The sequence below is a fragment of the Polaromonas potterensis genome, from assembly GCF_033446725.1.
In the GTDB taxonomy this organism is placed as follows: Bacteria; Pseudomonadota; Gammaproteobacteria; order Burkholderiales; family Burkholderiaceae_C; genus Polaromonas.
This window is the reverse complement of record NZ_JAWQLX010000009.1, coordinates 57,355-229,754: the sequence shown is the minus strand read 5'-3', so window position 1 is coordinate 229,754 and position 172,400 is coordinate 57,355. Positions and strand designations below refer to the sequence as shown.

Annotated in this window: 155 protein-coding genes and 5 pseudogenes (1 of these 160 running past the window's edge); 73 read left to right on the top strand and 87 right to left on the bottom strand. The window is 61.5% G+C overall.

Going from position 1 to position 172,400, the window contains the following annotated elements; all coding sequences use genetic code 11:
• Positions 1-444 precede the first annotated feature (444 nt).
• On the top strand, positions 445-639 hold the full coding sequence (locus R6254_RS17065) for a DUF2905 domain-containing protein (RefSeq protein WP_318408563.1): 195 nt from the start codon (positions 445-447) through the stop codon (positions 637-639).
• Positions 640-646: 7 nt separating this feature from the next.
• On the opposite strand, the gene R6254_RS17060 is transcribed toward R6254_RS17065, so the two are convergent.
• Positions 647-1,549 carry a hypothetical protein gene (locus R6254_RS17060; RefSeq protein WP_318408562.1) on the bottom strand — a complete coding sequence of 301 codons (903 nt, stop codon included), beginning with the start codon at positions 1,547-1,549 and terminating at the stop codon, positions 647-649.
• Positions 1,550-1,780: 231 nt separating this feature from the next.
• Between R6254_RS17060 and R6254_RS17055 the strand changes: the two genes are divergently transcribed.
• Positions 1,781-2,716, top strand: a complete 936-nt coding sequence (locus R6254_RS17055; protein ID WP_318408561.1) for an ROK family protein — start codon at positions 1,781-1,783, stop codon at positions 2,714-2,716.
• A gap of 12 nt (positions 2,717-2,728) precedes the next feature.
• Here the strand turns inward: R6254_RS17055 and otsA are convergent, their stop codons facing one another.
• The 6 genes from otsA to R6254_RS17025 all read right to left on the bottom strand — a co-directional run bounded on the left by otsA (position 2,729) and on the right by R6254_RS17025 (position 10,241).
• Positions 2,729-4,114, bottom strand: coding sequence for an alpha,alpha-trehalose-phosphate synthase (UDP-forming) (otsA, locus tag R6254_RS17050; RefSeq protein WP_318408560.1), 1,386 nt, complete (start codon positions 4,112-4,114; stop codon positions 2,729-2,731).
• A gap of 139 nt (positions 4,115-4,253) precedes the next feature.
• Positions 4,254-6,074 carry a glycoside hydrolase family 15 protein gene (locus R6254_RS17045; protein ID WP_318408559.1) on the bottom strand — a complete coding sequence of 607 codons (1,821 nt, stop codon included), beginning with the start codon at positions 6,072-6,074 and terminating at the stop codon, positions 4,254-4,256.
• Positions 6,071-6,835: a trehalose-phosphatase gene (otsB, locus tag R6254_RS17040; RefSeq protein WP_318408557.1), complete on the bottom strand. Its 765-nt coding sequence runs from the start codon at positions 6,833-6,835 to the stop codon at positions 6,071-6,073. Before otsB ends, R6254_RS17045 begins: the two co-directional genes overlap by 4 nt.
• Positions 6,836-6,888: 53 nt before the next feature.
• Positions 6,889-8,163: a multifunctional CCA addition/repair protein gene (locus tag R6254_RS17035; protein WP_318408556.1), complete on the bottom strand. Its 1,275-nt coding sequence runs from the start codon at positions 8,161-8,163 to the stop codon at positions 6,889-6,891.
• 311 nt (positions 8,164-8,474) lie between these two features.
• The gene (locus R6254_RS17030) at positions 8,475-9,164 is read right to left on the bottom strand and encodes a glutathione S-transferase family protein (protein ID WP_318408555.1); all 690 of its coding nucleotides are present in this window, start codon (positions 9,162-9,164) and stop codon (positions 8,475-8,477) included.
• 93 nt (positions 9,165-9,257) lie between these two features.
• Positions 9,258-10,241, bottom strand: coding sequence for a complex I NDUFA9 subunit family protein (locus R6254_RS17025; RefSeq protein ID WP_318408553.1), 984 nt, complete (start codon positions 10,239-10,241; stop codon positions 9,258-9,260).
• A gap of 222 nt (positions 10,242-10,463) precedes the next feature.
• Here R6254_RS17025 and R6254_RS17020 point away from each other — a divergent pair, with 222 nt between their 5' ends.
• Complete coding sequence (locus R6254_RS17020) at positions 10,464-10,907, top strand: hemerythrin domain-containing protein (RefSeq protein ID WP_318408551.1); 444 nt, start codon at positions 10,464-10,466, stop codon at positions 10,905-10,907.
• Here R6254_RS17020 and R6254_RS17015 read toward each other — a convergent pair whose 3' ends face one another.
• The 4 genes and pseudogenes from R6254_RS17015 to R6254_RS17000 form a co-directional block, all read right to left on the bottom strand.
• A complete protein-coding gene (locus R6254_RS17015; RefSeq protein ID WP_318408549.1) occupies positions 10,908-11,441 on the bottom strand; it encodes an MgtC/SapB family protein in 534 nt (177 codons plus the stop codon).
• A gap of 378 nt (positions 11,442-11,819) precedes the next feature.
• A complete protein-coding gene (locus R6254_RS17010) occupies positions 11,820-13,157 on the bottom strand; it encodes a VanZ family protein (RefSeq protein WP_318408547.1) in 1,338 nt (445 codons plus the stop codon).
• A complete protein-coding gene (locus tag R6254_RS17005; protein ID WP_318408546.1) occupies positions 13,147-13,317 on the bottom strand; it encodes a hypothetical protein in 171 nt (56 codons plus the stop codon). The genes R6254_RS17010 and R6254_RS17005 overlap by 11 nt, the downstream gene beginning before the upstream one ends.
• A 175-nt stretch (positions 13,318-13,492) precedes the next feature.
• Positions 13,493-13,657 (bottom strand): annotated as a pseudogene (locus R6254_RS17000) (lytic murein transglycosylase); the annotation flags it as partial.
• On the opposite strand from R6254_RS17000, the gene R6254_RS16995 reads away from it, so the two are divergent.
• Positions 13,647-13,820 carry a hypothetical protein gene (locus tag R6254_RS16995; RefSeq protein WP_318408573.1) on the top strand — a complete coding sequence of 58 codons (174 nt, stop codon included), beginning with the start codon at positions 13,647-13,649 and terminating at the stop codon, positions 13,818-13,820. The pseudogene R6254_RS17000 and the gene R6254_RS16995 sit on opposite strands and share 11 nt — an antisense overlap.
• 63 nt (positions 13,821-13,883) lie before the next feature.
• On the opposite strand, the gene R6254_RS16990 is transcribed toward R6254_RS16995, so the two are convergent.
• Positions 13,884-15,911 carry a lytic transglycosylase domain-containing protein gene (locus R6254_RS16990; protein WP_318408545.1) on the bottom strand — a complete coding sequence of 676 codons (2,028 nt, stop codon included), beginning with the start codon at positions 15,909-15,911 and terminating at the stop codon, positions 13,884-13,886.
• A 9-nt stretch (positions 15,912-15,920) separates the two neighbouring features.
• Between R6254_RS16990 and R6254_RS16985 the strand changes: the two genes are divergently transcribed.
• The gene (locus R6254_RS16985) at positions 15,921-16,559 is read left to right on the top strand and encodes a 5-formyltetrahydrofolate cyclo-ligase (protein WP_318408543.1); all 639 of its coding nucleotides are present in this window, start codon (positions 15,921-15,923) and stop codon (positions 16,557-16,559) included.
• Positions 16,560-16,668: 109 nt separating this feature from the next.
• Here R6254_RS16985 and R6254_RS16980 read toward each other — a convergent pair whose 3' ends face one another.
• The 5 genes from R6254_RS16980 to R6254_RS16960 form a co-directional block, all read right to left on the bottom strand.
• Positions 16,669-18,129 carry a CsgG/HfaB family protein gene (locus R6254_RS16980; protein WP_318408542.1) on the bottom strand — a complete coding sequence of 487 codons (1,461 nt, stop codon included), beginning with the start codon at positions 18,127-18,129 and terminating at the stop codon, positions 16,669-16,671.
• A 25-nt stretch (positions 18,130-18,154) separates the two neighbouring features.
• Complete coding sequence (locus tag R6254_RS16975) at positions 18,155-18,793, bottom strand: hypothetical protein (protein ID WP_318408541.1); 639 nt, start codon at positions 18,791-18,793, stop codon at positions 18,155-18,157.
• Positions 18,794-18,860: 67 nt separating this feature from the next.
• Positions 18,861-19,997 (bottom strand): hypothetical protein, encoded by a 1,137-nt coding sequence (locus tag R6254_RS16970; RefSeq protein WP_318408540.1) that lies wholly within the window; start codon positions 19,995-19,997, stop codon positions 18,861-18,863.
• Entirely contained in the window at positions 19,988-21,166 is a 1,179-nt protein-coding gene (locus tag R6254_RS16965; protein WP_318408538.1) for a hypothetical protein, read from the bottom strand. Before R6254_RS16965 ends, R6254_RS16970 begins: the two co-directional genes overlap by 10 nt.
• A gap of 383 nt (positions 21,167-21,549) precedes the next feature.
• Entirely contained in the window at positions 21,550-22,536 is a 987-nt protein-coding gene (locus tag R6254_RS16960; RefSeq protein ID WP_318408537.1) for a LysR substrate-binding domain-containing protein, read from the bottom strand.
• A gap of 121 nt (positions 22,537-22,657) precedes the next feature.
• Between R6254_RS16960 and R6254_RS16955 the strand changes: the two genes are divergently transcribed.
• Positions 22,658-23,242, top strand: a complete 585-nt coding sequence (locus tag R6254_RS16955) for a DUF2917 domain-containing protein (protein ID WP_318408536.1) — start codon at positions 22,658-22,660, stop codon at positions 23,240-23,242.
• A 17-nt stretch (positions 23,243-23,259) separates the two neighbouring features.
• Here the strand turns inward: R6254_RS16955 and R6254_RS16950 are convergent.
• Positions 23,260-23,451, bottom strand: a pseudogene (locus R6254_RS16950) (TfoX/Sxy family protein); the annotation flags it as partial.
• Positions 23,452-23,578: 127 nt separating this feature from the next.
• Here R6254_RS16950 and R6254_RS16945 point away from each other — a divergent pair.
• Both R6254_RS16945 and R6254_RS16940 read left to right on the top strand, forming a co-directional pair.
• The gene (locus tag R6254_RS16945; RefSeq protein ID WP_318408534.1) at positions 23,579-24,178 is read left to right on the top strand and encodes a TetR/AcrR family transcriptional regulator; all 600 of its coding nucleotides are present in this window, start codon (positions 23,579-23,581) and stop codon (positions 24,176-24,178) included.
• 102 nt (positions 24,179-24,280) lie between these two features.
• Positions 24,281-25,270 carry an MBL fold metallo-hydrolase gene (locus tag R6254_RS16940; protein WP_318408533.1) on the top strand — a complete coding sequence of 330 codons (990 nt, stop codon included), beginning with the start codon at positions 24,281-24,283 and terminating at the stop codon, positions 25,268-25,270.
• 45 nt (positions 25,271-25,315) lie between these two features.
• Here the strand turns inward: R6254_RS16940 and R6254_RS16935 are convergent, their stop codons facing one another.
• A complete protein-coding gene (locus R6254_RS16935) occupies positions 25,316-26,227 on the bottom strand; it encodes a DUF6279 family lipoprotein (RefSeq protein WP_318408531.1) in 912 nt (303 codons plus the stop codon).
• Between R6254_RS16935 and glmU the strand changes: the two genes are divergently transcribed.
• Complete coding sequence (gene glmU, locus R6254_RS16930; RefSeq protein ID WP_318408530.1) at positions 26,226-27,623, top strand: bifunctional UDP-N-acetylglucosamine diphosphorylase/glucosamine-1-phosphate N-acetyltransferase GlmU; 1,398 nt, start codon at positions 26,226-26,228, stop codon at positions 27,621-27,623. The genes R6254_RS16935 and glmU overlap by 2 nt on opposite strands.
• Positions 27,624-27,758: 135 nt before the next feature.
• Here the strand turns inward: glmU and R6254_RS16925 are convergent, their stop codons facing one another.
• Genes R6254_RS16925 through R6254_RS16915 form a run of 3 tightly spaced genes read right to left on the bottom strand, consistent with a single transcriptional unit; the run spans position 27,759 to position 30,534 of the window.
• The gene (locus R6254_RS16925) at positions 27,759-28,481 is read right to left on the bottom strand and encodes an RraA family protein (RefSeq protein WP_318408529.1); all 723 of its coding nucleotides are present in this window, start codon (positions 28,479-28,481) and stop codon (positions 27,759-27,761) included.
• Positions 28,478-29,536, bottom strand: a complete 1,059-nt coding sequence (locus tag R6254_RS16920; RefSeq protein WP_318408527.1) for a hydroxyacid dehydrogenase — start codon at positions 29,534-29,536, stop codon at positions 28,478-28,480. The genes R6254_RS16925 and R6254_RS16920 overlap by 4 nt, the downstream gene beginning before the upstream one ends.
• A gap of 5 nt (positions 29,537-29,541) precedes the next feature.
• Positions 29,542-30,534, bottom strand: a complete 993-nt coding sequence (locus R6254_RS16915; RefSeq protein WP_318408526.1) for a Bug family tripartite tricarboxylate transporter substrate binding protein — start codon at positions 30,532-30,534, stop codon at positions 29,542-29,544.
• 139 nt (positions 30,535-30,673) lie between these two features.
• On the opposite strand from R6254_RS16915, the gene R6254_RS16910 reads away from it, so the two are divergent.
• Positions 30,674-31,606, top strand: coding sequence for a LysR family transcriptional regulator (locus R6254_RS16910; RefSeq protein WP_318408525.1), 933 nt, complete (start codon positions 30,674-30,676; stop codon positions 31,604-31,606).
• Between the two features lie 48 nt (positions 31,607-31,654).
• Here R6254_RS16910 and R6254_RS16905 read toward each other — a convergent pair whose 3' ends face one another.
• Positions 31,655-32,158: an Lrp/AsnC family transcriptional regulator gene (locus tag R6254_RS16905; RefSeq protein WP_318408524.1), complete on the bottom strand. Its 504-nt coding sequence runs from the start codon at positions 32,156-32,158 to the stop codon at positions 31,655-31,657.
• Between the two features lie 141 nt (positions 32,159-32,299).
• Between R6254_RS16905 and glmS the strand changes: the two genes are divergently transcribed.
• On the top strand, positions 32,300-34,147 hold the full coding sequence (glmS, locus tag R6254_RS16900; protein WP_318408523.1) for a glutamine--fructose-6-phosphate transaminase (isomerizing): 1,848 nt from the start codon (positions 32,300-32,302) through the stop codon (positions 34,145-34,147).
• Positions 34,148-34,331: 184 nt separating this feature from the next.
• Here the strand turns inward: glmS and R6254_RS16895 are convergent.
• From R6254_RS16895 to R6254_RS16880, 4 genes and pseudogenes are all read right to left on the bottom strand, one after another.
• Positions 34,332-35,492, bottom strand: a pseudogene (locus R6254_RS16895) (IS30 family transposase).
• 132 nt (positions 35,493-35,624) lie between these two features.
• Positions 35,625-35,765: pseudogene (locus R6254_RS16890) on the bottom strand (IS5/IS1182 family transposase); the annotation flags it as partial.
• Between the two features lie 36 nt (positions 35,766-35,801).
• Positions 35,802-37,040: a phenylacetate--CoA ligase family protein gene (locus tag R6254_RS16885; RefSeq protein ID WP_318408521.1), complete on the bottom strand. Its 1,239-nt coding sequence runs from the start codon at positions 37,038-37,040 to the stop codon at positions 35,802-35,804.
• Positions 37,041-37,052: 12 nt separating this feature from the next.
• Positions 37,053-37,835, bottom strand: coding sequence for an enoyl-CoA hydratase/isomerase family protein (locus R6254_RS16880; protein WP_318408519.1), 783 nt, complete (start codon positions 37,833-37,835; stop codon positions 37,053-37,055).
• 139 nt (positions 37,836-37,974) lie between these two features.
• Here R6254_RS16880 and R6254_RS16875 point away from each other — a divergent pair, with 139 nt between their 5' ends.
• The 11 genes from R6254_RS16875 to R6254_RS16825 all read left to right on the top strand — a co-directional run bounded on the left by R6254_RS16875 (position 37,975) and on the right by R6254_RS16825 (position 50,147).
• Positions 37,975-39,024 (top strand): CaiB/BaiF CoA transferase family protein, encoded by a 1,050-nt coding sequence (locus R6254_RS16875; RefSeq protein ID WP_318408518.1) that lies wholly within the window; start codon positions 37,975-37,977, stop codon positions 39,022-39,024.
• A gap of 131 nt (positions 39,025-39,155) precedes the next feature.
• The gene (locus R6254_RS16870; RefSeq protein ID WP_318408517.1) at positions 39,156-40,394 is read left to right on the top strand and encodes a thiolase family protein; all 1,239 of its coding nucleotides are present in this window, start codon (positions 39,156-39,158) and stop codon (positions 40,392-40,394) included.
• A gap of 28 nt (positions 40,395-40,422) precedes the next feature.
• Positions 40,423-41,184, top strand: a complete 762-nt coding sequence (locus R6254_RS16865; RefSeq protein WP_318408516.1) for an SDR family NAD(P)-dependent oxidoreductase — start codon at positions 40,423-40,425, stop codon at positions 41,182-41,184.
• A gap of 68 nt (positions 41,185-41,252) precedes the next feature.
• The gene (locus tag R6254_RS16860; RefSeq protein ID WP_318408515.1) at positions 41,253-42,050 is read left to right on the top strand and encodes an ABC transporter ATP-binding protein; all 798 of its coding nucleotides are present in this window, start codon (positions 41,253-41,255) and stop codon (positions 42,048-42,050) included.
• Positions 42,047-44,014, top strand: coding sequence for an AMP-dependent synthetase/ligase (locus R6254_RS16855; protein ID WP_318408513.1), 1,968 nt, complete (start codon positions 42,047-42,049; stop codon positions 44,012-44,014). Before R6254_RS16860 ends, R6254_RS16855 begins: the two co-directional genes overlap by 4 nt.
• Positions 44,011-44,895, top strand: a complete 885-nt coding sequence (locus tag R6254_RS16850) for a branched-chain amino acid ABC transporter permease (RefSeq protein WP_318408511.1) — start codon at positions 44,011-44,013, stop codon at positions 44,893-44,895. The genes R6254_RS16855 and R6254_RS16850 overlap by 4 nt, the downstream gene beginning before the upstream one ends.
• Positions 44,892-45,950 (top strand): branched-chain amino acid ABC transporter permease, encoded by a 1,059-nt coding sequence (locus R6254_RS16845; RefSeq protein ID WP_318408509.1) that lies wholly within the window; start codon positions 44,892-44,894, stop codon positions 45,948-45,950. The genes R6254_RS16850 and R6254_RS16845 overlap by 4 nt, the downstream gene beginning before the upstream one ends.
• A gap of 83 nt (positions 45,951-46,033) precedes the next feature.
• Positions 46,034-47,290, top strand: coding sequence for an ABC transporter substrate-binding protein (locus tag R6254_RS16840; RefSeq protein ID WP_318408507.1), 1,257 nt, complete (start codon positions 46,034-46,036; stop codon positions 47,288-47,290).
• Positions 47,291-47,353: 63 nt separating this feature from the next.
• Positions 47,354-48,142, top strand: a complete 789-nt coding sequence (locus R6254_RS16835; RefSeq protein WP_318408506.1) for an ABC transporter ATP-binding protein — start codon at positions 47,354-47,356, stop codon at positions 48,140-48,142.
• Positions 48,143-48,185: 43 nt separating this feature from the next.
• Positions 48,186-49,337, top strand: coding sequence for an acyl-CoA dehydrogenase family protein (locus tag R6254_RS16830; protein ID WP_318408504.1), 1,152 nt, complete (start codon positions 48,186-48,188; stop codon positions 49,335-49,337).
• 96 nt (positions 49,338-49,433) lie between these two features.
• The gene (locus R6254_RS16825) at positions 49,434-50,147 is read left to right on the top strand and encodes a TetR/AcrR family transcriptional regulator (RefSeq protein WP_318408502.1); all 714 of its coding nucleotides are present in this window, start codon (positions 49,434-49,436) and stop codon (positions 50,145-50,147) included.
• 651 nt (positions 50,148-50,798) lie between these two features.
• On the opposite strand, the gene R6254_RS16820 is transcribed toward R6254_RS16825, so the two are convergent.
• Complete coding sequence (locus tag R6254_RS16820; protein WP_318408501.1) at positions 50,799-51,638, bottom strand: helix-turn-helix transcriptional regulator; 840 nt, start codon at positions 51,636-51,638, stop codon at positions 50,799-50,801.
• 97 nt (positions 51,639-51,735) lie between these two features.
• Between R6254_RS16820 and R6254_RS16815 the strand changes: the two genes are divergently transcribed.
• The 5 genes from R6254_RS16815 to R6254_RS16795 are packed head-to-tail and all read left to right on the top strand — an operon-like array spanning position 51,736 to position 56,201.
• The gene (locus tag R6254_RS16815) at positions 51,736-53,412 is read left to right on the top strand and encodes an FAD-dependent monooxygenase (RefSeq protein WP_318408499.1); all 1,677 of its coding nucleotides are present in this window, start codon (positions 51,736-51,738) and stop codon (positions 53,410-53,412) included.
• Positions 53,409-53,612, top strand: a complete 204-nt coding sequence (locus R6254_RS16810; protein WP_318408497.1) for a hypothetical protein — start codon at positions 53,409-53,411, stop codon at positions 53,610-53,612. The genes R6254_RS16815 and R6254_RS16810 overlap by 4 nt, the downstream gene beginning before the upstream one ends.
• A gap of 39 nt (positions 53,613-53,651) precedes the next feature.
• Positions 53,652-54,629, top strand: coding sequence for a Bug family tripartite tricarboxylate transporter substrate binding protein (locus tag R6254_RS16805; protein WP_318408496.1), 978 nt, complete (start codon positions 53,652-53,654; stop codon positions 54,627-54,629).
• Positions 54,630-54,636: 7 nt separating this feature from the next.
• Positions 54,637-55,188 (top strand): VOC family protein, encoded by a 552-nt coding sequence (locus tag R6254_RS16800; RefSeq protein ID WP_318408494.1) that lies wholly within the window; start codon positions 54,637-54,639, stop codon positions 55,186-55,188.
• Positions 55,185-56,201: a fumarylacetoacetate hydrolase family protein gene (locus R6254_RS16795; protein ID WP_318408493.1), complete on the top strand. Its 1,017-nt coding sequence runs from the start codon at positions 55,185-55,187 to the stop codon at positions 56,199-56,201. The genes R6254_RS16800 and R6254_RS16795 overlap by 4 nt, the downstream gene beginning before the upstream one ends.
• A gap of 619 nt (positions 56,202-56,820) precedes the next feature.
• Here the strand turns inward: R6254_RS16795 and R6254_RS16790 are convergent.
• Together R6254_RS16790 and R6254_RS16785 are read right to left on the bottom strand one after the other, a co-directional pair.
• The gene (locus R6254_RS16790) at positions 56,821-58,545 is read right to left on the bottom strand and encodes a CocE/NonD family hydrolase (RefSeq protein WP_318408491.1); all 1,725 of its coding nucleotides are present in this window, start codon (positions 58,543-58,545) and stop codon (positions 56,821-56,823) included.
• 120 nt (positions 58,546-58,665) lie between these two features.
• Positions 58,666-59,649 carry a Bug family tripartite tricarboxylate transporter substrate binding protein gene (locus R6254_RS16785; RefSeq protein WP_318408490.1) on the bottom strand — a complete coding sequence of 328 codons (984 nt, stop codon included), beginning with the start codon at positions 59,647-59,649 and terminating at the stop codon, positions 58,666-58,668.
• Positions 59,650-59,843: 194 nt separating this feature from the next.
• Here R6254_RS16785 and R6254_RS16780 point away from each other — a divergent pair, with 194 nt between their 5' ends.
• Positions 59,844-60,839, top strand: coding sequence for a LysR family transcriptional regulator (locus R6254_RS16780; RefSeq protein ID WP_318408489.1), 996 nt, complete (start codon positions 59,844-59,846; stop codon positions 60,837-60,839).
• Positions 60,840-61,033: 194 nt separating this feature from the next.
• On the opposite strand, the gene R6254_RS16775 is transcribed toward R6254_RS16780, so the two are convergent.
• Positions 61,034-61,966 carry a LysR family transcriptional regulator gene (locus R6254_RS16775; RefSeq protein WP_318408487.1) on the bottom strand — a complete coding sequence of 311 codons (933 nt, stop codon included), beginning with the start codon at positions 61,964-61,966 and terminating at the stop codon, positions 61,034-61,036.
• A gap of 129 nt (positions 61,967-62,095) precedes the next feature.
• On the opposite strand from R6254_RS16775, the gene R6254_RS16770 reads away from it, so the two are divergent.
• The 13 genes from R6254_RS16770 to R6254_RS16710 all read left to right on the top strand — a co-directional run bounded on the left by R6254_RS16770 (position 62,096) and on the right by R6254_RS16710 (position 78,252).
• Positions 62,096-64,216, top strand: coding sequence for a 3-hydroxyacyl-CoA dehydrogenase NAD-binding domain-containing protein (locus R6254_RS16770; protein ID WP_318408485.1), 2,121 nt, complete (start codon positions 62,096-62,098; stop codon positions 64,214-64,216).
• Between the two features lie 11 nt (positions 64,217-64,227).
• Positions 64,228-65,418, top strand: a complete 1,191-nt coding sequence (locus tag R6254_RS16765) for an acetyl-CoA C-acyltransferase (RefSeq protein ID WP_318408483.1) — start codon at positions 64,228-64,230, stop codon at positions 65,416-65,418.
• A gap of 10 nt (positions 65,419-65,428) precedes the next feature.
• Positions 65,429-66,637: an acyl-CoA dehydrogenase family protein gene (locus R6254_RS16760; protein ID WP_318408481.1), complete on the top strand. Its 1,209-nt coding sequence runs from the start codon at positions 65,429-65,431 to the stop codon at positions 66,635-66,637.
• A 12-nt stretch (positions 66,638-66,649) separates the two neighbouring features.
• A complete protein-coding gene (locus R6254_RS16755; RefSeq protein WP_318408479.1) occupies positions 66,650-67,780 on the top strand; it encodes an acyl-CoA dehydrogenase family protein in 1,131 nt (376 codons plus the stop codon).
• A 106-nt stretch (positions 67,781-67,886) separates the two neighbouring features.
• Positions 67,887-69,095: a CaiB/BaiF CoA transferase family protein gene (locus R6254_RS16750; RefSeq protein ID WP_318408477.1), complete on the top strand. Its 1,209-nt coding sequence runs from the start codon at positions 67,887-67,889 to the stop codon at positions 69,093-69,095.
• 30 nt (positions 69,096-69,125) lie between these two features.
• Positions 69,126-70,124 (top strand): Bug family tripartite tricarboxylate transporter substrate binding protein, encoded by a 999-nt coding sequence (locus tag R6254_RS16745; RefSeq protein WP_318408476.1) that lies wholly within the window; start codon positions 69,126-69,128, stop codon positions 70,122-70,124.
• Between the two features lie 63 nt (positions 70,125-70,187).
• Entirely contained in the window at positions 70,188-72,119 is a 1,932-nt protein-coding gene (locus R6254_RS16740; RefSeq protein ID WP_318408474.1) for an acyl-CoA synthetase, read from the top strand.
• Between the two features lie 61 nt (positions 72,120-72,180).
• Complete coding sequence (locus tag R6254_RS16735; RefSeq protein WP_318408473.1) at positions 72,181-73,173, top strand: Bug family tripartite tricarboxylate transporter substrate binding protein; 993 nt, start codon at positions 72,181-72,183, stop codon at positions 73,171-73,173.
• A gap of 32 nt (positions 73,174-73,205) precedes the next feature.
• Positions 73,206-74,177, top strand: coding sequence for an NAD(P)H-dependent flavin oxidoreductase (locus tag R6254_RS16730; RefSeq protein ID WP_318408472.1), 972 nt, complete (start codon positions 73,206-73,208; stop codon positions 74,175-74,177).
• 179 nt (positions 74,178-74,356) lie between these two features.
• On the top strand, positions 74,357-75,907 hold the full coding sequence (locus tag R6254_RS16725; RefSeq protein WP_318408470.1) for a class I adenylate-forming enzyme family protein: 1,551 nt from the start codon (positions 74,357-74,359) through the stop codon (positions 75,905-75,907).
• 81 nt (positions 75,908-75,988) lie between these two features.
• A complete protein-coding gene (locus tag R6254_RS16720) occupies positions 75,989-76,738 on the top strand; it encodes an electron transfer flavoprotein subunit beta/FixA family protein (protein ID WP_318408468.1) in 750 nt (249 codons plus the stop codon).
• A gap of 12 nt (positions 76,739-76,750) precedes the next feature.
• A complete protein-coding gene (locus R6254_RS16715) occupies positions 76,751-77,683 on the top strand; it encodes an electron transfer flavoprotein subunit alpha/FixB family protein (protein ID WP_318408466.1) in 933 nt (310 codons plus the stop codon).
• Positions 77,684-77,904: 221 nt separating this feature from the next.
• Positions 77,905-78,252, top strand: coding sequence for a zinc ribbon domain-containing protein YjdM (locus tag R6254_RS16710; protein ID WP_318408464.1), 348 nt, complete (start codon positions 77,905-77,907; stop codon positions 78,250-78,252).
• 45 nt (positions 78,253-78,297) lie between these two features.
• On the opposite strand, the gene R6254_RS16705 is transcribed toward R6254_RS16710, so the two are convergent.
• Both R6254_RS16705 and R6254_RS16700 read right to left on the bottom strand, forming a co-directional pair.
• On the bottom strand, positions 78,298-79,287 hold the full coding sequence (locus R6254_RS16705; RefSeq protein ID WP_318408463.1) for a Bug family tripartite tricarboxylate transporter substrate binding protein: 990 nt from the start codon (positions 79,285-79,287) through the stop codon (positions 78,298-78,300).
• Between the two features lie 49 nt (positions 79,288-79,336).
• Entirely contained in the window at positions 79,337-81,118 is a 1,782-nt protein-coding gene (locus R6254_RS16700; protein ID WP_318408462.1) for an acyl-CoA dehydrogenase family protein, read from the bottom strand.
• Positions 81,119-81,315: 197 nt separating this feature from the next.
• Between R6254_RS16700 and R6254_RS16695 the strand changes: the two genes are divergently transcribed.
• Entirely contained in the window at positions 81,316-82,539 is a 1,224-nt protein-coding gene (locus tag R6254_RS16695) for a CaiB/BaiF CoA transferase family protein (protein WP_318408460.1), read from the top strand.
• A 19-nt stretch (positions 82,540-82,558) separates the two neighbouring features.
• Positions 82,559-83,383: an IclR family transcriptional regulator gene (locus R6254_RS16690; RefSeq protein ID WP_318408459.1), complete on the top strand. Its 825-nt coding sequence runs from the start codon at positions 82,559-82,561 to the stop codon at positions 83,381-83,383.
• A gap of 54 nt (positions 83,384-83,437) precedes the next feature.
• Here the strand turns inward: R6254_RS16690 and R6254_RS16685 are convergent, their stop codons facing one another.
• From R6254_RS16685 to R6254_RS16605, 17 genes are all read right to left on the bottom strand, one after another.
• A complete protein-coding gene (locus tag R6254_RS16685; protein ID WP_412103184.1) occupies positions 83,438-84,406 on the bottom strand; it encodes a Bug family tripartite tricarboxylate transporter substrate binding protein in 969 nt (322 codons plus the stop codon).
• Positions 84,407-84,455: 49 nt separating this feature from the next.
• A complete protein-coding gene (locus R6254_RS16680) occupies positions 84,456-85,433 on the bottom strand; it encodes an acyl-CoA dehydrogenase family protein (RefSeq protein ID WP_318408458.1) in 978 nt (325 codons plus the stop codon).
• A gap of 12 nt (positions 85,434-85,445) precedes the next feature.
• Positions 85,446-86,603 (bottom strand): acyl-CoA dehydrogenase family protein, encoded by a 1,158-nt coding sequence (locus tag R6254_RS16675; protein ID WP_318408456.1) that lies wholly within the window; start codon positions 86,601-86,603, stop codon positions 85,446-85,448.
• An 18-nt stretch (positions 86,604-86,621) separates the two neighbouring features.
• Positions 86,622-87,398, bottom strand: coding sequence for an SDR family NAD(P)-dependent oxidoreductase (locus R6254_RS16670; protein WP_318408455.1), 777 nt, complete (start codon positions 87,396-87,398; stop codon positions 86,622-86,624).
• A gap of 12 nt (positions 87,399-87,410) precedes the next feature.
• Complete coding sequence (locus R6254_RS16665) at positions 87,411-88,568, bottom strand: thiolase (protein WP_318408453.1); 1,158 nt, start codon at positions 88,566-88,568, stop codon at positions 87,411-87,413.
• Positions 88,568-88,951: a Zn-ribbon domain-containing OB-fold protein gene (locus R6254_RS16660; protein ID WP_318408452.1), complete on the bottom strand. Its 384-nt coding sequence runs from the start codon at positions 88,949-88,951 to the stop codon at positions 88,568-88,570. The genes R6254_RS16665 and R6254_RS16660 overlap by 1 nt, the downstream gene beginning before the upstream one ends.
• 20 nt (positions 88,952-88,971) lie before the next feature.
• Complete coding sequence (locus R6254_RS16655; protein ID WP_318408450.1) at positions 88,972-89,769, bottom strand: enoyl-CoA hydratase/isomerase family protein; 798 nt, start codon at positions 89,767-89,769, stop codon at positions 88,972-88,974.
• A 20-nt stretch (positions 89,770-89,789) separates the two neighbouring features.
• Entirely contained in the window at positions 89,790-90,251 is a 462-nt protein-coding gene (locus tag R6254_RS16650) for a MaoC family dehydratase (protein ID WP_318408449.1), read from the bottom strand.
• A gap of 4 nt (positions 90,252-90,255) precedes the next feature.
• Positions 90,256-91,230 carry a Bug family tripartite tricarboxylate transporter substrate binding protein gene (locus R6254_RS16645; RefSeq protein WP_318408448.1) on the bottom strand — a complete coding sequence of 325 codons (975 nt, stop codon included), beginning with the start codon at positions 91,228-91,230 and terminating at the stop codon, positions 90,256-90,258.
• Between the two features lie 44 nt (positions 91,231-91,274).
• The gene (locus tag R6254_RS16640) at positions 91,275-92,498 is read right to left on the bottom strand and encodes a CaiB/BaiF CoA transferase family protein (RefSeq protein WP_318408447.1); all 1,224 of its coding nucleotides are present in this window, start codon (positions 92,496-92,498) and stop codon (positions 91,275-91,277) included.
• 535 nt (positions 92,499-93,033) lie between these two features.
• A complete protein-coding gene (locus R6254_RS16635) occupies positions 93,034-93,675 on the bottom strand; it encodes a 3-oxoacid CoA-transferase subunit B (RefSeq protein WP_318408445.1) in 642 nt (213 codons plus the stop codon).
• 31 nt (positions 93,676-93,706) lie between these two features.
• Positions 93,707-94,408 carry a 3-oxoacid CoA-transferase subunit A gene (locus R6254_RS16630; RefSeq protein ID WP_318408444.1) on the bottom strand — a complete coding sequence of 234 codons (702 nt, stop codon included), beginning with the start codon at positions 94,406-94,408 and terminating at the stop codon, positions 93,707-93,709.
• A gap of 56 nt (positions 94,409-94,464) precedes the next feature.
• Positions 94,465-95,436 (bottom strand): Bug family tripartite tricarboxylate transporter substrate binding protein, encoded by a 972-nt coding sequence (locus tag R6254_RS16625; RefSeq protein WP_318408442.1) that lies wholly within the window; start codon positions 95,434-95,436, stop codon positions 94,465-94,467.
• Positions 95,433-97,103: a CoA-binding protein gene (locus R6254_RS16620; RefSeq protein ID WP_318408440.1), complete on the bottom strand. Its 1,671-nt coding sequence runs from the start codon at positions 97,101-97,103 to the stop codon at positions 95,433-95,435. Before R6254_RS16620 ends, R6254_RS16625 begins: the two co-directional genes overlap by 4 nt.
• A 45-nt stretch (positions 97,104-97,148) precedes the next feature.
• Complete coding sequence (locus R6254_RS16615; protein WP_318408439.1) at positions 97,149-98,132, bottom strand: tripartite tricarboxylate transporter substrate binding protein; 984 nt, start codon at positions 98,130-98,132, stop codon at positions 97,149-97,151.
• The gene (locus R6254_RS16610) at positions 98,129-99,292 is read right to left on the bottom strand and encodes an acyl-CoA dehydrogenase family protein (RefSeq protein WP_318408438.1); all 1,164 of its coding nucleotides are present in this window, start codon (positions 99,290-99,292) and stop codon (positions 98,129-98,131) included. Before R6254_RS16610 ends, R6254_RS16615 begins: the two co-directional genes overlap by 4 nt.
• A gap of 13 nt (positions 99,293-99,305) precedes the next feature.
• Entirely contained in the window at positions 99,306-100,505 is a 1,200-nt protein-coding gene (locus tag R6254_RS16605) for an acyl-CoA dehydrogenase family protein (RefSeq protein WP_318408437.1), read from the bottom strand.
• Between the two features lie 321 nt (positions 100,506-100,826).
• Between R6254_RS16605 and R6254_RS16600 the strand changes: the two genes are divergently transcribed.
• Positions 100,827-101,621 (top strand): crotonase/enoyl-CoA hydratase family protein, encoded by a 795-nt coding sequence (locus tag R6254_RS16600; RefSeq protein ID WP_318408435.1) that lies wholly within the window; start codon positions 100,827-100,829, stop codon positions 101,619-101,621.
• 73 nt (positions 101,622-101,694) lie between these two features.
• Positions 101,695-102,600, top strand: coding sequence for a LysR substrate-binding domain-containing protein (locus tag R6254_RS16595; protein ID WP_318408434.1), 906 nt, complete (start codon positions 101,695-101,697; stop codon positions 102,598-102,600).
• Positions 102,601-102,621: 21 nt separating this feature from the next.
• On the opposite strand, the gene R6254_RS16590 is transcribed toward R6254_RS16595, so the two are convergent.
• On the bottom strand, positions 102,622-103,098 hold the full coding sequence (locus R6254_RS16590; RefSeq protein WP_318408432.1) for an FKBP-type peptidyl-prolyl cis-trans isomerase: 477 nt from the start codon (positions 103,096-103,098) through the stop codon (positions 102,622-102,624).
• Between the two features lie 195 nt (positions 103,099-103,293).
• On the opposite strand from R6254_RS16590, the gene R6254_RS16585 reads away from it, so the two are divergent.
• Both R6254_RS16585 and queC read left to right on the top strand, forming a co-directional pair.
• Positions 103,294-104,586 (top strand): D-amino acid dehydrogenase, encoded by a 1,293-nt coding sequence (locus R6254_RS16585; RefSeq protein ID WP_318408430.1) that lies wholly within the window; start codon positions 103,294-103,296, stop codon positions 104,584-104,586.
• Positions 104,587-104,655: 69 nt separating this feature from the next.
• Entirely contained in the window at positions 104,656-105,363 is a 708-nt protein-coding gene (gene queC / locus R6254_RS16580) for a 7-cyano-7-deazaguanine synthase QueC (protein ID WP_318408428.1), read from the top strand.
• Positions 105,364-105,395: 32 nt separating this feature from the next.
• Here the strand turns inward: queC and R6254_RS16575 are convergent, their stop codons facing one another.
• Entirely contained in the window at positions 105,396-107,207 is a 1,812-nt protein-coding gene (locus R6254_RS16575; RefSeq protein ID WP_318408426.1) for an ABC transporter ATP-binding protein/permease, read from the bottom strand.
• Positions 107,208-107,304: 97 nt separating this feature from the next.
• Between R6254_RS16575 and R6254_RS16570 the strand changes: the two genes are divergently transcribed.
• On the top strand, positions 107,305-108,117 hold the full coding sequence (locus tag R6254_RS16570) for a crotonase/enoyl-CoA hydratase family protein (protein WP_318408424.1): 813 nt from the start codon (positions 107,305-107,307) through the stop codon (positions 108,115-108,117).
• Between the two features lie 4 nt (positions 108,118-108,121).
• On the opposite strand, the gene R6254_RS16565 is transcribed toward R6254_RS16570, so the two are convergent.
• The 9 genes from R6254_RS16565 to R6254_RS16525 all read right to left on the bottom strand — a co-directional run bounded on the left by R6254_RS16565 (position 108,122) and on the right by R6254_RS16525 (position 118,171).
• On the bottom strand, positions 108,122-109,015 hold the full coding sequence (locus R6254_RS16565; protein ID WP_318408423.1) for a 5'-nucleotidase: 894 nt from the start codon (positions 109,013-109,015) through the stop codon (positions 108,122-108,124).
• A gap of 4 nt (positions 109,016-109,019) precedes the next feature.
• Complete coding sequence (locus tag R6254_RS16560) at positions 109,020-109,619, bottom strand: histidine phosphatase family protein (RefSeq protein ID WP_318408420.1); 600 nt, start codon at positions 109,617-109,619, stop codon at positions 109,020-109,022.
• Between the two features lie 118 nt (positions 109,620-109,737).
• Positions 109,738-110,580, bottom strand: a complete 843-nt coding sequence (locus R6254_RS16555; RefSeq protein ID WP_318408419.1) for an adenosylcobinamide-GDP ribazoletransferase — start codon at positions 110,578-110,580, stop codon at positions 109,738-109,740.
• Entirely contained in the window at positions 110,577-111,635 is a 1,059-nt protein-coding gene (gene cobT, locus R6254_RS16550; protein WP_318408417.1) for a nicotinate-nucleotide--dimethylbenzimidazole phosphoribosyltransferase, read from the bottom strand. The genes R6254_RS16555 and cobT overlap by 4 nt, the downstream gene beginning before the upstream one ends.
• The gene (locus R6254_RS16545; protein ID WP_318408416.1) at positions 111,604-111,837 is read right to left on the bottom strand and encodes a cysteine-rich CWC family protein; all 234 of its coding nucleotides are present in this window, start codon (positions 111,835-111,837) and stop codon (positions 111,604-111,606) included. Before R6254_RS16545 ends, cobT begins: the two co-directional genes overlap by 32 nt.
• Positions 111,838-111,847: 10 nt before the next feature.
• The gene (ilvA, locus tag R6254_RS16540; protein ID WP_318408414.1) at positions 111,848-113,437 is read right to left on the bottom strand and encodes a threonine ammonia-lyase, biosynthetic; all 1,590 of its coding nucleotides are present in this window, start codon (positions 113,435-113,437) and stop codon (positions 111,848-111,850) included.
• A 249-nt stretch (positions 113,438-113,686) separates the two neighbouring features.
• Positions 113,687-115,066, bottom strand: a complete 1,380-nt coding sequence (locus R6254_RS16535; RefSeq protein ID WP_318408412.1) for a porin — start codon at positions 115,064-115,066, stop codon at positions 113,687-113,689.
• Positions 115,067-115,338: 272 nt separating this feature from the next.
• Positions 115,339-116,481, bottom strand: a complete 1,143-nt coding sequence (locus tag R6254_RS16530) for a porin (RefSeq protein WP_318408411.1) — start codon at positions 116,479-116,481, stop codon at positions 115,339-115,341.
• A 505-nt stretch (positions 116,482-116,986) separates the two neighbouring features.
• Positions 116,987-118,171, bottom strand: a complete 1,185-nt coding sequence (locus R6254_RS16525; RefSeq protein ID WP_318408410.1) for a porin — start codon at positions 118,169-118,171, stop codon at positions 116,987-116,989.
• A 123-nt stretch (positions 118,172-118,294) separates the two neighbouring features.
• Here R6254_RS16525 and R6254_RS16520 point away from each other — a divergent pair, with 123 nt between their 5' ends.
• Positions 118,295-119,446 carry a hypothetical protein gene (locus R6254_RS16520; protein WP_318408409.1) on the top strand — a complete coding sequence of 384 codons (1,152 nt, stop codon included), beginning with the start codon at positions 118,295-118,297 and terminating at the stop codon, positions 119,444-119,446.
• A gap of 98 nt (positions 119,447-119,544) precedes the next feature.
• Here R6254_RS16520 and R6254_RS16515 read toward each other — a convergent pair whose 3' ends face one another.
• Entirely contained in the window at positions 119,545-119,778 is a 234-nt protein-coding gene (locus R6254_RS16515) for a hypothetical protein (RefSeq protein ID WP_318408571.1), read from the bottom strand.
• On the opposite strand from R6254_RS16515, the gene R6254_RS16510 reads away from it, so the two are divergent.
• Positions 119,708-120,178, top strand: a complete 471-nt coding sequence (locus tag R6254_RS16510) for an OsmC family protein (protein WP_318408407.1) — start codon at positions 119,708-119,710, stop codon at positions 120,176-120,178. The two genes, R6254_RS16515 and R6254_RS16510, sit on opposite strands and share 71 nt — an antisense overlap.
• Positions 120,179-120,245: 67 nt before the next feature.
• On the opposite strand, the gene coq7 is transcribed toward R6254_RS16510, so the two are convergent.
• Complete coding sequence (gene coq7 / locus R6254_RS16505) at positions 120,246-120,863, bottom strand: 2-polyprenyl-3-methyl-6-methoxy-1,4-benzoquinone monooxygenase (RefSeq protein WP_318408406.1); 618 nt, start codon at positions 120,861-120,863, stop codon at positions 120,246-120,248.
• 4 nt (positions 120,864-120,867) lie between these two features.
• Complete coding sequence (locus tag R6254_RS16500; RefSeq protein WP_318408405.1) at positions 120,868-121,167, bottom strand: type II toxin-antitoxin system Phd/YefM family antitoxin; 300 nt, start codon at positions 121,165-121,167, stop codon at positions 120,868-120,870.
• Positions 121,168-121,459: 292 nt separating this feature from the next.
• Here R6254_RS16500 and R6254_RS16495 point away from each other — a divergent pair, with 292 nt between their 5' ends.
• The 8 genes from R6254_RS16495 (at position 121,460) to R6254_RS16460 (ending at position 130,801) form a co-directional block, all read left to right on the top strand.
• On the top strand, positions 121,460-122,611 hold the full coding sequence (locus R6254_RS16495; RefSeq protein WP_318408404.1) for a porin: 1,152 nt from the start codon (positions 121,460-121,462) through the stop codon (positions 122,609-122,611).
• A 269-nt stretch (positions 122,612-122,880) separates the two neighbouring features.
• A complete protein-coding gene (locus tag R6254_RS16490; RefSeq protein ID WP_318408403.1) occupies positions 122,881-123,576 on the top strand; it encodes a DUF3047 domain-containing protein in 696 nt (231 codons plus the stop codon).
• 264 nt (positions 123,577-123,840) lie between these two features.
• On the top strand, positions 123,841-124,821 hold the full coding sequence (locus tag R6254_RS16485) for an ABC transporter permease (RefSeq protein WP_318408401.1): 981 nt from the start codon (positions 123,841-123,843) through the stop codon (positions 124,819-124,821).
• Entirely contained in the window at positions 124,821-126,053 is a 1,233-nt protein-coding gene (locus R6254_RS16480) for a M20 aminoacylase family protein (RefSeq protein ID WP_318408399.1), read from the top strand. Before R6254_RS16485 ends, R6254_RS16480 begins: the two co-directional genes overlap by 1 nt.
• A gap of 33 nt (positions 126,054-126,086) precedes the next feature.
• Positions 126,087-127,667 (top strand): ABC transporter substrate-binding protein, encoded by a 1,581-nt coding sequence (locus R6254_RS16475; protein ID WP_318408397.1) that lies wholly within the window; start codon positions 126,087-126,089, stop codon positions 127,665-127,667.
• On the top strand, positions 127,667-128,596 hold the full coding sequence (locus R6254_RS16470; protein ID WP_318408395.1) for an ABC transporter permease: 930 nt from the start codon (positions 127,667-127,669) through the stop codon (positions 128,594-128,596). The genes R6254_RS16475 and R6254_RS16470 overlap by 1 nt, the downstream gene beginning before the upstream one ends.
• Positions 128,597-128,807: 211 nt before the next feature.
• The gene (locus R6254_RS16465) at positions 128,808-129,785 is read left to right on the top strand and encodes an ABC transporter ATP-binding protein (RefSeq protein WP_318408394.1); all 978 of its coding nucleotides are present in this window, start codon (positions 128,808-128,810) and stop codon (positions 129,783-129,785) included.
• Positions 129,782-130,801 carry an ABC transporter ATP-binding protein gene (locus R6254_RS16460; protein ID WP_318408393.1) on the top strand — a complete coding sequence of 340 codons (1,020 nt, stop codon included), beginning with the start codon at positions 129,782-129,784 and terminating at the stop codon, positions 130,799-130,801. The genes R6254_RS16465 and R6254_RS16460 overlap by 4 nt, the downstream gene beginning before the upstream one ends.
• Before the next feature lie 628 nt (positions 130,802-131,429).
• On the opposite strand, the gene R6254_RS16455 is transcribed toward R6254_RS16460, so the two are convergent.
• Complete coding sequence (locus R6254_RS16455) at positions 131,430-132,278, bottom strand: MurR/RpiR family transcriptional regulator (protein ID WP_318408392.1); 849 nt, start codon at positions 132,276-132,278, stop codon at positions 131,430-131,432.
• 168 nt (positions 132,279-132,446) lie between these two features.
• A complete protein-coding gene (gene zwf, locus R6254_RS16450) occupies positions 132,447-133,913 on the bottom strand; it encodes a glucose-6-phosphate dehydrogenase (RefSeq protein WP_318408390.1) in 1,467 nt (488 codons plus the stop codon).
• 117 nt (positions 133,914-134,030) lie between these two features.
• On the opposite strand from zwf, the gene tal reads away from it, so the two are divergent.
• From tal to R6254_RS16430, 4 genes are all read left to right on the top strand, one after another.
• Positions 134,031-134,978 (top strand): transaldolase, encoded by a 948-nt coding sequence (gene tal, locus R6254_RS16445; RefSeq protein WP_318408388.1) that lies wholly within the window; start codon positions 134,031-134,033, stop codon positions 134,976-134,978.
• On the top strand, positions 134,975-136,555 hold the full coding sequence (pgi, locus tag R6254_RS16440) for a glucose-6-phosphate isomerase (protein ID WP_318408386.1): 1,581 nt from the start codon (positions 134,975-134,977) through the stop codon (positions 136,553-136,555). Before tal ends, pgi begins: the two co-directional genes overlap by 4 nt.
• Before the next feature lie 92 nt (positions 136,556-136,647).
• On the top strand, positions 136,648-137,541 hold the full coding sequence (locus R6254_RS16435; protein WP_318408384.1) for a DUF3047 domain-containing protein: 894 nt from the start codon (positions 136,648-136,650) through the stop codon (positions 137,539-137,541).
• Between the two features lie 114 nt (positions 137,542-137,655).
• Positions 137,656-137,976, top strand: coding sequence for a DUF805 domain-containing protein (locus R6254_RS16430; protein ID WP_318408383.1), 321 nt, complete (start codon positions 137,656-137,658; stop codon positions 137,974-137,976).
• A gap of 106 nt (positions 137,977-138,082) precedes the next feature.
• On the opposite strand, the gene msrA is transcribed toward R6254_RS16430, so the two are convergent.
• The 5 genes and pseudogenes from msrA to R6254_RS16405 form a co-directional block, all read right to left on the bottom strand.
• Positions 138,083-138,775: a peptide-methionine (S)-S-oxide reductase MsrA gene (msrA, locus tag R6254_RS16425; RefSeq protein WP_318408569.1), complete on the bottom strand. Its 693-nt coding sequence runs from the start codon at positions 138,773-138,775 to the stop codon at positions 138,083-138,085.
• 65 nt (positions 138,776-138,840) lie between these two features.
• Positions 138,841-140,130, bottom strand: a pseudogene (locus tag R6254_RS16420) (cytochrome c biogenesis protein DipZ); the annotation flags it as partial.
• Positions 140,131-140,164: 34 nt separating this feature from the next.
• The gene (locus R6254_RS16415; RefSeq protein WP_318408380.1) at positions 140,165-140,434 is read right to left on the bottom strand and encodes a pentapeptide MXKDX repeat protein; all 270 of its coding nucleotides are present in this window, start codon (positions 140,432-140,434) and stop codon (positions 140,165-140,167) included.
• Between the two features lie 89 nt (positions 140,435-140,523).
• The gene (locus tag R6254_RS16410; protein ID WP_318408378.1) at positions 140,524-141,321 is read right to left on the bottom strand and encodes a molybdopterin-binding protein; all 798 of its coding nucleotides are present in this window, start codon (positions 141,319-141,321) and stop codon (positions 140,524-140,526) included.
• Positions 141,318-141,944, bottom strand: a complete 627-nt coding sequence (locus R6254_RS16405; RefSeq protein WP_318408377.1) for a cytochrome b/b6 domain-containing protein — start codon at positions 141,942-141,944, stop codon at positions 141,318-141,320. Before R6254_RS16405 ends, R6254_RS16410 begins: the two co-directional genes overlap by 4 nt.
• Before the next feature lie 97 nt (positions 141,945-142,041).
• Between R6254_RS16405 and R6254_RS16400 the strand changes: the two genes are divergently transcribed.
• Complete coding sequence (locus R6254_RS16400) at positions 142,042-142,764, top strand: response regulator transcription factor (RefSeq protein ID WP_318408375.1); 723 nt, start codon at positions 142,042-142,044, stop codon at positions 142,762-142,764.
• Complete coding sequence (locus tag R6254_RS16395; RefSeq protein WP_318408373.1) at positions 142,761-144,227, top strand: sensor histidine kinase; 1,467 nt, start codon at positions 142,761-142,763, stop codon at positions 144,225-144,227. Before R6254_RS16400 ends, R6254_RS16395 begins: the two co-directional genes overlap by 4 nt.
• A gap of 112 nt (positions 144,228-144,339) precedes the next feature.
• Here the strand turns inward: R6254_RS16395 and groL are convergent, their stop codons facing one another.
• From groL to R6254_RS16340, 11 genes are all read right to left on the bottom strand, one after another.
• Complete coding sequence (gene groL / locus R6254_RS16390) at positions 144,340-145,992, bottom strand: chaperonin GroEL (protein ID WP_318408371.1); 1,653 nt, start codon at positions 145,990-145,992, stop codon at positions 144,340-144,342.
• A 50-nt stretch (positions 145,993-146,042) separates the two neighbouring features.
• Complete coding sequence (gene groES, locus R6254_RS16385) at positions 146,043-146,333, bottom strand: co-chaperone GroES (protein ID WP_096667046.1); 291 nt, start codon at positions 146,331-146,333, stop codon at positions 146,043-146,045.
• A gap of 452 nt (positions 146,334-146,785) precedes the next feature.
• Positions 146,786-147,970 carry a CMD domain-containing protein gene (locus R6254_RS16380; RefSeq protein ID WP_318408366.1) on the bottom strand — a complete coding sequence of 395 codons (1,185 nt, stop codon included), beginning with the start codon at positions 147,968-147,970 and terminating at the stop codon, positions 146,786-146,788.
• Positions 147,971-148,004: 34 nt separating this feature from the next.
• Positions 148,005-149,318: an acyl-CoA thioester hydrolase/BAAT C-terminal domain-containing protein gene (locus R6254_RS16375; RefSeq protein ID WP_318408364.1), complete on the bottom strand. Its 1,314-nt coding sequence runs from the start codon at positions 149,316-149,318 to the stop codon at positions 148,005-148,007.
• Positions 149,319-149,328: 10 nt separating this feature from the next.
• On the bottom strand, positions 149,329-150,900 hold the full coding sequence (locus R6254_RS16370; RefSeq protein ID WP_318408363.1) for an ABC transporter substrate-binding protein: 1,572 nt from the start codon (positions 150,898-150,900) through the stop codon (positions 149,329-149,331).
• Between the two features lie 29 nt (positions 150,901-150,929).
• Positions 150,930-151,949: an ABC transporter ATP-binding protein gene (locus R6254_RS16365; RefSeq protein WP_318408361.1), complete on the bottom strand. Its 1,020-nt coding sequence runs from the start codon at positions 151,947-151,949 to the stop codon at positions 150,930-150,932.
• A complete protein-coding gene (locus R6254_RS16360) occupies positions 151,946-152,965 on the bottom strand; it encodes an ABC transporter ATP-binding protein (protein WP_318408359.1) in 1,020 nt (339 codons plus the stop codon). Before R6254_RS16360 ends, R6254_RS16365 begins: the two co-directional genes overlap by 4 nt.
• A complete protein-coding gene (locus R6254_RS16355; RefSeq protein WP_318408358.1) occupies positions 152,962-153,951 on the bottom strand; it encodes an ABC transporter permease in 990 nt (329 codons plus the stop codon). The genes R6254_RS16360 and R6254_RS16355 overlap by 4 nt, the downstream gene beginning before the upstream one ends.
• Positions 153,948-154,922, bottom strand: coding sequence for an ABC transporter permease (locus R6254_RS16350; protein ID WP_318408357.1), 975 nt, complete (start codon positions 154,920-154,922; stop codon positions 153,948-153,950). The genes R6254_RS16355 and R6254_RS16350 overlap by 4 nt, the downstream gene beginning before the upstream one ends.
• Positions 154,919-156,391: an NAD(P)/FAD-dependent oxidoreductase gene (locus R6254_RS16345; protein ID WP_318408355.1), complete on the bottom strand. Its 1,473-nt coding sequence runs from the start codon at positions 156,389-156,391 to the stop codon at positions 154,919-154,921. Before R6254_RS16345 ends, R6254_RS16350 begins: the two co-directional genes overlap by 4 nt.
• Positions 156,392-156,417: 26 nt before the next feature.
• Entirely contained in the window at positions 156,418-157,416 is a 999-nt protein-coding gene (locus R6254_RS16340; RefSeq protein WP_318408352.1) for a LysR family transcriptional regulator, read from the bottom strand.
• Positions 157,417-158,002: 586 nt separating this feature from the next.
• Here R6254_RS16340 and R6254_RS16335 point away from each other — a divergent pair.
• Complete coding sequence (locus R6254_RS16335) at positions 158,003-158,875, top strand: hypothetical protein (RefSeq protein WP_318408568.1); 873 nt, start codon at positions 158,003-158,005, stop codon at positions 158,873-158,875.
• Between the two features lie 544 nt (positions 158,876-159,419).
• Here R6254_RS16335 and metK read toward each other — a convergent pair.
• The gene (gene metK / locus R6254_RS16330) at positions 159,420-160,601 is read right to left on the bottom strand and encodes a methionine adenosyltransferase (RefSeq protein WP_318408350.1); all 1,182 of its coding nucleotides are present in this window, start codon (positions 160,599-160,601) and stop codon (positions 159,420-159,422) included.
• Positions 160,602-160,747: 146 nt separating this feature from the next.
• Between metK and R6254_RS16325 the strand changes: the two genes are divergently transcribed.
• Together R6254_RS16325 and R6254_RS16320 are read left to right on the top strand one after the other, a co-directional pair.
• On the top strand, positions 160,748-161,644 hold the full coding sequence (locus R6254_RS16325) for a lysophospholipid acyltransferase family protein (RefSeq protein ID WP_318408349.1): 897 nt from the start codon (positions 160,748-160,750) through the stop codon (positions 161,642-161,644).
• Entirely contained in the window at positions 161,641-162,537 is an 897-nt protein-coding gene (locus R6254_RS16320; RefSeq protein WP_318408348.1) for an LpxL/LpxP family acyltransferase, read from the top strand. The genes R6254_RS16325 and R6254_RS16320 overlap by 4 nt, the downstream gene beginning before the upstream one ends.
• An 81-nt stretch (positions 162,538-162,618) precedes the next feature.
• On the opposite strand, the gene R6254_RS16315 is transcribed toward R6254_RS16320, so the two are convergent.
• Positions 162,619-163,542 carry an alpha/beta fold hydrolase gene (locus R6254_RS16315; RefSeq protein ID WP_318408346.1) on the bottom strand — a complete coding sequence of 308 codons (924 nt, stop codon included), beginning with the start codon at positions 163,540-163,542 and terminating at the stop codon, positions 162,619-162,621.
• A gap of 98 nt (positions 163,543-163,640) precedes the next feature.
• Complete coding sequence (gene yihA / locus R6254_RS16310; protein WP_318408345.1) at positions 163,641-164,369, bottom strand: ribosome biogenesis GTP-binding protein YihA/YsxC; 729 nt, start codon at positions 164,367-164,369, stop codon at positions 163,641-163,643.
• 219 nt (positions 164,370-164,588) lie between these two features.
• Here yihA and R6254_RS16305 point away from each other — a divergent pair, with 219 nt between their 5' ends.
• The 5 genes from R6254_RS16305 to msrQ all read left to right on the top strand — a co-directional run bounded on the left by R6254_RS16305 (position 164,589) and on the right by msrQ (position 170,712).
• A complete protein-coding gene (locus R6254_RS16305; RefSeq protein WP_318408344.1) occupies positions 164,589-165,233 on the top strand; it encodes a c-type cytochrome in 645 nt (214 codons plus the stop codon).
• Between the two features lie 187 nt (positions 165,234-165,420).
• Positions 165,421-167,610 carry a cytochrome c biogenesis protein ResB gene (locus R6254_RS16300; RefSeq protein ID WP_318408343.1) on the top strand — a complete coding sequence of 730 codons (2,190 nt, stop codon included), beginning with the start codon at positions 165,421-165,423 and terminating at the stop codon, positions 167,608-167,610.
• The gene (ccsB, locus tag R6254_RS16295) at positions 167,607-168,959 is read left to right on the top strand and encodes a c-type cytochrome biogenesis protein CcsB (protein ID WP_318408342.1); all 1,353 of its coding nucleotides are present in this window, start codon (positions 167,607-167,609) and stop codon (positions 168,957-168,959) included. Before R6254_RS16300 ends, ccsB begins: the two co-directional genes overlap by 4 nt.
• 86 nt (positions 168,960-169,045) lie before the next feature.
• Positions 169,046-170,044 carry a protein-methionine-sulfoxide reductase catalytic subunit MsrP gene (msrP, locus tag R6254_RS16290; RefSeq protein WP_318408341.1) on the top strand — a complete coding sequence of 333 codons (999 nt, stop codon included), beginning with the start codon at positions 169,046-169,048 and terminating at the stop codon, positions 170,042-170,044.
• Positions 170,044-170,712: a protein-methionine-sulfoxide reductase heme-binding subunit MsrQ gene (msrQ, locus tag R6254_RS16285; RefSeq protein WP_318408339.1), complete on the top strand. Its 669-nt coding sequence runs from the start codon at positions 170,044-170,046 to the stop codon at positions 170,710-170,712. The genes msrP and msrQ overlap by 1 nt, the downstream gene beginning before the upstream one ends.
• Before the next feature lie 34 nt (positions 170,713-170,746).
• Here the strand turns inward: msrQ and lysA are convergent, their stop codons facing one another.
• Both lysA and lptM read right to left on the bottom strand, forming a co-directional pair.
• Entirely contained in the window at positions 170,747-172,054 is a 1,308-nt protein-coding gene (lysA, locus tag R6254_RS16280) for a diaminopimelate decarboxylase (protein ID WP_318408338.1), read from the bottom strand.
• Positions 172,051-172,329, bottom strand: coding sequence for an LPS translocon maturation chaperone LptM (lptM, locus tag R6254_RS21970; protein ID WP_412103183.1), 279 nt, complete (start codon positions 172,327-172,329; stop codon positions 172,051-172,053). The genes lysA and lptM overlap by 4 nt, the downstream gene beginning before the upstream one ends.
• 12 nt (positions 172,330-172,341) lie before the next feature.
• Here lptM and cyaY point away from each other — a divergent pair, with 12 nt between their 5' ends.
• Positions 172,342-172,400: the beginning of an iron donor protein CyaY gene (cyaY, locus tag R6254_RS16275; RefSeq protein WP_318408336.1), read on the top strand. 277 nt of this gene lie beyond the right edge of the window; only the first 59 of its 336 coding nucleotides appear in the window; it begins with the start codon at positions 172,342-172,344; its stop codon lies beyond the right edge, outside the window.

Below are 172,400 nucleotides of genomic sequence, written 5' to 3'. Positions count from 1 at the left end.
CATATAGGTTTCAGATTGAATTCAACAACCCAATCTTGGCACTTGATGCCGCTACCGTGAAGTGGGAAGTCCCTTCGTATTCCCCTCGCCCCGCTGGGCGATGGAGGGGGACTTCATTTGGTCGTGTGTGCTGCAAACGCGTGCATGAATGACGGACTCTTGGGGTTGATGGGTACGCTAGCTGTGTTGCTGTCGTCACGAGGTCGCGTGCTTGCAAGCATGGATACCGGACCAAGTCCGGCATCCATCCCCGCTCCCGAATCCGCACCCAGCACCGCAGCTTGCCCCGAAGCGTAGCGAAGGGGACGCAGACAGCGGGGTCGCCTTTTCTTTGCTTACTTTCTTTTGACGAAGCAAAGAAAGTGAGTTGCCGCCGGGCAACCCCCGGCATGCCGGCAGACCACAACAGCTCAGATCAACAGACGACCCACCTACACTAAGCCCATGATTCGCTGGATGCTCGTGATTTTCCTGGCGCTGATCCTGATCAGCTGGTTCACGCCCTTGTTGCACAAACTTGGCTTTGGCAAGCTGCCGGGCGACTTTCGCTTCAGGCTGTTCGGCCGCGAGTGGTTCATCCCGCTGACCACCACCATCATCCTGAGCATGCTGGCCGGCGTGGTCAGCAAGCTCATCTGATCGGGGCTTAACGCACCTTTTGCCCGGTGGCAACATCCACCACGGAGCCATCGGCCAGGTTGATGCGGTAGAACTCGCGCAGCACATTGCCGGAGAAGGCCAGTTCGACGATGGACACGTTCTGGAACGAGGTTGTCATGCCTTCAGGCAAGACCTTGTTGAAGTCGGCAGCGACCTGGTTCATGCCGGCCTGCACTTGCGGCGTGAAACGCGCCATGCTGTAGACCAGGGTGTTGTGCGGGTTGTGCGAGCGCAGTTCCTTGCCATCCTTGACCACGTTGACGCCGCTCACACCCACGGTGCGCACCAGGTCCTTGCCGGCCTCGCCCATCTTGGCGAAAACCGGACCGGTCACGCGGGGCAGCGGTCCGTCGCGCAGCGGTGCAAACGCGGCCGTGGCGCGGGTGTTGAAGCTCATCATGTCTTCATACGCCTTACCGGTCTTGACGATGCCCAGGTCCAGCCACCAGGGATGGCCTGCGTCCTTGGCGGCTTCGGTGGTGTAGAAGTTTTTCAGCACCACGCCGTTCATCACCGGCGGCAGCGCCGGCAAGGCCTTGAGCATTTTCTGCGGCGTTGTCGGGTCGGCACTGTGGATATGCACCACGGTGACGTGCGGCAGGTTGAAGGTCTGGGCTTCGGCGTCCAGGCCCATGCGCAGCAGCTGCTGTTGCAGCGGGGTGGTGATTTTGGCTTCCATCACATCAACCACGTCTTTGGGCAGGCGGTAGACCAGGCCGTAGGTGGCCGTGTGTGGGCGAAACGCGGGTTGTGCCAGTGCGCTGTTGTCGATGGCCGCCGGCGTTTGTGCGGGGCTGGCGACGCAGGCGCCCAGCAGGGCGAGGGATGCGGCGGCCGACAAAGCGGCGCCCAGTCGGCGCCAGGGGGCGTGTTTGCTTGTACGGGTCATGGTTTTTATTCCGGTGGTTGGGATATTGAAAGAACTTTGTCGCCTCCGATGCCGCGCGCGCCACGGCAACGCCGTCACGCCCGGGATCGGTTCTATGTGTTTTGGTACCAAACGGTAACCGTCACGCGTGACCGGCGCATGACAGCCGGAGCGTGCATCGCCTGGCCACGCGGTGGCCTAAACTGGCACCATGACGCCGCTGCCCCCTCGCAACCCGAAAGAACTTTTGCCATGAAGGCTTGTATCGACATAGGCGGCACCAAAGTGGCCGTCAGCCTGAGCAGCGGCGCCGGCCTGGAGCTGCTGGCGCGGCGCAGCGAACCCACAGCCATGACTGGCAGCAACGACGCGCTGGCGCGGCAGGTGTTGCGCATGGTGGACGCGGCCTGCGCTGATGCCGGCATCGCGCCCGAGGCCGTGTTAGGCGCGGGGGTGTCGTCCTGCGGTCCCTTCACGCTGCGCGATGGCCTAGTGGAGGTGGCCGCTCCGAATATCTGCGGCGGCCTGGCCGGCCCGGCGCGTGGCCTGCCCAATACCTGGACCAGCGCCTTGCTGGAGGCGCCGCTGCGCGAGCGTTTTGGTGAACTGCGGATTGAAAACGACGGTATCGCAGCCCTGGAGGCCGAGCGCCGCTGGGGCGCGCTGCAGGGTTTTGCGCACTGCGCCTACGTCACCTGGAGCACCGGCATCGGTGTTGGCCTGTGTGTCGACGGCCGGGTGTTACGCGGTAAAAACGGCAATGCTGGCCATGCCGGCCACATGTTTGTCAGCGACAACAACGACGCCTTGTGCGGCTGCGGCAACATCGGCGATGTCGAGGCCCTGGTCGCCGGCAACGCCTTGCCGCGGCGTTTTGCGGCGCTGGGTTATGTCGATGCCGCTAGTCTTTTGATAGCTGCTCGCGCAGGTGATACGGGCGCTGTGGCTACGATTGACGATGTATGCCGGGTCATGGGCCGGGCCTTGTACAACCTGGTGGTGACCTTGGACCTGCAGCGCATCAGCTTGGGCGGCAGTGTGTTCTGGCACCACCGCGACTATTTGCTGCCGCGCCTGCAGGCCCAGATCAGCGGCAAACTGCCGGCACTCACCGATGGATTTTTGCTGCTGCCCGCCGGGCTGCAGGACAAGGTGGGGGACTACGCGGCGCTGGCGCTGGTGCTCTGACGAAGACGCAAACTAGCTGGCGCCGACGCCGGACAAGGTGCTTAAAAAGGCCTTGCGCCACCAGTGCACGTCTTCACTGCGTATGCGCGCCAGCAGTTTCTGATGCCGCGCCTGGCGCTCCTGCAGCGGCATCTGCAGCGCGATCTGTATGCTCTCGGCCGTGCCGTCGGTGTCGTAGGGGTTGACCAGCAAGGCTTCCTTGAGTTGTTCGGCCGCACCGGCAAAACGCGACAAGACCAGCACGCCAGGGTCGGCCGGGTCTTGCGCAGCGATAAATTCCTTGGCCACCAGGTTCATGCCGTCGCGCAGCGGCGTGACCAATGCGACTCTGGCCACGCGGTACAGGCCGGGCAGGCGTTTGCGTGCGACGTTGCGGTGGATGTAACGCACCGGCATCCAGTCCAGCTCGCCGAAGTCGCCGTTGATGGAGCCGCAGAGGGTTTCCAGCTCCTGGCGCAGATCGGCGTAGGTGTGCAGGGCCTCGCGGCTGGGCGAGGCGATCTGGATCAGGGTCGCGCTGTTGAGGTTTTCCGGGTACTTCTGCAGCAGTTGCCGAAAGGTACGCAGGCGCTGCGGCAGGCCCTTGGAATAATCCAGGCGTTCCACGCCCAGCAAGAGGCGGCGGCGCGAATACTCTTCCTTCATGCGGTCAAACATGTCACGGGCATCCTTGCCATGGGTCAGGGCCGCGAATTCATCCACGTCGATGCCGATGGGAAAAGCCTGGGCATGCACGGTGCGACCGAAGGCGCGGAACTGATGCTGGTCCAACGCCTCGGCGCCGGCCTCCTGGCCGACATAACGCGAGAAATGGTCCACGTCCGACTGGGCCTGGAAACCCAGCAGGTCATAGGCAAATAACGAGCGGATCAGCCACTCATGCTGCGGAATCGCCGCCAGGATCAGCGGCGGCGGCAGCGGAATGTGTAAAAAGAAACCGATGCGGTTTTGGCAACCCATGGCCCGTAATTCGGCCGCCATGGGGATCAGGTGGTAGTCGTGCACCCAGATGATGTCGTCGGGCTTCAGCAGCGGCATCAGCTTGCGCGCTAACAACTGGTTGACGCGCCGGTAGCCACCCACAAAACCGGCGTCAAAGTCGGCCAGGTCCAGCCGGTAATGAAACACCGGCCACAACACGCCGTTGCTGTAACCCAGGTAATAACTGTCGTGGTCTTCGCGGCACAAGTCCACCGTGCTCAGCGTGACGTTGCCGGCCTGCTGGGTGCGCACCTCGCCTTCGCCCGGCGTGCCGTCTTCGACCACCGTCCCGCTCCAGCCAAACCACAAACCGCCATTGACAGCTAAGGCGTCGCCCAGAGCCACAGCCAGGCCGCCGGCCGCTGCCGCCTTGCGCGGATCGGCGACGCGGTTGGACACAACTACAAGTCGGCTCATGGCGCGTGACCTTTAAAGAGAGGAGTGGGTGAACTGTCGAGACAAGCAGGGGCCGCGGAACCGGCTCCGCCGGGCCGCAGGCGCCAGCCCCCTGCAAGGGGGGAAGGGGCTACACGCAGTGAGCCTCCGACGGGGGTGTTCATACTTGACTGTCCCAAGGTGCCGACAAACGAACGGCGGCGTTGATGATGCCGACCATGGAATAAGTTTGCGGAAAATTGCCCCACATCTCGCCAGTGATCGGATGCGTGTCTTCCGACAGCAAGCCCAGGTGGTTGCGCGCGGCCAGCATGGTTTCGAAAATTTCTCTGGCCTGCTCCTTGCGGCCTATACGAGCGAGGGCATCTATGCGCCAGAAGGTACAGATGTTGAACGCGGTTTCGGGCTTGCCGAAGTCGTCCGGCGCTTCGTAACGCCGCATATAGGGGCCGTCGCACAGGTGTTTCTCCAACGCGTCCACCGTGGCAACAAAACGCGGGTCTTTCGGGTCGATGAAACCGACTTCAATCATCAGCAACACGCTGGCATCCAGGTCGCGCCCGCCAAAACTTTCGGCAAAAGCCTGGCGTTCCTCGTTCCAGGATTCGCGCAGGATGCGCTCTCGCATCACTTGGGCATGGCCATGCCAGTAGATCGCGCGGTCGGGTTGTTTCAGGCCTTCGGCAATTTTTGCCAGGCGGTCGCAGGCGGCCCAGCACATCAGCGCCGAGGAGGTGTGGACCCGCGCGCGCGTGCGCAACTCCCACATGCCGGCGTCGGGCTGGTCGTAGTTGCGCACCGCCTGTTCGCCGACCGCTTCCAGGCGCAAAAACTCGGCCGCACCCGCGCGGTGCAACAGGCGCTGGTCGTGAAAAGACTGGGCTGCGCCCAGCACCACGTTGCCATACACATCGTGCTGAAAATGTTCCTGCGCCTGGTTGCCCACACGCACCGGCCCCATGTCGCGGTAACCGCCCAGATGGCCGTGGATGGCCTCGGGCAGTTCACGCTCCAGGCCGATGCCGTACAGCGGCTGGATGTGGCCGCCACCGGCCTGCACCACAACGTTGCTGAGCCAGCGCAAATAGTCTTCCAGGGTGCCGACTTCGGACAGGCTGTTAAGCGCCCGCACGACAAAAAAAGCGTCGCGCAACCAGCAGTAGCGGTAGTCCCAATTGCGCCCGCTGTGGGGCGCTTCGGGAATGCTGGTGGTCATGGCCGCAACAATCGCGCCTGTGTCTTCAAACAGCGACAATTTGAGTGTGATGGCCGCACGTATCACCGCCTGCTGCCACTCCAGTGGAATGGCCAGGCGCTGGCTCCACTTGCGCCAGTAACTCAGGGTTTCTTCTTCGAACAGGCGCGCGGTGTCGGCAATGCCCTCGGCCAGCGACTCGTCGGCGCCCAGCAAAAAGTTGTGCTCACGTGTCAGCACAAAAGCCTGCTTCGACAACAGGTGCGATAGCGGCGCATCGGTGTTGAGCCTGAGGGTCAGCGCGTCGCCGACATAACGCAGGTGGTTGCTGCCCTGGGTGATCACAGGCGCTGTCCGGCCCCAGTCATAACGCAGGTCCAGCGCCACCCGGATGCGTGGCGCGCCATGGATGGGACGTACACGGCGCACCAGCGTCATCGGCCTGAAAAAACGCGAGCGCCGGTAAAAGCGCGGCGCAAAGTCGGTGATTTCGATGGCCTGGCCGCTGGTGTCAAACAGTTGGGTGTGCAAGACGGCGGTGTTGGGTTCATACCATTGCTTGCTGTACGAAAAGTTTTCAATGTCGATGGCGAAGGCGCTGCCTTTGTCGCTGCTATCGAGCAGCGCGTTGAACACCGGGTCGGCGTCAAAACGTGGCAGGCAGCACCAGACGATGCGCCCGCGCGCGTCCACCAGCGCGCTGAAGGCGCAGTTGCCGATGACCCCCAGGGACAGCGACGGCGGGGCAGGCGGCGCGAAGTAGCCGGACGGTGGGGTGGAACTCATGAGGCCATCCTTTCAGAACCCGGGGTGTGGGTCAAGACCGCCGATTGCAGCCAGGCCGCGAGCTGTGCCACGCTGTCGCAACGGTAGGGCGCCAGCGTGGGGCCGGGGCCGACCTTGATACCCTGGCCGCCCAGTCGCGCCACCTCGGCAAAGCCGGCTTCGTCGGTGACATCGTCGCCGGCAAACAGCGGCACCCGGCCGGCAAACGGCGCTTCGGCCAGGAAGGCCGCGATGGCCGTGCCCTTGCTGACGCCGGCCGGTTTTACATCGATCACAAACTTGCCCTGCATCATGTCCAGCCCGGGGCTGCGTGCCATGGCCGCACGCATGGTCTGCAAGCACAGGGCTTCCAGCTCGGGCGCGTGCCGGTAATGCAGGCTCAGGGCCAGGTTTTTGCGCTCTAGCTTGAGGCCGGCATGTTGTGCCAGCAGGCCTTCGGCGGCCAACAAGGCGGGCTGTAAATCGACGGTCTGCGCATTGACGAGGCTGCCATCGGCGCGGCGGCGTTGTGCGCCATGTTCACCGGCTGACGGCAAGATCAAGGGCGCCAGAAAATCGTCCAGATCGAGCAGGCGACGGCCCGACACCAGGGCTAACGCACCGTGGAGCTGTGCCGACAAGGCCGACAAGGTGGCGGCCAGGCCGGGCGGCACCTGGATGGCTTCGGGCTGTTCAGCCAGCTCGACCAGCGTGCCGTCAAAATCCAGAAAAAGCGCGGTATCAGGCGCGATGCGGGGTAGCGTTTCGTGAGGCTTGGGCATGACGCTTCACCTTAGCAGCATCCTCGCCCGCGGCGTGTAGGCCGGCGCCCTGTTCAGTCGGCGGCGGCCCCGCTCAGCCAGTCCTGCACGGCGCGCACCCGGGCCGTGTGGATCATCTCGCCAATTTTGGCACCCGACAGCCCGGCGGCCTGGGCGGCTTGTGCAACCGGTTCGGTGGCGACCGACTGGGCTGCCTGCAACGCCTGCGTCAGCCGCTGGCGCTGCGGGTAGGGCGTATGTTCCAGCCCCAGGCGCCCGCGCGCATCACATTCGCAGGCCAGCAGGGCCTCGGCAAAACGTGGGGGCTTGCGAAACGCATCACAACGCTCCAGCAGGCGCACCAGCGCGGCGGCGCCAAACTCGGCGCTGCGGTGGATGTTGCCGTGTTCACGTGCCACCACCTCGGCCAGTTCGCGGCACTCGGTCGGCACACGCAGGCGTTCGCACACACCTTTGAGCAGGCGCGCGCTGCGTTCTTCATGGCCGATGTGGCGCGGCAACATCTCGGCCGGCGTCGTGCCTTTGCCCAGGTCGTGGCCCAGACAGGCAAAACGCACGGGCAGGCTGGCCTGCAACTGCGCCGCCATGTCCAGCACCAGCATCAGGTGAACGCCGGTATCGATTTCGGGGTGGTACTCGGCACGTTGCGGCACGCCCCAGAGTTTGTCTACCTCGGGCAAGAGTTTTTTTAAGGCACCGCAGGCGCGCAAGACCTCGAACATGCGCGAGGGTGTGGCTTCCATCAGGCCGCGGCTGAGCTCCTGCCAGACGCGTTCGGCCACCAGCGCGTCGGCCTCGCCGTCGTCCACCATGGCCTGCATCAGCGCCAGGGTCTCGGGCGCCACCGTGAAGTCGGCAAACCGCGCGGCAAAACGCGCAACCCGCAGGATACGCACCGGGTCTTCGCGAAACGCGTCGGTGACATGGCGCAAGACCTTGTCCTGCACATCGCGGCGCCCGCCGTAAGGGTCGATCAGGGGCTCGGCCTTGATGTCAAACAGGCCTTCTGCCCTGTCTGTCTGGACGCGAACAGCTATTGAATTGATAGTCAGGTCGCGCCGGGCCAGGTCTTGCTCCAGCGTCACGTCGGGCGCGGCGTGGATGTCAAAACCACGGTAACCGCGCGCGGTTTTGCGCTCGGTGCGCGCCAGCGCGTATTCCTCTTTGGTTTGGGGGTGCAGAAAGACCGGGAAGTCCTTGCCGACCGGAATGTAGCCTTGGGCCGCGAGTTCTTCGGGGGTGGCACCGACCACCACCCAGTCGCGGTCTTGCACCGGCAAACCCAGCAAGGCGTCACGTACGGCGCCACCGACCATGTAAATGTCCATGGCTTAAGTGTAGGGGCAGCTTTCTGGTTGAGCCTTGGTTGATGCGCCTGCCTGTGGTTTGCCAGCAGGCCGGGACTCGCCCCGGCGGGCGACTTACTTTTCTTTGCTTCGCCAAAGAAACCTAAGGAAAAGAAAGGCGACCCGACTGTCCGGGTCCCTACGCTGCGCTGCGGGCAGCCTGCGGTGCTCGCCAAAAGCGGGGTCTCGCTCGAACTCGGCTTCGCCTCAAACAATCGCGAGCCCTGATCCGCTTTTGCCTGCGCTCCTCGGCCCGGCCAAACGGGCTGGGGTGCGAAAGCGGGGACAGGGTATCAGCGCGCGACGCGGTAAGGTTCATCCGCGTCGACAAAGTCTTTCTCGGCCAGGCCGTCTTCGATCCAGGCCTTCACGCCGGGCAGGGCGCAGACGCGGTCCACGTAGTCGGTGATGTGGTCTGGCACCGGCAGGGCATAGTTTTTCAGGCGCATGCAGACGGGCGCGAAATAGGCGTCGGCGATGGTGAACTCGCCAAAAAGCAGAGGGCCCTTGTGTTGCGCCAGCAGTTCGGTCCACATGGTCACGATGCGCTCTACGTCGCTACGCACGGCCGCCTGGTCGCGCCAGATGATGGCGCCGGTCTGGGAGAGCTCGGCTTCGATGTTCATCGGGCAGGCGCTGCGCAGTGCGCCAAAGCCGGCGTGCATTTCAGCGCAGACGCTGCGCGCGCGGGCACGGGCCTTCACGTCCTGCGGCCACAGTTTTTTCTCGGGAAATTTTTCGGCCAGATATTCGGCAATGGCCAGGGTGTCCCAGACCGCCAAGCCCTCGTCCACCAGCACCGGCACCCGGCCCCCGGGGCTTACCGCCAGGACGGTTTTTTTGAAACTGGAGGTGGCGGAGAACGGATCGGCGCCGAAACGCACCATGACCTCTTCGAACACAATGCCGGCCTGTTTCAGCAACACCCAGGGCCGCATGGACCAGGACGAATAATTTTTGTTGGCGATGTAGAGCTTGAGCATGGTGCTTCCTGCAGTGAACAATGGGCCATGCTACTGCACGACCGGCTGGGGATTGATGCAAAAAAAGACGGAATTGATGAGGGTGTTTGAACGCTAAAACCGGCCTGCGGTTTTGCGTTTGAGCGTCAGGTTGCTGCGCAAGCCCCAGCCGCTGCTGAGCGGTCCCAGGTAGGTCGGTGCGATGGCTTCCACCGCCGCTGGCGTGATGCCCAGCGCCTCCAGCCCCGGCAGGTTGCCGCTGGCGATGTTGGGCAGGGTCATGGAGTCCAGGTTGTCACGGCTGAGCAGGGGCTCGCCCGGCGCCAGCGCCATCAAGCGCGCCTGCAGGCGGCCCAGCGCGGCGGGCAGGGCGATCACCGGCCGGCCCTGGCCGTGGCGCACGCCACTGAAATGTCCGGCCAGCTCCACCAGTTGCCTGAGCGTGAAGATCGCCGGGCCACAAGCCTCGAAGGTTTTGCCAGCCGTGGTGTGGGCGTCCTGCAGACAATACACGATGGCCTCGGCCACGTCTTCCACCCACACCGGCTGGAACAAGGCGTGGGCGCCAGCCAGCGGAATGAGGGGAAAGACTTTCTGCAGCTGCGCAAAGGTGTTGAGGAATTTGTCGTCGGCGCCGAAGATCACGCTGGGCCGCAGCAGGGTCAGGGCCAGTTCGGCCTGGTGCAGAGCCACTTCGCCGTGGCCCTTGCTGCGCAAATACAGGGACGGTGCGCCGTCCGGGTTGCGCGCGTCGGCGCCCAGGGCGCTGATGTGGATCACACGTGGCACGCCGCTGACGGCGCAGGCACGGGCCAGTTTTTGCGGCAACGCCACATGCACTTTCTGAAAGGCCTGTCGCGTGCCATGTAGGATGGCCACCAGGTTGACCACCGCATCGTGGCCGGCCACCAGACGGGTCAGAGCGGCCTCGTCATGCACATCGGCTTCGAAGACGTCGAGGGCGGGCAACATCTGGATGTCGCGGGCGTTGGCCTCTTGCCGGGTGGGCACGGTCACGCGCCATTGCCGTTGCGTGAGTTTTTCGCAGAGATGGCGGCCGACAAAGCCGGTGCCGCCCAGAACCAGTATTTTTTTCATGGGCTTATTAAACGCTTTAGCGGCGATAGATGCAAAACGCCCTAAGTTCCATGATAATTTTGGCCTGTAGCCCATATCCTGTGGGCGTGAGTAGCTATTTATTTTGTAGCGACTGGCGGACGCGGTACGCCGCCGGGGCTCCGTGGCTGTAGGTTTCCGTCGCCGCCAGGCTGGGCGTCACGGCCTACACGGCGTATGCAAGCGGCTCCAGATAATTCAGAGATGAACATTTTTGAAGCCCTGCGTACCAGCCACGACACCCAGCGCGGCCTGGCCGACCACCTGGTCAAAACTTCGGGGGACAGCACGGACCGCGCTGCCCTGTTCAAGGAGTTGAAAGCCGAACTTGCGGCCCACGCGGCGGCCGAGGAGCGTTTCTTTTACGTGCCACTGATTGCGCACGACATGACGCAGGAGCCGTCGCGCCACGGCATTGCCGAACACCACGAGATGGACAAGCTGGTGGCCACATTGGACGCCACGGACTTCAGCTCGCCAGCCTGGATCGCGGTGGCCAAGGAGTTGCACCACAAAGTCCACCATCACCTCCAGGACGAAGAACAAGGTATTTTTCAGCTGGCCGGCAAGGTGTTGAGCGAGGCGGAGAAACTGTCACTGGCCAAAGCTTATGAAGGTGAATTTGTCTCGCAGCGCGTGAAGACCTGATCACCCGTCTGTTGGCTTCGCACCGGTGTCGGTGGCCAGCAGGGGCGCTGGTTTTTCCAGCAGCCTGACCAGCAACGGCACCAGTGCCAGAACAACCAGGGCCAGTAGCGTGGCCAGCAAGGCCGTGAGTTCGCGCCCCAGGCCGGCGGCCACCCCCATGGCGGCCGTCAACCACAGGCCGGCTGCCGTGGTCAGGCCTTTCACGTCGCCCAGCTTGTCGCCTTTGAGGATGGTGCCCGCGCAGAGGAAACCCACACCGGCGGTGATGCCCTGAATCACCCGGCTCATGTCGTCCGCACCCATGCCGGTTTGCTGCGACACCAGCACAAACAAGGCCGCACCCATGGCCACCAGCATGTGGGTGCGCACGCCGGCCGCCTGGCCTTTGTGCTCTCTTTCCCAGCCGAGCAGCCCGCCCAGCAAGGCCGCCATCAGCAGGCGCAAGACCACGCGGGTGGTCTGGGCCAGGTCGGGCAGGTCCGAAAACTCGGCGGCCAGGGTGCTGGCAATTTGTTGCCACCAGGTGGGGTTCATCGTGAGGGCTCCTGCCTAAAGGGGAAGCGCTCAATTTAGCCTGCGTGCGCCCAGGAAGACATAGGCGCAGGCCTACAAAACAGCCGGACAAGTGCGCTTTTCACCCAGAATTTAAGCCTTTTAGGTCTCCAGCCCTTTGAGGGCGGGCGTGGGTAGCTATTAGTTTGGTAGCGAATCCGGTGCGCCAGACTCGCGGCCGGCCGGAATCGGCGTTGTAGGCGGCCCCAGCGGCATGGCGCCGCCTAAGTCGTCGAGTGCGCGTTGGCGCTAGGCCGTGCCGATCACGATGTTGGTGTCGCGGTCCTTGATCTGGTCGGCGGTGAAACTCGTCAGCGCAGCCTCCCGGCTGTCCCCTGTGCCGATCTGCGAGCTGGAAGCTCAAGCCCTGCGGTGCCGATGGCTGTAGACCTTTTTCTTGCGCCGCATTCCGGCGTGGCCGAGTGCGGCCACCAGCCAGCCCATGGCCAGCGCGGTCAGCACCGATGAAATTTCAGCCGTGCGGCCGGGCAGGTAGCGCTGGCTCCATTCGCAAGCGAAAGCCAGCGCCGCCACGCACAAGGTCGTGCCCACAAGCACCCAGTCCATGCGCGCGGTGCTCCAGATGATGGCGCCGAAACACAGGGCTTCAAAGGCCACCGAGGTCACTGCGGCTTCGATGCTGCCATTGAGCGACGAGGCGAAGGGCAGCCAATGCATGGCGGTGGGGAAGTCCTGGAATTCATAAGGCGCGAGTGCATAGACCAGGTAGCTCGCCACCGCGATCAGCAGCACCACCATCAGGCGCAGGCGCTCGGGCATGAAATCCGTGAACAGCCACAGGAGGGCGCCGCCGGCGATGCCAAACACCACGGCCAGGCCGGGTGACTGGCCGAGCACGACGAATTTGCCGACCAGCATGCCAAGGCTCACCAGCATCGCCAGTGGCCGCACCAGCCTGCCCACCGAGGCCGAACGCAACAGCTGCGCCAGCGCCTCCAGGCCGATCAGGGTCATGCCCACGTGAGCCCACATGCGGCGCGGTTGCCAGGGATCTTGTTGCCACAGTGACTTGACGTTGTCATAGACCGAAGACACATCGAAGGTGGGAATCAAGGGAAACAGTTCGGCGATCACCCAGATGGCCAGCATGAGGATGGCAAAACGGTCGGCGGTGCGCAGCCCCGGGTGGCGCTGCATGACACCGTTCAGCGCATGGACCGACAGCCGGCCAGCCCACCAGCCCGCCACGTAGCCCGTCATATTGAACACGATGTCGGAGGCCGCGGGCGTGCGCGGCAGGTATTTCTGCAGCCACTGCAGCACGCTGGCCAGCACGAGGGCGATCAAAAACCATATCCAGAAATGCGTCCACTGGCGCTGCCGGCCGTCGTAGTGCCAGGCCAGCAGCCAGCCCAGCGGCAGGAACAGCACGATGTTTTCCAGCAGATCAATCACGCCGACCGGGCCGATGTAAATGAAGTCCTGCGGCTGATCGAAATTCCAGGTTAGCGGATACAGTGAACCATAGGTGATGACGAGCAGCAAAATGCCGACGGCGATGCGGTAGCTGGCCGCACTTGCGCGGGCCGGGTCGCGGTTGGGCTCGGTGGGCTGGCGTGATGACGCGCGAGAGGACGACGAGGAACGACGCCGGCTACTTCCACCGCCGCCGTCCCCCCCATCCAAACCAATGGGCCGTATGCGCGTATCCGGCGCCGCGTTGTCTTCAGGTTCCATAGGCAACTTTCATTGCGGTTTTCAATGCGTTGCCGCCACCGGCCATGGCCCGAGCAGAAGCGTCTGCTGCTGCTTTTCGGCGCTCTTGATGAAGGCCCTGGTCGCCTGCATGCGTGCCAGGTGCTTGATCGACACCGGCATCGACATGCGGATAGGACATTCAACCGCGTCAGATCAAGTATCACACCTTTGAGCTGCGCGAAAACATCCGCCTTGCAGGCAGTGATACCGAGTGTGGCCAGTCCGCCGTCAAGATCGACAGCGTAGCCGACCCGCTGGGCTTGTTTCGGATGCGACTGGCGCAGGCCCCCCCAAGGCGAGTCCTCTGGCACCCTTCAAGAAGGCCGGTCTGGAGGGTCTGGCCATCGCTCCCGCCCCAGCGCTATCACCGCCATGGCGTAGTCACTGCGCCAGTTGTAGCGGGTGATGACGTAAAAATTCTCGGTGCCGGCCACGTAGCTGGGCGCATCGGGGCCGCTGAACATTTCGATGAGCGCCAACCCTGCCTGGGTTGACGTGTGCGTGGATGCTGAGGCCAGCCGGCGCTGGGTCAGCATCGACGTGACGCATAACTGCATGATCGACCAGCGCCATGTGCGCCTGGGGCTGGCGCTTTCCCGCCTTGCCTTGAGTTATCGAGAAGTTACTATTTTAGGCCTCTAGCCCTTTGGGAGTGGGCGCAAACAGCTATCAGTTTGGTAGCGAAGCCGGTGCGCCAGCTGCTGCTTAGGGCATTTTTTCGTCAGGCGGTGGGGCCGAGGCTTCGCGCGGTCCCACGGTGCCCAGCCGGGCTTTCAGCGATTGCGGCTGTCCGCTCAGCAACGCGGCGTAGTTGGTGGTGTTGGACAACACTTTTTTCACGTAGTCGCGGGTTTCGGCAAAAGGCACGTTTTCGGCCCAGATCGCGGCTTCCAGCACCGGCCCGTTGCGCCAGACGCGCGGCCGGCCGGGACCGGCGTTGTAGGCGGCAGCGGCCAGCGGCATGGAGCCGCCGAAGTCGTCGAGCGCACGTTTGAGGTAGGCCGTGCCGATCACGATGTTGGTGTCGCGGTCGTTGATCTGGTCGGCGGTGAAGCCTGTCAGGCCGATGTAACGCGCAGTTTCGCGTGCGGTGGCCGGCATCACTTGCATCAGGCCCGAGGCACCGACGCCGGAACGTGCGTCCATGATGAAACGCGACTCCTGGCGGATCAGGCCGTAGACATAAGCCGGGTCCAGGCCGATGCCCTGGCTGCGCTGCAACACGGCCTCACGGAATGGCGTGGGGAAACGCTGGTCGAAGTCCATCTCGGTACGCGTGCGTTCGCTGGTGTTGATACAGCGGTCCCAGATCGCGCGGTCGCAGGCCAGTTGAGCGGTGGCCAGCAACTGGCGCTCGCTCATGCCGCCGCGCTCATGCAGGTTGACGCTGTAATTCCACTCGCGCACGCCTTCGGGGCGCAGGCCCATGCCGATGGCGTAGATGGCGCGGCTCAGGCCGGGGTGCTGCAGCGCCGTGGCTTTTTCTTCAGCCGTGAGCGGTGCCGGCCGGGACGGGGTGCTGATTTTCTGGCCCAGTTCTTCCAGGGCCAGTTGTTCGTAAAAACCACGAACCGAGGCAATCGATTGCAGCAAGGCCAGGGCCTCGGCGCGTTGCGGCGCGATGGACGCGCCTGGCGCAGTAGCCGGTGCGTTGCTGAGCAGGGCGCGGGCTTTCCAGTAGACCCAGGTCGGGTCCTGGCGGGCGCTGTCGCTCATGGCGTTGATGCCGGACAAGACCAGCGGCCAGCGCGGCTCGCGGCCGGCGCGCAGGGCGGCGCGGACTTTCCAGCCCAACATGTCGTCGCTCAAGTCGCTGTCCTTGCTGACCTTGGCAAAGTAGCCCAGCGCGGCATCACCGTTCAGGCGGGTCGCCGCCTGCTTGCCGATCGCGCCCCAGACCCAGTTGCGTTCTTCCGCCGTCAGCTGGAAGTCCCATTTGTGGTCGAGCATGCGCGCCGCGCCGTCGGCGTCGCTGGTGGCCAGCTTGACCAGCGCCAGCACGATGATTTCCTTGCGCGTCTTGGTGACGGCCACCATCTTGCTGGCCAGGAATTTCAGCGGGCTGTTGTTGAGCTCGGTCACCAGGTTGAGGGCTTCGGGCGCGATGATCTCGACCGCATCGCGGGCCGCGCGCGGTCGGTTGGCTTCCGTCGCCAGCCTGGCCTTGACCCAGACATCTTGCGGCGTGAGGTTTTTGCTGCCAACCAGGCGTGCGGCGGCGCTGGTGCAGCCGTCGCTGGCGTCGCGCTGGGCGTACCAGTTGCTGCGGACTTCCTCGGCCAGACGGGCATCGGCGCCGGGGTTTTTCAGATGTTCCACCAGCAGCGCATAACAACGCACATCCTTGTCGTCGCCCATGCGGTAGTTCGGGTATTCGGCGGCAAAACCGGCCCAGTCGCGGCGCTGGCCCAGCAGCAGCAGCCAGTCGTTGCGCAGCCGGTCTTCCTGGTAGGTGCCGGCGTAACGCGCCATGACCGTCTGCACCTCTTGCGCGCTGGCGTCGTCCAGCCTGGCTTTGAGCTCCCAGTAGGTGGCCCAGGGTTCCAGCGCATGGCCGCGCGCCTGCGGCAGCAGCTGCGCCAGCTTGTTTTTGTCGCCGCGTTTGAAGGCTTTGTTCATCTCCAGCAACACGTCGTCGCCGCGGGAACCGTTGTTTTGAGCCCCTGCCGGAAACAGGATCAGCAAGGAAGAGAGGCCTGAAATCAGGGTGGTGACAACAAATTTGGATAGCATCGGGACATTATGGACAAATTAACTGCGCGAAAAGCGTTGATCGAACAACGTCTGAACCTGCCCGATCGCCTACAGCGCGCCGATTTGTTGCAGCGGGTGTTGCGGATCTGGCTGATAGGACGCGAGGACGCGGTGATTGGTGCCTACTGGCCGATCAAGGGCGAGTTCGACCCCTTGCCGGCTTTGTACCGCTGGCAGGAAGACGCCATGCTGGGGGAGTCTTTTGAGCCAAAAACACCGCTGGTCCCCGATGGGTCTGTGCAGATAGCTACCGAAAGCATAGCAAGCCGATCGCCGCGCAAGATCGGTTTGCCGGTGGTGGACAAGGTCCATAAAACCCTGACTTTTCACGCTTGGTACCCCGGCTGCCCGATGGAAGAGGACGCCTACGGCATTCCCAAACCCAAAGACACCGAAGTGATTGTCCCGACCCTGCTGTTTGTGCCCTGTGTCGGTTACGGGCCGGGCGGTTACCGCCTGGGTTACGGCGGCGGTTTTTACGACCGCACCCTGGCCACCTTGCAGCCGCAGCCATTCACCGTGGGCCTGGGCTACAGCCACGGCTGGTTGCCCGAGCTGGCGCCTGAGCCGCATGATGTGCCGCTGGATACTTTGTTGAATGACGAGGGCGTGGTCTGGCCGGGGTGAGGGCTGGTTGACCCCCGCATGGGTGACGGGCAGACCCCAAGCGATCGGGGTCTAAAAGGGCGGCCTGCCGCGCCTGCCGTTCATGGACAGGCGACTGCCGACCACTCCGTCACCACTTGTCGTCGGCTTTGCTGGAAGTGCCTTGAGCCGGCGCGGCTGGAACTGCCGCATTCGTGGTCCGCGGCTTGACTGCATTGACAGGTTTCCCGGGGCTGGCGACAGAGGCCCCGGCAAAGGCAGGAACAGTGGCCTCTTGGAATGGCGTCATGCCCGCTGTATTTTTCGAGCCCGCCGCGAGTTCTTGGCGTAATTGCAAACCACCGGGAGAGAGCTGATCGAGGTTGGCGCGCACGTTCTCCAGCCGGCCGTATGACAGGTTGGGTGTGACACGCTCCACCACCAGCTCACAACAAGGCGACTCGACGCGGCCCAGGCTCTGGCCTGTCTGGGGGTCCTTCATTTCGTTGCCCATGGTCACCATGGCATACCGGGTGCCTTCCTTGATGGCTTGCCCACCTTGGCTCAGTACAACGTTGGTGCCGTCCAGGGATACCACGGTCACTGGGAAAGTCCGGCGCAAGATGGACGCGACCACTTGGCGGACTATCTCGTTACTCATGTCTTCCAGAGCCTTAGCCGAGTCGACGCCTGAGCCCAGGGTGGTTGGCGCCAAGGAAGGCGCTTGGCCGCGCAGGGAATCGGAAGACATCACCTGGCGGGAGGCGACATTCACCAACTTCTGCGACATCGCCCAGCCACCGGAATAACTCACCAATTCACGGTCGCTGGTTTTGAGCTGGCGGGCGTGCCGGCTGTACGCCAGATTGCTGACCCGTGCGCTCCATACCATATCGGCGCTCGCGGCTTGTGACATCTTGGCAAGTTCGGCGCTAGGCGCCTGGCCGGTGGCAATCATTTCCAGTTCTTGCTCGATTTCGGGGCTGAACTCACGGTCCAGAACGGCAAAGCGGCCGGTTTGGACCAGGGCATCACTAATACGCTGGCGCAAGGTCATCCCGATTTCAGCCGAGGGCAGAGAGCGGTCACCCATGGGCAGACTGGCGCTCTCGAAACGGATCGGGCCCACCACGACCTTGATTTTTTGCATTTCCGCAGATGCGTTGAACTTGGCGATTTCTGCCTCGATGGACGCTTTGTAACGCTTGCCGGCAAGCAGGGAAGGCTCCTGCAAATCCAGAATCTTGAAGTTCTGAATCACCCCGCCCGAACGCTGCTTGACCACTTCAGCAAACTCGTTCGCGCGAAGCGATGCCGAGTCCTTGCCCAGCGTCACATCCAGGCCATATTTGGCGGTCATGCTGGCCGTCTGGATCGACGCGCCGTTGACCTGCAAAATTGCCATTTTCATGGCTTCAGCCACCGCTTCCGAGGCGGATGCACCGAATCCCTCCGCCGTCACTTTGACCGTGGTAACTTTGCCCACATCCGGCACCGGTGCCGACATATTTACGGGGCCAGCGGCCGCCTTGTCGGCAGCCTCCTTTTTGTCTCCACACGCAGAGACCAGAGCAACTGCAGCCAGCAAAGCTGCACAGGTTGAACGACGCATTTGTATCTTTGTCCGAGTTCAGTGCTTACAGCGCGGCCAGGGCTTTGGTTGCATCCGCAGGCACCGGGATGTCATTGCTCTGCGCAAAGGCGATGGCGTTTTTCAGTGCGCTGGACACAGTGGCCATCGAGGCTGGAAACTTGGAAACAATTGTCACAGCCGACTGCAGCTTGGGCAGTTGCATCAAGGAGGCGCCGCTCAAACCAGACGCCATGTCCGAGACGTTCTTGCCCACACCCATGTATTTCGACACGCCGGAAGCCAAGGAGAGCAGGCCGGTGCCAAAGGTCGCCTTGGCAGCAGCGTCAAGTTGAGGTCCCTTCTTGAGTTCAGCGGCGACGGCCTCGGTCGAGGCGCTCACTTCTTTGTCGGCCGCGTTAAGGTTGTCTTTGGTTGCGCCCTCGGTGAGGGATTCCGCCGTGGCTTTGGAGGCGGTTGCTGCGTCTTTCAGTCCCAGGGCTTCCGCCATCTTCGAGTTGGCGGTCAACACGTCTTTGTTGGCGGCGACATAGGCACGCACGAGCAGGTCTTGTTGGCCACCCAGGTCCGAAGTAGGAGCGGCGGCGCTTTTGCTAAAGCCAGGAATGGAGGGAAACTGGGCAAACGAGATGGCGGGGGTGGACAGAACGCAGGCAAGGGCAAGGGTCGAAAACGTATTTTTCACGGGGTATCCAGTTAAAGGGAAATGAAGTCAGAGGCAGTGGGTATGGGAGCGCTTTGTTATCGAAAAATTAGCGAACGCCGAGGTTTGTCACCTGGCTGGTCAGTTCACGGGCCGCGTTATTGGCCGCGAGTTTCAAGGCGTTGGTGCGGGCTTCGTCTTCTGTGGGACCCACGCCGGCGTATTGAACGGGACCTACCGACGCAATCGTGTCGGGAATCGTCTGGGTCAGGTCGTAAATTTTGGCGTTCACCGTGACACTGACACGGGCCAGGCCTGTGCTCGGGTCCGCTTCTGCCATGCCCACGTCAAGCGTACCCAGCGCGACATAGGGAATTTGAGCGGTACGCATGCCCTTCACCACGGATTGCAGCGTGGCCGCCGTCATGTCGTTTCCGGATTTGTAGTCGTCTTCAACCGCCGAGACCTTGAATTGCCCCCCGGTGTAGGGCTCCACCAAGGCGGCTTCGCTGACCTTGAATCCCGCGCGTGAGAACGTGGAAAGGAACACCTGATTCAAATTGGCGCTGGGGATCAGGCGCCACGTGGACTCGCTGGACTTTCGCACCGTGCTACCGCCGATTTCCCTCGTACGTGTGCGGTTGGCTTCGGCGCTCTCCTGGGCGGTCGTGGCGCTGTTGGTCTTCACCTGCGAGCGGCCCACGGACTCACCCTCCACCCCGGTGTTCGACGTGGCGCCGGACCGGTTCACCTTGACCGATTCATCAACACGCTTGAAAACTCGGGCGTCGTATGCTTTGACAGAGTCAACTTGCCGTGAAATGAACAAGAAGGCGAGAGGCGACTTGTCAGCCCGGCCGGTCTTGGCGACCGCCGAGTTCGCTTTGACGGCGTTGCGCAGGTTGGCAACATTCAGGGACACCTTGACGGCGACGGTGTACTGTTTTTTATCGGCGCTGTCTTCTTCGGCGAGCACCGTGGTTTCGAGAATATAGCGATCCGGGTCGGCGATGATTTTGTCGCGAACGGCATCGAAATTGGCTGCTTCCGACTCGCCCGCTTCGGCATAGTAGAACTCAACGGCTTTAAGCTGTGCGGCAAGGTTTGCCTTGGCCTTGATGTCTGGTGTTGCCGACCTGCCTGAATACGGGACCGTGGCTTTGCCGCGGGCTTGCTGCACCTGCGCCATGGACAAGGTGGTGCAGCCCAAAAGCAGCACGAGAAGGCATGTACGAATTATTTGCATAGATTGATGAGTTCCCTGGTTTTGATGATTTGTGATTCGATATCGGGTGCCGCAGCCGCAGATTTCACCCAAGTGTTTCCTTTGCCGCCGACGGCATCGGCCAGCTTGCCAAACATGCCATTGAGGGAGTCATAGAAGGCTGGAAAATCATCCACATAGGTCTGCGTCATCGGCACCACCTTGACTTCGCCGTTTTTGAGCGCGGTGTTCAGGTAGGTCGTGCCCGACAGGGGCTCTTCAATCTTGAGGGTCGCATAGGCGCCGTAGATGAAGCTGGCGCCTGCATTGACTTCTCCGTACTTGATTTTTTTCAGGCTGGTGAAGTCGACACTGATTTCATAGTCGGGCTTTGGCAGCTTCAGGGTAAACACCGTGCTGTCTGAAACCCGCATGGACATGACGTTGCCGATGGCGTAGCCCTTGCTGTACGGGACGAGAGGAACGCCCAGGCGCGTGGAGATGGCTTCGCTCACCAGGTCAGCTGCCCAGGTTTCAGCGACCGCAGGAGAACTCTTGAGGTAGTCAGGAAGTGCGTTGACAACGTCCGGGCTGAGGGACACCCGGGAAACCTGCAAATAGCGGGGTATCTGGGTCGGCAAGGTCGCTTTGGCCAGCGTGCCCGCAAAACGCGCGTACAGCCCAGGTTTGGTCGGGGTGCCTTCGTAGACCTGCCGGACCCGGGCCATGATTTCTTCTTCTGTGGGCTGCCTGTCAAGGGTGTCGATATAGGCGAAGCTGATGGGATACGCACGGACCACGGCCATGGATTTGAAGTCAAAAAACAGGGTTTGACCGCGAATCATCACGAACAGCTTGCGCAGTTGCCCAAATTGCTCGATCGATACCGTCTCGGAGTTCACCACGAGTGACACGACCAAGGCCTGGTCGCGCCCTTTGAGTTCGTCAATCTGCGCGGTCAGCACTTCCAGGTTGGCGGGGGCAGCCAAGGTAATGGACTGCCGAACCTTGGCGTATGGCGTCTCGCCGGCGGCCTTAAGCGTCTGCTCATACCGAAGGGAGTACGGGAACCGCGCGGCAATCGTTTGTGCGTCCCCTGAGTAGGCAACACCCGCCAAGACGACTTGGGGAACCTGGGCATAGGTGGTACCTGAAAAAAATGACGCGAAAGCGATAGCCCCCGCCGAAACAAAGCGAATGAAAGTGCGCAACCTGCCCCCTTTTTTTATTCTGACGTTTTAGTGCAATGGAAAAATCGACGTTCAAGCAGGTGGCAAGCCACCGCTTAAAGCGTCGCATGGTTCATCTCGGCAAAAGATGAGTCCATATTTGTATCTCAATGTGCAATAACGGCACGAAATGTATCATCTTTAATACGGGATAGATCTGGCAATTGCTTCAATCTCGAGAGTGCCTCCCCGGCCTAGGCTGTTTGAGCATCGTCGGCAATCCCACGGTTGGCACAGACCGGGTCAGGCAGATCAGGGTTCGTGACTTCTTGAGCCGAAGCGCGTGTTAATGAGCCCCCGGCTTGCCCGAAGCACCATCGGCAGACCAACTGGCTAGGGGCTGCCGTGACAACACGACGTTTTCTTCAATCCAGCCCATCCACCGTGTCCGGGTCTGGCATATCGCCGATCGCCTGGCGGGTCAGGGCGCCCTGGGCCTGTAGCCAGTCGCAGAAGGCCTTGACCTCGGGCCGGGCGGCGCTGCGGGTGCCGACGATTAACCAGTAGGCCATGGGCGAGTCCAGCCGCAAGTGAGGCAAGGGCTCGATCAGGTCGCCCGAGGCCAGGCTTTCAGCGATCAGTGGCAGGCGGGCCAGCACCACGCCCTGGCCGGTCAACGCCGCCTGCACCATCTGATAGGCGTAGTTGAAATACAGCCAGCGTTTGCCCTCCAGCTTGGGTGTGCCCTGGACCTCCAGCCAGCGCCGCCAGGTCAGCCATTCCATGTGGGTGGCGTGGGAGTCGCCCGCCTCGATCAATGCAAACTGCGCGAGGTCTTCGGGCTTCTTCAGGCGCGGGCTGCTTTTGAGCAGCCAGGGGCTGATCACCGGTGTCAGCTGTTCGCCAAACAGGCGGATCGCACCTGAGGACGCCATGCGGCTGGCGGGCCCGTAACGCAGCGCGATATCCAGGTCCGAGGTGTCGAGGTCGATCGCCGTGTCGGACGCATCAATGCGGATGTCCATGTCGGGGTTGTCGCGCTGGAACGCTTCCAGCCGCGGGATCAGCCACATCGACGCGAAGGAGGCAAAGGTGGTCAAGGACACACTTTTGCGGCCCGCGCTCTGGCGGATCTGCCGCACCGCGCCGTCAATGCGTTCGAGCGAAGGTGTGACGGCGCGCAGCAACACGCCGCCCGCGCCTGTGAGTTCGACCGATCGCGTGTGGCGGTGGAACAGGCTCAAACCCACCTCCTCCTCCAGCGCCTGGATTTGCCGGCTCACGGCCGACTGGGTCAGGGCCAGTTCTTCGGAGGCCGCGCGAAAGTTCAGGTGCCGGGCGACCGCCTCGAAGGCACGCAACTGGCCGGCCGAAATCGGCCGGGAGCGCAAATGGGTTTGGGAGTGCTGCATCGCCGGGTTTTCCGATTCATGCGTTTATGGAATGAATAGCGTAGCGCGATTTCATTGGACTGCCAAGCTCGGGACAACGATCATTCAAAGCCTCCCAACGGATTTTTGATGGAGAACAGCCATGAACCCCCTGAACAAGCACAGCCAGTCATCGTTTACCTGCACAGACGCGGTGGCGGGCTGCTGGAAGCTGGGCGATGGCCGGGCGCTGACCTTGCGGCCGACCGAGTCCGGTGTGTTGCGTATTGCGCATGGCCGGGTGTGGATCACCTACAACAACGCACAGCAGGATGACGGCGTGCGCGGCGGTGACCACTTCCTGGGTGCAGGCGACGATCTCAAGCTCCTGCCTGGCCAGGTGCTGGTGATGGAGTCCTGGGGCGCGGCCAAAGAGTCGGCCGCTTATTTCAGCTGGGACCCCTTGCCCGCGACCGTCGGCATCACGGTCAGCCCCGCCACGCGCCGCGTCCTGGCCGTCAGCGGCGTGGCTCAGCCGCTGCGTGATTTGCGCGTGGCCCTGGGTTTGGCGACCACGGCTTCGGGCCGCCTGGTGTTGGGGTTGGCCGGTTTGGCCGGGGCCGCCTTGTTGCTGGTTGTGCCTCGATCCGCTATTGATTTGGTAGCTGATCGCGCCCGTACCACCTTGGCGGCACGTGCTTTTAAGGCACAAGCCAACGACAGCCGGGCCCACTGCGCCATCAACTGAGGCGACTCCATCGCGTCTTCCGGCGCGCTGTAGTAATTGAGCCGCATCGGTTTGTTTTTGGCGGTATACACAAAAGGCGCGCAGCCCGCCGCTTCAAACAAATGGCGGGTGTCGTCGCTGGCCTTGAGCCAGAGCTGCTGGCCCTGGCCCAAGTCAGCGATCAGCGCAATCGTCAAACCGTCGGTGCTGATGCCGGCGCCGCCAAACATGCGGCGCGCCGTGCAGGGCCCGACGCTAGAAAGCAGTTCGCAGCAATAGCTTGTAAAGGAGGGGTCCGCAGGCATGGCGCTACTTTAGCGCGCTACCGGCCTCTGTGGCCGTGCTTCACAATAGCGCATGGCCAGACCCAAATCCGCGACCCACGAGCTTCAGCGTGAAGCCATTCTTGATGTGGCGGCCCAGTGTTTTGCGCAGCGAAGCTACATGGCCGCCAGCATGAACGACATCGCTGCGGCCTGCGGCACTTCCAAGGCCAGGCTGTACCACTATTACGACAGCAAGGAAGCCATTCTGTTTGACCTGCTGGACCGCTACACCCAGCGCCTGCTGGCCACCATAGGCCAGACCGAGGCCAGCGCCCAGCGCAAAAACCTGGACGACCGCGCAACCTTGCATGAGTTGATCCGCAACTTTCTGGACGAGTACGAAACTTCGGCCACACGCCATAGCGCCTTGCTGGGCGACACCAAGTTTCTTGGCGATGTGCAGCGCGAGCTGATCCTGAACCGCCAGCGCGACGTGGTGTCGGCCATGACCCGTTTTCTGCAGCGTGCCTACCCGCAACGCATCACAGCGGTCAACCAGACGGCGGTGACCATGATGTTGTTCGGCATGATCAACTGGACCTTCACCTGGATGCGGCCCGATGGCCCCATGAGTTACCGCGCCTTTTCCGAAGAAGTGATCGCCATGCTCGAACGCGGGCTGAGTAGCTGAGTGTTGTTGATTTAACTATTCGTAATAAGTTACGTATAGTAGAATTATTCAGCCTAACCATGATTCAAGGCCGACGCCTGTTCGGCCACCCACGGAGACCCCATGTCCAAAGCTTTCGCCTCGCAGTCCGACCTGACGGACAAAAAGATCACTTTTGAGCAACTCAGCGCCCACTGCTGGGCCTACACCGCGGAGGGCGACCCGAACTCGGGCGTGATCATTGGTGACAAATTCATCATGGTCAGCGATGCCACGGCCACGCCGGCGATGGCGCAGGACCTGATTGCCCGCATCCGCACGGTCAGCGACAAACCCATCAAATACGTGTTGCTGACCCACTACCACGCGGTGCGTGTGTTGGGCGCCAGCGCCTACATCGCCGAAGGCGCGACCGAGGTGATCGCCAGCCAGGGCACCCACGAGCTGATCATTGAGCGCGGCGCCGAAGACATGCAAAGCGAAATGGAACGTTTCCCGCGCCTGTTCCGCAATGCCGAAAGTGTGCCCGGCCTGACCTGGCCCACGATGGTGATTGCCGGCGGCAACCCGGTCAAGGGTGAAATACCCGGCAAGCTGGTGGTGGACTTGGGCGGCGTCCGGGTGCAGATCTGGCATCCCGGCCCGGGCCACACCCGCGGCGACACCATCGCCTGGGTGGAGGAAGAAAAAGTCCTGTTCTCCGGCGATCTGGTCGAATACAACGCCGGTGTGTATACCGGTGATGCCCAGCTCGAAGAGTGGCCGGCCACGCTGGAAGCTTTGCGCGCGCTCAAGGCCGAGGCCATCGTGCCCGGCCGCGGCGAAGCCATGAAGGGCGCGGCCGATGTGAACAAGGCGATTGACTACACCAAGCAGTGGGTGGAAACCTTGTACCGCTGCGGTCAGGAAGCCGCTGCCGCCAAGATGGACCTGAAAACCGCCATGGCCCATACCCGCAAAAGCATGGACCCGATTTTTGACCAGGTCTTTATCTACGAACATTGCCTGCCGTTTGACGTGAGCCGCGCTTACGACGAAGCCAGCGGCATCAAAAATCCGCGCATCTGGACGGCCGCGCGTGACCAGGAAATGTGGGCCGCGCTGCAGGCCTGATCGCCACCTCCAGGCCTTGGCGGTGAATACCGCGCAGGCCTGGCCTTACAAACGTGGGCCGGCCAGCGTTTTGAAGTCCTGCGCATATCCCTTCAAGGTTTGAACCGCCTGGGCGCGTTGTGCGGCGCTGGTGCTGTTGTGCAGTGCGGCAAACGTTTTGCAGCTGTCGCGTGTCAGCCTGTCCTGGTAGCTGCGAAAGGCCGGATCGGGCGAGTTCAACGACCTTTCAAAATAGGCCCGGATCGCCGGCTGAGCCTGTTTGGCGGTGGCCGAGCTAGCGATGAGCGGCGCCAGCGTCTGCAAGGCGTCCTGCTGGCGGCGCTGGTGCTCCGCCAGCGACAGCTTGGCATCAAACACCGATTGCGCGAGATGGTGGCGAATCACCGCCAGCTGTTTGTCTTCCAGCGGGCCGTACAAGGTTTCCGCGCGGCTGACCGCCTTTTTCACACGTTTGTCGAGCAGGCTTTGCGGCGAGCCCTCCAGAAAGTCGCGTCTATAGGCCGTGTTGAGCTTGGAGAATTTGCGCTTCAGGTGGTCCAGTTGTTCCGGCGCCAAAGTGGTGGCCAGTTCGGTCAGGACTATTTCGCTGCGGTCCGAAATCGCCAGCAGTTTGCCGCGCACGTCCTCGACCAGGGCGCAGACCTGGGCCTCGTCCAGCTCGCCCGGCAGCAAGGATTGCCATTTTTTCAGAGCTTCGATGTAGGTCGGCAACTGGGTGTTGCGGTGCCATTGGTGCACCTGGACCAGCTCTTCCCGGACCTTGGTGGTTTGTGCATCGCTGAAATCAAAATAGCCGTCGAGTTGCCAATACGCCAACTCGTGCGCCTGGTTGTAGGCCATTTTTACCGCGCTGCAGGCTTGCAGCAAAACCAGCAGCGTCAGCAGGCCGATAATTCGCCAGGGTTTTCCAAATCGCGCAAAGCGCGCTCCCCCGAAAAAATGCACAGGAAATTTCATGGCCATTCCAGTTGATGTTGTCATCATGGCCGCGGGCAAAGGCACGCGGATGAAAAGCAAACTGCCCAAAGTGTTACACCGTTTGGGCGGTCGTGCGCTGCTCCAGCATGTGCTGGATTGTGTGGTGCAACTGTCGCCGCGCCAAGCGGTGGTGGTGACCGGCCATGGCGCGGCGCAGGTGGAAGCCGGGGTGGCTGTGGGTGGCGCCGGCGGGCTGGCCCTGTCTTTTGTGCGCCAGGAGCCGCAGCTGGGCACCGGTCACGCCGTGTTGCAGGCCGTGCCCTGCCTGCCTGACGACGGCATCACCCTGATCCTCAACGGCGATGTGCCGCTGATCGAAGCTGCCACCTTGCGCGGCCTGCTGGCCGATTGCGGCGGCTCACGCCTGGCGCTGCTGACCGTGGACATGCCCGACCCGAGCGGTTACGGCCGCATTATTCGCCAGGGCGAGGCGGTGCAAAGCATTGTGGAACACAAGGATGCCTCGGCGCAGCAACGCGAGATCCGTGAGATTTACACCGGCGTCATGGCCGTGCCGAATACACGCCTGAAAAACTGGCTGTCGCGCCTGGGCAATGACAACAGCCAGGGCGAGTATTACCTGACCGACATCGTCAAGCTGGCCGTGTTGGACGGCGCCGAGGTGGTCGCCACGCGTATCAGCGACAAGGTGCAGGTCGACGGGGTCAACAGCCCGCTGCAATTGGCCGAGCTGGAACGTGCATTTCAGTTGCGGCTGGCGACCCGGCTGATGGAGCAGGGTGTGCGTATCAGCGATCCAGCGCGTTTCGATGTGCGCGGCACGCTGACCTGCGGTCAGGACGTGGAGATTGATGTCAATTGCGTGTTTGAAGGCCAGGTCATCCTGGGCGACGACGTGCGCATAGGCGCCAACTGTTGCATCGCCAACGCCAGCATCGCCGCCGGCGCGGTGATTCATCCCTTCACCCATATCGATGGTGAAAAGCTCGGCGTGCAGGTTGGCGAGGGCGCGTTGATCGGCCCGTTTGCCCGGCTGCGCCCGGGCGCGCAACTGGGCGCCGAGGTGCACATCGGCAACTTTGTCGAGGTCAAAAACGCCACCTTGGCCAAAGGCGCCAAGGCCAACCATCTGGCCTACCTGGGCGATGCCACCGTGGGTGAACGTGTCAACTACGGCGCCGGCAGCATCACCGCCAACTACGACGGCGCCAACAAACACCGCACGGTGATCGAGGCCGATGTCCACATCGGCAGCAACTGCGTGCTGGTGGCGCCCGTGACCATAGGCGCGGGCGGCACCGTGGGCGGCGGCTCCACCATCACCAAAGACACGCCACCGGGCGCCTTGAGCGTGGCGCGCGGCAAGCAGGTGAGCCTGGCCAACTGGACGCGGCCGCAAAAGAAAAAGGCTTGATTCGCTATTCTTTTAATAGCTGATGATGTATGAAGGGTAAGGGCTACAGACTTTTTTAATGCCCAATAAAGCTTTTTTAGCTCTGAAGCACCTCGCGGGGGTCATCAGCGCAGGCCCGCCAGCGTCTTGACGCCGTCAGACCGGCAGCCCCTTGGCGCGTAACAGGGTATTGAAGCGTTCCGGGTCGGACGTGCCGGCGAGGTTGCTGGCGCGGATCAGCGCTTCTTTTTCCAGGTGCAGCTTCGCGCGCTGCAGCACCACGGCGGCTTCGGCGGCGGGGATGGCGATGACGCCATCGGCGTCACCCAGCATCAGGTCGCCCGGCAACACGGCCAGTCCGGCGCAGGCCACGGCTACGTTGATCTCGCCCGGACCTTCCTTGCTTGGGCCGCGATGGGTGTGGCCGCGCGCAAACACCGGCAATCCGCCTTCCGCCCATTCCAGACAGTCGCGCAGCGCGCCATCAATCACCAGCCCGCCCAGCTTGCGTGCCAGGCAGGTGGTGCGCATCAGTCCACCTATCAGCGCCTGCGTCAGGTCACCGCCGCCGTCGATCACCAGTACATCGCCGGGTTGCACCATCATCAGCGCCTTGTGGATCATCAGGTTGTCGCCGGGCCGCACCCGCACGGTGACGGCCGGCCCGCAGAGCACTGTGTCCAGGCGGCCGTGGTAACTGCGCAGGCCGGTGGCGCCCACGCTGCGGCCCATGCAGTCACCTGCCACTGCCACGGGAATGTGTCGAAACGCCTCGACCAGATCAGCGGGCAGGCTGTCTGCCCGCGGGTTGATGCGGTAGCCGGGCGGCCAGGACATGGGTGTGGCGGTTGAGAGGGCGGAAGGTGTGGATGTTGTCATGGTGAATCCTGGTGGGGCAAATGGGGAAGCACCTGCGCATTGAGACAGGTGGCAGGGTCCGTCGGCAGGCCCTGCAAAAACGCCAGCACGGTGTGTGCGGCGCCGCGCGCCATGGCGTCCAGCGCGGCCGGGGTAGAGCCGCCCACATGCGGGGTCAGCACCACATTGGGCAGCGACAGCAGCGGGCTGTCCGGTGGCAGGGGTTCGGTGGCCATGGTGTCCAGTCCCGCCGCGCGCAGGTGGCCGTTTTGCAGCGCTTCAATCAGCGCCACTTCATCGACCACTTCGCCACGTGCGGTATTAATCAGGATGGCGCCACGGCGCATGCGTGCCAGGCGTGTCGCGTCCATCAGCCCTCGTGTGGCCGCTGTCAGCGGCACGTGCAGGCTCAGCACGTCGGCGGCTGCTATCACAGCGTCTGCCGAGGGCAGCAGGCCTACCTTTGCCAAAGCGGCAGGCAGTGCCGTCACGCCCGGGTCAAATGCCACCACCGGCATGCCCAGCGCCAGCGCCACGGCCGCCACGCGCTGGCCGACCTCGCCCATGCCCAGCAGGCCCAGTGTGCGGCCGTGCAGCTCCAGCCCGTCTTGCGCGCGCGACCAGCGGCCGGCGCGCAACTCGGTATCCATCCAGCTGATGCGGCGGGCCGCCGCGAACATCAGGCCCAATGTCATTTCTGCCACCGACTGCGCATTGGCCCCCGGTGTGACACACACCGGAATACGGCGCCGGGTGGCCGCCGCCACATCAATGTTGGACACGCCCACACCGTGTTTGCAGATGATGCGCAAGCTTGGGCAGGCCGCGATGTCGGCCGCCGTCAGCGCCACGGTGCGCGAGATCACGGCGTCGATGGACTCGGTGGCCAGCAACTGGCTCACCGCCGCGGCGTCGCTGCCTTGCGGCAGGTAAAACACGCGGCAACCAGCCTGCCGCAGTAAATCCGCGCCCGACGCGGCCAGGGTAGGCGCGGTGACGAAGATGGTGAAGCGCTGAGATGGCGCGGGCGTTTCCTGAACGCCCGGGGCTTCCAGGTGGGAGGTGGGCGCTGCCATGGGCATCACTCGATCTGGATCTTGGCCTGGCGCACCAGGTCGCCCCAACTGCGGTGCTCGCTGCGGATCAGCTCGGCAAACTGTTGTGTGCTGCGGCCGGTGGCGGCGCTGCTGCCTTCGGCGGCGAATTTGGCCAGCACGTCGGGCCGGGCCAGCACGCGGCTCACCTCGGCGTACATGCGTTCCAGAATGGCAGGCGGCACACCCGTGGGTGCCATCAGGCCAGACCAGGTCTGCGCATCAAAGTTGGCAAATCCTGACTCGGCCACCGTGGGCACGGCGGCCAGCGCCTCCAGGCGGGTGGGCGAGGTGACGGCCAGCGCGCGCAGGGTGCCTCCCTTGACCTGGCCCAGCACCGAGATCGAATTGCCGACGTAAAAGTCCACGTGACCGGCGCGCAAGTCATTCACGGCCGGGCCCGCGCCCTTGTAAGGCACGTTCAGCAGCTTGACGCCGGCGCGGCGCTCCAGCATTTCGATGGACAGGTGGCCCACGGTGCCGTTGCCGGCAAAGGCCACACGCATAGGCTCGGGATTTTTTTTGGCCTCGGCGATCAGATCGGCCAGTGTGCGAAACGGTGACTCCGCCCTGACGGTCACGACCATGGGTTGCGAGGCGACCAGCGCAATCGGCGCCAGGTCCTTCAAGGAGTCAAACGGCATCTTGGCGTAGAGCGATGGATTGATCGCCAGGTTCGCGGTTTGGCCAATACCGAAGGTATAACCATCGGGCTGCGCCTTGGCCACGGCGTCCAGGCCGATGTTGCCGGCTGCGCCAGCACGGTTTTCCACCACCAGCACCCAACCGGTGGCAGCGGTGATTTTTTCAGCCAGCATACGGCCCAGAAAGTCCGCGCTGCCGCCCGGTGGGAAGGGCACCACCAGGCGAATCGGGCGCTGCGGCCAGGTGCTGGCCGGCTGGGCCCAGGCGCTCGGGCTGGTCAGCGTGGCGACAGAGGCGGCGGCCGCCGCGGCAAGAAAAGTACGTCTATGGACCATGGTTGTCTCCTGGGGGCTTTTGAAAGCCGGATTTTTAAGGCTTGAGGGGGAAGTCGGTAAATTGTGGAAGCTCGAATTCATTCCGTCTATTTGATAATATTCATTTAATATTTTCTTTTAGTTATGAATTGATCATCACATGAACATCAACCTGCGTGATCTGGGCTACTTTGAAGTGGTGGCCGAGCTTGGCCACCTGGGTCAGGCTGCCGAGCGGCTGGGGCGCTCGCAGCCCGCGCTCAGCAAGTGCATGCAGCGCTTGGAGGCGTCTTTTGGCGCGCCGCTATTCAGCCGCGCCGGTCGGGGCATCCAGCTCACGGCCGTTGGCGAGGTGCTGCTGGCCAGGGCCCGGCTGCTGCGCGGCGCATCGGAAGAAGCGTTGCGCGAAGTCAGCGATTTTGCGCAGGGCCATGCCGGCCATGTGCGTATTGGCAGCGGACCGATTGCGGCCGACCACGTATTGCCCACGCTGTGCCAGTTGCTGTTGTCGGAGGCGCCCAGCACCACCATCGACATCACCGTGGGCCCCAGCATGGCGCTGCGCGAGCAACTGCGTGAGGGCAATATTGACCTGCTGATCGGCCTGGTGCCCACGCCCGATGCCTTGTTCCAGACACATCCCCTCTTCGAGGATGCCGCTGTGGTGGCCACCAGCCCCGATCACCCGGTGTTTGCGCTGCCGCAGATCACGTTGCAGGCCTTGCTTGCGTATGGCTGGGCGCTGCCGGCGGCGTCGATTCCCAGCCGCCAGTGGCTGGATGCGGTGTTCCAGTCGCGCGGCTTGGCGCTGCCACGGGTACAGATCAGCGCCAACTCGATCCCGCTGCTGCCGGCGCTCATTCGGCGCACCGGCTTGTTGAGTTTTGTCTCGCGCCGCACCTTGGGCCGCGGCAGCCACGGCGTCCTCAAGGAAGTGCCGCTGCCCGAAACCACCTTGCAGCGCACGCTGGGCGTGACCTATCGGCGCGACGGCTACCTCTCGCCCGCTGCGCGGCGGCTGCTGTCGCTGTTGCAGTCGCGCGGCGAAAGTTTGTTGGCCGATGCCGCAGCCCAAGGCGCGGGGTTAGTCTGATTGTGGGTGACTTGTTGCTATTGATTCGGTAGCTGATTGCGCCCGTCCCTATTGGGATAGAGGCAGATTTGGCTCAAATTTTGAGCGTTTGACGCTGAAAAAGGCCTTCACGTTGCGCACATTGGCGTCGCTGGTGAACAGCCGCTGCGCCAGCGCCAGATAAGCCGGCATGTCGCGCACATGCACCACCAGCACAAAGTCCGGCCCGGGCGAGACGCGGTAACACTGCTGCACGGCCGCGTCCTGCACCGCACGGGTTTCAAAGGCCTCGAGTTGCTCGGCGCCCTGGCGGTCCAGCGTGATCTCGGTGATGGCGGTCAGCCCATGGCCCAGGGTGGCGGCCATCTTTTCCAGCGACAACACGGCGATTTGCCGCTCGATCAAGCCGGCCTTCTGCAGACGCTTGATGCGCCGCAAACAAGTGGGCGGTGAAACATGCACCAGCGCGGCCAGCGCCTGGTTGGACAGCGAGGCGTCACGCTGCAACTGGTCCAGGATACGTATGTCGGCGATGTCCAGCACCAAGCCGGGTGGGGTGGTTTGTGAATTCATTCGCGATATATTTGGTGAATATGAAATATATCGATATTCATGATAATTTGTGAAATTAAATTACAAAAATAAAACAATTTAGACCATTTATTTTTCATTGGGCTCACTACCATCAGCACTCGTTTTCAATAAAGGCTCATCATGTGTGGCATCGTCGCTTCAGTTTCCACCCGCAATATTGTTCCCATCCTGGTGCAAGGCCTGCAAAGGCTGGAGTACCGCGGTTATGACTCCTGCGGCGTCGCGGTGTATGCCGACGGCCTGAAACGCGCGCGCAGCACCTCGCGCGTGGCGGAGTTGATGGCGCAGGTGAGCGCAGACAAACTTGAAAGCGGCACCGGCATTGCCCACACCCGTTGGGCCACCCACGGCGCGCCAGCGGTGCACAATGCCCATCCCCATTTCAGCCATGGCGCCGGCGACGCCGCCCTCAAGCCCGGCAAGGTGGCGCTGGTGCACAACGGCATCATTGAAAACCACGACGAATTGCGCGCTGCGTTGCAGGCCAAAGGGTATGTATTCGTCAGCCAGACCGACACCGAAGTGATCGTGCACCTGATGGACAGCCTGTACGAAGGCGATTTGTTCGAAGCGCTCAAGGCCACCACGCGCCAGTTGCATGGCGCTTACGCGATTGCCGCATTTTGCAAGGATGAGCCACACCGCGTGGTGGGCGCGCGCGCGGGGTCACCCCTGATCCTGGGTGTGGGCAAAGAGGGCGGCGAAAACTTCCTGGCCAGCGATGCGATGGCGCTGGCCGGCGTGACCGACCAGATTTTGTATCTGGAAGAAGGCGACCTGGTGGATATGCAGCTCGGCAAATACTGGGTCATCGACCGCGACCATAAGGCCGTGCAGCGCGAGGTCAAAACCGTGCAGGCGCACAGCGGCGCCGCCGAACTCGGCCCTTACCGTCATTACATGCAGAAAGAAATTTTCGAGCAGCCGCGCGCCATCGGCGACACGCTGGAAGGCATCAAAGGCATCACGCCCGAGCTGTTCGGTGACGAGGCTTTCCGTGTCTTCAAGGACATCGATTCGGTGCTCATCCTGGCTTGCGGCACCAGTTATTACAGCGGCTGCGTAGCCAAGTATTGGCTTGAATCCATTGCCGGCATCCCGACCCAAGTGGAAGTCGCCAGCGAATACCGTTATCGCACCTCGGTGCCCAATCCGAAATCGCTGGTGGTCACCATCACACAAAGCGGGGAAACGGCCGACACGCTGGCCGCGCTGCGCCACGCCCAGTCGCTGGGCATGAAACACACGCTGACGATTTGCAACGTGGCTACCTCCGCCATGGTGCGTGAGTGCAAGTTGGCTTACATCACCCGTGCCGGCGTCGAGATCGGTGTGGCGTCCACCAAGGCGTTCACGACGCAACTGGCAGGCCTGTTTTTACTGACCTTGGCGCTGGCACAAAGCAAGGGCCGGCTCAGCGAGGACGAAGAAGCCGCCCACCTCAAAGCCATGCGCCACCTGCCGGCGGCCCTGCAAGCCGTGCTGGCGCTGGAGCCGCAAGTCATCAGCTGGGCCGAAGACTTTGCCAGGATGGAAAACGCGCTCTTTCTGGGCCGTGGCCTGCATTACCCGATCGCGTTGGAAGGCGCGCTCAAGCTCAAGGAAATCAGCTACATCCACGCCGAGGCCTACCCGGCCGGCGAACTCAAACACGGCCCGCTGGCCCTGGTGACCAGCGCCATGCCTGTGGTGACGGTGGCGCCCAACGATGCGCTGCTGGAAAAGCTCAAGAGCAACATGCAGGAAGTCCGCGCTCGCGGCGGCGTCTTGTACGTGCTGGCCGACGCCGACACCAAAATTGAAAGCAGCGAAGGCATCCACGTGATCCGTATGCCTGAACACTACGGCGCATTGAGCCCGTTGCTGCACGTGGTGCCGCTGCAATTGTTGGCTTATCACACAGCGGTTGCACGGGGAACCGATGTCGATAAACCGAGAAATTTGGCGAAATCAGTCACGGTGGAGTGAGTGATTTTTGGGGTGAGGGGGTGCTGTTCCGCGCAATTAAAGTCGTAAACAGTTTAATAAAGTCGTAAACACGGGTCTAGCATTCATGCGGGTTTGCAGGGCGTTGGATTTTGGAGACGATTTCCTAAAGTCGTAAACACACGGATCAAGAGCGCAACGCGAACGGCTCCTGCGCAAGGCGGATTCAACCGGTCGATGCAACGGTCTGGCTGAACATCTCAGCCGGAGTCTGGAAGTCGAGGGTCTTTCTAGGCCTCTCGTTCAATTGTCTCGCCAAAGCGTTGAGCTTGGTTTGTGAGTAGCTCGAGATGTCGATGCCCTTCGGCAGGTATTGCCTGAGCAAGCCGTTCGTGTTCTCGTTGCTTCCGCGTTGCCATGGACTCTGTGGATCACAGAAGTAGACCTGGATGTCTGTGGCGAGTGTGAATCGTTTGTGGCCAGCCATCTCTTTGCCTCGGTCCCATGTCAGCGACTTGTAGAGCTCTTGAGGAAGCTTGCGAGCGTTCTTGATCAAGGCGTTGATGACCGTCTCGGTGTCCTTGCCGCCAACTTTCACGAGCATGACGTACCGCGTCTGGCGCTCAACCAGTGTTGCGATCTGGCTGTTGTGGCTACCGAATAGCAGGTCTCCCTCCCAGTGACCTGGCACTGCGCGATCCTCGACGGATGCGGGCCGCTGGCTGATCGAGACAGCGCCAACGATCTGCCCATGAATGTCCGTTTTCTGCGTGTGATGTCGAGACCGACGCATGCCGCGTGTCCGTCTCAAATGCTGCAGCAATTCCTTCTTCAAGGCGCCACGCGCTTGAATGAAGAGGCTGCGGTAGATGGTCTCGTGTGACACGTGGTGGCTTTCGTCGCAGGGATAAGTATGCTTTAGCCATCCAGCAATTTTTCCCGATGACCACAGCCACCGATGCTTGTCGGTCACGACACGCGCCAAGGCTCTGTTCTCGACCAGTTTGCATTGTTTGGGACGAAGCGCACGATCCCAGGCGGCGCTGTCTGCTTCAGTGGCCCGGTAGTCCGATCGTCCGCCATTGCGCTTGATCTCGCGGCTGATGGTTGATGGCGCTCGCCCGAGCAGAGCAGCAATTGAACGAATCGATTGGCAGTTCACCACGGCACGCGAGATATCTTCCCTCTCAGCCAGAGTCAGCACCGTTGCGCAACGGCTGCGTGTCGGTGGCCGAATGCCACCAGTTCTGGACAGGATTCACTGCACCGATGTGTGTGAGCGATTGAACAGTTGGGCAATCTGATGGAGCGTCCAGCCTTCCTTCCGTCGCTCCCACATCAATGCCTTCTGGGCGTCCGTGTAGTAGGTTCGTGTCCGGTACTTCATCTGCAACACTCCTTCTGCTTACGCAGTTCTTAGTGTGTTGCATCGACCGGTTGAATCCGCCCTCGAAACCCGTCTTACTGCGCGGCCATTGGCGCCACCTCTGGCGGTCGTGGCAAATTTGAGCCGACACAGATAGTTCGGTTCGATGACTTCGCACAGGGCGGGCCAAGGCACGATGGCCTCCGTGGTCTTGAGGAACTCGTCGCGCCTTGTGGGTTTACGGCAATTCTCAGAGCTTTGATCTGCGGCCATGATCAGGGTTTGCTGCGTCATCAACCTGTAACGCCTCAAGTCCCTGGGACGTGCACCTTAATCAGTGTCGCCATGATGTTTGTTGTCCACAAGCAAAGGGGCATCAACGGCCAGTTCCTCCTGGCTCAACCATTCGACTGAGTCGAGTTTCAGGCGCGTTAGTTGCCTGAAGATCTCCATCAGATCGCTTTGTGTGGTGTCTTTGGACGCCCCTGACGTTAGCACCGCGCGCAGGGTTGCAGTTTCCCGATGCTGCTGTTTGCCAGCGACGACCTGGGCACATTGGATAGATGGCATCCGGATCACCAGCTCTTCCACGTTGCGCGGATAGATGAAGATTTCGCGCACCTTGACGCCTTGGCCTACTCGGCCTTGCAGCAGGCCGATGCGTTCCACCAGGCCATCCGGTGAATGAGTCAGTGCCTGTGCCACATCGCCTGTGCCAAAGCGTACCAGTGGCCAGCCGTGGTCCAGTGTGGTGACCACGATTTGGCCAGGCTCGCCCAAGGGCAGGGGGGTGCCGGTTTGCGGGTCGCAGATCTGGACAAGCCGATCCGGCTGAACCGTGTAACCCATTTGCCCTGGTTCTTCGTAGGCAATAAGCCCGAAGTCGCCGGTGGCATATGCTGCAAACGTCTGGATGGCGTACTTCTGCTCCAGCACGCGGCGCTTGCCCATCCAGTCGCCCAGTTCGCCGCCCAGCATCGCGGAGCGGACCTTCCATTGTGAAGGCAGGTCGTAGCCCATGCGCTCAAGCATCTCGACCAAGGTCACGAAGAAGGCGGTGGAAGCGCAAATGCATGTGATGCCCAGGTCCACAATGAGCTGTGCCTGCTGCTCGGCGCCGCCGGGCCCGCAGGGGATGAGCGTCGCCCCGGTGGATGCAATCCCTTCGTCCAGTAGAAGACCGGCCGGCACCAAGTGGTAGGACCATGTATTGAGCACGCGGTCACCCGGGCCGATGCCAGCTTGGCGGAACACGTGCGAGAAGCCGTGGCCGGTGTCGTCGTCGAACAACTGCGGCTCGTAGATCGGGCCTGGCGAGACGAACACGCGGCGGATGGATGCGTCATCGGCGGCCAGGAAGCCACCGAATGGCGGCGACTGGCGCTGCTTCTCCAGCAGCGCATCCTTGCTTGTAACGGCGAGCCGCGCAAGGTCGGCCGGGCCTTGGAGTTCTTGCGGCGTCATCTTCGCAAGCTCATAGACGGCGCGGATGGCGGGGGCGCGGTCGTAGGCGAATTGCTGCGAAGCGCGCAGTGCTTCGAATCGGTCGGTGGCGGGTAAGGTGTGCATGGTGTTGTCGGCTCAGTGGCCCGTGAAGCGCGGGGCGCGCTTTTCGTTAAAGGCGGCAAGACCTTCGTGGAGATCGGCGCTGTGCGCATGCACTTCGGAGGCCAGCAACTCCAGCCGCAGGGCGGTGTCCAGGGGCTGTTGCAATCCATCGTCGACCAGCGCTTTCATGCGGCGCAGGCCCAGGGGGCTCTTGGTAGCGATCTTGTCCGCGACGGCCTGTGCGGCGCTTTCGAGCTGGTCGTCGTCCACCACTTTGTTGACAAGCCCCGCCTCCACCAGTTCTGCAGCGTCCACGAAGTCGCCCGTGAAGAGAAGGTACTTGGCGCGCGTGGGGCCAATGACCCGCGGCAGGCGAACCGAGCCACCACCACCGGGGATCAGTCCGTAGTTGGCGTGCGCGTCGCCAATCTTGGCGCTGCGTGCCGCCAGCACGAGGTCACAGCAGAGCACCAGTTCCAGCCCGCCCGCCAGGGTGATGCCGTTCAGGGCGGCGATCACGGGTTTGGGAAAGCGATCGATGCGGTTCATGGTGGCCAGAACGCTGTCCAGAAAACCACTGGTGCCACTTTCGCCCGCTTGCGTCTTGACGTACTTGAGGTCGGCGCCAGCGCAGAAGGCACGGCCAGTGCCCGTCAATACGACAGACATCACGTCCGCACGGCGCTGTGCTTCGTTGAGTGCCTCGTCAATTCCCCGAAGCACTTCCGGGGTCAATGAGTTCATCGCCTCAGGCCGATTCAGGCGAATCCACATGGTGCCTTTTCGCACCTCTGTAATAACAACCGGTGCCGACATTTATTCTTCCTTGGTTACTTGCATGTTCATAGGTTGATTCTGCTTTCCCCTCGGTTTTCAGGGATCTGGGGTTTTCCATTACTAGATGGTTAATTAGTTTAACGTAGAGTAAAACTATTGAATTGACGGAACAATTTTTATGCAAAGTCAGACCAGCTCGCTCATGTCTCCGCTCTCGGGTATCAAGATCGTTGAGTTCGAGGGCATTGGCCCAGGGCCCTTGGCGGGGCTCATGTTGATGCAGATGGGGGCGAACGTGACCGTGGTCGGGCGACCCGGTGCTGGCGCATTGCCAGATGAACTAACGCCGAAGGACGGAGCGCTCTTGTCTCGCGGCAAGCGGCGTGTCACGTTGAATCTCAAGCGCGAAGAGGACCGAGCGCAGGCGCTGGACTTGGTTGCACAAAGCGACGGGCTGATCGAAGGCAGTCGCCCTGGTGTGATGGAGCGCCTGGGCCTGGGCCCCGACGTGTGTGGTGAACGCAACCCACGGCTTGTGTATGGGCGCATGACGGGCTGGGGGCAGGATGGGCCGCTGGCTCACGCAGCCGGGCACGACATGAACTATGTCGCCCTCACGGGGCTGATGTCGCTTACCGAGCGGCCGGGACACCCTCCCATGGTTCCGCCCACGGTGATCGGGGATGCCGCCGGTGCGCTCGGGTTTGCGTTTGGCATGGTGTCGGCGTTGCTTGGCGCCCGGAGCACGAGGCAGGGCTGCGTGGTCGACGGCGCCATCGTGGATGTGCTGGCCATGCTGTCGCCGCTCGTGCAACTTATCCGCCAAGGCGGTGGCCTGGAAGGCAGTGAATCGAGTGTTTTCCATGACTCGCCTTTCTACGACCGTTATCTGTGCAGCGACGGCCGCTACATCACGGTCGGTGCGATCGAGCCCCAGTTCTATGCCTTGCTGTTGGAGCAACTGGAGCTGACGGATGTGAACCCTGCACAGCAGATGGACAAGTCTTTATGGCCATCTCTCAAGAAGCGTATTGCACAGCGCTTTGCTTCGCAACCCAGTGCGTATTGGAGCGCGTTGATGGCGGGCACTGACAGCTGCTTTGCGCCGGTACTCAACATGGCTGAAGCCGCCTCTCACCCTCACAACGTGGCTCGTGGCTTGTATCGCGTAACTGCACAGGGCGATATCGAGACCGCGCGGGGAATGCGATTCCTGCCACTGTGCTGAGCAGGGAGTGTGGCTGCCAAGGGATTTCCCTAGGGTTTTGGTTTAAATTTTACTTTAGAGTAAAACAACTTTACCAATAGTAAATTTCTGGATGCCATGAATTACATGGATCCTGCCAAGGAGAAAAGACGATGGAAGATATCTATGTGGTCGGTGTAGGGATGACGCCCTTTGGGCGGCATCTGGACAAGGACATCAAGGCGCTCACGCGGGAAGCCGTTACCGCCGCCTTGGCGGATGCGGGTTTGCAAAAAGAAGACCTGGGCGCGGCCTTTTTTGGCAACACGTCCCAAGGCCATATGGATGGCCAGCACATGATTCGCGGGCAAATTGCGCTGCGGGCCATGGGCATTGGGCGCATTCCGGTGGTGAACATTGAAAACGCGTGCGCAAGTGGTTCGTCGGCGTTTGTGCTGGCCTGCAACCACCTCAAGTCCGGTGCCGGCGATGTCGCCTTGGCCGTCGGTGCGGAGAAGATGTTCGCAACGGACAAGCTCAAGATGTTCTCGGTGTTTGACAGCGCCTGGGATATCTCGCGTGCAGAAGCAATCCGCGCCGAGTTGATGAAGATGGGGCGTGATGTTGTGGTGCCCGAGGGCACCACCTCGCCCAAGCCCTACAGCGTCTTCATGGACGTGTATGCCGCGTTTGCACGGTCGCACATGCGCACCTTCGGGACGACGCAGCGCCAGTTGGCCGCCGTGTCGGCCAAGAACCATACACACTCCGTGCACAATCCGCTGTCGCAGTACCAAATGGCCTACAGCATTGAAGAGGTGCTGGCTGCGCCGCCCATTACCTACCCCTTGACGCTGCCCATGTGCTCCCCTGTGTCGGATGGTGGTGCGGCCGCCATCCTGTGCACGCGCTCGGCACTCAAGCGCCTGAACATCAGCGAAAAACGCGCCATCAAGGTCTTGGCGGCGGTGGTGCAAAGCGGCGCCGACCGCAGCGAAGACGACTACACCAACCACTGCACGGCTCTGGGTGCGCGCAAGGCGTATGAACTCGCAGGCGTTGGCCCCGCCGACGTCTCCGTGGCCGAAGTGCATGACGCCACGGCCATGGGCGAAATTATCCAGACGGAAAACCTCGGTTTCTGTAAATTTGGCATGGGCGGCGTGATTGCCGAACGCGGTGACACCCGGATCGGTGGCCGCATTCCCGTGAATCCTTCGGGCGGCTTGGAGTCCAGGGGGCACCCCGTGGGGGCGACCGGTCTTGCCCAGGTCTATGAGCTGGTCACCCAACTGCGCGGCGAGGCCGGGCCGCGGCAGGTGGCGGATGCACGGATCGCGCTGGCGGAAAACGGTGGCGGCCTGGAAGGCATTGAAGAAGCGGTCGCCTGCATCACCATCCTGGCGCGCTGAGCGCCGTATTGAACACGAGACACACACCATGGATATCAAGAACACTGTCGCCCTGGTTACGGGTGCCGCGTCGGGTCTGGGACTCGCCACCTGCAAGGCCCTGCTGGAGGCCGGCGCACGCGTCATGGCCGTTGATTTGGACGAGGAGCGCCTGGCCAGTGACGTGCTGACTTTGGGTGCGAACGTGCGCATCCAGAAGGTTGACGTGTCGGACGACGCCAGCGTGAAGGCCGCCGTGGATGCGGCGGTGGCTGCGTTCGGCGGGCTGCACGTGGTCGTGAACTGCGCGGGGATTCTGGGCCCGTGCAAGACGCTGTCAAAGGGCGAGCTCTTTCCGATGGACCTGTGGAACCGGGTGATCGCGATCAACCTGACCGGAACCTTCAACGTGATCCGCCATGCGTCGTTGGCGATGTCGCAGAATGAACCCAACGAAGACGGCGAACGGGGTGTCATCGTGAATACGTCATCTGGTGCGGCGTGGCAAGGCCAGATGGGCCAGGCTGCCTACAGCGCCAGCAAAGCGGCGGTCATTGGCATGACCTTGCCGGTGGCGCGCGATCTTGCCCAACACGGCATCCGCGTGGTGGCCGTTGCGCCCGGGCTTTTCGAGACCGCCATGTCCTCGGGCATGCCGCCCAAGGTGTCGCAGCACCTGATCGACAACGTCATCCTCTTTCCCAAGCGCATGGGTCAGGCGCCCGAGTTCGGCTCGCTGGTTCGGCACATTGTGGAAAACGCCTATTTGAATGCCACCACGCTCAGCCTGGATGCGGGTGTGCGCAGCTAGTCGGTCCTGCAAAGGTCTGAAGAAGGAAATTCGATGAACAAAGCCCAAAACGCAGAGCGGAGGCGCCCATGAACACTCCCATCCAGGGTCAGCGCGACGAGGTGGTGCTAACGGCGCGGAATCTGCTGTTGCAGTTCGGCGGAATTGTGGCGCTGAACGACGTGTCGATTGAGGTGCGCAAGGACGAGTTGCTGGCCATCATCGGTCCGAACGGGGCGGGCAAGTCGTCCCTGATGAATTGCCTCAGCGGTTTCTACCGCCCCAAGAAGGGTGAAATATCCCTGGCGGGACGCAACGTGCGCAACATGGCGGTCCACGACGTGGCGGCGCAGGGCCTGGCGCGCACCTTCCAGGGCACGCACATTTTCTCGGGCATGACCGTGATTGAGAACCTGATGGTGGGGCGCCACATGCACATGCGGACCAACCTGGTGCAGTCGTTCTTCCACTTCGGCCCGTCCAAACGCGAAGAAGTGTTGCACCGCGAGGCGGTGGAAGAAATCATCGAATTCCTTGAAATTGAATCCATCCGGCACGTGCCGGTGGGTAGCCTCGGCTACGGCCTGCGCAAGCGCGTGGACCTGGGCCGCGCGCTGGCCCAAGACCCGAAGATTTTGTTGATGGACGAGCCCATGGCCGGCATGAACACGGAAGAAAAGGAAGACCTGGCGCGCTTCATTCTGGACGTGCGCGAGGCAAAGCACATTCCCATCGTTTTGGTGGAACACGACATGGGGGTGGTGATGGACTTGGCAGACCGCATTGCGGTGCTGGACTTTGGACGCAAGATTGCCGATGGAACGCCCAAGGAAATCCAGGCCAACCCCGCCGTGCTCAAAGCCTACCTGGGGGAGGATTCCCAATGACACTCGAAATCGCGACCCTTCCCCAGTTGCTGCGCAAGCACGCGCGCACCAATCCCGAATGTCTTTCGCAACGCCACAAACAGCGCGGCATTTGGCGGGAGTACAGCTTTGCAGACGTGCAGCGCAACGTGCTAGAGCTTGCACTGGGTCTGCACCAGGCGGGAATCAAGGCGGGTGAAACCGTTGCCATCATCGGCGAGAACGAGCCCCAACACTATTGGGCCGAATTTGCGGCGCACGCCCTGGGCTGCAAGGTCGTCTCCATGTACCCGGACCTGACTGCGGATGAAGTGGCCTATCTGCTGGACGACAGCGAAGCCGTCATTCTTTTCGCGCAAGACCAGGAGCAGGTGGACAAGGGCCTCGATGTCCGGGCCAAGACGCCCAAGCTGCGCCACATTGTGTACTGGGACGACACCGGGATGTGGTCGTACAACGATCCTCTGCTGCATACCTTTGGTGCCATGCAGCAGCAGGGGCGTGAACTGCACCAGCGCGATGGCAGGGCGTATGACGCGTTCGTGGATGCGGGCGCGCCGGATGACATTGCGGTGCTGTCCTATACCTCCGGCACGACCGGACATCCCAAGGGCGTCATCCTCACGCACCGCTTTCTGATCGACAACGCCCAGCGGCTGATGGACTCCATGGACGTGCGGCCGGATATGGAGTATCTGAGCTACATCGCGCCATCCTGGGCCACCGAGCAGATATACGGCATCACCATGGGCCTGGGCTTGCCCATGGTCGTGAATTTCCCCGAAGGCCCGGAGCAGGTGTTGTCCAACATCCGTGAGTTGGCGGTCGAGGGCATGACGTTTGCACCGCGGCAATGGGAGAGCATGGCGTCCTCGGTGCAGGCGCATATGCTCGACGCCGGGCCCATCCGGCGCGGTGTCTACGAATGGGGCATGCGGGTTGGCCATACCGTCAACGTGGGCCGCCTGGACGGCAAGCCCATTGGCCTGTGGGACCGGATGTTGTTCCCCATCGCCAATGCGCTTGTTCTGCGCCCGCTGCGTGACCAGCTCGGTCTGACGCGGCTGCGCTGTGCCAGCTGCGGTGGCGCCACCATGGCGCCGGATATTTTTCGCATGTTCCATGCCATGGGCATACCCCTGCGCAACATCTACGGTTCCACTGAAACCGGCTTGCTGACCTGCCACCAGGGTGACCGCTTTGACCTGGAGACCGTAGGGCACTGGATGAAGGCGCACCCCGAGGCTGGCCCGGCGCTGGAGTGGCGCGTCAGCACGGACGGCGAGTTGCAGATTCGCGGCGGCACCACGTTCCTGGGCTACTACCGCAGGGAAGGTTCCGTGGAATCCAAGGTGAAGGATGGTTGGTACTACACCGGCGATGCCGTCACCAAGACAGAGCGCGGAGAACTGGTCTTCCTGGAGCGGCTGTCCGATCTCAAGCGCTTGCAGGGTGGCGAAACCTTCCCGCCGCAGTTCGTCGAGACACGCCTTCGGTTCAGCCCTTTCATCAAGGACATCATGACGGTAGGAGACGAGACGCGGGCATTCGTGGCCGCACTCATCAACATCGACATGGCCGTTCTGTCGCGTTGGGCAGAAGACAAGCGGATTGGGTTTTCCACCTTCACCGATCTGTCGCAGCGACCGGAGGTTGCCGCCTTGCTGGGCCGAGAAATAGCCCGTGTGAACCAGTTCCTGCCGGTGCATGCGCGGGTCAAGCGGTTCGCCAATTTTCCAAAGGAACTGGACCCGGACGAGGGCGAGTTGACACGCTCCAGAAAGTTGCGCCGCGAGTTCCTGGAAGTGCGCTACGCCACGCTGATCAACGGTTTGTATGACGCTTCGCGCGAAGTGCGCATCGACATTCCTGTGACCTACCAGGACGGTCGTCGCAGCAACTTCGAGGCGCTGGTGTCCATTCACGACACCGACGCTCCGGGTTCGGACCATCTGGGTGCAGCCCGAAGCAAAGGACACAAATGATCGACTTTCTCAACTATCTGATCAACGGTGCACTGTCAGGGCTCTTGTATGCCTTGATCGCCATGGGCTTCGTGGTGATCTACCGTGCCTCCAAGGTTTTCAACTTTGCGCAAGGCGAATTGGTGGTATTTGGTGGCTACATGGTGTGGTGGACCATCATCCAGATGGGCCTTCCGCTGTGGGTCGGCTTGCCGATCGCGTTCATCAGCGCCGCATTCTTCGGCCTCATGATCGAGCGGATATTTTTCTCCCGTCTGGTTGGGGAGTCCATTTTCTCGATGGTGATGGTGACGATCGGCCTCCTGATTCTGATCCGGGGTGTCGTGCTGGTGCTCTTTGGTCCGCAGGTGCGCGCCTTCCCCATCATCTTTCCGCTGGAGCCGATCATCGTCAGCGATACCGTGATTTCCCGGTCGATGCTCTACGGCGGAATCCTGACCATCTTTATCGGCGTCGGACTCTCCTGGTTCTTCAACCGCACACGGGCCGGTTTGACCATGACGGCGGTGGCGGAAGACCACCAGGTGGCCATGTCCATGGGCATCTCGGTGCAGCGCTCCATCGCCTTTGCCTGGGTGCTGGGGTCTGTGCTGTCCACACTGGGGGCCATGGTCCATCTCAGCGGCCGCTCCATCAACATGATGAGCTCCGACATCGGCCTAGCGGCCTTGCCGGTGGCCCTGCTGGCCGGGCTGGAGTCCCTCGCGGGCTTGCTGCTGGCCGGTGTGCTGGTGGGGGTAGTGCAGGGCCTGGCATCGGCCTATCTCGATCCCCTGGTGGGTGGGTCGCTGGGGTCTGTCGTCCCTTTCATCATCATGTTGGTGATGCTGTTGATTCGTCCCACCGGCATGTTCGGTTGGAAAACCATTGAAAGGGTATGAGCATGGATCCCGCAGGTGTATTCGCGACGTCGTTCGCCAAAGATCAAGCCCTGATTCGCACGCGCAACCAGGCGGTGGCGCTGGGCTTGCTTCTCATCGCGCTGTTTGCGCTGCCCTTGTACAGCGAAATCCGCTGGGTGGCGATCATGACCTCCATGCTAGTCACCGCAGTGGTGGTCATGGGGCTGCAGATCAATACCGGCCTGGCCGGTCAAATCAACCTGGGCCAGGCTGCGTTCATGGGGGTCGGTGCGTATGCAACGGCGCTCCTGGCCACGAAGGGCAACCTGCCGTTCTGGCTGGCCTTACCCATCGGTGGGCTGTGCGCCGCGCTGTTTGGACTGGTGTTCGGCCTGGCCGCCATGCGCATCAAGGGGTTCTACCTCGCGCTGACGACGATTGCCGCGCAGATACTGTTCCACTTCTTCGTGCTCAATCTGCCTGCCAACTGGCTGGGCGGCTCGAACGGCATCTCGGTAGAACCTGCGCAGCTTTTTGGCTTCGCCTTCAATACCGATGCCCGCATCTACTACCTGTGTCTGGTGGTGGCGGTCATCATGATTGCGGGTGCCTACGGCGTCGCACGCAGCCGCCACGGCCGGATTTTTGCCGCCGTGCGGGACGACGATGTGGCCTCGGGCATGATGGGCATCAACGTCGTGCGTACCAAGGTTCTGGCCTTTTTGCTGGGTGCGTTCTATGCGGGCATCGGTGGCGGCCTGTGGGCTTATTACATCCGATTCGTGGCGATTGACCAATTCACCCTCATCCATTCGATCTGGTTCATTGCCATGATCATCGTGGGCGGTATGGGGTCGGTGACGGGTGCCCTGATCGGTGTGGCGGTCATCCGCACGATTCAGGAGTCGATCACCATCGTAGGCCCTTCACTGGTCGAGAATTTTTCCTTCTTGAGCGGAGACATTGTCTTCGCTGTGATGAATATTTTTCTGGGTGGAATCATCGCGGGCTTCCTGATTTTTGAGCCGCGCGGCCTGATGCACCGGTGGAACATCATCAAGCGGTCCTACCGCATGTGGCCCTACCCCTACTGATCCTTAAACTTTTTTTCTGGGGCCGCCCTGTGCGCTGGGGGATGGCTGATTCGTTGCAAAGCGTTACTACATAGGAGACTGATATGAAAACGAAGCAAGCAAGCTTGAAGGTACTGTCCAAATTGGCGCGATGCGGTGCCCTGATGGCAGCGGCCCTGTGCGTGGGTGGCACGGCACAGGCGCAACAGGTCACCACGTACAACGTGGCAGGCCTGGCAGACTTTACCGGCCCCTACGCCAATATCATGAAGGATGTGACCGGCTGCCGTCGCGCGGTGCTCGACTGGTGGAGCGAAGAGGTGGGCAAGTCCCTTGGTGTGGCACTGCGGATCAAAGAGTTCGACACCCGCTACGACGTGGCCCAGGTGGCCAGCCTGTGGCCAGGGATCAAGTCGGAACTCAACCCGGTGGTCATTTTGGGTGTGGGCGGTGTGGACACCAATGCGCTGCAGCAGCGCCTGCCCAATGACAAGGTGCCTCTGATCCTAGGCACAGCGGGCTATGGCTTCGCGTGGAAGAGTGACAACTGGGTGTTCAATGCCCGTGCAACCTATCCGCACGAAGCGGCTGCCTTCTTTGCGTGGATGCAGAAGAAGTCGGGCTCCACCGGGCCCCTCAAGATCGGTGTGATTTCGTCGGAAGTGTCCCCAGCCTACGTGGACATCCACAAGGGCGTCGAGAAGTTCGCCAAGGACAACCCCAAGATCCTCGAAGTGGTCGAAACGATCTACACCGAAGCCCAACCGACCGACTTGACCCAGCAGGTCAACCGCTTGCTGCGCAAGGGCGCGACGGTGCTGCAGGTGTACACCAACACGGCATCGGTGGTGGCGACGCGCCGTGCTCTGCAGAGTCTAGGCAAGCCCAATATCCCCATCGTGGTGAGCGCCCACAACGGCTTGCAGTCGTCGGGCAAGGCGCTGGGTGACCTGAGCCAGATGGATGGCAACTACGAGGTCTACGGCATGGCCATGCCCGCGGAAGACGCAACGCCAGCACGGGCATTCTTCGACAAACTGCGCACCCAATACAAGGTGCAAGCCGAGTACACCTCGAACTGCATCATGGGCATGAGCCAGGCGATCATCGCGGTGCGTGCCGTGGAGCAGGCCGTCAAGGTCAAGGGCGCTGGCGGCGTGACGGGCGAAGCGGTCCGCACCGCCTTGTTGTCCACGCCGCTGCCGACCGAGCGCAGCTTCGGCATATTGCCCAACGTCAAGTTCAGCAATGAAGCACCGTTCCCGATCGAGGGCCTTGCCGTCAATATCGGCACCATCGAAAAAGGCAAGTACAAATTTGTCGACCACAACGTGCCGGTTCCTGTACTGAACAAGTGGTAATTGCAAACCGGCTTGGGTTTCGGGCAACTGAGGCCCAAGCCACCTCATCATTTGGAGCCATCCGTGCTTGAACTGAACAACGTTGAAGTCCTCTACAGCGACGTCATTCTTGCCGTCAAGGGCATTACCGCCAAGGTGCCCACCGGGCAGTGCGTGACCTTGCTGGGCGCCAATGGCGCCGGCAAAAGCACCACACTCAAGGCCATCTCCAACCTGGTCAAGACCGAAGACGGTCGTGTGACGGCTGGCAGTATTGCGTTTGACGGCGCGGACATCACCGGCGCCAACCCCCCTGAGGTCGTTCGCAAGGGGCTGGTGCACGTCATGGAGGGTCGCAAGGTTTTGCGCCACATGACGGTGGAGCAGAACCTGGTCGTGGGCGGCCACTTGGGCAGTGCCCGTGACGCCAAGGAGATGCTGGACGAGGTGTATGGCCGCATCAAGCGCCTGGCGGCCTTGCGCAACCGCACGGCGGGCTACCTGTCCGGCGGCGAGCAGCAATTGCTGGTGATTGGCCGGGCCCTGATGGCCAGGCCCAAGCTGGTGATGATTGACGAACCCTCGCTGGGCCTGGCCCCGCTGATGGTGGACGAGGTCTATGGCCTGCTGAGTGAGCTTAAGACCAGCGGCCTGACGCTGCTGATCGTGGAGCAAAACACCCGCGTCGCGCTGGACCTGGCCGACTATGGCTACGTGATGGAGAGCGGGCGGATCGTGTTGGAGGGCCCCTCCAGCAGCCTAAAGACCAACGAGGACGTGCGGGAGTTCTACCTCGGCCTGACGGTCGACGGGGAGCGCAAGAGCTTTCGCGAGATGAAACATTACCGCCGCCGCAAGCGCTGGCTGGGTTGACCGCGTTCGGTCCATCGCTTTCCCAATTTTCAAGAAAGAATTTATGAGCATCGTTTCCAATGCATTGCTGAGTGAGCAAGAGGTCATTATTCGGGAATCGGCCCGCCGCGTCGCGACCGAAGTGGTGGGCAGCACGGCGGCCGAGCGGGACCGCACGAGCGCCTGGCCGCACGCAGAAATCAAGGCCGTTGCCGACGTCGGCTTCATGGGCATGCTGGCACCGCAAGCGCACGGCGGCTCAGGGCTGTCCTTTGTGGAGTACTGCCTGGTGATTGAAGAGTTCGCCGCGGCCGACGGTGGTTTTGCCACCATCATGCACGTCCACAATTCCTCTGCGCACGTGTTGCACAGCTTCGGCACCGAAGCGCAAATGGCGCGCTATCTGCCCGATCTGGTCAGTGCCAAGCGCATTGGCGCCTTTTTGTTGTCCGAGCCCCATGCGGGTTCGGACACCTCCGCCATCCGCACCACCGCCAAGCGCGACGGCGATGCGTATGTGATCAATGGCAGCAAGCAATGGATCTCCAATGGCAGCGAAGCGGGCTTTGCGCTCATCGTGGCCGCGACGGCAGAGCCCGGCGCGCGCAACCGCTTCAGCCTGTTCATCGCGGACCCCGCAGAGCCCGGCTACCAGTGCTTGCGTATCGAAAACAAGATGGGCCAGCACACGGCCCACACGGCCCAGATTCAGCTGGACAACATGCGCGTGCCCGCCCAGAACATGATTGGCGAAGAAGGGCGCGGGTACGGTAAAGCCTTGTCGCTGCTGTCCGATGGGCGCATCGCCATTGCAGCGCTATCCATCGGCGTGGCCCGTGCGGCGCTGGAAGCGGCTATTCGCTACGCCAAGGAACGCGAGGCCTATGGAAAACCCCTAACTGAACTGCAGGCTGTCAGTTTCGACTTGGCTGAGATGGCCATGCAGGTCGAGGTGGCGCACCAGTACATGCTGTATGCCGCACGCCTGACGGATGCGGGGCTGCCAGCCGTCAAGGAGGCTGCCATCGCCAAACTCTATGCCAGCGAAATGGCGGAGAAGGTTTGCTCCGCGGCGCTGCAAGTCCATGGCGGCTACGGGTATGTCAATGACTTCCCGGTCGAGCGCTACTACCGCGATGTGCGCCTGACCAAGATCTACGAAGGCACGAGCCACATCCAGAAATTGATCATCGCTCGCAACATTCTGGCCGGCTGATTGGATCGGGCTTTCGTCGGCTGCCTGCCGGGGTTGCCCGTCCTATATCATTTGACCCTGCCAAGGATGCGGACGTCCGCAAGGAACACAATACTAATGAGCACGCAAATTGATCCAAAAACCAAGTCGCGACCGCGCGATCCCGTAAAGCGGTCGGGCAAGGGCGCGAAATGGAACAATGCGGTCACCGGAGCGGATGAGCAGTACCAGCTCAAAAAGCAGGCCGTCATTGCGGAAGCTTCGCGCGCGTTTGGCCGCCATGGCTACAAGAATGTGTCGCTGGACGAGATCGCCAAAACGCTCAACGTCACCAAACCTGCTCTTTACTACTATTTCAAGAATAAGCAGGAACTGGTCTACGAATGCCACGAGCTTGCCATGCAGTTGGGTGATCGTGTTCTGCAAGACGCGATCGCCTCCGAAAGCACTGGTTATGGCCGCATCACTGCATTCATGAAGAACTACATCTCCTTGCTGACGGATGAAATGGGGGCGCCGGCGATCCTTCAGGATTTCACCGTCATGTCTGAGGCGGATCAGAAAAAAATCACTTTGCGGCGGCGTAAATTCGACCAGGAACTGCGTAAAGTGCTTGAGGGTGGTGTTCAGGATGGCTCCATTGCCCCGTGCAACGTGAAGTTAGCGGTGTTCTGGTTCATGGGCGCTGTCAGCTCTATTACCCAATGGCTGCATATCGATGGCAGCCTTGGGAGTGCCGAAGTGGCCGACATTTTCATCGGCTTCCTTGCGCATGGTATTCGTCCCAATCAGGGGCTGTCTCCATCCAACCATTCGACTGGCGGTCAATGACGGGCCTTTGAAAAAGGGAGAGGACGAGGCTCCGCCCGGCGTTGCCACCGTCCGAAAATGTGCCCATGGGCAGTGGCGAAACGTCGTCTGAGCAGCCTCATCCCGAGGGCCCTACGGGTAGGGCGCAGTCTGGGTTATGTCGCATCCGCCCGCTATAGGGATGCTTCAGCACCACTGCGGGACCGCAAAGGATTAGGTGCGTGAATTCGGCGGCACGAACAGCCGCTAATTGGTCGACTGTGCCCGAGGTTCCGCCCTAGGGGCAGTGTCTCCGGGTTCCAGCGACTGGCTATGTCAGCAGTACCGACTGTTGGCGCCGTAACCAGCCGCGTTGTAGGTGCCGATGCGAATTTGACCAGGGGTGCCGACATTGACTGACCATGCGCCTTCGGCCTGTAGCCCGCAATCAGCCTTGATCATCTTGGGTTGATGGGTGATCAATGATTTTCAGCACCCTTGGTCAAATTCGCATCGGCAGCAACACTGCAGACCGAGAAAGGGAATGCTCGGCAGGGTGGAATGCGGCATCTAAATAGAGGATTTTCATCCTGTTTACGACTTTAACTTGGCGTGTTGTAGATTTGGTACGTCGCAAACCCGCATGGATGCTACGTGGCTGTTTACGACTTTAATTGCTCGGAATAGGTGCTGCTAGAAAGTGGTGGCCGTGTCCCCCATGGTTGAAGCAGATCTTCTGCGTCGCCCCGCCTGGGAAACACTGGCCCCCAAGAGCACCATAAGCTCCCGATGACTGCGTACGCCCAAATGCTGAAAGGCCCGGTACCGGTAGGTCAGGGCGGTGGTTGTGGAAATGCCCATTTCCTGGGCTGCTTCTTTGGTCGTCAGGCCCGAGAGCACGTGGGTGATGATCTGTCGCTCCCGGCCTGACAGCTTGGTCATGAGCTGCTCGTGCAGAGGGTGTTGGGCCAGTGGGCGTCGCGTGACCTCGACATGGCGCATGACGGCGATCGCGATCAGGCTGGCTTGCTGACCCAGCCAGTCGAAGTCGTCGGTGTCGTAGTCGGGATATGAAAAATTGCGATACAGGTTGAAGGCTACGCGGTAGCCATCAGGGAAGACGGCTAGCAGCGACAAGCGCTCGCGGATACCCGGCTCGCCATAACAAACACGGCGGTAGTTCTCGTTGGCGACCTCGTTCGCCAACTGGTGCCCTATCCACAACTGCAACTCTTTGGCGGGCTTGCACCGGGTCAGCCACACCATGTTCGAGTCCTGCTGGTCGAAGCCCAGGCGCATGTATTCCAGGGCCGTGAGGGTTGCCACTTCTCCGACGGCGCTGGCGCTGGATACGCGCTCCACCCGGCCGCTGCTGCGCAGCGCGAAGACCGTGCAATGGCTAACCGGCAGAACGGAACCCACCACGCGCAGCAGCGCGCCGGCAAAGTCGTCCGCACCAATGGCCTGCAGGAGTCCTGTGGTCAGGATCAGCGTCGATGATGGGATCTGCCTTGGTAATGAGAGCAGTTTCATTGAGGGTATTTCCGTCCTTATTTATTAGGACATTTTCGCAGCATTGCCTCAAGACAATATGGGATGCAAAAGAATTCAATTCCAGTAGGACGCGCGCATGCCACTTGAGAAAATTGGACCCTTCGAATACCGGCATTTTCAGCCGTCATTGCCGGCGATGGACAAGGAGGGCCACGAGCTTCAACATCACCCGGTGGTGATCGTGGGCGGCGGGCCCGTAGGGCTTGCCACCGCACTCGGTCTGGCCAACTGGGGTATCCGCAGCGTGGTGATAGAGGCGGATGACTCGGTCTGCGAGGGCAGCCGAGCCGCCTGCATCTCGCGCCGCAGCCTGGAGATCGTGGAGCGGCTCGGTGTCGTGGCTTCCTTCATGCGCAAGGGGCTTCCGTGGACCCGGGGGCGCAGCTACTATGGCACACAGGAGGTACTGGTGTTCGACATGCCCTCGCGCGTGAGCGACAAGTACCCACCGATGATCAACCTGGAACAGTACTACATCGAGCAGTACCTTCTGGATGCGATTGACGCCGCCAATGCGCATTCACCCGGGACGATCGACATCCGCTGGGCAAGCAAGGTGGTGGAATGCAATCCGCGCAGCACGGGGGTGGCGCTGCGCATTGAGAACACCCTGGGCACCTACCAGACGGATGCGGACTGGGTCCTTGCGTGTGACGGGGGGCAGAGCTTCGTGCGCACCAGCCTGGGGCTCGAATTGCGGGGCACCGGCTACCAGGGGCGTTATGCCATCGTCGACATTGAGCTGGCCAGCGAGCACCCGGCGGAGCGCCGCGCCTGGTTCGATCCACCATGGGCGCGTGGAACCACCATCCTGATGCATCGCCAGCCCGACAACATCTGGCGCGTGGACTACCAGCTGGCTGCCGGCCTGGATTCTGCGCAAGTGCTGCAGCCGGAGCAGATACGGCAGTTCGTGCAGACCCATCTGGACGCGATTGGCGAGGGGCACCTGCCGTGGATCCCTGTCTGGACATCAGTCTACCGCGCGGGAGCAATGACGCTGGACAGCTATCGATACGGTCGCATCCTCTTTGCCGGCAATGCGGCCCATGCGATGCCCATCTTCGGGGTGCGAGGGCTCAACTCAGGCTTTGACGATGCGGATAACCTGATCTGGAAGCTGGCAGCCGTCCTGCAAGGACGTGGTACCGATAAGCTGCTGGACAGTTACAGCACGGAGCGCGTGCAAGCCTTTCACATCAATGCCGAGAGTGCCATGCGCAGCACGGAGTTCATGTCACCCCCTCACCGGGGATTCGAGCTGATGCGGGAGGCATGCCTGTCACTGGCCGGTCGCCACACGGGGATCGGGCGGCTGGTCAATCCGCGCCAGACCCATGCCATCACCTACGCACAGTCGCCACTTTCATCCGATGATGGTGACGTTGTCGAGGGCTTGCCTCTGGGCGCGCCTCTGGTGGATGTGCTGCTCCGTGATGGCGTGCACCTCACCGACTTGCTGGCGCGCCACGCGTTCACCGCGCTGGCATTCGGCCCTTGCGCCGCCCTTGATGGCATCGCCGCGGCAGTCGCTTCGCCGGACTGGCCCTTCCTGCCCTGCCATGGTGTGGTCGTGACGACGGACCGTACGACTACCGCAGGGCTCCATGCCTATCAGGGGGCTCCACTGGACGTCGTCTATCTCGTCCGGCCGGACGGGCACGTTTGCGGCCGCTGGCATTCACCCTCTGCAGACACCGTGCTGGCGGCCATTGCGTTGGCCTGCGGCGCTGAGAAAAGGATACGCCCATGACTTACGAAGCCGCGGTTCAGGACCGCATTTATGCCCGCTGCAGCAATGCCATCGCCGATGCCGGCCGTGAGCGCGAGGCGCTGTTCCTTGCGCGCCTGGCGCTGCTACTTTTCGAGCAGGTCGGTGACGAGCAGCGTTGCCTGGATGCCATCGATGCGGCCTTGGACGAGTTGCCCATTCCTTCCCTTTCTGCTGGCTGACCGGCCAGCATTACCTCAACGACCAACCTAGGAGAACCCATGAGCCGCCGCCATTTTCTTATTCATGCCATCGCCGCCGCTGCGCTGGCGTCTACGCCCCTTGTCCAGGCACAAGGGCAGTACCCCGACCAGATCATCAAGTGGGTGGTGCCCTACCCAGCAGGGGGCGGCACCGACAACCTGGCACGCACGCTCGCTGAAAGCATGCGCGCGGCCCTGGGCCAGCAGATCGTGATCGACAACCGACCCGGTGCTGCCACCAATATTGGGGGCGAGCTGGTCGTCCGGGCCAAGCCTGATGGCTACACCGTGATGTCGGCCGACAACGCGGTGCTGGCATTCAACGAGCATCTGTTTAAGAAGTTGCCCTTTAGTCCGGAGAAGGACTTCTCGTACATCGGCGCCATCGGCAAGTTCCCGCTCGCGCTGGTGGTGCACCCCAGTTTTCCCGCGAAAAATTATAAGGAATTTCTTGCGTACGTCAAAGCCAATCCGGGGAAGGTGAGTTATGCCTCGGTGGGCAATGGCTCTCCGCATCATCTGGCGATGGAGTTGTTCAAGAACCGGACCAGCACCTTCATCACGCACATTCCTTACCGGGGCGCGGCCCCGGCCATGCAGGACATCATGGGGGGGCAAGTGCCGGTGATGTTCCTGGACCTGGCCTCGGGTCTGTCCATTATCAAGAGCGGCAAGGTCAGGCCGCTGGCCATCGGATCGCAGTCACGCTCTGCGTTGTTACCCGACGTGCCTACGCTCGCAGAGGTCGGGGTCACCAATGCGGAGGTCTTTGCATTCCAGGGCCTGCTGGGGCCGGCAGGCATGCCCGCTCCCGTGGTGACGCGATTGAACCAGGAGCTGAACAAAGCGCTGGCTGATCCCGTGGTGCTCAAACGTTTCACGGAGTTCGGCTTTGAGCCCCTGCGCCTAACGCCGGAGGAATTCAAGAAGCTGGCCCGTTCCGAATCCGTGCGCTGGGGTGAGGTGATCCGTGCCAACCAGATATCCCTGGATTGACGGAACCATGAACACCGCCACCACAAACACCCGGCCCATCGAGGGCCTTCACCACTTCGCCTGGCGCTGCCGGGATGCCGAACAGACCCGGCAGTTCTACGAAGACCTGCTGGGCCTGCCCCTGGTGCACGTGATCAAGAAAGACCATGTGCCCAGCACGGGGGAGTATTGCCCCTATGTGCACATCTTCTTTCGCATGCGGGATGGTTCCTGCATCGCCTTCTTCGATCTGGGTGACAACGTGGCCGCACTGCCATCGCCCAACACCCCGAGCTGGGTCAACCACATTGCATTGCGCGTTGCGAGCCGTGACGATCTGAACGCGATGAAGGCTCGGCTTGAATTCCATGGCATCGAGGTGGTCGGTATCACGGACCATGACGGCTACATAGAATCCATCTACTTCTTCGACCCCAATGGCTTCCGTCTGGAGCTGACCGTCGAAGTGGCCGAGCCCGACGTCGTGCACGGTTTTGCACGGGAGGCGCACGAGGCGCTTGCGGGCTGGACGGTCGAAAAGCGTTCCGCTTCGACAGCTACTATGCAGAGGACATCATGACGAGACCGTTTCTGGATCTGCGCCTGGCAACGCGCCGCAATGGCACGCGCGACGGCGAACTGATGCTGGTGAGCCCTGACGGGCAATACTGGCTGCCTGCCGGCCCCGCCGCGAAGACCATGCAGGCCTTGCTCGACAACTGGGACGTGCAAGCTCCTGAGCTGGAACGTCGTTGCCGTGCGCTGGATGACAGTGGCTGGAGCGAAGGGTTGCCATTCGAAGCGAGCCAATGCATGGCACCACTGCCCCGGGCCTACCAATGGGCGGACGCATCGGTGTACCGTAACCATGCCCGCCTCATTTACCAGTGGCGCAAGGAGCCCATTCCGCCGCGCTACGAGGACGAACCGCTGGTGTACCAGGGCGGGTCCGATGTCATGATCGGCCCACACGACCCCATCATCGCGGGCGACGAGGCCCACCTGGTGGATCTGGAGGCAGAGATTGCCGTGATCACCACCGATGTGCCTCTGGGAACCACCGTCAAGGAGGCCGCCGATTGCATCGCACTGGTGGTGTTGCTCAATGACGTATCGCTGCGTGGGCTGATTCCTGGCGAGCTGGCCAAGGGCTTCGGCTTTTACCAGAGCAAGCCCGCGACGAGTTTTGCGCCGATTGCTGTCACACCTTCCGCTTTGGGCACAGCCTGGAAAGACAACATGCTTGATCTGCCCGTGCGCATCGAGCTTAACGGCGAGCGTTTTGGCGAGCCGCACGCCAACAGCGAAGTGGTCTTCAACTTTGCGCAGATCATTGCGCACCTGGCGCGTACCCGCAGCCTGGTTGCGGGCAGCATCGTCGGCGCCGGCACCATCAGTAACGCGGACCCGGCATCGGGCAGCGCCTGCATTACCGAAGCGCGGGTGCGCGCCCAACTCGCTGGTGTGCCAGAGGAGCAGCTGCAGCCCTATCTGCGCCATGGCGACCGGGTACAAATCCGGGCCGTCGGGCGCCAGGGAGACCTACTTTTTGGATCCATCGATCAGCGTGTCGAGATACTATCTCGACCTTGACTGCTGCCCGCGGGCACTGGAAAGGACCATGAGTCCACCACGGACAAGAGACTCTCGGCTTCCCGCAGCCTCAGTCTGGTGTGACGAGCGGCGGCCCCTTCGATATCGGTTTTTGTACCGATGTGGTCAAGAACACTGCCGCCAATCACTACACGCAAATCAATCGGGGTGTTTCCTACGCTCTCGGGGTCGCCCGGGTCATGGACCAGCGGTGCGTTCACAAGAACGGCGTGCCAGTTGCCGCACTAGCGAAGCTCAACGCTGGGTGCGCGCATTCCCTTGGGCATCGGGTATGCCCCGGTCTCTTGTGCCCAGCTCTCCTGCAATCATGCGAAGAGCGGCGCCGCGAGCAAGAAAACGATTGGCTACGTCTACAACCTGTCCGACGGACATTGTTGCGCGGTGTGGTGTGAGCCCGTATCTGATGCCTGTCGGCGCCTCTTTCAGGAGAACGAAAGAGAGCGAGTTCCTCCAACTTTTATGATGCAGTTCCGAGGAAAGACCAGTGACGTTGTTTATGACTTTATAAATGTGTGTTGCCATTTCGATGGGGGGCGCGAGGCTGATGCAATGACCCTCCCCGCCCGATCTGAACGTGGTTCTTGTGGCGCCTGCTGACCTAGCGCTCCACCACAGGCAACTGCAGCCTGCAGCCTTTCACGCCCCCAAGCTGTAGTGTGTACAACGGCGGTCTGCCATGAGGGACTTGCTGAAAATGCTGCGCATCGGCGCCGGACAACGAGAGTTTGAGGCGGCTTCCTGCGGACAGTTTCCAGCCGATGGGCAGCATGGGGATCTGAATAGTCTCCATCACAGATGGGGTCATGCGTTGTGCGTTGTTGCGCGAGTAGTCTCGAAAGGGCCACGCAGTCTGGTAGTTGTCTGGCGCTTCACTGACTTTGCGGTGTGCCAGGCGCAGACACCCTTCGTTGATGTAAATCAGCCGGCCGTCCACGTCGACTTCCGAGAGATAGGCAAAAATCGCGCCGTCGCTCTCGCTGCTACTGAGAGTCAACTCCAGCAAGACATGCCCCGCCAACTCGACATCGGTTTGCAAGGGATCGGAGATGAAGGACGTCATTCGCGCTTCGTGCTCAGGCCAGTCTTGGTAATACTGCACGATAGGCTGCGCCGATAGCCGCTCAAAACGCGTATGGCACCCGCTGGATACAGTGAATTTGGTCTGAAAGCTGACCGACTCCTCGGACGCCGGTCGCTCTGGAAGCAACTTTTGATCCTGCAGATACCAGAACTTCGGCGATGCCGCAGGAGGCCACTCAGGCGCATTGCGCCACGCCTCCGCATGCGTGCTGAAGTAATGCACGGGCTGCTCTGCCTCCAGGCCGGTGTTGAGTCCCGCGAGGTGGTGGTCAAAAAATCGCAGAACTTCGGAAAGAATGGAGAACTCCGGCGCACTGCCTGACGGTGAGCGCCAGGGAGAACCGTTGGCTCGCGCACCATGGTCCCATGGACCGAGCAACAAGCGATCGTTCTTGCCCCTCAGCGTCAGGAAGCGGGAGATGGAGCCCTGCACAAACGCGCTGCCGTCGTACCAGCCGGAAACGGAATACACCGCCACCTTGCCCGCTACTTCCTTCAAGTACCAGTAGGGGCTGCAGGCGCCACTGTGAAGTTCGGGGTCATGCAGGCATCCTTCTTCACGGAAAGACATCTCGGGCGCCATGTCCCGCAGTATGAAATTGTCCTTGTGCTCTTCAATGGCCTCAGACAACAGCGATCCTTGCGGATCGTCGTCCACCGATGCCGGGCCAGCGTAGCGCGGGTCGCTGAAATAGGCGTAGGCCTTGAGTTCGTCTCTCAAATCCCAGTCCAGTGCCCGGATGAGATCGTCATAGTTAGATGTCACCGCTTTGCACATGATCCCGCCGGGAAACACGTGATCGCTGTAGGTATCAGAGACGGCAAACAGGGGGGCAATGGCCTTGACAGCCGGATGCCCCGTACTGCCTAGAAAGCATGAGGCAGCGCCAAGGTAAGAGATGCCGGTAGCTCCGATGGCACCGTTACACCACGGCTGCGAGGCAATCCACTGCGCCAGGGCGAGATAGTCTCCACGTTCTTTGGGCGAACGGAAAGCATCACGCCGACCAAAACTAGCGCCACTTCCGCGCACGTCCAGTACTACCAGCGCGTACCCACGTGGAACAAAGAAGTCCCTGTAGATGGCAATATTGGGCGCCGGCTCAGCCCCTGACGCGGTCACCTTGAAACGCCTGTAGTAAGGTGTCATGACGGCAATTACAGGGACAGAAGCCGGGGGAACATCTACGCCGTTGCCTTCGGGAAAATAAACGTCCAACGCAAGCTTGCAGCCATCTTGCATGGTCAGGTAGCGTGAGGACGGAGCACCAACCTTCCAGCGTGCAGGTCGTCCCTTGCAATATTCACTGGGGGGAATCGTCCACGCTTTCCCGTTTACATCTGAATCTGACATGCTTCTTGTTTAGTCCAGGTTGATGTTGAGCGACTTGATCAGTTCGCCCCAAATTTTTGACTCTTGAATAGCCCTCGCCTTGATTTGTTCGCTGGAGCCAGGGATTGGAAAAAGGAATTGCTCGTTCAATTTTTTCTTGTTGCTTTCATCCTCCAGGAAGGCCGTTACGGCACCGGAGAGCTTCTTGACCACATCGGGCGACATGCCCGCCGGCCCAACCAGCGCATACCAACCAGGCAACGCGGGCATCTCGGGTGCCAGGTCTTTGATCAGCGGAATCTCAGCCATGCGGCTTGCGCGCTTGTCTCCAGACTGCGCTAGGGCGGTGACAGTGCGCGCTTCGAATTGCGGCAGTGCAGTCACCGTGGTCACGCACATCAAGTCCGTTTCACCGGAGACGACAGACATCAGCGCAGGGCCCGATCCTTTGTACGGGATATGCCGCAGGTCCAGCTTCAAATCCTTGGCAATCTTCTCCATGTACAGGTGTGTCGAATTGCCTAATCCAGCGCTTGCAAAGGTAAGCTTGCCGGGTTCGGATTGAGCCTTTTTCACAAAATCCGACCAATTTTTGATACCGCTCTTCTTGCTAGCGATGACCATGAAGCTCGCATCGGCCACGGGCGATATGAACGTGAAGTCATTGATCGCGTCGTAAGGCACTTTTTTGTAAAGATGCTGGTTAAAGCTGACCAATGACACGCTGGTCAGAAAAATGGAGTTCCCGTCGGGACGCTCCTTGGCAATGATGGAGGACGCCAAAATGCCATTCGCACCTGGCTTGTTATCCACCACGACAGACGTATTGAGGTGTTTGGACAAAAACTCCGCCAGTTGGCGGCCGGTAGCATCCGCGCCAGATCCGGGCCCTTGTGGAATCATCAGCTTGATAGGACGCGTCAGGAAATCCTGACCAAACGCATGATTTGCTCCCATACTGGCAACGGCCGCAAACATGACGAGCGTACGACGCTGAATATCGCTATTTTTCATAACTTCCTCAGATTGATCACAAACCGAAAATTCACCTTTTACCGCGCAAAAATAGACCCATCGGATCGCAACAAAAGATCATGAAATGCTGCAGCCAAGAATCTGCCATTGAATTTGAAGGTGATTTTTTATTATTTGGGTTTATTCGGCTTCAGGCTACTGAAATTAATCAATGCATACATTAGGAATTACTCATGCGTGATCTGTATGGCGAATTCGCTTGGGCACGCAAGCTGAAAGTCCGACATCTGGAATCGCTGCTCGTACTGGACGAAGCTGGCACGCTGACCGAAGCAGCGGCAAGGCTGCACTTGACGCAATCGGCGATGTCGCACTGGTTGGCTGAGATGGAAAACCTGGTTGGGACGCCCATCGTGATGCGAGGTCGGCGACTGGAGCTAACGCCTGCGGGCAAACTGATAAAGCAGTTGGCAATCCGCGTATTGGGAGATGTTTCACGAGTGGGGAAAGCGCTCGACGCAGTCGCTCAGGGCAAGGCTTCGCGCCTGCATGTGGGCAGCGTTTGGGCAGGCGTGGCAGGCGTGCTTCCCGCTTCAATCAGCCAGTTTCAAGTCATGCACCCGGCCGTAGCCATCACCGTGACCGAGGGACACTTCAGCAGTTTGCTGGAAGGGCTTGCGAGAAAGGAGCTGGATGTGGTGATAGGAACCATTGACGCGAGGGCCTATGACTCGGGGCTCCACCACGAAATCCTGTTTGAAGATGGCATTTGCGTGGTCGTAGGAAAAGGAAGCCCGCTCTGGAGAGACACGTCAGAGCACAAGCTCAGCGCCTTGGTAAACGAAAACTGGATCGTGCCCCCGCACGGGACGTCGATGCGAAGCCAACTAGACTCCGCGCTCGTTGACGCAGGCGTGCCATGGCTTCAGCCTAAGGTCGAAACTTCTGCCATTACCACCTTGCTCGCCCTGTTGCACTGCGGTAACTACATTGGGATCTGTTCTGAAGAAATGACCCGCTACCAGGTAGCGCGCGGAACGCTACACAGACTTTCTATCGATCGCGTGCTCAAATTTGGAGCCGTGGGCATTTTGTGGAGTACGGATGGCTTTTCCGAAACGGTCAATGATTTTGTGAAAATTGCAAAGGAAATTGGCTCCAGGACGAATAGAAGCCTCAGCGTTCACCCCATCGCCTGCGGCCCTGATGACTTCCGACAAACCACTTGAGCCTGTAGGCGCCGATGCGAATTTAACCAGGGGTGCCGATATTGACTGACCATGCGCCATTGGCCTGTAGCCCGCGATTAGCCTTGATCTTTTCGGATTGATGGGTGATCGATGATTTTCGGCACCTTGGTCAATTTCGCATTGGCAGCAACAGCGATGGCTCGCTTCAGGATAGGCGGATTCAGTTTGGCATCCTATTCCTTGCGTTGTTTGGGGTGGTGCAATTCTTCATCTGCACGGGCTGTATTCGCCTTGTCCAGAATAAAGTCAATAAACGCGCGCGCCGCGCGGGTCTGGTGACGATCAGGCATATACAACATGAACATCTGGGTGCCGAAAATGCTGAGCCGGTATTCGTCCAGCACCGTCAGGATTTCGCCGGACTGCACAGCGTCCAGCACCACGTAATCCGGTACCAGTCCAACCCCCAGCCCAGCCAGAATAGCTTGGCGCAGGAAAGGGAAATGCTCCGAAATCAGCGTGGGCTCCAGCGTGACTTCCTGGCGTTCGTTGCCCAGGTAGGCGGAGACACGCAGTTGCCGACCAATCACCCCGGAGGTGATCAGCGGTGCGGTGCGTAACTGTTCCAGCCGCGTGGGCAAGCCGTGCTCGGCCGCATAAGCGCTCGATGCGCAGGCCAGGTAGCGCACGGCGCCCAGTTCGCGCGCCACCAGGGTGGGCGGCGGTTCGGGCATCACGCGGATGGCGATGTCTACCTCGTCGCGCATCAGGTCATCGACGCGATTTTCGAACAACACGTCCAGCACGATGCCGGGGTAGAGGCGCTTGAACTCGATCAGCCAGTCCGACATAACCATTTGTCCATAGCCACTGGGCACGCTCAGGCGCACGCGGCCCTGCAGGCTCTGCCCCAGGGTCGAAACCGTTTCCTGGGCTGCAAGCAACTCATTCCGGATGCTGAGGCCGTGCTGGTACAGGCGTAAACCGACCTCGGTCGGCTCTACCCGGCGTGTTGTACGACGCACCAATTGCAGTCCAACCGATCGCTCCAGCTGTGTCAGGTGGTAGCTGACATTGGCCCGGGTCATTTTCAGTTTGCGCGCTGCCTGGCTCAGGTTGCCGGCGTCAAGAATCTCGACGAGCAAGGTTAAAGCGGAGGGTTCCATGATGGATGAATGTAAAAAATTATTTGACAGATTGTCAATGATATATGCAATTGTCAAGAATGATTGATCGAATAACAATCTATGACTACTTACGTTCTCATCATGGTTCAAGATCAGGAGACTCCTCACATGGCTTTCGATGCCCTTTCTGACGTTGTCAAAACCGAGCGCCAAAGCGGCGTTCTGGTGGTGACCATCAACAATCCGCCGGTCAACGCGCTTGGCGTGGCTGTGCGTCGCGGTCTGGCCGCCGCCATGGACGTTGCCGAAGCCGATACTGGCGTGGCTGCGGTGCTGATTGTCGGCGCCGGTCGCAATTTCATCGCCGGGGCCGATATCCGCGAGTTCGGCAAGACGCCGCAGCCGCCCTCGCTGCCCGAGGTCTGCAGCCGCATCGAAAACTGCGCCAAGCCCGTGGTTGCGGCCATCCATGGCGCAGCCTTGGGCGGCGGGCTGGAGCTTGCGCTGTCGGCCCACTACCGGCTGGCTGTTCCCTCCGCCAAGCTGGGCCTGCCTGAGGTTCTGCTCGGTCTGCTCCCCGGCTCCGGTGGCACGCAGCGCGGGCCGCGCCTGATGGGCGCCAAGGCCGCGCTGGACCTGATCCTCAGCGGCCGCCACGCCAACGCCAAGGAAGCCCTCGCACTCGGCCTGATCGACCGCCTGGGAGATGGCCCGGACGCCCTGGCAGAGGGCCTGGCCTATGCCCAGGAACTTGTTGCCGGCCAAGCCCCCGTGCGACGCACGCGCGACGCAGCCGCGCTGGCCGATACCGATGTCAGTCGTGCCGCCCTCGACGCTGCGCGCGCTGACACCGCCAAAAAGAGCCGCGGCCTGTTCTCGCCGATGAAAATCATCGAAGCCGTCGAGGCAGCACTCACACTGCCTTTTGACGAAGGCATGGCGCTGGAGCGCAAGCTGTTTTTGCAATGTGTCGACAGCCCGCAGCGGGCTGGCTTGATCCACGCTTTTTTCGCCGAACGCGAGGTGCTGAAGGCGCCGGAGACCAAGGCGGCCAAGCCGCGCCCACTCGAATCCGCAGGCATTGTCGGCGGCGGCACCATGGGTGCGGGCATTGCGGTGGCCATGCTGGACGCGGGCATGCCCGTGACCATGATCGAGCGCGACGAGCCCAGTCTGGCGCGCGGCCGTGCCCACGTCGAGAAGGTGTACGACGGTCTCATCAAAAAAGGCCGCATGACGCCCGAGGCCAAGGCGGTCGTGATGGCGCGCTTCTCGGGCGCCACGTCTTACGCCGCATTGACACAAGTCGACATCGTGGTTGAGGCCGTGTTCGAAGACATGGCGGTCAAGAAGGCCGTTTTCGCCGAACTCGACCGCGTGTGCAAGCCCGGTGCCGTGCTCGCCACCAACACCTCCTACCTCGACATCGACGAGATTGCGGCCAGCACCTCGCGCCCCGGCGACGTGGTGGGCCTGCACTTCTTTTCGCCGGCCAACATCATGAAGCTGCTGGAGATCGTGGTGCCCGCCAAGGTCCGTGCCGACGTGGTTGCGACCGGCTTCGAGCTGGCGAAGAAACTGAAGAAGGTGCCGGTGCGCGCTGGTGTGTGCGACGGTTTCATTGGCAACCGCATTCTTGCGGTGTACCGCCAAGCGGCCGACCACATGATGGAAGACGGCGCCTCGCCCTACGAGATTGACGCGGCCGTGCGTAACTTCGGTTACCCCATGGGCCCGTTCCAGGTGTCTGATCTGGCCGGCGGCGACATTGGCTGGGCTACACGCAAGCGCAAGGCCGCCACACGCGATCCGAAAGCGCGTTATGTGCAGATTGCCGACCGCATCTGCGAACGCGGCTGGTTTGGCCAGAAGACGCAGCGCGGCTACTACTTGTATCCCGAAGGCGCACGCACCGGCGTGCCCGACCCCGAGGTGCTGGCGATCATAGACGCCGAGCGCGAACGCGCTGGCATCACACCACGAGCCTTCACTGAAGAAGAAATCATGCGCCGCTACATGGCTGCCATGGTCAACGAAGGCGCCAACGTCGTGCACCAGGGCATTGCGCTGCGCCCGCTCGACGTCGACGTGACCTTCATGTACGGCTACGGTTTTCCGCGCCATCGCGGCGGCCCAATGAAATACGCTGACACCGTGGGCCTGCCCCAGGTGCTGGCCGATATCCGCGAATTCGCCAAACAAGACCCGCTGTTCTGGCAGCCCTCGCCGCTGCTGGTGCAGCTGGTCGAACGCGGCGCCGATTTCGCCAGCCTCAATCAATCCGAATAAGGAGTTATTTCATGCGTGAAGCCGTCATCGTTTCCACCGCCCGTACCCCGCTCACCAAGGCGCACCGCGGCGAATTCAACATCACCTCCGGCGCCACGCTGGCGGCCTTTGCGGTGCGTGCCGCGGTGGAACGCTCGGGCCTCGATCCGGCGCTGATCGAGGACGCCATCCTCGGTTGCGGCTACCCCGAAGGCACGACCGGCCGCAACATCGCGCGCCAGAGCATCATCCGCGCCGGCCTGCCTATCAGCATCGCCGGCACCACGGTGAACCGCTTCTGCGCCTCGGGCCTGCAGGCCATCGCGATGGCGGCGGGCCGCATTGTGGTCGAAGGCGCCCCGGCCATGATTGCCGGCGGTGTTGAAAGCATCTCGCAGATCCGTGGCCGCAGCGCCACCGACAGCGGTGACAACGGCATGGACCCGTGGATTGTTGAGCACAAGCCCGAGCTGTACATGGCGATGATAGAGACCGCCGACATCGTGGCCAAGCGTTACAACATCAGCCGCGAGGCGCAAGACCGTTTCTCAGCCGAGAGCCAGCGCAAGACCGAGGAAGCGCAGATCGCCGGGCGCTACAAGGACGAAATCGTCGCCTGTACCACCACCATGGCCGTGACCGACAAGGACACCAAGGAAGTCAGCTATCGCGAAGTCACCGCCACGGAAGACAACTGCAACCGCCGCGGCACCACCTATGAGGCGCTCGCCAAGCTGAAACCGGTGATGGGCGAAGACAAGTTCGTGACTGCCGGCAATGCCTCGCAGCTCTCCGACGGCGCTTCGGCCTGCGTGTTGATGGAAGCGAAAGACGCAGAACGCGCCAACCTGCAACCGCTGGGCGTGTTTCGCGGCCTGGCGGTGGCCGGCTGCGAGCCCGACGAGATGGGCATTGGCCCGGTCTTCGCCGTGCCCAAGCTGCTCGCGCGCCATGGCCTCAAAGTCGAGGACATTGACCTGTGGGAACTCAACGAAGCGTTTGCCTCGCAGTCCATCTACTGCCAGGACAAGCTGGGTATTCCGTCGGAACGCCTGAACGTGAATGGCGGCGCGATCTCCATCGGTCATCCCTTCGGCATGACAGGCGCGCGTCTCACGGGCCATGTGCTGATTGAGGGCAAGCGCCGCGGCGCGAAGTACGCCGTGGTCACGATGTGCATCGCCGGCGGCATGGGCGCTGCCGGCCTGTTTGAGATTTATTAAGGAGTCCGCCATGGACCTGAACTTCACCCCCAAAGAAGAAGCGTTTCGCAGCGAAGTGCGTGCCTTTCTGGCCGACAAGCTGCCCGCCCGCCTGTCGGACAAGGTGGCCAGCGGCAAGATCCTTGGCAAGGCCGACATGCAGGAATGGCACGCCATCTTGAATACGCGCGGCTGGCTGGCCAACCACTGGCCCGAGCAGTACGGCGGACCGGGCTGGACGGCGATCGAGAAGTTCATCTTCGAGAACGAATGTGCGCTGGCCCATGCGCCGCGCATCGTGCCTTTCGGCGTGAACATGCTGGGGCCAGTACTGATCAAGTATGGCAATGAGGCGCAGAAGCGCCACTGGCTGCCGCGTATCCTCGAAGGCGCCGACTGGTGGTGCCAGGGTTACTCGGAGCCCGGCGCGGGCTCCGACCTGGCAGCGGTCAAGACCTCGGCCGTGCGCGGGACGGATGCGCAAGGCGAGCACTACATCGTGAACGGCCAGAAGACCTGGACCACCTTGGGTCAACATGCCAACATGATTTTCTGCCTGGTGCGTACCAACCGCGAAGCCAAGAAGCAGGAAGGTATCAGCTTTCTGTTGATCGACATGACGGCGCCCGGTGTTGTTGTGCGTCCTATCATCACGCTGGATGGCGAGCATGAAGTCAACGAGGTGTTCTTCTCCGACGTGCGTGTGCCGGTTCAAAATCTGGTCGGTGAAGAGGACAAGGGCTGGACCTGTGCCAAGTACCTGCTGACCTACGAACGCACCAACATCGCGGGTGTGGGTTTCTCGGTCGCCGCGCTGGCGCAGCTCAAGGCCATTGCGGCCAAGCAGACCCGAAACGGTCGCCCGCTGGCTGAAGACCCGGCTTTCGCAGCCCGTCTGGCGCGTGTCGAGATCGACCTCGAAAACATGAAAACCACCAACTTGCGCGTGATTGCTGCGGTGGCCGGCGGCGGCGTGCCGGGTGCCGAAAGTTCGATGCTCAAGATTCGTGGTACCGAGATCCGGCAGGAGATATCGTCGCTTGCGCGCCGTGCGATGGGTGTTTATGGCCGGCCCTTCATTGCAGAAGCGCTGCAGGATGGCTATGCGGGCGAAACCTTTGGCCCAGCGTATGCTTCCGCCGCAGCGGCCCGTTACTTCAACAACCGCAAGCTGTCGATTTTCGGTGGCTCCAACGAAATCCAGAAGAACATCATCTCCAAGATGATTCTTGGTCTGTAAGGAAAAAACGCCATGAACTTCGAACACAGCGAAGACCGGCGCATGCTCGCCGACAGCCTGAACCGCTTCATTGCCGAGCAATACGCTTTTGAGAAACGTGACCGTATTGCCAAGTCGGCCCATGGCTTCAGCCCCGAGATTTGGCAGCAGTTCGCCGAACTGGGCGTGATAGGCGCTTTGTTCAGCGAAGCCGACGGCGGTTTTGGTGGTGCCGGCTTCGACATTGCCGTGGTTTTTGAGGCGCTGGGCCGCGGCCTGGTGGTCGAACCGTTGCTGGGTGCGGTGATGGCCGGCGAAGCGATCAGCGTCGCAGGCAACGAAGCACAGAAGGCCAGGATGGCAGGGATCATGGACGGCACGTTCATCGCCGCCTTCGCGCACGACGAACCGGAATCACATTACGAACAAACGTATGTGCAGACACACGCCAAGCGTAGCGGCGACGGCTGGGTGCTCATCGGCAACAAGGCGGTTGTGCCGCAGGGTGAGCAGGCGGACCTGTTTGTGGTTTCGGCCCGGACCTCGGGCGCGGTGGACGACCAGGCCGGCATCTCGCTGTTCCTCGTGCCAGCCAAGACGCCCGGCCTGTCGGTGCGCGGCTGCCCCGCCATCGATGGTGGCCGCGTGGCCGAACTGACGTTCGACGGCGTGAAGTTAGATGCCGATGCGCTGTTGGGCACCGAAGGGCAGGGTTACGCGACGCTGGAACGTGCCATCGGCCGTGGCGTGTTGGCGCTCTGCGCCGAAGCGCTTGGCGCGATGGAAGCCGCCAAAACCGCGACGCTGGAATACCTGCGCACACGCAAGCAGTTCGGCCTGTTGATCGGCAGCTTCCAGGCGCTGCAGCACCGCATGGCGGATCTGTTGCTGGAGATCGAACAGGCCCGCTCGGCGGTGATCAACGCTGCCGCAGCCATCGACGACGCGGATCGCGTGACACGCGAGCGTGCCTTGTCCGCCGCCAAATTCAGCATAGGCCGTATCGGCACGCTGGTGGCGGAAGAAAGCATCCAGATGCATGGCGGCATCGGCATGACCTGGGAACTGCCACTGGCCCACTATGCCAAACGCCTGGTGATGATTGATCACCAGTTGGGCGACGAAGACCATCATCTGCAGCGCTTCATCGCGCTCGGCAAGTAGCTGGCCCATGCGCGCCACGCAGCACATCGAACGCGCCTTGAGTTTTTTCGTAAGCCCTTTATTTTGTTGCCGCCCATTGCCTTTTTGAATCCCTGGAGTTATCGCCATGTCGTCCCTGAATTCTTCGCTTCCGCTGGCCGGTGTGCGTGTTCTCGATCTGTCCCGCATCCTGGCCGGCCCCTGGTGCGGCATGGTGCTTGGCGATCTGGGGGCCGAGGTGATCAAGGTGGAGCATCCAGGCCGCGGCGATGACACCCGCGACTGGGGTTTGCGTGTGGGCGCCACCGAGACGGCTTATTTCAACAGCGTCAACCGCAACAAGCGCTCCGTCACGCTAGACCTGCAGACTGCCGAGGGTCAGGAGATTGCTCGCGAACTCGCGAAGAAAAGCGATGTGGTGATCCAGAATTTCAAGTTCGGCGGCATCGAGAAGCTGGGCCTGGGCTACGAGCAACTGAGCAAGGAACACGCCGGTCTCATTTACTGCTCCATCTCCGGTTATGACCGAACCGGCCCCGAAGCCGCGCGTCCGGGTTACGACCTCGTGGTGCAGGGCGAAGCTGGCCTGATGGCGATGAACGGCGAAGCCCACCAGCCACCGCTGAAGTTTGGCGTGGCCGCGGTCGACCTGTTCACCGGCATGTATTCGGCCCAGGCCATCCTGGCTGCGCTGTTCGAGCGCCAGAAAACCGGCAAAGGCCGCCACATCGAGATGGCGTTGTTTGACTGCGGCCTGATGATCACGGCTTATTACGGCCTGGAGGCGCTGCTGCTGGGCGAAGACCCACCGCGCTACGGCAACGCCCACCCATCCATCGTGCCTTATGGCGTGTTCGACGCCGAAGACGGCCCGCTGGTCATCACGGTGGGCAACAACAGCCAGTTCGCACGTTTTTGCACCGAGGTGATTGCCCGCCCCGACCTCGCGGCGGATGAACGTTTCAAGACCAACATCCTGCGCTCGGCCAACCGTGACCTGCTGATGCCCGAGATCAACCGCGAACTGGGGCGCCGCAAACGCGTCGACCTGCTGGCGCAACTGACGAAGTCGGGCATTCCCTGTGGTGAAGTGTTGGGCCTGCTAGAAGCGCTGAATTCCAAACGCGCAACCGACGCCGGCCTGGTGACCACACAGCCCCACCCCGTGGCCGGTACGGTCAACGTGCTGGCGCCGCCTTACCGTTTCGATGGCGAGCGTCTGCCGGTGCGCAGTGCACCACCACAACTGGGTGAAGGCACCCGCGAGGTGCTCCAGTCACTGCTGGGTTTGTCCGAAGAAAAAATTTCACAATTGAAAAGTCAGGGCGTTGTTTGACGCCAGCCAACCCATTTTTTAGAGACCACCATGAACCATCGACTTTCCCCTTCCATCGGTCACACCACGCGCCGCGTCTTGCTCGCCCTGGCGCTCCCACTCCTGACGGGTGGCGCCTTGGCACAGGCCTGGCCCAGCAAGCCGATCACGCTGATCGTGCCCTTTCCACCCGGCGGCCCGACCGACGTGGCGACACGTATCATTGGCCAGAAGATGGCCGCGGGCCTGAAGCAGCCGGTGCTGATCGACAACCGCAGCGGCGCGTCGGGCACCATCGGTGCGGCGCTGGCGGCCAAGGCGGCACCGGACGGCTACACACTGGTGATGCTGGCCACGCCCACCTTGCTGGCGAGCCACCTCTACGGTCCGACCAGTTATGACATCTTCAAGAACTTCACGCCGGTGGGTACCGCCTACGACCTGCCTATCGTGATGGTGGTCAACCCCAAGGGCTTGCCTGAGGTGACTGGCTTGCAGCCCCTGATCGCCAAGGCCAAGGCCGAAGGTGGCAAGCTCAACTACACCACCGCCGGCCCCGGCAGCTTCGGTCACCTGACGACCGAGATGTTGAAGAGCAGCGGGAAATTCGACATGCAACACGTGCCTTACCGCGGCAGCGCGCCGGCCGTGACCGACCTGATTGGCGGCCAGGTGCCGATGATGTTTTCCGACCTGATTGCGGTGTTGCCGCACATCCGCGCCAACACGCTGCGCGCGATCGCCGTGGGTTCGTCCATACGTATCAGCCTGCTGCCTGAGGTGAAGACCGTGGCCGAGCAGGGCTTCCCCGGTTTCGATGCGACCTCCTGGGGCGGCATGCTGGCGCCTGCCGGCACGCCCAAGGAAGTTGTCGCGCGCCTGAACGAAGAACTGAAAATTGCGCTGGCTGACAAGGACGTGCAGAAAAAGCTTGAAGGCGTGGGGACTTTTGCGGCCTGGCAGACGCCCGAACAGATGGGTACACGCATGCGCCAGGATTTTGAACGCTGGGGCAAGGTGATCCGCGACAACAACATCACCAACAAATAAGGCGCGTATAGCCTGGGTGATGACACGGCACAAGATCAAATAACAGCTTCAGGAGACAGCCGCATGAGCGAGAACCGGGCCACAGCGCCTTTCAGTCCGTCTTTTCCGATTCATAGCCTGGCGGACATTCGCCGGCTCGAAGAGACACCTTTGCAGGAAGCGCTCATCGTTCGCAGCACGTATGAGATTTTTCGCAATGCCGGGGCGGCCTTCGGCAACAAGACCGCCTTGACTTTTTTACGCACGGCCGACCCGGCCGATGCGCCCATTCGCTGGTCGTATGCCGAGCTGCTGGCCGGCATCCACCAGACGGCCAATGCCCTGCATACCCTCGGCGTGGGTCCCGGGGATGCGGTGGCCGTGTTGCTGCCGGGTTGCCTTGAGTACCACCTGGCGTTGTGGGGCGGCGAGGCCGCCGGCATCGTGCAGCCGCTCAACCCCTTGTTGAGCGACGAGAAGCTGGTGTCACTGATGACGGCCGGTCGCGCCAAGGTCTTGATCGCCTACGGCTCGGACGAGGAGTCCGGCATGTGGTCCAAGGCGATGCGTCTGCGTGGCCAGGTGCCCACACTCACCACGGTGTTGCGCGTGGCACCGCACGACGAAGCGGCGGGCAGTGCGAGTGTGTTGCCCGAGGGGGTGACGGACTTCGCCGCCTTGCGTGCACGCGAGCCGGCTGATCGCCTGGTGAGCGGCCGCGACATCGCCCCCACAGACATTGCGGCTTACTTCCATACCGGCGGCACCACAGGCGCGCCCAAGTTGGCGCGCCACAGCCACGGTGCGCAGGTTTTTACGGCCTGGGCCAGCGTGAAGTTGCAGGGCTTGAAAGACACCGATGTGTCCATCAATGGTTATCCGCTGTTCCATGTAGCCGGTGTGTTGCCGGCCTCCTTGTCGTCCTTGTCGGCAGGCGTGGAGGTGATCATTCCCACCACGGCGCTGCTGCGCAACAAAGCGGTGCTGGCCAACTACTGGCGCCTGGTGGAGGCCTACCGGCCCACCTCCCTGTCGGCGGTGCCCACGGTGCTGGCCGCGCTGGCCAATGTGCCGCTGGCCGGCGCCGATATTTCCTCGATCCGTTATTGCCGCACCGGCGCCGCCGTGCTGGCGCCTGAGCTGGCCGCGCGTTTCAAGCGCCTGTTTGGCCTGCATGTCCATGAGAGCCTGGGCATGACCGAAATGGCCGGCATCTCGACCATCACGCCGCCCGGCGTCGAAGGGCCGGCCGGCTGTGTCGGGTTTCCGCTGCCCTACACGCAATTACGTATCGTCGCGCTTGACGAACATGGCAACGCGTCCGAGCGTGACCTGCCCATCGGCGAACAGGGCATGGTCTTGTTCAAATCACCCAATCTGTTTTCGGGCTTTCTCGATCCGGCCGACACCGCCAAGGCCTTCACGGCCGACGGCTGGCTGGCCACCGGCGACCTGGGCTGGCTGGATGAACAGGGCCGGCTCAACCTCAGCGGCCGTTCCAAAGATTTGATCATTCGCAGCGGCCACAACATCGACCCCAAGGTGATCGAGGATGCGCTGGGCGCCCATCCTGCGGTGCAGCTGTGCGCGGCTGTGGGGGCGCCTGACGCCTACGCCGGCGAGCTGCCGGTGATTTTTGCCACGCTGGTGCCTGGTGCCTCGGTGAGCGAGGCCGAGTTGCTGGCCTTCACTTCTGAAGGGGTCGACGAGGCGCCGGCCAGACCCAAGTCGGTGACAGTGATCGAACACATGCCGATGACCAATGTGGGCAAGATTTACAAGCCGGAGCTCCGAAGCCTGGCCGCCTGCCGGGTGGCGGATACCTTGGTGGACGAGGCCTGTGCCAGCCTGGGCCTGGCTGCCGCCGCGCGGCCGCAGGTGGTGGCCGACGGCGACAACGCGCTCAAGGTGCTCATTGATGCGGCCACGGCAGGTGCGCTGGCCGCGCCACTGCAGGCGCAATTGCAGCAAGTGTTGGGTCGCTTGCCGTTCAAGACACAAGTGATCTTGCGCTAAGCCTGTTGCCCATCTCACTTCTCTCACTCACATCCTTCCAAACCTGAACCGGGGAAACACCATGAAACTGAATTTTCTGAACCACCGCGCCTGGCTCTGTGCCGCGAGTTCGGCCTTGCTGTGTGTGGGCATCAGCGCCCAGGCCCAGACCTATCCCACCAAGCCCATCCGCATGGTCGTGCCTTTTGCCCCCGGCGGCGCGACCGATGTTCTGGCGCGTGTGCTGGGCGAAAAAATGGCGGCCGGCCTGGGCCAGCCCATCATCATTGACAACAAGCCGGGCGCGGCCGGCATCATAGGCACCGATGCGGTGGCCAAGGCGCCGCCGGACGGCCACACCCTTGTGCTGTCGCTGAGCAACTCGCTCATGACCAACCAGTTTCTTTATGAAAAGCTGCCTTATGACACGCAGCGCGACCTGACGCTGGTCTACCAGATCGCCATGGCGCCGCTGGTGCTGGTGGTCCATCCCAGCGTGCCGGCCAAGACCGGTCCCGAACTTCTCAAATACGTGAGCACCAACAAGGGCAAGGTGGCTTATGGCTCCTATGGCGTGGGCGCCTACCCTCACCTGGCCGGCGCACACATGAGTTTGACGCAGAACGCGGACATGAACCACGTCGCCTACAAAGGCGAGGCGCCGATGATGCAAGACCTGATCGGTGGCCAGATTCAGATGGCCTTCGCCAGTGCCCTGGTGGCCAAGCCACACATCGAGGCCGGCAAGGTCAAGGCCATCGGTGTGTCCGGCGAACGTCGCATGGCCACCTTGCCCAATGTGCCTACGCTGTTCGAGCAGGGGCTGAAAGACGAGGCCTACCGCGTGACCGGCTGGCTGGCCGTGGCAGCCCCTGCCGGCACCCCCAAGGCCGTGGTGCAGCGACTGGCCGACGAGGTGCGCAAGGCCACGCAGCAGCCGGATGTGCAGCAACGCGTCGCGACCATGGGTTTCGAGCTCAAGGACAGCTCACCCGAGGCTTTTGCCGCCGCCTACAAGGCAGAACGCCCGGTCTGGGAGCGCCTGATCAAACAATCGGGCGCCAAGCTCGAATGAGTCTGGGCTGACAGCAACGTTTTGGAGAAAACATGAAAACCCGTATCACCGAATTGCTGGGCATCCGTTACCCGATCATCCAGGGCGGCATGCAGTGGGTGGGTCTGGCGGAGCTCGCATCGGCGGTGTCCAACGCCGGCGGCCTGGGACTGCTGACGGCGCTGACGCAACCCACGCCCGACGCCTTGCGCCGCGAGATAACGCGAACCCGCGCCTTGACCGACAAGCCTTTTGGCGTGAACCTGACCATCCTGCCCGCGGTCAAACCGCCGCCTTATGCGGAGTACGTGCAGGCCATCATCGACAGCGGGATCAAGATTGTCGAAACCGCAGGCAACAGCCCCCGGGATTTCATCGACCAGTTCAAGGCCCATGGTGTGAAGATCGTGCACAAGTGCACCACGGTGCGTCACGCCTTGTCGGCCGAACGCAATGGTGTGGACGCGGTCTCCATCGACGGTTTTGAATGTGCCGGTCACCCCGGCGAAGACGATGTGCCGGGACTGGTGCTGATTCCCATTGCGGCACGTGCACTCACGATTCCCATCATTGCCTCGGGCGGCATCGCCGACGGGCGCGGCATGGCCGCCGCGCTGGCGCTTGGCGCCGAGGGCATCAACATGGGCACACGGTTCTGTGTCACTCAGGAAGCACCTATCCACTACAACATCAAGCAGGCGCTGGTCGCGGCCTCCGAGCGCGACACCAAGTTGATGTTCCGCACCATGAAAAACACGGCCCGTGTTTTCAAGAATGCCATTTCGGAAGAAGTGGTGGCGATGGAGAACCGGCCGGGCGGTTGCCAGTTCGAGGACATCCGTCCGCTGGTGATGGGCGCGCGCGGGCGGGCTGCGCTGGAGGCGGGCGAGATCAACAACGGCGTGATTTCCGCCGGCCTGTGTATCGGTCTGATCGACGACGTGCCGACCTGCGCCGATTTGCTGGAGCGCATGGTGCGCGAGTGCCGCGAGCATCTGGACCGGGCACGTGCCTGGTGTGACTGAAGAGGCGCCTGCGCCGCTTCGTTATCATTGAAAAGCGGGCGCCTCGCGCTGGGGCGTCCCGTTTCGGAATTCATCATGAAATTGGCCTCTAGCCCTTATGACACGGGCGCAAGCAGCTATCATTTTTGATATCTTTGGTGAATACCTTTTTACGCAATTTCAATGGCAAGGCCACTCCCATGAACCTCGTCCCGATTTCGCCGGAGGCGCCTTTTTGCGCCATGGCTGCGCTGATTCGGGCACATGCCCAGCACCAGCCGCAGCGGCCTGCCTTGTGTGACGATCTGTATGAGCTGAGTTACGCGCAGCTCGATGCCCTGATGGACCGTGTTGCCGCGGCGCTGCAGCACGAGGGTGTTTTGCCGGGTCAGGTGATCGCGATTTGCGCTTTGTCTTCGGTACGTTATGCCGCGCTGTTCCTCGGTGCCTTGCGCGCCGGCGTGGTGGTGGCACCGCTGGCGCCTTCGTCCACGCGCGACAGTTTGCGGGCCATGTTGCAGGACGCCGAGGCGCAATGGCTGTTTCTCGACAAGGCGGCGCAGGAACTGGTGCCGACGGACATGGCCGGATTGCGCTGCGTTTCGCTGGATGGTGAGGCGACTGGCCTTGGCTTTGAAGACTGGCTCGCCCCCGAAGGGACGCAGCCGCAAGCGGTGGACATCACACCGGGCGCGCCGTTCAACATCATTTATTCATCGGGCACCACCGGCACACCCAAGGGCATCGTGCAATCGCACGGCATGCGCTGGGCCCACGTGCGCCGGGGCAATGCCTACAACTACAGCCCGGACGGCCGGACCTTGCTGGCGACGCCGCTGTATTCCAACACCACGCTGGTGGTGTTTTTCCCCACGCTGGCTTTTGGCGGCTGTGTGCAACTGATGGCCAAATTTGATGCCGCGCGTTATCTGCAACTGGCCGAGAAACACGGTGTGACACACACCATGCTGGTGCCTGTGCAATACCAGCGCATCATGGCGCTGCCGCAGTTCGGTGAACATGACCTGTCAGCGTTCCGCTTCAAGTTTTGCACCAGCGCCCCGTTCAGCGCGGCGCTCAAGGCCGATGTGCTGACACGCTGGCCCGGCGGCCTGGTCGAGTTTTACGGCATGACCGAAGGCGGCGGCAGTTGTATCCTCGCTGCGCATGAACATCCCGACAAACTTCACACCGTCGGCCGGCCCGCGGAAGGCCATGACATTCGCCTGATTGACGAGGAAGGCCGGGAAGTGGGGGGTAGCGAAGCCGGCGAGGTGGTCGGTCATTCGGCGGGCATGATGACCGCCTACCACGGCCAGCCCGAAAAAACCCGCGAGGCCGAATGGTTTGACACGCAGGGCAAACGCTTCATACGCACCGGTGATGTGGGCCGTTTTGATACCGATGGTTTCCTGACGCTGATCGATAGGCGCAAGGACATGGTGATCAGCGGTGGCTTCAACATTTATCCCAGCGATCTGGAGGCACAGTTGCGTGGCCATCCGGCGGTGGATGACGTTGCCGTGGTGGGTGTTCCCTCGCCGCAGTGGGGCGAAACGCCGGTGGCTTTTGTGGTGCCACGTGCGGGGGCGGCGGGCGAGGCGCATGACATCCTGGCCTGGTACAACCAGCGCGCGGGCAAAACCCAGCGGCTGGCGAGCCTCTACTTCATCCATGAGCTGCCGCGCAGTGCGATTGGCAAAGTCCTCAAGCGTGAACTGCGTGATCGTTATGAGGCCGGTACGTCCTAATCCGGTCAGATTTTTTTTATTTTTCTTCCTGAGGCGCATGAATATGCTGCGCCATCTTGATTCAACATTGGAAAGTTTTTTATGAAAATTATGGTCCCGGTCAAACGCGTCGTCGATTACAACGTGAAGGTACGCGTCAAAAGTGATGGCAGCGGCGTGGATATCGCCAACGTCAAGATGAGCATGAACCCCTTTGACGAGATTGCCGTCGAGGAAGCCACCCGCTTGAGAGAAAAAGGCCTGGCGACTGAAGTGATTGCCGTCAGCTGCGGCGTCGCCCAATGCCAGGAAACCCTGCGCACCGCCATGGCCATTGGCGCCGACCGCGCCATCCTGGTCGAGACGGCCGAAGAGCTGCAACCCCTGGCCGTGGCCAAACTGCTCAAAGCCCTGGTCGAGAAAGAACAACCCCAGCTGGTGATTCTGGGCAAACAAGCGATTGACGACGACTGCAACCAGACCGGCCAGATGCTCGCCGCCTTGCTGGGCTGGCCCCAGGCCACCTTCGCCTCCAAGGTTGACATCGTCGACGGCCAGGCCGTGGTCATGCGCGAAGTCGACGGCGGCATGGAAACCCTGTCGCTCACGCTGCCCGCCATCATCACCACCGATTTGCGCCTGAACGAGCCGCGTTATGTCACCTTGCCCAACATCATGAAGGCCAAGAAAAAGCAGCTCGACAACTTCAAGCCCGAAGAGCTCGGCGTGGATGTCACACCCCGCCTCAAAACCCTCAAGGTCAGCGAGCCGCCCAAACGCAGCGCCGGCATCAAGGTGGCCGACGTCGCCACCCTGGTCGACAAACTCCGCAACGAAGCCAAGGTAATTTAAGGAATTGATGACATGACCGCACTTGTTATTGCCGAACACGACAACGCCAGCATCAAGCCGGCAACCCTGAACACCGTCACCGCCGCCGCCCAATGTGGCGGTGAGGTGCATGTGCTGGTGGCCGGCCTGAACGCCGCCGCGGCCGCCCAGGCCGCCAGCCAGATCACCGGCGTCGCCAAGGTGATCCACGCCGATGCCGCCCATTTCGAACACGGCCTGGCCGAGAACATGGCTGCCCAGGTGTTGGCCCTGGCCGGCAACTACAGCCACATCCTGTTTCCCGCCACCGCCTCCGGCAAAAACATCGCCCCCCGCGTGGCCGCCTTGCTGGACGTCGGCCAGATCTCCGACATCACCAAGGTCGATGCGGTCGACACCTTTGAGCGCCCGATTTACGCCGGCAACGCCATTGCCATCGTGCAAAGCCTGGACGCCACCAAAGTCATCACCGTGCGCACCACCGGCTTTGACGCCGCCCCCGCCAGCGGCGGTTCGGCCACCGTGGAAAGCGTGAGCGGCGTGGCCGACAGCGGCAAGTCCCGCTTTGTGGGCAGCGAAATCGCCAAAAACGACAGGCCAGAGCTGACCGCCGCCAAGATCATCGTCTCCGGTGGCCGTGCCCTGGGCAGCGCCGAGAAGTTCAACGAAGTCATGATGCCGCTGGCCGACAAGCTGGGCGCGGCCCTGGGGGCCTCCCGTGCCGCGGTCGATGCGGGTTACGCGCCCAACGACTGGCAGGTCGGCCAGACCGGCAAGATTGTCGCGCCCCAGTTGTATATCGCGGCCGGTATCAGCGGTGCGATCCAGCACTTGGCCGGCATGAAGGACAGCAAGGTGATTGTGGCGATCAACAAGGACCCGGAAGCACCCATCTTCTCGGTGGCTGACTACGGCCTGGAAGCCGACCTGTTCACGGCGGTGCCTGAGCTGGTGGCTGCGCTGTAAAACACCTGTCGGCAGCGCCTTGTGTTTACCCTCTCATCGGACTGGTGGTGAGGGTGGCTTGCTATTGATGTGATAGCTGGTTGCGCATATGGGTCAAGGGCTGGAGGCTGATTTTCCTTAAGCTTTTGCGGCTGGGGAGGGGTTTTTCTGCAAAACCCGGATCAGTCGGCCGCAGCTAGCGTGGATACTCGGGGCTCTTGAATTTTCCCCCACTGAATGACATGACGCCAAGCACCCCCGCCTGCCCCCAATGCACCCTGGAGAATACCTACCCTGACGGCCTCAACCACGTGTGTGCCGACTGTGGCCATGAATGGCCTCTGGTTGAGGTGCTGGTGGCGGAGGAGGGGGGCGACACCGTGGTCAGGGATGCCAACGGCAAGGTGCTGGCCGACGGTGATGCCGTGGTGCTGATCAAGGACCTCAAGGTCAAGGGTTCATCCACCACGCTCAAGATGGGCACCAAGGTCAAAAGCATACGTCTGGTGGGCAGTGGCGACCATGAGGTGGATTGCAGGATGGACGCCGGCAGCTTCATGCTGAAAGCCTGCTACCTGAAGAAGGTGTGACGCCCGGCTGAATCCTGTGCCGATTCAGCCAGGTGTTACAGCCTCTTATTCCAGCTTGATGTTGGCCTCACGGATCAGCTCGGCCCAGAGTTTGGTGTCTGCCATCATCATGTCCGCCAGTTTTTTGGGCGTGCTGCCGAACACTTCATAACCCTGGCCAGCCAGCTTGGCGCTGATGGCGGGATCTTTCAGGATGGTGACGATCAGGCTGCTGAGTTTTTGAACAATCTCGGGCGGCGTTTTGGCCGGTGCCAGAACACCGAACCAGGAGGTGACGTCGTAACCGGGCACACCGCTGCTCGCAATGGTCGGGACCTGGGGCGCCAGGGGGTTCTTGTCCAGGCCGGTGGTGCCCAGCAGTTTGATGTTGCCGGCGCGCGCGTGGGGCAGCGTGGTGGCCGGGAGATCAAACATCATCGAAATGTTTCCACCCATCACATCCGTCATCGCCGCTGCATTGCCTTTGTAAGGAATATGCATGAGGTCAATACCCGCCATCTTTTTCAGCAGCTCGCCCGCCAGGTGGTTGGAGGTGCCATTGCCGGCCGAACCAAAGGAGAGTTTGCCGGGGTTGCGCTTGGCGTAGGTAATCAGCTCGCCAACGGAGTTGAACGGCAGCTTGGGATTGACGGCCAGAAACATGGTGTAGGAGCCGGCACTCGAGACCGGCGCAAAGTCCTTGGCCTGGTAAGGCAGCTTGGCGTTCAGGGAGGGGTTGACGACCAGGGCTGCGCTGGCGGTGAACAGCAAGGTGTAGCCGTCGGCTGGCGACTTGGCCACATAGTCCACACCCAGAATGCTGCCCGCACCCGGCTTGTTTTCAATGATGACAGGCTGGCCCAGGCTTTCCTGCATGCGTTGGCCCAGCGAGCGCGCCAGTTGGTCGGTCGGGCCACCGCTGGCATAAGGCACAACCAGCCGGATCACGCGGTTGGGGTAAGTGTCTGTCTGCGCGTGGGCGAAGGGCAACGCGAGCGCGGCCAGGCTGCTCACGCACAAAAGTCGGCGAATCTTGCGAAATGTCAGAAGTGTCATCAGTGTCTCCATGAAGGATTGTTGTCGTCATGTACCGCTTGCGCGGCGCTCAGCTAACCAGGGACTGGGCCAGTGCCAGCGGCACGGGATCGGACTGCAGCAGCAGTTTTTCAATGTCGTTTTCGCGTTGAACATCCTTTTCACCACTTTGCAGGCGGTGAAGCAGGACTTGCCGGCTGATCAACAGGCGGCGCGCGTCGCCGCCTTGCTGGCCAACACGGGCGCCTTCACCCGCCAGCAGGGCGGCGGTGACGGCGTGGTACATGCGGGAGGCGGCCTCGCGGCTGTCCACTTCCCCTTCCAGGGTCGCCGCGCTCTGGTCCATCAACACCCGCGCCTCTTCGATGGCGCTGCCGAGGCGTTTCAACAGCGGTTCCGGGATGCCTGGCGACAACTGCAGCCAGTCGGCCATGGCTTCCGCCAGGGCATTGTGCGCACCTTCCTTGCCGGCCGCGCGTTGCACCGCATCGAGTGCGTTGATGTTGCTGGTACCTTCCCACAACACGCCGATATGCGCGTCGCGAATCAGGCGTTCATTGACAAAATCTTCGATGTAACCGTTGCCGCCGCGAACCTCCATCGCGCCGGTCGCCACCTTCACGTTGTCCCGGCAGGCGCGGAACTTGAACAGCGGCGTGAGTATGCGCAATTCAAGCTGTGCGCGCAGGTCACCGCCATCGGCGCGGTGCATGACGTCGGCGGCATGCACAAACATGGACAAAGCTTGTTCCGTGGGCAGCAGCAATTTCATCAACTGGCGGCGGTGCAGGGGATGGTCGATGAGGCGGCGGCGAAAAGCAATGCGGTAGTTGGACACCACCATGGCTTCGTTCCAGCAGCGGCGCATCATGGCCGCCGCACGCACACCATGTGACAAACGCGACAGGTTGACCTGGTCCAGCATTTGTTTGAGGCCCTGGTGGATGTCGCCGACCAGATAGGCCACGGCGCCTTCAAACAACACTTCGCCACTGGGCATGGAACGTGTGCCCATTTTGTCTTTCAGGCGTGCAATGCGGTAGCTGTTGCGGCTGCCGTCGTCGAGGCGACGCGGCACGGCAAACAGCGCCAGTCCCTTGGTGCCGTCCGGTCCGTCCGCCGGTCTGGCCAGGACCAGCGCCACGTCGGCATCGACCGCCGAGCAAAACCACTTGTCGCCCGTCAGGCGCCAGTGCTGGCCGTCATGCACCGCCTGCAGGCGGTTGGTGCCTATGTCCGAGCCACCTGTGCGCTCTGTCATGAACTGGGTGCCCTTGAGGATCTTGCTGGGGTCGGTGCTGGTCATGCCCGGCAGGAAACGCGCCTTGAGCGCTTCGTCGCCATAACGCTCGATCAGAAAGGTCGAACTGTCGGTCACGCTGATCGGGCACATCAGGCCAAATTCGGACTGCACAAACAAATACTGGAAAGCGTATTTCGCCAGCGGCAGGTAACGTGTTGGCCAGCCCAGCACGCCTTTGGCGCGTGACATGGCATGGATGCCGAAATCCGTGTAGCCGATTTTTTCCATCTCGCGGTAAGACGGGTGGTAGTCAATCCAGTCCTCGTCGGCGCCAAAACGGGTGCGGGTGCGGAGCACGGGTTTGTTCTTGTCGGCGGCCATGGCCAACTCGTCCAGGCGGCTGCCCGCGACTTGCCCCAGTTGGTGAAGGTGGGGCGTGATGAAGTCCAGCACCTCGGCGGGCAAACGCAGTGCCAGCAGATCGGAGAAAGCCGGATCTATCGTATGGAAGTTCAGGCCGCGGCAGTCCGGGGCGACCAATTTTTCCGCGGAAACAGTGCCGGCCTGGTCGAGCGCCGGCGCGTTGGGGGTACTGAATGCAGAGGTCACTTCATTGTCCTTTTCCAGGGTCGGTGTGTTGGAATCGGGTTCAGGGCCAGCGGCCAAAAACCTGTTGGGAGCCAGTCTAGGCAGGCTGCCTGAAAGCGCAAGCAGCGTTCCGCACAGCGGAATGGGGCGTTGATTTTTCAGGTGCTGCACGCGCACAATGAGCTGTTCCATTTCCTCAACTTTTAACGAAGCCGACCATGCAAGGTGCTCTTTCTCATATTCGTGTCCTCGACCTGACCCGCATCCTGGCGGGACCGTGGTGCACGCAGAATCTGGCGGATCTTGGCGCCGAGGTGATCAAGGTTGAACGCCCCGGTGTGGGCGACGACACGCGGACCTGGGGACCACCCTGGCTGACAGATGGCCAGGGCGGCAACCTGCCGGACTCCACTTATTTTTCCTCGGCCAACCGTGGGAAAAAGTCCATCACCGTCGACATCGCGACAGATGCCGGACAACAAATCATTCGCACCCTGGCCGAGAGCTGCGACGTGGTGGTTGAAAACTACAAGGTCGGTGATTTGAAACGTTACGGCCTGGATTATGAAAGCCTGAAAAAGGTGAATCCCGCCCTGATTTATTGCTCTGTCACCGGCTTTGGCCAGGACGGACCGTATTCTCATCGCCCCGGCTACGATTTTGTGTTTCAAGGCATGGGTGGCCTGATGAGCATCACCGGCGAGAAAGACGAACTGCCGGGCGGTGGGCCGCAGAAGGTCGGTATTGCTGTCGCTGACATCACCACCGGCATGTACGCCACGGTGGCCGTTCTGGGGGCGCTGGTGCACCGAGCTGAAACCGGTGTGGGTCAATACATCGATACCGCGCTGCTCGATTGCATTGTGGCCTTCGGGTCTAACCAGATCGCGGGTTTTTTCGCCACCGGCAAGGTGCCCCAGCGTTATGGCAACGCCCATGCCAATGCCGTGCCTTATGGCGTGTTTGCCACCAGCGACGGACAGATCATTCTGGCGATTGCCAACGATGGTCAGTGGCAAAAATTCTGCCATGCGATGGACCTGCCGGCGCTGGGTCGTGATGAGTCTTTCCTGACCACACCGCAGCGCCTGATCCATCGTGAACGTCTGATTCCCCAGGTTGCCCAGGCGCTGGCGGGCCGCAAGCGGGATGAGTTGCTGGTCTTGCTGGAAGAACATGGCGTGTCCTGCGCACCGATCAATGATTACTCGCAAGTGTTTGCCGATCCGCAGGTTCAGGCCCGGCAATTAAAAACCGATATCACCCATCCGGACGGGCATGTGGTGTCGACAGTCACCAGCCCGATCCGCCTGTCCGAGACACCGGTTCGCACAGACGTGGCCCCGCCGCGATTGGGGCAACACACCGACGAAGTGTTGGGCGCATTGCTGGGATTGCCCCCGGAAACTCTGCTAACCTTGCGCGAGAAAAAAATCATTTAGCGATCACCGTCGCTGAGATATGAATGACTCGGCACCCGTAAGCACTCCTGATCGTCAACTTGTCAACGCGCTGTCGCGCGGGCTGTTGATCCTTGCCTGCTTTCGGGTCAGCCGGCCGCTGCTGACCAATGGCCAGCTGGCGGAGTACAGCGAGCTGCCGCGCTCCTCGGTGTCGCGCCTGACCCATACACTCGTCAAACTGGGTTACCTCGAATACGACAGCCGCCATGCGGCCTACCGCTTGGGCGCGAAAGTTTTGTCGCTGAGTTATGCCATGCTGGGTGGCATGGCGATGCGACCGCTGATTCTTCCGCACATGACCGAACTGGCGGAACGCGCCAACAGCCTGGTGGCGCTCGCAGCCTGCGAGGACTACAGCATGCTGATTGTTGAAGCGGTGATGAGCCGCAACACCCTGGCCAAGCCGCTGGAGGTGGGTTCACATATGGCTCTGGACACCACGGCCATGGGCCGGGCCTACCTGGCCTCCTGCAGCGCCTCGGAGCAGAAAAAAATCATCCAGCACCTGACCAAAAGCAAGAAGCGTGATGCAGAAGAACTAAGTTTGGCAACCGCCAAAGCGATGGAAGAATATCGTGAGCAGGGTTATTGCACGTCTATCCATGAATGGCGTGAAGGTGTCACGGGTGTCGCGGTTCCGCTTTATTTGAAGGATTTCGGCCGCACCATGGTGTTGACCTGCGGCGGGTCCGCCAAACAGCTGACCGCCAAACGCATCACCGAAACGATCGCGCCGCTGCTGATCAAGACAGCGGGCGAAATCGAACAGGCTTTCAAGGATTCCGGCACCATGAACCTGCTGGGGCGAAGCCGGAAACGCTGAGTAATGGTTGGAGGCGCCGCGAACTTGATGCTGCGTTGGCGCCGCTTGCCCGACTTATTCCTGTTCGACCTTGGCCTTGATCGCAATACGTTTCCACAGTGCAATCTCGGCAGCCTGGAATTTACGCATTTCATCGGCGCCACCGTTCATGACTTCGGCACCCAGGCGTTCATAAAACTCCTTGGTTTCCGGCAGGCGTTCGATTTGTGTCAGCAGGGCCGCGAGTTTGTCGGTTTCGGCTTTCGGTGTTTTGGCGGACACCATGGCGCCTACCCAGACATAGGCGGTGAAGCCCGGCACGCCGGCTTCGCCAAAATAAGGCACGGACGGCAGTGTGGGTGAGCGACGGTCCGAGGCAACCGCCAGGGCGCGTAATTTGCCGCCTTTGACCAGTTCGTAAGCGGCGGTGATGTCGGAAAACGCCATGTCCACGCTGCCCGAGGCGATGGCGATCAAGGCTTCAGACGCGCCTTTGAAGGGCACGTTGCGGATGTCCAGATGCGCGCTGTCGTTCAGTGCTTCCGACATCAACTGGTAGCCGGCAGAGCCTGCCGCGTAGTTGAACTTGCCGGGTTGCGCCTTGGCCGCGCTGATCAGCTCGGCCAGCGTTTTGTACGGGGAGTTGGGTGGCACCACCAGCACGGTGGGCGCACGCATCATCATGGTCAAGGGCGCCATGTCGGTTTGCGGGTCGTAGGGCAGCTTCTTGAACAAGGCCACGTTGACGGCCAGGGAGGAATTGCTGCCGACAAAAACGGTGTAACCATCGGCGGGCGCGCTGAGCAAGGCTTTGGCTGCAATAAAGCCGTTGGCACCCGGGCGGTTTTCCACCACCACGGGCTGGCCGGTCATTTCGCCGAGTTTTTTGCCGAAGTAGCGGGCCGAGGTGTCGGTGCCGCTGCCGGGTGGGAAGGGCACAATGAACTTGATGGGTTTTGAGGGAAACTCCTGCGCCCAGGCCTGGCCAGCGGGCAGCAGAAAGGCCGCGCTGCACAAAGAGACCAGTGCCAGCATGGGCAGCATCCGGGATTTGATTTTTTTGAAATTCATGTTGTCTCTTTGTGATGAAAATTTAGATCGTGCGGACGAAGTCTGACAGAGACAGCTCGCTGGCGAGCACCTGTTGGCCAACCAGCGTGTTCCAGTAAGCCTCTGATCCGTGCGCCATGCGCCACTCGTGCAGGCGGCGGGTCAGCAATTGAAGGTCGTATTCTTCCGTCACCCCGATGGCCCCATGCAAGGCGTGGGCGGTCGCGGCGACCAGCACGGCCGCTTCGCTGGTGCGTGACTTGGCGATGGCGCTGGCCAGCAGGGAGGGGATTTTCCCGTCGCCCTGAAAAGCGGCTTCGGCCGCGATGGATGCCGCCGCCGTGTGTTCGGCCATCACGCTCAACTGGTGTTGCACGGCCTGAAATTTACCGAGTGACTTGCCAAACTGGACGCGGTCGTTGCAGTACTGCAGCGTCATGTCGAAGACGCGGTTCATCGCACCGCTGAGCAAGGCGGCATGCAGCGCGGCCCCGAAGGCAGCCAGCATGGTGCCACCGCGTGGCGCGCTCATGGCGCTGCTGGCATCGGGCCAGGTCAGCGTCGCCGTGAGGTTGTGTTTGACGCCCGTGCCTTGACGCTGAGCCGCTGCGCAAGGCAGCAGCAGCAAGGTATCGCTGTCGCTGGCGAGCACGAAATCGGCCAGCAGACCGTGAGGTGTCAATGGGCAACTGACAGTGCCGTCTGCTTCGCGGCGCAAGGCCGGGGCCAGCGTGATCATGCCTGCAGGCACCGGTAACTGGGCATCAAGCAGTGCACGGGCCACAATCGTTTGTGCCAGCGGCAGCGGGACCGTGTAACGCCCCAAACAACTCAGAATCGGAAACAGCTCGGCCAGGGACAGGGCGGCACCGCCGTCGGCCTCTGTCGCCAGCAGCTCCAGAAATCCCGCATCCGCGACGGCCGCCCACAAGGCTGCGGGTGAACCTCCGGCTTCGATGGCGCGCACGGCGGCCGGCGTGCACTGGTTTTTGAGGATGTCTTCTATGGCTTCTGCAAACATGGTTTTTCTTTCTTAGCGCAAGCCCAGGCCACGCGCGATCATGCCGCGCAGGATCTCACGTGTGCCGCCGCGCAGCGAATAAGTCGGTGCAATCTGGCTCACATAGGCCACCGTGCGGTACAGGTCGGCATCCACAGGCGCATCCGGGTCCATGGCGATGGCGGCTTCAATAATGGCCGGGACGCTTTGCTCAAACTCCGTGCCTATGTCCTTGATCAACGCCGCTTCGACAATGGGGCTTTCGCCCTTGACCAGTTTGCTGGTGACGGCGATGGACATATTGCGCAGCGTGCTCAGGTGTGTGGCAAAACGCCCGATGGTCGCGGCGTGCACCGCGGCGCCCGGCATGCGGCGCAGGCAGCTGATCCAGTGTTCCAGCAACACGATGCTGGAGTAGATACGTTCCGGGCCGCTGCGCTCGAATGCCAGTTCGGCATTGACCTGGGCCCAGCCGCTGCCTTCCTGGCCGATCAAGGCATCGTCGGCCAGCAGCACGTCGTCAAAAAAGACTTCGGAAAAATGGGCGTCACCCGCCAGGTCATGGATGGGACGCACCGTCACGCCCGGCAAGGACAGGTCGACAATAAATTGGGACAAACCTTGTTGCCTGTCCTGCGCTTCGCCGGAGGAGCGCACCAGGGCAATCATGTAGTGGCAGTGCTGCGCATTGGTCGTCCAGATCTTGCGGCCGTTCAGCCGCCAGCCGCCTTCGCAGCGGGTGGCGCGGGTGCCGACGCTGGCGAGGTCCGAACCAGCATTGGGCTCACTCATGCCGATGCAGAAGAAGGCATCAGCGGCGCATATCTTGGGCAGATAAAACTGGCGCTGCGCTTCCGTCCCGAACTTGAGGATCAGGGGACCGCTCTGGCGGTCGGCGATCCAGTGGGCGGAGACCGGTGCGCCGGCGGCCAGCAGTTCTTCGACCAACACGAAGCGCGAGTAGGCATCCAGGCTGGCACCGCCGTAGGGGGCGGGCAGGGTCACCCCCACCCAGCCGCGTGCGGCCAGCTTCTTGCTGAAGGCCGCATCAAACCCCAGCCATGAACGCGCCCGGATGTCTGGCGGCGTGGCCTCAAAACTGGACGCGAGAAAGGCTTTCACCTCGGCGCGAAAGGCATCGGTAGCGGCGGGGAGTGTGGCGAGCCGGAACGCCGATAACAGGTTGCTCAAGGAATTCTCCTGCGGGGATCAGACGCCGATGGTGTAACCACCATTGGCCGACAAATGTTGGCCGGTGATGTAGGACGCGGCATCCGACAGCAGGAAACAGACCGGACGTGCCACTTCCAGTGGTTCGGCCCAGCGACCCAGCGGAATTTGCGCAAGGTAGGTATCGGCAAACTTTTCGCTGCGTATGGTTTCGGTCATGGGTGTTTCAACCACGCCAAAACCCACGGTGTTCACACGCACGTTGTACTTCGCCCATTCGCGTGCGGCACACATGGTCAGACCCAGCAAACCGGCCTTGGCCGCGCCGTAGTTGATCTGGCCTATGGTGCCGCGCCGGCCGGCGTCGGAGGAAATATTGATGATGGAGCCCGCGGCCTTGTCGCCAGCGCGCGACCGCGCCAGCATGTGGCGGCCCGCGGCCTGCAGGAAATAGAAGGAGCCCGACAGATGGACATCAACGACCTGTTGCCAGTCCTCGGCCTTCATTTTTTCGATCATGGCGGGACGGGTGATGCCGGCGTTGTTGACTAAGCCATGTACGGCGCCGAACTTGGCGACGGCTTCGTCCACGGTGCGTTGTGCAAATTCAATATCGGCCACACTGCCGATCATGGGCAACACGCGGTCTTTGCCGGCTTCGTCGCGGAAGGCTTCCAGCGCACCGGCGTTGAGGTCCACGGCGGTAACCGTGGCGCCCAGGGTCAAGGCCAGGTCGGCAATGGCACGTCCAATACCCTGGGCGGCACCGGTCACCACGATGCTTTTGTTTTTCAGCGAGAGGGATTCGTCATGCATGGCTGTTCTTTCTTAAAGTGTTTCTTCGGTACCCAGGACCAGCGTGGCCTGGCTTGAGAGTTCGCCGCCGTTACCGTGGGCCACGGCCAGTTGTGCATCTTTCACCTGGCGTTCGCCCGCTTGCCCCATCAGTTGCTGCGTGGCCTCGACCATGGTGAACAGTCCGTACATGCCGGGGTGTACACAAGACAGTCCGCCGCCATTGGTGTTCACAGGCAGGGCGCCACCCGGGGCGATGCGACCGTTTTCCACAAAAGCGCCGCCTTCGCCTTTTTTGCAAAAGCCCAGGTCTTCCAGGAACAGGATGGTGTTGATGGTGAAGGCGTCATAGACCTCGACCACGTCAATATCGGCAGGTTTGACACCGGCCTGGGCAAAAGCGCGCGCGCCGGAGGAGACAGCCGCCGTGGTCGTCAGGTCGGGCATGGCCGTGATGTCACGGTGGTCGGTGGCGGCGGCGGCGCCCAGCAGGTACACCGGCCGCCTGGCCAGATGTTTGGCGCGCTCCGCGCTCACCATGACCACGGCCGCCGCGCCGTCGGTCACCAGGCAGCAGTCGCGCACGCTGATGGGGTCCGACACCATGCGTGCCTTGAGGTAATCTTCCATCGTGAGCGGGTCACGCATGAAAGCATCGGGATTGAGCTGGGCCCAGCGGCGTGCGGCCAGGGCGACCTCGCCGAGTTGCTCGCGCTTCAAGCCATATTCGTGCATGTAACGCGAGGTCGCCAGCGCGTAAGCGCCGACCGGGCGTCCGAGTTTGTAGGGCGCTTCGTAGGCCGACGGCCGCATGGCGCTGACCAGCCCGCCCGCCGCCGTGCGCTGGTTGCTGCCGTAGGCAATCAGGGCCACGTCGCATTGCCCGGCTTCGATGGCCAGCGCTGCCCACATGGCATGGGTCAGAAAGGCCGAGCCGCCGGTGCGGTTGTTTTCAGTCAGCCGGGGCTGGATGCCCAGGTATTCGGCAAAGGTCAGGCCCGACAGGAAATCGTCGGGCAGGCCGATGAACAGGCCGTCCACATCGGAGGGTTTGAGGCCGACCTGATCGAGGGCATTCAAACTGGCCGACACCGCAAGATCCATGGAACTGCGGCCCGGGGACTCGCCCATGCCATAGGTGGCGGCGGCCACGATGGCCGATTTTCCGCGTGGGAATTTGTCTGCTGTCATCACTTGTTTCCTGTGTCTGTGACCATGTCGAACAGCAGGAGCGGGCGTTCATCCTGCGACCCGATGCGGGCTTGCACCTTCATGCCGATGTACACCGCGTCGGGCGCCATACCTTCGACACGGCTCATCACGCGTGGGCCTTCTTCCAGGTCCACCAGCACCACGTTGTAAGGCTGTTGCGGTGGTTTGACACGCACCACGGTGGTGGCATGGACGGTGCCCCGGCCCGAGGCCTCCACCCATTCGAGGTTGCGCGCGCCCGTGACAGGTTCGGCCACACGCGGATAAAAAAAGCACTTGCCGCTGCTGCGTGAGCGCTGGAGCATGAATTTTCCTTGCGCCAGGTGGGCAAAAAATTCCTGCTCGGGTCGGATCTCAGTCATGAATAGTCTCCTCCATCAAATCAGGGTTTGGCATCAGGCCATTGGTACAAAGGCGCTTCCTTGGCCAGAAAACGGCGCACGGCTTCTTCGTGGAAGTCGCTTTCGCGGCACATGGCCTGCGCCATGGATTCCTGTGCATAAACCGTCTTCCGGTCGGATTCGAAAGCGCGGTTCATCACGCTTTTGGCGATGCCCAACGCCCCGGTCGGCGCGTTGTGGAAACGTTCGGCAAAGTCCAGCGCGGATTGCAGCAGGTCCTGCTCGCAAATGGTCTGCACCAGGCCGATCTCCTTGGCCTCCTGGACACCGACCACGCGGCCGGTGAAGACCATGTCTTTGGCGCGTGACAGGCCGATGGCACGCGGCAGCAGGTACATCGCCCCCGTGTCCGGGATATAACCGAGGCGCGCAAACACGCTGCAAAACTTGGCACGCGGCGAGGCCAGCACGAAGTCGGCGCACAGGGCCAAGGACAGGCCGGCACCGAAGGCCACACCATCGACCGCGGCGATCACGGGTTTTTCGAGATCCACCAGTTCGTCAAACCAGCGGTGGATTTTGCGGATACGTTCACGGCCTTCGAAGATGTCGCGTTTTTTTCCTTGCTGCTCACCCATGGCCTTGATGTCGCCGCCGGCGCAGAAGTGGCCGCCCGCGCCCGTGAGCACAATCGCGCGCACCGACTCGTCGTCGCGCACCTCCGCCACCGCGGCGGCGAAGTCTTCCCGCATCGCGAAGTCCAGCGCATTTCGCTGATCGGGCCGGTTCATGGTCAGAACCGCCGTTGCATTCACCCGTTTGATCTCGATGGCTGCCATGGGGTTTGTTCTCCAGTCGTTCAGTAGCGGATTTGCATGAGCCAAGTGGCGACCATCACGGGTCGCTCGGCGCCTTCAATGTGAATTTCCACATGCCAGAAGCAGCGCACTTCATCCGGCTTGATGTCGTCCACCTTTTCCAGCTGGAAGCTGCCCACCAGCTTGGCGCCGCTGGGCACGGGGCCGGTGAAACGGATCTTGTCGAAGCCGTAGTTCAGGGCCAGCTTGCGGTTGGGAAACGCAAAGCAGCGGTGGTACCAGCCGGTGACCAGCGACAGCGTCAGCAGGCCGTGGGCAATGGTGGTCTTGAAGGGGGACTCGGTCGCGGCGCGTTCTGGATCGGTGTGTATCCATTGCTTGTCCTGCGTGACACCGGCGAACACGTTGATCATGTCCTGGTCCACCGTGATCGCGTCGCCGCTCATCGCGGGTTGCCCAACAAAAGCCTTGATGGCTTCAATAGAGTCGAAACTTTTTTGCATGGTGTCAGTCCGCTTTCACGCCCAGCGACTTGGCCAGCGGAATCCAGCGTGCACGTTCGTCGGCGATGAATTTGCCAAACACTTCGGGCGAGCCGGGCATGGGCTGGGCACCGATGGCGCGTAATTTTTCAAGCAGCTCAGGCTTCTTGAGCGCTTCGTTGATGGCTTTGTTCATTTCGTTGATGATGGCTGGCGATGTCCGCGCTGGTGCGACCACGCCAAACCAGGCACTGGCCTCGGCGTTCGGGAAACCGGCTTCTTTCAGGGTGGGGACGTTCGGCAGTTGCGGGAAACGTGTGTTGTCGAGGATGGCCAGCGCGTGGATCTTGCCGGCCTTGGCCTGTTGCATGGACGATGGCAAGGCATCAAACATGATGTCGACGTTGTTGCCCATCATGCTCATGATGGCGGGGGCGCTGCCGGCGAAAGGCACATGGGTGACCTTGAAACCCATCAGCGAGCTCGCGTATTCACCCGCGAGATGGGTGATGTTGCCGCTGCTGGCCGAACCCATGGTCAGCTTGCCCGGGTCTTTTTTGCCGAGGGCGATCAATTCATTGACGGTGTTGACCTTCAGTTCCTTGCGTGTCACCAGCAGCAGGGGGGACTTGCCCATGCCGGCCACGGGCATGAAGGCTTTTTCCGGGTCATACGGCATCTTCGCATACAGCGCGGAGTTGATGACCAGCGGCGCGTTGGAGCCGACGAAAAAAGTCTTGCCATCGGGCTCGGCGCGTGCCACCGCTTCACCGGCGATCATGCCGGCTGCGCCGGCTTTGTTGTCGATGATGATGGGCCGGCCCAGAATGAGGGAGGTGTCCTGGGCGACCAGGCGCGAGATCTGGTCGGCAGCGCCACCAGCGGGGTAGGGCACCACAAAACGGATAGGCCCGTCTTGCTGCGCCTGGGCGTTGAGGCCACCAAAGGCCAGGAAAAGGGACGCGACGGCAACAGCGCGGCGGGTGAATCGAATGCTCATGGTTTAGTCTCCGGTGGGTTGTTATCGAGTGGGGGTGAGGGCGTTCAGACCACGCCTCGGGCTTGCAGGTCGGCCATACGTTCGTCGGACAGCCCGAGCCGATCGCGCAGGATGGCGTGGTTGTGCTCGCCCAGCGTGGGGGCCGAACGTTCGTAACGGATAGGCGTGGCGGACAGGCGGATCGGGTTGGCGACGCTGGGCGCCTGAACACCGGTGTTGTGCGGCAAGGACAGCTGCATGTCGCGATGTCTGACCTGCGGGTCTTCGAACACCTGCTTCATGTCGTTGATGGGGCCACAAGGCACGTTGTTGGCTTCCAGCAGCGTGACCCACTCTTCCATGGTGCGTGCCAGCATGGCTTCGGCAATCAGGGGGATCAGTGTTGTGCGGTTGCGGTTGCGTTGCGCGCTGCTGGTGTACAGCGGATCGGTCGCCAGCTGCGGGCGCTCAATCACCTTGCAGAAAGCCGCGTACTGGCCGTCATTGCCGACGGCAATGATGATGTCGCCTTCCTTGCAGCGGAACACCTGGTAAGGCACCATGTTGGAGTGGGCATTGCCCATGCGCTGTGGGATCTTGCCCGACAGGAAGTAATTGATCGCCTGGTAGGAGTTGATCGAGACGATGCAGTCCAGCAGGGACATATCGATGTACTGGCCTTCACCGCTTTCGCGCCGGTGTTCAATGGCGGCCAGGATGGCTGTAGTGGCGTACATGCCGGTCAGCAGGTCGCTGATGGCGATGCCGCTTTTCATGGGGGCTGCGCCAGGTTCGCCGTCGGGGATGCCGGTGATGCTCATCAAGCCGCCCATGCCCTGAAACACATAGTCGTAACCCGGCAGTGCCGCATAAGGACCGCTTTGGCCGAAGCCGGTGACCGAGCAGTAGACCAGGCGGGGGTTGATCTTGCGCAGGTCGTCGTAGGCCAGGCCATAACGGGCCAAGGTGCCAACCTTGTAGTTTTCGACCAGGATGTCGGCGCCCTCCACCAGCTGGCGAATGATCTCCTGGCCGTCCGGGCTGGCCAGATCGACGGTCACCGATTGTTTGCCGCGGTTGGCGCTCAGGAAGTAGGAGGAGTCGCGGGTTTCCTGGCCGTCGGCGTCTTTCAGGAACGGGGGGCCCCAATAGCGGGTGTCATCACCCACGCCGGGTCGCTCGATCTTGATGACTTCAGCCCCCATGTCGGCGAGGTTCTGCGTGGCCCACGGGCCCGCGAGGATACGGGTCAAGTCGAGCACCTTGAGGTGCCCCAGCGCTGTTTTCATGTAGGGTGCCCCACCTGTTTTGATGGATCAAGAATAGGGGGCAGCTGGGATAAAGTCTAATATTAATTTGGTTGATTTAGATATCTGTTTAGTATCACGTAAAGGCAAAAAAATAAGGATTACTCCTTGAGCATCTTGGAAATCTCGCATAGGCGCTGATACCAGTTAAATATTGAATAGATTGATATCAATATTTGGCGCTAAGGGGGATATCCCCTACGCTGGCGGCCCATCAAATGCCTGAATAGGATCCTCGCGATGACCAATTCTCTCCTGTACGAGCTGCATCCTGCGCAGTTCCACCACGACCGCCACCTACGCGGGCGTGAGCGTGGTCTGCAGACGGTGTGCCGTATGGGAGCAGTCATGCCCCGAGTCGCATGACTTCCACCTGTAGATCGCCGCCCACTCTACATTCATGAGGTCGCTCAAGTAGCGCCTGGCCTTGCGCTCGATCTTCTTGTGCCGCTCTTGAGGCTCTTTCGTCCACATCCGGTGGTTAGACCACAGGTCGGAGAAATTTCCAAACGGGCTATCAGACAGCGATCGGCAGTCCGACCAGCTTTTCTAGCTCGGCATGCTCCAGACCATCAACTTTGTCGATCAGCTTCAGGCCGCCGGGCGAGCATTCGAGCGTGGCGAGGTCGGAGTACACGCGCTTGACGCATCCGATGCCGGTCAGCGGATAGCTGCAGTGCGCCATGATCTTGCTTTCTCCTTGTATGGTCAGCAAATCCATCATGACCCAGGTCTGCTTGGCGCCCATGGCCAGATCCATGGCGCCGCCGACTGCCGGAATCGCGCCGACCTCGCCGGTGCTCCAGTTGGCCAGATCGCCGGTGGCCGATACCTCGAACGCCCCGAGTACACAGATGTCGAGATGGCCACCACGCATCATCATAAAGCTATCGGCATGGTGAAAATACGAACCACCCTTTAATAGCGTTGTAGGCTGTTTCCCAGCATTGATGAGATCGTAATCTTCCTCGTCTTGGGGTGGTGCCGGGCCCATGCCAAGAATTCCATTTTCACTGTGCAGAATGATTTCGCGGCCTGCAGGCAAATGGTTGGCGACCAGCGTCGGCTGGCCAATGCCGAGGTTGACCACCGCGCCATCGAAAATATCCTGAGCGACACGCGAGGCAAGTTGGTCTTTGGTGCGTGGACGATAGGTCACGGCTGATATCTCCAAAATGGCAGCACGCCGCTCATGCGGATTTCTTCACGCCACCGGCTTGTGTGGCGACACGTTCAATCTTCACGACTTGGTGCACGAAGATACCAGGCGTCACGATGGCTTCGGGATCAAGGACGCCGAGATCGACGATCGCGTGCACAGTCGCGATAGTGCGTTTCGACGCCATGGCCATCACCGGACCGAAATTACGCGCAGCCTTGCGGTAAACCAGATTGCCCCAACGATCCCCTCGCTCTGCCTTGATAAGGGCGACATCGCCACGGATTGGGTATTCGAGTACATAGGATCGGCCATCTATCTCACGCGTTTCACGGTTTCCCGCGAGTTGGGTGCCAAAGCCAGTCGGACAAAAGAAGGCACCAATCCCTGCGCCTGCCGCGCGGATACGTTCTGCCAGGTTGCCTTGCGGAAGCAACTCGAGTTCCAGCTTGCCGCTGCGGTAGAGAGCATCAAACACATAGCTGTCTGGTTGGCGTGGGAAACTGCAAATTATTTTGCGCACGCGCCCTGCTTTCAACAGGGCTGCAAGGCCCATCTCGCCATTGCCAGCATTGTTGCAGGCCACTGTGAGTTCCCTCGCTCCCTGCTCGATCAAACCATCGATCAGTTCATTTGGAACACCGGCGGTACCAAAGCCACCAATCAGCACGGTGGCACCGTCCTGAATGCCGGCCATGGCATGGGCGACCGAATCAGCAATTTTGTTGATCATGACTCTTCAGGGTCCGATGAAAAAGACAAGGAGCGCTCAGAAACATCCAAAACACGTCAATTCGCCTTGATATTCTTGGCCTTGATGAGATCACCCCAGGATTTGTATTCAGCAGTCATTTCGGCGTTGAGTTGCCTGGGAGTCTGGCGGCCCTGCGGAATCAGCGCTATCTTTTTCAATTTGGCAGAAAATTCGGGCTCGGACAATATCTCCGCTGCAGCCTTGTTCAATATCTGGGTCGTTCTCTCCGGTGCGCCGGCAGCCGTGAACAACGCATACCAGCCCCGGCTGAACTTCTGGCCAGGACTGAAAATAGGCGGGATTTCTGGCATGCCATCCCAGGATTTGTCGTCGGCAATGCCAAGGGCACGCAGTCGCCCGTCCTTGATATAGGGTTGCGAGGTCGCAATCGCATCAAGCATGACCTCCACGCGGCCTGAAATTAGGTCTGTCAGGGCGGGCGCAGTACCCTTGTACGGCACGGTGGTCATTTTGACGCCATAGGCGTCCTGAATCTGCAATCCGATGAGATGGGTGATGCCGCCTTGGCTAGGCGTGGCGTAGTTGATCGCGCCCGGCTGCGTTTTCATATGTGCCATCAGCTCTGGTAACGTCTTCTGCGGCAACTCCTTGGTGGCGACCAGAACAAACACAATCTCGGTTAACGAGGCGACAGGCTTGAGTTCGGCCATCACCTCCACCGGACTGCTGCCCTGCAATTGCGGCGCGATGAGCGTGGTGTTGGTCGTCAGCAGCATGGTGTGGCCATCGGCGGGGGCGCGCGCCACGTGGGCTGCAGCCAGCAATGTGCCGGCGCCGGGCTTGTTCTCAACGATGACGGGTTGATTGAGCTTCAGCTGCAGTTTCTGGCCGAAGTCGCGCGCCAGGATATCTGCTGCTCCGCCGGGCGGGTAGGCTACGACAATCTTGAGCGGTTTGTTCGGAAAGTCCTGGGCGATGGCACCAAAAGACAGACCGCAAAGGGCCAAGGCGGTGAGCGCCGTGCGACGATTGAATGTGAACTTCATGTTTGTCGCTCTCTTGTGGTTATGAATCGATCAGGCCGCCCAGGCGATGGCAATAACCTAGGTGTCACGCCCTGCGCATCAATCGCTTGCTGGCGTTTTTGCCATTGCGCGATCGTCCAGAAACAGGTGTCCGTCGAACGAAACAGCGCGACGTGCGGTGAGGCCGCAGTCTGAGCGTAGCCGGGCCCACCCATCCACTGGGTGAGCCAAACGTTGCAGGCGATCTTTCCGTGCAAGCCAGCTTGTTCGTTCAGCGTCGCTATGCGCGGCGTGGCGGCGTCGTAGGCCTGTATCTGGGGCATGACCAGGGTATCGAATGCCGGGTCAGACATCAGCGCACCGGCGCAGGCCGTGAACGAAGCCGGATCGCTGATGACTTGCGCGGTCGTGTCGTAAGGATTGAGGGCATAGCCGAAGTCCGGAATGGCGCCTGCCAGAACCCTGGCGTTTTCTTCATTCGCCTGTGGCAGATCTACATCATGCGCAGCCGCACTGTCGGCCGCGATGATGCAGGCACCGCCAGAAGTACTGAGGATCGCAGCGCCGCGTCCGCGGGCCCGTGGTGCCTTGCCGAAGAAGCCGGCTACCTCCAGAACCGAATCAAAATTCTCGACCAGTACCGCGCCGGAGCGGGCAAATAACGTTTTCCAGCTATCGTACGAGCCAGCTGTGGATGCTGTGTGACGCCATGCTGCGTAGGCGCCCTTGGGGCTCTTACCCAGCTTGTGCACAATGAGCGGCTTGTTCGCAGCCATAGCGCGAAGCGCTGCCTGCTCCATTCGCGCCGGATGTTCGTGGCCTTCGATTAAGCAGACGATGACCTTGCAAGATGGCTCGTCGGCAAGATAGCTGATGTAGTCGGCCACGTCGACATCGGACATGTTGCCGCAGGCCAGCGCATGACTCACCGCAGTGCCCTGATGAGCGCTTTGCGCCAGCGCCATAGCCAGCGCTCCGGACTGGCTCACAATGCCGATTGCACCCGGGCCGGCTTCGCACGCTGGAAACTCCGAAAACGACAGGCGCACACCTGCGACATAGTTAGAAAACCCGATGCAGTTCGGTCCGACCACGCGGGTTCTGGTACCGCGAACCAAATCAGTCAACGCCTGCTGCTCGACCTGACGTTCGGCAAAGTCAGTTTCTGCATAACCCGAGGCAAAGATCAACACGCCTGGAACACCCCTAGCGACGCACTGGGCCACCAGTCCATGCACTTTCTCGCGCGGCACGGCAACCACAGCGCAATCTGGAACCTCCGGCAGCGATCGCAGGTCGGGGTAGCACTTGTCGCCGCCGATTTCCTCATATTGAGGATTGACAAGGTACACCGGCCGCTCGAACCCGGCACGGAGGTTCTTCAGCGTGCGCTCGCCAAAGGAGCCGAGCCGTGCGGAGGCCCCGATGATGACGACGCTTTTTGGCGCCAAAAGTGCATCCATTTCGTCATGGGTGTAAACAGTTTCGCGGATTAGCTGCATAAGTACCTGACCGGAAAAAAGATTGTGGACGACGCGATCGCCGTAGCAGGCAACGTAGAAAAAGTGCAGCGACTCGCCGGGACCTAGCCTTGTATATTTTTTGATAGAAACTCGATACCGCTTCTGTATCGAGTGAAAACCGCTTTGAAGCTGGCCCTCGTTGTCCGCATGTCCAAGTTTCAACACGGTTTTTCATGAGTGTGGTAGCTAGGCCACGGGCCAATCAAAGTCTCAGTTTTCGACCTTTACACCGGTGACCTGGATCGTCTTACGCCACTTATTGGTCTCGTCTTCCACGTATTTACTGAATCGCTGCGGATCGAACTTGTTGGTGCTGTCAGCGCCGAGTTTCTGCATTCTTGCAAGCACCTCAGGTGAATTCATAATCCGGACCACCTCTCGGTTCAAACGAGAGAAAATCTCCGCTGGAGTGCCTGCGGGTGCGTAAAGTCCCACCCAATTTTCGAGATCGTAGTCTTTGTAACCTGCTTCGGCAAAGGTTGCCACATCAGGATACAACTTGCTGCGCTGGCCGCTGGTCACAGCAATAGCGCGCACTTTCCCTGCGGTTACCAAATTGCCCACACTAACCGTGTCAACAAATGCCGCAGGGATTTGGCCGCCCATTACATCGGTCATGGATGGACCATTGCCCTTGTATGGGATGTGAGAAAGCGGCAATCCGGAAATGTGACGGAACAATTCACCTGACAGATGGGTAGCACCACCGGCTCCGGCGGTTCCGAACGGAACACTACTTTGGGTGCGCGCCCACTTGATGAACTCGGGCAATGTTTTTGCCGGAATATTAGGGTTCACCACCAGGAGGTTAGGCATGGTGACGAGCAGGGCAATTGGCTCAAAACTCTTCACCGGGTGATAGTTCACTTTGGGTTGAATGGCGGGCGCCATGACATGGCCGGTAGCACTGATGAGCAGCGTATAGCCATCATTGGGTTGATTTGCTACATATTCGGTTCCGACCTGACCTGCGGCACCCGGCCGATTGCTCACGATGAAGGGCTGCTTGAACGCCACGCCCAACTCGGTAGCAAGAATGCGGCCAACAAGGTCCGTCGCCCCTCCTGGGACAAAAGACACAACGATGTTGACCGGCTTGGACGGCCAGGCGTCGGTGGCGAGCGCCGGGCCGGGGCCGATGAGGGCGGCGGCGCAGGCTAGGATGGCGGCGAGGCGGGTGCGAATGGTCTTCATGTTGTCTCCTGGGGTTGAGGGGGGCGTGCGTACGGTTCGGCATGCGCGAGTACTGCGCTGTAGCGTTGGATGTGATGGTCGCTGTCGCCCAGCAGCGGGTCGCACAGGGTGAGGTGCTTGAAGTAGTCCCCCACCGGCAAGTCGTCGGTCATGCCCATGCCGCCGTGCAGTTGCACGGCTTGCTGGCCGATGAGGCGGCCGGCGCGGGCGGCCGTGATCTTGGCGCCGGCGAGCATGCGGCGACGGGCCGCGGGGTCGGATTCGTCCAGCGCCTGAGCGGCGACATAGGCCATGGACAGCGCAAGTTCCTTTTGCACCAGCATGTCGGCCACACGGTGCTGGAGCACCTGAAAAGTGGCGAGCGGTTTGCCGAACTGGTGGCGGGTGCGCAGATAGTCCGTGGTGATTTCGATAAGTTTTTCCATGGCGCCGGTGGCGTTGGCGCAAAGCGCGGCGATGCCGTGGTCCAGGCCGTGTTCGAGCGCAGCGAGTCCCTGATGCGGGGCGACGAGCAAGGCCGGAGCCGGCAGGCGCACGCCGTTGAAATTGATATCGGCGGCCTGCAGGCCGTCCATGGTGGGGTAGGCGGCGACCTGCACGCCGGCGGCATCTCGCGGCACGAGGAAGAGGGCGAGGCCATCATCGAGGCGGCTTGAGACGATCCACGCGTCGGCCCTGCCGCCGTGCCAGACCAGGCATTTACGCCCATGCAGCAAGTAGCCATCGCTATCGCGTTCAGCGGTGGTGTGGAGGCGTGCCGGGTTGTGGCGGCTGTCTGCTTCCTGCCAGGCGAGCGAAAAAATACGTTCGCCGCTTGCTAGCGCGGGGAGGAGTTCGGCTTGCCGCGCCGGATCGCTCCAGGCGGTGAGGATGGCGGTGGCCATGACTGCGCTCGGGATCACCGGCTCCAGCACGAGGCCGCGCCCGAGCTCGCGTTGCACGACGAGCTGCGTCGCTGCGCTTTCGCCGAAGCCGCCGTGTTCGGTGGGAATACCCAGGCCGAGAACACCCAGGTCGGCAAGCTGTGCCCAGGTGGCGGGGTCGAAGCTCTGGCTTGTGCGGGCGACCCTGCGCCGTTTTTCGAAGCCATATTCGGTTTCGATGAAGCGGCGCAGGCTCTCGGTGAGCATCCGCTGTTCTTCGCTGTAGGTGAAGTTCATGAGTTGTTTTCCCTCAGAGTCCAAGAATCATCTTGGAGATGATGTTTTTCTGTACTTCAGTGGCGCCGCCGTAGATGCTGGTTTTGCGCATGTCGAAGTAGGTGGCGGTGGCAAGTGCGGCCCACTCGGGGCCGGCCACGGGCTGCGGTGTGCCGGCGTCCATCCATTCCGGCTCGAAGGGCCAGGCGTTGAGACCGGCAATTTCCATTTGCAGCATCGCCAGTTCCTGCTGCAGTTCGGAGCCGCGCAGTTTGACGATCGAGGCTTCCGGGCCGGGACCGCGGCCGGCCTCTTCGGTGGCGACGCGCAGGAGCAGCATTTCCAGTGCCATGAGGTCGATTTCGACGCGCGCGATCTTGTCGCGCGTGCGCGGGTTGTCGATCAGCGGGTGCCCGTCGTCGCCCAGGGTTTGCGCGGCGTAGTGCTTGAGGTGGCGCAATTCGCGGTAGCAATGGCCGATGCCGACGATGCCGGTGCGTTCGTGACCCAGCAGGTATTTTGCGTAGGTCCAGCCGTGGTTTTCTTCGCCGACGAGATTTTTCACAGGAACGGCGACGTTTTCGAACCAGACCTCGTTGACATCCTGGCCGCCGTCCAGGGTGGTGATCGGACGCACCGTGATACCCGGTGTTTTCATGTCAATGAGCAGCATCGAGATGCCTTCCTGAGCGCGTGCGGCGTCGGGATTGGTGCGCACCAAGCAGAAGATCCAGTCCGCCCACTGCGCCATCGTTGTCCAGATTTTCTGGCCGTTCACGATGTAGCACTCGCCATCCCGCAGCGCACGTGTCTTGAGCGAGGCCAAGTCGGAGCCGGCACCCGGTTCGGAATAACCCTGACACCAAAAATCCTCTATCCCCGGAATGCGGGGCAGGAAGCGCGATTTTTGTTCCGGGCTGCCGAATTTGATCAGCACCGGGGCGATCATGGCGATGCCAAAGAGCAGGGGCCGTGGCGCCCCGGCGCGGTAACACTCGATCTCGAAAATGAGGCGCTGGAGGGGACTCCAGCCGGTGCCGCCGTGTTCCACGGGCCACGCCGGCGCGCCCCAGCCACGAGAGTGAAGAATGCGGTGCCAGCGCACGTAATCGTCTTTTTCCACGCGTTGATGGTTGAGTACCTTGGCGCTAATGTCGGTGGGCAGATTGTTTTGCACGAAGGCGCGGACTTCCTCGCGGAAACGCTGTTCTGCTTCGGTGTAACGCAGGTCCATGGAGAAATTCCCTCGGGAGTCAAAGAGTTGTGGGTTTCCCAGGATCACGAGGCCTGGACCGACAGATCGCCGCCGACGGGATACTGTCTATTCCGATAGGCCGAGAATAGGATCGGCAATCGATACCGTCCAATATTTATTCATCAGTAGTTAATATTTTTTCGGTATCGACATTTGGATTTACACGGGTAATCTCGCAAAAAACTGGCTGCTTCTTATCAATACTGTTTTGGTATCAAATTTATATTTAACGATATTGGACTGAGCGCGGTAAACCCTCTACGCTGGAGGTCTATGACACAGCCTGAGGAGGCCCATCCCATGTCCGACTTTCTTTTGTACGAACAGCAAGGCCACGTGGTCACGCTGACCATGAACGAACCCGAACGCCGCAATCCGCTGACGGGCAATTCGGCCGTGCCGGACTTTCTGGCCGCGATAGACCGCATTCACAACGACCGCAGCGTGCGCGCCGTCATCCTGACCGGCGCCGGTACGGCTTTCTCCTCCGGCGGCGACATCCGCGATATGGAGCGGCAGGCCTCCGGCGAAGTCAGCGGCATGCAGATTCGCCAGGAATACCGCACCGGCATCCAGCGCTTGCCGTTGGCCTTGTTCAACCTCGAAGTTCCGGTCATCGCTGCGGTCAATGGCGCCGCCATTGGCGCCGGCCTGGATGTCGCCTGCATGTGTGATATCCGCATTGCCTCGGAACACGCCAAATTTGCCGAAAGTTTTGTCAAGCTGGGCATCATTCCGGGGGACGGCGGTGCCTGGCTGCTGCCCCGCATCATCGGTATGTCGCGGGCGTCCGAGATGTCCTTCACGGGGGAGGTCATCGGGCCGGACCTGGCGGCGAGCTGGGGCCTGGTGTCGCGTGTGGTGCCCGCCGATCAATTGCTGGCCACGGCGAATGAGCTGGCCTTGCGTATCGCGGCCAACCCGCCACATGCCGTGCGCCTGACCAAACGGCTGCTGCGGGAAGCCATGCACACACGCCTGGACACGCTGCTGGAAATGGCCTCGGCCTTTCAGGCGATGTCGCATCAGACGGACGACCACAAGGAAGCTGTCGCTGCCTTTCTGGCCAAACGCACCCCTGTTTTCAAGGGCTGAGGTGCGCGCAGGCAAGGTCCTGGCGGCGGCGGGACGCTCAGTTATGCTTGGTGGCAACGACACCGCCAAACCCATGGACCTGCGACGCATACGCCACTTCGTCATCCTTGCCGAGACGCTCAATTTCCGCCGTGCGGCAGAACGCCTGCACATGGCGCAGCCGCCGCTGACGGTTTCGATTCAGAAGCTGGAAGCGGAGCTGGGCGTCAAATTGTTCGCCCGCGAATCCACCGGGGTCACGCTGACGGCCAGCGGGCGCGCCGTGCTGGTGGAAGCCAAGCGGCTGCTGTTTCACGGCAACCAGCTTCGCGAAACGGCGAAAAGCACCATCGAGGGAACCGGCGGAACCTTGCAGATCGGTTTTGTCGGCTCGACCACCTATGGGATGCTGCAAAAACTGCTGCCGCTGTTTCGTGCCGAATACCCCGGCGTTGAATTGATCCTGCGTGAAGCCACCTCGGTGGACATCATGCAGCAGCTGGAAGACAACGCCCTGGATATTGGCCTGGTGCGTGTGCCGCTGTTGCAGGCCTCCAGGGCCACGCTGGTCCAGCTGGAGCACGACGAATATATTGCAGCGCTGCCCCGCGGCAACGCCCTGGCTGACAAGGGGCTGCTTAAACTCATGGACATGGCGGGTGAGTCCTTCATCATGTACGCCCCCACGTATGCCTCCGGTCTACACAGCACGGCCATGCTCGCGTGCCAGCAGGCCGGGTTCATCCCCCGCGTGACCCAACAAGCCATCCAGATTCAGACCGTGCTGGCGCTGGTGGAAAGCGGCTTGGGTGTGGCCCTGGTGCCCTCGGTGATGCAGCGTTTTGTCAGTGACAAAATTGTTTACCGGCCCGTGGTGGACCTGCCGCCGGCGGCAGCCATCGGGCTGGCGCTGGCCTACCTGGCCGAGACCGAGAGCCCGGCCGCCGCCCGGTTTCGCGCGCTGGCCACGCGCGAGTTTGTGCCGGACAAGCGGCGTTAGCGGAACGGGGCCCGTCAGGGCTCAGTGGTGGTGGCCGTGTTCGCCATGCACGTGGCGGTGTGCAATTTCTTCTTCGCTGGCGGCACGAACCTCGGTCACTGACAGGGTAAAACGCAAGGCTTTGCCCGCCATCGGGTGGTTGCCATCGAGCAGCACGGTGTCGCCCTTGATTTTCACCACGGTGAAAGCCTGGGGCTGGCCGTCGTCGCGCCGGCCTTCGAGTTGCCCGCCGACCTTCACGCCTGGGGGGAACTGGCTTTTGGGGATGGTCTGCACCAGGTTTTCATCGCGCAGGCCGAAGGCGTCTTCCGGCTGCAACGCCAGCGTGGTCTGGTAGCCCGGCATTTTGCCTTCCAGCGCTTCTTCAATTTTTGGCAAGGTGTTGCCATACCCCCCATGCAGGTAAACCATGGGTTCGCGGCTTTCGTCCAAGAGTTTGCCCTGGGCATCCGCCACTTTGTAACGCAAGGTGACGGCAGTGTCTTTTTCGATTTTCATAAATGGGATGGGTTGGGCGTGTGAGAGACAGGCCGCCATTTTCGCGCCAAAACGCCGACCTCCGCGAACTCGGCTGTTAAGGACCGTGTTTTGTGGGGCCCATGCTGATGGAGAGCCTTGATGGCCGCTCGGCATTTTGGCTAATTTTTCAAAGAAAGCTGTTCATTTTTGGCCGTCTCCTACAGACTACCGAGCATGAAAATCATCGTCATGGGCGCCGGAATTATTGGTGTGAGCACGGCCTGGCACCTGGCCAATCGCGGGCATGCGGTCACGGTGGTCGAGCGCCAGCCCGGCGCAGCACTCGAAACCAGTTTTGCCAACGCCGCGCAGATATCCGTCAGTTATTGCGAGCCCTGGGCCAATCGGGAGGCGCCCGCCAAGCTGCTCAAATGGATGTTTCGCCGTGATGCACCTTTGTTGTTCCGGCCCCAGCTGGACTGGCGCCAGTGGCGCTGGGGCCTGCAGTTTCTGGGGCAATGCAATGACGCTGCTTTTGAACGCAATGTGGCGCAGATTGTGGCGCTGGGCGCCTACAGCCACGAGGCCTTGAAAGACATTGTGGCGGTCACCGGTATCGATTACCTCCGGCTGGAACGCGGCATAGCGCACTATTTCACCGACCAGCAATCGCTGGACGCGGCGGCGGATGCGGCGGCATTGATGCAGAAATTTGGTGTGCAGCGCCAGGTCATCAGCCGCGAGGAATTACTGGCCATAGAGCCGGCCTACAGCTCCTTCGCTGCCCACATCGTGGGCGCCACCTACACGGCCAGCGACGAAAGCGGCGACGCCCGGGTGTTCACGCAGGCGCTGGCGCGCCGGTGCGAAACATTGGGTGTGCAGTTTTTGTATGAACACGACATCCTGCGGCTGGAGTCCGCGGGAAACGCCGTGACCTCGGTCAAGATAAAAAACCGCAACACCGGTGTTTCAGCATCCAAAGGGGCGGATGCTTTTGTCGCTGCCTGTGGTTCCTACACCGCGCCCTTGTTGCGAACCGCCGGGGTGGACCTGCCGATTTATCCAGGCAAGGGTTACAGCGCCACCTTTCGCCTGCTCAAGCCCGAACGGGCGCCCTGGGTCAGCACCATCGATGATGAGGTCAAGTGTGCGATCAGCCGCCTGGGTGACCACCTGCGTGTGGCCGGCACGATTGAATTGGCCGGTTACGACCTGTCGCTGAAGACGCCGCTGGCCCAAGCCCGCTGCCAGATGCTGGCCGACCGCATCGAACAGGTCTTGCCCGGCGTTTGCGACACCCGATCGGTGGCGCAGGGCGGGCAGCCGCATTTCTGGGCAGGCCTGAGGCCAGCGACACCGACCAACATTCCTTTCATCGGCAAAACCCGGGTGGACAAACTCTGGGTGAATGCCGGCCATGGCACCCTGGGCTGGACCCACGGGGCCGGATCGGGCAAAGCCATGGCCGAACTGCTGGACGGGCAACGCCCCGCGCTGCCGTTCAGGTTCCTCGGCATTTCCTGACGGTCACCCTGCCGCCCACGCGGTATGGACGCGGGGCACAATAGGCTTTTTTTCAACGTTTTCTTTCGCATGCACACCACCGCCCTTGTTCTGTTTTCGGGGGGCCAGGACTCCACCACCTGCCTGGCCCAGGCGCTCTCCAAATATGAACGTGTGGAAACCGTGGCCTTTGATTACGGCCAGCGGCACAGCGTGGAACTGCAGGCGCGCTTGCATGTGCTGCGCGAGATCCGGTCGCAGTTTCCGCAATGGGCGGCCAAGCTGGGGGACGACCATTTGCTGGACCTGTCGGTGTTGGGTCAGGTCAGCGAAACCTCGCTGACGCGCGACATGGCCTTCAAGATGGAAAGTTCGGGCTTGCCCAACACCTTTGTGCCGGGGCGCAACCTGCTGTTTTTGACCCTGGCCGCCGCGCTGGCCTACCGGCGCGGCCTGCAGGTGCTGGTGACCGGTGTCTGCGAGACCGATTTCTCCGGCTACCCCGATTGCCGCGACGACACCATGAAAGCCATGCAACTGGCCTTGTCGCTGGGCATGGACAAACGGTTTCTGATCGAAACGCCGCTGATGTGGATAGACAAGGCCGCCACCTGGGCACTGGCCGAGGCGCTGGGCGGCCAGCCGCTGGTGGACCTGATTGTGGAACACACCCACACCTGCTACCTGGGCGACCGCGAACACCGCCACGCCTGGGGTTATGGCTGCGGCCAGTGCCCGGCCTGCGAGCTGCGTGCGCGCGGCCACGCGGTTTATTCGGCGGCTTTGCCCAAGCCCTAGTTCACGGGCTTTGGCCGGTGATGGGGCGGTGCTCAGAGGCGGGTTTGCTTGAGCTGGTAAAGCGCTGCTGAGCCCTCGGGCAGTTTTTCCATTTCCCACTGCCGGCCGTGAAAAGCCGCGACCGCAGGCCTGTGCGCGATCGACACCATCGCGCCCCCGGCTTGTTGGACCCGGGCCAGCAGCCGTTCGTACAGGGTTTTTTCGGCCGCCTCATCGAGCGCGCTGGTGGCTTCGTCGGCAAACAGCCAGGTCGGGTTTTTCAGAAACACGCGGGCGATCGCCAGGCGCTGCTGCTCGCCGCCCGACAGCTTCTGGCTCCAGGCATCTTCCTCGTCCAGCCGGTCCGTTAATTGCGGCAGCAGGGCGTCGGTCAGCGCCTGGCGCAAGGCTTCGTCGCTGTAGGTCGTGGCGGGCTGCGGGTAGGCCAGCGCGTCGCGCAAGCGGCCGTCCGGGAAATAGGGGCGCTGTGGAATAAACATGGTATTGCCCGGCAAGGTGGTGCGGCCGCGGCTGAAAGGCCAGATGCCGGCAAAGGCACGGAACAACGTCGATTTTCCGCTGCCTGAAGGGCCTTTCAGCAACACGTTGTCGCCGGCATCCGCGTGCAGGGAGACGTTCGCCAGCAAGACCGTGCCGGTCGGCAGCGCCAGGGTCAGGTCCTGCGTCTCCAGCGCCGCGGCAGCGTCGCCAGTCGCTACTGTATTGATAGCTGCTTGCGCCCGTTGGGATTGGGCTAGAGCCATAAAACTCTCTTCAAAACTGGTCAAACGGTCGGTCGTGGCGCGCCAGGCGGCCAGGCTGGCGTAGTTGTCGACAAACCAGCTCAGCGAGTCCTGCACCCGGCCGAAAGCCGAGGCGATCTGCATCAGCTGGCCGAGCTGGATGGCGCCGCTGAAAAAGCGCGGCGCGGCCACGATGAAGGGAAACACCACGGCGGCCTGGCCGAAAAAGTTGGTGAACCAGCTCAGGTTTTTCTGCTTTTTGATCAGGCTCAGGTAGTTGCCCAACACCGCGGAAAAACGCGTGTCCAGTTGCGTGCGTTCGACGGCTTCGCCTTTGTCCAGGGCAATCGATTCGCTGTATTCGCGCACGCGCACCAAGTGATGGCGAAAGTCGGCCTCGTAACGTTGTTGCATGAAGTTGAGCTTGATCTGCGGCCGGCCTATGTAATGCGTGATGATGCTGCCAACCGTGCAATACAGCACCGCCATCCAGACCATGAAACCGGGGATGTTGAAGCTGCTGCCGCCCAAGCTGAAGGCAAACGGACCCGACAAGCTCCAGAGAATGCCGACAAAACTCAGCAGCGTGACCACCGCATTGAGCAGGCCCATGCTCAGCGACAAGGTATAGCCGGTGAACAGGTTCAAGTCCTCCTGGAGACGCTGGTCGGGGTTGTCGGGCGTGGACGGGTGGCCGCCCGATTCGGCGTAACGCGCCAGCTCCATCTTGTAGAAAGCATGGTTGGCCAGCCAGCGCTGCAGGTAGTGCGCGGTCATCCAGGCCCGCCAGCGGATTTGCAGCAGCTGCGTCAGGTAGGAGCGGTAGACCGCGATGATGATGAAGGCAAACGCCAGGTAGGTGAAACGCCCAAGCTGCACCCAGAACACCGGCTGGTTTTTCTCCTGCACGGCATCGTAAAACACGCGGTTCCATTCATTGAGCAGCACCAGCATGTAGACCGCGCCCAGGTTGAGCAGCACGATGGCCAGCAGCAGGCCGCGCGCCTTCCATTTTTCCTCGGACCGGAAGTAGGGCGCGGTCAACGCCCAGGCTTTACCGCAAAACTCTTTGAAGGCGCTGAACTTGCCGGATGCGGCGGGGATGGGAGGCGTCGAAGGCATGGGGCTCGTCCTTGAAAGCGGAAATGAAAGCCAGTGTAGTGCCGCGCCTGTCGCCGGGGCGAAGCGGCGCGGCCGGGGATGCCGCTAGGATGAGCGCATGAACACCTCCACCTCTCCTTCTCCCGAAGGCAGCATCGACTGCACGGTGCGCGGCCCGCTGCTGCTGATCGCCATCAACCGGCCGGCCAAACGCAATGGCTTCACGCCCAAGATGTTTCGCGAGCTGGGCCAGGCCTACACCCGGCTGGACGATGACCCGGCGCTGCGTGTCGGGGTGTTGCACGCGCTGGGTGATCACTTCACCGCCGGCCTGGACCTGCCTACCATCGCGCCCCTGATGCAACGCGGCGAAAAAGCCGTGCCGCTGGGGCTGGTCGATCCGCTGGACCTGGGCATGGAAGGTTACCGCCGCCGCAGCAAACCCATGGTGGTGGCGGTACAGGGCATCACCTACACGCTGGGCATCGAGCTGATGCTGGCGGCCGACATCGTGGTGGCGGCCGATGACTGCCGGTTTTCGCAACTGGAGGTCAAACGCGGCATCATGGCCACCGGCGGCGCCACCTTGCGCATGGCCGAGCGGGCCGGCCTGGGCAATGCCTTGCTGCATTTGCTGACGGGCGATGAGTTTGGCAGCGCCGAAGCCTTGAGACTGAACTTTGTGCAGAAGGTGGTGCCGCGTGGGCAAGTGCTGGACGAAGCGCTGCGGATGGCCGGGCTGATCGCCGAGCAGGCGCCGCTGGCCGTGGTCGCCACCCGCAAAAATGCGCTCAAGGCGGTGGAGCATGGCGCCACCCTGGCGATGCAGGATTTCATGGCGGTGCAACAAGGCCTGTCGCGCAGCGAAGATGCCGCCGAAGGCGTGCGCTCCTTCGTTGAAAAACGCCAGGCCCGCTTTCAGGGCAAATAGACTCTCAGGGGTTGGACACGCCGCTGGCCACATGGCCGGCGGGCACATGTTGGGCGGCGGCGTCCACGTGGCCGGTCTGGTCGTCAAAGAAGAAGTCGGGCTCGAACTCGCGCAAAAATTCCGATTTCGCCAAACCACCCAGAAACATGGCTTCGTCGACCTCGATGTTCCAGTCCATCAAGGTGCGTATCGCGCGGTCAGCGGTGGCCAGGCCGCGTGCCGTGACCAGGGCCGTGCGTATACGTATATGCGGCGTGCCGGCCTGCTGCAGCCGGTGCAGCGCTTTCAGCAAGGGCATGAAGGGGCCGGGGGGCAGGGGTTTGCCGGCCAGCTTGCGTTCGTGTTTTTGAAAGGCATCCAGCCCGTCTTTCTGGAACACGCGTTCGGCCTGGTCGGAAAACAACACGGCATCGCCGTCAAAAGCAATACGCACTTCGTTGGGATAGGTGTTTTTGGCGTGCACCGCGTGGGTGGCCACCGTGGCGGCGGCAAAACCGGCGTTGAGTGCGGCGCGCACGTCTTGCGGGTTGGCCGACAAAAACAGGTTGGCCTGCAATGAGCGCAGGTAGTCGTAAGGCGCGCGGCCCTTGGTAAACACACCGCGCTCCAGCGGCAGTTTGTTGACCTCGGCCGAACGGAAAATACGCAGGCCGGAGACCGGGTCGTTGCGCGACAACATGACCACTTCCACACGTTTGACATCGGTGTTGAAGGCCAGCAGCTTCTTGACCAGCGAAAAAGCCACGCCGGGTTTGGCGGGATGTTCCAGCCGGTCCAGTTGCAGCTTCATGTAGGCGCGGTCGTCGGCCTGTTCGAAAACGCGGTTTTCTTCTTCAAGGTCAAACAGCGCGCGCGATGAAATCGCCACCACCAGTTGTCCGTCCAGATTGGCTGCCATGGGTTTACCTGTTTACGTTGGGGTGCGTTGACTGTAACGCCGGCGCCGTGGACGCCAGCGCCAGTGTGCGCCATTGTCCGCAGGCAAGACCTTCCTGCGGCCACTGGTCGGCGCGTACCACCCGCCGTATGCCCTGGGCCAGCAGCTGGGTGGCGCGGATGATACCGGCGTGGGTGATCCAGACCACATGCGGGGCGGTTGCGGCTGGCAGCTCGTCAAAAGCCTCGGCCACACGCGCCATCACGGCGCTCACCGTTTCACCATGGCCGCCGACCACGTGGTCGGCAAAACGGGCGGTCCAGGCGTCCAGCGCGGGCTGACCGAGCTCGGCCCAGAGCCGGCCTTCCCAGGCGCCGAAGTTCATTTCCTGCAGGCGAGGATCCGTTTTAAGTGTCAAATCGGGCCGTAGCCCAAGCAGCATCAGCGCAAGCTGCTCACATCTTTGTAGCGGCGAGGTGTGGACGGCCGTACCCTGCGGCAGCACCGCCGCCAGCGCTACAGCGCATTGCCGGGTGGCGTCGGGGTCGGCAGCCACATCCAGTGCGCCATAACAGGTGCCGGGCGCCAGCAGCACTTGCGCGTGCCGCACCAGCCAGAGTGTCATGCCGGAAACGGCATGACGCCGCGTGAGGCGGCCATTTTCCGCAGGGCCGCCCCAAGGAAAATGAGCCCCCTTGGGGGGCAGAGAGCTACACGCAGTGATGCGAACGTGGGGGCCATGTCTACAAACTCACCGCCAGGCCTAGGTAAAACGCGATCTCGCAGACCTGTTGCGCCGCACCCAGGCAGTCACCGGTAAAACCCTGCAGCCGGTGCCAGAACAGCCGGCCCATCCACAGCAGGGCGAGCATGGACAGGCTGCAGGCTACTATCAAACTTGTAGCGTCCAGCACATAACTGGCAAGGGCCAGTGCCATAAAACACCATATAAAGGCGGCGCCCAGGGCGGGCAGCGTGATCTGGTCGGCCAGGGGTTTGGACTTGGAGTTGGCGGCATCACCCACATGCGGCAGCAGGCGGATCAACAGCAGCGGCAGGCCGCGCGAGACCACGTGGGCGGCAAACAGCGCGCCGGCCACCAGCCAGCCCTCCACCAGTTCTTCGGCATCGTCGGCGCCGGACAGGTCGCTTTCCGCGGCTCCCAACAGGGCCAGCAAAGCCAGTTTGCAGGCCAGCACCAGCACCAGGGCCAGCGCACCAAAGGCGCCGACGCGCGAGTCTTTCATGATCTCCAGGGCTCGTTGCGGGTCCTGGCTGCCGCCCAGACCGTCGGCCACGTCGGCCAGGCCGTCTTCATGAAAAGCGCCGGTCAGCAACACCGAGGTGACGGTGGACAAGGTGGCGGCCACCAGCGGCGTGAACACCGTGGACGGCAACAGCGCCAGCAGCAAGAGATAAACACCCGCCGCCGCCGCACCGACCAGCCAGCCTATGCCGGGGAAATGCGCGGCACTGGCGCGCAACATCGTCGGGCTGTAACCGACCCAGTTGGCCAGCCGGCCGGTGACCGGGATGCGGGTGAAAAACTGGACGGCCAGCAGGTAATGACGCAGGAACTGGCTCATGCCGGTGTTGCCCCGGTTTTGCCACTGACCCCGGCCGAATCAAAGCTGGCCATTTCTGCCATGAACAGCGCGGCCGACTGCAGCAGCGGCCACGCCAGCAAGGCACCCGTGCCTTCGCCCAGGCGCATGTCCAGGTCCAGCAGCGCCTTGGCCTGCAGCTGGGTCAGCAGCAGATGGTGGCCGCGTTCGGCCGAGCGGTGGCAAAACACCATGTAATCCTTGGCTGCGGGCACCAGGGCGTGGGCCACCAGGGCCGCCGCGCCAGCAATAAAACCATCAACCAGCAGCACGCGGCGTTCGCTGGCGGCCTGCAACATGGCGCCTGTCATCATGGCGATTTCAAAGCCGCCTAGCGCGGCCAGCACGGGCAGGGGCTCGTACACGTCCGCATGGCGGGCCAGGGCGCGGGCCAAGACGGCTTGTTTGTGCTTCAGTTGTACATCGTCCAGGCCGGTGCCGCGCCCGACCACGTCGGCGATCGACAGGCCGGCCAGCCGGGCCAGCAGCAGGGCGGCTGCCGAGGTGTTGGCAATGCCCATTTCGCCGAAGGCCACGACGTTGCCGGGCAGGTTTTGCACCACGGCCATGCCGGCCTGCAGCGCCGCTTCGGCTTGCGCTGGCGACATGGCCGGGCCTGCGCAGAGGTTGTGCGTGCCCAGGGCGATTTTTCGTTTTAGCAGTTGCGGGTGGTCGGCCAGGTCGGCCGCCACGCCGGCGTCCACCACCTGCAGCGCAAAGTCATGCTGGCGGGCAAACACGTTGATGGCGGCGCCGCCGGCCAGCATATTGCCCACCATCTGCACGGTCACGGCTTGCGGGAAGGCCGACACCCCTTCGCTGGCAATGCCGTGGTCGGCCGCAAACACCACCATTTGTGGCGACTGGAAAGCCAGGGTCTCGCTGCGCTGGATCAAACCAATTTGCAGCGCCAGGGTTTCGAGCTGACCGAGGGCGCCCAGCGGTTTGGTCTTGTGGTCTATCTTGTGTTGCAGCCGGGCTTGCAAAGCGGCGTTGGCTGTGGCTTCAATCGTGGGCAGGAAGGCGGGATGTTGCATCGGCAATGAGTTTTTGTTGCAGGCAGACGGGGCAATAGCAGGAAGCTGCTGCGGCGTCGCGGCTGGGTGTGGCGTTGGCGGCGGGCACCGGCATCACGTGGGGTAGCTTGACGCACCAGCACTCGGCATCACCGGCCGCCATGCCGCAGCGGAAGGCGGTGCCGCATCCCGGGCAAACGGAGGAAGCAAGGGGGCTGGCCATGGTTGCAGTCCTAAGCTTGCAGGAAAAGCCGGTAAACCGGGTTGTCGGTTTCTTCGACGTGTGGGTAACCCAGGGTGTCGAGAAACGTCTTGAAGGCCTTGTTGTCGGCCTTGGGCACTTGCAACCCGACCAGGATGCGACCATAGTCCGCGCCCTGGTTGCGGTAGTGGAACAGGGAGATGTTCCAGCCGGGTTTCATGGTCGACAAAAACTTCATCAGCGCGCCTGGCCGCTCGGGAAATACAAAACGCAGCAGACGCTCCTCTTTGGAAAGCGCCGTGTGCCCACCCACCATGTGGCGGATATGTTCCTTGGCCAGGTCGTCATGCGTCAAATCCAGCGACTTGAAGCCGTGTTTGCTGAAGTTGTTGGCGATTTTGCTACTTTCGCCCTTGCCGTGGGTGGTCAGGCCGACAAACACATGGGCTTGGGCTGCATCGCTGATGCGGTAGTTGAACTCGGTCACGCTGCGCGGGCCACCTGGCAACTCGCCAATCAGCTCGCAAAAACGTCTGAAGCTGCCGCGCTCCTCGGGAATCGTCACGGCAAACAGTGCTTCACGTTCCTCGCCCACTTCGGCGCGCTCGGCGACAAAACGCAGGCGGTCAAAATTCATGTTCGCGCCGCACAAAATGGCCGCGTAGGTCTCGCCTTTGGTTTTGTGCGTGGCGACGTATTGTTTGATGGCGGCGACACTCATCGCGCCTGAGGGCTCAACAATGCTGCGCGTGTCGATAAACACATCTTTGATGGCGGCACAGACGGCGTCGGTGTCCACAGTGATGAATTCATCGACCAGTTCACGGGCGATGCGAAAGGTTTCTTCGCCGACCAGCTTGACGGCCGTGCCGTCGGCAAACAGGCCAACATCGGGCAGGGTGACCCGTTTACCGGCGCCCACCGACTGCAACATCGCGTTCGAGTCGCTCATCTGCACACCAATGACCTTGACCTCGGGGCGCACCGCCTTGATGTAGTTGGCCACGCCGGAGATCAGGCCGCCGCCGCCTATGGCCACAAACACCGCGTCCAGCGAGCCTTTGCCTATGGTCTGGATCTGCCGCAGGATTTCCATGGCAATCGTGCCCTGGCCGGCGATCACGTCCGGGTCGTCAAACGGGTGCACAAAGGTCAGGCCGTTTTTTTTCTCCAGCGCGACCGCATGCCCATGGGCGTCCGAATAACTGTCGCCGTGCAGAATCACCTCGCCACCCAGCGCCTTGACCGCATCGACCTTGACCTGTGGCGTGGTCACCGGCATCACGATCACCGCGCGGGTTCCCAGCTTGTGAGCGCCCAGCGCCACACCTTGCGCATGGTTGCCGGCCGAGGCGCAAATCACGCCCTTCTTGAGCTGGGCTGGGCTCAGATGCGCCATCTTGTTGTAGGCGCCGCGCAGCTTGAAGCTGAATACCGGCTGCTGGTCTTCGCGCTTGAGCAAGACGGTGTTGTGCACACGCTTGCTCAGGTTTTTCGCGGGTTCCAACGCCGATTCCACGGCCACGTCATACACGCGGGCGGTCAGAATTTTCTTGAGGTAGTCGGCCGGGCTGAGGTCGGCTGCCTTGGACGAGGGGCTTTTTGGGGGAGTGGATGTCATGGTTCGCTCTTTCGCTGGGTCATTGTAGGGTTTCGCCCTTTCCTCCAAGGCTTGCCAGTCCGGGCGGCCGTTGGATGCGCATGCCGTCGCCTGCAAACATGTGTTTGACCGTGTCACTTTAAAAAAGGGGGGGGGACTGTCTCGCTTTTCTTCAGATGGGCCCGACATAAAAAAAGCCACCCGTCCGGAGGACAGGTGGCTTTAAAAACCTTGGAGACAAAACTAAAGCTGGCTTACGCCAGCCTGGGATCAGAAGGCGTGGCGAATACCCACGTACAGCTGGCTGGCATCCTGACCAACGGCGTTGTTCGGCGTGCCATTGGCGGAACCTTGGCCATACAGCGCGTAGCCGGCGTTGGCCTTGTTGTTCAGCTTGGCGTAAGACACACCCACCGAGGTGCGCTTGGACAGCGAGTAATCGTAGCCCAGGGACCACAGCGAAGCGCTGGAATCAGCCGTGGTCGTACCGTTAACCTTGATATCGCTGGCTTTGGTGTAGGTGAACAGGAAAGTGCCTGCGCCCATTGGCACGGTCACAGGGATGGACCACACGTTGCGCTTGGTTTCCGATTCAGCAGCAGTCATCAGGCCGCCAATCAGCTTCGACTGGTCATAGGTCAGGCCAACCGTGGCCACGCCAAAGTTGTAGTCGCCAAACAGCGTGTAGGCTTTTTGGTCGGCACGGGTAGCCGTTGCCAGGCGGTTTTCCGACTTGGCGTCCCACACGGAGAAACCAGCCTTGATCGGACCATTGCCGTAGAGCAGTTTGGCAGACACAGCTTTACCTTTGCCGGCATCACCCAAAGCACCTTCGGAACCATTGAAGGCGGTGCTGTAGTTCAGCTCGCCCTTGAAGCCGGAGAAGGTCGGCGTCGTGTAGCGAATCGTGTTGGTGGCGCGGCTGGCGTTGGCGATGGATTGAGCGGAGGAGCCACCATTCACATAGCCGAGTAATGCGCAGCTGCTGGCTTGGAAGGCAGTGGCACGTGAACCGTGCGAGTCCTGGCCCAGGCAGTAGTGCGTGTCCAGCTTGCCGAGCTGGATCATGCCGAGGCCACCGCTCAGACCGACGAAGGTGTTACCAGTAGCGATGGGGCTGGATGTTGGTGCCGCGCCATTGTCGTCCACGCGGAAACGGGTGTCGATCTGGAACACGGCTTTGAGGCCGCCGCCGAGGTCTTCGGTGCCGCCGATGATGAAACGCGAAGAACCGTCAGCAACGCTCAGCCCACTGCCATTGGTGGTGCCGGCTGGGCCATTCGAGTATTTGGTCTGTGCCACGCCGCCTTTGATGATGCCGGACAGGGTGACGGAAGATTGAGCGAAGGCGCTGACAGCGGCAAAGGCAGCCAGCGCAATAAGGGATTTTTTCATTGCAAGGGTTTCTCTAAAGTTAAACATGACATCCCAGAACTTGTGATCCTTGGGCTGACTTTCATTGCGAAAGACGTGCCAATTAGAGCAAAGGGGCGCGAACTTTTTGATGACAAATGCATGACAGTTGCCTTCCTGAGACAGCTGTAGTTGAGATTCTTTTGAGCGTTGACAGGTGGGTGCTTTTTTGCGCACGCCTCCAAGGCGGCTCATGGCCATATGAACGATTGAGTGAATCCTTTTGATGGCATTCATCCCCATGACTTGCAAGCACGACACATGGCTATTTTCAGTGCTTCATGGTTTTTCCTGTCAATGCAAGTCATCTTGAGGCCGCGACGTCATCGACTGCAGTTGATTGAAAAGCTAGACTGACAACAGCACAGTGGCGAGATTCTTTGCAGGAGCAACGCACCGAATCGAGGGCGTGGTTTTTGACAATGCTTCGAAAACAAAAAAGCCGCCAAGTCATAAAACTTGACGGCTTTTGAGCTTTGAATCTCAAGCTGGCTTAAGCCAGCGAGGGATTAGAACGCGTGGCGAACGCCCAGGTACAGCTGGCTGGCGTCCTGGCCAACAGCGTTGTTAGGCGTACCGTTCAGGGAAGCCTGGGTGTACAGCGCGTAACCAGCCTTGGCCTTGTTGTTCAGACGAGCGTAAGACACGCCCACCGAAGTGCGCTTGGACAAAGCGTAGTCGTAGCCCAGGGAGATCAGCGAAGAGCCGGTGTCCTTGCTAGCAGCATCATTCAAAGCAACAGAACCAAATCCGGAAGCGCGGAGGTCACGAGCTTTGGTGTACGTGAACAGGAAAGTACCGGCACCCATTGGCACGGTCACAGGGATGGACCAGGCGTTACGCTTCAATTCCGTTTCGCCAGCGTTCATGGCACCACCGATGAGCTTCGACTGGTCGTATGTCAAACCAACCGTGGCCACGCCAAAGTTGTAATCAGCGAACAGCGTGTAGGCTTTCTGGTCACCACGGGTAGCAGCAACGGTACGGTCTTCCGATTTGGCATTCCACACGGAGAACCCAGCCTTGATCGGGCCATTGCCGTAGTTCAGGCCAGCGTTGATCGCACGGCCTTTGCCTGCGTCGCCGGGGATGCCTTCAGGACCGTTGAAGCTGGTGCTGTAGTTCAACTGACCCTGGAAGCCGGAAAAGTTAGGCGTGGTGTAACGGATCGTGTTGGTCGAGCGGCTGGCGTTGGCGATAGACGCACCAGCCTTGCCGACAAAACCGAGCAGGGCGCAGCTGGAAGCCTGAATCGCGGTAGCGCGTGCGCTGTGCTGGTCAGAGCCCAGGCAGTAATGGGTGTCCATCTTGCCCAACTGGATCATGCCCAGGCCGCCGCTCAGGCCGACGAAGGTGTTGCCGCTGCCCAGGGGGCTGTTGGTCGGGGCGGCGCCGTTGTCGTCAACGCGGAAACGGGTGTCGATCTGGAACACGGCTTTCAGGCCGCCGCCGAGGTCTTCGGTGCCGCCAATGATGAAGCGCGAAGAACCGTCAGCAACGCTCAGGCCGCTGCCATTGGTCGTGCCGGCTGGGCCGTTCGAGTATTTGGTCTGGGCAACGCCGCCCTTGATGGTGCCGGACAGGGTCACGGAAGACTGGGCGAAGGCGCTAACAGCTGCGAATGCAGCCAGGGCAACGAGAGATTTTTTCATAACGAGAGTTTTTCTGAAGTTAAACATGACACCCAGGACTTTTGCCCCTGGGCTGACCTCCATTTCGAAAGTCAGCCCAATTACACCAGCAGTTGAGGGGCTTTTATGACAAATTCATTTCAATTTCCTGCCTGAGGCCACCGTGGGGCGATGGTTTTTTGTGCTAGGGGTCTGAGATGGTTCTCGCGGGATTGCTGAACGGACGTCTTGGCGGCGTCATAAAGCATATGGTTTTTTGGATGGATTTCATGAATCACGCGCAAGCTAGTCTGTTTTGCGCTTCATCACTTGGTTTGATCGTGCAAACCTCTCCTTAAATGCTCCAAGGCCTGAGCGAATACTCTTTTGGTCACGCGTGTTTAAAAGGCTAGAGTGGCAAGTCGCAAGTGCGGCGCACTGACAACTGAATGGCTTCGGGTTGGCGCTAAAAATAAAAAAGCCGCCAAGTCGTGAGACTTGGCGGCTTTGAGCTTTGAATCTCAAGCTGGCTTAAGCCAGCGAGGGATTAGAAAGCGTGGCGAATGCCCATGTACAACTGGCTGGCGTCCTGGCCAACCGCGTTGTTAGGCGTGCCGTTCAGGGAAGCCTGGGTGTACAGCGCGTAACCAGCTTTGGCCTTGTTGTTCAGGCGAGCGTAAGACACGCCCACCGACGTACGCTTGGACAAAGCGTAGTCGTAGCCGACGGAGAACAGCGAAGCGCCGGTATCAGCAGCGGTCGTGCCGTTGTTCTTGATGTCGCCGGCCTTGGTGTAGGTAGCGAGGAAAGTACCTGCGCCCATTGGCACGGTCACAGGGATGGACCAAGCGGTACGCTTGGCTTTTGCATCAGCAGCGCCAACATTGCCGCCGTTGATTTCCGAGTTGTCATAGGTCAGGCCAACTGTGGCGACGCCAAAGTCGTAATTACCAAACAGCGTGTAGGCTTTTTGGTCGCCACGGACGGCACCAGCAATGCGGCTTTCCGATTTGGCGTTCCAGATGGACAGACCGGCCTTGATCGGGCCATTGCCGTAGTTCAGGCCAGCATTGACCGCACGGCCTTTGCCGCCATCGCCCAAAGTACCGCCGGTACCCAGGCTTTCAGGACCATTGAAGCTGGTGCTGTAGTTCAACTGGCCCTGGAAACCGGAAAAGTTAGGCGTGGTGTAACGGATCGTGTTGGTCGAGCGGCTGGCATTGGCGATAGACGCGCCTGCATTGCCGACAAAACCGAGGATGCCGCAGCTGGAAGCCTGCTGTGCGGTAGCGCGCGAACCGTGCTGGTCAGTGCCCAGGCAGTAGTGGGTGTCCATCTTGCCCAGCTGGATCGTACCGAGGCCGCCGCTCAGGCCGAGGAAGGTGTTGCCGCTGCCCAGGGGGCTGGACGTTGGCGCGGCTCCGTTGTCGTCAACGCGGAAACGGGTGTCGATCTGGAACACGGCTTTCAGGCCGCCGCCGAGGTCTTCGGTGCCGCCAATGATGAAGCGCGAAGAACCGTCAGCAACGCTCAGGCCGCTGCCGTTGGTGGTGCCGGCTGGGCCGTTCGAGTATTTGGTCTGGGCAACACCGCCCTTGATGGTGCCGGACAGGGTCACGGAAGACTGGGCGAAGGCGCTAACAGCGGCGAATGCAGCCAGAGCAGCTACTTTTCCTTTCAAAAAATTAGAACTTTCGGCTGGAGACAAACTCATATGAATGGTGATTTTCATGAAGACAACATGTTGTGCATCGTGCAAAAAATTCACGCCAACTACACTGTCAGCCTTTCCGAGTTGCGGAACCCTAGTGCCAGCCTTTCAGGGCTGGTGAAAAGCTCCGGGCCTGTGGCTGTCATGGAGCATGACAAAGCCCTGTTTTATGTGGTTTCTCGCGACTGGCTGCACCGCCTGCACGAAAGTGGCGGAGACCCTGGCCGCAGCCTGTCCCCGGCCACGCCGATTGAAATAGCCCCGCCCACCAGCTCCCCCCTTACCTTTGCCGAAGTGGCGCAAAAAATGGTGTTGCTGGAGGCCAGCCGGGCCTTGCGCGGAGCCTACAGCTCTGAATCGGTGGCGATTGTCAAAGGTCGGCTGAATGCCACCATCTTGCCGGTGCTGGGTCATGTGCTGATTGGGGAGGTACAGGCCGACCAGCTTCAGGCCCTGATCAACCGCATGGCCGCACTGGAACGCTCGGCGACCACCATGAGCCAGCACCTAGTGATTGTGCGCAAGGTGCTCAAGCTGGCCTGGTCCCGCAAATGGATCTCCGAAATCCCGGAAATACCGAAAATCACCATCCAGAACCAGCCGCGCTCCACCTTCAGCGTGGGCCAGTACAAACAAATGCTGCGTACTGCCAAACAGCTGGTGCGCCAGGGAGCGCTGGCTCCTTGTGTGAAGGAAAGTGTCAGCGGGCGGGAGCGTTTCTGGGTCACCCCCAAGTACCGAATCATGCCGCAGGACATGTATTGGCTGATAGGCTTCATGGTCAACAGCTTTGTGCGGCCCAGCGACATCAAGCTGATGCAGCACAAACATATTGAAGTCATCCGGGGCGAGCGGGTGTACCTCCGGCTGACCCTGCCAACCACCAAAAAACATGATAAACCGATAGTCACGTTGCGGCCCGCGGTCCGGATTTATGAATCCCTGCTGGCCAAGGCGCGGAGTGATGGTTATGCCGGGCCGGACGACTACCTGTTTTTACCCAAGGAAAAGAACCGCGAGCATGTGCTGGCGGTGATGAATTTCTGGCTCAAATGGATTTTGCGGGAGGCTGGGCTGGCCTTGTCCGATAACCGCGGGCAAGCACGCACCTTGTATTGCCTGCGCCACACGGCCATTACCTTCAGGCTGCTGTATGGCCAGGGCATTGACATGCTGACCCTGGCCCGCAACGCGCGCACCTCGGTCGACATGATCGAGAATTTTTATGCCTCCACGCTGGAAGGCGAAATGAACGTGGGCATGCTGCAAAGCCGGCGTGTCATGCGGCAAAAATAAGCGGTATCACGGTGAGTTGCGCCTGGCGAGCGCCCCGCAAAGTCGTGCGGACATGAAAAAAGGCCCAGACCTTGCGATCTGGGCCTATAAATCCACCCTTAGAGGGATGGAGGAGACAACCATTGCACGAAAACACTTGCATGTTCGTGCGATGATTTCAGTATAACGGAGACGTGTTGCAGCGCAGCAATAATCTGTCGTGAAAAATAAACATTTTTAGCTTTTTTCCCAAATATTTCTCGTTTTAAGGGGTGGTGATTCATGGAATGCACAGTGAGTTGGACTGGTGGGAGCACTTCTGCCGCAAGCACAAAGACTTCAGGCTCGGCCATGGGGTTTCTGGCTGTGACCGGTAGCGGCCACACGCTGGAGATGGATGGCGCGCCTGACGCCGCCAAACCGGAAAATGGCGGCGCCAACCTGGCGCCCCGGCCCATGGAAACCGTGCTGGCTGGCACCGGCGGCTGTACGGCGTATGACGTTGTCCTGATTCTCAAGCGGGGCCGGCATGATGTGCGCGGCTGTACGGTCAAACTCACGTCCGAGCGGGCCGAGACCGACCCCAAGGTCTTCACCAAAATCCACATGCATTTTGTGGTGACGGGGCACGATATCGCGGCCAGTGTGGTGGAGCGTGCCATTGCGATGAGCCATGACAAATACTGCTCGGCCACCATCATGCTCGGCAAAACGGCAGACATCACCACCAGTTTTGAGCTGCTGGAAGCGTAAAACTTAAGGAGAAAATGGCTCTAAACCTTGCGTGGTAAGCGCAAGCAGCTATTAAAAGAGTAGCGACTTAAATGTAGTGCGCGGTCGCGGTCATGACTTTGGCCGACGCCCGCATCAAGGCCTTGACGGGCTGGGGCAATTCAAATGCCCCCGCGCCTTGCGCATCTTGTGCATGGCGCGCTTCGTCGTCTTTCATCTGCGCCACGATGGCGCGTGACGCGTGGTCACCTTCCGGCAGGCGGTCCAGGTGGCTGGCTAAGTGGGCTTCCACCTGGCGCTCGGTTTCCATCACAAAACCCAGGCTGATCCTGTCGCCTAGCCGCCCGGCGAGCAAGCCCAAGCCAAACGCACCGGCGTACCACAGCGGATTGAGCAACGAAGGCTGGGCGCCCAGCTCGTCCAGCCGTTCTCGGGTCCAAGTCAGGTGGTCACCTTCCTCCCTGCTGGCGGCTATGAAATGCTGGCGCAAAGCCGGGTTTTGTGTGCTCAGGGCCTGCGAGGCGTAGAGTGCCTGGGCGCAGACCTCGCCGACGTGGTTGACCCGCATCAGCGCCCCGGCCAGCGCCTTGTCGGGGATGCTCAATTCGGTTGTTTGACCGGGCACGGTGGGGCAGCTTCGCGCTGCGTGCGGTTTGGCAAACAGGGTGCGCAGGGCGCTATCGGCGGCATTGAGCAGGACATCCATGGTGTTATTGCTTGGTATCGGTGGCGGGTGGTGCAGGGGTCAGTTTATCCAGCCGCGCCTCAAGCTGCTGAACCCGTTCGTCCAGGGATGTGCCCGGTGTTGCCATGAGGCTGGGTGCCTTGAGGGTGAGTCCTGCTCCGCCACCCTGCGCCTTGTCCGCGAGGGTCGAAGCTGGTGAAGGTGTGAGCCGCGCTACCTCGTGGCCGCGCCTTGTAATACAAAAAGCCTCGCCACGCTCAACGGCGGCGATCAGCCGGGAAAAGTTCTGGTTGGCCTCCCGCAAGGAGATGTGCTGGTATTTCATTTGGCGAGGCTTTATGACCGAAACGGCACTTTTCTCACACCAGATGGTATGAAATGTAGTACAAATTGTAGTACATTTCCGGCTGGTTAGACTGTCTCTGCACGGGTGGGTGGTCAGTGCGCCTTCAGGTTGCCGGCATGTGTTGCAGGGGTGCAACGGAAATGGATTTAAGAGGCTAATTCCTTTGCGAAAGCCTTCGGCCTCTGGTGCAATACATACAACTTCCTAAATGGAGGTTGGCCCGGGGATCCAAAATCCTGGAGCCCTATGTTTAACCTTGGAGAAACTCGCAATGAAAAAATCCCTAGTTGCTCTGGCTACACTGTCCGTTATGGGCGCAGCCTTTGCTCAGTCTACCGTGACTTTGTCCGGCATTATCAAGGGCGGCGTTGCCCAGACCAAATACTCGAACGGCCCAGTCGGCACCACGAACGGCAGCGGCCTGAGCGTTGCTGACGGTTCTTCGCGCTTCATCATCGGCGGCACCGAAGACCTCGGCGGCGGCTTGAAAGCTGTGTTCCAGATCGACACCCGTTTCCGCGTTGACGACAACGGTGGCGCACCAGCTTCCAGCCCCCTGGCTGGTGGTAACACCTTCGTCGGCCTGAGCGGCGGCCTGGGCATGATCCAGTTGGGCAAGATGGACACCCATTACTGCCTGGGCTCTGACCAGCACGGTGCACGTTCTACCGCTCTGCAAGCTTCCAGCTGCGCACTGCTCGGTTTTGTCAATGGCTCCGGTGCAGCTACCGCCATCGCCAACGCCAGCCGTTCGGTCAACGTGATTCGTTACACCACACCTAACTTCTCTGGCTTCCAGGGTCAGGTGAACTACAGCACGAACTGGCAAGGTCCTGAAGGTCTGCCTGGCGATACAGGTAAAGGCCGTGCAATCAACGCTGGCTTGAACTACGGCAATGGCCCGATCAAGGCTGGGTTCTCCGTGTGGAATGCCAAATCGGAAGACCGTACCGTTGCTGCTACCCGTGGTGACCAAAAAGCCTACACGCTGTTTGGTAATTACGACTTTGGCGTCGCCACGGTTGGTTTGACATATGACCAGTCGAAGCTCATCGGTGGTGCCATGAATGCTGGCGAAACGGAATTGAAGCGTAACGCCTGGTCCATCCCTGTGACCGTGCCAATGGGTGCCGGTACTTTCCTGTTCACGTACACCAAAGCTCGTGACCTCCGCGCTTCCGGATTTGGTTCTGTTGCTTTGAATGATGCTGCTAGCAAGGACACCGGCTCTTCGCTGATCTCCCTGGGCTACGACTACGCTTTGTCCAAGCGCACTTCGGTGGGCGTGTCTTACGCTCGTCTGAACAACAAGGCAGGCGCCAACTACGCGCTGTACACCCAGGCTTCCCTGAACGGCACACCTGCCAATGCTAAAGGCCAGGATGCCAGCCAGCTGTACCTGGGCGTTCGCCACGCTTTCTAATCCCTCGCTGGCTTAAGCCAGCTTGAGATTCAAAGCTCAAAGCCGTCAAGTTTCACGACTTGGCGGCTTTTTTACTTTTAAAGCCACCAGGCATGCTACGCCACACTTACGGCTTGGTGGCATTTTTATCCAATGTGTAGCAGTTGCGATAGTCACCGCTCTTACACTTTGAGCATTATCAAATCGGAATGGACCGTAAAGCTATGCTTCGTATTGCAGGGCAGATTTTTGGGCTTTGGGTTTTGCTGCAACTAGCGGCATGTTCGTCATTGCCTGCTGGCTCAGTGGTTGATGGGCGTCTGGCCTCAACGCCGTGGACGCTAGCTTCTGCCGGCACCCGTGACGCGCCGGCGTGGCAACACTACAAGCTGCCGGGCAAGCAGCCCAGCGAGTTCAGCTATGTGCGCAAAGACGGTCGCGATGCGATGGCGGTTCATGCCCAATCTTCGGCCAGCATGGTGCGCCAGGTGGTGCGTATTGAGCCTGCCGAGCTGGACCGCCTCCGCTTTTCGTGGAAAGTGCCTGACCTGATCGCGCAGGCTGACATGGCTTTGCGCGAGGCGGACGATTCCCCGGTTCGTATTGTTCTGGCCTTCGAAGGTGATCGCAGCAAGTTCTCCGGCAAAAATGCCATGTTGTCCGAACTGGCGCGCGCCCTGACCGGCGAGGAAATGCCTTACGCCACCTTGATGTATGTGTGGTGCAACACGCGTCCGCCGGGCAGTGTGATTGTCAACCCACGCACCGACAGGATACGCAAGCTGGTGGTCGAGTCCGGCGAAGGCCGATTGCGCCAGTGGGTGGATTACGAACGCAATATACGTGCAGATTATGAAAAAGCATTCGGCGAAGCGCCGGGTGCGCTGGTGGGCATAGGCATCATGACGGACAGCGACAACACGCGTTCGACGACCCAGGCCTGGTATGGGCCTGTCACGCTTGGGACCGCTGCGCGCGCGAATTAAACACTTTCCTGATCCCTCCCGCCAAGGCCGGAGGCGGCATCGCGGAGCCGGGTTTTGATCGATCTGGCGGTGGCGCGTTCATAGGATGCATAACGTTTCGCCAATGGCCTTCATGGGTGTTTGATCACGCCTGATTTTTAATAGGCGCCAGCCTGAAAAAACGCTGGGACTTTCCCTATTTTGATTCGTTGAAGCCTAAGGAAATCCCGGTGTCGGCACGGCGCTTGCTCTGCTAGCATCGGCTCTCGATCCAACCTTCACCCGATGCTCGCATTCATACTCCGTCGTCTGTTTCAGTCCGTCATCGTGATGGTCACCGTCGCCTTTCTGGCTTTCATGCTGTTCCAGTATGTAGGTGATCCGGTGGTGTTTCTTCTGGGGCAGGATGCCAGGCCTGATCAAATCAATCAGCTGCGCGCCGATCTGGGGCTGGACAAGCCCTTTTTCGTGCAGTTCGCCCACTTTCTGTCCAATGCCGTGCAGGGTGAGTTTGGCCTGAGCCTGCGCCAGGGGGCCAAGGTCTCCCGCCTGATTGCCGAACGCCTTCCCGCCACCATGGAACTCGCGCTGGTCGCGGCCGTGCTGGCCCTGGTGGTGGGCATCCCCATGGGTGTGTACGCGGCTTTGCGCCGCGGCAGCTTCATGAGCCAGGTGCTGATGACCATCTCGCTGCTGGGGGTGTCGCTGCCGACCTTTCTGATCGGCATTTTGCTGATCCTGTTTTTCTCGGTGGGCCTGGGCTGGTTCCCCAGTTTTGGGCGTGGCGACGTGGTGCAAGTGGGCTGGTGGAGCAGCGGCCTGCTGACCGTTGATGGCTGGCACCACATCGTGTTGCCGGCGATCACGCTGGCGATTTTTCAGTTGACCTTGATCATGCGGCTGGTCCGGGCGGAAATGCTCGAAGTGCTGCGCACCGACTACATCAAGTTTGCGCGTGCGCGCGGTCTGAGCAACCGCGCCATCCATTTTGGCCATGCGCTGAAAAACACCCTGGTGCCGGTGATGACCATCACCGGGCTGCAACTGGGCGGGCTGATTGCGTTTGCCATCATCACCGAAACCGTGTTTCAGTGGCCAGGCATGGGTTTGCTGTTTATCCAGGCGGTGACCTTTGCCGACATTCCCGTGATGGCCGCGTATTTGTGCCTGATTGCATTGATCTTCGTGGTGATCAACCTGGTGGTCGATATGTTGTATTTCGCCGTCGATCCGCGCTTGCGCGTGAGCAGCGCGGGAGGCCATTGATGCAGGTGTCCCGTCCCACACCCACCCTGAAAGCCAACGGCCGCGCCTTTGCCCAGATCAGTGAGTTCCACCCGGAACTGACGGCGTTTCGGCGCGACCTGCATGCGCACCCTGAACTCGGTTTTGAAGAGCTGTATACCGGCGCGCGGGTCAAAGAAGCCTTGCAGCGCTGCGGCGTGGACGAAATACATACGGGAATCGGCAAGACCGGCCTGGTGGCCGTCATCAAGGGGCAACGCAGCAACAGCGGAAAGATGATAGGTCTGCGCGCCGACATGGACGCGCTGCCGATGACGGAGCACAACGAGTTTGCCTGGAAGTCGTCCAAAACCGGCCTGATGCACGGCTGTGGCCACGATGGGCACACCGCCATGCTGGTCGGTGCCGCACGTTACTTGACCGCCACGCGCAACTTCGACGGCACCGCCGTGTTGATTTTTCAGCCGGGCGAAGAAGGGTTTGCCGGCGCCCGCATCATGATCGAAGACGGCCTGTTTGACCGTTTCCCCGTGCAAGCGGTGTACGGCATGCACAACTGGCCGTCGATGCGGCCAGGCACCGTGGGCATCCGGCCGGGGCCCATGATGGCGGCGGCGGACCGTATCACCATCGACATCACCGGCCGCGGCGGGCATGGCGCCCACGCCTACATGACGGTGGACCCGGTGCTGGTGGCGGCACACATCATCACCGCCGTGCAAAGCATTGTGTCGCGCAACGCCAACCCGATCGACAGCGCCGTGATCAGCATTTGCGCCATGCAGGCCGGTGATCTGGGTGCCATGAGTGTGGTGCCCGGCAAGGCCACGCTGGTCGGCACCGTGCGCACCTTCAGCCCGGATGTGCAGAACATGGTCGAGCGCCGCCTGAGCGAATTGTGCAGCGCCGTGGCGCTGGGTTTTGGCGCCACGGCCAGCATTCACTACGAACGTATTTACCCCGCGACCATCAACTCGTACGACGAAACCCGCTTCGCCACTAACGTGGCCGAGGCCCTCGTGGGCGCCGACCATGTGGTGCGGGACATGGCACCCAGCATGGGGGCGGAAGATTTTTCCTTCATGCTGCAGGTCAAGCCCGGTGCCTATATGCGTATCGGCCAGGGTGCCGAAAACGGCGTCGGCAGTTGCTTTCTGCATAACACCCGTTACGACTTCAACGACGACATCTTGCCGCTGGGCGCTGCTTTGCATGCGGGCCTGGTGGAGCAGTCCATGCCTTTGCCCACTTAGCGCCAGACCCGTCCATTTCAACCGGAGAACCTCATGAACTTCAAGAAAAAAGCAGCCCTAGCCCTGATGGGTACTGCGCTGACAGCTACAAGTTTGGTAGCGTCGGCGGTCACGCTGAGGATTGGCAACCAGGGCGACGCCTTGTCGATGGACCCGCACTCGCTCAACGAGTCGCTGCAGATCAGCGTCAACGAAAACGTCTATGAACCGCTGGTTGCACGTGGCCGCGATTACAAACTCACCCCCGCGCTCGCGACCAGCTGGAAACAGACCTCGCCCACGGTCTGGCGCTTTGAACTGCGCAAGGGTGTGCAATTTCACGACGGCACGCCGTTCACCGCCGATGACGTGATCTTCAGCTACGAGCGCGCCAAGAGCGACGGTTCCGATATGAAAACGTATGTCGGCCAGATCAAGGAGATCAAAAAACTCAACGATCATTCCATCGACATCGTCACCATCGCACCTTTCCCCATCCTGCCGGAGCTGTTCACGCACTTCAACATCATGAGCAAGAAGTGGTGCGAAACCAACCAGGCGACCAAGCCGGTGGACCGCCGTAAGGGGATTGAAAACGCGGCCTCGTTCCGTGCCAACGGCACCGGCCCTTATCGCCTGCGCGAGCGTCAGCCGAATGTGCGCACCACCTATGTGCGCAACGGCAACTACTGGGGCAAGGTTGAAGGCAACGTCGATGAAGTCATCTTCAACGTCATCGGCAACGACGCCACCCGCGTCGCCGCGCTGATCTCCGGCGAGATCGACGCGATGGAGCCGATTCCTGTGCAGGACGTGGGGCGCATCAAGGCGGCTTCCAACCTCAAGGTCTTGCAAGGCCCCGAGTTGCGTGTGATTTTCCTGGGCATGGACCAGAAGCGCGACGAATTGCTGTTCTCCAACGTCAAGGGCAAAAACCCCTTCAAGGACAAACGTGTGCGTCAGGCCTTTTACCAGGCCATAGATATCGAAGGTATCAAACGCACGGTGATGCGGGGTGCGTCCATGCCGATCGCCCAGATGTTCCCGGCGCAGGTCAACGGCCATGCGCCTGACCTGGAAAAACGCCTGCCATACGACCCGGAGGCGTCCAAAAAGTTGCTGGCCGAAGCCGGTTACCCGAACGGTTTTGAAGTCACCATGAACTGCCCGAACGACCGTTACGTCAATGACGGCGCCATCTGCCAGGCGGTGGCTGCCAACATGGCCCGTGTCGGTGTGAAGATCAAACTCGAGGTCGAAACCAAGGGCACGTATTTCCCCAAAATTTTGCGCCGCGACACCAGCTTCTACATGCTGGGCTGGACCTCCAGCACCGTGGATGCGCACAACGTGCTCTACGCCATCATGTCCACGCCGGGTGAGGGTGGCCGCGGCCAGTTCAACCTGGGTGCTTACAGCAATCCCAAGTTCGATGAGCTGACCGACAAGATTGCCTCGGAAACCGACATCAAAAAGCGCAACGACATGATCCACGAGGCCATCAAGATCCACCAGGACGACGTCGGCCACCTGCCGCTGCATGCGCAAACCCTGAACTGGGGCGCGAAGAAAAACGTTGACCTGGTCCAGTGGCCGGATAACGGCATGATGTGGAGATACGTGACCGTCAAGTGATGACAAGCCTGACTGGAAACTGGGCCCATCGGGCCTGGCAAAGCGACATCGGCTACAGCTTTCGCACCTCCCCGATGGCGGTGGTGGCGGCCGTGATCGCTTTTGTCTGTATCTTCTGTGCGGTGTTTGCCGGTTGGGTGGCGCCGCACAATCCGATGGACCTGGCCACGCTGGAGCTGTCGGATGCCTTTTTGCCGCCGTCCTGGATGGAAGGCGGCAACCCCAAATATTGGCTGGGCACCGACGACCAGGGCCGCGACATCCTGTCGGCCCTGATGTATGGTGCGCGCATTTCGCTGCTGGTGGGGTTTGCCTCGGTGGCCCTGTCGGTTGCGGCGGGTGTGTCGCTGGGCCTGCTGGCCGGTTTTCGCGGCGGCTGGATAGACGCCACCCTGATGCGTGTCTGCGACGTCATGTCCTCGTTCCCGCCCATTCTGGTGGCCTTGCTGATTGCCGGTGTGGGCAAGGCGGTGTTTCCGGATGCCGGCCATTGGGTCGCGCTGGGTGTGCTGGTGTTGTCGATTTCCATGGGCCAGTCCGGCTGGGTGCAATATGCGCGCACGGTGCGGGGTGTGACCCTGGTCGAGCGCAACAAGGAATACGTGCAGGCCGCTCGCGTCACCGGCGTGACGCCCATGCGTATCATGCGCCGCCATGTGTTGCCCAATGTGATGGGGCCGGTCATGGTGCTGGCCACCATCCAGGTGGCCACGGCCATCATCACCGAGGCAACCTTGTCTTTTCTGGGTGTCGGTGTGCCGCCGACTTCGCCTTCACTGGGCACCCTGATCCAGGTGGGCAACAAGTTTCTTTTTTCTGGCAACTGGTGGATCACCGTGTTTCCCGGCCTGGTCCTGGTGCTGATCGCGCTGTCGGTCAACCTGCTGGGCGACTGGTTGCGCGATGCGCTGAATCCCCGTTTGCGCTAAAAAATATGGCCCCCACGCTCGTCACTGCGTGTACTTCGCTGCCCCCCGAGGGGGCTGGCCTTGCTTGGGGCGGCCCGGCGCTGCGGCCGTTGGCCCCCACGCTTGTCGCTTCGCGTACTACGCTGCCCTCTGAAGGGGTGCATTTTTCCTTGGGGCGGCCCGGCGGAAAAACTTGGCCCCACGCTTTCGCCTCGGTGATTGAGATATTCCAATGAGTCTTTTGCAAGTCAAAAACCTGGTGGTCGAGTTTCCGGGCCGGCACGGCACGCTGCGTGCGCTGGACGACATTTCCTTCGAGATCGCGCCGGGTGAAATCCTGGGCGTGGTCGGTGAATCCGGGGCCGGCAAGTCGCTGACCGGCGCGGCCATCATTGGCCTGCTGGAGCCGCCAGGGCGTATAGGCAGCGGCCAGATATTGCTCGAAGGCCAGCGCATCGACAACCTGCCTTACGAGCAGATGCGCCACATCCGCGGGCGCAAGATAGGCGCGATTTTCCAGGACCCGCTGACCTCGCTCAATCCGCTGTACACGGTGGGCCGGCAACTGATAGAAACGATACAAACCCATTTGCCGGTCAGCGCGGCGGAAGCCCGCCAGCGTGCTATTTCGCTGTTGCAGGACACCGGCATTCCGGCGGCCGAACAACGGATCGAGCATTACCCGCACCAGTTCTCGGGCGGCATGCGCCAGCGTGTGGTGATCGCCCTGGCGCTGGCCGCCGAGCCCAAGCTGATCGTCGCCGACGAACCGACCACGGCGCTGGATGTGTCCATCCAGGCGCAGATCATCACCCTGCTCAAAAGCATCTGCAAAAAACACGGCGCCGCCGTGATGCTGATCACCCACGACATGGGTGTGATTGCCGAAACCTGCGACCGCGTCGCGGTGATGTATGCCGGGCGTATTGCCGAGATTGGCCCGGTGCATGAAGTGATCAACCACCCGTCCCATCCCTACACCGAAGGCCTGATGGCGGCGATCCCCGACATCACGCTGGACCGTGAACGGCTCAACCAGATTGACGGTGCCATGCCCCGCCTGAACGCTATCCCGACCGGTTGTGCCTACAACCCGCGCTGCCCCAAGGTGTTTGACCGCTGCAAGCAGGAGCGGCCAGATCTGTTGGCCGCCGGCGCGACGCGCGCCGCCTGCTGGTTGCATGACGTGCCTGTGGGGGTGCCCGCATGAGCGCCCGCGAAACAAGCAGCGCGGGAGCTCCGCTTGTTCAAGCTGTCGATCTGGCCAAAACCTTTGATGTGTCGCCACCCTGGCTGAACCGCGTGATCGAGCGCAAGCCCAAACTCATGCTCAAGGCCGTGGACGGCGTCAGTTTCGAGATTGAAAAAGGCAAGACGCTGGCGCTGGTCGGCGAGTCCGGTTGCGGCAAAAGCACGGTCGCCAAATTGCTGGTGGGTTTGTACGAGCCCACCCACGGCGGGATGACCTTCGACGGCCAGGACGCGCATGCCGCGTTCAAGACGCCGGAAGGCCGGCAGCTGCGACGTCGCATCCAGATGATTTTCCAGGACCCGTACGCTAGCCTGAACCCGCGCTGGATCGTCGAGGACATCGTCGGTGAGCCGCTGAAGGAACATGGCCTGATCACCGACGCGGAAGAGCTCAAAACCCGCGTGGGCGAACTGCTCAAGTCGGTGGGCCTGTCTCCGCTGGACATGCTGAAGTACCCGCACCAGTTTTCAGGCGGGCAGCGCCAGCGCATCTCGATTGCACGCGCACTGGCCACCGAGCCTGAGTTTCTGGTGTGTGACGAACCGACCTCGGCGCTGGACGTGAGCGTGCAGGCCCAGGTACTCAACATCATGAAAGACCTGCAGCGCGAGCGCGGCCTGACCTATTTGTTCATCTCGCACAACCTGGCCGTGGTGCGCCATGTCAGCGACCAGGTCGGCGTGATGTACTTGGGGCGGCTGGTGGAACTGGCCGACAAACAAACCCTGTTCGCCAGCCCGCGCCATCCTTACACCCGCATGCTACTGGACGCGATTCCGAAAATGCACGACACGGGCAAGGCCCGCACACCGGTGCAAGGCGAGGTACCCAACCCCCTGAACCCGCCGACCGGTTGCACCTTTCACCCGCGTTGCCCACATGTCAACGAGCGCTGCCGCAACGAGCGGCCGCAGTTGCTGAGCATCCAGGGCGTGAAGATCGCTTGCCACGCGGTGGAAGAGGGGCGTCTCTAGCCGCTTTTGTTTTTATAGCTGCTTGCGCCCGATAAATAAGGGCTAGAGGCCTATTTTGCTTAAGAAATTTGGTTTTCAGGCTCAGCTGGCGATTCTTGAGTTCGATACTTGTTGGCATCACGCTGCGATGGCGGCATGCCTACGGCAGTAGGCCTGACGCCCCACTCCCACCCCTAACCCCTCCCTCGCCCCGCTGGGCGATGGAGGGGGACTTCATTTGGCCGCGTGTGTTGCAAGCGCGTGCATGAATGATGGTCTCTTTGTCTCTCCGCGTGGACTTCCGCTCCCGTATCTTCCCCAACCCCTTCTGTCTGCGACTAGGAGCGCAGGGTCAGCCGGATCAGGGCGAGCGATTGTCTGAGCGTAGCGAGTTCGAGCTCGACCCCGGCTGGACCGAGCACCGCAGGCTGCCCGTAGCGCAGCGTAGGGACGCGGGCAGTGGGGGCGCCTTCTCTTTGCTCACTTTCTCTTGGCGACGCAAGCGAAAGTGAGTCGGCCGCCGGGCCGAGACCCGGCTTGTTGGAAGACCCACTGAATCACAAGCTTACTTCGGCTTCGACAGGTTCAGCCAAAACGGTGGTTGCGGGCGGGAGTCCCCGCAGGCGCCCAGCGCGCCAACAACAAAGCCTCACGCGTAACGCTTGCTACGCAAATTGTTCTTCATCTCTTTGAGCATAGGTTGCAGCCTGTCACCGCCAATACGCAAGGCCACACAGGTCGCCAGGATGTCGATGATCATCAGGTGCAGCAGGCGCGACACCATGGGGCTGTAGCGGTCATAACCTTCGGGGTGGTCGGCGGCCAGGTGGATGTGACCGGCAGCGGCCAGCGGCGAGCCGCTGGCGGTGATCACGATGGTGGTCGCGCCGTTTTTGCGGGCGATGCCTTCGGCATCCATCAGGTCGCGCGTGCGGCCCGAGTTGGAGATGATCACCACACAGTCGCCCGGCCGCAGCAGCGAGGCGCTCATGACCTGCAGGTGGCCGTCGCTGTAGGCAATCGAGTGCACGCCCAGGCGGAAAAACTTGTGCTGCGCGTCCTGCGCAACGATGCCGGAATTGCCGACGCCGAAAAACTCGATACGCTGACCGGTCTGGTAAGTGGCGGCCAGCACATGTGCGGCTTTTTCAATCGCCACCGAGCTGGCGTCGTTGCGGTACTTCAGGAAAGCCGCCACCGTGTTGTCGATGACTTTGACCAGCACATCGCTGGTTTTGTCGTCGACATCAACACTGCGGTGGATAAAAGGCACCCCTTCGCTGACACTGCCGGCCAGCTTGAGCTTGAAGTCGGACAGGCCGTCGTAACCGACGCTGCGGCAAAAACGAATCACCGTCGGTTTGCTCACATGCGCACGCGACGCCAGCTCCGTCACAGGCAGGTTGGCAAACGCGCGTGGATCGCTCAGCACCAGGTGCGCGACGCGTTGTTCAGCTGGCGCGAGTGACGGCAACGAGGCTTTGATGCGGTCAAGCACTGGAGGCCCTCGCGTTGTCGCTCCAGGCCGCACGCGCTGCGCGATGCGAAGCGAGCCGCTCAAGAAACCAGCCAAGGCCGCGGAACCGGCTTAGCCGGGCCGCAGGCGCAGCAGCCCCCTCGGGGGGTAGGGAGTTACGCGAAGCGAACGACCGTGGGGGCCACATTCTTAACATTCCTCGCTCCAGCAGTAGCCGTCTTTGGCAATCATGGCGCTGGAGGCACTGGGCCCCCAGGTGCCGGCGGCGTAGGGGCGCGGGCCGGCGGTGTCTTGTTGCCAGGCGTCCAGAATCGGTTCGACCCAGCGCCAGGCTTCTTCCTGTTCGTCGCTGCGCACAAACAGGTTGAGCCGGCCGTTGATCACGTCGAGCAGCAGGCGTTCATAAGCGCCCACGCGTTCGGTGCCAAACCGTTTGTCAAAGTCCAGGTCCAGTTGCACCGGCGCCAGGGTCTGGCTCGCAACACGTGCGCCCAGGCGGTTGTCCTGGCCTTGCGCCAGCAGGTGTAACTCCAGCCCGTCTTTGGGCTGCAGATTGATCACCAGCCGGTTGCCCGCACCTTGCGGTGATTTGAAAATCGCATGCGGCGTGGGCCGGAAGTTCACTTCAATATGCGCGTCGCGATCGGCCAGACGTTTGCCGGTGCGTATGTAAAACGGCACGCCGGCCCAGCGCCAGTTGGCAATCTCGGTGCGCAGCGCCACAAAGGTTTCGGTCCGGCTGTCCGGGTTGACGCCGCGTTCCTGCCGGTAACCGGGCACGGCCGCACCGTTGATGCTACCGGCGGCATATTGGCCGCGTACCACATGTTGTTTCAGCGTTTCCGGTGTCCAGGGTTTGAGCGAACGCAAAACCTTCAGCTTTTCATCGCGGATGGCGTCGGCATGGGCGTTGATGGGCGGCTCCATGCCGATGGCGCAAAGCAGTTGCAGCGCGTGGTTTTGCACCATGTCGCGCAGGGCGCCGGTGCTGTCGTAAAAGGCGCCGCGTTTTTCCACGCCCAGTTCTTCGGCAATCGTGATCTGGATGTTGGCAATCGTTTCGCGGCGCCACAGCGGCTCGAACAACGAGTTGCCAAAACGCATGGCAAACAGGTTTTGGACCGAGGGCTTGCCCAGATAGTGGTCGATGCGGAAGATTTGTTTTTCCGGCAGCACCCGCAACACGGCTTCGTTGATCGCGCGGTTGGAGGCCAGGTCGTGACCCAGCGGTTTTTCCAGCACCACGCGGGTTTGCGGCCCGTTCAGCCCGACGGCCGCCATGTTTTCACAAATCCCCGTGAACAACGCCGGCGCGGTGGCCAGGTACATCACCACGGTGTCGGCCTGACGCGATTGCAAGGTGTCGGCCAGCAATTGGTAGTCGGCGGGCTGGGACAAATCCATGCGCACATAGTGCAGCAGGGCGGCAAACCGCTCGAACTCGTCGGCGCTGGGGCGTTTGGCCAGCTCCACGCTGTCAAAACGCGACTGGATCAGCGCGCGGTATTGCGCATCGGTCAGGGCGTCGCGGCCCACACCCAGAATACGCCCGTCCTGGGCCAGCGAGCCATGCCGGAAAGCCTGAAACAGCGCGGGCATCAATTTGCGCCAGGTGAGGTCGCCCGTACCGCCAAACAGGACCAGATCAAAGCTCATTGTTGCCAACCTTCCAGTGCGTAATGTAATAAAGTTTCATATGATGTGCTCATAATCGTAACTCAATCGGGCAGTTTCCTGACGTGGTTTCTGCAGTTGCCCATCTACACTTTGACCATGAACCAACTCGAAGCCCTCAAACAGTTCACCACCGTGGTCGCCGACACCGGCGACTTCAAGCAGCTCGATGCCTTCAAGCCACAGGACGCCACCACCAATCCGTCGCTGATCCTCAAGGCGGTGCAAAAGCCCGATTACCAGCCGCTGCTGGCCGACACCATGGCGAAGTTCCGCGGCCGGGCGCTGGACGAAACCATGGACCGCCTGCTGGTGCGTTTTGGCTGCGAGATTTTGTCGCTGATTCCCGGCCGCGTGTCGACCGAAATTGATGCGCGCCTGAGTTTTGACAGCAACGCCACCTTCACGCGCGGCGAACGCATCATCGAGTTGTACGAGGCCGAGGGCATTCACATCGACCGCGTGCTGATCAAGGTGGCGGCCACCTGGGAAGGTATTGAAGCCGCGCGCCGGCTCGAAGACCGCGGCATCCATACCAACCTGACCCTGCTGTTTTCCTTCTGCCAGGCGGTGGCCTGCGGCCAGGCCAAGGTGCAACTGATTTCCCCGTTTGTCGGGCGTATTTACGACTGGTACAAAAAGTCCGCGGGCGCGACCTGGAACGAAGCCGAGAAGGCAGGCGCCAACGATCCCGGTGTGAGATCGGTGCGCGAGATTTACAACCACTACAAACATTTCGGTATCAGCACCGAAGTCATGGGCGCGAGTTTTCGCAACGTCGGGCAAATCACCGCGCTGGCCGGTTGCGACCTGCTGACTATCAGCCCCGACTTGCTGGCCCAGTTGGCCGCCAGCGAGGCCCCGTTGCAACGTGCCCTGGACGCCAAAGCCGCCCAGGCGCTCGACCTGCCCGCAGTTAATTTTGACGAAGTGACTTTCCGCTATGCCCTCAACGAAGATGCCATGGCCACCGAGAAACTGGCCGAAGGCATACGTGCGTTTGCCGCCGATGCGCTCAAGCTTGAACAGTTGATGCTTGCCGCATGAGCATGCTCACCACCACACGTTGCGACCAGACCCCGGCCTGGGCCTCGCTGCAGGCGCGTTTTGACGCGTCCGGAAAAAAGTTCGACTTGCGCGCTGCTTTTACCGCCAACCCCCAACGCTTCGCAGAATTCAGCCAGGACGCGCCTTATGTGTTTGCCGACCTGTCCAAAAACCTGATCGATACGTCCAGCCAGGCCTTGCTGCTGGACCTGGCGCGCCAGTGTGGCGTCGAGCAGTACCGCGACGCCTTGTTTGCCGGTGAGAAGGTCAATTGCACCGAAAACCGCGCAGCCATGCATTTTTTGTTAAGAAATACGGCTCCAGCCCAGGAAGGGTGGGCGCAAGCAGCTACTGAAAACATAGCGAAAGAGTGGGCCCAGGCGCAGGAGACCCGGGACGCCATGCTGGCTTACGCGGAGCAGGTGCGCGGGGACGATGCCATCACTGACATCGTCAACATCGGCATAGGCGGCTCCGACCTCGGCCCGCAAATGGCGGTGCTGGCGCTGGAGGCCTTCAGGTTGCCGGGCAAACGTTTTCACTTTGTCTCCAACGTCGATGGCGAGGAACTGGCCGGTGTGCTGGATCAGCTGAAACCGCAGAACACCTTGTTCCTGGTGGCGTCCAAAACTTTCACCACGCCTGAAACCATGACCAACGCCGTGTCGGCGAAACACTGGTTTGAAGCGCAGGGCGGCCAGGACATCACGCGGCATTTCGCCGCGCTGACGACCAACGTGGCAGCGGCCCAGGCTTTCGGCATCCACACTAGCTTCGGTTTCTGGGACTGGGTGGGCGGGCGTTATTCGCTGTGGTCGGCTATCGGCCTGCCGCTGGCGATCGCCATAGGCGCGCAGGGCTTCAAGGATTTTCTGGCCGGCGCCCATGCGATGGACGAACATTTCCAGACCGCGCCGCTGGCGCAGAACCTGCCGGTGCGTCTGGGCCTGCTGGATGTCTGGTACCGCAATTTTTATGGCTTCACCAGCCGCAGCATCGCGCCCTACAGCAGCGCCTTGCGCCGCCTGCCGGCCTATTTGCAGCAGCTGGAAATGGAGAGCAACGGCAAACGTGTGGACAGGCATGGCCAGACCTTGCCTTTTGCCACCGCGCCCGTGCTCTGGGGCGAACCCGGAACCAACGGCCAACATGCCTACTTCCAGATGTTGCACCAGGGGACCGATGTGGTGCCGGTCGAATTTGTGGCCGTGGCCCAGGCCCGCCATGGCCTGCCCGGCCACCACGACAAACTGCTGGCCAATGTGCTGGCCCAGGCCCAAGCCTTGATGCAGGGTCAAGACGATGTGGGCGGTCACAAACATTTCCCCGGCAACCGGCCCAGCACTTTTCTCTTGCTCGATGAATTAACGCCCGCCAGCCTGGGTGCGTTGATCGCGCTGCAGGAGCACCGCGTGTTCACCAGCGGCGCGATCTGGGGCATTAACAGTTTCGACCAGTGGGGGGTCGAGCTGGGCAAGGTGCTGGCTCGGGATATAGAAGCCAGGCTGGCGACGGGTGATGCCACGGGATTGGACGGATCGACGTCGGGACTGTTGCGAAGAATCAATTCGGCCTGATTACCTGGCGGCCGTGTGCAGTATTTCGTTGCGGGACCGTGGTGCTTCATGGTCAACTCTTGGCATTGATCTGACAACCTTCTTTCCGCACCATGCCTCAACCCGTTTCTGCCTTCCGCGGTCTCCATTTTTCTAATTCAAGCCAGACCACGTTCCCGGCACGCTGTTTTAAAGGCCTTGCCGTGGTGTGGCTGGCCATCAGTCTTGTGTCCGGGTGCGCTACACATCAGGGGCAGGATGCCGACGCAGACACCGAAGAGCCGGTTTCGCAGGGCGGAACGCTGGGACCTGCGCTGGATGTGAGCGGTACCACCTGGGCCGAGCTGAGTGTCCCCGCGAAAACCGGTGGGCTGAACGCGGATGACCTGGTATGGGAGATTTTTCGGGTGCCGGGCAAACAGTCCACACGCTACAGCTATATGCGGCACGAAGGCCGCGATGCCGTGCGCGCCACGGCCGATGCGACGGGCAGCATTTTGCGGCGCCGCCAGCGCATTGAGCCCGCCGACCTGGGGCGCATCAGTTTTTCGTGGAACGTGCCGCCGCCCGGCGCTGACGCCAACGCATCACTCGCCGAACTGGACGACGTGCCTGTGCGCGTGGTTCTGGCCTTCGACGGCGATCGGTCGCGCTTTTCGATCAAGAACTCCCTGCTGTCGGAGTTAAGCCTCATGCTGACCGGCGAAGAGCTGCCCTTTGCCACGCTGATCTATGCCTGGTCGCGCGTTAACAAGCCTGGTGATGTCGTGATGAATGACCGTACCGACCGCATTCGCAAGCTTGTTGTGGATTCGGGCGACCAGGGCTACAACCAGTGGCTGAGTTATGAGCGGGACATCCGGGCGGATTACCGCAAGGTTTTTGGGGAAGATCCCGGCGCCTTGCTGAGTTTTGCGGTTTTCACCGAGGGTGAAAGAAACGAGGGCCAGCTCCAGGCTTTTTACGGCCCGCTGAAGTTGTTGCCTGCTGCGGGATCACAAAAATAGGACAGCGGTGTTTCGGCTGCGGGGAGGGTACCGCCTCTCCCGCGCGCCTGCAGGCCTGACTTATCATGGCGCCGGGGAATTTGCCCTTGCACACTCCTGAGGAGGAGAAAAACCATGAACTTCGGCCAAGCCATTTCGAGCTGTTTCGCCAAATACGCCACCTTTTCCGGACGCGCCTCGCGCTCCGAGTTCTGGTGGTTTTTCCTGTTCCAAATTCTGGTTTCCATCGCCGCGTCCATGATCAGCGACCTGGTCAGCGGGCTGGCGTCGCTGGCGCTGCTGTTGCCCGCGCTCGCCGTGGGTACGCGGCGCCTGCATGACATCGGCAAAAGCGGCTGGTGGCAATTACTCATGCTGACGGTGATTGGCTTCTTTGTGCTGGTGTACTGGTGGGTCCAACCCGAACGGGAAGGTGCGGTGGCCTACGAGGCCTGATGTGTTCTCATCCACGGGTCATCCCGTGAGCCTTTTGTAAAAAGCCGCCGATGCGGCTTTTTTTTGTTGGCACCCTGGCTGCCGAAGCCGGGGTGCTGCCCGAACCTCAGGCCCCTTTGCCGACCAGCACCGGTGCCGCGCGGTAGCGATCGGGGAACAGCCGCTTGAGATTGTCGATTTTCGGCAAGTCGTTGTAGACGATGTAGGGGGCGTGGGGGTGCTGCACCAGGTAGTCCTGGTGGTAGGCCTCGGCCGGGAAGAAGCGTTTTTGCATCTCCGTGGTGGTGACAATCGGCAAGCCAAAACTGCCGGCCTTGTTGAGCTGGGCGATATAGGCCTTGGCAACACGCGCTTGCGTGACATCCTGCGCGAAGATGGTGGATCGGTATTGCGGCCCACTGTCCGGCCCCTGGCGATTCAGCTCGGTCGGGTTGTGCGCCACCGAAAAGTAAATCTGCAGGATGCGCCCATAACTGATCTGCTGGGGGTCATAGGTGATCTGCACGGCCTCCGCGTGCCCGGTGCGGCCTGAACCCACGGCCTCATAACGTGCCGAGGACGCCTCGCCTCCGGCATAACCCGAGACGGCATTGCGCACGCCCCTGACGTGCTGGAACACCCCTTGCACGCCCCAGAAACAGCCGCCGGCGAGTACCGCGGTTTCGACGGCGGCGGCAGGCGTCGCCACCAGATCGTCGGCAGGCGCCGGGATGCTTACCGCGGCTTCGGCCGCCAGCGAAGGGTGGACCTGCCAGAGTACCGCTCCGGCAACACAGGCGATGACCAGGGTGCTTAGCATCGCGCGCCGTTTCAGGCGTGGATGCGGGGTAGTGGGCTGAACGTGGGTGCTGGATGGTGTGTTCATAACGGCTTTGCGGTAGTTCTGGCTTCTTCCAGAAGTTGCTGGATGACTTGTTCCGACTTGTCGTATTCGCCTTCGCCAAAGTGATGGAAACGGATGCGGCCCTGCGCATCGACGAAGTAGTGCGCCGGCCAATAGTTGTTGTTGAAGGCGCGCCAGATGCTGAAGTTGTTGTCGATCACCACCGGAAACTCGATGCCCAGATCGCCCACGGCGCGTTTCACATTGTTGATGTTTTTCTCATACGCGAACTCGGGCGCATGCACGCCGATCACCACCAGTCCCTGGTCCTTGTACTTGCGGTGCCAGGCACGTACATAAGGCAGCGCGTTGCGGCAGTTGATGCAGCCGAAGGTCCAGAAGTCGATCAGCACGACTTTTCCGCGCAGCTCCTTGGCGCTGAGTGGCGGCGAGTTCAGCCATTCGACGCCGCCTGTCAGTGGCGGCATGTTACCTTCGATAGGCAGTGTGGCCAGCCGGGGCAAGTTCGGCGGTGATTGCACCTTGAGGAAAGAGCCTGGATTCAGCACGGGCGAACGCATCGCGGCACGTTCTGCCGGTGGTGGGTTCAGCCGCCGAAACAGGGTGTTTTCCAGCGATACGCCTCCACCCGACGAAAACTGTGTGAGTAGGCCGGTATCCAGCCCGAGCGCGACGGCTGTGACCCCGGCGAGTACCGCCACTCCCAGTCCTTTGCGGAACCACTCGCCCAAGCCGAGCCAGCGCTTGAGGATGGCAAACACCCGGCCGCCCGCAAGCAACACAAGGGCCAGCGAACTCACGGCACCGGCCGCATACGCGAGCAGCAGCAGGGAGGTGTGTACGCTGGGCCCTTCAAGGGCTGCCCCGGTGAGGATCAGGCCCAGAATAGGACCCGCACAGGGCGCCCACAGCAACCCGGTGGCCATGCCCAGAAAAAAAGACGACCACGCTGGGTGGCCTGCGCCGCCTGCAGGTCTGGCCGCAGCGTTGGAAAGACGCGAGCCCACGGCCACCAGGGGTCGTGCCAGGCGGTCGGCCCAACGAGGTGCGATCAGCGTCATGCCCATGACGGCTAGAAAAACCATGGCAGCGATCCGGCCATAGTCGTTGGCCGCCACGGCCCAGTTGCCGGCGATGGCGCCCAATGTTCCGACGGCCGCAAAGGTCAGCGCCATGCCCGCCAGCAGGGGCAGGCCGCTTTTGACGAAGGGCTGGTCGATGCGTGCGAAGACAAAAGGCACCACCGGCAGAATGCAGGGCGCAAGAATGGTCAGCGCTCCGCCAAGATAGGACAGGATGAAGAAAATCATGAGGATCTCCGTCGGAGCGTGGTGATAGCCTGGTTTATTTCTTCATGGCGTCGTCTTTGCCCATGGCGTCCTTGGACATGGCATCTTTCCCCATGGCGTCCTTCTTCATGCCGTCCTTGGCCATGGAGCCTTTTGCCATCGAGTCTTTTTTCATGCCGTCTTTGCCCATGGCATCCTTGGACATTGAATCTTTTGACATCGAGTCCTTGCTCATGGCGTCTTTTTTCATGTCGTCCGCGGCAAAGGCCGAGACAGCACCGATAGCCATGCAGGTGGCCAGGAGAGTTGCGGAGAGTTTGTTCATTTGGATGTCCTTGTCGAGTCAGTTAAAAATGGCACGGTTCGGGATGAGCACGTGCCGCAAGTTTCAACAGCGTTGAGCCTTTTGGGCGCTCAACTGCCGCCGAACCAGTTGTAACCCTGGTCTTCCCAATAGCCGCCAGGGTAGGTGTTGGTGACGAAGATCGCCTGAATATGTTTCGGGTTTTTGTAGCCCAGCTTGGTGGGCATGCGCAGCTTCATGGGGAAGCCATATTTCGGAGGCAAGGGCTGGCCGTCGTAGCTCAGCGTCAGCAGTGTCTGCGGGTGCAGCGCGGTGGCCATGTCGATGCTGGTGTAGTAGTCGTCCGCGCACTTGAAGCCGATGTATTTCGCGCTGGTGTCGGCGCCCACGCGTTTCAGGAAGTCGGCGAAATGCACACCACCCCATTTGCCGATGGCGCTCCAGCCCTCGACGCAGATGTGACGGGTGACCTGGTCCTGCTGCGGCAGGGCGCGCAGTTCGGCCAGGTTCCAGCGGTGTTTGTCGGCCACCAGGCCCGTGACTTCGAGCTGGTAGCTGGCTTCATCCACCTGGCGGATTTCGTCTTCACCATAGTAGGCGTTGAACGGGAAAGGCCGCGTGATCATGGATTCCGGGTAGGTCGGTGCGAGTTGCTGGGGATCGAAAATCCAGCCCTGCACCGTGTCGTTGAAGCGCGAGATGTGCGTGAGCGCTGCTTCCACGCCGCTGTTGCTGCTGATGTTGCAGCCACTCAGCAGCGACAGGCCGCCCAGCGTCAGCGAACGTTGCAGGAAGGCGCGACGTGCCGGCTGTTCGATGCGGCGGCCAAGAAGTTGGCGTGCCTCGGCGAGCGCGGCATCGCCGTCGATGCCAAGACGGGCCAGGGGCGAGCGCTGGAGGATTTTCATACGGTTTTCCCTGTGCGGCCGCTCAGCATGGTGAGCAGGGTGCGCGGAACCAGCGCGACCATCACCAGGTGCACGGCCACGAAGGCCACCAGGGCGGCCATGGCAAAAAAGTGGATGCGACGCGCAACTTCGTAGCCGCCCAGCAGGTCGCGCAGCATGCCGAACTGGACCGACTTCCACAACACCAGGCCAGACAGCACCAGCAGCACGATGTCGAGTATCACGAAGAGGTAGGCCAAACGCTGGACGTTGTTGTAGCTCCGTGGGTCGGCGTGGGAGAGTTGTCCGCGGAGCGCCGCCCGCATGTCGCGCACGATGCCGGAGATCGACAGCGGAAAGAATTTTCGAAAAAACCGGCCACTGGCCAGGTTGAAGGACAGGTAGATCAGCCCGTTGATGGCGAGCAGCCACATCGCGGCAAAATGCCACTGCAGCGCCCCGCCCAGCCAGCCACCCAGGGTGATAGCGGCCGGAAAATGAAACGGGAACAGTGGCGAGGCGTCATAGATGCGCCAGCCGCTGGTCACCAGCACCAGCACGGCCAGGGCGTTGAGCCAGTGGGTGATGCGCATCCACCGCGGGTGGATGGGCGCACTGCCTTGGGGTGTGGTTTTGTGCTTCATGGGGGGATTGTTGGGCGCACCCCATGGCCGATTCATCACGGAAAGTTCAATTAATTGTGATAACTCCAAAAGAGGGATCGCGTGATAATCCTTGGTCATGGATCCTGTCAAACGCGTTCTGATCGTCGAAGATGATCCCCATATCGCAGAGTTGCTGCGCATGCATCTGCACGATGAGGGTTTTGCGGTGGTGCATGCGGCGGATGGTCATGCGGGCGTGCGCGAGCTGGAGCGGGGCCACTGGGACGCGTTGGTTCTCGACCTGATGCTTCCCGGTGTGGACGGCCTCGAAATCTGCCGCCGTGCCCGCGCCATGGCGCGTTACACACCCATCATCATCATCAGCGCCCGCTCCAGTGAAGTGCATCGCATCCTCGGTCTGGAACTCGGTGCCGACGACTATCTTGCCAAACCTTTTTCGGTGCTGGAACTGGTGGCGCGTGTGCGTGCGTTGCTGAGGCGTACCGAGGCCATGGCGCGTGACGCGCGTGTGGAGTCCGGCCGGCTGGACCTGGGCAACCTCTGCATAGACCCGCTGGAGCGCGAGGTGCAGGTGGATGGAAAACGCATTGAATTGACCCCGCGCGAGTTCGATTTGCTGTATTTCTTCGCGCGCCATCCCGGTCGTGTTTTTTCGCGACTGGATTTACTCAACCAGGTCTGGGGTTACCAGCACGATGGTTATGAACACACGGTCAACACCCACATCAACCGTCTGCGCATCAAGGTGGAAGCCAATGCGGCAGAACCCCGCCGCATTTTGACGGTGTGGGGACGTGGCTACAAACTGGTGGTGTCTGCGGAAGAGGCCGAGGTATGAGTTTTAGCCGGCTTTCCCTGTCGCAACGTCTTTCGCTGGTGTTTGCGGTCTTGCTGCTGGCTTGTTGCGGCGCATCGGTCTGGCTGCAGACGAAAGCCAATGGGCTGCATGAGCAGGAGGTGGCGCAGCGCCTTTCCATGGGTCTGGCCGCTCACATCGCGGACAACTCGGCCTTGATGGAAGCTGCGGGTTTCAATGAGGTGGCGGTACACGAACTGTTCGACAAATTGATGGCCGTCAACCCCAGTGTGGAGGTCTATCTGCTCGGTCCGGACGGACGTATTCAGGCACAAGCTGCGCCGCCTGGACACTTGAAACGCGACAGGGTGGACCTGGCGCCTGTCCGGCAACTGCTGGCCGGCGCACCCTTGCCCATCTTCGGCGACGATCCGCGCAGCATGGACTCGCGAAAAGTATTCAGCGCTGCCCCGCTGAAAGTAAATGGGCGGGATGCCGGTTATGTCTACGTGGTGCTGTTTGGTGAGACCCGTGACACCCTGGCAGCAAATTTTTCGGCCGACAGTGTGTTGCGCTCCACGCTCTGGTCCATGGCGCTGGTGGCCTTGTTGGGCCTGATCGCGGGGCTGGCGGCCTTTCACCTGATCACGCGGCCGCTGCGTCAGCTCACCGTGGCAGTACGCCACTTCGAGGCGGACGGACTGGTGGCGCTGGACAAGGCCGCGCCGGCCCTGGAGCAAGCCTCCAAGGGTGGTGGAGAGATTGCCGCCCTGGGCCAGGTCTTTTCGCGCATGACACAACGCCTTGCCGAACAGTGGCGTGAACTGACACTGCGGGACCAGCAGCGGCGCGAACTGTTTGCGAACATTTCACACGACCTGCGCACGCCGCTGACATCTTTGCACGGTTATCTGGAAACCTTGCTGGTGAAGGCCGATAGCCTGAGTGCGGCCGAGCAACGCCGCTACCTTGAAATTGCGCTGGGCCAGAGCCGCAAGGTCGGGCGTCTGGCCCAGGAGTTGTTCGAGTTGGCCCGTCTCGAATACGGCGTGGTCAAACCCGAGCTGGAAAGTTTTGCACTGGCCGATCTGGTGCAGGATGTTTTCCAGAAGTTCGAGCTGGCCGCCGAGGCGCGCAGCCAGCGGTTGACCCCGGATATCGTGCCGGGTCTGCCCGTCGTCACGGCGGATCTGGGGATGATCGAACGGGTGCTGACCAATCTGCTGGACAACGCGATCAGCCACACCCCTGAAGGCGGCGAAATTGTGGTGCAGCTGCGGCCCGAAGCTGCGGGGGTGCGTGTCGAGATCAGTGACACCGGACCGGGCATCCCGGGCGCGCTGCGCAAGGCGCTTTTTGTGCGGCCGGTTTTTTCATCCGCGGGTGGACGGGCTGGCGGGCTGGGGCTTGTCATTGTGAAACGCATCCTGCAACTGCACGGGAGCGACATCCGCTTGCTGCAGCGTGAGGACAAAGGCGCTGTGTTTTCTTTTTTGCTGACGTGAAAAAGGGCCGCAGTGCTTGCGCACTGCGGCCCTTTTTGGCTGGGGGCAGCAAAAAACGGGGGTCTGCGTCCGGGCCTGTTGAAAGACCCGGCATCCGTCCCCGCGATTTTTATTACATGCCCATGCCGCCCATGCCGCCCATGTCACCCATGCCACCACCCATGCCGCCGCCAGCGCCGGACTCGTCTTTTGGAGCCTCGGCAACCATGCATTCGGTTGTCAGCATCAGCGAAGACACGGAAGCTGCGTTTTGCAGGGCCGTACGTGTCACCTTGGTGGGGTCCAGGATACCCATGTCGATCATGTCGCCATACTGGCCATTCTGAGCGTTGTAGCCGTAGTTGCCTTTACCGGCCAACACAGCGTTCACGACAACGCTTGGCTCTTCGCCGGCGTTGGAAACGATGATGCGCAATGGCTCTTCGATGGCGCGCAGGATCAGCTTGATGCCGGCGTCCTGGTCAGCGTTGTCACCCTTGATGACGCCAGCCGACTGCTTGGCACGCAGCAGAGCCACGCCGCCACCAGCCACGATGCCTTCTTCCACAGCAGCGCGGGTAGCGTGCAGGGCGTCTTCCACGCGGGCTTTTTTCTCTTTCATTTCGACTTCGGTGGCTGCGCCAACCTTGATCACGGCAACACCGCCGGCCAGCTTGGCCACGCGCTCTTGCAGTTTTTCACGGTCGTAGTCGGACGTGGCTTCTTCGATCTGGACACGAACCTGCTTGACGCGGGCTTCGATGTCAGCAGCAGCGCCGGCGCCGTCGATGATGATGGTATTTTCCTTGCCCACTTCGATGCGTTTGGCTTGGCCGAGGTCGGCCAGCGTCACTTTTTCGAGGGTCAGGCCCACTTCTTCAGCGATGACCTTGCCGCCGGTCAGGGTGGCGATGTCTTCCAGCATGGCTTTGCGGCGATCGCCGAAACCAGGGGCCTTGACAGCCACAACCTTCAGGATGCCACGGATGGTGTTGACCACCAGCGTTGCCAGGGCTTCGCCTTCGACATCTTCGGAGATGATCAACAAAGGACGGCTGGACTTGGCGACTTGTTCCAGGGTAGGCAGCAGGTCACGGATGTTGCTGATTTTCTTGTCGTACAAGAGCACGAAAGGGTTGTCCAGGATGGCGGACTGCTTTTCGGGGTTGTTGATGAAGTACGGGCTCAGGTAGCCACGGTCAAACTGCATGCCTTCAACGACGTCGAGTTCGCTGTTCAGCGACTTGCCGTCTTCCACGGTGATGACGCCTTCTTTGCCGACTTTGTCCATCGCTTCAGCGATGATCTTGCCGACTTCTTCGTCGCTGTTGGCGGAGATGGTACCGACCTGAGCAATTTCCTTGCTGGTGGTGGTGGGCTTGGAAGCTTTTTTCAGCTCTTCGACCAGGGCCGTCACAGCCTTGTCGATGCCGCGCTTCAGATCCATCGGGTTCATGCCGGCGGCGACATATTTCATGCCTTCGCGAACAATGGCTTGAGCCAGAACGGTCGCGGTCGTGGTGCCGTCACCAGCGATGTCGGAGGTCTTGGAAGCAACTTCCTTGACCATCTGCGCGCCCATGTTCTGCAGCTTGTCTTTGAGTTCGATTTCTTTGGCGACGGACACACCGTCCTTGGTCACCGTAGGAGCGCCGAAAGAGCGCTCGAGCACCACGTTACGGCCTTTAGGGCCCAGGGTAACCTTGACCGCGTTGGCCAGGATGTTCACACCCTCGACCATGCGTGCGCGGGCTTCGCCGCCGAAAATGACGTCTTTTGCTGCCATGTTTAATTCTCCAGATTCAATTGATTAAAGGGTGTGTGAAAGCCGAGAAATTACTTCTCAACGACTGCAAACAGATCGTCTTCTTTCATGACCAGCAATTCGTCGCCGTCGACCTTGACGGTCTGGCCGCTGTACTTGCCGAACAACACGCGGTCGCCGACCTTGACAGCCATGGCGCTGATTTCGCCCTTGTCGTTCTTTTTGCCAGGACCCACAGCCAGCACTTCGCCTTGATCAGGCTTTTCAGCAGCGCTGTCAGGAATGACGATGCCAGAGGCGGTTTTGGTTTCGTTTTCAACACGTTTGACGATCACGCGATCGTGCAGGGGACGAAGTTTCATAGGAGCTCCTGGGTTTGAAACAATGGTTTTGAAATCAAAAAACACCCGTGGGAAACGGGTGCTTGTGAACGGACTGGCTTGAAACGCTGGTTGTTAGCACTCCATACCATCGAGTGCTAATGATAAGGCCGTTTTGTGGCAGTTTCAAGTCCGTGGGGGATGCGCTGTCGGGTTTTCGGTAACTGTTGATGCCCATTTAGATGCGAATTATTCGTATCTAAATTCGAAAGCTAAATAGGTAGGATATTCCTATAAGTCATTGATTTAAATTGAATTAAGTGGACAAAGTTGCATGACATCGGACTCCTGAGTACCTCCGAAAGTCCTCAAACCGTTGTCGACGGTTCAATCCAATAAATCCCAATAACTGCTCTGCCTGCCCAAGAGGATCGCTGTTCTTAAGTCGCGCCGACTGCTTCCGTCAAGCGCTCGGTGCCCGCCAGAAGCCAGGTTTAACCCGGAAATATCGGCTCCCCCAGATTCAGCATCAGGCGGTTGGCCCAGGCAAAAATCGCCACCGCGTGCACCAGGTCCAGCACTTCCAGGGTTGACAAACCGGCCGCGCGCACGGCTTGCAACTGGGCCGCGCCAAACTGGGCTGGATGGGTGGTGAGGTCTATCGAGAGTTGCACAATGGCGCGTTCGCGGGCCGTGGTGCCGGCGCCCTGCGGCTCGGTGAAAACCTGATGGATCACGTCATTGCGCTTGGTGAGTTGCTCGAAGCGCTGGGCGTGCACCGAGGCGCAGTAAACGCAGCCATTCACGCGCGAGACCACGGCGCTGGCCAGTTCACGCTCGGCGCGCGACAGGCCGCCGGGGGCGTACATGATGGCGTTGAAGACGATGGAGCGCTCTTCCAGGATGCGCGGCTGGTGCGCCAGCACGCGGTAGTAGTCGCTGGTTTTGGCCTTGGGGTGGCTGCTCTCGAGCACGGCCAGCTGTGCGGGCGTCGCCTGGTCCAGGTCCAGCACTGGCAGCCAGGCCTTCCAGTCCAGGGTGTCGCTGGTGTAGCCGTTCACGCGCACCGGCTCGCCGGGTTTGGGCAGGTTGGCGGGGTGGACAAACGGGGCCTCCTCCGCTGCTGCTGCTGCTGCTGCTGCTGCTGCTGCTGCGGCCGTGCTGTGGATGTCATCGCCCAGTTCGACCAGCGCCTGCAGGCCGGCCACTACACGCAGCTGGTAGGCCACGAAGGCGATCAGCTGCGCCAGCACGACCACTTCGGGCGTGGTCAGCCCGGCGGCGGGCAACCGAAGCAGCGCGGCCTGGTCGCCTTCCACCGGGCGTTCGGTCAGCGTACGCGTGAAGACCAGGATGGCTTGCAGGCGCGAGTCGCCGCTGGGGGGCTGGCCGTCGAGTGCGGCCTGTTGCGCCGACGTGAGCGGCAGGGTTTGCAGGCGCTCGCGGTAGTGGGCCTGCAAGACCGCGCTGCCGGCCTGGCGCGCGATGTCGTGGGCCGCCAGCAGGCGTTCGGCCAGGGATGGGGCGCCGCTCAGCGTGGGGTCAAAAATACTGTCGTAGCTGCCTTGCGTGGCGGCCACCACCTTGTCGCGCTGGTGGCGTACGGCGTGCACTGGGCTTTCGGCCGGCAAGGCTACCAAGGTGTCGATCAGATCAGCGGCGGGAAGGGATGAAGACATGGCAGGGATTCCTGAAAGTTGATTTTTAAGTGTTTTAGGCCTGTAGCCCAGGTGGTATGTGCGTAGCACGCTCTAAAAAACGGAGCACGCCAGCCCAGGAAGCTTCATCGGCATGGGCGTTGATGGCTGGCGTGCCGCCAGTGGTGCTGAACCGTCCCGACACCGGATGGGCATAGACCAGTTGCGTGGTCGGCACATAGGGGAAAACAATGGAGTGCCCGCCGCCCTCGAAGTCGAGCTGCTCGACCGCGTACCGGTGCTTGAACTGCGCCAGCCGCTCGGTGACCATGCGGCCGTACAGGCTAGACGGCCAGGAGCCGTCGTCGCTGGCCGACAGCAGCAGTACCGGGCCGCGTATGTGTTCCACCCGGATGCGGGCGCGCTCCACGGCTTCGGGGTCTTGCAGCGCGGTCAGCAGCGCGTTGGCGTGGCGGCGCGGTTGCGGGCCATCGTCCCAGGGTGCCCAACTGGCGCTGCGGTTGTTTTGCCACAGGTGGGGCAGGGGCTGGCCGCGAAAAGTCCAGGCCGGGCCTTCGCGTCCCGTGGCCGGGTCGCAGGCGTTTTGCGCGCTGTGCACCACGGCGCCGGGCACGTAGCCGATGACGGCCGACACCAATTCAGGGAACCGCGAGCCCAGCAGCAGCACCAGTTCGCCGCCGCGCGACTGGCCGCTGAGCGCGACGAAGCCGTGCAATGGGCGCACATGGCGGTGCAGCCAGTGCAGTGCGGTTTCAAAGTACTCGAGCGGCGTGTTGGAGATGTAGTCGGACAGCCCCGGCGCTTTGAAGTAGCCCAGCGCCAGCGCGGCGTAGCCGTGCGAGGCGTAGAGCGCGGCACGTGGCTCGTTGATGCCGCCGCCCGAACCGTTGAGCACCAGCACCGCCGGGTGTGGCCCGGGGCCGGCGGGCGTGAACAGGGTGCCGACCAGGCCTTCTTCGCGGACCTCGCGCCGCGCCACGCCGACGCCTTGCAGGCGCTGCACCAGGCGTGCCTGCAGCGCGGGTGCGCCGTGGCGCAGTAAATTCACTTCGGTGCTTAGCGCGGACGCGGGTTCCAGGCCAAACACCTCGCGCGGCGCGCCTTCCTGCTCGGGCGCTTGCGACCACAGCAGCCCCATGGCCGACACGCCGCTGTAGCTGCCGGTCAGCGGGGCATCGCGCTGCAGGTCCACCACGCCGTGGGCGTCGGCGCGGAAGCTGACGGCAGAGCGCCACACCACGCCAGGCCCGCGTAGCGTGTGGGTGCTCAGGGTGACTTCTTCGCCGGGCGCCAGGCCGTTCACCGCGATGCGGCGCGGCACGTCGATCAGTGCGTCTTCGGGGGTGACGGTCAGGATGGCGGAGGGCATGCGACCTTCCTTACTTGGCGACCGGGCTAACCTGCATCGCGGTGGTGCGGTCGCTTAGCAGCGGCACTACCTTCAGGCCCTTCCTGGCGGCCCAGATGTTTTGGTAATGGAACAGTGGGATGTTGCCGACGTCGTCGGTGACCAACTTGACCGAGTGGCGGAAGATGGCTTCGCGGCGCTTGGCATCGAACTCCACGGTAGCCGCGTCCAATGCTTTGTCCACCGCCTCGTTGCTGTAGCGGCCCCAGTTGTTGACGCCGCGCCCGCGCTTGGCGTCGTTGCTGGCCAGGGTCTGCAGCAGGCCGTAGCCGGCTTCGCCCGTGCCATTGCCCCAGGCGATCACGCTGACGGCGTACTCGTTTTTTCCGGCGCGGCTGGCGTACACGCTCCAGGGTACGACCTCGACCTTGGTCTTGACGCCCGCGCGGGTCCAGAACTGGGCCACGGCCTGCACGGTCTCGGGCGCCTGTGGGTAGCGGTCGCCCGGCACGTGGATGGTGATCTGGAAGCCCTGCGGAAAGCCGGCCTCGGCCAGCAGTTTCTTGGCCTGCTCGACGTTGTAGGCAATGTCCTTGACCTCGGGGTTGTAGCCAAAGCTGTTCTTGGGCATCCACTGGTTGGCCTCGGTCACCGTGCCCTGCAGAATGCGGTCGGTGATGGCCTTGCGGTTGATGGCCAGTGACAGCGCCTGGCGCACCTTGAGCTCTTGCAGGGGGTTCTTGTCGAGCGGCTTGCCGGCGTTGTCTGTGATGAATTCGTTGGACCCAGGGCGGAAGCTCGGCTGCAGCAGCAGCACGCGCAGCCCGGGGTAGGTGTAGACGCTGACCGTGGGTGTTTTCTTGAGCTTGGCCACGTCGGTCACGGCCACCTTGTCGATCACGTCCACGTCGCCGGCCAGCAGCGCGGCGGTGCGCGCCGCGCCGTTGTTGATGTAGCGGTAGTTGACCTTGTCCCACAGCGGCTTGGGCCCGTAATAGCCGGGGTTGCGTTCGAACACGGTGCGGTCGCCTGGGCTGTACGAGATGAACTTGTAGGGCCCGGTGCCCACCACGGCGCGGCCGGCGTTGTAGTCCTCAGTCTTGGAATTTTCACCCGCATGCTTGCTCACGATGTAGATCGACGCGATGTCGAGCGGGAGCATGGGATTGGGCGTGTTGGTCTTGACGATGACAGTGTGCGGGTCTTTTGCGGTGGTTGACTCCACCGTGCGCAGTGCACCCGTGTAGGAGGCCACAGTGCCGGGCACGCTGCGCGCGCGCTGGAACGAGAACACGATGTCGTCGGCGGTGAACGGCTTGCCATCTTGCCATTTGATGTCGCTGCGCAGCTTGAACTCCCAGGTCTTGTCGTCCAGCGCCTTCCAGCTCGACGCTAGCGCCGGCTCCAGTTTGCCGCCGTCGCGCGAGTTGATGATGGAGTCCCAGAAGTGCAGGGCCAGTGATCGGTCGCCGGCGTGGTTGTTAAGCTGCGGGTCGACCGACGACACTGGGTCGGCAAAACCGATGGACAGCGTCTGCGCCGAGGCGGCGACGCTGGCGGTCAACACGGCCGCTGCGATGAGGGAGAGCTTGCGGGGGGTCATGGCGGGTCCTTTCAGGAAAAAAACTTCGATCAAACGGGGAGGTCGTTGAGATGGCAGGCGCTGGCGTGGTGGATGGCGATGCCGCGCAGCGTCGGCACTTCGACGCTGCAGCGCGGCATGGCGTGCGGACAGCGCGGATGAAAGTGACAGCCGCTGGGCGGTGTGATCGGGCTCGGGATTTCGCCACGAATGGCGCTGAAGCGGGTACGGCGCACGTCGATGCGCGGAATCTCGGCGAGTAACGCCTGGGTGTAGGGGTGGTTGGGCCGTGCGAACAGCTCTTCGACGGGCGCGCTTTCTACCACGCGGCCCAGATACATCACGGCCACGCGGTCGCAGACATGTTCGACCACGCCCAGGTCGTGGCTGATGAACAGATAGGCCAGGCCGAGCTGGTCGCGCAAGTCCATGAACAGGTTCAGGATTTGCGCCTGGATAGACACGTCGAGCGCGGCCACGGCCTCGTCGCAGACCAGCATGGATGGCTGCACCGCCAGTGCCCGCGCAATGCCTATGCGCTGGCGCTGGCCGCCGCTGAACTGGTGCGGGTAGCGGTGGCGCAGGCTGGGGTCAAGTCCGGCGCGCTGTAACTGGGCGGCGACGTAGTCGTCCTCGCCGGCCGCATCGGTCAGGCCGTGCAGGCGCGCGGCTTCACCGACGATGCGCGAGACACGAAGGCGCGGGTTCAGGCTGGCGAACGGGTCCTGGAACACCATTTGCACGCGCAGTCGGGCGGCCAGGCGTTGCCTGGCATCCAGACCCTCGAGCGCTGCGCCATTCACGTGCACTACGCCTTCGGTAGGCGACAGCAAGCCGGCGGCAATGCGGCCTAACGTGGACTTGCCGCAGCCTGACTCACCCACCAGACCGACCACTTCGCCGGGGCGTACGGCCAGGTCCACACCATCGACGGCGTGGGTCACCACCGGCGGCTTGGACCAGCCCATGCGCCGCAGCGCCGTGCCGAATTTGCCGGGCGCCGGCTGCGCACCAAAGCGTTTTGTCACGCCTTGCAGGTCCACCAGGGGCAATACGTTTTCGGTGCTCATGCCGCGGCCTCCTCGGTGACCGGCGCAGCGCCGGGATGGAAGCAGCGCACCGTGTGGCCCGGCGTGTCGGGGCGCGGCTGCGTCATCTCGGGCAGGGTCGCGCACACCGCACTGGCACGGGCGCAGCGCGGCGCAAACGCGCAGCCTGCGGGCATCTGCAGCAGATTGGGTGCCATGCCGGGAATTTGCTGCAACCGCGCGCCGCGCTGGCGGGTTTTGCGGTTGGCGCTCGGCAGGCTGCCGATCAGGCCTTGGGTATAAGGGTGTTGCGGGTGGTCGAGCACGTCGTCCACCGTGCCATGTTCGACGATGCGCCCGGCGTACATCACCGCGATGTGGTCGGCCAGGCCGGCCACCACCGACAGGTCGTGGCTGATCCAGATCAGCGAGGTGCCAGTGCTCTGCACCAGCTTTTGCATCTCCGACAGGATCTGCGCTTGGATGGTCACGTCGAGCGCCGTGGTGGGCTCGTCGGCAATGATCAGGTCGGGGCCGTGCAGCAGCGCAATCGCAATGGCCACGCGCTGGCGCATGCCGCCCGAGAGCTGATGGGGATAGGCGCGCAACCGCTCGTCGGGGCTGGGGATGCCCATCAGCGTCAGCTTGTCCGCGGCCAATTGGCGCGCCTCGGCGTTGGACAGCTTGCGGTGGGCGTGCACGGCTTCCATCATCTGGGTGTCGACGCGCAGGACCGGGTTCAGCGTGGCCATCGGGTCCTGGAAGATCATGGCAATGCGGTTGCCGCGCAAGGCACGGCGTTCGGCTGATTTGAGTTGCATCAGATCTTTGCCCTGGAACAAGACCTGGCCGCCTTCGACGCGGCCCGGCGGATCGACCAGGCCCATGATGGAAAAACCGGTGACCGACTTGCCCGAACCGGATTCACCGACCAGGCCCAGCACCTTGCCGCGGCGCAGGGTGAAGGACACGCCATTGACCACGGGCAGGATGCCGGCCCGCGTGTGAAAGCGCGTTTGGAGATCGCGCACTTCGAGGGTGGGGACTTCGCTGCTCATTTCTGCAATCTTGGATTGAGGACGTCGCGCAACTGGTCGCCGACCAGGTTGATCGCGACGATGGTGGCCAGCAAGGCCACGCCGGGGAAAAAGCTGATCCAGTATTCGTTGGACAGCAGGTACTGGTAGCCGTTGGAGATCAAGAGGCCTAGCGAAGGCTCGGTGATGGGCACGCCCAGGCCCAGGAAGGACAAGGTGGCCTCCAGCGTGATGGCGCGGGCGATCTGCAGCGCGCCTATCACCAGCAGCGGCGGCAAGCAGTTCGGCAGGATGTGGCCGGTCAGGATGCGCCAGCGCGGAATGCCCTGGCCGCGCGCGGCCTCGACGTATTCGCGCTGGGTTTCCACCAGCGCCTGGCCGCGCGCGGTGCGGGCGTAATAAGCCCACTCCAGCAGCACCAGGGTCAGCACTACATTGCCCACTCCCTTGCCCATATAAGCCAGGATCATCAGCGCCATCAGTATGGTCGGGAAGGACAAGAGTAGGTCGACCAGGCGCATCAGCACTGCATCGACCTTGCCGCCGGCGTAAGCCGCCAGCAGGCCGACCAGGGTGCCTATCACCGCCGCGATGGCCGCCGAGCCTATGCCCACCAGCAGGCTGATACGCAGGCCGTAGATGATGGCCGAGTAGAGGTCGCGGCCCTGGCCGTCGGTGCCTAGCCAGTAGGTATAGCCGGCTGCGCTGCTGGGTGTGCCGGGGTGCAGGCGTGCGTCCATCACGTCAAGTTGCATCAGGTCGTAGGGGTTTTGCGGCGTGATCCATGGCGCGCAAAGTGCCGCCAGTACCACCACTGCCAGCATCACCAGCCCGGCCACGGCCACGCGTGAACGCAGAAAGTCGGCGCCCACGCGCCACCAGATCGAGTGTTCCTCAAAACTTCGCCCCCACGCTTGCCACTTCGTGTGCTGCGCTGCCCCCCGAGGGGGCCGCGCCTTGCTTGGGTCGGCCCGGCGCTGCGGCTGCTCGCGGTTCTTGGGTGTCATTTCGCAGCCTCCAGGCGCACGCGCGGGTCCAGCAATTTATAGAGCAGGTCCACCACCAGGTTCAGCGTGACGAAGATCACCACCACCACCATCAAATAGGCCACCACCACCGGCCGGTCCAGCGCGTTGATGCTGTCCAGGATCAGCTTGCCCGCGCCGGGCCAGGCGAAGATGGTCTCGGTGACGACCGCGTAGGCGATGGTGGCACCCAGCTCCAGCCCGAGCACCGTGACCAGGGGGATCAGCGTGTTGCGCAAGACATGCATGACCATCACCCGCGAGGGCGACAGGCCTTTGGCGCGTGCGAATTTCACGAAGTCTTGCGGCAGCACTTCACGCACGCCGGCGCGCGTCAGGCGCAGTACCAGTGAAATCTTGAACAGTGCCAGGTTGAAGGCCGGCAGGATCAGGTGCTGCAGCCCGTCCAGTGTCAGCCACGACCATTCCACGCCGAACAGGGCACGGGTTTCGCCGCGCCCGCTGGCCGGTAGCCAACCCAGCTGCACGCTGAACACCATGATCAGCATCAGCGCCACCCAGAAGGCCGGCAATGAAAAACCGACGATGCTGCCGGCCATCAGCGTGTGCGACACCGGGTGGTCCGGCTTCATGCCGGCGAACAGGCCTAGCGGCACACCGATAACGATGGCCAGCAGCAGGGCGCTGATGGCCAGTTCCATGGTGGCGGGCAGGCGATGCAGGATCAGGCGGATTGCATCTTCCTGGTAGACGAAACTTTTGCCCAGGTTGCCCTGTAACGCGCCTTCGACAAAGGCCAGGTACTGGCGCCACAGCGGCTGGTCCAGCCCCAGGCGGGCGATGGCTTCGAGCCGCTCGGCCTGGTTCATGTCGTCGCCGATCAGGATGTCCACCGGGTTGCCGATGGCGTGCAGGCCGATAAAAACGATCAGCGTCATCACCACCACCACCAGGGCGGCCTGGGCAATGCGGCGCAGCAGCCAGCCGGTCATGGGCGCTCCTCGTCGGGGTAGGTGGGGAAGGCTGCGGGCGTCCATTCATCGCCGTCCAGCTCGGGTTCGGCATAACGCTCCATGGCCGCGAAGTGCAGCGCCACGTCTTCGATGAACAGCTGGCCGGCCAGGCCCTGGCCCAGGCGTTTGGCGCCGTCGCTGATCTGCGGAATGTCGCCGGCCACGGCACCATGCGACAGCGCCGAGGGATAACAAAAGCAGTGCACACGCGCCAGCCCGGGACAGGCGCCGGGTGTTTTTTCCTGGAATTCGAGCAGTGGCCCGAGGTCGGGTGATTGCGCCAGCTCGTCGTCGGCCTGATCGGGCTCGGGCTGGTAGCGGTCCTGCCACAGCCGCACTTGGGGCGCGAACGCGGCGAACTCGGAGCGCAGGCGCCAGTCCAGACGAAAGCCGGTGCAAAAGATCACGAAATCTGTTGCCAGCGGCCCCTTGGCGGTGTCCAGGCGCAACGCGCCATCGCCGCGCAGCGTGGCCGATGACACAGGCGCGCCCAGGTGAAAGTGAGCGTTCGCATGGCGCGACACGCGCAGTGTGCTGCCGTGTGGCGGCGGCACCTGCTGCACGTTGATGTAGTGGCGAAAGCGCCATTTCCAGTCGTCCGGCAGGGCCTGAAAGCCATGTGCCACGCCCGGGCTGCCAGCGCCCTTGCCCTTGTTGACGCGCGGCAACTCGGCGCGGCGCACCAGCAGGTCGACGCGGGCCGCGCCGGCTTCCAGTGCGGTGGCGGCGCTGTCCATGGCGGAGGCGCCACCGCCTATCACCACCACGCGTTTGCCGGCCAGCAGGGCGGGGTCCCAGTTGTCGGCCGAATGCGCCCAGCGATCGCGCGGCAGGGCCAGCGCCCAGTCGGGCACCCAGGGGCCGCCCAGGCCATCACGGCCGGTGGCCAGCACCACGTGGCGGGCGAGTACTTGGTAAGGCGCGTCGGCTTGTGTGTCGTCGACCAGATCCAGTTGCACCAGGCCATCGGCGCGCGGTATCACGGCGAGCACGCGCTGCTGGTTGCGCAGGTCCAGTGCCAGCACGCGGCGGTACCAGCGCAGGTAATCCATCCATTGCAGGCGCGGGATTTTGTCGAGCGCCTCCCAGGCGGTCAGACCGAACTGCGCCTCGAACCAGGCGCGGAAGGTGAGGGCGCCAAAACCCAGCGCCGGACCGGTCAGCTCTTTGGGTGAGCGCAGGGTTTCCATACGCGCGGTGGTAGCCCAAGGGCCTTCGAAGCCTTCAGGTGCGCGATCAAAGATGCGCGTTTGCACACCCAGGTGGGTGAGTGAGGCGGCCAGCGCCAGGCCAGCCATGCCGCCGCCAACGATGGCGGTGTCCAGCACCTCGGCGCCGTCCACCTGGCGCGGCGGCACCCAACGCCGCGCGGGCAGGCACAGCCATTGCAAATCCTGGCGCAGCCGCGCCTCCAGGGCTTCCAGGCCAAAGCCGGTGGGGGTGTTCATAAGGCAAGGTTTCATGGGGGAATTCATCACGACCGTTTTCGCTGAGTCGTGCCAAGGCGGGTTGTTGCATCGTCGGCATGGGCCGATTGCAGCAGCGTGGCATGGGCGGCCACGTCATGCTGCACAAAACCCGGCAGCGCTGCGGCGGCTTCCAGCAGTGCGTCGGCCAAAGCGCGCACGGGGGCGGTCAGCGGCCGGGATTGGGGGGTGATCACGCCGAAAAAAAAGGGAATGTCGGTATCGAGCGGACGCACCACCACACCAGCCAGCGGAGCGCCGTGGGCCGTGAGCGGCTCCAGCACGGCCACGCCCAGTCCGGCGCGCACCAGCGCCTGGGCGTTGATGGAAGAATTGGTTTCGATCAGCGCATCGTGCTGCCCAGGCGGGCGCCCGGCCTCGGCCAGCGCGGCATCGAGCCGGTGCCGCAGGCGAAAGGGGTTGCTCATGGTGATGAGGCGGCGTTGCGCGAGGGCCGCGAGTGGCACTTTGTCGTAGGCAGCCAGGGGATCGTGTTGCGGCAACACGGCGACGCAGGCCAGCTGGGCAATCCAGTGCACCTGCAGGCCGCGGTGCTCCAGCGGCAGGCTGCTGGCGCCCAAGTGCACGGCGCCAGTCAGCACGGCATGCACCACTTGCTCGGGTGATGCAGTGCGCAACTGGACCGGGGTTGCGCCGGTTTGGGCTTCCACGCGTTTCAGCGCCTGGGGCAGCAGGCCGACGGCCAGCGCCGAAGTTGTCGCCAGCAACAGGGGTTGATCCTCCCCGCGCGCGATTTCGGCAGCCCGTTCGTGGATCCGGCGCAGGCCCGCCAAAATGCGCTCGGCATCTTCGTACAAGAGGAAACCCTGCTCAGTGGGCGTCACCCGTGGGCCGTTGCGTGTAAACAGCGCATAACCGATCTCGGCTTCCAACTCCTGCACCAGACGCGTGATGGCCGGCTGTGAGCGGCTCAATAACCTGGCCGCACCCGTGAAGCTGCCGACCGACATGACGGCGGCGAAAGCTTCGAGTTGACGGGGTTCCATGCGTTTAAGTATCCAAAATATGGATCATGATGCATTGAGTATGTAAAAGGCAAATAATAAATCCACATGTGCTTATGCGGCCACAGGAGACCAAAGGTGAATGTTCGAGAAGCCAGGGAGCGCGGATGCGGGGGTGCAGGCCGATGGGTAAGCTTGCCGATGGCACCCAGGCGCATGGGCTCAAGTGCCGTGCTTGTCCGAGGTTTTTGTCGACTGGCGTGTGGTGTCAATCCTGAGGTGAACTGCCGCTCAAAGCGCTGGGTGCTACCATTCACGCCGTTGACAAGCCTTTCATTTTCACTCATGCATTCCATTTCTTCTTCCCTTCGCGCAGGCTCCGCGAGCAGCCTGTCCAGGGGGAGATGCGTCGGTGTGTGCGAGATCTGGCCATACAAGCCGGTCGCACATTCCTCAGCCCGGCGATAACTTTTCCTCTCTTCTGCGCAAACCATCCATCGCTGGGCACCCGTTCAGCGCGATCGCGGCCGTCTGTTGATATCAGCGCTGGCCGCACCTGATGGAAATGCGTCCTATCGCTCATGCACGAGCTGCATGGGCCCTGCGCATCGTGATTGGATTGAAGACGATGGAACTTACCAAGAAATTTCTCAGGGCCAAAAATCCCTGCGCCGACGGTTTCCGTTGGTTTGTCCGCAACGTGGAAGACGGCGGCAGTTACCAGGACGCTTTGGATACGCTGGTCAGTGCCGGGCGTGTGGATGACGCGTGCTGGCTTCTGGCGCAGTTTGGCCCGACCAACGACGTCCTGACTGTCGATTCACTGGACGCCGAGGCCATCGTCTTTGCGGGCAGCCTGGAGGTTCGCGGTGGCATCGATGTTGATACTGTCCTTCAGGTGGGGCGATCGATTCGCGCGGGTGGGGGCATACGTGCGGGTCAGGCCATTGTGGCCGGCGAGGACATCCGGGTCGCGGGCAGTCTCCACAGCAAAGGCACGCTCCAGGCCGGCGGTGACATTCGGGCCGATTGGGGCATCGATGTTCAGGAAGCCATTTTTTGTGGTGGCGATGTGCGCGCTGCCTGGAATTTGATATGCCACGGCAAACTCTCGCTGACAGGCAGCGCCTTCGTCGGACAGGACCTGATCGTTCACGGAGGGGTCGAGTGCGGCAAGAGTCTGAGCGCGGGCGGCGCGATTGTAGGCTCTGACAGCATTCGGGTTGGACAGGGCATCCTGGCCGGCGGGGCCATCCGCAGCGGCATGCATCTGGAAGCCGGCTGGGGTATCAAATCCGGCGAATCGATTCACGCGGATGGCTCGATCAAAGCTGGCGAAAGTCTGTCTGCCGTTGAGGATATCTGCGCCGGCGTGGGTTATGGTGTTTACGCTGGACTGAGCGTCCAGGTCGAGTCCTGGGATTCCAGTGCGGCTGTGAGCGCGCAGAGAAAGCCGGAAGGCCTGATGAGTGGCTGTTGGGCCGGGCCGCGTATTTTGTGAGGCAGGCTTGGCGGTGTCCTACGCCACTATCGTCGAAATCTGACAAGCGCCCCCCGCTTCGCCCGCCTACGCTCGAGGCGAGTGCACTTGCCCAGCCGGGGGCAAGCCCATCCTTCAGGAGAAAATCATGAGTCCGTTCAGCATCGACTGGGTTTCCAGCCAACCCAGACATAGTCCCAGCGAGCCGGCGGCCGGCAAGGACCAACGCGCGGTCACGGGGAGGCCGAGCAAGCTTGCACGCCCGGCCTGGCCCTTTTTGGTGACTCCCCGCGTGGTGCCTGAAGCTCAACAAGCGCTGCCAGCGTGTCGCGGTCCGTCGAGTTTCGCCAGTTGAAGTTCGTCCAGATACCAAGAAAAAAAGCCACCTGATCAGGTGGCTTTTTTGTGAGTCTGACAGAGACGCGGATGGTTTACAGGCCGGCAGCGGCCCTAAGCGTCGCAGCTTTGTCGGTACGTTAGCTTCGGCACGGGCCTTTGGCCCTTAACTTCGCTGCGCGAAGTGAGCCTGCGCTGAAAGCCGGACAAGCTCGCTTCGCTCTAGGCCTTACAGGCCTGCCGCTGCGCGAAGCGCAGCTGCCTTGTCCGTCTTTTCCCAGGTGAATTCTGGTTCGTCGCGGCCAAAGTGGCCGTAGGCGGCAGTTTTTTCGTAGATCGGACGCAGCAGATCCAGCATCTGGATGATGCCTTTGGGGCGCAGGTCAAAGTGCTCCTGCACCAGTGCCGAGAGTTTTTCGTCAGAGATCACACCCGTGCCTTCGGTGTAGACCGTCACGTTCATCGGGTGCGCCACACCGATGGCGTAAGCCACCTGAATCTGGCACTGCTTGGCCAGGCCGGCGGCCACGATGTTTTTGGCAACGTAACGCGCGGCGTAAGCGGCTGAGCGGTCGACCTTGGACGGGTCTTTGCCGCTGAAGGCGCCGCCGCCGTGTGGGCAGGCGCCACCATAGGTGTCGACAATGATCTTGCGACCGGTCAAGCCGCAATCGCCTTGCGGGCCACCAATGACAAAACGGCCGGTCGGGTTGATCAGGTATTTGGTGTCTTTGAGCCACTCTTTGGGCAGCACCGGCTTGATGATTTCTTCAATGATGGCTTCGATGAACGAAGCCTTCATCTTGTGCTGGGTTTCGCTCTGGTCGGGGCTGTGTTGGGTCGACAGCACCACGGTGTCAATGCTGTGCGGCTTGCCATCCACGTAACGCATGGTGACCTGGCTCTTGGCATCCGGGCGCAGGAAAGGCAAGCGGCCATCTTTGCGCAGTTGCGCTTGACGCTCGACCAGGCGGTGGGCGAAATAAATCGGCGCGGGCATCAGCTCGGGCGTTTCGTCGCAGGCGTAGCCGAACATCAGGCCCTGGTCGCCGGCGCCAATGTTCAGGTGGTCGTCGGATGCGTGGTCCACGCCTTGCGCGATGTCGTTGGATTGTTTGTCATAACAAACCATCACGGCGCAACCTTTGTAGTCGATGCCGTATTCGGTGTTGTCGTAACCGATGCGTTTGATGGTGTCGCGCGCGACCTGGATGTAGTCGACGTGGGCGTTGGTGGTGATTTCGCCAGCCAGCACAACCAGACCGGTGTTGGTCAATGTCTCGGCGGCAACGCGCGAGCGGGGGTCTTGTTTGAAGATGGCATCCAGGATGGCATCGGAAATCTGGTCCGCGACCTTGTCGGGATGGCCTTCAGAGACGGATTCGGAAGTAAAGAGAAAATCGTTCGCCATTGCGTACACTCCATGAAGTTTGTCGGCGCGTTGCCGGCTTGGGGTGCCTCGGCGAACGCTTTAGCAGTTTGGTTTAATGTCGCCCTGCAAGTTGTTCAGTAACTCGGCGACAGCCGCCATTATAGCGTTTTGCCCCCATTTTCTTTTTGCCTCGACTGACCGCCGCCCACGCCTTCTTCATGGTTTATCTGTTTCGATTTCTCTCCCTCTGGCCGCTGCGCGCCTTGCATGTCGCAGGCGCGGGCCTGGGCTGGCTGGTCTGGCTTCTGAGCCCCGCTTACCGCCGCCAGTTTCGGGCCAATGTGGCGCAGGCCGGGCTGGCGTTCGAGACCGTCCGACCGGCGATTGCCGAGGCCGGCCGTTTTGTCGCCGAGTTGCCCAAGCTGTGGATGCGGCCGCCCACGGTCTCTTGCCTGGGCAATGTGCGTATCGAGGGCCAAGTCCATGTCAGCGATGCGTTCGCGCGCGGCAAAGGCATTATTTTTTTTGGCCCGCATTGCGGCAGTTTTGAGCTGGGTCCGCAGGCGCTGGCCGAACTGTATGGGCCGATCACGGCGATTTACCGGCCGGCGCGCAAGCCCTGGCTGGCCCGGCTGGAGCATATCGCCCGCAGCCGGCCCGGGCTCAGCGTGGTGCCGGCCAGCCTGAGCGGCATCCGGCAGATGTTTCGCACGCTGAAAAACAACCAGGCCGTGGCCTTGCTGACCGACCAGGTGCCGCCCGAGGGCCAGGGACTGTGGGCGCCGTTTTTTGGCAAACCCGCTTACACCATGACCCTGGCCGCACGCCTGGCCCTGCAAAGCGGGGCCGTCGTGTTGCCTGTCAGTTGTGAACGCCTGCCGCGCGGCCAGGGCTATTTCCTGAAAATCTGGCCGCCGCTGGCCGCGCTGGATGATCTGCCCAAAACCGACATGTTGACTGCGGTGACGATCATCAACCAGGCGATCGAAGCGATTGTGCTGAGCCAGCCGGGCCAGTACCTGTGGGGTTATTCGCGTTACAAACACCCGCGCCAGCAGCCCATCGCCGAGGAGACCTCTTGAAAACGCCGCGTCAATGGATCGGTGCGTTGTTCACCCGCGGTGGCATTGTGTTCATGCAGGTGCTGGCGACCTTGCCGCTGGCTGTTGTGCGTGGCCTGGGTGTGGCGCTGGGCGGGTTGTTGTACGTGGTTGCCGTACCCAGGCGCAGGGTGGTGGACACCAATTTGCGCCTGTGTTTTCCGGAGCGCACGGAGCAGGAGCGGCGCGCCATGACGCGGCAAACCTTTGTGTTTTTTGCCCAAGCCTGGCTGGACCGGAGCTGGCTCTGGCATGGTCACCCGGACAAACTCAAGCAGCGCCTGCGCCTGACGGGTGCGTTGGCCGAGCTGGACGGCGAGCAGCCGACGGTTTTGTTTGCACCGCATTTTGTCGGGCTGGACGCGGGTTGGGCCGCCTTGACGCAGCAGGTGCAGCGTTCCTTCACCACGATTTACACCGACCAGGCCAACAAGCTGCTGGACCGCTGGATCTTGCGCGGCCGTCAGCGTTTTGGCAATGCACGCCTGTTCGGCCGCGCCGAAGGGGTGCAGCCCATCATCAGCGCGCTACGTGCGGGCCAGCCCTTGTATTTGTTACCCGACATGAACTTCGGACCGGAAGAGTCGGTGTTTGTGCCGTTTTATGGCGTGACGGCGGCCACCGTGCCTTCGCTCTCGCGTTTTGCCAAACTCGGGCGCGCCAAGGTGGTGCCGGTGGTGACCCGTTTGACGGCCACGGGCTACGAGGTCGAGGTGATGCCGGCCTGGCCCGACGTGCCGTCGGCCGACTTTGTCGCTGACACGGCCTTGATGAATACACGCCTGCAGGGCTACATCAACACCATGCCGGCGCAGTATTACTGGGTGCACAAACGGTTCAAAACCCGGCCGGAAGGTGAAGATCCGCTCTATTAAGCCTGTTTCTTAAGCCTTTTAGGCCTCTAGCCCAGAGGCAATGGGCGCAAGCAGCTATCAAAAACAAAGCGTCTGGGCGGCTCAAGCCTGGCCCAGAAAACCTTGAATGCTGCTGGCCACATAGTCGGGCTGTTCGTGCACGATCCAGTGCGAGGCACCGGCCACACCTTGCAGCTGCATCTGCGGCACGTAGTCCTCCAGACCGTCGAGCAGCCCCGGCGGCAGGGCGATGTCGTCCATCGCCCAGAGCACCAGCGTCGGCAGCAACACCGTCAACATCTCGGGCGGCAGTGTCACTGCGGCGGCGGCCGGATCGTGGTGTGGCGGCCCGGGGCGCGGTGGCCGCAAGGGTGAGGCGCGGTAGAGGTTGCAGCCGCCGGTCAGCCCGGCGCGCCAGACGGTGCGGTACTGGTCTTTGACCGCCTCGGTGAGCCAGGCTGGCGGGTGGTCGCTGCCATTCGTCAAAAACGGCCACAGCCGCTGGAAGTCGTCCTCGGCCAGCAAGGCCTCGGCGTCGGGGCGGATCAGGAAGTTCATATACGCGCTGGCCGCCTGCTGGGACGGCGAGTGTTGCAGCTCGCGCAAAAACGTGCCGGGGTGCGGCGAGTTGATGATGACCAGCTTTTTCATCAGCTGCGGCAGGGTGGCAGCGATATTCCAGGCGACGGCGCCACCCCAGTCGTGGGCGATCAGTCCTTCGAGTTGGCTCTTGTGGGCGGTGCAGGTTTGCGCGATCAGCGCGGAAATGTCTTGCACCAGGTGTTTGGCGCGGTAGGCGGCGGGGTCGGCTGGCGCGCTGGACTGCTCAAAGCCGCGCATGTTGGGTGCGATGCAGTAGTAGCCGCCGTTTTCCGGCTTGGCGAAATGTTCCAGCAAACCATCCCAGACAAAAGCCGCTTCCGGGAAACCGTGCAAAAACATCAGCACCGGCCGGCCCGGGTCGCCCGCCATGCGGCAGGACAGGGTGATGCCGTGGGGCAGGGGGATCAAACGGGTTTGAATCATGTCGCTATGCATTTGGTAGCTGCCTTCGCCCGTGGTTAAAGGGCTGGAGGAAGATTTTGCTTAAGAAATGCAGAAGCGGCGAGGTCCCCACCCGGTTTTTATGATTCGCCGGGTTCTTCTTCAGCCGCTGGGGTGGCCGCAGCTGTTTTGTCGGCCTTGACTGCTTTTTCGGGCGGATGGGCCCATTGCCACAGATGTTGGGCCACTTCTTCCACGCCTTGCCGCTTCAGCGCCGAGAACAGTTTGACATCGCCGCCGCCGGCCTGCAGTCGCACAATGGACAGCGCCTTGGCTGCTTCGGTTTTGTTCAGCTTGTCGGACTTGGTCAGCAGCACCAGAAACTTCAGACCTTCCACGACCCGGGGTCGGATCACGTCGAGCAAAATTTCGTCGAGTTCGGTCAGGCCCAGGCGTGGATCACACAGCAGCACCACGCCTTTCAGGGTCTCGCGGGTCTGCAGGTAGTTGCCCATGACCTGCTGCCAGCGGAATTTGGCCGCCTTGGGCACGGCCGCGTAGCCATAACCCGGCAAGTCGGCCAGCACGGCGTCGGTCAGGCCCTGTTTGCCCAGGGAAAACAGGTTGATGCTTTGCGTGCGCCCCGGCGTTTTGGAGGCAAACGCCAAGCGGTTGATCTGGGTCAGGGTGTTGATGCAGGTGGATTTGCCCGCATTGGAGCGGCCGACGAAGGCGATCTCCGGCACGTCGAGCACCGGCAGATGCTTGAGTTCGGGGGCGGTGGTCAAAAATTTGGCCGTGTGCAGCCAGCCCATGGCGATCTTGGCCTCGGCAGACTGGGGCGGCTGCGCCGCCAGAGTCGCCGCCATTCTGGCCGCCGCCACTTGGGGGGTGGGCCGCTTGTGGCTCGGCTTCTGCGTTTTGATGGGGGTAGATCGGGGAGATGTGGTCATATTTGGGATTGTCCCTCAAGCCATTGTAAAATCAGGGAGTTTTGCGTTAAGTTGCTGTCCCAGCGGGGCTTTTGGCAGCTTGAAGCCTGCGCCGATTGTCCAGTCCACCTTAGAGTCAACCATTAAACCCCCGATATGAAGCTTGTTTCCACATCGTTGATTTCCTGTTTATTTGCCGCCATGCTGGCTGTGCCTGCGATTTCGCAGGCGGCTGGCGAAGCTGCCCCGGCCAAGGTCGCCAAGCCCGATCTGGTCAAGGGTGAGGCAAGTTTTACTGCGGTTTGTGTGGCCTGCCACGCGGCGGACGGCAATTCAGCAATTGCCGCCAATCCAAAATTGGCCCAGCAACACCCCGAATACCTGATCAAGCAGTTGCAGGAGTTCAAATCCGGCAAGCGCAAAGATCCCGTGATGCAGGGTTTTGCCGCGGCCTTGTCGGATGACGACATGAAAAACATCTCCTACTGGGTGACCTCCAAAAAGATCAAGCCTGGTTTTGCCAAGGACAAGGAACTGGTGGCCCTGGGCGAGCGTATCTACCGCGGCGGCATTTCCGACCGCCAGGTGCCCGCTTGCGCAGGTTGCCACAACCCGACTGGCGCCGGCATTCCTTCGCAGTATCCGCGTCTGGGCGGCCAACATGCTGAATACACCGCCACGCAACTCACAGCTTTTCGTGACAACAAACGCACCAACAACCTGCTGATGAACCAGGTCGCCGCCAAGTTGAACGATCGCGAAATCCGCGCCGTCGCCGATTACATCGCCGGCTTGCGCTGAATCCCCCGAAAAAAACAGTGTATGGACGGGGCCCGCCTACAGGCCAGCGCCCTTTTTGGGAAAATACCGCCAGTCCTCCCGGTTTGTATTGAACCCCGGTCGAAATAAGCACTCCATACCAAGGCGGGTCTTTTGATGAAGGCCCGCCTTTTTTATTGCAGCCAACTTAGCCTATTCAAACGCACGCATGACAGTTTCCACCCACGGTCTACGGCTCAAGTCCGGCTCGCACGCCTTGCGTTCCAGTGTGGAGCTGCTGTCGTCGATGCGCTTCTCCATCTCGCTGCTGACCGTTATTTGTATCGCCTCGGTGATAGGCACGGTGCTCAAGCAGCAGGAGCCGCTCGGCAACTACGTCAACCAGTTCGGCCCGTTCTGGGCCCAGGTGTTTGGCGCGGTCAACCTCTACACCGTCTACAGCGCCTGGTGGTTCATGCTGATCCTGGCCTTTCTGGTCATCAGCACCAGCCTGTGTATCAGCCGCAACACGCCCAAGATCCTGGCCGACCTGAACCAGCTCAAGGAAAACATCCGCGAGCAAAGCCTCAAGGCTTTTGGCCACCGTGCCGAGGCCAGTTTGGGCGAAACGCCTGAAACGGCGGCGCGACGTATTGGGCAAACCCTGGTACAGGGCGGCTGGAAGGTCAAGCTGCAGCAACGCGACACGCCAGGCGGCAGCGGCTGGATGGTCGCCGCCAAGGCGGGCGCCGCCAACAAGCTGGGTTATATCGCGGCCCATGGTGCCATTGTGCTGGTCTGTGTCGGCGGCCTGCTCGACGGCGACCTGGTGGTGCGAGCGCAAATGTGGCTGAACGACAAGGCCATCTACACCGGCGGCGGCCTGATTGCCGATGTGCCGGCGCGCCATCGTCTGGGTGAAGGCAATCCCACGTTCCGGGCCAATTTGCTGGTGGCCGAAGGCACACAGTCCAGCACCGCCATCCTGAACCAGCCCGGCGGCGTGTTGCTGCAAGACCTGCCTTTTGCAGTGGAACTGAAAAAATTCATCGTTGAGTATTACTCCACCGGCATGCCCAAGCTGTTTGCCAGCGATATCGTGATTCATGACAAGGAAACCGGCGAAAAAACGTCGGCCCGCGTCGAAGTCAATCATCCGGCCAACTACAAGGGCATAGAAATTTTCCAGTCCAGCTTTGACGATGGCGGCTCCAGCGTCACGCTCAAGGCGGTTCCTATCGCCACCGGCACCCAGGTTTCCAGCAAGCCGTTTGAAATCCAGGGCACGATTGGCGGCTCCAGCAGCCTGACCAATGGCAGCGAAAAAATGACGCTGGAGTACAGCGCGTTGCGTGTCATCAACGTCGAGAATTTCGGCGGCGCCGGCAACCTGGATGGCGGCTCGGGCGCCGATGTGCGCAAGGTCGATTTGCGCCAGTCCATAGGCGCACGTCTGGGCGCTGCCAACAAGACCAAAGAGCAAAAAGAGCTGCGCAATGTCGGCCCTAGCGTGACCTACAAATTGCGCGATGCCGCGGGCCAGGCGCGCGAGTTTCACAACTACATGTTGCCGGTCAAGATGGACACGGCAGAGTCCAGCCCGGCGGTGTTTTTGCTGGGTGTGCGCGACACCCTGAACGGTTCTTTCCAGTACCTGCGTATCCCGGCCGACGAGTTGGGCAGCATGGACAGCTTTTTGCGGCTGCGCCGCGCGCTGGCCGATCCGATCCAGCGCGAGCGGGCGGTCCAGCGTTATGTGCGCCAGGCGATTGCCGCAGACCGGCCCGAGTTGGCCCAGCAACTGACGGCATCCGCATCGCGGGCGCTGGCCTTGTTCGCAGGGCCAGACCAACCGGCCGATACCGCCCAGCCCAAACCGCTGGCCGGACTGCAGGCGATTTCCGCCTTCATGGAAGCCAACGTGCCGGAAGACGAACGCAACCGCGCCGGCGAGGTGCTGGTGCGTATTCTCAACGGCGTGTTGTTCGAATTGGCACAACTCACACGTGAGCAAAACGGCCTCAAGCCCATGCCGCTGGACGATAAAACCCAGGCCTATATGGCGCAGGCCGTGTTGTCGCTCAGCGATGCCCACCATTACCCTGCGCCCATGGCTTTTGAACTCAAGGACTTCACGCAGGTGCAGGCCAGCGTGTTCCAGGTCACACGTACACCCGGTAAAAACATTGTTTACCTGGGTTGTGCCTTGCTGATCCTGGGTGTTTTTGCCATGTTGTATGTGCGTGAGCGCCGGCTCTGGGTCTGGCTGGCACCGGCGGATGCCGCTGGCGCGGAAAAAAGTCCAGAATCAGGCGCAGGCAGTCTGGCGACCATGGCCATGTCGAGCAACCGCCAGACCCTGGACGGCGGCAAGGAATTCGAAATGTTGAAAACAAAACTTTTACAGGTGCCACGATGAACACCACCACCACCCTGAGCTCGCGCGGCACAAACGCGACGACCATCAGCCTGCAGGAAGGCTATTTTGCAAAACGCAATCTGCTGGACTGGCTTTTCGCCATCGTGGCGCTGGTGGGCGGGCTGTATGCTTTTGCCCGCTACAACGCCTACATGGACGTCTACGAAAAAGGCATTCTGCTGGCCACCATTCCCGCCGTGATTGCGATGGGCTGGTTCTGGCGGCCGCTGCGTTTGTTGATGCTGCTGGTGGCGGGTTTTTCGCTGCTGGGCATCCTGTCTTACCAGGGCGATCTGGCGCGGGCCGAACAGGTGTTCTGGCTCAAGTATTTCCTCTCCAGCCAGTCCGCCATCCTCTGGATGAGTGTGTTGTTTTTCATGAGCACGGTGTTTTACTGGCTGGGTATGTTTGCCAGGGGGCAAGGCGATACGCTGGAATCGCTAGGCAGCAAAATTGCCTGGGTGGCCGTGGGCATGGCGCTGGTGGGCACCATGGTGCGCTGGTATGAAAGTTACCTGCTGGGTGCGGATATTGGCCACATCCCGGTGAGCAATCTGTACGAAGTGTTTGTGCTGTTTTGCTGGATGACGGCCGCGTTTTACCTGTATTTTGAAGCGCAGTACAACACCCGAACCATGGGAGCGTTTGTGATGCTGGTGGTCAGTGCCGCCGTGGGTTTTCTGCTGTGGTACACGGTGGTGCGCGAGGCGCATGAAATCCAGCCCCTGGTTCCTGCGCTGAAAAGCTGGTGGATGAAGCTGCATGTGCCGGCCAACTTCATTGGTTACGGCATGTTCTCGCTGGCGGCCATGGTGGCGCTGGCCTACCTGGTCAAGCAGCAGGCCAGCGAAACCCGCTGGTACAAACTCACGCCGTTGTGGCTGCTGGGCGTGGTCTTGTGTTTTGTGCCGATTGTGTTTCGCAAGTCGCCGGCCGACGTGGGCGGCAGCAATTACTGGGTGGGTTACCTGCTGGTCTCGGGCCTGATCGCCGCCGGTATTTTGCTGGGGCGCCAGCGGATTGCCGCGCGGCTGCCGGCAGCCGAGGTGCTGGATGATGTGATGTACAAGGCGATTGCCGTGGGTTTTGCCTTTTTCACCATCGCCACCGTGTTGGGCGCCTTGTGGGCGGCCGAGGCCTGGGGCGGCTACTGGAGCTGGGACCCCAAGGAAACCTGGGCGCTGATTGTCTGGCTCAACTACGCGGCCTGGCTGCATATGCGGCTGGTCAAGGGCTTGCGCGGCACCGTGGCGTCCTGGTGGGCGCTGGTCGGGCTGGCCGTGACCACTTTTGCCTTCCTGGGGGTGAACATGTTCCTCTCCGGCCTGCACAGTTACGGAACCTTGTAAGCGCAGCTTGAATCCTTGTTAGAAGTCGCTGCGTATACAGACTAAGGTCAACCCCGCCCTGAATCGACAAACTGCAAGGAAACAAGATGCTGATCAAAACCAGCCACCGTGGCTTTATTCATCCCGCTTCCAGCGAGATCACGTCGCAAGCCATCTACCAGCAACGGCGTGACCTGATCCGGCTGATGGCCACGGGCACCGCCGGTGCGGCCCTGGCGGGTTGGGCCGGGCGTGAGGCGCTGGCACAAACCGTGGTCAAACCCGGCAAGCTGGCCGCCTTGCCCGGCGCCCGGTCGGCCGTCGCTGGCGCCGTGACCATGGAAAAAGTCACCGATTACAAAGACGCGACGACGTACAACAATTTCTACGAGTTCGGTACCGACAAGTCGGATCCGGCAAAAAACGCCCACACCCTGGTCACCAAACCCTGGACGGTGGCCATCGAAGGCCTGGTCAAACAGCCCAAAACCTGGACCATCGAGGACCTGATCAAGCTCAGCCCGCAGGAAGAACGTATTTACCGCCTGCGCTGCGTGGAAGGCTGGTCCATGGTGATTCCCTGGGTCGGTTATTCCCTGGCCGACTTGATCAAAAAGGTCGAACCCCTGGGCAACGCCAAATACGTCGAGTTCATCACCCAGGCCGACCCGAAAACCATGCCTTTTGTCGGCTCGCGTGTGCTCGACTGGCCTTATGTCGAAGCCTTGCGCATGGACGAAGCCATGAACCCCTTGACCTTGCTGGCTTTCGGCATGTATGGCGAGGTCTTGCCGAATCAGAGCGGCGCGCCGGTGCGCCTGGTGGTGCCCTGGAAATACGGTTTCAAAAGCGGCAAGAGTATTGTCAAAATCCGCTTCACCGACAAAGAGCCCAAGACCGCTTGGAACAAGGCGGCTGCCAACGAATACGGGTTTTATTCCAACGTGAATCCGAACGTGGATCACCCGCGCTGGAGCCAGGCGACGGAACGCCGCATTGGGGAAGACGGCCTGTTTGCCAAAAAGCGCAGAACCTTGCTGTTCAACGGCTACGAGGCCCAGGTCGGCCAGCTTTACGCGGGCATGGACCTCAAGAAGAACTTTTGATGAAAGCCGCGAAAGCCGGTAAAGCGGCGCGAGCCTTGCTTTTGCATCCGACGGCCAAGCCGCTGGTGTTTGTGGTGGCCCTGCTGCCTTTTGCGTGGCTGGTTTACGGCGCTTTCACCAACAGTCTGGGCGCCAACCCGGCCGAATATTTGATACGGACGGCCGGCGACTGGACCTTGCGCTTCTTGTGTATCGTGCTGGCTGTGACGCCGCTGCGGGTGATCACCGGTACGCCGGCGCTGGCGCGGTTCAGGCGCATGTTGGGCCTCTTCGTCTACTTTTATGTCGTGGTCCATCTGCTGAGTTACAGCTGGTTTGACATGGGTTTTGACGTGGCCGACATTGCCAAGGACATTGCCAAGCGGCCTTTTATTCTGGTGGGTTTTTCGGCTTTTTTATTGCTGACCCCGCTGGCGGCCACCTCCTTCAACGCAGCCATCAAGCGTCTGGGTGCCAAACGCTGGCAGTTGCTGCACAAGCTGGTGTATGTGATTGCCGGCCTGGGGCTGCTGCATTTTTTCTGGATGCGCGCCGGCAAAAACAACTTTGCCGAGGTGTTTGTTTATGCCTCTATCATTGCGTTGCTGCTGGGCTGGCGTGTGGTGCAATATTTAAGAAAAAAGAGGCTGAAGCCCATGCTGCACGGGCGCAATCAGCTATCAAAATAATAGCGATTGAGGCGGCCTGGCGGCCGGGTGTGGGTCAGCCTGGGATCAGTTGCTCATGGCGCATCTGGTCGGCGGTGTTTTCCCGGCGACGGATCAGATGCACCTGGGCGCCATCGACCAGCAACTCGGCGGCCCGGCCACGCGTGTTGTAGTTGCTGGCCATGCTCATGCAATAAGCCCCGGCGGAAAGCACTGCCAGGTAATCACCGGCTTGCACCGCCAGCGCCCGGTCGCGGCCTATCCAGTCGCCGCTTTCGCAGACCGGGCCCACCACGTCGTAGGTCGTCGCGGGCACGTCCTGGCGCGGCGTGATCGGCACGATGGCATGAAAGGCCTGGTACATGGCCGGGCGCGGCAAGTCGTTCATCGCCGCATCAATCACGCAGAAGTTTTTCTGCTCGCCAGGCTTGAGGTACAACACCTCGGTCAGGCAGACGCCAGCATTGCCGACCAGGGAACGGCCGGGTTCTATCATGAGTTTTTTCCCGCCGTAGCCGCGCGCGTCAATCTTGGCCAGCAGTTCGCGCCACAAGGAATCGGCCGCGGGGGGCGCGTCCTGGTTGTAGTTGATGCCCAGGCCGCCGCCAAAATCAATGTGCTCGATGGCAATGCCCGCCGCCTCTATGCTGGCCACCAGGTCCAGCACCCGATCCATGGCGTCCAGGTAGGGTGTGGTTTCGGTGATTTGCGAGCCGATATGGCAGTCAATACCGGCGACTTTCAAGCCCCGCAGGGCGGCCGCATGCTGGTAAATCCGCAGCGCGTCTTCATGCGCCACGCCGAACTTGTTGCCTTTGAGGCCGGTCGAAATATAGGGATGGGTTTTCGGGTCGACGTTGGGGTTGACGCGAATACTGACTGGCGCGACAAGTTTCATGGACAGCGCCACCTCGGACAACACGTCCAGTTCGGCTTCGCTTTCGACATTGAAGCAGCCGATGCCGGCGGCCAGCGCCTGCCGCATTTCGGCGCGGGTTTTGCCCACGCCCGAAAAAATGACTTTGCGCACATCGCCGCCCGCCGCCAGCACACGTTCGAGTTCACCGCCGGACACGATGTCGAAACCACAGCCCGCCTGGGCAAACACCTGCAACACGCCCAGCGAGGAGTTGGCCTTCATGGCATAACAAATCTGCGCGTTGCGACCGGCAAAACCTTGCTGGTAGGCCGCCAGCGCGGCCAGCATGGCCGCTTTGGAGTACACAAACAGCGGCGTGCCGTGTTCGCGGGCCAAAACATCGAGGCGAGCCGCCTCCAGATGCAGTTGGCCGTCCCGGTAGGCAAGTTGCGGCGCACCAGGAAGATCGGTTGCGGGCAGGTCAGGGGTCTGTGTCAGGCTCATCGCGGTGTGAAGGTAGGAGGGGTGGCCTCAGGAGGCTCGGGGAGGTCGGACGTCGTCACGGGCGTGGCTGGCTGGCTGGCCGGAGTTGCTGGCGTGACACCCGCAGTCGGAATCACCTTCGGTGGTGGCGGCAAAAAGAGAGGGCCTTTTTGGCCGCAAGCACTCAGGCTGGCCGCGCCAGCCACGGCCAGTATCAAGGTGCAAAGGCCATGACCCCAGGAGAGGACACGCCGGCAACCTAAAATTTGAGCTCGAATGTGAAATCTTGCAAACATGATGGGATTGTAATGACGGACCTTGACTATCTGGACCATGCCGAAGCTGCGCTCAAGGCGATTGAAATAGC

What these genes read in the sequence shown, in the direction of transcription:
- lysA (WP_318408338.1), bottom strand. Translation starts at nt 172,054, where the DNA reads ATGAGCCTGACACAGACCCCTGACCTGCCCGCAACCGATCTTCCTGGT.
- R6254_RS16920 (WP_318408527.1), bottom strand. Translation starts at nt 29,536, where the DNA reads ATGGCAGCGCCCACCTCCCACCTGGAAGCCCCGGGCGTTCAGGAAACG.
- R6254_RS16865 (WP_318408516.1), top strand. Translation starts at nt 40,423, where the DNA reads ATGGATATCAAGAACACTGTCGCCCTGGTTACGGGTGCCGCGTCGGGT.
- R6254_RS16605 (WP_318408437.1), bottom strand. Translation starts at nt 100,505, where the DNA reads ATGGACCTGCGTTACACCGAAGCAGAACAGCGTTTCCGCGAGGAAGTC.
- R6254_RS16915 (WP_318408526.1), bottom strand. Translation starts at nt 30,534, where the DNA reads ATGGTCCATAGACGTACTTTTCTTGCCGCGGCGGCCGCCGCCTCTGTC.
- R6254_RS17020 (WP_318408551.1), top strand. Translation starts at nt 10,464, where the DNA reads ATGAACATTTTTGAAGCCCTGCGTACCAGCCACGACACCCAGCGCGGC.
- R6254_RS16670 (WP_318408455.1), bottom strand. Translation starts at nt 87,398, where the DNA reads ATGCATGACGAATCCCTCTCGCTGAAAAACAAAAGCATCGTGGTGACC.
- R6254_RS16615 (WP_318408439.1), bottom strand. Translation starts at nt 98,132, where the DNA reads ATGAAGACCATTCGCACCCGCCTCGCCGCCATCCTAGCCTGCGCCGCC.
- R6254_RS16715 (WP_318408466.1), top strand. Translation starts at nt 76,751, where the DNA reads ATGACCGCACTTGTTATTGCCGAACACGACAACGCCAGCATCAAGCCG.
- R6254_RS16745 (WP_318408476.1), top strand. Translation starts at nt 69,126, where the DNA reads ATGAACCATCGACTTTCCCCTTCCATCGGTCACACCACGCGCCGCGTC.
- ccsB (WP_318408342.1), top strand. Translation starts at nt 167,607, where the DNA reads ATGAACACCACCACCACCCTGAGCTCGCGCGGCACAAACGCGACGACC.
- R6254_RS16845 (WP_318408509.1), top strand. Translation starts at nt 44,892, where the DNA reads ATGAGCATGGATCCCGCAGGTGTATTCGCGACGTCGTTCGCCAAAGAT.
- R6254_RS16365 (WP_318408361.1), bottom strand. Translation starts at nt 151,949, where the DNA reads ATGAGCACCGAAAACGTATTGCCCCTGGTGGACCTGCAAGGCGTGACA.
- R6254_RS16555 (WP_318408419.1), bottom strand. Translation starts at nt 110,580, where the DNA reads ATGAGCCAGTTCCTGCGTCATTACCTGCTGGCCGTCCAGTTTTTCACC.
- R6254_RS16960 (WP_318408537.1), bottom strand. Translation starts at nt 22,536, where the DNA reads ATGCAGCACTCCCAAACCCATTTGCGCTCCCGGCCGATTTCGGCCGGC.
- R6254_RS16995 (WP_318408573.1), top strand. Translation starts at nt 13,647, where the DNA reads ATGAGCGCCAACCCTGCCTGGGTTGACGTGTGCGTGGATGCTGAGGCC.
- msrA (WP_318408569.1), bottom strand. Translation starts at nt 138,775, where the DNA reads ATGCTAAGCACCCTGGTCATCGCCTGTGTTGCCGGAGCGGTACTCTGG.
- queC (WP_318408428.1), top strand. Translation starts at nt 104,656, where the DNA reads ATGCACACCACCGCCCTTGTTCTGTTTTCGGGGGGCCAGGACTCCACC.
- R6254_RS16760 (WP_318408481.1), top strand. Translation starts at nt 65,429, where the DNA reads ATGGACCTGAACTTCACCCCCAAAGAAGAAGCGTTTCGCAGCGAAGTG.
- glmU (WP_318408530.1), top strand. Translation starts at nt 26,226, where the DNA reads ATGGCCATTCCAGTTGATGTTGTCATCATGGCCGCGGGCAAAGGCACG.
- R6254_RS16945 (WP_318408534.1), top strand. Translation starts at nt 23,579, where the DNA reads ATGGCCAGACCCAAATCCGCGACCCACGAGCTTCAGCGTGAAGCCATT.
- R6254_RS17005 (WP_318408546.1), bottom strand. Translation starts at nt 13,317, where the DNA reads ATGTCCTATCCGCATGTCGATGCCGGTGTCGATCAAGCACCTGGCACG.
- pgi (WP_318408386.1), top strand. Translation starts at nt 134,975, where the DNA reads ATGAGCATGCTCACCACCACACGTTGCGACCAGACCCCGGCCTGGGCC.
- yihA (WP_318408345.1), bottom strand. Translation starts at nt 164,369, where the DNA reads ATGGCGGCGACTCTGGCGGCGCAGCCGCCCCAGTCTGCCGAGGCCAAG.
- R6254_RS16395 (WP_318408373.1), top strand. Translation starts at nt 142,761, where the DNA reads ATGAGTTTTAGCCGGCTTTCCCTGTCGCAACGTCTTTCGCTGGTGTTT.
- R6254_RS17060 (WP_318408562.1), bottom strand. Translation starts at nt 1,549, where the DNA reads ATGACCCGTACAAGCAAACACGCCCCCTGGCGCCGACTGGGCGCCGCT.
- R6254_RS16565 (WP_318408423.1), bottom strand. Translation starts at nt 109,015, where the DNA reads ATGGCAGCCAATCTGGACGGACAACTGGTGGTGGCGATTTCATCGCGC.
- tal (WP_318408388.1), top strand. Translation starts at nt 134,031, where the DNA reads ATGAACCAACTCGAAGCCCTCAAACAGTTCACCACCGTGGTCGCCGAC.
- ilvA (WP_318408414.1), bottom strand. Translation starts at nt 113,437, where the DNA reads ATGACATCCACTCCCCCAAAAAGCCCCTCGTCCAAGGCAGCCGACCTC.
- zwf (WP_318408390.1), bottom strand. Translation starts at nt 133,913, where the DNA reads ATGAGCTTTGATCTGGTCCTGTTTGGCGGTACGGGCGACCTCACCTGG.
- lptM (WP_412103183.1), bottom strand. Translation starts at nt 172,329, where the DNA reads ATGTTTGCAAGATTTCACATTCGAGCTCAAATTTTAGGTTGCCGGCGT.
- R6254_RS16465 (WP_318408394.1), top strand. Translation starts at nt 128,808, where the DNA reads ATGAGTCTTTTGCAAGTCAAAAACCTGGTGGTCGAGTTTCCGGGCCGG.
- R6254_RS16660 (WP_318408452.1), bottom strand. Translation starts at nt 88,951, where the DNA reads ATGACTGAGATCCGACCCGAGCAGGAATTTTTTGCCCACCTGGCGCAA.
- R6254_RS16370 (WP_318408363.1), bottom strand. Translation starts at nt 150,900, where the DNA reads ATGACCCCCCGCAAGCTCTCCCTCATCGCAGCGGCCGTGTTGACCGCC.
- R6254_RS16940 (WP_318408533.1), top strand. Translation starts at nt 24,281, where the DNA reads ATGTCCAAAGCTTTCGCCTCGCAGTCCGACCTGACGGACAAAAAGATC.
- R6254_RS16570 (WP_318408424.1), top strand. Translation starts at nt 107,305, where the DNA reads ATGAACACCTCCACCTCTCCTTCTCCCGAAGGCAGCATCGACTGCACG.
- R6254_RS16645 (WP_318408448.1), bottom strand. Translation starts at nt 91,230, where the DNA reads ATGAGCATTCGATTCACCCGCCGCGCTGTTGCCGTCGCGTCCCTTTTC.
- R6254_RS17045 (WP_318408559.1), bottom strand. Translation starts at nt 6,074, where the DNA reads ATGAGTTCCACCCCACCGTCCGGCTACTTCGCGCCGCCTGCCCCGCCG.
- R6254_RS16775 (WP_318408487.1), bottom strand. Translation starts at nt 61,966, where the DNA reads ATGGAACCCTCCGCTTTAACCTTGCTCGTCGAGATTCTTGACGCCGGC.
- R6254_RS16435 (WP_318408384.1), top strand. Translation starts at nt 136,648, where the DNA reads ATGCCTCAACCCGTTTCTGCCTTCCGCGGTCTCCATTTTTCTAATTCA.
- R6254_RS17035 (WP_318408556.1), bottom strand. Translation starts at nt 8,163, where the DNA reads ATGGACATTTACATGGTCGGTGGCGCCGTACGTGACGCCTTGCTGGGT.
- R6254_RS16980 (WP_318408542.1), bottom strand. Translation starts at nt 18,129, where the DNA reads ATGCGTCGTTCAACCTGTGCAGCTTTGCTGGCTGCAGTTGCTCTGGTC.
- R6254_RS16595 (WP_318408434.1), top strand. Translation starts at nt 101,695, where the DNA reads ATGGACCTGCGACGCATACGCCACTTCGTCATCCTTGCCGAGACGCTC.
- R6254_RS16405 (WP_318408377.1), bottom strand. Translation starts at nt 141,944, where the DNA reads ATGAAGCACAAAACCACACCCCAAGGCAGTGCGCCCATCCACCCGCGG.
- R6254_RS16880 (WP_318408519.1), bottom strand. Translation starts at nt 37,835, where the DNA reads ATGTCGGCACCGGTTGTTATTACAGAGGTGCGAAAAGGCACCATGTGG.
- R6254_RS17065 (WP_318408563.1), top strand. Translation starts at nt 445, where the DNA reads ATGATTCGCTGGATGCTCGTGATTTTCCTGGCGCTGATCCTGATCAGC.
- R6254_RS16535 (WP_318408412.1), bottom strand. Translation starts at nt 115,066, where the DNA reads ATGAATGCCATCAAAAGGATTCACTCAATCGTTCATATGGCCATGAGC.
- msrP (WP_318408341.1), top strand. Translation starts at nt 169,046, where the DNA reads ATGCTGATCAAAACCAGCCACCGTGGCTTTATTCATCCCGCTTCCAGC.
- R6254_RS16430 (WP_318408383.1), top strand. Translation starts at nt 137,656, where the DNA reads ATGAACTTCGGCCAAGCCATTTCGAGCTGTTTCGCCAAATACGCCACC.
- R6254_RS16870 (WP_318408517.1), top strand. Translation starts at nt 39,156, where the DNA reads ATGGAAGATATCTATGTGGTCGGTGTAGGGATGACGCCCTTTGGGCGG.
- R6254_RS17010 (WP_318408547.1), bottom strand. Translation starts at nt 13,157, where the DNA reads ATGGAACCTGAAGACAACGCGGCGCCGGATACGCGCATACGGCCCATT.
- R6254_RS16360 (WP_318408359.1), bottom strand. Translation starts at nt 152,965, where the DNA reads ATGAGCAGCGAAGTCCCCACCCTCGAAGTGCGCGATCTCCAAACGCGC.
- R6254_RS17030 (WP_318408555.1), bottom strand. Translation starts at nt 9,164, where the DNA reads ATGCTCAAGCTCTACATCGCCAACAAAAATTATTCGTCCTGGTCCATG.
- R6254_RS16850 (WP_318408511.1), top strand. Translation starts at nt 44,011, where the DNA reads ATGATCGACTTTCTCAACTATCTGATCAACGGTGCACTGTCAGGGCTC.
- R6254_RS16695 (WP_318408460.1), top strand. Translation starts at nt 81,316, where the DNA reads ATGCAAGGTGCTCTTTCTCATATTCGTGTCCTCGACCTGACCCGCATC.
- R6254_RS16585 (WP_318408430.1), top strand. Translation starts at nt 103,294, where the DNA reads ATGAAAATCATCGTCATGGGCGCCGGAATTATTGGTGTGAGCACGGCC.
- R6254_RS16345 (WP_318408355.1), bottom strand. Translation starts at nt 156,391, where the DNA reads ATGAACACCCCCACCGGCTTTGGCCTGGAAGCCCTGGAGGCGCGGCTG.
- R6254_RS16790 (WP_318408491.1), bottom strand. Translation starts at nt 58,545, where the DNA reads ATGCAAGATGGCTGCAAGCTTGCGTTGGACGTTTATTTTCCCGAAGGC.
- R6254_RS16685 (WP_412103184.1), bottom strand. Translation starts at nt 84,406, where the DNA reads ATGCTGCCCATGCTGGCACTGGTCTCTTTGTGCAGCGCGGCCTTTCTG.
- groL (WP_318408371.1), bottom strand. Translation starts at nt 145,992, where the DNA reads ATGGCAGCAAAAGACGTCATTTTCGGCGGCGAAGCCCGCGCACGCATG.
- otsA (WP_318408560.1), bottom strand. Translation starts at nt 4,114, where the DNA reads ATGAGCCGACTTGTAGTTGTGTCCAACCGCGTCGCCGATCCGCGCAAG.
- R6254_RS16545 (WP_318408416.1), bottom strand. Translation starts at nt 111,837, where the DNA reads ATGGCCAGCCCCCTTGCTTCCTCCGTTTGCCCGGGATGCGGCACCGCC.
- R6254_RS16410 (WP_318408378.1), bottom strand. Translation starts at nt 141,321, where the DNA reads ATGAAAATCCTCCAGCGCTCGCCCCTGGCCCGTCTTGGCATCGACGGC.
- R6254_RS16810 (WP_318408497.1), top strand. Translation starts at nt 53,409, where the DNA reads ATGACTTACGAAGCCGCGGTTCAGGACCGCATTTATGCCCGCTGCAGC.
- msrQ (WP_318408339.1), top strand. Translation starts at nt 170,044, where the DNA reads ATGAAAGCCGCGAAAGCCGGTAAAGCGGCGCGAGCCTTGCTTTTGCAT.
- coq7 (WP_318408406.1), bottom strand. Translation starts at nt 120,863, where the DNA reads ATGGATGTCCTGCTCAATGCCGCCGATAGCGCCCTGCGCACCCTGTTT.
- R6254_RS16500 (WP_318408405.1), bottom strand. Translation starts at nt 121,167, where the DNA reads ATGAAATACCAGCACATCTCCTTGCGGGAGGCCAACCAGAACTTTTCC.
- R6254_RS16630 (WP_318408444.1), bottom strand. Translation starts at nt 94,408, where the DNA reads ATGATCAACAAAATTGCTGATTCGGTCGCCCATGCCATGGCCGGCATT.
- R6254_RS16735 (WP_318408473.1), top strand. Translation starts at nt 72,181, where the DNA reads ATGAAACTGAATTTTCTGAACCACCGCGCCTGGCTCTGTGCCGCGAGT.
- R6254_RS16765 (WP_318408483.1), top strand. Translation starts at nt 64,228, where the DNA reads ATGCGTGAAGCCGTCATCGTTTCCACCGCCCGTACCCCGCTCACCAAG.
- R6254_RS17055 (WP_318408561.1), top strand. Translation starts at nt 1,781, where the DNA reads ATGAAGGCTTGTATCGACATAGGCGGCACCAAAGTGGCCGTCAGCCTG.
- R6254_RS16785 (WP_318408490.1), bottom strand. Translation starts at nt 59,649, where the DNA reads ATGAAAAATAGCGATATTCAGCGTCGTACGCTCGTCATGTTTGCGGCC.
- R6254_RS16315 (WP_318408346.1), bottom strand. Translation starts at nt 163,542, where the DNA reads ATGATTCAAACCCGTTTGATCCCCCTGCCCCACGGCATCACCCTGTCC.
- R6254_RS16705 (WP_318408463.1), bottom strand. Translation starts at nt 79,287, where the DNA reads ATGACACTTCTGACATTTCGCAAGATTCGCCGACTTTTGTGCGTGAGC.
- R6254_RS16755 (WP_318408479.1), top strand. Translation starts at nt 66,650, where the DNA reads ATGAACTTCGAACACAGCGAAGACCGGCGCATGCTCGCCGACAGCCTG.
- R6254_RS16650 (WP_318408449.1), bottom strand. Translation starts at nt 90,251, where the DNA reads ATGCAAAAAAGTTTCGACTCTATTGAAGCCATCAAGGCTTTTGTTGGG.
- glmS (WP_318408523.1), top strand. Translation starts at nt 32,300, where the DNA reads ATGTGTGGCATCGTCGCTTCAGTTTCCACCCGCAATATTGTTCCCATC.
- R6254_RS16885 (WP_318408521.1), bottom strand. Translation starts at nt 37,040, where the DNA reads ATGCACACCTTACCCGCCACCGACCGATTCGAAGCACTGCGCGCTTCG.
- R6254_RS16610 (WP_318408438.1), bottom strand. Translation starts at nt 99,292, where the DNA reads ATGAACTTCACCTACAGCGAAGAACAGCGGATGCTCACCGAGAGCCTG.
- R6254_RS16805 (WP_318408496.1), top strand. Translation starts at nt 53,652, where the DNA reads ATGAGCCGCCGCCATTTTCTTATTCATGCCATCGCCGCCGCTGCGCTG.
- R6254_RS16340 (WP_318408352.1), bottom strand. Translation starts at nt 157,416, where the DNA reads ATGGAACCCCGTCAACTCGAAGCTTTCGCCGCCGTCATGTCGGTCGGC.
- R6254_RS16970 (WP_318408540.1), bottom strand. Translation starts at nt 19,997, where the DNA reads ATGCAAATAATTCGTACATGCCTTCTCGTGCTGCTTTTGGGCTGCACC.
- R6254_RS16525 (WP_318408410.1), bottom strand. Translation starts at nt 118,171, where the DNA reads ATGAAAATCACCATTCATATGAGTTTGTCTCCAGCCGAAAGTTCTAAT.
- R6254_RS16935 (WP_318408531.1), bottom strand. Translation starts at nt 26,227, where the DNA reads ATGAAATTTCCTGTGCATTTTTTCGGGGGAGCGCGCTTTGCGCGATTT.
- R6254_RS16795 (WP_318408493.1), top strand. Translation starts at nt 55,185, where the DNA reads ATGACGAGACCGTTTCTGGATCTGCGCCTGGCAACGCGCCGCAATGGC.
- groES (WP_096667046.1), bottom strand. Translation starts at nt 146,333, where the DNA reads ATGAAACTTCGTCCCCTGCACGATCGCGTGATCGTCAAACGTGTTGAA.
- R6254_RS17015 (WP_318408549.1), bottom strand. Translation starts at nt 11,441, where the DNA reads ATGAACCCCACCTGGTGGCAACAAATTGCCAGCACCCTGGCCGCCGAG.
- R6254_RS16665 (WP_318408453.1), bottom strand. Translation starts at nt 88,568, where the DNA reads ATGACAGCAGACAAATTCCCACGCGGAAAATCGGCCATCGTGGCCGCC.
- R6254_RS16475 (WP_318408397.1), top strand. Translation starts at nt 126,087, where the DNA reads ATGAACTTCAAGAAAAAAGCAGCCCTAGCCCTGATGGGTACTGCGCTG.
- R6254_RS16815 (WP_318408499.1), top strand. Translation starts at nt 51,736, where the DNA reads ATGCCACTTGAGAAAATTGGACCCTTCGAATACCGGCATTTTCAGCCG.
- R6254_RS16875 (WP_318408518.1), top strand. Translation starts at nt 37,975, where the DNA reads ATGCAAAGTCAGACCAGCTCGCTCATGTCTCCGCTCTCGGGTATCAAG.
- R6254_RS16725 (WP_318408470.1), top strand. Translation starts at nt 74,357, where the DNA reads ATGAACCTCGTCCCGATTTCGCCGGAGGCGCCTTTTTGCGCCATGGCT.
- R6254_RS16720 (WP_318408468.1), top strand. Translation starts at nt 75,989, where the DNA reads ATGAAAATTATGGTCCCGGTCAAACGCGTCGTCGATTACAACGTGAAG.
- R6254_RS16590 (WP_318408432.1), bottom strand. Translation starts at nt 103,098, where the DNA reads ATGAAAATCGAAAAAGACACTGCCGTCACCTTGCGTTACAAAGTGGCG.
- R6254_RS16575 (WP_318408426.1), bottom strand. Translation starts at nt 107,207, where the DNA reads ATGCCTTCGACGCCTCCCATCCCCGCCGCATCCGGCAAGTTCAGCGCC.
- R6254_RS16985 (WP_318408543.1), top strand. Translation starts at nt 15,921, where the DNA reads ATGGACAAATTAACTGCGCGAAAAGCGTTGATCGAACAACGTCTGAAC.
- R6254_RS16515 (WP_318408571.1), bottom strand. Translation starts at nt 119,778, where the DNA reads ATGGCCGAGCCTGAAGTCTTTGTGCTTGCGGCAGAAGTGCTCCCACCA.
- R6254_RS16495 (WP_318408404.1), top strand. Translation starts at nt 121,460, where the DNA reads ATGAAAAAATCCCTAGTTGCTCTGGCTACACTGTCCGTTATGGGCGCA.
- R6254_RS16625 (WP_318408442.1), bottom strand. Translation starts at nt 95,436, where the DNA reads ATGAAGTTCACATTCAATCGTCGCACGGCGCTCACCGCCTTGGCCCTT.
- R6254_RS16955 (WP_318408536.1), top strand. Translation starts at nt 22,658, where the DNA reads ATGAACCCCCTGAACAAGCACAGCCAGTCATCGTTTACCTGCACAGAC.
- R6254_RS16520 (WP_318408409.1), top strand. Translation starts at nt 118,295, where the DNA reads ATGGAGCATGACAAAGCCCTGTTTTATGTGGTTTCTCGCGACTGGCTG.
- R6254_RS16560 (WP_318408420.1), bottom strand. Translation starts at nt 109,619, where the DNA reads ATGACACTCTGGCTGGTGCGGCACGCGCAAGTGCTGCTGGCGCCCGGC.
- R6254_RS16485 (WP_318408401.1), top strand. Translation starts at nt 123,841, where the DNA reads ATGCTCGCATTCATACTCCGTCGTCTGTTTCAGTCCGTCATCGTGATG.
- R6254_RS16730 (WP_318408472.1), top strand. Translation starts at nt 73,206, where the DNA reads ATGAAAACCCGTATCACCGAATTGCTGGGCATCCGTTACCCGATCATC.
- R6254_RS16335 (WP_318408568.1), top strand. Translation starts at nt 158,003, where the DNA reads ATGGAACTTACCAAGAAATTTCTCAGGGCCAAAAATCCCTGCGCCGAC.
- cobT (WP_318408417.1), bottom strand. Translation starts at nt 111,635, where the DNA reads ATGCAACATCCCGCCTTCCTGCCCACGATTGAAGCCACAGCCAACGCC.
- R6254_RS16710 (WP_318408464.1), top strand. Translation starts at nt 77,905, where the DNA reads ATGACGCCAAGCACCCCCGCCTGCCCCCAATGCACCCTGGAGAATACC.
- R6254_RS16840 (WP_318408507.1), top strand. Translation starts at nt 46,034, where the DNA reads ATGAAAACGAAGCAAGCAAGCTTGAAGGTACTGTCCAAATTGGCGCGA.
- R6254_RS16750 (WP_318408477.1), top strand. Translation starts at nt 67,887, where the DNA reads ATGTCGTCCCTGAATTCTTCGCTTCCGCTGGCCGGTGTGCGTGTTCTC.
- R6254_RS16530 (WP_318408411.1), bottom strand. Translation starts at nt 116,481, where the DNA reads ATGAAAAAATCTCTCGTTGCCCTGGCTGCATTCGCAGCTGTTAGCGCC.
- R6254_RS16510 (WP_318408407.1), top strand. Translation starts at nt 119,708, where the DNA reads ATGGAATGCACAGTGAGTTGGACTGGTGGGAGCACTTCTGCCGCAAGC.
- R6254_RS16830 (WP_318408504.1), top strand. Translation starts at nt 48,186, where the DNA reads ATGAGCATCGTTTCCAATGCATTGCTGAGTGAGCAAGAGGTCATTATT.
- R6254_RS16770 (WP_318408485.1), top strand. Translation starts at nt 62,096, where the DNA reads ATGGCTTTCGATGCCCTTTCTGACGTTGTCAAAACCGAGCGCCAAAGC.
- R6254_RS16680 (WP_318408458.1), bottom strand. Translation starts at nt 85,433, where the DNA reads ATGTTTGCAGAAGCCATAGAAGACATCCTCAAAAACCAGTGCACGCCG.
- R6254_RS16855 (WP_318408513.1), top strand. Translation starts at nt 42,047, where the DNA reads ATGACACTCGAAATCGCGACCCTTCCCCAGTTGCTGCGCAAGCACGCG.
- R6254_RS16375 (WP_318408364.1), bottom strand. Translation starts at nt 149,318, where the DNA reads ATGCCCTCCGCCATCCTGACCGTCACCCCCGAAGACGCACTGATCGAC.
- R6254_RS16355 (WP_318408358.1), bottom strand. Translation starts at nt 153,951, where the DNA reads ATGACACCCAAGAACCGCGAGCAGCCGCAGCGCCGGGCCGACCCAAGC.
- R6254_RS16780 (WP_318408489.1), top strand. Translation starts at nt 59,844, where the DNA reads ATGCGTGATCTGTATGGCGAATTCGCTTGGGCACGCAAGCTGAAAGTC.
- R6254_RS16910 (WP_318408525.1), top strand. Translation starts at nt 30,674, where the DNA reads ATGAACATCAACCTGCGTGATCTGGGCTACTTTGAAGTGGTGGCCGAG.
- R6254_RS16380 (WP_318408366.1), bottom strand. Translation starts at nt 147,970, where the DNA reads ATGTCTTCATCCCTTCCCGCCGCTGATCTGATCGACACCTTGGTAGCC.
- R6254_RS16600 (WP_318408435.1), top strand. Translation starts at nt 100,827, where the DNA reads ATGTCCGACTTTCTTTTGTACGAACAGCAAGGCCACGTGGTCACGCTG.
- R6254_RS16350 (WP_318408357.1), bottom strand. Translation starts at nt 154,922, where the DNA reads ATGACCGGCTGGCTGCTGCGCCGCATTGCCCAGGCCGCCCTGGTGGTG.
- otsB (WP_318408557.1), bottom strand. Translation starts at nt 6,835, where the DNA reads ATGCCCAAGCCTCACGAAACGCTACCCCGCATCGCGCCTGATACCGCG.
- R6254_RS16925 (WP_318408529.1), bottom strand. Translation starts at nt 28,481, where the DNA reads ATGACAACATCCACACCTTCCGCCCTCTCAACCGCCACACCCATGTCC.
- R6254_RS16800 (WP_318408494.1), top strand. Translation starts at nt 54,637, where the DNA reads ATGAACACCGCCACCACAAACACCCGGCCCATCGAGGGCCTTCACCAC.
- R6254_RS16460 (WP_318408393.1), top strand. Translation starts at nt 129,782, where the DNA reads ATGAGCGCCCGCGAAACAAGCAGCGCGGGAGCTCCGCTTGTTCAAGCT.
- metK (WP_318408350.1), bottom strand. Translation starts at nt 160,601, where the DNA reads ATGGCGAACGATTTTCTCTTTACTTCCGAATCCGTCTCTGAAGGCCAT.
- R6254_RS16470 (WP_318408395.1), top strand. Translation starts at nt 127,667, where the DNA reads ATGACAAGCCTGACTGGAAACTGGGCCCATCGGGCCTGGCAAAGCGAC.
- R6254_RS16415 (WP_318408380.1), bottom strand. Translation starts at nt 140,434, where the DNA reads ATGAACAAACTCTCCGCAACTCTCCTGGCCACCTGCATGGCTATCGGT.
- R6254_RS16480 (WP_318408399.1), top strand. Translation starts at nt 124,821, where the DNA reads ATGCAGGTGTCCCGTCCCACACCCACCCTGAAAGCCAACGGCCGCGCC.
- R6254_RS16740 (WP_318408474.1), top strand. Translation starts at nt 70,188, where the DNA reads ATGAGCGAGAACCGGGCCACAGCGCCTTTCAGTCCGTCTTTTCCGATT.
- R6254_RS16825 (WP_318408502.1), top strand. Translation starts at nt 49,434, where the DNA reads ATGAGCACGCAAATTGATCCAAAAACCAAGTCGCGACCGCGCGATCCC.
- R6254_RS16905 (WP_318408524.1), bottom strand. Translation starts at nt 32,158, where the DNA reads ATGAATTCACAAACCACCCCACCCGGCTTGGTGCTGGACATCGCCGAC.
- R6254_RS16990 (WP_318408545.1), bottom strand. Translation starts at nt 15,911, where the DNA reads ATGCTATCCAAATTTGTTGTCACCACCCTGATTTCAGGCCTCTCTTCC.
- R6254_RS16860 (WP_318408515.1), top strand. Translation starts at nt 41,253, where the DNA reads ATGAACACTCCCATCCAGGGTCAGCGCGACGAGGTGGTGCTAACGGCG.
- R6254_RS16820 (WP_318408501.1), bottom strand. Translation starts at nt 51,638, where the DNA reads ATGAAACTGCTCTCATTACCAAGGCAGATCCCATCATCGACGCTGATC.
- R6254_RS16655 (WP_318408450.1), bottom strand. Translation starts at nt 89,769, where the DNA reads ATGGCAGCCATCGAGATCAAACGGGTGAATGCAACGGCGGTTCTGACC.
- R6254_RS16690 (WP_318408459.1), top strand. Translation starts at nt 82,559, where the DNA reads ATGAATGACTCGGCACCCGTAAGCACTCCTGATCGTCAACTTGTCAAC.
- R6254_RS17025 (WP_318408553.1), bottom strand. Translation starts at nt 10,241, where the DNA reads ATGAAAAAAATACTGGTTCTGGGCGGCACCGGCTTTGTCGGCCGCCAT.
- R6254_RS16305 (WP_318408344.1), top strand. Translation starts at nt 164,589, where the DNA reads ATGAAGCTTGTTTCCACATCGTTGATTTCCTGTTTATTTGCCGCCATG.
- R6254_RS16640 (WP_318408447.1), bottom strand. Translation starts at nt 92,498, where the DNA reads ATGAAAACAGCGCTGGGGCACCTCAAGGTGCTCGACTTGACCCGTATC.
- R6254_RS16400 (WP_318408375.1), top strand. Translation starts at nt 142,042, where the DNA reads ATGGATCCTGTCAAACGCGTTCTGATCGTCGAAGATGATCCCCATATC.
- R6254_RS16300 (WP_318408343.1), top strand. Translation starts at nt 165,421, where the DNA reads ATGACAGTTTCCACCCACGGTCTACGGCTCAAGTCCGGCTCGCACGCC.